Origin of the sequence: Microbispora corallina (assembly GCF_016863035.1) — a bacterium.
Classification (GTDB): domain Bacteria; phylum Actinomycetota; class Actinomycetes; order Streptosporangiales; family Streptosporangiaceae; genus Microbispora; species Microbispora corallina.
This window is the reverse complement of record NZ_BOOC01000003.1, coordinates 171,049-398,384: the sequence shown is the minus strand read 5'-3', so window position 1 is coordinate 398,384 and position 227,336 is coordinate 171,049. Positions and strand designations below refer to the sequence as shown.

Here is a 227,336-nt window from a genome sequence, read left to right as displayed (position 1 = left end):
TTCACCGCGCGCAGCATGTGCTCGCTGTGCCTGACCACGCACACCAACGGCGGCGTGGCGCTGATGACGGCACGCCGGACCGGCGACGCGGGCCGTCAGGGCAACTCGGTCGGGCAGTACCTGTGCACCGACTTCGCCTGCTCCCTCTACGCCCGCGGAAAGAAGGAGGCGGCGGGTGCCTCGCCGGTCGACGAGTCCCTCACCGTGGAGGAGAAGGTGGCCCGCACCCGGGCCCATCTGTTCTCCTTCGTCGACAAGGTCGTCGCCTGACGAACGGGGATTCGCCGACGAGCCCGAGCGTCACGCGTACGCGAGCCGGCGGCCTCGGCCCGATCGCGGGCCGGGGCGCTCGGCTCCGGCGCTCCCGTCGGTTGAGGATGTCCTCGTGGCGGACGGCGCGGTGGCGTTGGCGAGCGCGTGGTTGGCGTCGAGGCGACCGATGATCGTCAGAGCGGGTTGAGGCGGGCCTTGAGCAGGCAGAACTCATTGCCTTCCGGGTCGGCCAGGACATGCCACTGCTCGTCCCCCGTCTGGCCGATGTCGGCCGGGCGCGCACCGAGCTTCAGAAGGCGGTCGAGCTCGGCGTCCTGATCGCGATCGGTGGCGTTGACGTCGATGTGCAGCCGGGATTTCCCCTTCTCCGGCTCGTCCCTGCGACTGAGGATGATCGTCGGCTGCGGACCGCCGAACCCTTCGCGCGGCCCGATCTCCAGCGAGCCGTCGTCCTCGCGATCGAGCACGACGAAGTCCAGGACCTCGCACCAGAACCGCGCCAGCGCCTCAGGGTCGCGGCAACCGAGCACGAGCTCACTGATGCGACACGCCATGGACGAAACCCACTCTCAGTCTGGGAGCTGCCGGAGAGACCGAACGCCGGGCCCCGTCGGCCAGAACGATCCCGCGATCGTAGCGGGCGGGGCGAGCAGAGGGCGAGATGTTTACACCGGCGGCCCCAGCCGCTCAGAGCTGTGAGGGTCGCCCCGAAGACGATCGGACAGCGCGATGGACAACTGCTTTCCTCTGAGGAAAGTCCATGGTACTTTCCTCAGAGGAAAGCAGTCATATCGACCAGGGATGGCCCTCATGAACCCTCAGGACGCCCAGTCCTCGCTCGACGAGATCCGCCGCCTGGAGGGGAGGACCCGGCAGGAGATGGTCCGCCAGAAGTTCGCCCGTCCCTACGTCCTGCTCGCAGCTCTTGGGCTCTTCGTCGGCTTGGTCTCCCTGGACCTCGAGAACCCTTGGCGCTCCGCCGCCCTGCTGATCGGATTCGGCCTGTTTGCCGGAGTGGGAATCGTCCAGGAGCACCGCGCCCTCGTCCACAGGAAGCCCACCGGCCCCGAATGGCTGTTCTGGGCGGGGCTGTCGGCCGGGCTCATGCTGCTGTTCGGTGTCCTGCGGATCGCCGCCTGGGCGTGGTTCGCCCTCCCGGCACAGGGACTGCTGTCGCAGGGCACGGTCGCCGCCGCGGCGACGGCCGTGACGTATCTCGCGGTGACGCCCCTGGCTCGTCGGACCCTCATCACGGTCACGCGGCGCGAGGGCGGACGCGTCTGATGGATCCGCACTTCGACGAGTTCCTCCACGTCTCCGCACGGCTGTCGATCGTCGCCCTGCTGGCGCCGGCCGACTGGGTGGACTTCGGCTTCCTGAGGGACACGATCGGGACCAGCGATTCGGCGCTGTCCAAGCAACTGTCGGCACTGGCCGAGGCCGGGTACGTCACGGTCCGGAAGGATCAGCAAAGCCGGGCACGGCGTACCTACGTGCAGCTCACCCCGCAAGGACGGCACGCATTCCAGAGGCACGCGGCGGCGCTGGAAAGGATCGTCGCGGCCGCCGACGTCCCGGGCAGACCCGCGGCGCGCCAGGACGGCTAGCCCAGGTAGAAGTCCCTGCGCGCGGCCACGAACGACTCGATCGTCTGGGCGGGTACGCCTGTCACGCGTTCGACGTCGTCGGACGCGTCGTCGTAGCGGTTCTCCTCGTGCAGCCGGATCACGATGGTGGCGAGGTGCTGTTCGATGTGCGGCGGCAGGCCCGCCTTGGCGAGCACCTCGGCCCGCCACCGGTCCAGCGGCACATCCACATAGGACACCGGACGCTCCAACGCCCGTGAGAAGTCCTCTGCAATCTCGGTCATGTCGACCATGCGCGGCCCCGCAAGCTCGTACGCGTGCCCGACGTGCGGAGCCGGGTCGCGGAGCACGGCGGTGACCACCCGGGCGACGTCGTCAACGGCGATCGGCGCCGTGCGCCCGGTGCCGAACGGCAGCGTGATCGTGCCGTTCTCCTGGATCGACCGGGCCGCGAATGTGGTGAACAGCGGATTTTCCAGGAAAACCGTCGGGCGGATGTGCACCACTGGCAGGCCCGACCATTCGAATACCTGCTCCGCCAGCCAGTGCAGCCGGTGCTGGTGTGACTCCGCCCTGCCGGTGCCGGTGGCGCTCATCTCCGACACCGCCATCTGTGACATGCCCACCAGAGCGTCCAACTCCCCGCGTTCCCGCGCCACGGTGGCCACCACGGTCGCCGCCAGCAGATGGTCCGGCGACACGGGCATCGCGAAGTACATCCGCCCGACACCCTCCAGCGCGGCCGCGACGTTCTCGGGCCGGGTCAGGTCGCCGACGACGACGTCCGCCCCGAGGGCGCGCAACTCAGCCGCACGTTCGTCGTCGCGGCGGACCATCGCGCGCACCGGCACGTCCTGCGCCCGCAGGTGGTCGAGCACCGTACGGCCCGTGCCACCGGCGGCGGCGACGAGAACAAGGTCTCTGGCACCCATCGGTCGTTCTCCTTCCGAGCCGGCTTGGGCCCAGATAGCGCAACTGGTCGAACGCACCGTCGGCTCTATCCAGTGAACGACGCCCCGCTGCCTGTCCATCCCGTTGCCTGCCGGCGCACTACAGCCTGCCCGCCAGCCCCGTACGTGCCGGGCCGGCTGTGCCAGCGGCCGACGGGCGAAAGCGAGATCAATGGGCAGGTCCCCCATCGAAACAGCGCGTTGAAACACTTTCCCTGACACATCCGATGAAGCTAATGATCAGGGGGCCCGATGGTTCAAGACGGGAAAAGGTCCGCACTCCGGCGCCCCGCGGGTGGCGAACGTCGGAGATCGAATGAAGTCGGTGACGTGGATCCGTCGTGCAAGCGTGCTGCTGCTCTTGCCGCCCCTGGTCGGCATCTCCCACGCCGACGCTGCGGTCGTACAGACGGGCAAACCGGTGGTGATGACCTACGTGTCGTCGAAACACCAAAACCAGTCATACTGGCAGGAAAAGACAGCACCCGTCGGCTATAACGCGGGCACGCACACGGTCAACCGTTCGTTTTTCCAGTTCGACGTCTCTCAATACGCCGGCAAGCACATCGTGGGTGCAACCCTGCGGCTGATCCATACCAACATGGCTTGCAATCAGGGCATAGAGCTGTGGAAGACCACGCGGATCAGCCCGGAGACCACGTGGAAGGAACAGCCTCGCTGGCTCAAGAAGCTCGACCTCGCCATCCCGGCGGTCGGCGGAGCGGGCGTGTGCGACGGCGGCTCGGTGGAATGGGACGCCACGGCTGCCGTAGCGGATGCGGCGGCCACCGGCAGGAAGTACGTCACTCTCGGGCTTCGAGCCGAGGACGAGACGAACTCCGCAGCGTGGTACCTGTTCACGAACGACTCCACCTGGGACAGCTCCGGCCTGCAAGTCACCTACAACACACCCCCTGACGTACCATCCGCCCTCACCGTCGGGCAGTCCGCTATCCCTTGCTCGTCAGCCTCGCGGCCCTATCTCCCTACGTCGACGCCGGAACTGCACGCGAGGCTGACCGATCCCGACTCCGATGCGACGGCGGAGCAGGTTACCGCGCAATTCGAATGGGGGACGCTGGACGGCGCGACACTGGGCGAACAGGCCAGTCTCACGGCCCTGGCGCCGAACGACGCCTCGGTGCGAATCCTCAGCGGACAACTCGCCGACGGCACCACCTACCGATGGCGGGTGCGGACCCAGGACGCGACCGAGTCCGGCCCGTGGAGCCAATGGTGCGCGTTCACGGTTGACATGACAGCTCCAGACCGGCAACCCGACGTCACCTCCGTCGACTACCCCGAGAACGGTCTCGGTGGCCACGTCGGCCTCGCAGGCGAGTTCACCTTCACCCCTAACGGTGTGGACGATGTCGCAGGCTATCGCTACGGATTGTCGGGTGACATCTCCCACCAGGTGCCCGCCGGAGCGGACGGATCCGCGAAGGTACTGATCAAACCGCGCATGGACTGGGGAAACAGTCTGTCGGTGGCCAGTGTGGACCGGGCAGGGAACATTGGGCCCATCCACGTCTACGCGTTCTACGTGAACAGCGTCGAATCACCCACGATCGGATCGGCAGACTACCCGGAGTGGGAGTACGGCGGCGGAATCGGCGTGCCAGGCTCGTTCACGTTCAGCGCCAACGGATTCTCGGATGTGATCGCAGCCTACCGGTACACCTTCGACGGCGTGACGACCGAGGTGGCGGCCGGCGCCGACGGATCGGCCGCCGTGACCGTCACACCGATCTCGGCAGACCAGGACACGCTGTATGTGCAGGCTGTCGACCGTGACGGTGATTCACTCTGGGATGGACAGTACGAATTCTTCGTCAATCCCGCCTCATGAATTTCCGGGGCACCGACGGAACCCGCCAGTGACCAATCACGGCGCGACGCCGGATCCACACAGTACGAGTCTGATCATGTGCCGCATCGCCTCCGGCGGTCGGCGCCTCCCTTCACGTCAGGAGCACGCATGCAGGGCATCCCCCACGACCGACCGGAGCAGTTGCAGCAGGTTAAGAGCGGGCTGATGCAAGGTGAGCAGATCATCGCCGTCTACGATGCCATCGGCGTGGGCACGGGATTCCTGGGATTGACCGACCGGCGGGTCATCATTCAGGACAAGTCCTTTGTCGGAAAGAAGATCGCGATCACGAGCATCCCGTATGCAAAAATCACCAGCGTTAGTGCGATCAGCAACAAGTCGTTCGCCGGATCCTTCTTCTCCTCCGGATCGATTGCCATCAATGTCGGTACTCACGTGTACGAGATGGACTTCCGTGGTGAGCAGAAGGCTCATCACGTCCACAGTGTCATCCTGCACTTCATCACCCAGCAGTAGCGCAAGACCTGTTCCAACGGCGCCGCACTTGACCAGTGTCTGTTTCACTAGCACTTTCAGAGTCCGCCGGCCTTCCTCGCCTGCTGGTTGCGGCTGGGCTTGACCTGGAGGAACCGGACTGCTGGGGCTCGGCCTGGCCCGGTGACAGGCGAGCGATCAGGACGTCCAGCGCAGCCGGCCGCGGCGCGAGTTGCGTGCTCGATGTGCCCCCGATGTGCCCCCGAGCAGGAGTGATCCGGAAGTCGGCCCAGCTCAGAGGGGTGGTAGGAGGACGAGCCGGCCTGTAGGCCGGGTTCTGTGGCCGGCCGTGTGGCCGGCCGGCGGCCATCCATCTAGGACCGCCGTTGCCGGCGGCCTCAAGCGGTCTACCCGCGCGGCTCGGGCGGGCAGCCCTCGAACGTCGCGCGCGGGACGTTCCGGAGAACATCCCTTCTTGACCTTGCTCCGGGTGGGGTTTACCGAGCCGCCCACGTCACCGTGGGCGCTGGTGGTCTCTTACACCACCGTTTCACCCTTACCCCCGCGAAGGGGGCGGTCTGCTTTCTGTGGCACTGTCCCGCGGGTCACCCCGGGTCGGCGTTACCGACCACCCTGCCCTGTGGAGCCCGGACCTTCCTCGGCGGGGCCGCAAGGCCCCGACGCGGCCGCCCGGCCGGCTCGTCCACCGTAATACAAAGCGTAGCGGCTCCCCGATCCCTTCCCGACGATCAATCCTGGAGGTGCGCGGTGTCGTTCAGGAGCCGTACGACGGCCGGGCCGTCGGCGTAGTAGTCGACGGCCGACAGGCAGGCGAGGTCGAGGTGCATGCGGTAGAGGGAGTCCAGGGGCGCTCCGAGCGCCGACCGGACGAGCATCTTGATCGGCGTGACGTGGGACACCACCACGACGCTCCTGCCCTCGTGGGCCCGCACGATCCGGTCCCTGGCCCGGTCGACCCGCAGGGCGGTGGCGGTGAAGCTCTCCCCGCCGGGCGGTGCGGTGTCCGGGTCGGCGAGCCAGGCGGCCAGCTGGTCGGGCCACCGCTGCTGAATCTCGGCGAACGTGTGTCCCTCCCACGCGCCGAAGTCGATCTCGCGCAGGTCCTCCTCGACGAGGACGGTCAGGCCGGTCCGGGCCGCCACCGCCTCGGCCGTCTGCCGGGCGCGCGTCAGCGGCGAGCTCACGATCGCCTCGATGTCGTACGGCTTGCGCGACAGGCGGAGGGCGGCGGACTCGGCCTGCGACAGGCCGTTCGAGGTGAGGGCGGGGTCGCCGAGCCCGGAGAACCGCTTCTCGACCGACAGCGGGGTCTCGCCGTGCCGCAGGAGCAGCAGTGAGGTGGCAACCCGGGTGGCCCTGGGCATCCATCCGTGGCCGCGCCGGCCGCGGTCCGAGGTGTCCGCCGCGTCGGTGTTGGGCGGCTCCGCAGCCTCCGCGACCTCCGCAGCTCCGGTGATGCCCGCGGAACCCGCGACGCCCGCGGAACCCGCGACCCCCGCGGAACCCGTGACCCCCGCAGCTCCGGTGACGCCCGTGGCTCTCCAGGTCTCGCCCCGGGCGGCCGCGTCCATGGCCTCGTTGGCCAGGCGGTCGGCGTGCGTGTTGCGCTCGCGCGGGATCCACGTCCACGTCACGCGCAGGCGACGGGCCAGTGCCGCGGCCTCCAGCGCGAGCGGCCGCAGCCCCTCGTGCTTCACCTTCCAGCGGCCCGCCATCTGCTCGATGACGAGCTTGGAGTCCATCCTGACCTCGACCTGCCCGCCCTCGCCGCCGAGCGCGAGCAGGGACCGCAGCCCGGCGATCAGCCCGCGGTACTCGGCCACGTTGTTGGTCGCGGTGCCGATGGACTCGGCGGCCTCGGCGAGGACGGTCCCGTCGGCGTCCTTGACCACGGCGCCGTACCCGGCAGGGCCGGGGTTGCCCCGCGAACCCCCGTCGGCCTCGACGACGAACCGCGGCCCGGCCATCACAGCCCTGACTCGGGCGTACGGACGAGGATCCGGCGGCACTCCTCGCACCGGACCACCTCGTCCGGCGCGGCGGCCCTGATGCGGTTGAGGTCGGCGATCGACAGGCTCGTACGGCAGCCGAGGCAGCGGCCGCCGTGGAGCATGGCCGCGCCGACGCCCGACTGCTCACGCAGCTTCTCGTACAGGGCGAGCAGGTCGGCCGGGACATCGGCGACGAGGGTGGAGCGCCGGCCCTGGACCTCGGCGCCCTCCTTGTCGATCTCGGCGAACGAGGCGTCGCGGCGGTCCTCGGACTCGCGCAGGGCGGCGGTCACCGTGTCGCGGTCGGCCTTGAGGGTCGAGACGCGGGCGTCGGCGGCCTCCCGCCGTTCCATGATCTCGAGCACGACCTCCTCCAGGTCCGACTGCCGCCGGCGGAGGGAGACGATCTCGGACTGCAGGCTCGCCAGGTCCTTGGGCGAGGTGACCTGGCCGGAGTCGAGCCGCTTCTGGTCGCGGTCGACGCGGGTGCGGACGGCGTCGACGTCCGACTCGGCCTTGGCCTGGTCGCGGCCGAGGTCACCGGCCTCGGTCTCGGCGGCGATGATCTGGGTCGCCAGCTGCGCGAGCCGCTTCGACCGCTCCTCGACCTCGGCGAGCTCCGGCAGCGACCGGCGCCGGTGCCGGAGCCGGTCGGCAGCGGCGTCGAGCTCCGCCACATCGAGCAGGCGCTTCTGTGCTTCGGGTGCGGCCTTCATCCCAATCCCTCAAGATGCTCGGGGGTCAAGTCGGTGGTCGTCGCCGTCCAGGCGTCGGTGACGGCGTCCGAGACGCGCGCCTCAACAGTAATGCCACCGGCGGCCAAGGCTGACGTCAGACGCCCGGCGGCGTCCGCGAGCCAGGGCCACTCGGTGGCCCAGTGGGACGCGTCGACCAGGGCGGGGCCGCCCTCGGCCTCCATGTGCTCGCTGGCGGGGTGGTGCCGCAGGTCGGCCGTGAGATACACGTCCACGCCGGCGGCCCTGGCCGTGCCGAGGAGGGAGTCGCCCGCGCCCCCGCACACCGCGACGGAGCGGACCGGGCGTCCGGGGTCCCCGGCGACCCGCAGCGGCCCGGCCGTCCGGGGCAGCCCCGCCGCGGCCCGCGCGGCGAACTCGCCGAGCGTGACCGGAGCGGGCAGGTCCCCCACGCGGCCGAGCCCGCGGCGCGGGTCGGCGGCGGACGGCTGGAGGGGGCGGAGCGGGCCGGACAGGCCGACGGCCCGGGCCAGGGCGTCGGACACGCCGGGGTCGGCCACGTCGGCGTTCGTGTGGGCCGTGTAGAGGGCCACGTCGTTCCTGATCAGCCGGTGGACGACCCGGCCCTTGAACGTGGTCGCCGCGACGCTGGTGGTCCCCCGCAGGTAGAGCGGGTGGTGGGTGACGACCAGGTCGGCGCCCCAGGCGAGCGCCTCGTCCACCACGGCCGCGACCGGGTCGACCGCGAACAGCACCTTGCGCACGGGCTGCCCGGGCTCCCCGCAGACCAGGCCGACCGCGTCCCACGACTCGGCCCAGGAGGGGTCGTACAGCGCCTCCATGGAGGCGACGACCTCGGCGAGCGTGCTGGAGATCAATGCCACCCGCGCACCCTACAGCCTGGCGGCGGCACGTCCCGGGAAGGGTAACGTCCCCTTTGACGTCCCTCGGCAAGGAAGGACAGCCGACGTGCCCGTTGACCGGAGCCTGCACACCCACGCAGTCGTCGCCGACACCCACAACGACCTCCTCATGGCGGTATCCGCCCGGCCCCCGCACCTGTGGGCCTCGTTCTTCCGGGACCGGTGGCTCCCCCAGCTGTCCGAGGGCGGGGTGGACGTCCAGGTGCTGCCGGTGTTCGTGGAGAGCCAGTTCAGGCCGGAGGGCGCGCTGCGCCAGACGCTGCGCATGATCGAGTGCGCCCACGTGCTGGCCGAGGGCAACCCGGACGCCGTGGCCCTGTGCCGGGACGGCCAGGAGATCGACGAGGCCCTCGCGCTCGGCCGGATCGCGCTGGTCCTGGCGCTGGAGAGCATGCCGGGCATCGACGAGAGCGTGGAGCTGGTGCCGACCCTCCACCGGCTCGGCGTCCGCGTCGCGTCCATCGCCCACTGGGGCCGTACGGCTCTCGCGGACGGCAGCGGCCAGGACGGCACGGGTTCCCGGCTGACCAGCCACGGCGTGGAGGCGCTGCGGGAGATGGAGCGGCTCGGGATCGTGTTCGACGTGTCGCACCTGGGAGCCACCGGCGTGGCGCACGTGCTGGAGATCGCGACGCGGCCGGTCATCGCGACGCACTCGGCGGCCAGGGCGCTGCGCGACCACCACCGCAACCTCACCGACGAGCAGCTCCGGGGGGTGGCGGCGGGAGGCGGCGTGATCTGCGTGAACTTCCTCGCCGCGTTCCTGACCGAGGACGCCGGGGCCGCCACCCTCGACCACCTCGTGGACCACATCGAGCACGTCGCCGAGGTCGCGGGCGTCGACCACGTGGGTCTCGGGCCCGACTTCATGCGGGAGGTCAACGAGGACCTCACCCCGCCCTGCTGCGAGGGCTTCAGCTACTCCGGCATCGACGCGAACGCCGCCATCCCCGGGCTGGAGGGCCCGCGCGGCCTCCCCATGGTGACCGAGGCGCTGCTGAAGCGCGGGTTCTCCGAGGAGGAGACGGTCAAGGTGCTCGGCTCGAACGTCATGCGGCTGTTCCGCGCCGAGCTGGGACGGCCCGGGTCGTGAACCTCGACGCGATGCTGGACGACCTCGAGGAGCTCGTGCTCTGCGAGTCGTACTCCTCGGACCACGAGGCGGTCGCGCGCAGCGCCCAGGTGGTGGGCGACCAGGGTCGCCGGCTGCTCGGGGCACGGCCCGAGACGATCGTCCTCGGCGGCGTGACGCACCTGCGGTGGTCGTTCGGCGCGCCGCGGGTCCTGCTGCTCGGCCACCACGACACGGTGTGGCCGGTCGGGTCGCTGCGCGACCACCCCTGGTCGGTCGTGGACGGGGTGGCGCGGGGCCCGGGCGTGTTCGACATGAAGGCGGGCCTCGTCCAGCTCTTCCACGCCGTCGCCTCGCTGCCCGACCCTGACGGCCTGACCGTCCTGGTCGTGGGGGACGAGGAGCTCGGCTCGCCGACCTCCCGGCCGCTGATCGAGGGGAGCGCCTCCGGCTGCGCCGCCGCCTTCGTCCTGGAGGCCAGCGCGGACGGCGGGGCGCTCAAGACGGCCCGCAAGGGTGTGTCCCGGTACGAGCTCACGATCCACGGCCGGGCCGCCCACGCCGGCCTCGAACCCGAGCGCGGGGCCAACGCCGGGGTCGAGCTGGCCCACCAGGTGCTCGCGATCGCCGACATCGCCAACCGGATCGACTCGTCGTCGCGGGCCGGGCTCACCTCGGTCACGCCCACCATGCTGTCGGCGGGGACGAGCACCAACACCGTGCCCGCCGTGGGCCGGGTGGCCATCGACGTCCGGGTCCCCGACGCCGCCGCCCAGGCACGGGTGGACGAGCTCATGCACGCGCTCACCCCACGGACGCCCGGCACCCGGCTGGAGCTGAAGGGCGGCCCCAACCGGCCGCCGCTCGACCCCACGGCCTCGGCGGACCTGTTCGAGATCGCCGCCCGGATCGCGGACGACCTCGGCTTGGGACCGCTGCGCGGGGTCGCGGTCGGGGGCGGCTCGGACGGCAACTTCACCGCCGGGGTCGGCTGCCCAACCCTCGACGGCCTGGGCGCGGTCGGCGGCGGCGCCCACGCGTCCGGCGAGCACGTCGTGGTCGCGCAGATGCCCGTCCGGGCCCATCTGGTCGCCGCGCTCGCGTCCCACGTCCTGTCGGCCGGCGGCGGACGGCCATGACCCCCGGTGAGCAGGCCCGGGTGGCGGCGGAGCGGTGTGGGGTGACCGTCCGCGAGGTCGGCACGATCGCCGAGTTCCTCCTCGTGCACCGCCTTTTCACCGAGATCTGGCGCCCGGACCCGTCCAATCCGCCGGTGACCGTCGAGCTGATGCGGGCGCTCTCCCATGCCGGGAACTACGTCGCCGCGGCGTTCCAGGGCGACCGGGTCGTGGGCGCGTCCGCCGCCTTCCTCGCCGCCCCGGCGGGCGAGGTCCTCCACTCTCATGTGACCGGGGCCGTCAGACGCGGGGTCGGGTACGCGCTGAAGCTCCACCAGCGGGCCTGGGCCGTCGCCCGCGGCCTGACCCGGATCACCTGGACCTACGACCCCCTCGTGCGGCGCAACGCCTACTTCAACCTGGCCAAGCTGGGCGCCCTCCCCGAGGAGTACCTGCCCGAGTTCTACGGGCCGATGGCCGACGCGCTGAACGCGGGCGACGAGTCCGACCGGGTGCTCGCGGTGTGGCGGCTCGGCCTGCCGCACGTGGCCGAGGCCTGCTCGGGACGGCCGTACCGGCCGGAGGTCCCGGACGGCGCGGTCGCCGGGCTCGCCGCGCGGGACGGTCGCCCGGTGCGGGGCGGGACGGACGGGCCGGCGGTCCTCGTGGCCCTGCCCGAGGACGTCGAGGCCCTCCGCCGCGACGACCCGGGCACGGCCAAGGCCTGGCGGCACGCCGTACGGGACGTGCTGGGCGGCCTGATGGCGTCCGGGGCCCGGGTGACCGGCTACGAAGACGGCGGCTATGTGGTCGTGCCGGCACGGGACAGGTAGTCCTCCCTGACCGCCGAACGGGACAGCTTGCCGGTCGGGGTCCGGGGCAGCTCGTCCCGGAACTCGATCACCCGGGGGTGCTTGAACCGGGCCAGCCGGGGGCCGAGGTGCTCCAGCAGCTCCCCGGCCGTCACCGGCTCCCCCGGGCCGGCCTGCCGCTGGACGAGGGCCACCACGCGATGCCCCCACTCCTCGTCGGGCACGCCGATCACCGCCGCGTCCGCGACGCCCGGGTGGCCGAGGAGGGCGGCCTCGACCTCGGCCGGATAGACGTTCACCCCGCCCGAGACGATGAGGTCGGTGCGGCGGTCGCAGAGGAACAGGTAGCCGTCCTCGTCGAGATAGCCGACGTCGCCCGGGGCGTACCAGTCGCCCCGCATGCTGGCCGCGGTCTTGGCGGCGTCCTTGCGGTACTCGAAGCGGTTGGTGCCCGACCGGACGTACACCATGCCGGGCTCGCCCGGGGGGAGCTCCTCGCCGTCGTCGCCGAGGATCCGCGCCTCGAACGTGGGCACCGGCCTGCCCACGGTGCCGGGGCGGTCGAGCCACTCCCGCGGCTTCACGGCGAACGCGATGGCCGACTCGGTCGAGCCGTAGTACTCGTACAGCACCGGCCCCCACCACTCCATGAGCTCCCGCTTGACCGCGGGCGGGCAGGCGGCGCCGGTGTGCATGACCTGCTTCAGCGACGACACGTCGTACCGCTCGCGGACCTCCCGCGGGAGCCGCAGCATCCGGTGGAACATCGTCGGGACCATCATCGCGTTCGTGACCCGGTGGCGGTCGACGAGCTCAAGGATGCCCTCCGGCTCGAAGCGCGGGGCGATCACGAGCGTGTGCCCCAGGTTGAGGGCGAAGCTCACGTGGGCGCAGGGCGCGGAGTGGTAGATGGGCGAGGTGACCAGGTGGACCCCGTCGCCCGGCTCCAGGTCGCACACCTCGCGCAGGAACCAGGTGTACAGCGGCACGATCTCCTCCGGCGCACGGCCGGGGAGCGGTCGCTGGACGCCCTTGGGGAAGCCGGTGGTGCCGGAGGTGTACCACATGACCGAGCCTGCCGACCGGTCCGGCGGGTCGTCGACCGGCCTGTCCTGTGCCAGGGGTGAGGTACCCTCGACGACGACGTCCACCCCCGCGTCCGCGCAGGCCGCCCGCACGCCATCGGCGAAGGCAGGCCCGTGGACGACGAGCCGGGCGTCGCAGTCCTTCAAGATGTAGGCGATCTCCGGCGACGTCAGGTGCCAGTTGACGGGCACGTAGTAGAGCCCGATCTGCCCCGTGGCCAGCAGCATGACCACCGCGTCGAGGCCGTTGGGCAGCACCCCGGCGACAACGTGGCCCCTGCGCAGGCCGCGCGCCCGGAGACCGTGGGAGACCCGGTTCACGAGGGCGCCCAGCTCGCCGTACGACATCTGCGAGCCGTCGCCGTCGACCAGGGCCCTGCGGTCCGGGTGCCGGTGGGCGATCGCGTAGAAACCGGGCGGCATGCCGGTCACGGGCATGGCGTACCTCCCAGAGGCCGGAAGCGGCTGGCGACTCACTCTAACCAGCCTGCCACCCGCCGTACAGAGCATTGCTCTGGATGGGATTTGTCTAGGTTTAGTGGGGAATCTCCTGAAATTGGCTGCGGGTTGACCTAGTGTGATCGTCTGATTGCCGGGGGGAATCAGGTGAGCTTGTGGCACGGATGGTCCGTCAGGGTCCGCCTGACGGTCATCGCCAGTGCGGTGATGGCCGTGCTTTGCGTGGCCGCCTCTGTCTTCGTGCTGTCCGCCGTCCGGGGGACGGCCGAGAAGTACAAGACCGAGGAGACCATGGGCACCGCCATCCGGATCGCGTACCAGGCCGGGCGCGACCGGCTGGCGCCGATCATGCTGGACGAGCGGCTGCCCGGCGTCCAGGTCGTCGACGCCGACGGCCGGATCGTGTCGACCAACGCCGCCCTCGTCGGGCGGCCCCGGATGGCGGCCTTCCGGCCGAGCCCGGTGGCGCCGCAGGCCACCAGGATCCTGTGCCACTCCCCCGCGTTCCCCGACCGCTGCATGATCGTGGCGGCGTTCCGCTATCAGCGCGGCGACGAGATGTGGACGGTGTACGCCGCCGACGACGAGGTGCCGTGGCACGTCAGCACCCCGCTGGTCGCGGGTCTCCTGGCGGGGTCGCTACTCCTCGTGTTGCTGACGGCGTTCGGGACGTACCAGACCGTGCGCAAGGCCCTGGCCCCGGTGGACGCGATGACCGACACACTGGGGGTGATCACGGCGACGGACCTCAGCCAGCGGGTGCCCGTCCCGAAGTACCGCGACGAGATCCGGCGGCTGGCCGAGACGGCCAACCAGACCCTCAACCGGGCGGAGATGGCGGTCGAGCAGCAGCGCAGGTTCGCCTCCGATGCCTCCCACGACCTGCGCAGCCCGCTCACGGCCATGCGGACGGAGATCGAGGCGGCGCTGCTCGACCCCCACCAGACCGACTGGCCGCAGACCGCCGAGGCGCTCCTCGACAGCCTGGAACGGCTGCAGGCGCTCGTCACCGACCTGCTCCAGATCGCCCGGCTCGACGCGGGACAGCCGCCCCGGATGGAGCCGACGGACCTCGGCGAGCTGACCGCCCGCGAGCTCGACCGGCGGCAGCGCAAGGTGGAGGTGCTGCGCGATCTCAAGGGCGGGGTGGTCGTCGTCGGCGACCGGCTGAGCCTCGCCCGCCTGCTCAACAACCTCCTCGACAACGGCGAGCGGCACGCCGAGTCGACGCTCAAGGTCACCGTCTACCGCGAGAACGGCACGGGGATCGTGGAGGTTCTCGACGACGGCGCGGGCATCGCCCCGGAGAAGCGCGAGCTGGTGTTCCAGCGGTTCACCCGGCTGGACGCGGCGCGCAGCAGGGACGCCGGCGGGACCGGCCTCGGCCTGTCCATCGCCCGCCAGATCGCCGAGACCCACGGCGGCACGCTGGCCATCGAGGACAGCCCGCGCGGCGCCCGGTTCGTGCTCCGCCTCCCGGCCGTCGACGAGGACTGACCTCCACTGCGGCGGCTCGCGCCCCCCGCGCGGTCAGCCCTCCGGGACCACGATGACGGTCGGGACCGCGGCCTCCAGCGCCTCGGCGACCGCCTCCTCCAGCTCGGCCGGCGTCTTCACGGCCCGCCCCTTCGCGCCGTACGCGCGGGCGAGGGCGGCGAAGTCGGGGGCGTGGAGATCGACGGCGACCGGCCGCATGCCCCGCAGCCGCATCTCGTCGCGGATCTCCCCGAAGCCGCCGTTGTCGGAGATCACGATCGGCAGGGCCAGCCGAAGCTCGACGGCCGTGGCGAGCTCCTGGAGGCTGAACTGGAACGCCCCGTCGCCGGCCAGCGCGACCACCGGCCGGTCGGGCCTGCCCGTCTTGGCGCCGATGGCCGCCGGCAGGGCGAAGCCCAGCGTGCCGTACCCGGTGGGGAACAGGAACCGGCCCGGCGGGTCCATCGGCAGCGCGACCAGGGCGCCGTGGTAGACCATCATCGAGTTGTCGCCGACGATGATCGTCTCGTCGGGCAGCGCCCGGCGCAGCGCCGCGATCTGCCCCGCCCACCGCCGGGTGACGTCCGCCAGCTCGGCGCGGTGATCCGGTATCGGATGCCCGCGCGGCTCATTCGGCGAGGAGGACGGCGTCTCGTCCAGCCGCCGGGCGAGGCCGGCCAGCGCCAGCCGGGCGTCCGCGACGATCGGCACGTCGGCCACGTGGTCGCCGTACATCTGGGCGGGGTCCACGTCCACCCGGATGAGGCGTCCCCCGAGGGCGAACCCGTCCTCCCACAGGTCCGCGGGCCCCAGCTCCGTGCCGACGGCCAGGACGACGTCACACGTGGCCAGCCACCTGCGGACCACGTCGATCCGGAGCGTCGTCCCCAGGGCCAGCGGATGGCTCTCGGGCACCACGCCCTTGCCGTTGACCGTGGTGACGATCCGGGCGCCGAGCCGCTCGGCGACGCGCAGGGCGAGGAGGCCCACCGGCTGCCCGTCATCGCCCGGCGTCTGCGTCCCGCCGCCGAGCACCACCCCCGGCTGCCGCGCCCCGCCCAGCAGCCGCGCGGCCTCGTCCAGCGCGTCCGGGTCCGGGGTGCGCGGGGAGATCCGGTACGGCGGCGCCAGCGCGACCTCGGCCTCCGCGTCGAGCAGGTCGGCCGGGATCTCGATGTGCACGGGGCGGGGCCGCCCTTCGGCGAACGACGCGAACGCCCGCGCGACGGCGGCCGGGATCTCGCGCACCGAGGACACGCGGTGGCTCCAGGCGCACAGCGCCCCGACCGAGCCCGTCTGGTCCTTGCTCTCGTGGAGATAGCCCCGGCCGTGACGGGGGTGGTCGGTGGGCACCCCCGGGGACACGAGCAGGACCGGGGACGAGTCCGAGTACGCCTGCGCGAGGGCCGCCGCCGCGTTGACCACGCCCGGACCGGTCGTGGTGACCACGACTCCCGGCCTGCCCGTCACCCGGGCGTACCCGTCCGCCGCGTACCCCGCGCCCTGCTCGTGCCGCGGTGTGAGGCACCGGACGCCGGCGCGGTCGAGCTCCTGGTAGATCGCGAGGTTGTGCGCGCCGGGGATGCCGAAGGCCGTGTCCACGCCGTACCGCCGCAGAGCCGCCACCAGCGCGGCGGCCCCGGTCATCGACGCGGACGGCGCCGGGGCGGGAATCGATTCTCGACCGGCCACGCATCACTTCCCAGCAGGCAGGAGATCCGGGTGCCACGTCCCACGTGGAGGACAGTACCGCTTCTTCTCCTCTACCGCCGGGCTCTCCTGGTCAGGCCCACGGCGTGCTCGTCGCCGCCCGCGGTGAGGACGTTCGCGATCGAACGCACCGCCTGACGGACCATGCGCGCCGTCGCCTCCTGGGTGTGCGAGGCGACGTGCCCGGTGACGAGGAGGCGGTCGCCGAAGTCGTCCAGCAGCCGCCGGCCCATCTCGCAGTCGGGACCGTAGTAGCCGTCGAAGACGGCCAGATGGACCTCGCCCTTGCGCATGCTCGCGTGCAGGGCGGCCGGGTCGACGATGGCCGGGCGGGCGGTGTTCACCAGGACGGCGCCGGGACGCATCCGCGCGAGGACCCCGGCGTCGACCATGGCACGTGTCTTCTCGGTCTCCGGGACCATCACGACGAGAATGTCGCTGCGCTCGGCGAGCTCGTGCAGCGGGAGGAACCGCAGCCCCAGCGCCTCCTCGACGTCGTGCCTGCGCGTCCGGCTGAAATAGGCGACGTCCGCGCCGAACGATCGGGTGAGGATATCGGCGATTCTCGCGCCGATCGCGCCGAGCCCGATGATGCCGACTCTTCGGGCGCTCAATTCGTGCGGAAGGTCGTGCGGTCCGCGCCAGTCCGGTAAGCGATTGCCGAGACCCTGCGGAATACGCCAGTTGGCGTTGATGATCTGCCCGACCGTGAAGCTCGCCACCGAATCCGTCGCGGCGCCCGCCGTGTTGGTGACGACGATGCTCAGCTCGTCGGCGGCGGCCACGTCGACGAAGTTCTCGTACCCCACGCCGAGGAACGCGACGACCCTGAGCGTCTCGCGCACCGCCCTCAGCGCCCGCGGGGTCGCCCGCTCCTCGCCGCCGTGCAGGTAGGCGACGGCGCCCCTGAGCTCGGAGATCAGCGCGTCCTCGCTGAGGAACGGCGAGGACGGCCGGCGCGGGGCGTACCCGAGGTCGCGCAGCGGCGACAACAGGGACTCGTCGATCCACGCGCCGGTGACCAGGATCCGCGCGGCGGCTTCCGGAGGGAGGTTCACGCCGGGGTGGGCGTGATCGCCGTGCTCCTGCATCACGCGGTCGCCGCCGATCCCCCGTTCAGAGACCAGGGCCGCCTCCGCTCCTCAACGATGCAGCGCGGGCAACTTCCGTCTCAAGTGTAGGCATATCGCTCATTTTATGCGATACCCATCGTTGCGGCTAGACCGAAATACATCTTGGGGTCCACCCCTACAAGCGCAATGATTCGCCCTTCATGCCAATCGGCAGCCGATGTATGATCTTAAGCCAATAACTGATTTCGATATCCGAGAGCGCATATTGACAAATTCCGGTGCACTGAGCCGTACTCTGCTCGCGATAGCGAGCGCGGTCGCGGGAGCGGTCCTCGGCGCCGTGGTTCAGGGACTTCTGGACAGTCCCGTCCGCATCGCGCTGACCGCCCTGGGACTCCTCAGCCTCGTCACCCTCGCCGCGGTCGCCATGCTGGGCAGCCGCGAGCAGGCGTTGAAGGCCGTCGAACGCCAGATGTCGGACCTGATCCGCCAATCGGGGATGCGCGTCGAACTCCAGCACATCGACAAGATCAGGAAATTCACGAACCTCGAAGCCGACCCCCTGACACAGCTTTTGGTCGGGGCGCGGAAGAGCATCCACGTTCTCGACTTCATCTCCAGGGACGGGGAGTGGCCGGACAGCGGCGTCAACCGGGAGCACATGCGCAAGCATCACGAGGCGGTGCTCCGGCACGTCCGCCAGAGCATGCCGTCCATCGCCTACCGGCGGATCTGCCAGGTGGAGGTGAACGAGGCGGGCCGAGGCGACGGCCCCACCGTCAAGCCGTTCGCCTCCGCCGGGCGCACCGAGGCCCTGGACCACTATCTCGCCATGCTGCGGCTGCGGCAGGAGCTCGACGACCCGACCATGGTGTCCATCAGGGTCGCCGCGCAGCGGTACCCCTACAAGTTCATCATCGTCGACGGTCGGTCCCTGGTCCTCTCCCTGCAGCACTTCGACCGGCACCGGAACCTCCAGCTCCTGGGAGAGCTGATCGTCCTCGACGCGAAGGCCGACTTCCTCGAGGTGTTCATGCAGATGTGGCGCGACCTGGAGAACCGGTCGGTCCCCTTCGACGAGCCGGAGGAGCTGCTGGAGCTGACGGTGAACACCCATCCCGTGGGGAGGCAGGGAACGCCGTGAGGCTGCAGCCCCGCCAGCAGCTTCTCGAGCTCTGGGAGGCGGCCGCCCGCGTCTCCTGCCGCGACGGCTCGTGGAGCTGGGGAGGACGCGACGGGTCCAACTCCATCTCCGACGCCGAGCAGCTCCTGTGCTTCATGTATCCGGCCTCCGAGCTGTCGGGCTTCCGGCTGGACACGCCCGACGAGACGGCCGACGACGTGCTGGCCGCGCTGGCGCGCCTGGGCGACTCCGTGGAGATCCCCAAGCTGCTGCTGAAGGTCATCGGCGACTACCTGCGCACGTACACCGCCGAGGACGGGCGGCCCGTCTTCTCCGGTGGCGGCTACTTCCGCACGGCGGACGAGGACGTGACGCCCACCGCCGAGCAGCTCCGGCTCGACGTCGTGGACTCGTTCTCGATGTCGGTCACGCTCATGCTCGGCACGCTCGGCTTCCTCAAGGTGTTCCGGCAGAGCGTCAGGCGGGAGTCGATCCGCCGGGAGATCCGCGAGCTGGAGGACCTGGCGAGCCGCCGGCTGTCGGCGGCCATGGTCGGCCTGCTGCGCAGCTTCACGGTCAACGCGTTCGATCCCGGCTCCCCACAGGGCCTGACCCTCCTGCGCCAGGTCAACCAGACCGGCGCCCCGGACCGGCGGGTCCTCGACGAGCTGCGGAGGGCTCTGCGGCCGGTGCGTGCGAGGCTGCGCGACCTCACGATCGGCTCGGGCAGCCAGGTCGACCTCGACAACGACAATCTCCTGTTCGAGTGCGGATGGACGTGGGGCATCGTGAAGGACGCCCCCGACGTCGCGACGCCGCTCCCGATCGGCCCCCAGCCGAAGGGCGTGGCGGCCGACGTCCCGCTCCTTTACTTCACCGTGAACGCCCTCGTCGGCATCGCCGACCTGTTCTCCGAGCGCACCCGCGTCCTCGGCCTGCTGGACGACGAGCAGCTCACGCTCGCCCAGGCGATCCAGCGGCGCTGGGACCTCACCCAGCACTACTGGCGCACGGTCGCCATGTCCGGCCGGGGCGCCTGGCCCCTTGAGGACATCCCGTGGCAGACGACGGATGAGCGGGAATCGGACTACTTCAGCCTGGGTGTCAGCGCGATGGTGATCCAGAGCCTGGTGAGCAATCGCTCCTCGGACGTGGACCTCGACCGGGTGGCGGGCGTGCTGGAGGAGCTCGCCGTGCGGGCGCGCATCACCCGCAGGGCGATCCCCGGCGACCCGTCCGTCCTCCTGCACTCCCCCGGCCTCCCGGTGCGGCTGCTCGGCGGCGAGGAGCTGGGTCCCGATCTGGTGTGGATCGTCTCCGACTTCGCCGTCAAGCTCCTGAAACGCACGATCTGGGCCGCTTCGATCGCCCGGAACACCGGGACGCGGGAGCGGCTGCTCACCCTGGCCGACCACGTCTGGCGGCACATCTCGCGACGCCGCTTCATCGACGGTCCGAGCGCCGGCCTGTGGGACCAGCCCGGCAACGTGTTCCCCGACGTCGAGGCGCGCCACGAGGAGCCGTCCTGGTACATGACCGAGCGCGTCGTGGAGATCCTGGTCTCCGCGGCGTACGCCGGGGCGGAGACGCCGCTGAGCAGCCCGGAGCTCGTCGACCTGGCCATGCAGATGCTGGGCGAGGCCGAGCACCTGCTCGACCGGGAGCTCGTCACCCGGCCGCTGGTGGCCGGCCAGACGGTCCAGCCGAAGCTGCGCGGCGTCCAGGCCGCCCTGCAGCGGGCCCGGGCGATCCTCGGCGACCGCCCGGCGACCGCGCTGGCTCTGATCCAGGACGCCCTGCTCGACCTCGAACGCCTGGCCGCCGCACGCGACAGCGCCACGGAGGCGATGTAGGTGCTGGTCTTCGCGATCTCCGACAAGGGCGGGACCGGCCGGTCGGTCACCGCGATGAACGTCGTGTACCGCCACGCGCTGCAGGGTAACGACGCCTGCTATCTCGATTACGACCTCGGCTCCCCCACGGCGGGGGCCATCTTCGGCATCGGCGCCGCGGCCCGGGGGGCCAGGGAGGGCGGCCTGCACGAGTACCTGCGCGGCTACCGGGCGGAGCCGCTGCGGCTCGACGTGTGGGCCGAGTCCGACCGCGAGGCGCTGCGCGCCAGGCCGCCCGGCTCGGGCAGGCTCGTCCTGCTCCCCGGCAGCGAGGGCGGCGGCGAACTGTCCTCTGTGGACGAGGAGGTGGTCCGGCGCTGCGCGCAGCTGTTCGGGCGCCTCGACGAGGAGTTCGACCTGTGCGTGGTCGACCTCAGCGCCGGCCGGTCGTTCACCGCGGAGTTGGTCCTGCAGGCCACCGCGCGGCTGGCCCACGTCCCGTTCCGCTGGCTGGTGTTCCACCGCTGGACGCGCCAGCACATCATCGCCGCCGACGGCCTGGTGACCGGGGCCGACGGGCTGCTCGACGTGGCGGCGCGGTTCGGGCACGACCCGGACGAGCTGCGTGACCGCATCCGGTTCGTGCGGACCGCCGTCCTGGAGCCCGGCGCGGCGGAGCTGGCCGGCCTGCGCGACGAGCAGCGGGCCTGGCTGAGCACCTGCGACGACGAGCTGCGCGAGCTCGCCCGCCGCCACGGAGTCGGCCGTACGGCGATGCTCGGCAGGATCCCGCTCGACCCCGTCCTGCAGTGGCGCGAGCAGCTCATCTCCGACGAGGACGTGCTGGCCAGCAAGATCGCGAACGCGGAGACGGCGGCGGCGTTCGACGACCTGGCGAGGAAGATCGTGGACGACAGCGCGTGGGAGGGCCTGTGACGTCGGTGAACGCGGCCTTCGGGGAGGTGGCCGCGGAGCGCAGGATCGCCTCCGCCCCCCTCTCCCACGTGTCCGTCGAGCTCGGCCATCTCTACATGGAGGACGTCGAGGCCGGCCCGGAACGGCTGCGCGAGCAGTTCCGCCGCGTCGCCCCCTGGGCGCGGACCGTGCGGTCGATGTGGCAGGAGCGGGTGCCCGGGGGCCGGGCCAGGGTCAGCACGTGCTTCCTCGTGGACGACTACTTCAGCCGGTCCAGCAGCCCCGCCGAGCTGGTGCCGATGATCCTCGGCACGGCGGCCGAGGAGGGCCTGTCCGTCGACTACCTGGCCCGGGAGTCGGCCTGCGCGCAGGCCGACGACGTGGAGCCGGCCCGGCTGGTGGAGGACCGGCTCGTCGCCGATCCCCCGCCGGAGACCACCGGCTCGCGGCCGCCGGTGCAGGAGACGGGGTGGCTGTGCAACGGCGCCCGCTCCCCCGGCAACGGCACCGTGCAGGCGATGGGGAGGGCCCAGCGGTGGGCGCCGCCCAGCCAGAACGCCAAGCGCGGCCACTCGATCTTCGTCGACGTGGAGCTGTGGGACGAGGACGGTCCGGGGCGCACGTGGTCGTGCCCCTTCCTGGCCGCGGTCTGGCAGCTCCTGCGGCTCGGGATGCTGCGCAGCGACGGCCGCCTCCCCCTGCTGCCCGTGCCCGCCCCGGACACGTGGCCGAAGGGCTGGGACGCCCTGCCCGCCGTCGTCCAGGTGAACGCTCAAGCCCCTCCGTTCAGCGCGTACACGACGCTGTCGGTTCTCTCGCCCCGGTTCCTGCCCGTCGAGCTGGCCGTACGGACCATCCTCGGCCAGGTGGCGGTGGACGCCGAGGTCCTGCGGCAGGTCGCCGAGCGGAGCGAGAGCGAGGGCGTCCGGCTCGAGGACGAGCTCGTCGACCGCGTCTCGTACGTGTTCTGCTGATCAGACGGGGAGCCGCACCGCCGATGCCGGTCATGGGGGAAGTGCACACGGGGTTGCTGCAGAACTCGGGGGAGATCGAGGAGTCCGCCTGCCGGCAGGTGCTCGCGCTGACGGCGGGCGAGACCGTGCGGGTCTCCCGGCGGCCGATCGTGCACGCCGTCTCCCCGGACCGGCTGACCGGGGTGGACTGCCGGCTGCCGTCCGCCACGCAGTCCCGCGTCAGGGGCGTCGGCACGGTCCTGTCCCGGTGCGCGATCACGGGCGGACGGGTCGCCCAGGGCTCGTCGTACGTCCGGCTGACGCGCGCGGAGGCCGACCGGCGGCTGCCCTGGTCGCACTACCTGGCCCGGCCGGGGGTCGTGGAGGTGCTGGGCAAGGCGAAGGCGCGGGACCTGGCCGACGGGTTCGCCGACGACCCGCCGCCCGGCTGCCTCGACCTCGGCGCGATCAGCGGCCGCTTCCTCGACCTGGCCCAGTCGTCCCCGCTGCTGGACCGCCGGGCCCCCTTCAAGGTCCCCCGTACCCGCCTGCGCTGGGTGGCGGAGAGCGGCGAACCGGCCATCCGCTTCGTCCTGCGGAGCGACCGGACACGGTCGGTCCTGGTCGTGCACGACGGGGCGTTCACCCCGGCCGTGGCCGACCTCTGCGAGGACCTCGCGCTGCACGACTGGCTGCTCACCACGCTCCTGGTCCTGCTGGAACGGGCGCGGATCGGCGCCGTGCCGGGCCCGGAGGCGGCCGCAAGGCTGGCCCCCGCGGTCGACCACCTCCTGCACCTGTGGATGCCCGCGGCGCGGCTCGGCGACGCGATGGCGCCCTACTGGGAGAGCCTCGACCGGCGTCCCGGCTTCAGCCGCCAGTGGCAGTCTCTTGTGGACCGCGTGCGCGACCAGGTAACGGTCAACACCCTGGCCCTTCTCAGCGTCACGGCCGAAGCCGGACGGAGGCGGCGGTGACGCTCCCCGTACGCCCGTCCTCGCCGGCGACGGTGTCAGGAGGCCGCGGACCTCTCCCCGTCCACGGGCCCGCCTTCCGGCCCCCAGGGGGCGAGAGGCCGGTCGGGTCGGCAGATCCGCAGTAGCTCGCGCGCGCCGGCGTCGACGCCTCCGCGGACGAGTGCCGCGACCAGGTCGGCCGTGACGGGGGCGAGGGTGATGCCGAGCCCTCCGTGGCCGGTGGCGGCGAGCACGTACCCGTTGGCGTCCACCGGGCCGATGATCGGTATGCGGTCGGTCGTGGCGGGCCGCAGCCCCGCCCAGCGGCGTTCCACCGGCCAGGAGACGGCCGCCGGCATGAGGGCCTCGAGACCGCGCCTGATCTCCGCGAGCCCGGCGCCGGTCACCGTCAGGTCGTCCGCTCCGATCTCGTACGTGACGCCGATCGCGACCCGGCCGTCATGCCGGGGGACGAGGTAGGGACTGTGCTCGACCCCGTCCTCCGAGAACTCCGCGTACACGTGGTGGCGCAGCGGGTACGACCTCGCCTCCGGCACGCGGGCGTCGTAGGCCATGCCCTTGATGGGCAGCAGGTGGTCACGGAGGCCGGGGAGGAGCTCCCGGCTCAGCAGGCCCGCCGCGACGACGACGAACCCGGCCGACACGCGGTCGCCGCTGTCGAGGTAGGCGCGGGCGCCCCGGGGACCGGACGTCACGGCCGTGGCCCTGACGCCGGTCAGCACGCGGACGGCGGGGTTCGCCTCGAGTGTGGCGGCCAGCGCGGCCAGCAGATCGCGGGGGTCGAGGGCGAGCTCGTCGGGCAGCAGGAACCCGCCGGCGACCGACTCGCTCAGCAGCGGCTCCAGCCCGCGGGCGTCGGCGGCCGTGAGGCGCTCGACGGCGAACGGCGAGTTCATCCAGACAGGGAGGACCTCGGTCTCCAGGCGTTCCATCTCGGCCTCGTCGAGCGCCACCTGGATGTCACCGCCGTCGAGCAGGGGGACGACGACCCCGGACGCCGCGGCGAGCTCGTCCAGCCACGCCGGATAGAGCTCGCGGCTCCGCCCGGCCACCGCGCCGAGCGGGCCGAGGCAGGACGGCTCCGACTGCGGGGTGATGCCGCCCATCGCGGCGTCGGAGGCGCCGAGGCCGAGCCGCGGGCCGCCCTCGACGAGCACGACGCTGCGACCGTCCGCGGCGAGCCGATGCGCGACGGCGCATCCGACCACGCCCCCGCCGATGATCGCGACATCGCAGGTGTCAGGCACACGTGCTCCCGATGCGTCGGCGTCCCTGGGTTAGTCGGAAGGCTAGCGGCCGGAGGTGGACCGGTCTCCCATCTCGGCGGAAGTCATCCCTTCCCGGCCTATTGGATCGAAAGTACAATTACGGCGCCGGAAGGGAGTGCCGTCATGTCCGCTGCGCCCAGGACCACCGCGAGCAGGGAGAAGGACGAGAAGGTCGCCGACAGGAGCGCGTACGAGGCCGTCATCGAGCGCCTGTCGAAGGCCTCGGTCGACAAGCACTGGGAGCCCTACGCCGATATCCCCTGGGACGACCCCGAGTTCCTGGTCAGCCAGTCAGACCCGCGATGGGAGCTGCCGCCCGTCGACAAGCTGGGCGGGCATCCCTGGTACCGCGGCAGGCCGCCCGAGGTCCGTGCGCGGATCGGCCTGTGGCGGGTGGCCACGGCCATGAAGGTGGGCCTGCAGTTCGAGAACCTGCTCAAGCGCGGGCTGCTCAACTACGCCTACCGGCTGCCGAACGGCTCCCCCGAGTTCCGGTACGTCTACCACGAGATGATCGAAGAGGGGCATCACGGGATGATGTTCCAGGAGTTCGTCAACCGGACGAAGCTCCCGATCCGCGGGATGCCGCTGCCGCTGACCACGCTCGCGCAGGTGGTGCCGTGGATCCCGCTCATCTCGACCGAGCTGTTCTTCATCTTCGTCCTGGGCGGCGAGGACCCGATCGACCACGTGCAGCGCAAGACCCTGCGGGACGGCCGGGCCCGGCACCCGCTGGAGGAGACCATCATGCGCATCCACGTGGCGGAGGAGGCGCGGCACATCTCGTTCGCCCGGCACTACCTGCGGCGGCGGGTCCCCCGGATGCCCGGCTACCGGCGCCTCGCGCTGAGCCTGATCGCCCCGGTGATCATCGGCGTCATGGCCAGGATCATGCTGTCCCCGCCCGCCTCGCTCATCGCGGCGTTCCGGATCCCGGACGACGTGGTCCGCGAGGTCTACACGGACAACCCCGCGGCGGCGGCCGAGATCCGCGAATCCGTGGGCCGGACGCGGGAGCTGTGCGCGGAGCTGGGCATGGTGAACCCCGTCAGCCGCCGTCTGTGGCGGATCATGGGCATCTGGGACGACCAGCGGACCACCGGGAGAGCAGCGTGAGGAAGACCGCCATCGTCACGGGTGGGGCGTCGGGCATCGGGCGGGCCGTCGCGGCCGGGCTGGTCCGGCGCGGGGTCCACGTCGTGATCGCCGACGTCCGGGACGCCGACCGAGTCGCCAAGGAGCTCGACTGCGACGGCGCCGCCCTCGACGTGACCGACGCCGAGGCCGTGGCCGCCCTCGCCGGCAGGGTGCGGGCCGAGCACGGACGGCTCGACTTCCTGTTCAACAACGCCGGCATCGCGGTCGGGGGCAGCGCGGAGGAGCTCACGCTCGACCACTGGAACCGGACGATCGACGTCAACCTGCGCGGCGTGGTCCACGGCGTGCGGGCGGCGTACCCCCTCATGATCGAGCAGGGGTACGGGCACATCGTGAACACAGCGTCGCTGGCCGGGCTGACCCCGGCGCCGCTGATGATCCCGTACACCGCGACCAAGCACGCCGTGGTGGGGCTGTCGCTGGCGCTGCGGGCCGAGGCGGCGGCGCACGGCGTGCGGGTCAGCGTTGTCTGCCCCGGGTTCGTGGACACGCCGCTGCTCGACAACGCCAACCCCGGGCTGCCGCAGACCGAGGTGGGCCGGGAGGCCCGCGCCGCGGCGCTGCGCGCCCAGGGGCGGCTCTACCCGGCCGACGACCTGGCCCGCGACGTCTTGCGCGGCGTGGCCCTCAACCGGGCGCTCATCGTGGCGCCCGCCTCGGCGCGCGTGGCGTGGCGGCTCGTCCGGCTCTCGCCGGGCCTGGCCACCCGGGTCGCGGGCTCGGCCTTCCGCCGGTTCCTGGCCTGACCGGGCTCCTCGCCCAGGGGGCCGCGCGGGCGGCGCCGGCCCGGAGGCCGGCGCCGCGGGACCGGTCAGCAGAGCGGCTGGTACTCGAACCAGTCGAACTCGGCGACCGCCGTGCTCGGGTGGCCGTTGGAACTGGCGTACATGCCGACGTACGCGCCGGTGAAGCCGCTGGCGGGCGGCGGGCTCAGGAGGCGCCCGTCGACGGGGCCGCCGAGGTCGCGCCACTCGCCCGGCCGTACGGCGAAGCGGGCCTGGTAGGACTGCCCGCGCGCCTCGACGCCCAGGTGGAGCCGGCCCTCGGGGACGCGGACGGAGGCGAGCAACTCGTCCCTGCCCCCGGCCCGGCGGACGAGTTGCAGGCCCCGGGCGGTCCGGACGAGCAGGACGTGGTTGTCGTCGTCGCGCACCAGCACCAGCCCGGCGCACTCCCCCGCGGACGGGGAGAAGTCGAGCGCGGCGTGGACCGCGAAGTCCCGGTGCTGCTGCCGCCGCGCGACGAGGCTGGGGTTGGCCCGCTGGGCGAGCGTCTCCGGCCGCAGGCGCAGCCGCAGCCGGCCGCCCTCCAGGCTCCAGTACGGCTCCCTGGGCGTGCGGAGGAGGTTCCACACGGGCGACAGCCGTTCCGCGTCGAAGTGGTCGCACAGGGGCTCGGCGGGCCACCGGTGCTCCTGCTGCGACGGAGCCGGGGCCTCCGGCGCGACCAGGTCCGCGAGCGGCCACCCGTCCTCCCAGTGGACCCGGGTGAGGAAGGTCTCCCGGCCCAGGTTGCGCCCCCCGCCGTACGGGCGGACGGCGAGCAGGACGGCCCACCATTCGCCGTCGGGCGTCTCCACCAGGTCGGCGTGGCCGACGGAGGTGATCGCGTGCCGGCTCCCGAAGTGGCGGTGGGTGAGGACGGGGTTGCGCGGGTTCGACGCGTACGGCCCGGTCACCCGGTCGGCCCGGGCCACCATGACCGAGTGCTCGTCGGCCGTGCCGCCCTCGGCGGTCAGCAGGAAGTAGCGGCCGCCCACCTTGTACAGGTGCGGGCTCTCGCACCACACGGCGCCCCGCTGGACGGCCTCCCAGATGACGTGCTCCTCGCCGATCGGGGCGAGGGTGGTCCGGTCGAGCTCCTGGAGCCAGATCTCGGTCTCGCCCGAATAGGCGGCCTTCGCCTTCTCCCGGGTGCCGGTCACCCAGACCCGTCCGTCGTCGTCGAAGAACAGCGACGGGTCGATGCCCTGCAGGGCGGGCAGCCAGACGGGGTCGCTCCACGGCCCGGCCGGGTCGTCCGCGGTGACCAGGAAGGTGCCCGCCTCGTCCATGAGCGTGGTGATCATGTAGAACACGCCGTCGTGGTGCCGGATGGTCGGGGCGTAGATCCCGCCCGAGGGGCGCACGCCGTCGAGGTCGAGCTGGGACGGCCGGTCCAGGACGTGCCCGATCTGCCGCCAGTGGACGAGGTCCCTGCTGTGGAACATCGGCACGCCGGGGAACCACTCGAAGCTGGACGTGACGAGGTAGTAGTCCTCGCCCACCCGGCAGATCGACGGGTCGGGGTAGGACCCGGGGATCACCGGGTTCGTGTACGTCCGCATCGGCGCCTCCGCGCTCATCAGTGAGGGTTTGCTTGACGAGGGTCACTGGACGAGGCGGAGCACGCCCCAGTGGCTGGTGTCCAGGTAGCCGCGGCCGGTGGCGTCGTTCCAGGTCGCCGCCGCGGTGCGGGCGGCGCCGGTGGCGTCGTTCACCTGGACGTCGAACCCGAGCAGGGCGTCCGGTGCCAGGGTCACGGTGGGCAGCGCGATTGCCGCCTCGATCACGTACCCGCCGGGCACGGTCTTCACCGCGCTGGTCAGGTTGTCCTTGATCCCGGCCGCGTCGAAGGTGCCGCCGAACGACTGCGCACCGGTGAAGGCGATCCGGTACTGGCCGTCGTCGTCGCCGTACCCCTTGGTCTTGCCGTTCTCGGGGTCCACGAAGATCTCGACGGAGTCCTGCTGCCAGGGGTCGGGCGACTCGGCGCTCAGCGTGGGGTCGGTGACCCGGGCGAGGACGTAGAGCGTGCCGCCGTGCCACAGCGCCCGGACCCGCGCCGTGGCGCCGGAGGTGCCCTGGATCCAGGTGGCGGTGCGCACCTCGGGCGCGGCGGCCCAGACGGGGTCGGCCACGCCGTCCACGACGGGCCGCGCGTGGGCCGCCGTGGTGACCTTCACGGCGGGCGTGAACGTCAGCGCGCCCGCCCAGGTGACGTCGGTGCGGCCATGGGCGTCGTGGACGACGACGGTGGTCGCGGTGGCCGAGCCCGACGGGAGCCGCGCCTCGACCCGGTAGCCGCCGGGGGTCCGCCGCACGGCGGCGTCGACGCCACGGGGGTGCGCGCCGCCCCGTTTGACCTGATACGCCGTGCCGCCCACGGTGAAGGTGACCGCGTCGTCCCTGTCATCGGTCGGGTCGTTCACCTCGGCCAGGACGTACAGACCGGAGGGGGCGGAGCGGGCCTGGAAGCCGGCCGACACATCCCCCACGCGGGCGATCGGGGCGTCGGGCAGCAGGTCCCACTCGAGGTCGCGCGCGCCGTCCACCCGGACCGTGCCCGCGGGGGCCTCCAGCTTCCGTACCAGCGGCGGCAGCTTCGAGGGGTCCACGACGCCCCAGTACGCCGGCTTCGCCTGGAGGTCGTCGTCGAACGGCAGCGGCGCGTTGACCCGCGTGATCGGGAACGACCGCAGCCAGCTCACGTCGTCGGACACGCCCCACACGGTGACCGAGCTGATCTGGGACCGGTGCCGGCGGAAGACGTCGAACAGCTCCTTGTAGCGGTACCCCTGCAGCGCGAGGACCTCGGCCGGCACGGTGTCGTACGTCGAGACGAAGTCGGTGTAGACGCTCACGTCCAGCTCGGTGACCTGCTGGTCCACGCCGAGTTTGGCGAACTTCTCGATCGTGTCCTCGACGGAGGACGCGGGGGGCTGCTCGATGTTCAGGTGCAGCTGGTGGCCGACCCCGTCGATCGGGACGCCCTCGGCCTTCAGCTTCTTGACCAGGGCGAACAGCGCGTCCCGCTTGCGGGGGAACTCGGTGTTGTAGTCGTTGATGAACAGCTTGGCGGCGGGGTCGGCCTCGTGGGCGACCCGGAAGGCGGTCCGGATGAAGTCCAGCCCGGCGATCTGGTACCACTTCGAGCGGCGCAGGCCGTCCGGCTGGTTCTCGTCGACCGCCTCGTTGACGACGTCCCAGGTGGCGATCTTGCCCTTGTAGCGCGTCACGAGCGTGCGTACGTGGTTCTCCAGCCGCTTGAGCAACAGGGCCTTGTCGGCCGCCGACGCGGTGAGGTCGCGGTCGCCGTCCTTGAACACCCAGTCGGGGGTCTGGCTGTGCCAGGCGAGCGTGTGCCCGCGGACCTTCAGGCCGTGCTCGACGGCGTAGTCGACCAGGTAGTCGCCGTCGGCGAAGGTGAACTGCCCCTCGCTCGGCTCGGTGGCGTCCCACTTCAGCTCGTTGCCGGGCGTGATCTGGGCGAAGTGCTTGAGCAGCAGCCTGCCGTGCTCCCCGAGGGTGTCGGGCCGGGTGACGGCCGACCCCATGGTGAACGGCACCGCGTCCTTGAGCGAGGGGATGTCGGTCTGGATCGGCTTCGGGGCGACGTAGGCCAGCGTGAAGTCGTCCAGGTAGAAGGGGAACGTGCCGCTGTCGGACTCGACGTACACGCTGAGGAAGTCGACGTCGTAGGCCAATGTGTACGTGCCGGTGAGCCGCACCCACTCCCCGGCAGGGACGGCCGTGGGCGCGGCGACCCGCTCGTAGCTGGGGGTGCCGTTCGTGTGCCGCTCGATCGACAGGCCGAGGTTCCCCGACGGGGTGTCCGGGCCGAGCCGCACCCATGCCGACAGCGTGTACTTCTCGCCCTTCGCCATCTTGCCGAGCACGCTGATCGCCGGGCCGTCCCAGGAGGCCGACCTGCCGGTCACGGCGAGGCTGTGGCCGCCGCCGTGCGCCGCGTCGGCCGTGGGCGTGAGCGTCGCCGAGGCCCGCGGCGACCACCCCTGGGCCGTCCCGCTCTCGAAGTCGGTCGCCAGCCCCGAACGCGTGGGGTCGGTGTCGGAGGTGACGACGACGTCGTCGATGTAGTACTGCGACGTGGCGTCGGAGCTCTCGGCGTAGAGCTGCAGGCCCGTGGAGTCGGCGCCGAAGCTGTAGGTGCCCGACAGCTCCACCCAGCCGCCGTCGGTCACGGTCCCCGCCGCGACCCGCTCGTACGTCGTGTCGCCGCCGTCCGGGGTGCGCTGCACGGTCAGCGCGATCGTGCTCGACGGCTGCCCGCTCACGAGCCGGGCGTACGCGGTAACCGCGTACGTCACCCCCTTCTCGAACGGCGGGGTGATCGACGCCCCCTCCCAGGTCGCCGTACGCCCCGTGACGAGCAGTGAGGACGAGCCCGAGTGGGCGGCGTCCCGGGTGACCGTCACGGTCGCGCCGCCCCGGGGCCCCCACCCCTGGGCGGTGCCGTCCTCGAAGTCGTACGCGGCGACCTGGACGGCCGCGGCGCGGGCGGGGGCCTGCGCCCACGGGGCGGCCAGCAGCGCCGCGACGAGCGCGGCGAGGCACATCAGGGCGGACGCCGCCCGGGGACGTGCGGTGGACATGGGCTCTCCTCGGGCGGAGCGACGGGGCGCTGGTGGGGGGTTCTCGGAGGGGTGGGCCGGCCGGCGGCCGGGTGCGCGTGGGCGCCCGGCCGCCGGCCGGCGGGTGCGGGAAGGGGGTCAGCGGGTCTGGCCGGTCAGCGGGTGAGGTCGGCCGGCGGGTGAGGTCGTCAGCCGGTCAGGTTGTCGGTGAGCAGCCGGATCAGCGGCTCGCGCCGCGAGCAGCCCTCCAGGGCGAACGAGTCGGCCAGCGCGAGCAGTTCGCCGTCGTCGAGGCCGCGGAACAGCTCGGCGTACTCGGGGAGCAGTGCCTGGGCGACGAGGATGTGCCGGACCAGGTCGTCGGTCTGGTAGCGGGCGCCCCAGGGGTAGGGGTCCCACGTCGGGAACTCGGTCTCGACCAGCCGGTGCAGCGGGGCGAGGTCGTCGCCGGACTCCTCCATCGTGGAGCCCCACCGGTCGGCGCCGAGCCGCTTCTTCTTCGCGATGAACGAGCCGAACCGCCGCATGTACGGCCCGCCGGCGCAGACGAGGCCCTGCAGGCCGACGTCCTTGTAGGTCCACAGGGACCACCCGGCGCCGTGGGCGTCGTAGATCTCCAGCTGGTCGCGCAGGATCTGGTAGCGCTGCTCGTCGACCGAGGGGTCTCCGGTGTAGACCGGGCCGAACTCCCCCACCCAGATCGGCGTGCCGGTCTCCCGCTGGAAGCGCGTGCGCCGCTCGAAGGCCTGCTCCAGCTCGTCGCGGTCGCACCACTCGCCGCGCGTGTAGCCCGGGTACGGCCCGCCGTGGGCGAAGCCGGCCAGGGCGTAGTCGTGGCAGACGAAGACCGTGTTCTCGTAGACCTCACGGAAGATCGAGAAGTCGGTGGAGTAGGTGTTGCCGTCGAGGAACAGCACGTGCCCGGGGTCGACCGCGCGCAGCGCCTTGACCAGGCGGTCGTAGAAGGGGCCGATCACCCGTCCGCTGACGTCGCCGGGCTCGTTGACCGGGTTGTAGCCCGCGACCCAGGGGTCGTCCTTGTAGCGGTCGGCGATCGTCTCCCACAGGTTGACGACGCGGTCCTGGAAGTGGCGGTGCTGCCAGAACGACGCCACGTGGGTCGGGTTGTCGGAGTGCCAGTGCTGGTTCTGCGCGCCGGGGAGCGCGTGCAGGTCGATGACGCTGTAGATCCCCCGCTCGCCCAGCGCCCCGATGACCCGGTCGAGGTGGCGGAAGCCGTGCTCGACGACCTCCATCGGCCGGTCGTCGGACTCGAAGTGCCGGTAGTTCACCGGGATCCGGACGCAGTTGGCGCCCACCTCCCGCAGGAGGTCGGCGTCGGCCTCCGAGAAGAACGACTCCAGGAACCGTTCGAAGAACAGTTCGTAGCGCTCCTCGCCCAGCACCTCCCGCACGGCGGAGCGCATCCCCGCTTCGTTGGCCGGGTAGCCCGTGATGAAGTTCTCCATGTTGAGCCAGCCGCCGAGGCCGACTCCGCGCAGCCGTACGGGGCTGCCCGCGTCGTCGACCAGTCGTGTTCCGGAGACACGCAGCGCCATCAAATCTCCCTAAGACGAAACCGCCCGACCGGCCCGGGAGGCCGACGGGCACGACCTCCCCCATTTTGCCTGAAAGTTTCGGCATGTATCCGAATGTTTCGCGACCCGGAGAATAAGTAAACCGAACGTTAACCGTCAAGAGCGCCGTGGGAGCGATCCCAAGCGTCATGGCCCTCACCTGGGAACACCGATGCGGACGACTCCGAAACTTTCGGCTACGATCTGCTCCATGCCAGTGAAAAGGCGGGTGACCATCGCCCAGATCGCGGAGGAGGCCGGCGTCTCCGTCCCGACCGTGTCCAAGGTGATCAACGGGCGTCCGGAGGTGGCCCCCGAGACCCGGCAGCGGGTGGAACGCCTGCTGCACAAGCACGGATACCAGCGCAGGACCGGCCAGGGAGACGGCCCCGTCGGCCTGCTCGACCTGGTCTTCGCCGAGATCGAGAGTCCCTGGGCGATGGAGCTGGTGCGGGGGGCCGAGTCCGCCGCCCACGAGGCGGCGGCCAGCGTCGTGATCTCCGTGCTGCACACCCATGCCGGCCCGGGGCGCGACTGGCTGGAGCGGATAGCGGCCCGGCGCACCGACGGCGTGATCATCGTGGGTTCCCGGCTCTCGGTCCGGCAGCAGGGCCAGCTGAGCGCCCGGTCGATCCCGTTCGTCGTGGTGGACCCGGAGGGCGAGCCGGCGCCGGGAGTCGCCTCCGTCGGCGCGACCAACTGGCACGGCGGCCTGGCCGCCACCCGCCACCTGCTCGACCTCGGCCACACCCGGATCGGCATGATCGGCGGGCCCGCCGACATGCTGTGCAGCCGGGCCAGGATCGACGGCTACCGGGCGGCGCTGGAGACGGCGGGCGTGCCGATCGACCCGGAGCTGATCCGGTACGGCGACTTCCTCGTCAACTCCGGCCACGACCAAGGGCACGGGCTGCTATCGCTCGACCGCCCGCCCACTGCGATCTTCGCGGGCAGCGACATGCAGGCGTTCGGGGTCTTCGAGGCGGCGCGCCAGCGGGGGCTGCGGGTTCCGGAGGACCTGAGCGTCGTGGGGTTCGACGACCTGCCCCTGTCGCGCTCGGCGTGGCCGCCGCTGACCACGGTCCGCCAGCCGCTGCAGGAGATGGCCGCGCTCGCCGCGCGCATGGTGCTGGCCATCGGGCGGGGCGAGGGCACCGAGGCCCGGCGTGTGGAGCTCGCCACCGACCTCGTGATCCGCGACAGCACGGCCACCCCCCGCTGACGCGTCCGGCACGCTCGCCGCGGCCGCCGCGCTCGCCGGGGCCTCGTGGCGAGCCGCCGTGCGCACGGGTCGGGGACGTGGTCAGGGGCGGCGTCGCGCGCCTCCGTCCTCGCGGGGATGGGGATCGCGGGCACGACCGGAGGGGATCCGCGCTAAGGTTTCTGCGGATATCGCCGGGTTCGCGGGGACGGGGCTGACGGTTGCTGAGTGGGTGTGGAGCGGCCGTCAGGGCGTCGGCCGCGGCCGTGACTGCGGCTCTCCTCGTCGCCCTTCTGACGGTCCTGCTCGCGGCAGGCCCGGTCGCGTCGCCGGTCGCCGCGGACGCCGCCGTGAGCGCGGAAGCGCGGGCGACGGCGTTCACGCCGCTCGCCACCCCCACCGCCGCCGCGAGCACCGAAACGCGGGCGACCGCGCTCACGCCGCACGCCGCCTCAGCCGCCGTCTCGGCCGGACGAGGCACGAAACCGCCCGGCGTCGCCCACTCCCTGGCGGGCCCGCGCCGCACCGCGTCCGCGGACGAGCCGACCGTCGAGAACCGGCAGTGCCCGCTGGCCGTCCCCGCCGGCACGACGTGCGGCTTCCTCCTCGTCCCCGAACGTCGTGACGTGCCGAACAGCAGGACGATCAAGGTCGCCTTCGCCGTCCACAAGTCGTCCGCGCCCGGCCACAGGCCCGACCCCGTCGTGTACTCCAGCGGCGGCCCCGGCTCCGCCTCGCTCCAGCTCGTCGAGTTCCTGGCGCACATGCTGCCCGACCGGGACGTCGTCGTGGTCGACCAGCGCGGCGGCCGCCACTCGGAGCCCCGGCTGAGCTGCCCGGAGATCCTGCGCGGCGTGGTCGAGACGCTGAAGACCCCTGGTCCGACGGCGCAGGAGACCGGCCCGCTCGTCCGCGAGGCGCTGGCCTGCCAGTCGCGGCTGGAGGCCGAGCACGTGGACCTGCGCGGCTACCAGACCGCGGAGATCGCCGCCGACGTGGTGGACCTGCGCCGGGCTCTCGGCTATCGGCAGTGGAACCTGTTCGGCGTCAGCTACTCGACCCGCTCGATGCTGCTGGCCGCCTCGGAGGACCCCCAGGGCACGCGCAGCGTCGTGCTCGACTCCTTCCTGCCCGCCTCGGCCAAGTGGTACGACGAGGCCGGTCCGGCGCTCGCGTCCGCCATCGCCAAGCTCGGCCTGACCGCGCGCTTCAACTCGATGGTGGCCCGCTTCAACGCCCACCCCGAGACCTACGAGACCCAGGACCCGCTGACGCGCAAGAGGCTCGCCGTCCAGCTCAACGGCGACGACGTGGCGACGATCCTGGAGGAGGCGCTGCACGAGGCCGACGTCATCCCGGTCATGCCGGCGCTGGTGGACGGCCTGGCGGACGGACACGCCGACCTGCTGCAGCCGCTCGTGGACCAGGCCGGCGACGGGCTGACCTCACACGAATGGGGCCTGTACTACGCGGTCCAGTGCCAGGACGAGGTGCCGTTCAACCGGTTCCCCGACGGCGGGCACCCCCGGTTGTTCACCGCCGTCCTCGACGCGGCCGTCTGCGGCGCCTGGAAGCTGCCCGCGGCCCGGGACGAGAGCACCGTCCTGCCGGACGCCACGGCCCCCGTCGGCTCCGTGCCCGGCCCGGACGACACCACCGCCGCGAGCGACGCCGGCGCCGTGCGAGCCGTTGACGGCGCGACGCCGGCTACCGGCGCCACCCGGGCCGCGGGCCGCTCCGCGACCGCCGGGGACCGCACCCGCAGGGCGGCCGCCAACCCGCCGGTCCTCGTCGTGGGCGGCCGGTTCGACCCGACCACACCCCCGGAGAGCGCCCGCCAGGCGGCGTCGAGCGTGCCGGGCGCCCGCTTCACCGAGTTCGCCGGCGTCGGGCACGCGGTCTTCCTGTCCAGCGAGTGCGGCCGCAGGACCATCGCCGCGTTCCTCGACAACCCGGCGTCGCCGGCCGCGCCGTGCGACCCGGGCACGGCCCCGTACCCGATGGTCCGTCCCGGCGACCTGGTGCTCACGATCTCGGCGTACCGGGCGATGAACTCGCCGGCGCTGCTCGCGCCGCTCGGCGCGTACGGGCTCGTGTCGGCCGTTCAGCTGATCGCCGGGCTGTGGAGCCTCGTCCGCCGCCGTCCGGGGCGCGCGAACGCGGTGGCCGGCCTCGCCGGGCTCGCGCTGATCGGGCTGGGCGCCCTCAGCGTGTCCGGCGTGCCCGACCCGACCGCGCTCGCGATCGGCGTGCCGCACGCCGTGGCCTGGTGCGGGCTCCTCGCCCTCGTGTCGACCGTGCTGTCGGCCGTCGACGCGTTCCGGCTGCGATCTCGGGCCGTGCAGATCGTCCCCGTCCTGACCGGGCTCGCCCTGCTCGCCTGGCTGTACGGGTGGTTCCTGGCCTGAGCACCGGTCAGGTGACCGGCCCCATCCTCCACACGGACACGGCCCGGTCTACCGGGGTGTCCCGGCCGCGTCCGGCCGGCCGGTCCGATGCGGACGGCGGCGCCTCGGGTGCGATCAGCTGGGCTGGCCGGTCGGCATGATCGTGACCTGCTGGAGGTTGACGCGTGCCGGCTGGGAGGCGAGGAAGCCGACGGTGTGGGCGATGTCCTCCGATGTCAGCCACTCCATCGTCTCCTTGGAGCCCGCCAGCCACTCCCGCGCACCGGCGTCGGTGACATGGCTCTGCAGCTCCGTGCCGACGATGCCCGGCTCGATCGCGGAGACCCGTACCTTCTTCGGGCCCAGCTCCGTCCGCAGGTGCCGGGACAGGTGCGTGACGTAGGCCTTGGTCCCCGCGTACACGGCGAAGTTCGGGTAGATGTTCTGGGCGGCGATCGAGGAGTTGTTGATCAGGTCACCGACGCCGCGCTCGGCGGCCGCCTGGACCAGCTGCGGGACGAACGCGCCGATGACGTTCATCAGGCCGGTGACGTTCAGGTCGATCTGGCGCTGCCACTGGTCGGTGGCCAGCTCCTCAATCGGGGCCGGAAGCATCACACCCGCGTTGTTGAACACCAGGTCCGCGCCGCCCAGGTCGTTCTTCACCCGGTCAGCGGCCGCACGCACGGACTGCGCGTCGGTCACGTCCACGGCGATCGCCAGTGCGGTGCCGCCGTTCTTCTCGATACGCGAGACCAGATCAGCGAGCCGGTCCTCGCGCCGGGCCAGCACGGCGACCTTCGCTCCCAGCGATGCCAGGTGTTCGGCGGTCGCCTCGCCGATACCGCTGGAGGCGCCGGTGACGACGGCGACACGGCCGGCGAGTGGGGTGGCAGAGGTATGCGAGGTCATCTAAGTACCTTTCGTAGATTTTCTTGGGGGCGGTCCGCTCATCCGGGCCGCTCATCCAGCACACCATGGCCCGGCAGACCGCAAAGGACGCCCACCGCACCCTGTGGAAACAGGTACCGGCAGGGCCACTCAGACCGGAAACACCGCACACGCGAGACGCCACACTGGGTGTATGGACAGCCGAAGCGAGCTCGCCGACTTCCTGCGCACCCGGCGGAGCCGCCTGACCCCTGACCAGGCAGGCTTGCCCGAGGACGGCCGTACGCGCAGGGTGCCGGGACTGCGTCGCGACGAGGCCGCCCGGCTCGCCGGGGTGAGCACCGAGTACTACACACGGCTCGAACAGGGTCGAGCCGGCAACCCCTCACCGGAAGTGCTTGAGGCTTTGAGCCGGGCCCTGCGCCTGGACGCGTCCGAGAAGGAACACCTGCACAATCTGCTGGCCCGGCCGAAGGCCGCCGCTCGCCGCACCCCCACCGGACCGCAGCGAGTCCGTCCAGGCCTGCACCTGATGCTGCAGACACTGCAGCACGTGCCGGCGTACATCCTCGGCCGGCGGACCGACGTCCTGGCCTCCAACCGGCTGGCCCGGGCCGTCCTCACCGACTTCGACGCCCTGCCCGTGCCGGCCCGCAACCTGGCCCGCTACTACCTGCTGGACCCCACCGCACGGCAGACCGTCGGCGACTGGGAACGCGTGGCCGCCCAAACCGCGGCGATCCTCCGCCTGGAGGCCGGGCTCCGTCCCCACGACCGGCAACTCGCAGACCTGGTGGGCGAACTGATGCTGCGGTCACCGGAGTTCACGACCTGGTGGAACGACCACCGGGTGCTGCGGTGCACCCACGGCGCGAAGCTCTATCATCACCCCGTCGTCGGTGACCTGCACTTCGTCTTCGAGTCCTTCCAGGTTCCTGGAGACGCGGAGCAGACCCTGTACATCTACAACGTGGAACCGGGCTCACCGACCGAACAGTCGCTGCGCCTGCTCGAGTCCTGGAGCACACCCGCCCTGACCACAGATCGTCCCGCGACGGCCCGGTAGACGGTCTCCACTTCGAAGGGGTGTGCGCGGGCCTCTCGTGCCATGCCCGGCATTTCTCCGGCTCAAGACAGCATTAAGGCAGCATTATAAGGAAACTTTCTTAACAGAGGGCATTGACGGGCCCTGTGGGCGCGGCTTACTTTCCGATCAATCCCCCTGGGGGCGGGGCGGTCGACGACTGGCATTCGCCTATCGGAGGTGTAGCCGTGCGCGTGCGTACATCAGCGGGAGCGGTCCGCGCCGCTCCCCTCAGGAGGGCGGCGGTCGCCGGGCTCGTGCCGGCCCTGGGAGCCGGCGGCATGGCGTACGCAACCGGGGCGAAGGTGACGTACGGCGTCTCCGCCTACGAATGCCTCCAGGCGCACACGGCCAACGCCGGGTGGAAGCCGCCGACGTCGCGGCGCCCCCTGGATGAGGGTCTGACCCCGGCCCTTCCGGATCTCCGGGGCGGGTAGCAGGCGCCGCCCGCCGCGGACACGGCCTCCGGGTCGCGCGAGACCGGTGACACTCGCGCGGCCCGGGCACCACCCCGGGGCGGGCAGCCGGCGCCGCCCGCCCCGGGCACGGCCTCCGGGTCGCGCGAGACCGGTGACACTCGCGCGGCCCGGAGCCCCGCCGTCGCCCGGCGAAGCTCGGTTGTCCACAGGAGCCGCGGGCCGGGACCGGGCCGGGCGGGATCAATGGGACCATGGCTGGGTCGGTGCACGGCAAGGGGAAGGCAAGCCAGGTGTTCGAGGTCCCACGCGCCCATGGACGCGGGAGCACTGCGGGTGCGGGCGGTCGCGCGTCCGGTCCCCGGCCGGCGCCCCGACGCCTCGTCGGAGACGCCTCGCCGCGCCTGTGGGCCCGTCCGGCGGTCACGGTCGAGCGGCGGGCGTCCCGGGCGGCTCACGCCCTTCCGTCGGCGACGCGGGTGGCCGGGCGGGCGATCGCGGCGCTCGTCCTGGCGCTGCTCGCGACGGCGGCACCGCTGGCGTCCCCCGCATCGGCCCACAACGTCCTGATCGGCAGCGACCCGCAGCAGGGCGCGCGGCTCGCGGCTCTTCCCAACGTGGTCACATTGACGTTCGACCAGGCGGTCCGCCGCGACTTCGCGAGGATCGCGGTCACCGGTCCTGGCGGGGCCCACTACGAACAGGGCGAGGTGGGCACGAGCGGCGCCGGCGTCTTCATCTCAGTACGGCCTGCGGGTCCCGCCGGCGACTACTCCATCGGGTACCGGATCGTCTCCAACGACGGCCATCCCGTCACAGGCACAATCACCTTCACGGTCACCGGCGGCACCGGCGGCACCGGCGGCGTGGCGGGACCGGCCTCCGGTTCGAAGCCCGGCGGCACAGCGGCGACAGGCGCGGGGAGATCGCTGGAGGTGCCCGGATCGAGCGGAGGATGGGTCTGGGGGCTGCTGGTCGCGACCGCCGCGCTGCTCGCGCTGGCCATCCGCGTGCTCGTCCGCCATGACCGCCGCCTCGCCCTCGCGACCGGTGGCCCCCCGGGAGGCGGCCCCTCCGGACCTGTCCCGGACATCACGGGCTCAGGCGGAGACGATGCGGCCGCGCCGGCGGCCACCGCCACCCCGGCCGACCGCACCGCCGGGAGCGAGGCGGGAGCCACGAATGGGACCGCGCCCGCGAGTGCGGGGAACGGCGGCACCCGTCCAGCCTCTGACAGCGCTGACACCGGGGCCCCGGCGGGCGGCGGGGATGTGCCGAGCGCGGCGGGCGGGAACAAGACGGGCGGCGACACGGCCAGGGGTTCGGGGGGCGAGGCGTGACCGCGACCCTGGGTCGGGGAACCGCGAGGGGCTCAGCGGCCGAGCCATACCGGGGGCGGATCCCGGTCGCGGGACTCACCGCCGGAGGCGCGCTCGCCGTGGTGATCGCGACGTGGCTGACGCTGCCGGGCGCGGTTCCGGGCATCCCGATGCCGGGCAGGGTGGTCGAGTACGGCCTGCCGGTGACCCGGCTGGTCCTCGACCTGGCGGCCACGGCGACGGTCGGGCTGAGCCTGCTGCCGAAGCTGCTCGGCTTCGACGACCCGGTCCGTACGGAGCCCTTGGCGGCCCGCGCCCGCCACTGGGCGGTGCTCTGCGCGCTCATCTGGTGCGCCGCCGCCCTGACCTCCGTGGTGCTGAGCGCGGCGGAGCTGACCCCTGGGAAGATCCCCGACATCGCGGACTATGTGAACGGCATCGGCTCGGGGCAGGGGCTGGTGGTGAGCGCCTCCTGCGCCCTGGCCGCCGCCGCCGTGGGCATGTTCGCCGTGCGCTTCGGTGAGAAGGTGCCGGCCGAGCTGCGGGTCCTGGTGGCCGGGTTCGGGCTGCTGCCGCTCCCGGTGACCGGCCACGCCTCGAACTGGTACTGGCACGACCTCAGCATGGTCTCCATGGAGCTCCACGTCCTCGGAGCGGCGGCGTGGACGGGCGGCCTGATCGCCCTCGCCGTCCTGGTGCACCGCGACCGCGAGCTGCTGGCCAGGACGCTGCCGCGTTTCTCGCGGCTGGCCACCTACGCCCTGCTCGTCGTGGGCGCCTCCGGCATCTTCAACGGGGTGGTGGAGCTGGTCCTGTCCCCCGTCGAGCGGTTCCCCGAGTCGCTCGTCACGACCAGGTACGGCCAGCTCGTGCTCGCGAAGGCCGCGCTGATCGGGATCGTCGCCGTGCTGGGGGCCAACATCCGCTGGCGCCTCATGCCCGCCGTCGCACGGCGGGCGCCAACGGCGTTCGCCGCCTGGGCGGCGTTCGAGCTGACCGTCATGGGCCTCGCCTACGGCGTCGCCGTCGCCCTGACCCGAGCCCCCGTCGCCTGACCCCGAGCTCCCGCCGCCCGGCCGCGATTCCCGCCCCGCCGTCCCAGCCCCAGGGACGACCAGTCGTGCGGACCAGGCGGTGGGGCTGAGGCGACCAGGACTCGGCGGCCGGAACCAGGCGGACGGGACAGGATCCCAGACCCTCAAACGGCGGCACCCAGGTCCCAGCTACCAGACGACGGCACCCAGGTCCCGGCGGACAGACGGCGGGACCTGGGTCTCGGCTATCAGACAGGCACCCAAGGTGCCGTCGATCAGGCGGTGGGTTCGGGGGCCGCCACAGCGACGTCCACGGCGACGTCGACGGCGGCGGGCAGGTCGGCGGGGGCCGGCGGCTCGACGGCCTCGGACGCCTGCGCCGTACCGGGCAGGACGGCGAGCGGAGCCACGGACGCGGCCGGGGCGGTCGCCTGACCCGCGTCGGACGCCGCGAGGTTGTGCCGGCGGGCGAACCACTCCACGGCCAGCCAGGCGACCACGAGCCCGGCGGCGGCCACCGGCCAGGAGTCCCGCGCGTACGGCGGCGCCTCCAGCAGCCGGTCCTGCACGGCGAGCCCGCCGTACACCGCGGCCGTGACGAGCACCGCGCCCCCGACGGCCCGGACGTATGGCTGCCGCAGCAGGAACGCCGCGTCGACGCAGACCCCGGCGAGCAGGAAGAAGAACGGGACGGCGGAGGGCGGGAAGCCCGTCCCCACCAGGAGCGGCCACACCAGGCAGCGGTACCCCACGTACACGGCCGTGATCGTGGTGGCCGTGAGGCGCCGCCCCACCATGAGCCGGGCGAACACCAGGATCGCCATGCCGAGGATCCCGGCGTACACCGGGTAGACGTAGTCCGGGATCGGCAGCGAGAACTTGACGATCATCGCGCGGTCCACGGCCCGGCCCATCTGGTCGGCCGCGAAGTGCAGCAGGCTCGGCTCGGCGTACGGGTGGCCGCGGTCCCAGGAGGCCAGCTCCAGCACGCCGTACTCCTGGTGCTGCTCGGGGAAGTGGGCGTTCTCCAGGAAGAACGCGAACAGCCCGCCCAGCACGAGCGAGCGCCGCAGCGGCGAGATCTCCGGACGGCCGGCGGACCCGGTCCACCAGCCCCGGATCGCCCCGGCGATCATGAGCGCGGTGCCGATGAACAGCAGCGCGTGCGAGGGGCTCCAGGCGGTGATGTCGAGGCCGTTCACCCGGTGGTTGATCAAGTCGAGCGGGATCGCGACGAGGAAGACGCCGGTGCCCCACACGATCAGCCGGGAGGCCGTCCGGTCGACGCCGTACCCGGTGTACCAGTGCACGATGGCGAGGCCGACCGCGATGACCGTGCCGACCGTGTTGAGCAGGTGCGGCGGGGCGAGGTCGTCGCGCAGCCACCTGAAGTGCCACGACACGTCCCACGACGATCCGAGGACCTTCAGGACGAACGCCGCCAGCCAGCCGAGGTACAGCACCCGGAACAGGTCCGCCGGGGTCTGCCTGCCCGCCTCCCCCCGCGTCCAGTAGGGAAGGGCCCACCCGATGATGCGGGCGGGGACGTTGCTGAGCGTCGTTCCTTGGGTCACGCGCGAAATGATGCCGGTCCGTAAACCCGCCGCGCAATCGGGGTTTACCCCGATCCATCATCACGATTGCGCACATCGCGGCGGTGCGACCGGGTCTGGGGCCGGTCCTCAGTCGTCTCTCAGGAGGGGGTAAGTAGCATCGCGACATGACGTTTCCGGGTGGGCGGCGGGCCCTCGCGACGGTGGCCACGCTGCTCGTCCTGGTGGTGGGGGGTCTTATCTGGGCGTTGTGGCCCGGCGACGAGCCGGTCAGGGGGCGTGATCTGACGATCCCCGTGCTGGACGGCCCGGCGGACGACCAGCGGGTGACGCTCGACGCGACCTTCTTCCCCCCGGCGTCCGGAGGCAGGGCCCCGGCGGTGCTGCTCGCCCACGGGTTCGGCGGCAGCAAGGACAGCATGCGGGCGCAGGCGGCGCGGCTGGCCGCGCAGGGGTACGCCGTGCTGACCTGGTCGGCCCGCGGGTTCGGCCGGTCGACCGGCCAGATCGCCCTCAACTCCCCGGACTACGAGGTCAAGGACGTCCGCCGGCTCGTCGACTGGCTCGCCGCGCGGCCGGAGGTCCGGCTCGACGGCCCCGGCGACCCGCGCGTGGGCATCGCGGGCGGCTCGTACGGCGGCGCGATCGCGCTGATGGCCGCGGCGTACGACCGCAGGATCGACGCCATCGTCCCCCAGATCACCTGGTACGACCTGGCCGACGCGCTGTTCCCCGACGCGACGGGCAGGGGCCCGGCCGAGGGCGTTTTCAAGAAGATGTGGGCCGGCATCTTCTTCAGCGCCGGGGCCGACCGGCTCGCCCCGGACGGCGGCGCGGACGCGTCCGCCCTCGCCGCCCTGACCGGAGCCGGGCGGGCGGGAACGGCGGCCGTCCCCACGGCCGACCAGGTGCGGTGCGGGCGGTTCCTGCCGTCGATCTGCGACATGTACCAGACGGTGGCCGAGACGGGCCGGCCCACCCAGGCGGCCGTCGACATGCTGCGGCGGTCGAGCCCGGTGTCCGTCCCCGGCAGGATCAGGATCCCCACGCTGCTGATCCAGGGCCAGCACGACTCGCTGTTCCCGCTGTCGCAGGCCGACGCGAACGCCCGGGCGATCGCGGCCACCGGCGCCCCGGTCGAGGTGGCCTGGTACGACGGCGGCCACGACGGCGGCGACGCCGAGCCCGACTGGGCCGCCGACCGCACCACGGGCTGGTTCGACCACTGGCTCAAGGGGTCGGCCGCGGGCGGGGACGGCGCCCCCTTCACGGTGAGCCGGGACGGCGGGCGCGACCCGGGCACCCGGCGGACCGTCCTCGTGCACGCCACGTCGGCGGCGTACCCGGGGCTGGGCGGCGTCCGGCAGACCCGGGTCGAGCTGGCCGGTCCCGAGCAGCCGGTGGCGAACCCGCCGGGCGGCTCCCCCGCCTCCGTCTCCTCCGTGCCGGGGTTCGGCGGCCTGCTGGGCGGCGCCGGGGGCGGGTCTGTATCTGTGGCCCTCGACATGCCGGGGCAGTTCGCCGCCTTCGAGTCGGCGGCGCTGGCCGCGCCGGTCCAGGTGACCGGCAGCCCCACGGTCAGGATCCGCGTGTACGGCACGGGCGAGGCGACGCTGTTCGCCAAGCTCTACGACACGGGCGGAGCCCTTCCCGTGCTGCCGTCGAGCCTGGTCGCCCCGCTGCGCGTCACCGCGACCGAGTCGGGCACGCCGGTGACCGTGACGCTGCCGGCCGTCGACCGGCGGTTCGACGCGGGCCACCGGTTCCGGCTCGTGGTGTCGACCACCGACATGGGGTACGCCACACCCGCCGCCCCGGCCGTGTACCGGATCGGGCTCGACTCGCCTGAGCTGACGGTCCCGTCCGACCCGGCGCTGACCACCCCGGCCACCGGCCCGGCCTGGTGGACCTGGGTGCTCCCGCTGGTCGCCGTGGTCGTGGCCGCCGTGCTGCTGCTGACCGGCCGCGCCCCCCGCACGGCCGGCCGTACGGACGACGACCTGGCCGACGTGCCGCTGGTGATCCGCGACCTCGGCAAGCGCTACCGCAACGGCGAGAAGGCGGTCGACGGCCTGTCGTTCCGGGTCGAGCGGGGGCAGGTGCTCGGCCTGCTCGGCCCGAACGGCGCGGGCAAGACCACGACGATGCGGATGCTGATGGGCCTCATCCACCCCGACGAGGGTGAGATCCGCATCTTCGGGACGCGGGTCGTGCCCGGCGCCCCGGTGCTGTCGCGGCTGGGGTCGTTCGTCGAGGGTCCCGGTTTCCTCCCGCACCTCACCGGGCGGGCCAACCTGGATCTCTACTGGCGCGCCACGGGACGGCCAGCCGAGGACGCCCGCATGGAGGAGGCCCTGGAGATCGCGGGGCTGGGCGCGGCCCTCGACCGCGCCGTGCGGACCTACTCCCAGGGCATGCGACAGCGCCTGGCCATCGCCCAGGCCATGCTCGGCCTGCCGGACCTGCTCGTGCTCGACGAGCCGACGAACGGGCTCGACCCGCCGCAGATCGCCGAGATGCGCCGCGTGCTCAAGGCGTACGCCGAGCGCGGGCGCACCGTGATCGTCTCCAGCCACCTGCTCGGCGAGGTCGAGCAGACCTGCAGCCACGTGGTGGTCATGCACCGGGGACGGCTGGTGTCGGCCGGGCCCGTCGGCGACCTGCTGGGCGCCACGACCCATGTGAACGGCTCCGGCCCCCGGCTGGAGGACGTGTTCCTCGACCTGATCGGAGAGAGCCGATGAGCCCGGCCGACACGGTGACCGCCTCGGCCCCCGGCTACGCGCCCGGTCGGACCCTGCCGCTGCGGGTGGAGTTCGTCCGGCAGTTCCGCAGGCGCCGGACGATCGTGATGTTCGGCCTGCTGCTGGCGCTGCCGTGGGTCCTCGTGGTCGCGTTCCAGTTCGGGCCCGCCTCGAACGGCCCGGGCGGCGGGCTGCGGCTGTCGGACCTGGCGACCCAGGGCGGCCTCAACTTCGCGGCGTTCGCGCTGTCGGTGTCGGCGAGCTTCCTGCTCGTCGTCGCCGTCGCGCTGTTCTGCGGGGACACGGTCGCGAGCGAGGCGAGCTGGTCGTCGCTGCGCTACCTGCTGGCCGCGCCCGTGCCCAGGGACCGGCTGCTGCGCCAGAAGCTGGTCGTCGCCCTGGCCTACTCGGCCGCGGCGGTGACCGTGCTGCCGCTCATGGCGCTGCTCGCCGGCACGCTCGCGTTCGGCTGGCACGACATCCGCGTGCCGGGCACCGGCGAGGTCATCCCCGCCGCCGACGTGCTGCCCAAGTTCGCCGTGGTCATCGGGTACGCCCTGGTGAGCCAGCTGGTGGTCGCCGCGCTGGCCTTCCTGCTGTCGGTCGGCACCGACTCCCCGCTGGGCGCCGTCGGCGGCGCGGTGGGCCTGGTGATCGTGAGCAGCATCCTTCAGGCGGTGGAGGCGCTCGGCTCGCTGCGCGAGTTCCTCCCCACCTTCTGGAACACCGCCTGGCTGGACGCGCTCGCCCCGCGGCCCGACTACAGCGGGATGGTCAAGGGCGTGGCGATCTCCGTGACGTACTCGGCGATCCTCGTCGCCCTGGCGTTCCGCCGCTTCCGCCGCAAGGACGTGGTCTCCTGACCCGTCACCAGTGGGGCGGCCGCTCCTCCAGGTAGCGGTCGTCGGAGTCGGGGCGCCAGTCGCCCCACCCGAGGTCGGTGTCGTCGCTCGTCTGGTCGGGCAGCACCGGCGGCCCCTCGTCGAAGAGGTCCACCGGACGCATGTCATCCGGATGCTGAACGCTCACGCGCCCATGCTAACCGCAACCGGCGGCCCCGGCGGCCCCCGTCACCTCCCCGAGGGCGGGCGGCCACGTCCCCTTTCCTGCGGAGAAACGTCACGTACCCACCACCGGACAGCCATCGGTTCGCAAAGGTACGATGCGGGAGCAGACAGCACGCCGGACGAATCCCCCCGTGAGGCGGCATGGCTACGCCAGCAGGATGGCGGCAAGACGGGAACCTCCCCGTGGAGCTCACGAGCTTCGTGGGACGGACACGGCTCCTGGCCTCCCTGAGGCAGCGGCTGCAGGAGTCCCGGCTGGTCACGGTGACCGGCATCGGAGGAGTGGGCAAGTCCCGCACCGCGCTGCGCATCGCCCACCAGGTGCGCTCCCAGTTCCGGGACGGCGTCTGGTACGCCGACCTCGCCCGGCTCCAGGACCCCGGGATGGTCCACCACACGATCACCGCGGCGCTCGGCATCGCGGACCAGTCGCCCCGGCGCGGATCGGACACGCTCGCCGAGTGGCTGGCCGACCGGGAGATCCTGCTGCTCCTGGACACCTGCGAGCACCTCGTCGACGCCGTGGCCGAGCTCACGCAGGAGCTGCTCAGCGCCTCGCCCAAGCTGCGGATCATCGCCACGAGCCGGCGGTCCCTGAACGCGCAGGGCGAGTACACGGTCGCCGTGCCGCCGTTGACCGTCCCGGGCGACGACCCCATGGAGAGCCCGTACACCAACGAGGCCGTCGAGCTGTTCAGCGCCCGCGCCTCCGCCGTCGCGCCCGACTTCGCGGTCGACGAGGACACCATCACGGCCGTGGCCGAGCTGTGCCGTCGTCTCGACGGCATCCCGCTCGCGATCGAACTGGCGGCGGTGCGCCTGCGGACGCTGTCGGTGCAGCAGATCCTCGCGCTGCTGGCCGACCGGTTCAGCCTGCTGGCCGGGGCCAGCCGTACGGCTCTGCCGCGCCACCAGACGCTGCGCGCGGCCATCGGCTGGAGCCACGAGCTGTGCGAGCCGGCCGAGCGGCTGCTGTGGGCCCGCCTGTCGGTGTTCGCCGGCGACTTCGAGCTCGACGCCGCCCGCTACGTCTGCGCCGGCAACAGCCTGCCCTCCGAGCGGATCCTCGACGTCATCACGGGCCTGGTCGACAAGTCGGTGCTCTTCAGCTTCTCCACCCCGGCCGGTCAGCGGTACCGGCTGATCGACACCCTGGGGCAGTACGGCGGCGAGTGGCTCGACAAGCTCGGCGAGACCGAGGCCCTGCGCCGGCGGCACCGGGATTACTACCTCCAGCTCGCCCAGCGCGGCGAGCACGCGTGGTCGGGCCCTCGTCAGGTGCACTGGTACGTGCGCATGCGGCAGGAGCACGACAACATCCGTGTCGCCCTCGACTACTGCCTGTCGCAGCCCGGTGAGAGCCGCATCGGCCTCGATCTCCTGTCCTCGCTCTGGTACATGTGGATGGCCTGCGGGTTCGCCCGAGAGGGAAGGCTCTACCTGGAACGGGCGCTGCAGGTGTCGGTACAGGCGAGCAAAGAACGATGCAAAGCGCTGTGGGTGCTGTCCTACATTCGCAGCGCCCAGGGCGACATCACCGGCGCCATCTCGGCCGCGGAGCAGTGCAGCACCGATGCGATCCAGGTCGGGGACTCGGGGGCGGTCATCCTCGCCACCAAGATGCTCGGAACCGCCGCCTTCCTTCAGGGCGACCTGAAGAAGGCGATGGCCCTGCTCGGCGTGGCCATCGAGTTCCACAGGGGAGGCAGAGAGCTCAATCCTGGCCTTCTCCCGGCGATCGTCGAACTGTCGCTCGTGCTCACCGCCCAGGAGGAACACTTCGAGGCGGAGACGCTCCTCCAGGACTGCCTGAGGATATGCCAGGATCGAGGCGAGCTGTGGCTCCGCTCCTACGCCTCGTATGCCATGTCGCTGACGCACCGGGCGACCGGGCGCATCCCCGAGGCGGTGGACAGCGCCCGGCTGGCGCTTCGGCTCAAGCGCTCCTTCCACGATGTCCTGGGCACGGTCATGACGATGGAGACGCTGGCCAACCTCGCCGTGGACCAGGGCGATGCGGACCACGCGGCCCAGATCCTCGGCGCCGCCCAGGCCAACTGGGAGCTGTTCGGCCTTCCCCAGTTCGGCTCGCCCTTCTTCACCGCGGAACACGAGCAGGCCGTGAAGGAATGTCAGCGGATCCTCGGCGACGACCCCTATCAGACGGCTTTCGAGACGGGCGCGCGCAGGAACCTCGAGGACGCCATCAGCTACGCGTTGGGTGAGCAGGACTTCGACTAAGCCCGGTCGGCCTCGACCCGGCCCCTGTCGGCCATCGCCGGCCAGTACGTGTTCGAGGGCCAGGCGTGGATGTACCGGGCGCTGTTGAGGGAGTACTCGATGTGCCCGCGCACCCAGTGCTCAAGTCCGAGCGTGTAGTCCAGGACCCCCTGCGAACCCCACTTCTCGACCGAGGCTCGAAGCTCGACCATCCGCTCCACGGCCCGGTCGTGCATCCCCGCCACCTCGTCGAGCGCCTCCTGCAGGGCGTATCCGCGGTGCGTGATCAGAACGTTGACCAGGTTGTGCCGGGCTCTGTCGTGCTCCCGCTCCTTGGCGTAGGAGAAGAGATCGTTGTCCCAGACCACGAGATCGTTGGCGTGCTCTGTGAGCTCCCGGATGTCGGGGTGGTGCCACTCCTCGGGAGTCAGGCGGTAACCGCCCGCGATATCGATGAGGGCATAGACCGGATACATCGCCCCAGTTCGGCGGCGCATGAAAATGTAGTCCTCGGGAGTGGGCACCGCCTGGGTTTCCCGGTTCGCCGCCTCCCACACCTGGGCGAAGATGTACTCCTTGGTGGCGGTGGACCAACGGTCGAGCTGATCCGGTTCGGCGTGTACGGCGATTCGCTCCTTCAGCTCGCGAAGTGTGCGGGCGAAGACGTTGGTCAACTCACCGCCCGAGTCGAGATCGTGCAGGACCCGGAACATGTCGGGGAGCGCTTGGGCGATCAGAGCCGTCCGGCGGCTCAGCAGCTCGGATTCGCAGAAGCCGTCGTCGAACGCGAAGAGCCAGACGCACCAATCCATCAGGAGCCGGAGCATGTCCCTGTCGACACGCGGATACGCGCGGGCCGTCAGCCATCCGAACTTCGCCTGCCGGTACACGTCGAGTTGCCGCGCGTCCTCGATCATTCCGGTCCGGAGAAGCCAGGCGAAACTCTCCTGATTCGCCTCGTCAACATGGGGGTTGATCTCGCTGGGGAAGGGGCAGTCCAGCGGAGGAATACGAAGTGGGTGCCTACCGAGGGGATTGGTGAACGTAGTAACCACGCGTTACAGCATGACCAGAGGTAGGCCATACCGCCAGACCATGTGCCCAAGGTGACAAATTACGGACACCCGATTCAGATCTCCAGCAACGAGACGATCTGGGGATTCCCGAACATCCGGGCGGTTTCCAGGGCGGACGGGGTGCCGGCCTGGGGGTCGGCGCCCGCGTCCAGCAGGGCCCGCACCACCTCGACCTCCTGCTTGAACACGGCTCCCGCGAGCGGCGTCTGGCCGCGGTCGTTGGCCAGGTCCGGGTCGGCGCCGCGCTCGGCCAGAGCGCGGACCGTGCCCGCGTGGCCGTGGTAGGCCGCGAGCATCAGCAGCGTGTCGCCCTTCTGGTTGCGCAGGTTCGCCGGGACGCCCGCGTCCACGTACGCGCACAGCGCCTCCGTCTCCCCCGCCCGCGCGAGGTCGAAAAGGCGGGTGGCGAATCCCTCCAGCTCCGGGTCGGACTCCATGTGGCCATTGTCCACCGGTAAGGTCGCCGCAACCGCGCGGAATCCCTGGGGCACCCCGTAGGTTCTGTAGGTAAAGGCTCCTTGAGAAAGGCTGGGACACGTGTTCGACCCCACGGATCTCTTTCGGCTCGAAGGGGAGCTCCCCGAGCTGACCGATCCGGTGCTGCTCTACCACTTCGAGGGGTTCGTCGACGCAGGCGCGGCCGGGAGGCTGGCGCTCGGTCACCTCCTCGCCGAGCTGGAGCACCGGGTCGTCGCGACGTTCGACGTGGACCGGCTGCTCGACTACCGGTCCCGGCGGCCGGTGATGACCTTCGACAGCGACCACTGGACCGACTACGACACCCCCGAACTGGCCGTCCACCTCGCGTACGACCTCACCGGCACGCCGTTCCTCGTGATGACCGGCCCCGAGCCCGACCGGGAGTGGGAGCTGTTCACCGAGGCCGTCGAGGTGCTCGTCGCGAAGCTGGGCGTGAGCACGCTGGTGACCGTGCACGGCATCCCGATGGGCGTCCCGCACACGCGGCCGCTCGGCCACACGGCCCACGGCTCCAAGCCGGAGCTGGCGGGCGGCTCGCCGAGCCCGTTCGGCAAGGTGCGGGTGCCGGGGAGCGCGGCCGCCCTCATCGAGTACCGTCTCGGCGCCAAGGGCCACGACACGCTCGGCTTCGCCCTGCACGTGCCCCACTACCTGGCCCAGGCGGAGTACCCCCAGGCCGCCCTGGCCGCGCTGGAGGCCATCACCCGGGCGACCGGGCTGGTCTTCCCGCTGGACGCGCTGGGCGAGGCCGCCGAACGGACGACCGGCGAGATCGAGGAGCAGATCAGCGCCTCGGCGGAGCTGTCGGGGGCGATCCGCGGCCTGGAGCAGCAGTACGACGCGTTCCAGACGGGCGCGGAGCGGGAGAGCCTGCTCGCCGAGGACACCCCGATGCCGACCGGCGAGGAGCTGGCCGCGCAGTTCGAGGCGTTCCTCGCCGAGCGCGACGACCGGGACTCCTGACCGCCGATGAGCTTCCCCGACGTCGCCGAGTACCGCGTCGGCCTGGCCGGCTACGGCCCCGCGGGCTCCTTCTTCCACGCGCCGCTGATCGCGGCCACCCCGGGCCTGCGGCTGTCCGCCGTCGTCACCCGCGACCCGGCCAAGGCCGAGCGGGTACGGCGCGAGCACCCCGGCGCCGAGGTCGTCGCCGACGCGGCCGACCTGTGGGACCGGTCCGACCTGGTGGTCGTCGCCTCCCCCAACCGCACCCACGTGCCGCTCGCGACCGAGGCGCTCAAGGCGGGCCTGCCGGTCGTCGTCGACAAGCCGCTCGCCGGCACGGCCGCGGACGCGCGCGAGCTGGCGCGGCTGGCCCGCGAGCGCGACCTCATGCTCGCGGTCTTCCAGAACCGGCGCTGGGACGGCGACTTCCTGACGCTGCGCCGCCTGCTGCCCGAGCTGGGGAGGGTGCACCGCTTCGAGTCGCGGTTCGAGCGGTGGCGTCCGGTGCCGAAGGGCGGCTGGCGCGAGACGGGCGGCCCCGGCGAGGTCGGCGGCACGCTCTACGACCTCGGCAGCCACCTGGTCGACCAGGCGCTCCAGCTCTTCGGGCCGGTCTCCCACGTGTACGCCGAGGCCGACATCCGGCGTGCGGGCGTGAGCAACGACGACGACGCGTTCGTGGCGCTCACGCACGCGAGCGGCACGCGGTCGCATCTGTGGATGAGCGCGGTCGCCGCCCGCCTCGGGCCCCGGTTCCGGGTGCTCGGCTCGCAGGCGGCGTACGTCAAGTGGGGCCTGGACCCACAGGAGGACCGCCTGCGGGCGGGCGAGCGGCCCGGCGACCCGCACGCCTTCGGCGGCGCGGGCTGGGGCGCCGAGGCGCCCGAGCGGTGGGGCCGCCTCGGGACCGAGGGCGACGACCGCCCGGTCCCCACCGAGCACGGGGCCTACCAGCTCTTCTACGAGGGCGTGCTGGCCTCCCTGCGGGAGGGCGCTCCGCCGCCCGTGACGGCGGACAGCGCCGCCGCGACCGTCGCCGTCCTGGAGGCCGCGACGCTGTCGGCCGGCACGGGACAGGTCGTGCCCGTACCCGAGGGGTGACCGACGTCGCAGCCGGGTGAGCGGCACGGCCGCCTGAGCGGCGCGGCCGGGTGAGCGGCGCGCCCGGCGCCGGAGGGAGGTCGGCGCCGGACGCGTCCGCGGGCCCGTGAGGGGTGCTCAGGTGGCGCTGCCGAGGTCCTCGGCGAGCGCCTCCTCCTGCAGTTCCTCGCGCCGCGCGGCGGCCGGCGCGGCCGCGGCCAGCTCGGCCGCCTGGACGCGCTCGGCCTCGCCGAGCTGTCGGTGCGCCGTGGCCAGGACGACCACGCCGAGCAGCACCGAGGCCGCGCCCACGTAGAACGGCGCGTGGACGTTCACCCCCTCGGCGAGCTTGCCCGCGGCGAACGGGGCCAGGCCGCCCCCGATGAAGCGGATGAACCCGTACGCGGCGGAGGCCACCGGCCGCTCCACCGGCGCGATCGTCATGACCGCCTGTGTGGTGACCGTGTTGTTCACGCCGATGAAGACCCCGGCGACGATGACGCAGCAGACCAGGACGGTCGTGTTGTCCGTGAACAGCGCGATCACCAGGATGTCCGCGCTGAACAGCACGAGGTTGGCGTAGAGCGTCTTGGCGATGCCGAAGCGCGCCTGCAGCCGGGGGGCGCCGAAGACGGAGAACAGGGCGACCAGGAGCCCCCAGCCGGTGAAGACGTAGCCGAGCCGGTGGGCGTCGAGCCCCATGGGGAACGGCGCGAAGCCGAGGACGGTGAAGAAGCCCCAGTTGTAGCAGAGGGCGGTCAGGCCCATGGTGAGCAGGCCGCGGTGGCGCAGCGCCCTGATGGGGTCGAGGACGCCGGTCCTGCGGGCGGGCCGCGGCGTCGGGCGGACCAGCGTGACGGTGGCGGCGAGCGCGATCGCCATGAGGACGGCGACGCCGAAGAACGGGCCGCGCCAGCTGATGCCGCCCAGCTCGCCGCCGAGCAGCGGGCCGATGGCGATGCCGACGCCGAGCGCGGTCTCGTACAGGATGATGGCGCCGGCGAACCCGCCGCTGCTCGACGCGACGATGACCGCGAGCGAGGTGGCGATGAACAGGGCGTTCCCCAGTCCCCAGCCCGCGCGGAAGCCGACGATGCCGCCGATGCTGCCGGACAGCCCGGCGAGCGCGCTGAACACGACGATGAGGACCAGGCCCGCGATCAGCGTGCGCTTGGCGCCGATCCGGCTGGAGACCCAGCCGGTGACGAGCATGGCCACCGCGGTGACGACGAGGTAGCTGGTGAACAGCAGCGACACCTGACTCGGCGTCGCGTGCAGCTTGCTGCTGAGAGCCGGGAGGATCGGGTCCACCAGCCCGATCCCCATGAAGGAGATGACACAGGCGAAGGCGACGGCCCAGACCGCCTTCGGCTGCTTGAAGGGATTGGAAACGGGGGCATGAGCAGAGCTCACCGAACCTCCTGGAGGTAGCGAGGGGGTGGCCGTCGGGCGGCGGCCAGGGGCTACTCGGCCGCCGGGGTCTCCAGCAGGCGCAGCAGCAGCGGGAGGAACTCGCCGGCGAGCCGGTCGATCTCCCGCCGCTCTTCGGGGGACAGCCCGCCGAGCATGTCGGCGATGAGGTCCCTGCGCCGGCGCCGCCGTACGGCCAGCAGTTCCAGTCCGGCGTCGGTGACGGCGATCCGGGTGGCCCGTCCGTCCAGGCTGTCGGACCGCCGGCCCACGAGCCCCTCACGCTCCAGGCGCTGCACGAGCTGGGTCATCGACGGCTGGCTGACCCCCTGCTCGGCGGCGAGGGTGCTCAGCCGCGCGGGACCGTTCCGTTCGAGGGACGACAGCGTGGACGCGGCCGTGAGGCTGATGTCGCGAGGCGTCGTCAGCCGCCGTACGGCGAGCAGCGCGAGCTCTTCGAGCACGGCGGCGACCGGAGGAGTCTCCTCTCCGGGGACGGCGGCGTGGGTGTCGGCCACGGGCATGCTCCTGACGCGAACCGGAAATTACATAGGAAGCCTATACAACTTCCCGTGAGTCCGGTTCGCCGACCCCCCTCGCAGGGGTTCAGTCGCGCAGACGGGCGCGCAGCGCCTCGGTGTCCTCCTCGGTCCAGCCCTGGGTCTCCAGCCAGCCGAACGGGCCGCCGAACCTGTCCTCCAGCGTGGTCAGGAACTGGGCCATGTACTCCGCCCGCGGCAGGTGGCTGTCGGCGGGCTTGGAGTCGAGGTCGGTCCGGTACGTGTCGCTCGCCCGCAGCCGCGCGAGGATGCCCTCCAGCCGCTCGCCGGTCGCCACGTAGTCGTCGATAATCGCCTCGGGGGTGGCCCCGGCGACGGCCAGCGCGAGCGCGCTGACCACGCCGGTGCGGTCCTTGCCCGCGGCGCAGTGGACGACCGCCATGCCGTCGCCGTCGGCCAGCACGCGCAGCGCCGCCACCACGGAGTCGGGGCGGTCGCGCAGGTAGCCGTAGTAGTAGCCGGTGACCCGGAGTTCGGCGACCTCGTCCTCGGGGCGCTCGTCCTGCCACGGCAGCGCCCGGTCGTCGATCGTGTCGGCCTCGACGTCGGTGAACCGCCCGCCCTCGGCGAACAGGCTGAGATGGTGGATCTCGATCTCCGGCAGCCGGGTCAGCGGCCCGGGCCCCTCCAGCCGCACCTCGGTGTCGGAGCGGAGGTCGACGACGTTGCGCAGCTTGAGGTCCCCCACGAGCCGGCCGAGGTCGCCCTCGGTCAGACCCTGGAGGTTGTCCGCCCGCAGGATCCGCCCGTACCGGGTCGTCCCGCCGTCCGTCGTGGGCAGCCCGCCCAGGTCCCGTACGTTGACCGCACCTTCGAGATCAATCCAGCGCTCGTTCACCCCCAAGAGCCTATATGTCGCAAAATGGCGCGAACGTGAGGGCAGAGTGAATGTCTGTCCCACCGAACGTCATGCCAGGACATTCCACCCGCGCGTCACCCGCGGCTGGCCCGCTCCAGGACGTCCTGGGCGCGCGACATGCCGGCCTCGTTCCCGAGGCTGCGGTAGATGGCCAGCGCCTCGGCCGCCGGCTCCCGGGCCTCGGCCCGCCGCCCGGCCTCCAGGAGCACCTCGCTGAGCGTGCGCAGCCCGCGCGCCTGCCACCAGCGGTCGCCCAGCTCCGCGAAGTGCCGGGCGGCGCCCCGCAGTCCCTCGACCGCCTCGTCCTGGCGGCCCAGCCGCGCCAGGGCGCCGGCCTCGGACATCTCGGTACGGGCGACACCCCAGGAGTCGCCCAGCTTGGCCAGGGTCTCCTTGGCCTCGCGGACGCTCGCGTACTCCTGCAGGCCGTTCTGCGGGTCGCCGATCTCGCCGGCCGCGCGCAGGCAGCGGGCCTCCTCCCACTCCTCGTTGCGGTCGTGGAAGGCCCGGATGGCGAAGCGGAGGGCGTTGCCGGCGAGGACGAACCTGCGCTCGGCGTCCATCGCGTCGCCGGCCGCGAGCAGCCGCCGGGCCTCGGCGGCCAGCACCTCGCCCAGCACGCGCTGCGTCTGCGCCTCCGAGTAGCGGTTGCCCCCGGACTGGAAGGCGGTCAGGGAGTCCTCCAGGAGCTCCCGTGCCTCGGCGTACCGGCGCTGGGCCAGCCGCAGCTCGGCGAGGTTGCGCTGGGTCCGCGCCTGCCACCACCGGTCGTCCTCGGCCTTGAACGCGTCGACGGCGGCCAGCAGCAGGCCCTGGGCGCGGTCGAGGTTGCCCTCGCTGAACAGCGTCATGCCGACCGTGCGCATCGCCCGGGCGGCCCACCACGTCTCCCCCAGGCCGTCGAACAGCTCCCGCGCACGATCGGCGTCGGCGCGGGCCTCGGCGTACCTGCCGATCCCGCCGGCGACGGCGGCCCGCTCCAGCAGGGCGATGCCGAGGGCACGGGAGTCGCCGGTGCGCTCGGCCGCCTCACAGGCGATGTCGGCCACGGCCCGCCAGTCGGACCAGTACGCGCGCAGTGAGTGGCACAGCGAGCAGAACGCCCGGCCGGTGGCCCAGGCCAGGTCCCACAGCCCGGCGGCGCGCGCCTGGTGGACCGACGCGAGCAGGGCCAGCCGCTCCGCGGTGAACCAGCCGGCCGAGGAGATCTGCCGCTCGGCCGCCGCGCCCCCGTCGGACGGGCCGGGCCGCCGCCCGCGCCGCCGCCAGTCCTGCGGCCAGCGGTCGGTCGCGGCCGCCTCCGCGCGGCGGCGGTAGCCGTACAGCACGCGCTCGATCGCCGCGAGCCGCCTCGGCTCCGGCTCCTCCCGTACGGCCAGCTCGTACGCGAAGAGGCGGACCAGCTCGTGCAGCCGGTAGCGCATGTGGCCGGTGGCGTCGGTGCCCGAGCACTCGGCGAGCTGAGCGTCCACCAGCGCCTCCAGCTGGTCGGCGCCGTCCAGCTCCGAGGTGTCGAGCAGGTCTCCGGCCACCCACGCCTGCACGTCGGGCGCGGTGAGCAGGCCGAGCAGCCGCAGCAGCCGCCGCTGGATGTCGGTGCAGTCGTCGTAGCTCAGCTGGAGCGAGGCCCGCACGCTCTTGTCGATCTCCCGGCCGACCTGGAGCTGGTCGAGGCGGCGGCGCTCGTCCGCGAGCCGGCCGGCCAGCTCGGCCAGCGACCAGTTCTCCCTGGTCGCCAGGCGGCCGCCGCAGATGCTGATGGCGAGCGGCAGCCGGTCGCACAGCCGGACGATCTCCAGGGCCGCGTCGAGGTCGGCCGCGATGCGGTCGTCCCCGGCGAGGCGGGCCAGCAGCTCCACGCCCTGGGCCTCGGTGAAGGCGCCGAGCTGCCGGTCGTAGCGGTTGCGCAGGAACAGCGGCTGACGCGAGGTCACGATGACGGCGCAGCGCGGCTCGGGCGGCACCAGCACCTTGACCTGGTCGGCGTTCTGCGCGTTGTCGAGGAGGATCAGGATGCGGCGGTCCTTGGTCCAGGTCCACCAGAGCTTCTGCAGCTCCGTCAGGCCGCCCGGGTCGGTCGTGAGCCGGACGCCGAGGGCGCGCAGGAACCCGGCGAGCACCTCCTGCGGCCGGGCCTCGCCGTCGGCGCCGCGCAGGTCGAAGTAGAGCTGGCCGTCGCGGAAGTCGCCGATGACCTCATGGGCGAACCGCGCCGCGAGCGCCGATTTGCCGACCCCGCCCCGGCCGTACAACGACACCACGAGCGGGGCGTCCCCGTCGCGCTCGGCGAACCGGTGCCGCAGCTCGTCGAGGATCTCCCGGCGGCCGGTGAAGTGGGCGATGACCGGCGGCAGCTCGGCCGGAGGCGGCGCGCCCTCGGGCCCGCGCGGGCCCTCGCCGGACGCGTGGGGCGTCGCGGTCGCCCAGGTCAGCGTCCCGACGAGGGCGGCGGCCGCCACCGTGACGACGATCCGCGCGGTCAGGGGGAGCGTCCAGATGTCGAGCGAGGTGCCGAGGGCGCTCGCCACCGCCGCCGCCATGCCGGCGACCGCGGGCGCCGCCAGCGACATCCGCCGCCGTACGGGCGAGACGCCGCCCCGCGCCCGGGAACGGCTGAGGGACCCTCTCGGGGTGCGGCTCGGCGGACCGGCCTCGGGCCGGCCCGAGGGCCCCTCCGGGCGCCGGCCGGGAGACGCGTCGTCGTCATGCGGGGACGGGAGCATCCGTCATGTCCTCCGGGACGAGGGAGGGCGACGAGGGAGGGCTCGGCGCCGTCGTCCGACGGTAAAGATTCAACCAGACGCCGGTGACATTACGGCGGCGACCTTCACGATCAGGGCGGGTCGTGGTCAAGCGCGGCCCTCCGGGCCGTAATGTATGGCGTCACGGACGCTTCCCCCCGGGCGCACCCGCCCCTCCCGGCACATCCTTGGAGGATCTCGATGCCACGGCCGGCCCACCGGTTGACCCTGTTCGCCGCGATCGCCGTCTCCGCCACAGCGGCCCTCGCCGCGACGGCGACGGGCACCGGCACGGTGTCGACGGGCGCGCCGGCGACGGGCACGACGGGGGACGCGGCGCGCGGGCCCGGGGCGACCCTGCGGCACGACGCGGCACGCGACCCGGAGGCGGCTCCGCCTCCCGGCACGGCGGCGGACGCTCCGGGTGCGGCCTCGCGCCCGGACGCGACGACGGCCGCACTCCCGTCCGCCGCCGAGGCGACGGGGGCGGCCACGGACGGGCGGCGTCGCCTGTCGGCGGCCTCGTCGTCGGCGGTGCGCCGCGCCCCCGACGGGAAGGGCTCCTCCGGCCACCGGAGCGACGAGCCGGAGCGCTCGTCCCACCTCGTCGGCACGTGGTCGGCGCCGAGCGACCTCGTCGACGCGGCCCTCGGCGGGCAGACCGTCCGCATGGTGGTGCGCACCAGCATCGGCGGCGCGGGCGCCCGCATCCGCCTGTCGAACGTCTTCGGCGCCGCGGCCGTGACGTTCCGCGACGTGCACCTCGGCATCCAGGCGTACGGCGCGGAGATCCTGTCGGGGACCAACCGGCCCATCACCTTCGCCGGCAAGACGTCGATCACGGTGCGGCCGGGCCGGGCGGTCTGGAGCGACCCGATCCCGGGGAAGATCCCCGGCGGGGCCGACGTCGTGGTGAGCGTCTACCTCCCGGCCACCGTGCGGAACATCACCGGCCACGAGCGCGCGTACGCGACGACGTTCCTGTCGGGGCCGGGCGACCACGCGGCCGACGAGAAGGCCGACGGCTTCACCTACACGAGCAGCCAGTGGTACTTCCTCGACCGCATGGCGGTGGCCGCGCCGGCCGCCGTCCGGTCGGTCGTGGCGTTCGGCGACTCGCTCACCGACGGCGCCGGGCAGGACCTCGACGCCAACCGCCGGTGGACCGACTACCTGCGCCACCGCATCGCCGGCCTGGCCCCCTCCCGGAGGATGGGCGTCCTCAACTCCGGCATCGCCGGCAACCGCCTGCTCCACCCCGTCGAGGGGCCGAGCGGGCTGAGCCGGTTCTACCGCGACGCGGTGACCCAGCCCGGCGTCCGCACGATCGTCCTCTACGAGGGCATCAACGACATCTCCCGCGGCGAGTACACCTCGGCCAAGCCGATCATCTACGCGTACAAGCGGCTCATCCAGCAGGCCCATGCCCGCAAGCTGCGCATCGTCGGGGCGACCCTCACGCCGTTCTACGGCTTCGGCACCTGGACGCCGGAGCGCGAGGAGATCCGCCAGAAGATCAACGCCTGGATCCGGAGCAGCCGTGCGTTCGACGCGGTCGTGGACTTCGACAAGGCCGTGCGGGACCCGGAGTTCCCCCAGCAGCTCGCGCTCCCGTACGACCACGGCGACCACCTGCACATGAGCGACGCCGGCCGCCGCAGGCTCGCGTACACCGTCAACCTGGGCCTGCTGTGATCCCTGCGGCTCCAGGGGACCCGTATCGCTACGGTATGACCCATGGTCACCCCCTTGGAGCCCGATGACCCCCGCGCACTCGGGGAGTTCCGCCTGAGCGGACGCCTCGGCGAGGGCGGCCAGGGGATCGTCTACCTGGGATACGCGCCGAGCGGCGAGCCCGTCGCGGTGAAGGTCCTCAAGGCGGGGCTCGACCCCGGCGTCCGGCAGCGACTGGCCCGCGAGATCGACGCCATGCGCGGCGTCGCCCCCTTCTGCACGGCGCGCGTCCTCACCGCGGTCGCCGAGGGACCCCGGCCGTACGTCGTGAGCGAGTTCATCGACGGCCCGTCGCTGCAGCAGCGGGTGGCGGCGAACGGCCCGCTGCGGGGCGGCGAGCTGGAACGGCTCGCGGTCGGGACGGCGACGGCCCTCGCCGCCATCCACGCCGCCGGGATCGTGCACCGCGACTTCAAGCCCGGGAACGTCCTGCTCGGCCCGGACGGACCGCGGGTGGTGGACTTCGGCATCGCCCGGCAGGGCGAGAGCGAGACGATCACGGCCGGACCCATCGGGACGCCCGCCTACCTGGCCCCCGAGCAGATCGCCGGGCGGCCGGCCACCCCGGCCTCCGACGTGTTCGCCTGGGGCGCGACCATCGCGTACGCGGCCGGCGGAAGGGCCGCCTTCGGCGCCGACTCGGTCGCCGCCGTCATGCACCGCATCATGACCACCGACCCCGACCTGTCGGCGGTGCCCGAGCCCCTGCGGCACGTGGTCGGCCGCTGCCTGGCCAAGGACCCCTCGACGCGCCCGGCCGCCCGCGACCTGCTGCTGGAACTGGTCGGCTCGTCCCCCGACCCCCTCCGCGCCGGCGCCGCCGCCGCCTCCAGCGGCCCGCCGGGCGACCCGTACGGGGGACGGCGGAGCGGACAGCAGGGCGGGCCCCCGAACGGCCCGTACGGAGACCCTTACGGAGGGCCGCAGGGCGGCGCGCCCGGGAACGGCGGAGGCTTCGGGCAGGGGCAGCCGTATTTCGGGGCGCAGGGAAACAGCGGGCGGGCAGCGCAGCCGGCGTACTCCGGGGGGACCGGGCAGGCCACCGGGCCGGCGCACCCGGCCGAGGCGGACACGCGGCCCCCCGCGCCGCGTCGCTCCCGGGCGGGTCTCCTCGTCGGGATCGCCGCCGCGGTCGCGGCCCTCGCGGTCACGGCCGCACTCCTGGTCCCGCGGCTGATCCAGGACCCTTCAGGAGGCCACCCGTCCGCTCCTCCCTCCTCGGCCGCGTCCGGCGCGGCCACCGGGAGCCCGGCGGCCCCGAGCCCGTCGTACGGGACCACGCGGCCGGCGACCGGGGGTGGGACGTCGCAGCCGGCCACCACAGGCCGGGCGGGCACGATCCCGGCGGCGTTCGCCGGCACCTGGCGCGGGCACATCGTCCCCACCCCCGACCTGATCATGGGTGAGCACGACGTCGAGATCACCCTCCAGGCGGGCCGCATGGAGGCGCGGTGGGCCGAGCCGGACGACGGCTGCGTGGGCACGCTGGAGCTGAAGGCCGTCGTCGCGGACGACTCCGCGCTCGCCCTGCGACTGACCGCGCCCGGATGCGTCCCCGGTGACGTCACGCTGACCCGGAAGGGCGACAAGCTCGCGTACCGGTGGAAGGACGACGCCGGGCTGGTGACCTACAACGGCGACCTGTCCAAGGACGGATGACGGCGGGAGCTCCCGGTTCTTCCTCACTGCGCCGTACGGGCCGGTGTGATCGGGGCGGCGCCGGGTAGTGCGAGCGCGTCCACGCACAGGAGGAACCATGGCAACCGACGTCATCAGCCTGATCAAGGAAGATCACCGGGACGTGGAGTCGATCTTCGAACGGCTCCAGAAGGTGCCCGAGAACCGCCCGGCCCTCGTCGCGGAGCTCGCGGCGAAGTTCGTCGCGCACGCCCGCGCGGAGGAGAGCGAGGTCTACCCGCTGCTCGAGAAGCGCGACCCCGAGGAGGCGAGCGAGGTCCACCACGGCGCCGAGGAGCACCACGAGGCCGAGGAGACCCTGGCCCAGCTGATGGCGGCCGACCCCGACGGGCCGGAGTTCGACTCGATCCTCCAGGAGCTGGTGGCCGCCGTGTCGCACCACGTCCAGGAGGAGGAGACCGACATCCTCCCCGCTCTGGAGAAGGCCGTCCCGGCAGCCGAGCGCGTTCGCCTCGGCAAGGTCTTCAGCCAGGCCAAGGCCCAGGAGCTGCAGAGCCCGCCCAAGCCCCGGCAGCGCAGCAAGGACGAGCTGCTGCACCAGGCCGAGGAGCTCGGCATCCAGGGCCGGTCGGCCATGAGCAAGGAGGAGCTGCTCAAGGCCATCAAGAGCAAGCAGGGCTGACCCCGCACGGCCAGGCCGCGCCGAAACGGCCCGCCCCGCACGGCCCGCACGGTCCCCGCGAAGGCCCGGCGCCCGGAACCCGCCGGGCCTTCACGGACCCCCGCGGACCCGGGAACGCCGGCCGCGCACCGCCCTGCCGCGGGCCGCCGCATCGGCGTGCGTGACCGGCGGTCAGAGGAGGCCGTACAGCGCCTCGATCAGCGGCGTCCACCGGGGGTCGGGACCCGCCGGGGTGAGCAGCACTTCGTCGGGACCCTCGCTGCGCGGCTCGACGGCGCGCGCCAGCACCGGCGCGTCGAGGATCTCCCCCGTGAGCAGCCGCCCGTACGGCGTGGCGAGCGCTCGCGCCGGCGCGCTGCGCGACCTCCTGGCCCCGCCTCCGTGACCCGCCTTCACACCGCGCCCACACGTCGCGTCCGATCGCCACGCCCGGACCCCGCGTCCAACCGCAGCACCCGATCCTCCACTCTCGATCGCCCGCCGGGTCAGGGCAGGGCGGCGACGAGGGGGGCGAGGTCGGTGAGGCGGTCCACCACGAGGTCGGCGGCCGCGGCCTCGGGGCGCGCGGTGTGCAGATACCCCCAGGGGCCCCGGCGCAGCAGCGCCGTCCGCATCCCGGCCGCCCGGGCCGGGAGCACGTCGTTGTCGAGCCTGTCGCCGACGTAGAGGATCTCCTCCGCCGGGCGTCCGACCACGGCCGCCGCCTTGGCGAAGAAGCCGGGGTCGGGCTTTTCCACCTCCCAGGCGGCCGAGGTGTGCACGCCGTGCACGGGCAGGTCCATCGCGACGAGCGCGCCGTACGCCTGCGGCGGCTGGTTGCCCGCGATGACGAGGTGGTATCCCGCCTCGCGCAGGGTGCCGAGGGCCGGCCGCACGTCGGGGTAGAGGTCGTCGGCGTCGAAGTTCTCGCGGAGGCCGGCCGGATCCTCCAGCCGCCAGGCGTCGATCTCGGCCTCCAGGTCGAACCCGGGACGGACGAGTTCGAACGCCTCCCGGTGGGACCGGTCGAGGGCGGCCATGGCGCCGATGACGCCCATGAAGGTGAGACGGGGCACACCGATCCGGTCGGCCCACCGCGACCAGAGCCGCGTCTCGTCGATCAGCGTCTCCCCAACGTCGAACACGATCGCCCGGATCATGGACGCGGCCTCCCCTTCATCCCTGCTTGCGGCGGCAACCTTTGTTATCGCAACTTTAGGAGGCTCTCAGGAGCAGGACAGCCCGGCTGCCGTAGAGTCGCCGTTCGTGAGTGAGACCCGTTTCGCCCGTAACGGCATGGTGTGCACCGTCGACCATCTCGCCTCCGCCGCGGGGGTGGCCATGCTCGACCGGGGCGGGAACGCCGTCGACGCGGCCATCGCCGCGAACGCGGTGCTCGCCGTGACCGCGCCCCACATGTGCGGGCTCGGCGGGGACCTGTTCGCGATCGTGCACGACGGCTCGGTCGCGGCGCTCAACGCGTCGGGCAGGGCGGGCTCGGGCGCCGACCCCGGGCGGTTGCGGGCCGAGGGACGCGACCGGATGCCGCACCTGCAGGACATCAGGTCGGTCCCGGTGCCCGGATGCGTGGACGGGTGGCTCGCGCTGCACGAGCGGTACGGGCGGCTGCCCCTCGCCGACCTGCTGGCCCCCGCCGTCCGGCACGCGAAGGACGGCTTCCCGGCGTCGCCGCTCCTCGGGCCGGGCGACTTCATCGGCTCGCTGCAGGGGGCGGACGACTTCAGGGGGCTCAGGCGCGCGGGCGACCTCGTCCGGCGTCCCGGCGTGGCCCGCACGCTCGAGGCCGTCGCCGCGGGTGGTCGCGCCGCCTTCTACCAGGGCGAGTTCGGCGAGAGCCTGCTCGCGCTCGGCCAGGGGGAGTACGCCGAGGACGACCTGGCGCGTTCCAACGCCGACTGGGTGGAGCCGATCGAGGTCGAGGCGTTCGGCCACCGGGTGTGGACGATCCCGCCGAACTCGCAGGGCTACCTGCTCCTGCTCGCGCTGGAGATCCTGGCCAAGCTCGACCCGCCGGCCGATCCCGCCGATCCCCGATGGGCCCATCTGCTGGTCGAGGCGGCCCGGGCGGCCGGCCGCGACCGTCTCGACGTGCTCCACGAGTCGGCCGTACCGCCCCTGGACACGGCGGAGGCCCGGCGGGCGCTCATCGATCCGCAACGGCGCTCGCCCCTGCTCGACCCGCCCGCGGGCGCGGGCGACACGACGTACCTGTGCGCGGTCGACGCCGAGGGCATGGGGGTCTCGCTCATCCAGTCGAACGCGGCCGGGTTCGGCAGCCTCATCTTCGAGCCCCGCACCGGGATCAACCTGCACAACCGCGGCATCGGGTTCTCGCTCGTCCCCGGTCACCCCGCCGAGTACGGACCGGGCAGGCGGCCGCCGCACACTCTGTGCCCGGCGCTGGTCACGCACCCGGACGGCTCGCTGCGCACGGTCTTCGGCACGATGGGCGGGGACGCCCAGCCGCAGATCCTGCTGCAGGTCGTCACACGGCTGCTGGGGCACGGCGAGTCGCCGGGCCGGGCCGTGGGCGCTCCCCGGTGGGCGCTCGGCACCGGCGAGACGGGCTTCGACACCTGGCGGTCGGCGCCCGTCGTCGAGCTGGAGGAGGGCGCGCCGTGGGCCGAGGGCCTGCGCGAGCGCGGCCACACGGTGGCGTCCGTGCCCTACGGATCCGCGTTCGGCCACGCGCACCTCATCGACGTGCTGCCGTCGGGCGTGCTCGCCGGGGCGGCCGACCCGCGCGCCCTGATCGGCGCCGCGCTCGGCCGCTGACCGCATCCGCGCCCGCCGCTGAAACACGGGGGCCGCGCTCGGCCGCTGACCGCACCCGCCGCCGGCCCCTGAAGCACGGCGCCGCGCACGACCGTTGACCGCGCCCGCCGCCGGGCCGTTCAGGATTGGCGGGCGGCGGCCTCGGCCTGCTCGATCGCGCGGCGGATGCGCTTCTCGGACACCGGGGTGGGCGTGCCGATCTGCTGGGCGAAGAAGCTGACCCGCAGCTCCTCGATCATCCAGCGGATGTCCCGGACGGCCGTGGCGTCGCGCTCGGCGGGCTTGAGCCGGTCGAGCAGGTCGCGGTAGTCGTCCTCGACGTCGTGGACGCGGTCCATCCACTCGCGGTCGCGGCGCGGGTCCTCGGGCAGCTTCTCCAGGCGGCGCTCAACCGCCTTCAGGTAGCGCTGCAGGTCGGGCAGGCGGGCGTACCCGGTCTCGGTCACGAACCCCGCGTGGACCAGCCCGTCGAGCTGCCCGGCCACGTCGGCGGCCGCCTCCGCCGTCGCCGCGGCGCCGCCCAGGGCCTGGAGCCGGGTCTGCGCGGCGTGCCAGGCGGCCAGGATGCGCTCGACCCGGGAGACGACCTCCTCGGTGGTCTCGTACAGGGAGGCGCGGACGTGGTCGTACAGCCGCTGGAAGCCGGCCTGGTCCCAGGCGGGCCCACCGGCCTTCGCCATCAGCGTGTCCACGGCGCAGGCGGTGCAGTCGTCGAACAGCGCGGGGGCGCTCCCGTGCGGGCTGCGGCTGAGCGCGAGCTTCTGGGACGTGGTCAGCCCGCGCAGGATCGCCTTCGCCGGGTGCACCACGTTGAGCAGCAGCAGGCGGCGGGTGCCGGCCCACATGGCCTTGGCCTGCTCGGCCTCCGTTTCGAACATGCGGACCGCGACGGAGCCGGTCTCGTCCACCAGCGCCGGGTAGGCCCGCACGCGGCCCTGCTCGAACACGCGCGGGAGGGCGCCGATGGTCCAGGCGCGCAGTCCTTCGCGTTCCAAGTCGTCGGCGGCCCTCGACAGCGTCGCGCGGAGCTTGGGCGCGAGCCGCCGCTTCAGCGCCTCGAGGTCCTTGTCCTCGGCGACCGTGCGCTTCCTGTCGTCCACCACCCGGTAGGTGATGCGCAGGTGCTCGGGAAGCTGGTCGACGGCCCAGGCGTCACGGGGCACGCTCACCCCGGTCAGCCGGTGCAGCTCCCGTTCCAGGGCGTCGAGCAGCGGCTCGCTGCCCGGCCGGACCTGTTCCAGGACGGCCTTGGCGAAGTTGGGCGCGGGGACGAAGTTGCGCCGCAGGTTCTTCGGCAGCGACCGGATGAGGGCGGTGACCAGGTCCTCCCGCAGTCCCGGGATCTGCCAGTCGAAGCCGAGGGGGTCGACCTGGTTGAGCACGGCCAGCGGGATGTGCACGGTGACGCCGTCGGCGGCCGCGCCCTGGTCGGGGGAGCCGGGGTCGAACCGGTAGGTCAGCCGCATCCGCTGCCCGTTCTGCCGCCAGGCGTCCGGGTAGTCGCGGGCGCTCACCCCGGCGCTGTCGTTGACCAGCATGTCCTCGGAGAACGTGAGCAGGTCGGGGGTCTCCCGGGAGACCTTCTTCCACCAGCTGTCGAAGTGGCGGCCCGAGACCACGTCGGCCGGGACGCGCTCGTCGTAGAAGTCGAACAGCGTCTCGTCGTCCACGAGGATGTCGCGGCGGCGCGCCTTCTCCTCGAGCCGCTCGACCTCCTCGAGGAGCTTGCGGTTGTCGTGGAAGAACCGGTGGTGGGTGCGCCAGTCGCCCTCGACCAGGGCGTGCCGGATGAACAGCTCCCGGCTGAGCTCGGGGTCGATGCGGCCGTAGTTGACCTTGCGCTCGGTCACGATCGGCACGCCGTACAGCGTGACCTTCTCCAGCGCGATGACGGCGGCCTGGTCCTTCTCCCAGTGCGGCTCGCTGTAGGTGCGCTTCACCAGGTGCTGGGCGAGCGGCTCGACCCACTCGGGCTCGATCTTCGCGTTGACCCGGGCCCAGAGCCGGGACGTCTCGACCAGCTCGGCCGACATGAGCCACTGCGGCTGGGTCTTGGCGAGGGCGGAGCCGGGGAAGATCGCGAAGCGGGCGTTGCGCGCGCCGATGTACTCGGTCAGCGGGCGGCGCTGGCCGTCCTGCCGCCGCTTGGCCTCGACGTCCTTGACGCCGATGTGCGACAGCATGCCCGCGAGCAGGGACTGGTGGATCCGCTGGGGGTCGGCGTCCGCGCTGTTGGGGACGATGCCGAGCGAGCGGGCGACCTGCCGGAGCTGGCTGTCGATGTCCTGCCACTCGCGTACGCGCAGGTAGTTGAGGAACTCCGCCTTGCACAGCCGGCGGAACGCGCTGGACGACAGCTCCGCCTGCCGCTCCCGCAGGTACCTCCACAGATTGAGGTACGTCAGGAAGTCGGACTCCTTGTCGGCGAAGCGGCGGTGCTTCTCGTCGGCCGCCTGCTGCCGGTCGGCCGGCCGCTCGCGCGGGTCCTGGATCGACAGGGCGGCCGCGACGACCATGACCTCGCGGGCGCAGCCGTTCTTGTCGGCCTCCAGCACCATGCGGGCCAGCCGGGGGTCCACCGGGAGCTGGGCGAGCTTGCGCCCGAGCGGAGTGAGGCCGCCGCCGCGGTCGGCCAGCGCGCCCAGCTCGTGCAGCAGGTTGACGCCGTCCTTCACCTGCCGGCTGTCCGGCGGCTCGACGAACGGGAACGCGGCGATGTCCCCCAGGCCCAGCGAGGTCATCTGCAGGATGACGCTGGCCAGGTTTGTCCGGAGGATCTCCGGGTCGGTGAACTCCGGCCGCGAGACGAAGTCCTCCTCGGAGTAGAGCCGGATGCAGACGCCGTCCGAGGTGCGGCCGCACCGCCCGGCCCGCTGGTTGGCCGACGCCTGCGAGACCGGCTCGATCGGCAGCCGCTGCACCTTGAGGCGGTGGCTGTAGCGCGAGATCCGGGCCGTTCCCGGGTCGATGACGTACTTGATGCCGGGCACGGTCAGCGAGGTTTCGGCGACGTTGGTGGCCAGCACGATCCGGCGTCCGCGGTGGGACTGGAACACCCGGTGCTGCTCGGCCGCGGACAGCCGGGCGTACAGCGGGAGGACCTCCTCCTGGCGGCCCTTCAGCGCGTCGGCCGTGTCGCGGATCTCCCGCTCGCCGCTCAGGAACACCAGGATGTCGCCGGGCCCCTCGGCGCACAGCTCGTCGACGGCGTCGGCGATGGCCTGGGTCTGGTCGTCGTCCTCGCCGATCGGGCGGTAGCGCACCTCGACCGGGTACGTGCGTCCCGACACCTCGACGATGGGCGCGGCGTCCCTCCCCGGCGGGGCGAAGTGCCGGGCGAACCGCTCGGGGTCGATCGTGGCCGAGGTGATGACGACCTTGAGGTCCGGCCGCTTCGGCAGGAGCTGGTTGACGTACCCGAGGATGAAGTCGATGTTGAGGCTGCGCTCGTGGGCCTCGTCGATGATCAGCGTGTCGTACTGCAGCAGCAGCGGGTCGGTCTGCATCTCCGCGAGGAGGATGCCGTCGGTCATCAGCTTGACCAGCGTCCCGTCGCTGGAGTGGTCGGTGAAGCGGACCTTGTAGCCGACGGCCTCGCCGAGCGGGATCGACAGCTCCTCGGCGATGCGCTCGGCCACCGTGCGGGCGGCGATCCGGCGCGGCTGGGTGTGCCCGATCGTCCCGTGCACGCCGCGCCCGAGCTCCAGGCAGATCTTCGGCAGCTGGGTCGTCTTGCCCGAGCCGGTCTCCCCGGCGACGATCACGACCTGGTTGTCGCGGATGGCCTCAAGCAGGTCGTCCCTGCGTTGGCTGACCGGCAGCTCGGGCGGGTAGTGGATGACCGGGACGGCCGAGCGGCGCGCGGCGACGCGGCGCTCGGCGGCCTCGATGTCCCCCGCTATCTCCTGTGCGACGGCCTGACGGGAGGCTCCGCGCACCCGGCGCATGCCGTCGATGCGGCGGCGCAACCTGCGCTGGTCGCGCAGCATCAGGTCGGGCAGGCGGTCCTGGAGATCGGCGAGCATGTTCATTCCATGCTCAAGGATAGGCAACGCACCCCGTCGATCTGCCAGCCGTTTTTCGCCCGCCCCGATCAGGACTGGCGGGACGGCTGGTACTTGTAGCCGACGTTGCGCACGGTCACGATGCGCGCGGCGTGCCGTCCCAGCTTGCGCCGCAGCCGCAGGACGTGCACGTCCACGGTCCGGGCGCCCTCCTCGCCGTACCGGTCCCAGACGGCGGCGAGCAGCTGGCGGCGGTTGTAGACCCGGCCCGGCGCGGAGGACAGGTAGTCGAGCAGCTCGAACTCGCGGAAGGTGAGCTCGATCTCCTCGCCGTCCACCCGGACCACGCGGGCGGCGCGGTCGACGACCAGGTCCTCCTCGGGGTGGGCCCCGCGCCGGACGGCGCGGCCCTCCCCGGAGACGGGGGCGTGCCCGGCCGGGCGCTCCTCGTGGAGCGGGAGGTCCTGGAGCCGGTGGACGACCTCGGCCGCCACGGCGGGAAGCCCGGGCCGCTCCTCCTCGGCCCGTCCCGACGGGACCAGGTAGCCCACGATCACCAGGGTGTCGCCGGTCTCGGGGAGCGGCAGCACCCCGAGGACCGTCCCGTCGTCCTGCGGCTGCGGCTCATGGCCCTGCCCGCGCTGGCGTACGGCGAAGTCGATCACATTCTGCTGGGACATCGGCGGTCTTCTCTCCTTGTCGTTGTCGCGTGCCCGCCCGGCGGCGGCCGGATGCTCGTGGATCCGGTCGTCAACAGGCGGCGCCGCAGACGCGGAGCAGGTCGATGTGGCGACGTTGGGTGAACTCTCGCCAATGAGTCATGACCTCATCATGACAAGGAAATTCCCTGCTGTCCAGGTAGGAAAAAGGGGAAGATGTGGAACGGTCGAACGGACCTCAGACCGCCCGGCCCCGTACGGCGGCCATGGCGGCGCCCACGATCCCCGCCTGGTTGAGCAACTCGGCCGGGACGACCGGGGTGTCCCCGAGGTTGACGAGCGGGAGGAACCTGTCGGCCTTCTTGCTCACGCCGCCGCCCACGATGACGAGCGAGGGGGACAGCAGGTCGCGCATGTGCCGCAGGTACTCCTCGACGCGCTCGGCCCACTCCTCCCAGCTGAGGTCGTGGGCCTCCCTGGCATGGTCGGACGCCCGGTGCTCGGCCTCCTTGCCGCGGATCTCGATGTGGCCGAACTCGGTGTTCGGCACGAGCCTGCCGTCGAGGAACAGGGCGCTGCCGATGCCGGTCCCGAACGTGAGCATGAGCACGACCCCGGTCCGGCCCCGCCCGGCGCCGAAGGCGACCTCGGCGACCCCCGCGGCGTCGGCGTCGTTCAGGACCGCCACGCCCTCGCCGAACAGGTCGGCGCCCTTCACGCCGATCCACGAGCGGTCGACGTTGGCGGCCGTGCGGATGACGCCGTCGAGGACGACCCCGGGGAACGTGACGCCGATCGGACCGGTCCACGAGAAGTGCCGCACGATCTGCCGTACGGTGTCGGCCACCGCCGCGGGCGACGACGGCTGCGGCGTGGGGATGCGCAGCCGTTCCCGGGTGAGCTCGCCCGTCTCGGTGTTGACGGGGGCGCCCTTGACGCCCGAGCCGCCGATGTCGATGCCCAGCGCTTCCATTGCCCCTCCCGGTCCGACTACCACGGCTACCCCGCCGTCCCCGCGTTATGCGCCGAAAACGCGCGCGAGCAGCCACCCGGCCTCCCCCGTCCGTACGGCGAGGGGCGGCGCGGGCACCGCACAACCTACCGCCGATCACCGCCCCCCGGCGGCGGCTCATGCCCCCGGGTTACGGCAGGTCATGCCGGGTAGCGATAAATCGGGGGAAAACACCACAAGGGGGACAAAATGATCAAGACTCTCCACAAAATGGGGCTGCGCTCCAGCATGATGTACGGGGCGGGCGTCGTCTCGATCGGCGCGTCGATCGCCTCGTGGTTCATCTCCAAGGAGTTCGAGCCCGCGGGCATGGACCGCGCCGACCGCTGGGCCCTCTTCGTGGGTGAGTGGGCGCCCACCTTCTTCGCGATCGGCGTCGCCCTCCGCATGGAGGAGCTGGAAATGGAGAAGGGACGCGAGACCCCCGAGTGGCAGGAGCAGAGCAGCGACATCCGCCGTCCCACCCGAGCCGGGGTGTAGCGGCTTCGCGGGAGCGGCCCGGAGGGCCCGGGGAACCGGGCCGCTCCGGGCCGCCGTCCCTCTCCGCCCCGGTGCGGGCCCAGGCCGCGGGCGTCGCGGCCTGGCTGGCCACCCGGCCGCCGCGGGCCGGAGGCGTCCGCGTCGTGGCCGTCGAGGGACGGTCGGGGAGCGGGAAGACCACCCTCGCGGCCGCCCTGGCCGCCGAGATCCCGGCTCCCGTCGTCCGCATGGACGACCTGTACGAGGGCTGGGACGGCCTGCTCGCCGGCGTCCACCGCCTGGTGGAGTGGGTGCTGTCCCCGCTCGCCCGGGGCCGCCCCGCCCGGTGGCGGCGCTACGACTGGGAGCGGTTCCGGTACGCCGAATGGCACGAGGCCCGTGACCTGGACGCGCTCGTCGTCGAGGGGGTGGGGTCGGGCGCCCGCCAGGCGTGGCCGTACCTGAGCGGCCTGGTGTGGCTGGAGGCGGACGACGCGGTCCGCAGGGCCCGGGCCCTGGAACGCGACGGCGAGATGTACGCGCCGCACTGGGAGCGGTGGGCCGCGCAGGAGGAGCGCTACTACGCCGCCCACGACGTGCGCTCACGCGCCGGCATCAGGATCGTCACCGGCTGAGCGGGGTTCACGGGGCCGTGTGCCCGCCGGAGCCCTCGATCTCCTCGTCGTCCGTCACTCGCCGCTCCCGACCCGATCCACCGAGGGTTCGCGCGCATGCTCCTGGGAGGGGCCGACGGCCGGGGCGCCGTGGCCGCCGCGACCCCGCCACGGGAGGCGGCCGTCGGTGGACAGCCACGACCCGGCGAGGATGAGCACCAGCCCGATGATCGTCCCGGCCCCCGGGCGCTCCCCGAGGATCAGCACGCCGAGCGCGAGCGCGACGACCGGGTTGACGTATGTGATGACGAGCGCGCGGCCGGCGCCCACCTCCGCGACCAGCCGGCTGTAGACGACGAACGCCGCCGCCGTGCACAGCAGGCCCAGCGCGGCAAGCGAGGCGAGCGCCGGCCCCGAAGGCACGGCGGCCGGGGGATCGAACGCGGCGGCCGGGGCCAGGAACACCGCGGCCAGCGCCAGGCTGGTCCCCATGGACAGCCGCGCGTCCAGGCCGGACAGGTGGCGCTTGAGGATCATCGGGCCGACCGCGTACCCGAGGGCCGCGCCGAGAACGGCCAGCGCGCCCCACAGCTCGTCCGGGCGGCCGGCGACGTCGATGCCGACCAGCGCGACCACGCCCGCCAGGCCGATGAGGAGCCCGGCGAGCCTCCGCCCGCCGACCCGCTCGTCCGCGTCGAAACGCAGCGCGAGCAGCGCCACGAACAGCGGCGCCGACGCGATCAGGATCGCCGTGAGCGAGGACGACACGTGCTGCTCGCCGTACGCGATGAGCGGGAAGGGCACGACCACCTCGGCGACGGCGAACGCGGCCAGCCACCGGAGCCGGCCGCGCAGCGCGCGCACGGCGCCCCGCCGGGGAGCCAGTGCCAGCAGCACGACCGCCCCGAGCACCACCCGGATCCAGGCGACGAACCCCGGCGGCACGCCGTCGTCGACCGCCACCTTGATCAGCAGGTACGGGATGCCCCACAGGACGGACATCGACGCGAAGGCCACCCAGGCCCGTGTGCTCATACGGCCTCCCCTGCGCGGTCGCGCCGCCCCACCGTCCGGCGCCCGGCCCAGTGATCCTATTCGCCCCGTTCGCGCCCGGCACACCCCTTACGAGGGGGGGCGGCGGGGCCGGGCGGGGTACGCTCGCCCCGTGACCGACCTCGCTGACTTCGCCGCGCTCGTCTCCGGCGACCACGGCCTGTGCGTCGTCTCGACCCTGCGGCCCGACGGCACGATCCGGTCGTCCGTCGTCAACGCCGGCGTCCTCGACCATCCCACGACCGGCCGGCCGGTGGTCGGCTTCGTCGTCCGCGGCAGCACGCGGAAGCTGCGCGACCTGCGGGCCCGGCCGTACGCGACGGTCGTCGTGCGCAGCGGCTGGCAGTGGGCGGCCGCCGAGGGACGGGCCGACCTGGTGGGGCCGGAGGACCCGTTCACCGGCGTGGACGGCGAGGGCCTGCGCCTGCTCCTGCGCGAGGTGTTCGCCGCCGCGGGCGGGACGCACGACGACTGGGACACCTACGACCGGGTCATGGCGGAGGAGGGCCGCACCGCGGTGCTGCTGTCGCCGGACCGGGTCTACTCGAACCCCGCGGGGTGACCCCGCCCCCGCCACTCCCCGGGCACTCCCCCGGCACTCCCCCGGCGCTCCCCCTGCACGGCCGGTGACGCGCCGGACCGCGGCGGGAGCGGGCGTCGCGGCGGGGGCGGCGTGGCGTCAGCCGGTGGGGCGGGCGGCCTCGACGCCCGCCCGGTAGTCCTCCTCCGAGACCGGCTCGTGCCACAGGGTCCCGCCGCTCGCCGTGACGGCGAGGTGGACGAGCGTGCCGTCGGGGAGGGCGCCGTGCCAGTGCTTCTCCCCCGGCTGCACGTGCACCCAGTCGCCCGGCCCGATGACGGTGCCGGTGGCCTCGCCCCATCGGGCGACCACGCCCCGGCCGGAGAGCACGTACAGCGCCTGCTCGCCCTCATGGGTGTGCCAGCAGGAGCGGGCCTCGGGGGCGTAGGAGAAGCGCTGCGCCCGCAGGCCGTCCTCCTCGACGGGCTCCAGGGCGCGGGCCTCCCAGACGGCGCCGGTGAACCTGCTCGATTCCGGTGTGGTGGTCGTGATCTGGTCTTCTCGTACGAACTTCATCGTCGTCTCCGTTCCGGCCGTGCCGGGGGTCGTGCGGGTGCCCGTCAGATCGGCAGTGCCCTGATCCACTCGGGGTCGCCGCCGAGATGGCCGGCGGGCGCCAGGCCCGCCTCCGCGAGCAACCCGGCGAACACCTCGTCGTCCCGCCGCCTGCTGAGGAAGTAGTGGGTCCAGCGCCGGTCGCCCACGACGTACTCCATCGTGGCGGCCAGCAGGTCGGGCTCGGGGCGGCGGGCCTCAGTCATGCGGGTGATCCTCCCGTCGCCGTGGTCACGCTCGAACGGCCCGATCGCGTCGTGCCACTCGGCCGGCTTGTGCTGCAGGATCACGCAGCCGTCCGGGGAGACGTGCCGGCGGCAGGTCCGCAGGAAGGCGCGGCACAGCTCGTCGTCCGCCGTGTCGATCACGTACGACATGAGCAGGACGACGTCGAAGGTCCGGCCGAGGGCGAGGTCCTGGATGGGCGAGCGGACGGTCTCCGCTCCCCTGATGCGGGCGAGCATCTCGGGCGACTCGTCCACGGCGACCACCTCGTGCCCGAGAGCCAGGAGGCTGTGGGTGATCCGCCCCGCGCCCGCCCCGAGCTCCAGGATCGACGCGCCCTCCGGGACGGCGCCGTGGACGAGCTCCGGCTCCCCCATGGGGACGAGGGTCGCGTAGTAGTCGACCGCGCAGCCGTCCGGCGTGATCGGTCCGGGTCCCGTCCCGCCGTACAGGTCTCGTGTCATGATCCCCATCCTGCCTCAGGCGCCGCGGGACCCGACTGTCACCCCTAAACCGGCACGAACCTCCCATACAGTCACATATTCGCTCGGCGGGGCGGGTAGGTGCCTTGTCTGACGCCGTGACGCGAGGGGCGTCGCCACTCGATCTCCGCCGGATCCCCGCGGGTCTCCGCGTGTGCGTGACGGCGGAGCAGACGGAGGTGAGGCGCGTGAGCGCACCCATGATGCGACGAGAGCAGCGAAGCCTCGTACCCGACCTGTTCGACCTGCTGGAGGCCCCGCTGGCGGCGTTCCGGTCCACCACCGGGCAGCAGATGAGGTTCGAGGACTACGTGGAGGACGGGCGGTACGTGCTGCGCGCCGAGCTCCCGGGGATGGACCCGGAGCGCGACATCGAGATCACCGTGGCCAACGGCATCCTCACAATCCATGGGGAACGGCGCCAGGAGGAGCGGCGGGGACAGCGCACCGAGTTCCGGTACGGGTCGTTCACCCGGTCGGTCCCGCTGCCGCCCAACGCCGACGAGAACGACGTGAAGGCCACCTACGACCAGGGGATCCTCGAGATCAGCGTGCGGCTCGCCGAGGAGAGAGAAGAGAGCAAGCGCATTCCCGTCGAACGCGGCGGCCCGCAGACCTGACCGATCCCGCTCATCGTGGGCCCGTCTCCGCGAGGGCGGGCCCACCCCTGCTCGCTCCGCCCCGGCGCAGGCCCCCGCGCCCGGTCAGACGGCCCGCGGGCGGACGATGGCGACCGGGCAGGAGGCGTGGTGGAGGACGGCGCGGCCGACCGAGCCGAGGACCGCCGCCCCCAGGGCTCCCCGGCCGTGCGACCCCACCACCAGCAGGTCGGCGTCCCCGGACGCCTCGGTCAGCGCCTGGACGGGATGCCCGTACACGAGGTCCTCCTGGACGTCCACCTCGGGATGCAGGCGGCGCCACGTGTCGAGCTTCCGGGTCACGACCCGCTGCCGCGCCTCCCGCACCTCGCTTATGTCGTAGGCGATCTCCGGCGCGAGCGTGTGGACCGGCAGCTGCCAGGCGAAGACGGCGCGCAGGGTCGCGCGGCGCAGCCGGGCCTGCTCGAACGCGTATCCGAGGGCGGGGTCGCACTCCGCCGAGTCGTCGAGGCCGACCACCACCCGCGCGTGCGCGTCGCGCCAGCCGGGCCGGACCACGACGACGGGGCAGGGGGCGTGCCCGGCCACATGGGTGCTCACCGAGCCGATCACCAGGCCGGCGAAGCCGCCCAGCCCCCGGCTGCCGAGCACGATCTCCTCGGCCTCCCTGCCGCGGTCGCGCAGGATCCGCGCCGGGATGCCCTCGACGATCTCCTTGCTGATCTCGACTTCGGGCCGCCGCTCCCGGGCCGTCGCCTCGGCCGCCTCGAGGGCGCGCTCGGCGTGCACGGTCAGCGGGTCGGCCAGGGTCGCGGGGAACTTCGGGATGCCGTACGCCCAGTGGTCCACCACCGAGACGAACCGCAGGGGCAGCCCGCGGCGGGCGGCGTCGTCGGCGGCCCACTCGACGGCCGACGTCGCCTCGGGCGAGCCGTCGGTGCCGACGATGATCGGTAGGGGCATGACCGTCCTCCTGTCTCCATCCGGCCGCCCGGACGACCCCATGGGACCTCGCCGCCCGGCCCCGGCTCCAGGGCCGGAGGTCCCGTCCCCCAGGGCCGCACGTCCGCCCCCGGCACGGGCGGCCGTACTGGCCTTATGCCCCTTCCGGTGCGGCCCGAGGCGGAGAGATGCTGGTCAGGGAGGTGTTCGTCATGGAATCCAAGCGATGGACGGTGGAGGTCTTCCTCAACGAGGACGACAACGACGACGTCACCACGGCGACCGCCGTGCTGTACACGGGCGGGGGCATGCGGCACGAGAGCGTCGGCCGGGCCCGGCGCAACCCGGCCGACCGGCCGGTTCCGGAGATCGGCGACGAACTGGCGGCCGGGCGGGCGCTGGCCGACCTGGGGGCCAAACTCATCGGCGACGGCGCGGAGGACGTCGCCCAGCTCGCCGGCCCGGCGTACGAGACCTACTGAACACCGGGACCTGCCGAGCACCGCGGCCTACTGAGCACCGCTGCCTGCCGAGCACCGCTGCCTGCCGAGCACCGCTGCCTGCCGAGCGGCCGTCGCCGGGGCGCGCCGGGAGCCGTCACTGCTCACGCATCACGTCCTCGGGGTTCTTGTCCTCTCTGAAGCCCCGCCAGGAGGGGTGGCGGAGCCGGTGCTCGCCCGTCCACTCGGCGTACTGGACCTCGCCCACGAGCAGGGGCTCGACCCAGTGCGCGCCCCGCGCGTCCTCCCGGGACGGCTCCTCGTCGAAGGGCGGGGTCCGGCGCGCGAGAGGGGCCAGCCGTTCGGCGATCCGGCGCAGCGCGGCCTCGGTGAAGCCCGTGCCGACGCTACCGGCGTACCGGAGGCGGCCGCGCTCGTCGTGCACGCCGAGCAGCAGCGACCCGATCGTCCCGGTGCGCCGGCCCTCGCCCGCCTTCCAGCCGCACACGACCACCTCCTGGGTGCGGACGTTCTTCACCTTGACCCAGTCAGGTGACCGCCTCCCCGGCCGGTACGGCGAGGTCAGCCGCTTGGCGACCACGCCTTCGAGGCCGAGCCGCCGCGACTCGGCCAGCACATGGGCGCCACCGTTCCGGAAGTACGGCGGGATGTCCCAGTGGGCGCCCTTCCGCACGATCTCGTCGAGCAGCCCCCTGCGCGCCGAGTAGGGCATGGCGATCGCGGGGGCGGTGTTCACGTGGAGCACGTCGAACAGCAGGTACGTCACGGGCACGGCCGCCGCGAGCTGGGCGATCCGCGCCGGGTTGCGCTGGTGCATCCTCGGCTGGAGCGCCTCGAACGAGGGCCTCCCCTGCTCGTCGAACGCCACGATCTCCCCGTCGAGGACGGCGTCGTTGCCGCCGACGGCCCCGGCCAGGCCGGCGATCTCCGGGTACGCCTCGGTGATGTCCCTGGCGTTCCTGGAGATCAGCCGGAGCCGTCCCCCGTCCACGTAGGCCAGCGCCCGGACCCCGTCCCACTTCATCTCGTGGGCGTAGTCCCGGTCCGGCTCGGGCAGCGGCCCGAGCTGCGCCGTCATCGGCGAGTACGGCGGAAGTCCCCTCATGGGCCGGGGTCAGTCCAGCGTCTCGGACGTCCGCTCCGCGAGGAGGCCGGCGGCGCGCATCTCCTCGGCCAGCCACGACAGGGCGGTCAGGCCGTTCCCCGTCGGGTAGCCGGCCGCCGCGCCGGGTGTGCCGTTCGCGGCCCCGGCGCCGTTCGCGCCCATGTCGGCGGGCGTTCCTGCCGCGGGGCCCACCCCCGGCACGGCTCCTGCGGCGCCGTACGGCGGGATCCCCTGGGCCGGCGCGGCGGTGCCCTCCGCGGCGGACGCCGTGCCCGCGCCCCGGGAGACCCCGCGTCCCGCCTTCCCGGTGCCGGCCGGGTGGGACGCCCGCCCGGTCGCGGTCCGGCCGCGGCCCGTGCCCGTCCCGGCGTCCGGCCTCGCGACGCCGCCCCGCGTCCCGGCTCCCGCGGAGGCCGCCGTGTCCGGCGCCCATGAGCCGCCGTTGACGTGCGGGACCGGGCCGTTGGCGGTGGCCGGGCCGTTCAGGATCGGCCCGTTCAGACCCGGCCCGTTCAGATCCGGCCCGTTCAGATCCGGCCCGTTGGAGACCGGCCCGTTCAGACCGGGCCCGTGCAGACCCGGCCCGCTCGCGCCCGGAACGTCGAAAGCCGGCCCGTTGAGACCGGGCGTACCCAGGCCGGTGTGACCCGCTGCGGCCGTGCCCGGGTACGCCGGCCCGCCCATGCCCGGACCGTGGAGAGAACCGTGAGCCGGCCCCGGGGCACCCGGGTGACCGGGATCCTGGCCCGCGAGCTGTCCGCCGGTGAAGGAGTGGTGGCCGCCGACATCAGGCCCGCAGGCCGCCGGACCGTTCGGGACCGGGCCGTTCAGGACCGGGCCGTTGGCGAACGGGCCGTTCGGGACGGGGCCATTGGCGAACGGGTTCGGAACCGGACCGTTCGCGACCGGGCCGTTCGCGACCTGGACGGAGACCGGGCCGAGCCCGGCGCCCGGGACCATGCCGGCCAACGTGCCGGCCAACGTGCCGGCCAACGTGCCGGCCATCGCGGCCGGGCCCGTCCCGTTCACGGACGGAGCCGCCCCGGGCACGCCCCCGGCGACGCCGGAGAAGGGGACCGGCGGCACGAGCAGCCCGGCCGACATCATCTCCATCGTCAGCTGCTCCAGCGTCACCTGGACCTCCCCCATCTCCCGCGTGACGTGCGCGAGCGCCGGCCCGAGCGCGCGCAGGGCACTGGGCAGCCCCGCCCCCGTGCGCCTCGGGTCCCCCAGATCCAGCGGGACGCAGCTCGCCCTGATGATCTGGAACAGCCGGTCGACCCGGCGGGCGTCCCTGGCGGCGTACCCGTTACGGAAGTCCGGGTGGTGCGCCAGCACGAGCGCCGCCAGGCCCGCCACGTGCGGCGCGGCCATGGAGGTGCCGTCGCAGGCCGCGTACGCGTCGGGCGGCACGGACGACAGGACGGCCACGCCCGGCGCGCAGACGTCGACCTCCGGGCCGTGGCAGGTGAAGCGGGGCGAGAAGTACCCCTCGCCGGTGCGCGGCTCCAGGATCTCGGCGGCGTGGGAGGTCCCGGCCGGGAACGTGCCCGCCCTGCCGATCGCCGCCACCGTCAGCACGGTGGGCAGGGTGCCGGGGAAGCCGACGGGCCCGCCGTCGTTGCCGGCGGCCACGACGCACGCGACGCCCGCGTTCCGCGCCTGCTCGATCTTGGCGGCCACGAGCGGCGACGGATGCGGGCTGCCGAGGCTGAGGTTGACGACGTCGATCTGCTGCTCGATGCAGTAGTCGAGGGCCTCGACGAGGTCGCTGAAGCGGCCTCCGGGGAAGATCTTGCAGGCGTGCACCTCGGCCTCGACCGCGAAGCCCACGACGCCGCGGCCGTCGTCGGCCCCGGCGACGATCCCGGCGCAGTGGGAGCCGTGCTGGGCGGCGTCGAGCGCCCAGCCCTCGGCCTTGCCGCCGACGAGGTCGATCCCCGCGCTCACCCTGCCCGCGAGGTCGGGGTGCCGGACGGCCGCCCCCGAGTCGATCAGGGCGATCCGCGCCCCCGCGCCGCGGAGGGTGGGCGGCAGCCGGTCCAGGTGCATGGCCTGCTGGCCCCACCCGAACACCTGCCGTCCCGGGAAGCCCTCGAACGTCTCCGACAGCCTGACCAGCTCGATCAGGTTGTCCCGCCTGGTCGACAGGGCGGGCCGCTCGATGTGGCGGCTCCAGAATCCGGCGCGCGGCCGGACCATGACGCTCGCGACGGTCTCCGGGGTCTCCCCCGCCATGGTGACCGTCGCCCTGCCGTCCGTCCCGGTCACGGCCTGCGCGGGCCAGCCGTTCCCGGTCACGAAGACGGTCGCGTCCGGCACGGGGTCGCCGTCGGCGTCCCGCACCAGGAACGTGAACGTGCTCTCCACGCCGACCGGGAGCACCGCCGCGGCGGGCCGCCGCCGGCGGGGCGGCACGGGCACCTCGCTGTAGGTGAGCAGCCGGTCGCGCTCGATGTGCAGTTGCGGATGGCGTCTGCGCAGCGCCACGGCGTGCTCCGGCGTCATGTCCGCCACCACCACGGGTGGAAAGGGCATGGCGTCGGCCCCTTCGAGCCCTCCTCCGGCGGGCACGACCCGGCGGTGCACCCGCACCTCGGGGTCGTCCTCCAGCAGCCGGTGCAGGTCGTCCGCGTCGAGCGCCGGCGCGGCGACCCCGAGGGCCGTCAGGTACGGCTGGGGCAGCGCCGCCACCATGTGGCGCCGGGGCCGGGGCTCCACCGGCTGCGGCGCCTGCCGGGAGGTCTGCCGCGCCCGGCCCGAGGCCGTGCGGCGCGCCTCCCCGGTTCCGTCCTTTGGCTTGTCGTTACTCGTCACAACGTCTCGACTCTCCCCAGCTCGCGCTGGCGTCGCCGGCCGTGCCCGGTGGGCTCGACGGGGCAGGAACGGGCTCTGTCGTCACCCGCGGTGGCCGGGCCGGTCGCGGGGCTCCGCGGCCGGCTCCCCGCCCTCCGCACCCCGCCCGCCCCCGCCCGGCGTCAACCTCGTGAGGCCGTACGGCCCGGGCACGGGTGGCGGGGGGACGAACCTCCGCGGGATCGGTGCGGGAGGGGCCCGGACCGGCGACGGGCCGGTCCGGGCCACTCAGGTGATCTCGTCACAGCGGTGGAGCGATGGGCGGGCCGTACTGGACGGCGGTGAGCGTGTACTGGATCTGGCCCAGGCACGCCTCGTACTGACCCGCCCGGTACAGCCGCACCGCCTGGACCGCCAGTGGGACGATCCCGGCGAGCTGCGGCGCCTGCGGGAGGGATGCCTGCAGCCAGCCGAACATCCACTGGAGGGCGGCGGCGCACCGCGCCTGCGGCGGGTCGAACGGCCCCGGGACGCCCGGGACGGGCCCCGTCACCGGCCCCATCCCGGGGGCCGCCGGCGCACCGCCCATGAAAGCCGCGGCCGGCGGAGTCCCCAGGCCCATGGGAGCCATCGGTCCCATCGGGCCCATCGGACCCATCGGACCCATCGAGGCCGTCGCCATGTCCATCGATCCCATCGGGCCCATCGGGGTCGTCGCCATGCCGAGCGGACCCACCACCGGACCCATCGGACCCATCGGCGGCGTCATCGCGGGGCCCACACCCGGGTTCATCACCGGCCCTGTCGTCATCGCCATCGCCGGACCCGTCACCGGGTTCACGGAGTTCATGGCAGCGCCGGCTCCCCCCGCGACGGCTCCGGGCCACGACGGCCCTGCGCCCATCGAGTCCACCACGTGCCTCCGATCAGAATCCGGCACCGGCCGGCACCGGGGACTGCTGCTGGACCTGCTGGTGCATCTGGGCGGCGTGCGCCTGGGGCACCTGCTGGCCGTACTGGCCGTACTGGCCGTACTGCTGGGCCGCGAGCTGCTGGGCCAGCTGCATGCTCAGCGGGCTCTGGCCGGCCTGCTGCCCATACGGGGTGCCGTAGGCGGTCGCGTACGGGGTCGCGTAGTGACCCTGGCCGTACTGGGCCGCGTACGGCGTCGCGTACTGCGCCGCGTAGTGGGCCTGGGCGTACGGCTGCTGGGCGTACGGCGTCGCGTACTGAGCGGCGTACGGGGTCCCGTACTGGCCCGCGTACTGGGCGGCGTACGGCGTGCCGTACTGGAGGGCGGCGAGCTGCTGGGCCGCCGCCTGCTGGGCCTGCTGCAGGGCCACAAGCTGCTGGATCTGCTGGGCGGCCTGCAGCGGGTGCACGGCCGCGGCGCCCAGGAGGCCCTGAACGCCCTGAATGCCCGGGACACCCTGGGCGGCCTGCAGGCCCTGGACACCGGGCACGCCGAACGCGCCGGTCATCCCGTTCACCCCGGTCAGCCCGGCCGCGGCGGTCAATCCGGCGACGCCGTTCAGGCCGTTGAGGCCCGCCATGCCGTTGAGGCCCGTCAGCCCGTTCAGCGCGGCCACGCCGGGCATGCCCTGGACGGCCTGCGGAGCCTGGATCGGCATGCCCGCCTGGATCTGCTGCTGGATCTGCTGCTGGATCTGCTGGTGCAGCACGCTCTCCAGGATCTGCCGGACGGCGGGAACGCCGTACCGGGCGCTGAGGCGGTTCACCTTCATCCAGAAGGTCACCGGGCTCACGACGTGCTCCTGCGGGAGGACCTGCTCCTCCTGCCCGGTCATCGCGCCGAACGGCACGGGCTGGCCGTACTGGAGCGTGGCCTGCGGCGCGAGCTGGAGCAGCCCGGACTGGGCGAGCTGCTGGGCCATCAGCTGGGCCACCTGGGGCTGGATCTGCTGGTACTGGACGATCTCGAGGATCTGCCGGGCGGCCGGAGCGCCGTACCGGACGGCCTGCCGCGCGACCTTGTGCCAGAAGGCGGCCGGGTTCACCAGGTGCTCCTGCGGGAGGATCTGCTCCTCCTGCTGGACCATCCCGCCGAAGGGCGTTACCTGCTGCTGGCCGAGGGCCTGTGGGATCTGGGCGAACTGCAGGGCGGAGATCGGGTGCTGGGAGCCGTAACCCAGCGAGGTCGCCACGGACATGGGGTGCATCGCTGTGAACGTCATGGTCACTCCTTCGAGCCCGGATAGGGATGGCTCATCGCCGTTGTGATTACATAACGTGACAGATCGGACGCGCAATGTGATGCACGTAATGCCTCTACCAGGACGTCTTGGCACAGGACGCCCGAAGCCCGGCGGCGCGGAGGTGACTCAGGGTGATGGGATACGGGTACGCCGACCGGAGGGAGCCCGGTGAACGACCTGCCCATCTGCGTGACCTGCGGCGTCCAGTACGCCGCCCCCCGGGACGACTGCCCGATCTGCGAGGACGAGCGCCAGTACGTCGGATGGGACGGCCAGCGCTGGACCTCGCTCGCCGCGCTGCGGGCGGCCGGGCACCGGGGCCGGGTCGAGGAGGAGGGCCCCGGCGTGGTCGGGATCGGCGCCGAGCCGCCCACCGCCATCGGCCAGCGGGCGCTGCTCGTGCGCACGCCGTCCGGCAACGTCCTGTGGGACATGATCAGCTACCTGGACGACGACCTGGTGCGGCAGGTCAGGGGCCTCGGCGGGGTCGACGCCATCGCGGTCAGCCACCCCCACTTCTACGGGAGCATGGTCGAGTGGGCGCACGCGTTCGACGCCCCGGTGTACGTCCACGCCGCCGACCGGCGGTGGGTGGGCCGGCCCGACGACGCGGTCGTGTTCTGGGAGGGCGACACCCGGGAGATCGGCGAGGGCCTCACGCTGATCAACGCGGGGGTCCACTTCGCGGGCGGCCAGGTGCTGCACCGCCGGACGGCGGACGGCGGGGCGCTGTTCTCCGGCGACATCCTCCAGGTCGTCCGCGACCGGCGCTGGGTCAGCTTCATGTACAGCTACCCCAACTACATCCCCGAGCGGCCGCGAACCGTCCGCCGGGCGCTCGCGCTGCTCCAGCCGTACCCCTTCGACCGGGTGTACGGCGCCTGGTGGCGGCTGGTGGTCGACGCGGACGGGAGCGAGGCCGTCCGGCGCTCGGCCGAGCGCTACCTGTCCTTCGCCATCGACGACGCCCCGGAGGGCGACCGCTGACCATCGAGTCGCGCATCCGACAGCTTCGACCTTCTTGACAATTATTATTGTCGGTGCCATGGTTGAGACATGTTGGACGTGGCGGTGATCGAGGATCCGGCGGCGGCAGAGGTGTCGCTGGATCCGGTGCGCGCGCGGCTGCTCGCCGAGCTGGCCGAGCCGGGATCGGCGACGATGCTGGCGGCGAAGGTGGGCCTGCCCCGCCAGAAGGTGAACTACCACCTCAGGGCGCTAGAGCGGCACGGCCTGGTCGAGCTCGTGGAGGAGCGGCGCAAGGGCAACGTGACCGAGCGGGTGATGCGGGCGACGGCGGCGTCGTTCGTCATTTCGCCGGTGGCGCTGTCGGCGGTGGCCCCCGACCCGGCGCGCGCGCCGGACCGGCTGTCGGCCCGGTGGCTGCTCGCGGTGGCGGCCCAGCTCGTCCGCGACGTGGGGGCGCTCATCAGCGGGGCGGACAAGGCCCGCAGGAAGGTGGCGACGTTCACGATCGACGGCGAGGTGCGCTTCGCCTCGGCCGCCGACCGGGCCGCCTTCGCCGAGGAGCTGGCGGCCGCCGTCGCCGGGCTGGTGAGCCGCTACCACGACGAGAGCGCCGAGGGCGGCCGCGCTCATCGCCTCATCGTCGCCGTCCATCCGAGCGTCCCCCGCGACCAGGCCGCCGGCGTCGCGACGCCGGGGGCCGCCAGCGAGACCGACACCGAGACCGAGACCGAGACGGGCCCGGACGCCGAGCCCCCCGTCGACCGCGAGGAGTCCTGACCATGCCCCACCCGTTCGAGCTGCGCAAGGAGATCGAGCTGGAGGCGACGCCCGAGGAGGTCTGGGCGGCGATCGCCACCGGGCCCGGGATCGACTCCTGGTTCATGGGCAGCAACCAGGTCGAGCCGCGGGAGGGCGGCCGGGGCGCGCTCGACCTGCTCGGCCACGTCCAGGGCTCCACCGTCACGGGATGGGAGCCGGGCAGCCGGTTCGCGCTCCGCAGCGACGAGGGGCCCGACGGCGCGTTCCTCGCGTTCGAGTACCTCATCGAGGGGCGCGAGGGCGGTAGCACGGTGCTGCGCCTGGTGCAGAACGGCTTCCTCGGCGACGACTGGGAGACCGAGTACGAGGCCATGCGCGTGGGCTGGGACATGTACCTGCACAAGCTGGCGCAGTACCTCACCCACTTCCGCGGCCGCACCGGCACGCCCGTCGCCGCGGTACGGCCGAAGGCCGGCGACGGAGACGAGATCTGGACCCGGATCACGGCCGCGCTCGGCCTGCCCGGCACGCCCGCCGAAGGCGACCGGGCGCGCCTGGAGGTGGACGGCCTGCCGCCCATGCAGGGCGTGGTCGACTACGCCGGGTTCCCCACCTTCCTCGGGGTGCGCACGGAGGACGGGCTCTACCGGTTCATCCACTCCGGCCCGCTGAGGGGCGACACCGTCGTCCTCGGCCACCACGTCTTCGGCGACGCGGATCCGGAGGAGCTGCGCAAGGCCTGGGACTCCTGGCTCGACGACGTCCTCGCCTGACCGCTCCACTTCACTCTCTCTGGCGTGCGGCCGGGGCACCGCTCCTCGGCCCCGCACGCGTTCGAGGCATTCCCACCCTTCGCTTCATTCACGACGAAAGGACACGGCCATGGCCGCCCCCGACCGCGAGTACACGATCACTGTCGTCCTCGACGCCCCCCGCGAGACGGTGTTCCGCGCGTGGACCGACCCCGAGAGCTTCACGCAGTGGTTCGGCCCGCGCGGGTTCACCACCCCGCTGCCGACCACCTCCCTCGACGTACGGCCCGGCGGCGCGTGGAGCGCCGTCCTGGTCTCCCCCGACGGCGCGAAGGCGCCGCTGGGCGGGGTCTACCACGAGGTGGCCGCGCCGGAGCGGCTGGTCTTCACCACCGGCGACCCCGACAACACCGAGGGCGCGCCGGCGTCGGTCGCCGCCGTCACCCTTGACGACCTGGGCGACGGCAGGACCGAGATGCGGTTCCACCAGGCCGGGTACAACACCGACGAGGCGCACGCCGAGGCCGCCAAGGCCGGCTGGCTGCAGTTCTTCGACCGGCTCGCCGAGCACGTCGCCGCGTCCTGATCCGGGGGGCGTCCCGAGCGCCCCTCAGGCCCAGATCGCGCAGGGCCGGCCGTCTCCGAGGTCCTCCGGGGGATCCGGCAGCGGCCGGGCGGCTCCCCGCGCGACCCGGCGCGCCGTCCACGCCGCGGCCGCCGCGTCCAACACGTCGTCCACTCCGGCGAACGCCCCCGCGGGCCCGAGGTCCCCCGCGACCTCGACGCCCTCCGCCGCCAGCAACTCCCGGCGCCGCTCCGCCCCCGCCCATGTGGACTTCGGGTACGGGAGCGGGGCGCCGGCCATCCGGGTGAACGACAGCTCCGGGTGCACCTCGACGACCCTCCTCGACGGCCCCGGCCGCCAGCGGTCGACGTCGAAGAGCTTGTCCCGCAGGCCGTACGCCTGGCGGGAGACGCCCTCGCCCGCCAGCCGCCGGTTGATCTCGACGGCGGCGGCGTGCGTGCCGGCCTCCAGGGCCGGGCGGACCGGCGTCATGAACAGCGACCGGCGGCGCGGTCCGAGCTCCGCGCGGGTGAGCACGTCCGCCGCGCGCCGGCCGCGCTCCGGCAGCCCGATCGGGATGTCGATCGCGACGACCTCGACCGGTCCTCCGGCCTCGGCCAGGCGGACCAGCTCGGCGATCCCCGTGGCGAACAGGGCGGTCACCGGGCCGTCCGCCAGGACGATCCCGATCCACCCGGCCGTGCAGCCGTCGACCCCGAGCACGCGCATGCCCCCCATGGTCCACGTGTTCCGCCTGTCGTGCGGGATGTCGCGGTGCACACCTCCGCCCGGTCGCGGGAGCGGGGGCACCGCCGCCGTTGCGGGCGCTTCGCAACAGCGGCGGAGGCGCTGGTGTCGAGATGCCGCAACGCGATTTCCGAGGCATCGTGGTGCCATGAGCCGGCCGCACCCCGACCACCACGCCTCCGAGAGCGACCACGGGCACCCCCACGGCCCGCGGCCCGGCCACGCCCACGCGGACGGCCATGCCCACGACCCCTCGCACGCCCATGCGTACGCCGAGGGCCACGCGCACGGGCCTGACCACGGGCCCGACCACGGGCACGGACATGGCCACGGGCACGGTATTGGGCACGGTCATGGGCACGGATACGGGCGCCGGGGTGGGCCGTTCGGATGGATCCGGGAGATGGTCCGGCCGCACTCGCACGAGGCGGCCGACAAGGTGGACGCGGCCATGGAGACCTCCTCGCGCGGCATGCGTGCGCTGTGGGTCGGTCTCGCGGGCCTGGGGGCGACCGCGCTGGTCCAAGCGGTGGTGGTCGCGCTGTCGGGGTCGGTGGCGCTGCTCGGCGACACGCTGCACAACGCCGCCGACGCGCTGACGGCCGTCCCCCTCGGTGTCGCCTTTCTGCTCGCGCGCCGCCCGCCGAACCGCCGCTACACCTACGGGTACGGCAGGGCGGAGGACCTGGCCGGGATCGTCGTCGTGCTGACGATCCTCGCGTCCTGTGTCGCCGCCGCGTACACGGCCGTGGACCGGCTGCTGCACCCGCAGCCGGTGACCGGGCTGTGGGCGGTCGCGGCGGCCGCGCTGGTCGGCTTCGCCGGCAACGAGGCGGTGGCCCGCTACCGGATCAGGATCGGCCGCGAGATCGGCTCGGCGGCGCTGGTGGCCGACGGGCTCCACGCGCGCACCGACGGCTTCACCTCGCTCGCGGTCCTCGCGGGAGCGGCCGGGACGGCGGCGGGCTGGGACCGGGCGGACCCCGTCGTCGGCCTGCTGATCACGGTCCCGATCCTCGCCGTGCTGCGGCAGGCGGCCCGCGAGGTGTACCGACGGCTGATGGACGCGGTCGACCCCGGCCTGGTCGACGCGGCCGAGGCGACGCTCCGGGGCACGCCCGGCGTGCTCGGCGTCGGGCAGGTCCGGCTGCGCTGGATCGGCCACCGGCTCCGGGCCGAGTGCGACGTCGTCGTCGACCCCGGCACGACCGTGGTCGAGGCGCACGCCGTGGCGGTCGAGGCCGAGCACGCGCTGATCCACGCGATCCCCCGCCTGACGGCCGCCCTCGTGCACGCCGATCCGCTTCCCGGCGACGGCGTCGACCACCACGCCGTCCTGGCCGACCACAGAACCGACCACAGAACCGACCACAGAACCGACCACAGAGCGGATCACTGGGCCGACCACAGAGCGGATCACAGAGCGGATCACAGAACCGACGACACAACCGGTCATGGAGGCGATCGCGGGGCCCGCCATGGCGCCGACCAGGGGCTCCGCATCAGGACGCGCCTCGGAACGGGCCAGACATCCGACCTTCTCACCGCCTCCGCGACGTTTTCCCGGCGCCGCCGAACCTGAAGACGTCCCGAATGGGGCTAGATTCGCTACGTGCCGACCACGAGGAAAACCCGGCGGATCACGATCGACGATGTGGCGCGTGCCACGGGCGTCTCCCGCCAGACGGTGTCGAGGGCCATCAACAACAAGACCGAGATCGACCCCGAGACCCGGCAGCGCATCCTGGAGGCCGCGCGTCTCATGGGCTACCGGCCGAGCCGTTTCGCCCGCGGCCTGGTCCGCCAGGACGTGACCACGCTCGGCCTGGTCATCGCCGACGTGCTCAACCCGTTCTTCCCCGAGGTCACGGCCGGCGTGCTCAAGGCGGCCGAGCGCCGCGAGTGGCAGGTCGTGGTCTACAACACCGGCTCCCAGCGCCGCAAGGAGCTGGCCGTGGTCGACATGATCGCCGAGCAGGTGGACGTGTGCGTGGCGTTCCTCCTGCACGCCGAGGCGATCAACCGGGCCGTCGACATGAGCATGCCGATCGTGCTGCTCGACAAGGACGGCATGAACCCCTCGGTCCCGGGGGTGCGCATCGACTTCGACGCGGGCGTGCGGGAGGGCCTGGGCCACCTGATCGACCGGGGACATCGCCGGATCGCGATGCTGGACGACGAGGCCCGCATCTCCGCCGCCGCCCCCAACCCCAGGCGCGAGGTGTACCTGGAGTTGGCCTCCCGGCACGGCCTCCCGGTCGACGAGTCGTGGATCGAGCCCGCGGCGAACTCCGTGGCCGGCGGCGCCGCCGCCATGGAACGGCTGCTGGAGGTGCACCCGGACGTCACGGCCGTGTTCGCGTACAACGACCTGATCGCGATCGGCGCCCAGCGGACGGCCGTGCGGAGGGGTCTTCGGGTGCCGGACGACTGCGCGTTCCTCGGGTGCGACGGTCTCAGCCTGAGCGAGCTGGTCGAGCCGCCGCTCACGACGCTGCACATCGACAAGCCGCGCCTGGGCGAGCTCGCGGTGGAGCAGGCGGCGCAGCTGGTGGCCGGCGCGGAGCCCCACGAGGTGCCGGACTCCGTGGTCCGCCCCGAGCTGCTCCTGCGCGGCTCCACCTGACCGCCGAACACCTGACCCAGCACACCCGACCCCAGCACACCCCGTCACACCGAACCCCGGCCACTCCGAGCACTCCGCCACGCCGCGCACCCCGCCACGCCGAGCACCTGATCGCCCGGCCACCTGAAAGCCCGGCCGCCTGGTCCCGTCCGGCCGGGCGCCGACGGCGGGCCCGGCCGGACGGGGTCCGGGGATCGGACGGGGTCAGGACACGGTGATCCTGTCGAGGTCCGGTGCGTAGGCGGAGTCGTTGTAGATCTTCACGCTGTTCGCGCCGGCGTTGAGCGGGAGGCTCACGGTCGCGGTGACCGGCGTGTTCCAGTCGGTCCCGGTCAGCGAGGCCGTCACCGGGGCGCCGCCGTTCGCGCTGACCGAGAACGTGCGGGTGCCGTTCACGGTGCCCGCGATCGTGACCTGGCGTGACCCGGCCGCGGCCGCGCTCACGGTGAGCGTGACGTAGTTGGCCGTTCCGTTGCCGATGAAGCGGACCTTCTGCCCGCCCGAGCAGCCGGAGCACGAGGCGACCGCCGCCGCGCCGCTGAGCGCGCCGCCCTCCCCCTCGTACGACGAGGGGCCCGAGGTGGTGGGCCGGACGCGGATGAGCCGGGTCTCACCGGGGCGGAGGGTGGCGCTGTAGGAGCCGCTGACCGTGCCGCCGCTCGACCCCGACCACAGGTCGGTGACCTGGGCGCTGCCGGAGAAGCCGACCTGCGACCAGCTCACGCTCACGGTCGAGTTGCCGGAGGTGCCGGTGTTGAACAGCGCCACGATGTAGTCGCCGTTCGCCTCCCGCTTGCGCCAGACCTGGTTGACGCCGCTGCTGACGATCCGCTGGGCGGCCACGCCGTCCTGGTCGACCGCGATGAGCCGGGTGTTGGTCAGCATCGCGAGGTCGGTGGAGGTCAGGGCGGTCAGGTCGCTGCCGAGCAGGAGCGGCGAGGCCGCCATCGCCCACAGTGTCATCATCGAGCGGCGCTGGTCGGCGGTGAGGCCGATCTGGTCGCCGTTGCCGATCTCCAGGGAGTCGAGGTCGTTCCAGCCGCCCGGCCCGGCGTACTGCTGCCAGGACGCGGCCGAGCCGAAGCGGCTCGACACGTGCGACCAGTCGGTCAGCGGGAAGCCGCTGCCGTTGGCCCCCGGGCCGCAGTAGCACTCGACGTCCCCCTGCGTGCGCCAGCTGTTGGCCAGCCGCTGCCAGGTCGTGGCCTGCGCGATCGGCAGGTTGTTCGACAGCGCGAAGTTGATCGGCCGTCCGGTCTGGCGCAACGCCTTGTCCCAGGCCTCGACGTCGTCGACCGTCGAGGCGTCCACCCCGTCGATCTTGAGGTAGTCGACGCCCCAGGAGGCCATCTGGTCGGCCCACGAGTCGATGAACGCCTGCGCTCCCGGGTGGGAGTAGTTCAGGCGGTACATGTTCTTGCAGTTGTAGTTCTTCTCGGTGCGCGAGGTGTCGGCGATGTCCTGCGCGTGGTAGGAGGTGCCCTCGACGGGGGTGTTGCGGGTGACCGCGTTCTTCGCGATGCCGGGCGTGACGTAGAACCCGAACTTCAGGCCCTTGGAGTGCACGTAGTCGGCGAGTGCCTTGATCCCGCCGGGGAACTTCGCGGTGTCGACGGCCCAGCGGCCGTACGAGTCGACGACGAAGCCGTTGGAGTCGCACTTCTGGTAGAAGTCGTCGAGGTTGACGTACACGTACCCCAGGGCCGGCAGGCCGCTGCCGGCCAGGGCGTCGGCCTGGGCCTTGATCTTCGTCTCGTCCGGCCACCGGCGGACGAAGCTCCAGCTGCTCCACCCCATGGCGGGGCGGACGGACTGGCCGTTGTCGGAGGCCGAGGCGCTGGGGGCGGCGGCCACGGCGGCCACGGCGGCCGCGCCGGAGGCGGCGAGGGCGAGGGCCGCGAGGGCCGCGGCCGGCCACCGTCGTCGGACGTGTCTGGGCATGCGCTCTCCCGGAGCAGGGCGCGGCCGCCGCCTGGGTGCGCGGCCGCGCGGGGTGGGGGGAAGGTCGAGCATGACGCCGGGCCGTACGCGGCCGGGCGGAGGTTCCGGCCGCGCACGGCGGTCCCGGGCGTCAGGAAACGGTGATCTTGTCGAGGTCGGGCGCGTTCGCGGTGTCGTTGAAGAACCTCAGCGTGTTCGACCCCGCGTTGAGCGGCACGCCGACCGTCGCCGTCACGGGGGTGGCCCAGTCGGTGCCGGTGAGCGAGGCGGTGACCGCGGTCCCGCCGTTCGCGCTCACGGAGACCGTGCGGGTGCCGTCCACCGTGCCCGCGATCGTGATCTGCTTCGTCCCGGCCGTCGCGGCGTTCACCGTGAGCGTCAGGTAGTTGGCCGTGCCGTTGCCGATGTAGCGCACCTTCTGGCCGCCCGAGCAGCCCGTGCACGCGGCGACCGTGGCCTTGCCGCTGAGGGCCCCGGACTCGGCCTCGTACGACTGGGAGGACGAGCCGCCCGAGCCGGCGTACGAGCCGCCGATCCACGCCTCGTCGACGCGCCACCGCTCCGGGTTGCCGCTCGTCGCGTAGGTCGCGGTCACCTCGAGCCGTACGTGCCGCGTGGTGGTGGCGGGCAGGTCGACGAACTGGACGCCCCGGGCGTTCGGCAGCGTGCCGGTCTTGATCGGGCTGCCCCAGTTCGTCCCGTCGCTGCTGACGTACACGCGGTAGGTCGAGGCCCGCGCGGACGCGGACTCGGGGTAGACGGTCGAGTCCTCGCGCTGGTTGATCCCGATGTACTGCACGCGCTTGGCCGAGCCGAGGTCGAAGCGGAGCGACACGGGGGTGGTGTTGTTGCTGTCCCAGTAGGTCAGGTAGTCGCCGTCGCCGGCCGCGGACGCGGCGTGGCCGCTCGCCGAGGCGCTGGCGCTCATCGTGACGCCGGAGGTGTAGATCCCCTCACGCCCGCTGCTGGTCACCTTGAACACGGTGTCGTACTGGTCCCAGCTCGACACGCCGCTGATCGTCAGCGTGCCGTTCGCCTGGCTGAACGGCACGGCCGCGCCGGTGCGGAGGTTGGTCACGCCGGTGATGCGGTAGCCGTTGTCGCGGATCTGCAGCGTGCTGCCGGACGGCGGGGTGATCACGTGGATGTAGTGCAGGTTCGGGTTGGTCCTGCTGATCGTGGTGACCCCGTGGGCTCCGTTGTTCCAGAAGCCGGGCTTCAGGCCGCCGTACATGTAGCCGCCGCCCTCGGTGCCGTTCAGGGACTCCCAGATGGCGTTGAGATAGGTGTTGGCGAAGTTGTTGAAGTTGACCTGCTGGGTGGGGAACTTGCCGTTGACCATGGCGGTCTCGGCCATCAGCGCCTTCACCGACGACCCGGCGTTGGTGATGAGCCGGCCCAGCGTGAGCGCGTAGTCGACGGCCGAGTCCGACCCGCCGTACCACCACGGGCCGCTCGACGGCAGCTTGAAGTCGGCCTCGATCAGCCGGGGCGCCGCCGTGTAGACCGCCTGCGGGTAGTCGTACGCCGGGGTCATGCCGGTCTTCTGCTCGTTGCTGATCATGTCCATGATCGGCGTGTCCTCGTTGTTGTTCGACAGCGTCATGTCCGGCCGGTCCTGCCGGATGCGTTCGTAGAGCCCGTGGCTCTCCCAGTACGCGTTGTCGTTGTCGATCCAGAACCCGGCGAGCTTGGGGTAGCGCTGCATGACCTCGACGAAGTTGTCGTAGCTGAACTCGCCGAACCCGTCGCGGGTGGTGAGGTCCACGGTGTGGCCCTTGTAGCTGGAGTAGGCCGAGGAGTCGAGCCACTCGTGGCCGCCCTCGTCGTGCCACTGCGGGTCGTCGGTCATGTAGTTGATGACCTTGAGACCGGCGGCGTCGGCGGCGTCGATCAGCTCGCCGAGGAAGTCCCGCTTCGTGCTGCACGAGCCGGGGATGGCGGACGGCCAGGGCCGGGAGTAGCCGAGCCTGCTGTGGAATGCGGCGAGCACGATGTACTGCGCGTGCAGCTTCTTCGCCTCGTTGACCCAGTAGGTCGCGTTCCAGCCGCCGCTCGTCACCGCGTTCTCCCAGGCGCTGCAGCTCGTGTAGCCGGGCGAGGTGCGCATGCCCCAGTGCAGGAACAGGCCCGCGACCGAGTTGCGCAGGAACGCCTGGCGGGGGTGCTGCAGCTCGGCCCGCGCGGGGGACGCGAGCGTCATCGTCAGGAGGAGGGACGCGATCGCGGCGACGATCGTGCCCGCCCGCCTCCTCCGTGGTGCCGTCTTCGGCATGTCGGCTCCTTTGGCCGTCAAGGTCGTGCTGGTGGTGACCTGCGGAAGGGATACGGCCGCCGCGCCCGCACGCGGCCCGGTGAACGGCCGAGGTGTCCGCCTCGTCGGCGGTACGGGGGTGCCGGAGGGCCTCGGAGGGGGACGGCCCGGGGAACCGGCGCGGTCCCGTGAGCGCTCACGGACCGGTGGCCGCGCGGAGGTCCGCGCAGCGGGGCGTCACGTGGGTGCCCGCGCCCTGCCCGGTTCCATCGGTCTCCCTTCGGAGCCTTCGGCGTCGAGATCCTCTCGCAAAGATTGGATCTCTGGACTGTGATCCCACAAAAGGGAACACCTGTCAACGCCCTCAAGACGCTGGAACGATGGAACAGACGTAACAACCCGGAAACGCCGCAGCCCGGACGGGGCACCCTACAGGGCCGGAGTTGATGCGGAATCGCGGGAGAACGTGGGGTTTTGTGTCCAACTTTGATCGATCGCCACCCACCGCGCGGACCGGGGCGGGCGGGGAAGCCGGACGCGCCTAATCGTGTCGATACATCGGACGTCTGGTTCTTCGGATGGCCCGACCCCGAAGTGCGCCACCCTCGCCGCGCACGCCCTCGGTCAGGACGTGCCGGCGCCGGCGGCCACGCATGCCGCGGCGGCCCCGAAGCGCGCGCCGATCCGATTCTGACGAGCGCGGATCGGGCGCTGCCGTGCGCGCGGACGGGGTCAGGACCGGGGCACGGCGGCCAGACGCGTCACCGCGTCGCGGACGAGCGCGCGGACCTCGGCAGCGTCGTCGAGGTCGGCCCCCACCACGATGCCGTCCCGCAGCATGACGAGCATCCCCGCGGTGGGGTCGGGGTCGGGGTGGCCCGTCGCGGCGAGCAGGTCCCGCACCAGCCCCCTGAACCAGGCGCGGTGCGCGGCCACCACCTGCCGCACGGGATGGGCGGGGTCGGGGTACTCCACCGAGGCGTTGACGAACGCGCAGCCCCGGAAGCCCGGCCCGCAGCCGATCTCCCCCACCGCCTCGAACACCGCGACCAGCCTCTCCTCCGCGGGCCCCTCGGCCGAACGGAGCCCATCGGCCAGGCCGCGCTGGAGGTCGCTCTGCTCCTTCAAATAGGCGCAGACCAGGTCGTCCTTCGCCGGGAAGTGGTGATAGAAGGTCGCCTTGGCCACACCGGCCTCGGCGATGATCCGGTCGACGCCCACGGCGCGGATGCCCTCGCCGTAGAACAGGTTTCGCGCGGTGTCGAGGATGCGCCGCCGGGCGGGCGGGGCGGCCCGGCGCTCGGGCGCGGCGGTAGTGGTCATGAGTTGACTTTACCAGACAGGTCTGTCTAGGCTCGGGACCAACGGAGACAGACAGGTCTGTCCAGTAAGGAGCACCCCGATGAGCGCCATGTACACCGCGATCGCCACCGCCTCCGGCCGGGAGGGCCGGGCCGTCTCCTCCGACGGCAAGCTCGACCTGGTGCTGGACCGCCCCGTCGAGCTGGGCGGCAAGGGCGAGGGCACCAACCCCGAGCAGTTGTTCGCCGCTGGGTACTCCGCCTGCTTCGCGAGCGCGCTGGCCCTCGTGGCCTCGCGGGCCAAGCTCGACCTGTCGGACGCGTCCGTGACCGCCGAGGTCGGGCTCGGCCCCTCGGGCACGGGCGGCTTCGCCCTCTCGGTGACGCTCCGGGTGGAACTGCCCGACCACATCTCCCCCGAAGAGGGCCGCAAGGCGGTCGAGGAGGCCCACCAGGTCTGCCCGTACTCGAACGCCACCCGCGGCAACATCCCCGTCGAGCTGGTGATCGAGTAGCGACGGTTGCGGAGGCCGCCCCCGTTCGCCACAGTTGTGGTGCCGGCGGGCGGCCGCCGGCGGAGCCCGGCCGGGGCCCCACGACGGCGGGATCTCCGGCGCGACTGGAGGACGCCGATGACCGACCCGCTGATCAGGAGGCACCGGACCGCGGACGCCGCGGTCACGCTCACCCGCGGCGGCGTGCCACTGGCCGGGCGGGAGGTGGTCGTCGCGCAGCGCGACCACGCCTTCCTGTTCGGATGCACCGGTTTCGAGTTCATCCCGCTGGCGAACGGCGACGACCCGGAGCCGGAACGGGCCGAGCGCCTGGCCGACCTGTGGGCCGGCCTGTTCAACTTCGCCACGCTGCCCTTCTACTGGGCCGGCTTCGAGCCCGTCCGGGGCCGGCCGGACACGGCGCGGCTCAGCGCGGCGGCCCGGTGGTTCGCCGACCGGGGATGCCTGGTCAAGGGACACCCGCTGGCCTGGCACACCGAGACCGCCCCCTGGCTGCTGGACCTGCCGAACGCCGACATCGCCCGTGAGCAGGCGGCCCGGATCCGGCGCGAGGTGCGCGACTTCTCCGGGCTGATCGACATGTGGGACGTCGTCAACGAGGTCGTCATCATGCCGATCTTCGACAAGTACGACAACGGCCTCACCCGGATCTGCCGGGAGATGGGCCGGATCCCGATGGTCAGGATGGTCGTCGACGCCGCCCGCGAGACGGCCCCCGGCGCCACGCTGCTGCTCAACGACTTCGACATGTCCGCCGCGTACGAGTGCCTGATCGAGGGCGTCCTGGAGGCGGGCGTGAAGATCGACGCGCTCGGCCTGCAGAGCCACATGCACCAGGGCTACTGGGGCGAGGAGCGGACGCGTGACGTCCTCGACCGGTTCGCCCGGTACGGGCTGCCGATCCACTTCACCGAGACGACGATCCTGTCCGGCCACCTCATGCCCGCGGACATCGAGGACCTGAACGACTACCAGATCCCCGAGTGGCCCTCGACCCCCGAAGGCGAGGCCCGCCAGGCGGACGAGGTGGTCCGCCACTACACGACGCTGCTGTCGCATCCCTCGGTCGAGGCGGTGACGTACTGGGGCCTCCAGGACGGCGGCTGGCTCGGGGCGCCCGGCGGGTTCGTACGGGCCGACGGCACGCCCAAGCCGTCGTACGAGGCGCTGCACGGGCTGGTGAAGGGCGAGTGGTGGGTGCCGCCCACGACGACGGCGACCGACGCCGAGGGGCGCATCCGGTTCTCGGGCTTCCTCGGCGAGTACGAGGTGGCCGTCGAGGGCGAGACCGCGACGTTCCGGCTGGAGGAGCCCGGCGCGGCCGACGTCCACGTGGCCCTGTGAGCGGCCGTCGCCGCGGATCCTAGGGCGGCGGGTCGCCGGGCATGCCCAGGTGGCGGTGGATCATGAGGTGCATGTTGCGCCGGAACCGCCGCAGGCTCCGGGGGTCGGACGGCCCGTGGACCTCCCCGTCGGCCTCCAGGACGCCCGCCAGCACGTACCCGTGCACGCACCAGATAACGGTCCACAACGTGTACTCGATGTCGATGTCGACGTCCCCCAGCAGGCTGTGCACCGACTTGCCCATCATCGCGGTGAGCGGCTGGACGTACTCCGACTCGAGCTCCGCGACGTCGGCCGCGTCCATCAGCCAGCGGTGCATCCACAGGGCCACGATGTCGGGGTTGTGGACGTAGAAGTCCAGGTAGCGGTCGAGGAGCCGGTGGATGTCCCCCGTCTGCTCGAACTCCTGGGCCGCCGGTTCGAGCGCGGCTCGCTCGTTCTGGAACGCCCGGTCCATCACCGTGAGGTAGATCTCCCGCTTCGTGCCCACCCGCGCGGTCACCGTGGGGACGTCGAGACCGGCCGCCTCGGCGATCTGGCGGATGGACGTGCCGTCGTAGCCGAGAGCCGCGAAGAGCCGGCGGGCGACCCCCAGGATGACCTCGGACTGCTCGCCGTGGTCCTGTGGTGCCATGTGATGGCGCTACCCCCGGCCGTGGCCCCTCAATCTGTGACCCCACGCGCCGTGAGGGGTGCGGGCGGTGTGAGAGGCTCGGTCCCGTGGACGAGGTGACGGCCGCGACCCGGCGGGCCCTGCACGGCGTGGCGGAACTGCTCCTCGCCGGGCCGCAGTACCGGCGCAGCGGGACGATCCGGCTGCGTGTCGTGCCCGGCGGCTTCGGCACGGTCGCCGAGCCCGATCTGCGGGTGGAGGGCGCGGTCCTGGTCGCCGGCGATCGCCGCCTGCCCCTCGCGGGCACGTACGCCGAGCTGGGTGCGGCGGCCGGCGTGGACCCCGGCGCGCCCGAGGGCCTCTACCACGACGGCTCCGGCGCGGCTCCCGGCGACGAGATCACTGTGGACGCCGCCGCGGCCGCGCGGCTGGCCGAGAGCCTCGCGATCGGCGAGGAGGCGCTGCTCGCGTTCGCCCCCGGCCTCACACCGGTCCTGTGGCCGGAGCACTTCGACCTCGCCGTCACCCTCGACGAGGTCAACTACGGGATCTCGCCCGGCGACGGACACCTCCCCGAGCCGTACGCGTACGTCGGCCCCTGGACGCCCCGCACCGGGCCGTTCTGGAACGCGCCCTTCGGCGCCTCGCGCCCGCTCCGCGAGCTCGGCGGCGCGCAGGCCGTACGGGCCTTCTTCGAGCAGGGCCGCACGGCCTGACCCTCGCGCCTGGGAACGCCAGGTGACAGACATGTCGTACGAGGGTAACGATGCGATTTCGCCCCGTGTCGGGGTAACCCGGTGGAACGCACCAACCGTCCCACCAACGTACGGAGTGTCATTAGCCTCAGGAGTACCCATGGGCAGCATCCGTGTCATCCGATTAGCCGTCGTCCTGCTGGTCGCCGGCATCAGCTGGACCGTTCCAGACCTCGCGGACGCCTCCACCGCTCCCCCGCCGATCAAGGCGCGCACCTTCCACGGCGAGGGCGACGACGTCGTACGGGTGCCGTCGACCAAGCTCCGCGGCATCGCCGTCATCCGGCACAGCGGCGAGTCGAACTTCGCGGTCTGGAGCATCCAGCCCTCCGGCAAGGACAACGACCTCCTCGTCAACCGCATCGGCGACTACTCCGGGACCGTCGTCGTGAACACCTACACCGACCTGAAGACGGCCGGATTCACGATCGAGGCCGACGGGGCCTGGTCGCTCAGGTTCGCCCCCATCTCGTACGCCCCGCTCTGGAAGCACCTCACCGAGAAGGGCCTCGGCGACGCGGTCCTCAAGCTGGCCGCGCCCACCAAGGGTCTGCACACCCTGCGGTACGCCCATGGCGGGACGAGCACCTTCGTCGTCTACGCCCTGCCGCCGTCCGGGGCCCCCGGCCTCCTCGTCAACAAGATCGGGCACGTCTCCGGCAAGGTCGTCGTCCCGGCGGGCACCCGCTACGTCTCGGTCCTTGCCGACGGGAAGTGGACCCTGACCAGGAAGTGACGCACGGCGTCCGCGGGACCGCGCGGGAGCGGCGGCACAGGGGCCTGTCGTTCCCGCGCCCGGGACGCCCTCGCCCGTCACGGTTCTCCGCGCCGATCGCCGTCCACGCGCGACGTGCCGTGAAACGTTCACCGGGCCGGCTACGCGGCCGGTCCGCCACCGGACACGACGGCGGCCCGGTGGGAGCTCTTCTCCCAGGTGGCAGGCCGGCCGCGCGCTCGTACCGCATCGCGAGGGGGCGGGACGGGCACTGGCGCCCCGTCAGGGCCGGGGCGTACAGTCCGAGGCGCTCCACCGCATCCGGGCACGTCCGGACCGGCGTGACGAAGAACTGTGACGCCCGACGGCGACGACGCTCACAGGAGACGTGTGATGACGCCCGCTCGCCCGGCCGTTCGCCGCAGCCCCGGCAGTGCTCGCCGCAGCCCCGGTAGTGCTCGCCGCGACGCCGGCAGTGCTCGCGGCGCTCGCGGCGCCGCGGCCCGCAGGGCCGTGATCGAAGCGCGGGATCGTTCCCGGCAACGGTGGATTCTCCTCTGCATCGTCGCGGCGGCCTTCGCCGTGCACGCCAACGGCATCGGCAACGGTTTCATCTATTTCGACGATCCCGAGAGCGTGGTGGACAACGCGTCCATCCGGGAACTCAGCTGGGCCAATGTCGGCCACTGGTTCACCACGCCGCTGCAGTTCATGTACACGCCGCTGGTGAACCTGTCGTACGCCGTCGACCACCTGTTCGGTCAGGGTGCGATGGGCATGTACCACTTCACCAATCTGGTGCTGCACCTCGCCAACGTGGTGATGGCGTTCCTGCTGGTCCGCGGGCTGACCGGGCGTGCCTTCCCGGCCTGCTTCACGGCCGCCGCGTTCGCGATCCATCCCATGAACGTGGACACGGTCGCCTGGATCTCGGCCCGCAGCACCCTGCTGGCCACGCTCTTCTCGCTGGCCGCGCTCCTGGCCTACCTACGTCACCTGACGTCACGACGGTGGCAGCCGCTGGCCTGGTCCGTGGTCCTCTTCGCGCTGGCCACGCTGTCGAAGTCGACCGCGGTCGCGCTGCCCCTGGTGATGTTCCTCGTCGACTACCTCCAGGGCCGCGCCCCGAGCCGGAGACTGGTCCTGGAGAAGATCCCGTTCTTCGCCGTCGCCGCGGGCGCAGGGCTGGTCGCGCTGGCCATGCGACAGGACGTGGTCCCGCCACACGGCTACACCGTCCTCGACCGGGTCGTCGTGGCCAGCTCGGCGCTGGCCGACTATCTGGTGCAGCTGGTCTACCCGTTCCACCTGGCCCTCGCCTACGAGTACCCGGGCACGCCGCTCCCGTGGTACCTCTACCTGTCTCCGCTCCTGCTCGCGGCCGTGGCCGCCGCGCTGGTAGCGATCAGGTCGTCCCGCAAGGTCGTGGTGTTCGGACTGGGCTTCTTCGCGATCACTGTCGCGCCGACCCAGGCGGTCCTCCTCATCGACAACTACCACGCGAACAGGTACGTCTACCTGCCCTATCTCGGCCTGTTCCTCATCGCGGGCCACTTCGCGGACAGGGCGCTCAGCCAGTGGAACGGCATGCCCCGGATCGGGGTGATCGCGGCGATGGCGGTGTTCGCCGTGCTGTTCGCCACGCTGACGGTCGTCCGGAACACGGCCTGGCAGAACACCGAGACCATCATGAGCGACGCCATCGCCAAGGAACCCGGGGTGGCGTTCGTGCACAACAGCCGAGGTATCGCCAGGTTCCGCGACGGCGACTACGCGGGGGCCACGACGGATTTCCAGCGCACCATCGCGCTCGACCCGGACTTCGTGCTGGCCTACCACTACCTGGGCATGACCAAGTACAACAAGGGCGACTACGCGGGGGCGCTCGGCGACCTCGACTACGAGGTGTCGCGGCTTCCGACCTTCGGAGCAGGTTACAGCGAGCGCGGCAAGACGAAGATCGCCCTGAAGGACTACCGGGGCGCCTACACCGACCTCTCCACAGCCCTCACGTACGACCCGCAACTGGTCGAGGCGTACTACTTCCGGGGTGTCGCGGAGATCGAGCTGGGCAACCCGCAGGGGGCGCGATCCGACCTGGACACGGCGATCGGGCTGTTCCCGCAGTACGCCGACGCCTACTACCGGCGCGGCCTGGCGAAATCCCGGCTGGGTGACGCCGGCGGGGCCTGCGCCGACTGGAACACGGCGGTGTCCCTCGGCCAGTCCGACGCGGGCAGATCCATAGCCGACGCCCACTGCTCCGGCTGACTCGGCGCCGGGAGCCGCGAGGGTCCCCGCCGTTCCCGGGAGCGTCAGCGGCGGTGCAGGGTGAACCAGAACGTGGGCACGGAGTTGGTCCCGGGTGTGACGTCGGTGAGGTCCCAGCCGGAGAAGCGGGCGCGCAGTTCGTCCGCGGTGACCCCGCTGATGCCGTCGGCGAACGACTCCGGGCCGTACCCGAACATCAGCAGGCGCGCCCCCGGCGCGGCCCGCCGGGTGACCCCGTCGGCGTAGGCGTCCCGGCGGTGGCCGGGGATGCCGCAGTAGCAGCTCAGGTCGAAGAACAGACTGAACCGCCCGGTCACCGCGAGCTCGTCCAGCCGGGTGACGTCGCCGTGCAGCAACTGCGGCCGTACGCCCGCCGCCTCGGCCTTGTCCCGCGCCTGCCGGATCGCGCGGCCGATCAAATCGACGCCGACGACGTCCCAGCCGTTCCGGGCGAGGTAGACGGCGTTCGTTCCGGTGCCGCAGCCCAGTTCGAGCGCGCGTCCCGGCGGCAGCGCCTGCGCCCCCTCGACCGTCTCCACGAGTTCGGGAGCCGGGATGCCGCTGTCCCACGGCGGCCGGCCGGACAGGTAGTAGAGCTGAAGCATGCGTTTGACGGCCAGTTCGGCGCCACGCTCGGAACTCCTCCCCCTGCTGGTCAGCCGCCAGGCCATCTGTGCCAGGTTCATTCGCTTCCTCCGGTTCCGATCCGCGGATTCGACCCACCGGAGATGTTCCTGCGCCGCCGTCCCCCTGTCGTCGGCCGGCGGAATACGCTCCCGCCTAACGTCCGGGGCGCATCGGGCCCGCCGCCTACGACCGACGACGTATGCGGTGTCGGGCCTTACCTCAGCCACTCAAGGACGGAGCCTTCGGCTTCCTGATCAGCCCGGAGCCGGGGTTTCGAGCGGAGGCGGAGAAGACCACGGACGAGGTGGTACACAGCGGCGAGGACAACGGCCGCGATGAGACCGCAGACGAACAGTGCGCCGCCGAGAACGGCCAGCGAACGAAGCACTTCGTAAGCGAGCCCAAGGAATATGCCGAAGGAGGACACAACCACTCCCAGCTTTTCGCGGGACCGGCCTCCGAGCGTAACCACGTGATCATTTCCGGACAAGAACGGCCTAGGATCGTGGCATGGAGAGCCGGAGCAGCGATCGCGCCGGAGAGGTCCGGGACATCGTCGCCGCTCAGCTGCCCCGCTGTCGGATCGACTCAGTGGACCTGCTGGGGGCGGGTCAGGACAACACCGCCTACGAGGTCGACGGCGAGCTGATCGTCCGATTCAGCGACGAGCCCGATCCGCAGCGCCGGGCCGCGAAGGTGAACGACGAGGCCGAACTGCTCGCCGCCGTCGCGGCCATCTCGCCCCTGCCCGTCCCCGAGCCGGCCTTCACCGTCGCCGAGCGGGGCTGCCTGGCGTACGTCAAAATCCCCGGCGTGCCGCTGATCGACCTCCCGTTGCCGCAACGATCGGCGCACAGCATGTCGATAGCCGCCGCGCTCGGCGAGCTGCTCTCCGTACTCCACCGCGCTCCACTCGCCCGGATGGCCGAGCTGGTGGACGCGGACGACCAGCCGAACGCGGTGTGGCTGGCCGAAGCCGCGGAGATGTACGACACCCTCGCCTCGTGGGTGCCGGCAGCGCATCGCCCGGCCGTGGAGGCGTTCCTCGCCACGCCACCGCCGGCGGACGGACAGGAACTGGTGTTCTCCCACAACGACCTGGGCATCGAGCATGTCCTCGTCGACCCGGACACCGGGAAGGTGACCGGCATCATCGACTGGAGCGACGCCGCGATCGTCGATCCGGCCTACGACTTCGGCCTCATCTGCCGCGACCTCGGCCCCCAGGCCGTCCGCGTCGCCCTGCGCGACTACCACGCCGACCCGCACGAGATCGAGGCGATCAGCACCCGGGCCGTCTTCTACGCCCGGTGCAGCGTCCTGGAGGACCTGGCCTACGGAGTAGAAACAGGGCACCGCAAATACCTCGACAACGGCCTCGCCGCACTGCAGTGGCTGTATCCGGCCCAGCCGGACTGACGATCCCACGCCGGCGGCAAAGGCTGTCGCTCAGGTGGCCGACGAGGGCTGAGCGCGCGCCATCGGTAGGCGTGGAAAGCGGGCCGCCCGGCAACCGGGCGGCCCGCACGATCTCGGGGTAACGGGGTCAGAACTTGCCGGCTTCGACGTCGGCGAGCGTCACCCGGGAGTTGTGGTAGTAGTACGTGCTGGACGGCATGTCCGGCACGCTGCTGGTCAACGCGACAGGATGGCCGGTGCCGGCGTTGATGACCAGCTTCTCCTCGGTCTTCCCGCCGGTCGTGGGCCAGCTGTCCACCAGCGTGAGCGTGGGCTCTCCGGCGGTGGTGGTCTTCGTGACCTTGACCTTCGGCATCGTCGCCATGATGCGGAGTACGCCGGCCCGGACCTGGGGGTTCTCCGGCGCCGCGAGCAGGGCGTCGATCGCGTTCGTCCAGATGTGGTTGTCGGTGATGTCCTTCTGCTGCTGGGCCGTCAGTGGCTTCGGCGGCACGTACTTCTCGCCCCGCGCCTTGGCCAGGCCCTTGAGCTTCTCGATCTTGGTTCGTTCTCCCGACTTGGGATCCGTGCCCGGAGCGAGGTTGGAAACGGCCATCCGGGCGCGCGCGGTGTCGATGTCGCCCTTCACGGCGTAGAGCGCCGCCGCTATGTCGCGCTTGAACATGTCGTCACCGCCGTCCTTCCGGACGACGGCACGCCGCAGGGCTCTCTTGTCGTTCCCCCAGTAGTAGGTGCCGTCGTCGGTGAACAGCCCTATGCCGTGGTCGTTGCTCAGCTCGTCACTGGTCGGCGACTCGTTGCGGATCTCCAGCGTCGCGTCGCCCGGCACGTGGGCTTGCAGGGGCGTGATGGCCGCGGCCAGCTCGGCCAGGATGTGGTTCCCTGCTGCCGGCGCCGCTGTCGCGAGGGGCTGGGCGGGCGTCGACGCGGACGGGACGACCAGCGCCGCGGCCGCGGCCGCGGCGACAAGGCCGGCGGCGCTGAGGCCCATCGTCCGGCGCATGCCCCACCGGGCCCGCCGACGGGACGCGGTTCTCGTTTCCGGCGCCCCTTCCACGGCCAGCGCCGCCCGTAGAACGGCCCTGGCCTCCTCGAAGGCGTGCGGCCGCACCGGCTCGGTGTCCCTCAGGTCCCTCAACAGGTCCATCTCGTCGATCATCAGTTGGCCTCTTTTATCGTGTTGTGATCGGTCAGCAGCGCGGCCATCCCCGGCGCGTTCCGCAATGCCATGCGCGCCTCGTGCAGGTAACGGCGCGCGGTCCCCGGCGGTACGCCGATCGCCCGCCCCGCGTCGGCGACGGTCAGGTCCTCCCAGGCCACCAGGGTCAAGATCTCCCGCTGCTGCGGCCGGAGCAGCGCCAGGGCCTGCCGGAGCACCGACTCGACGTCGACGCGGCTGTCCACGGCGGCCCAGGGGTCCCAGCCGGACGCCCTGTCAGTGATGTCGGTGACGTCCGCCAGCGGCTCCTCGGTGTCCGGACGGGATCGCCAGTGCCGCCGGAGCGTGTTGTGTGCCACGCCGAACAGCCACGGGCGGGCGTCGGGAAAGGAGCGATCGTAGGCCGCCCGGGAGGTGAGCGCCGCCACCCACACCTCGCCGAGCAGGTCCTCGGCCAGATCGCGGCCGACCCGTCGCGCGAGGTAGGCCCCCACCGCTGCCTCGTGACGCCGGACCACCTCGACGAAGGCATCCTCATCGCCGTGGAGTGATCGGCCGATCAACTCCGCATCATCCGGATCCATGCCCCTCCTCGTTACTGGATCGCCTTACACCCAGCTATTGCCAACTGATGGGGCGAAGCGTTCAGCCTGGTCAGGGTCCTGTTGGCCGGGCCGGACGAGGGTGTCCTCCGAGTGAGCGGCCGGACCAGCCTCGCTGCCGAAGTTGCGACGGTATTCGTGAGCCACGAGAGGCCCGCTCACGACCCCACCGAACCTGGGGATATCGGCAGGTCAGCCTGGTTGAAGCAGTTTAAGGGCCCTCCACGGCGACGCCGCCGGCGCTCTGACCTCGGGGTCGTGCGCGGCCACGACGGACGTGCATGGGGGCCGGCCCCGCGTGCCGGAGCGGGCCGGTGCCGACGGGATCAGGCCGGTGTGGCGGAGAAGACGACCTGCTACTTCAACCTGCCGCCCGAGGTCGGCCGGACATGACATGCGGCACGTGGCGCCAGAACAGGCCGCTCGCCCCCCTGGTGAGGTAGCGGGAGGCGCCCTCGCGGGCGGCCGCGGCCGGCCAAGCGGCTACAGCTTCCTCATACTGCCGGTTTTCCGCTGCCATAGCTTTGGGTCTGGTGGTGTGTCTGAAGGACCGGGATTCGAAATGCATAACCAGCCAGCTGCGGGAGAGGTCGTCACCGAGACGTTCGATTACGACGGTGGTCGGCAGGTCACCGTGTACATCCCGCGAGATCCGCCCGAGGCAGTCGTGTTCGCCGGTGACGGTCAGTTGATCGCGCAATGGGGTGGAGTCCTTGAGGCAGCCGACGTACCGTCCACGATGATCGTCGGTGTACACCGCCTGGCCGATGAGACGCTGCGGCTCCATGAGTACTCACCGGGTTTTGACCAGGAACGGTTCGCGGCACACGAGCAGTTCTTCGTTGAGGACGTCCGCCGATGGGCGCGGTCGCAATTCGGAGTCGTGCTCCCCACCGAACGCAACGCGGTGTTCGGTGTCTCGGCGGGTGGAGAACTGGCGCTCGCGATGGGGCTTCGGCATCCGGACGTCTACGGTGCGGTTCTCTGCGCCTCGCCGGGCGCGGGTTTCCGGCCGCCTGGCGTGATGCCGAGTCCGATTCCGCGCGCGTACCTCGTTGCCGGCACACTGGAGCCTTTCTTCCTTGAGAACGCAACCCGGTGGGCGGTCGCGCTGCGCGATGCGGGTGCGGACGTTGTCATGACCGAGCGGGCCGGGTCGCACGGCGGTGCGTTCTGGCGTGACGAGTTCCCGCTGATGGTGGCATGGGCGTTTGGACCGTGAAGCCGACGAGCGGGACGCTAGATGGACTCGATCATGGCGAAGGTGACAGTCGGCTGATTGGTGGAAGGCCGCCAGTGCGGTGTGACGTCGCCGGGTGTTTTAGTAGTCCATCCCGGCCAGGGCGTTGTCGGTGATGACGCGCTCGATACGGGTGATGTGCCGGCGCTGCTATTCGGCGGGACGAGCCGACTCGACCTCCGGCGGGACGTCGGCAGCCTCACTCGCCTCTCCGGACTGTCCCACCTGGAGACGTCGTCCTTTGGCATCGCGGGGCACGCGCTGCGCCGACTCGAAGATCCCATAGGTGCAGGCAAGAGCGAGGAAGCCGGCGACCAGCGCTGCCGGCGGGCCCCACCATGGCCCCAGGCCGGCCAACCATAGTGCGAGATAACCAAGGGCCGGCGCGGCCACAAGCGCCATTCCGAGAGAAGTCAGGTCCCGCTTCGCGGAGTTGTACTGACGAAGAGCCCTGACTTCGTCCCCTATGAGTTCTAGCAGTTGGGTACGGGCATCGGAATCGGGCAGTTTCTCCAACACCTCAGCATCGTTCTTCAGCCGCTCCCGGATCACCCCCGGGCCTCGCGTCGCGGCGTACAGAGCCGTAAGCAGCGGAACGACGGCAGGGAGCGACTTCGCGACCAGATCGCCCCAATCCACGCTCATGATCGGTACTGTAATCGGCGCTGACGACCCAGATGCGCCAGTTCGACCAGGCCGAGTTCGTGCCATCGCGGGCCATGGACGCCACCCGGCATCCCAGGAAAGATCGCGTCATCGCCCGTCGCGGAGCGTGCGAATGTACCTCGCGGTGAGCGCGACGGCACGGTCTTCGTCGTGTGACAGATCCGCGAGGGCACGTGACGTCGTGGGGCCCGGGATGTCCGCGAGCGCCTGCGCCAGCCGCAGACGTACGGACGAGTCATCGGTGCCGTGGGCGAGGCGGCCGGCGAGCCCGGTGGCGATCTGGTCCGCCAGCGTGGGATCACTCGCCAGCGCGCTCAGCGCATCGGCCGCGTCGACGTCGTTCGTCCCCTCGACGATCATGTCGATGAGCGCCGGAACCGCGTCGGCCACTCCACGTGCCCCGAGCGCCAGAGCCGCGCACCGGCGGACCACGACGTCGGAGCTCGTGAGGGCCTCCCGCAGCACTGCGGTCGCCTCACCGTCCGGGATCTCGGCGATGGACTGGACGGCACGTCGCCGTACCTCGGCTGCCGGTGATCCGAGGCCCTCCGCCAGCAGCGCCACCGCGCCACCGCCCGATCGCGCCAGAGCCCATTGAAGGGCTCCGGCGACGTTCGGGTCCGCCTCGCTCAACGCGGCCTCGACCAGGGCTTCCACCGGAACCGGAGCCTCTTCGGCCGACGACAGGGCCGCGCGCTGGCGCTTTCCGGCACTGTCCGACCCCAGGGCCTGCAGGAGCGCCACGATCCGGAGGACGTCCTCCCAGTCGGCGGGTGCCGCGGCGCCGATCCGGCTCAGACGGGTGAGCAGTTCCGTCTCGGCCGCGATGCGTTCTCGGGTCTGGCGGATGAGGTCGCCGACGAGCTCCGAGGGCGTGAAGCCAGGATCGTCCAGGGCACGCCCGACTTCACGCAGCGACAGCCCCAATGACCGCAGGCTCTCGATATGGAAGATCCGCCGGATGTCCTCGCTGGAGTACTCCCGATAGCCGGCCTCGCTGCGACCCGTCGGCCGCACCAGGCCGAGCGATTCGTAATGCCGGAGCATCCGGGCGCTGACCCCGGACCGTCGTGCCACATCGCCGATCAACACCGCCTGTCACCCCTCCTGGCCGGCCGCGCCGAGGACTGAGACGCGCTTCGCCTCCTCGATCGCGAACTCGAATCCCGCATCGGGGTTGCGCAACAGCCGTTCCGTCGCGATCGCGTGCTGACGCACGCGAGGGTCGCGATTCGTCACCGCGGCGTGCAGGGTCGGCACGATCACCTCACCGAGCGCGACCAGCGCCCGGCTGAGGCTCAACTGCGTCTCACGCTCGCCGCGTCCGAGTTGTGTCGTCAACACCCCGGCCAATTCGGATTCTTCACCTTCGGGCACGAGTACGACCGCTGCCCGCCAGGCGCTGCGCGCCACCTCGTCGTCGCCGTCGGTCAGCAGCGCCCGCGTGATCGCGGACCACGCCTGCCGATCTCCGATCTTGGACAGCGTGTGCAACGCCTGGCTTCGCGCCTGCGCACGCTCCGAGCGAAGTTCGCCGACGAGCTTCGGAACCGTCATCGATGACGAATGGCGGGTGAGCGCCCACGTCAGCATGTCACGCACATAGAAATCGGGCTCGACCCCGCATCGTTCGATGAGCTTGTCGATGAACCGCGAATCCGGGGCCGTGCCGATCGCCAGCACCGCCTGTAGCCGCACCGACGAACTGGCGTCCTCCAGCCCTTGATGAACTCGCGACATGTTCGTGTCGTCTTCCGGCATGGTCATCGGAACCATCACCTCCTCGACCACAGTGAAGACCTTGTCACCGTGTCAAGGTCAAGCGAGGCTTTGCGATGGGATCACCAGGCAAGAACAGCGGGCGCGTCCCCGCCGCCAATTCTGCTGGACGACGACGAGTTCGCCTCTGGCGATCGGTCCGGCAGGTGGCTCCACGACCTCACGTCGCGGAGATCCCTCAGGTTCCACGCCTCTGCTCCGACGCACTTCACGCCCTGGCCGACGACCAGGCGTCCACCTCTCTCGGTAGTTCTCGCGGTATCGGCCGAGTCTGTACTGATCTTCAGTCGAGCGCTGCCACAAGCTCGGCGGTGGTGCAGACGGTAGCGATGCGCGGGAAGATGTAGTCGAAGGCGAACTCATGGGCGTGCGCGTCGAGTGCGGTGACCGCGTCCTCGGGCAAGATCACCTTGAAGCCGAACTCGTCGGCGAAACGCGCGGTCTGCTCGACGCCGAAGTTCGTGGCGATCCCGGTGATGATCAGAGTGTCGATGGCGTGCTCACGCAATGCCTCCTCCAGCCCCGTGTTGTGGAATGCGCCCCAGGTGCGCTTCACGATCTCCAGGTCGCCGAGCACCCCTTCCACCAGTTCGCTCCCAGGTGGCTGCTCCGCAACGCCTGGACGCTCGACCCGTACGGAGACGACGAGACCGCCTGCCTTTCGCACTGCGTCGGCCAGAGCGAGGGAGCGGGCGACCACGGCAGGTCCGGTATGGGGTGCCGTGGGCTGCTCGACGATGCGCGTCATCAGGTCGATAAGGATCAATGCAGTGCGACGGGGATCCAGTTTGTCCATGATCGGCATGGTAGCGATCCACATCGGCCATCGAGTCTGTGGACCCTGGACCGCGATCGCTGGGGGCCCGGCCGGGTGTCGTTAAGAACGGCATCACGGCGTGACTTTCGCAAGCTCCCGACAACGCGGATCTCAGCGCCAAGGACAGGTCGCCGCGCGAGATGGAGCACCACTTCGTCTCGCTGCTGTCGGACTCCGGCGTACCAGTGCTTGAGGGTATGTCCTTGCGCCGATCTTCTCCTTGCCGCAGACCATGCTGCACCAGGCCCTCATTGGTACAGCTGCATGGTGAATACCGATCGTGATATGTAGCCGAGATGATCAGAAGTGGGACAGCGTTGGGCGCCCTGGGCGCGTTGCTGGAGCGGTCGCTCGTACAGATCGCGGAGGCGTCAGCAGATGCACGCCTCTATGACCGGCGAACGATCCACACGGTCTCGGACGTGTGGGACAACAACACCTTCCCGTTGTTCCATGCCGCTACTGCCCTCACCTTTGTTGGGCGTGCGCGACGTGCCCGCGCTGCCCTCGCATGGATGGCCGATCTCGGATCGGAGCGGCGGAGTTGGATGGTCGAGCAGGCCACGGTGGCGGGGCACAAAATGCAACGCTTACTGCCGCCACCGCCGGCGGAGCCTCCTCACGTAAGGGACCATCGGGGACGGGTGAGGCCGTCGTCCACACCGCTGACGGCCGAGGCCGCACTCGCGCTCGGCACCGATTACGACCTGGGCGCCGCCGAGGTCCGTACCCTGCTGCTCGAACGTGTCGGCACCCGGCTGACCGGGTCTGTGGTCCTGGCCGCCCCGCGCCGCTACGACGCCGGCCTACCGGCGGGGGAACCGCCCGAGTTGTATCTGTGGTTGAAAGACGTCACTGACGCAGATTTCGACTCCGACGACCGGATGGGAGTCGCCATAGATTCCGGGACGGAGGGGATAACCATCAGTGTCGGCGCGAGCGGAAGACTGCGCGCCACCAGCGGGACCGCCTACCCCGATGACCGTGCCTGGCATCGTTCCACCGCCGGCCGGGCCGCCGACCAGCGGACTCCACCTCGCGAGGAGCACGCCAGCCGCGCACCTGAGCGACGGCGACCACAACCACAGGGTGCGGTCCTGGTCGCCGCCAGGATCTTGCACAGCGTCATGCTGGAGATCCGCATGGTCCGCTACGCCCACCTCGCCGATCGGATCCCTGTCCGGTTGCTCGCCAGCGCACTCGACGGCGCGGGTACGGACATCCTGGCCGCAGGCGCTCGCCGAGGCAGCCGCCGGGAGAAGGCATTCCGCAGCCTGGTCGAGAACTGGATCAAGAACGGCGACCCCGCGCTTACGCCCTGGTTCACAGATCAACTACGTCTCATCATGCGCGAGGAGCGACTTCCGGACACCACCAAAGCATGGATCGAAGGAATCATCGCACCAGGGGCGGCGCTCCCACACCTCGACGCGGCAGCGGCTCTCGACCTCGCCCTGGAGGGTGATCTCCGGTTTGCCAAGTACACGGCCGCACACAGCCGTTACGAGATACCGCGAGACTCCTCTGCCGTCGTAGTTCTAGCCCACCCGCCCACTGAGCAGGACTCACCGAATCAGCCATGGCGACTCCGCACTCTCAAGGTCGACGATGTAAGCCGGTTCCAGCTGCGGACCGATGCCTTCGACGGCCCACTCGGATTGCGAACAACCGGGGAGACATCGAGGGTGGAGTCCCTGGTCCTCGGCCGCGACGCCCTGGATGTTTGCGGGAGGAAAGCTCAGCCTTGATGCGTCAGGTCAAGCACGCTCCCACGCCAGCCCTGATTCGGCCGCGCCCGAGACGAGGCCCGTCCACATGAGGCCGTCAACGCGAAACAGTTGAATAGTGCCGGCTATGTCGAATCCGGCCGGGGGGCCATCAGCCTGGTAAGGCTTTCAGGATCACACGCTCTGGGCTGGGAAATGCTGACCTGGACGTATGGCGGTCGTACGACCGCGAGTCCCGGTGACGGCCCACGAGGATGCCGTACTGGCGTTGGTCTCTCGAGTGGTGCCCGGGGCCGCTCGTTCATTATCAGCTTACGTGTGTGGGCGAGCTGAGCTGGGTCCCACTCAGCACCGGCTGGCAGACAACCTGGTTAGGGCGTCGTCGGATGGGGTGCCGGGCTCGGCATGCGCGACAAAGAGTCGCTGGCCGGGAGCACCGTCGATGGAGAACGTCGCATGCCAGAGAGTCAGATCGCCGACGCGATCATGGTGGTAGCGCCCAATCTCATGCGGTCTGACTTGTATGTCATGGCTTTCCCATATTCGGCGAAAGTCCTCGCTTGCTAGCGATAGCTCCTCCACCAGGGCGAGAACCGATGGGTCGTCGAGGTCTGCACCGACCGCAGCGCGCATATGGGCGACCTTGAACCGTGCCTCCTGTTCCCAGTCGAGGAAGAATTCGCGTGACGCCGGGTTGAGGAAGGTCAGTCGAAGCAGGTTGTCACCATCGGAGAAACCCTCAAGAAAGGCCGCGGTCTCGGCGTTTTGCACGAGCACGTCTAACCGGCGGTTCACCACAAACGCCAGGGCATGCTCCCAGTTGTTCACGAGGCGGAGAACGGACGGGGAGACGCGGTCGGCCACATATGTGCGCCTGAAACTTCCTCGCGTGGAACGGGCAAGCTCGTGCAGGTGTCCTGTGGCCTCGTAGTCAAGGCCGAAGACCCTGGCCAGGGCGTTCAGCACAGCATCGGAGGGGTTGCGTTCCCTTCCCTGCTCCAGTCGTGTGTAGTAGTCGACGCTGACTCCTGCCAGTGTTGCGACCTCGCCGCGGCGCAACCCTGGTGTGCGGCGACTGCCCGCACCTCGCAGGACCCCCGCCCGTTCGACGGTTGTCGCCTGCCGTCGGGCACGCAGAAACTCGCCTAAGAGGTTTTCCACGCCAGACACTGTAAGAAGTTTCATGGCAAGGTATGGCAAAGCCGATATCTACTGTTTGGTAAGTGCGGGAATAAGCCCCCTTCGCGCGACGAACCGGTACCAGACCTTCACCCGGCCGTCGACATCGGCCGGATGATGCTCAGGCGGCGATGCACCCGTCATGGGAGACGTCCTCATCGGGCTTGACAACCTAGATGCCCATGCCCTGCACGGTCTCCACGAGTCCTTCATCCTTGAGGACCTGGACGGCCTGCCTGTACGGCGGAATCGGCGCGGAGAAGATGGACAGCCTCTTTGAGGCATAGTCATTCAGAGCCGAGAAGCAAGATCGGAAAGAGTGAGTTTCACCTGGTGGGCGGGTACTGGGTTCGAACCAGTGACCCCTCGCTTGTAATGAGCCATGATCGCCCCGGCGGTACGCCGACCTGCAGGCCGACCTGGGACGCCGCTCCCCCGCCGGCCGTCAGGGAGCTTAAGATCCAGGACAGGCCTTTGCCGTCTCGTGGGTTCCACTTCAAGGACCTCTCGCCGCCCTCGGGGCGAATCAGCGATCGCGCGGACGAACCGCCGGATTCGGGGAAATCGGAGTAACCCGGAGCGGACGCGGCGGTGAGCCCCGACACGGGAACCGGTCGCGGGGAGATGCCGAGGCCACCGGCGCGTGCGATGCGATGCTGAGGCTGCGATGCTCGCCGGCGCAGCCGTCCGGCCCGCGGGGGCGACGTTCCTGGCTAACCGCCCCCTTCGCCCGATCTCGCGTAACAAGACAAGGAGCGTCCTAGATGGCCGAGCGCATGCGACCGCCCGCCGTGGAACGGGCCGAGCTGAGGCGCCGCCTCGGCCGGACGGGGGCGTGGCTGTTCTCACTGTCGAGAACGGCGACCGCGGACGAGGCCAGAACGGCTGCGGCGGACATCGAGCAGCTTGGATACCCGGCGCTCTGGGTGGGCGAGTCCCCGGACGGGCGGGAGGCGTTCACGAACGCGGCGCTCCTGCTGTCGGCCACCGAGCGGCTGCACGTGGCGACGGGCATCGCGAACATCTACGGCCGGGACGCGGTGGCCGCGGCCAACGGCGCCGCGACCTTGGCGGAGGCGTGGGGGTACCGATTCGTGCTCGGCCTCGGTGTGAGCCACAAGCCGCTGGTCGCCCCTCGTGGCCACGAATACTCCGCGCCGCTGCCGTTCATGCGGGACTATCTCGACGGGATGGACCGGGCGTCGTTCGGCGTGCCGCTGGCGGAGAGGCCACCCCGGGTGTTGGCGGCGCTGCGCCGCCGGATGCTCGAACTGGCGGCGCAGCACGCCCAGGGGGCGCACACGTACTTCGTGCCGCCCGAGCACACTGCGAAGGCGCGCGAGATCCTCGGCCAGGACCCGGTTCTCGTCCCGGAGCAGGCCGTGGTGGTCGAGAGCGACGCCGGCCGCGCCCGGGAGATCGCCCGCGAGTACGCCGCCTTCTACCTCTCCCTGCCCAACTACGTGAACAACCTCCGCGAGCTGGGCTTCTCCGACACCGACGTCGACGGCGGGGGAAGCGACCGGCTCATCGACGCGATAGTGGCCCGGGGCGAGCCGGAGGCGATCGCCGAGCGGGTACGCGCCCACCACGACGCGGGGGCCGATCACGTGTGCGTCCAGCCACTGGCCGACTCGGTCGGCACGCAGATCGAGCACCTGCGGCTGATGGCCCCCGCCCTCCTGGGGTGACGGCGGACCGCGGCGACTCCCGGGCGGGAGCGCGGCAAGCAGAGCGGGCGGAACGGGCAGAATCCTCTGACCCCGCCGGACCCGACGGGCCTGGAGGCGTGGATACGCCAGGTTCTCGGCCTGGCCGGCGCCCGGCCTCCGCGTTCGCCCCGCCCCTGCCGCACACTCCGTCCGCCGGTCCGGTCCACCCGGGGGACACGGGCCACCCGGGGGACACGGGCCACCCGGGGGACACGGACGGCCGGCCAGGCGCGGCCTGGGACGCGCTGCCTTCTCCAGGCTCGTCAACCGTTTCGTGCAGAACCTTCGCCGGGTGGCGGGCTACGACGTGCAGTACTTCGCCACCGTCGAGCCACAGAAGCGGCTCGCCCCGCCCCTGCACATGGCGATCCGCGGCACGCTGCCCCGTGCGGAGCTGCGGCAGATCTCCGGCGCTGCGTCAGCACCTCGACCAGTTCACCAGCCAGAGCCGACCGCGCTCGTCTTCACCGGTGCGAACAGCGGGATTCTGCGGCGTAGCAACTTCCGTCGCGCGGTCAAGTGGAGCGAGACCACGCGGAAGCTCGGCGTCCCCGGGCTCCACTTCCACGATCTTCGCCACACCGGGAACTCGATCGCGGCCAGCGCCGGCGCATCGCTCCGGGACCTTACGGCGCGGATGGGAGATGACAGCGTGCACGCCGCGATGATCTACCAGCACCGCACGGTGGAGGCAGACCACAAGATCGCCGACGTCATGAACGGCAAGATCACACAAGTCCTGCCGACCGAGGCGAGTGGTCACTGAGCAAGATCGATTGCGTTCCCTAACGGCACGTTAATGGCACGAGCCCCGTTTCCCAAGTGGGAGGCGGGGCTCTTTTCGCTGGTGGGCGGTACTGGGTTCGAACCAGTGACCCCTCGCTTGTAAATCAACCCAGGAAGGGGCGGGACCAGCACCGACACCCGCCCTGACCTGGGTGTACGGTCCACCGTTGTCCAACGCTGTCCGGACTCGTCCGTGGTGATTGTCACTCGGATAGTCACTCAGTCGGCGCCTAGTGCGTTCGTAGGTCACTCCGGGGGTAGCTCCGCGTTAGCTGTGCTCCGACGCCTTGTTGACCCCTTCGGTGTGAAGCAACCGGAAGATGCATTTGCTCAGGGGACATAGCGCCGGTCACCTGCGCGAACATCCGTGACAGTCCGCCAACGTTCAGGGCCGTCCGCCGCGGCTGTCACCCACTTCGTCACTCAGCCTCTCGCGCTCGTCGATGGTGAAGGTTGCTGCCATGGTTCAACCTGCAGCCTGATGACCTGGCGTTGGTCATCTCGATGGCTCTCGGCGTTTCGACGTTGATCACGATGTCATGTGCCCTCGTTGTGCTCTTCAGTTACCGGCACGTGTCGGTGAACTCCGCTCGAGCAGAGTTCATCGTCACCACGGCCGCCCGGAACCTGGGAGAAGCGGTGCATGAGACGCCCACCGCACTTGCCCCTGTTTCCGCTGGTCGGTCCTGCTTGGCGGGTCGGCAGCAGCTGCGTCCTGGCCGTGGTGCGCTGAACGGCGCCGCGGGGTGCACCGGCAACCCGCGGCCCGCATATCCGGCGCGGAAGGGCCCGCGGTGTGATCGGTGGCTCAGGCGGAGAGCGCCTTGTGCAGCGTTTCGAGTCCGTCGCGGAAGGCCGCGGTGAACACTTCCACGAGTTCGGCCTCGGCCGCTTCACCGTCGGAGGCGAACCGGACGCTCCACACGACCTCCGTGGCGCCGTGGTCGCCGGGCACCTCGTACACCCGGACGTTCGAGAGGTAACCCTCTACCGGGAAGGGTGCCTCGACGATGGAGTAGGTGTAGTAGCGCGCCGCATGGTTGAACTCCTCCATGCGCTCGACGACCACCGCGCCGTCGGGGTTGACCAGCCGGCGGACCATGCCTCCTTGGAGGGGGGTGCTCTGGATGGAGGGCATCCAGTCGGGCAGGGCGTGAAACCCGCCGACGAGCTCCCAGGCGCGCTCGGGGTCGGCCGGGACGACCCGGCTGACGGATACCGTTGCCATGTGATTCTCCTGCTCTCGTGCTGACGTGCTGTGTGGTGGTCAGAAGACGAGGACGGGGCGTCCTCGTACTCCGCCGACTTCGATGAGTGCGTGGGCTTCCTTGGCTTGCTCAGCAGCGAAGGTGGCGGCGACGCGTAGCGTCAGGACACCCGACTCCGCCTGTTCGCACAGTTCGGTCAGCGCGCTGGTGTCGTCCATGTCCGTGGTGACGTTCACGATGCGCCAACGCACTCCGCGGTCGGTCGTGCTGTCGGCCCACGACGACGACCCCGCAAGCGGACGCAACCCGGCGGCCACACCCCCGTCGCGCACCACGGTGGCGGCAGCCCCGGTCAACTGCGCCGTGTCGATCAGACCGTCCACTCCGTCCGGCCGCAGCCGCCGGACGGCGTCTGCGAAGTCGTCCCCGCGCGGCACCACGTGGTCGGCGCCCAGAGCGATGACGAGGTCGCGGTCCCGTGCGGCCGCGTCGGCGATCACCGTCAGTCCCGCGGCCTTGGCCAGCTGCACCGCGTACCCGCCGACCGTTCCGGCCGCGCCGATCACCGCCACCGTCGCGCCCGGCGCGACCTCCAGCAGCTTCAGGGCCTGCCGCGCGGACAGTCCGCTCATCAGCAAGGTCGACGCCGCTGTCAGCTCGACACCCCGCGGTGCCCGCACCACCGACTCCGCCGGTGCCACCACGTACTCCGCCTGCGCCCCGAGCGTCAGGATCGGAACCACCAGTGCCAGGGCATCGGTCCCGACAGCCAGCTCCGCGCGCACACCATCGCCGACCTCGTCGATCACCCCCGCGGCATCCCACCCGATGACGTACGCATCTGACTGCGGGAACGAGCCGGGGCTGAGCTTGTTCACGTAGCCGGACCGGGAGACGACGTCCGCCGAGTTGACGTCCGCCGCGGCCACCTTGATCCGCACCTGTCCCGGGCCGGCGTGCGGCTCCGGCAGCTCCAGGACCCGCATCACCTCCGGGCCTCCGAACTCCGTGAACCCAACAGCTCGCACAGCGGTACCCCCAAATAGATTGATGCATCCTTCAACCCGAGACAAGACCGTTCCGGGTTTGGCTCGGCCACGCTAGCACTCGATTCAACCCGAGACAAGACCGTTCCGAGTGGGGTCGAACCTCCGCTAGACTCTCGAAGCACGGTCCGCGGAGCGGAAGAGGAGTTCTTGAGTGGACAAGGCCGACGCCACCTGGCGACGTCCGCCCGGCAGCTCGGGACCCGCGCAGGACCCGGAACGCGACGACCGGATCCTGCACGCCGCGATCGAGCTTCTGGGCGAAGGCGGATTCCCCGCTCTCACCATGGACAAGGCCGCAGCCCGGGCCGGGGTGGGCAAAGCAACCGTCTACCGTCGCTGGAAGTCCCGCCTGGAGCTCGCTGCGAACGCTCTGGAGCATGCCTCGCTGGCTGACACCCACCGGGCGATCACCATCGGCCCAGGCCGGCTCCGCCAAGAACTCGTCGAGACTTTGATGCAGGTCACGCAGTGCAGCAACAGGCAGCACAGCGAGCTCGTGACCACTCTGCTCGACATGGCCAGGCAGCATCCACGACTTTTCGCGCTCATGCGTGAGCGTTATGTCGACTCCATGCATCGGGAGGTGGTGAAAGTGCTCGCCCACGCGTTCGAGCGCGGCGACATCCCCCCTCTACCGCTCCTCGAGAAGCCGGACGGCAAACCCGCGGTCGAGATATCGGCCGCAGTCGCGTTGCTGATCCACTGGCAAACCGTCCGAGGAGATGAAGAAATCACCGAAGAACACGTTTGCTCGATCGTTGACGGGATCCTGCTGCCACTCGCTTCCAGGCCGGTCACGGCGACTTGCAACAGCGGTCAATGACCGGTTTCCAGGAACGCTGACGACCTCGAGGCGGCGGTCCTCGACCTTCGACATGCGAGGCACGGGGGCTCCCTCACGCTTCGTAGCACCTCGATAGTCGCACCGCAACCGGCTGGGCGCTGTCAAAACTCAGCAACACATCCCAGCGCTCTACGCGACGCTGTCACAGCTGACCTACAAACGCTGTCGCAACTCACGTACAGAGCCACCCGCCGAACCCACCCCCGCGATCACAGGAAAACGCACCTTTCCCAGCGCGTCCATCAATTCGCCACATCCCTGCCACCCGCTCCCGCCCGGCGACCGTCCGGGCACGAGCGGCATAGCGCGCCTGTCTGGGTGAACCGAGCTTGACCCCCAGGAAGTGGGGTAGGCGTTTTTGCAGCTCAAAGCCCTTCAGGTAGCCAGGCACGACGTTGGGTGACGTGCGGGATGTTGCGCTGCGTGCACAACGTGTGGTCCCCGGATGGTCCCCAGTCCCCCAATACGTCTTGGCCTGTAGGCCCGGGTTCTTCTCGTGGTGGTCCTCTGACCTGCGATGGATCTCCGAAACCTGGTTTGAGATGGGATTTTGTGTTCCAGCAGTTGCCAACGGTTTCGGAGATCTTTCGCGTTCCGGCGGAACAGAGACGGAACAGACTGTGTCTGTGTGGCCATACAAGATCACTGCACGCCGTCAGACGTTGTAGTAGAGCTCGAACTCTCTCCTGCCACTTCTCCACCTGGGCGTATGGCATGGAGTAGTGCTTTGACCTGGCAATACGGCTCTCAACGTCTCCTGGCTTCCGACGTTTTACGGCCTCGGGCGGAAGCAGAACGAAACTGAGGCACGCGGCGCCCAGAGGGGTTTTCTAGTCAGCTCTCCTGTTGATCAGCAACAGGTGGACTTGCTCGCGGTTACTGTCTCCTCCGCCGCGTCGTCGCTGGCGCAGCACGCGGAGTCGGTCTCCTTGGTGAGGACGTCGGCGTCGGCCTTGACCACGTACACCTCCCACGGCTCGCTGCCGGGGCCATGCACCCAGACCTTGTCCTGGAGGGCGTAGCAGCAGGTGGTGTCGTTCTCCTCGAAGGTCGCCAGGCCGGCGTGCTTCAGTCGCTCGGTGGCGGCGGTGACCTGGGCGGTCTCCTCGACCTCGACGCCGAGGTGGTCCATCCGGGTCTCCTCGCCCTCCTCACCCTCCAGGAGGACGAGCTTGAGCGGGGGCTCGGCGATCGCGAAGTTGGCGTAGCCGGGCCGCCGCTTGGCCGGCTCGACGCCGAACAGCTTGGAGTAGAACGCGACCGAGCCTTCCAGATCGGCGACGCGCAGGGCGAGCTGGACACGGGACATGGTTCCTCCTGGTGGTTGAGCGGGCTGATGGGTGGGCGAGGGTCAGATACGGCCGAGGCCGACCGCGAGGGCAGCGGTGCGGGCGCGGTCGAGGTGGGCGTCGCTGCGGCAGGTGGCGTCGCAGACTTCGCCGGTGGCCTCGTTGAAGGTCACCAGAGCACGCACCCGACGCGGACGACTGGTGCCGGTGCGGATCAGGGCCGAGAGCAGATGGGCCATCACAGCCTCCTGATTAGATGTTTGTCTAAGTAGCGCGCTGGGCTCAGCTTGCACCGCGACATAGATCTCTGTCAAATTAGAGGCATGTCGAAGCAAGAGCTGCCGATCATCGACGCGGGTGTGGACGTCTCCGGCCCGGCCTGCTGCGCGCCGCTGGTCTGCGAGCCGCTGTCCGACAGCGAGGCCGTCGAGCTGGCCCCGCTGTTCAAGGCGATCGCCGACCCCGTACGGCTGCGCCTGCTGTCCCTGATCGCCTGCCACGAGGGCGGCGAGGCGTGCGTGTGCGACCTGACCGGCGCCTTCGACCTGACCCCGCCGACCATCAGCCACCACCTCAAGGTGCTCAGGCAGGCCGGGCTCATCGACTCCGAACGCCGGGGCACCTGGGTCTACTACTGGATCAACCCGGGTGTGCTGGCCCGCATGTCCGCCCTGATCGGCCCGGCCTCCGCCGCCCTGGCCGGCACCGCATGACACCGGGCCCTGCCCGGCGGGCTTTCGCCGAGTTCCTCGGCACCGGCCTGCTGGTCGCCGTGGTGATCGGGTCGGGCGTCATGGCCGTGCGTCTATCGCCGGATGTCGGGGTGCAACTGCTCGCCAACAGCGCCGCCACCGCGGCCGCGTTGCCGGTCATCATCACCCTGGTCGGACCGGCGTCCGGGGCCCACCTCAACCCCGTCGTCTCCCTGGCCGACTGGCTGCTCGGCCGCCGCGACCGGACCGGGCTCACCGCCCGCGAGGTCGTCGCCTACCTGGCCGCCCAGGTCGCCGGAGGCATCGCCGGGGCGGTGTTGGCCAACCTCATGTTCGCCCTGCCCCCCGTGACCGCCTCCACTCACGACCGGTCCGGCCTGCCCTTGTGGCTGGGCGAGGTCGTCGCCACCGCCGGCCTCGTCGCCCTTATCATCGCCCTGGCCCGGCAAGGCCGCGCGCATCTGGCCCCGCCGCTCGTCGGTGCCTACATCGGCGCCGCGTACTGGTTCACCAGCTCCACCAGCTTCGCCAACCCCGCGGTGACCATCGCTCGCGGCTTCTCCGACACCTTCGCAGGGATCGCCCCCGACTCCGTCCCCGCCTTCGTCGCCGCGCAGCTGCTCGGCGCGCTCGTGGGCGTGGCCCTCGCCGTCACCCTGTACCCCACGTCGGGTCGCCCGGCTGCCGCCGATGCCCGTCAGGACGACCGTGACCATGACGTCGTCGTGCCGCATTCGCCCTGACCCCTACTGCTGAGCCTGTCAAGGAGCCCCTGTGTCCGACATCCCCGAGGTGCTGTTCGTCTGCGTGCACAACGCCGGACGCTCCCAGATGGCCGCCGCCCTGCTCGACCATCACGCCGCCGGCCGCGTCCGGGTCCGCTCGGCTGGATCAGCCCCCGCCGACACGATCAACCCCGCCGTCGTCGCCGTCATGGACGAGCTCGGCCTCGATCTGACCAAGGAGTTCCCCAAGCCGCTGACGACCGAGGCCGTCCAGGCCGCCGACGTCGTCATCACTATGGGATGCGGGGACGCCTGCCCCGTCTTCCCCGGCAAGCGCTACCTCGACTGGCAGCTCGACGACCCCGCCGGCAAGCCTGTCGACCAGGTCCGGCCCATCCGCGACGAGATCGACCGCCGCGTCCGCGACCTTCTCGCCGAACTCGTCCCCGCTCACTAGAACGACCCCATCTCAGACCGGCCCGGCGTCCGCTGGGCCGGTTTGTCGTTCTTCCACTACAGCTCTTCATCGTCTATCGTCGATTAACGATGAACATGGAATCGGGACCGCTCGACCGGGCCACCGCCGCCGAGTACGCCAGTTGGTTCAAGGCCCTGGCCGACGCCACGCGCATCCAGATCGTGACGCTGCTCGCCCGAGCCCGGACGCCGATGGCGGTCAAGGACATCGTGGACGCCGTCGAGGTCGGCCAGTCGACCGTCTCGGCTCACCTGAAGGTGCTGGCCGAGGTGAGGTTCGTCCTGGTCGAGCATCGCGGCACCACAAGTCTCTACCGGATCAACGACGCCTGCGTGGCGTGCTTTCCCACCGCCGCCGACGTCGTCATGGGGCGCCCCGTCCCTGACACACCGCCCCCGTCTTGCTGAACGGAGACGCCATGTCCGAGCACACCGAATCGAGCGTCGAGCAGATCAGAGCGGGCGTCGTCACCCGCTACGGCGAACTGGCCAAAGCAGCCCAGGCAGGCCAACAGGTCATCGACAGCGAGCCGCAGGAGTTCACCGACGGCTGCTTCGGCGCGGCCGGCTACGACGACACCACCGGCTTGCCCGAAGGAGCCCTCCGGGCAAGCCTGGGATGCGGAAACCCCGTCGCCGTCGCCGATCTCCAGCCCGGCGAGACCGTGCTCGACCTGGGATCGGGCGGAGGCATCGACGTCCTGCTCTCCGCCCGCAGAGTCGGCCCGGCCGGCAAGGCGTACGGCCTGGACGCCACACCCGAAATGATCGAACTGGCCAAGGCCAACGCCACCGAGGCCGGAGCGACCAACGTCGAGTTCCTCCACGGGCACATCGAGGACATCCCCCTCCCCGACGCCAGCGTGAACGTCGTCATCTCCAACTGCGTGATCAACCTGTCCGCCGACAAACCCCGCGTGCTCGCCGAGGCCTTCCGCGTCCTCAAGCCCGGTGGCAGGTTCGGCGTCTCCGACGTCATTGCCGACGACGGACTCGACCCCACGCGGCGAGCCGAGGCCGAGCGCCTCGTCGGCTGCTCCGTCGGCACCCTCACCGAAACCGAGTACCGCGCCCTGCTAGCAGGGGTCGGATTCACCACGTACACGATCACTCGCACCCATGCCGCGACTGGTGGCCTGCACTCCGCGATCGTTCAGGCGATGAAGCCGTAGTCCTCGCAATGCCTCGGCAGACCCCTCTCATCCCCTTTAGGGCCTTCTACTGCCCCGGTCAGCAGGAGGTGCAGCAGCTGCGACTCTTCCAATGCAGCCAGCTCATGCGCGAAGGGGCACGCTAGGCCGGCACTAACGACACGCCCGTCCATCCCGTGTGCCGTCGACCCCACCGCGGAGCGGCAGCGGGCCGGCGACGGAGGTGCAAGCCCGGCTTGACGTGTCCCTGAGCCTGGGCACCTTCCACGGTCATTGGATGCCAACGGTCACGGCCGGGCTTGCGGCGGAGGAGGCGGGCTGCTGGGCTTGCCTGGGGTCGATGGCGGGCGGGATGGCTCCCACACCAGCCACCCCGCCACCCGCACATGTGTTCGAGGCCATCCCGGAGCCGGAGCGCCCCCCGCCGGAGGCGCCACCCCGCGCCGAGCGGCAACTTCGAGGCATAGTCACTCAGATAGTCACTCAGGCCGTACAGACAACATCGCCTAGAGTGAGTTTTCGCAGGTGGGCGGTACTGGGTTCGAACCAGTGACCCCTCGCTTGTAAGGAGCCAAGATCGCTCTCGGCGGTACGCTGACCTGCGGGCCGACCTGGGACACCGCTCCCCCGCCGACCATCTTCGAGCTGCCCTAATGGCACGCTAATGGCACAGCGATCATGCCTCTTGTCGCAGCTCGCGACCTCTTCTGATCACGACTTGTCGGCCACCTCTCCACCGTCTAATGGCACGCTAATGGCACGACGATCAAGGGGTGTGCCGCGAGGTGCAGACCTGCACGCTTCTCCCCTGCCTGATCTTCCCGTCTGCCTCGACCCACCGCGAAGCGGCAGCGGGCCGGCGACGGAAGGTCAAGCCCGTCCTCGCGTGTACCTCAACCCGCCGCCGTTCCTCGATCACCAGATGTCAACGGTCACGGACGGGCTTGAGCTGGAGGAGTCGGGCTGCTGGGCTCTGCCTGGGTCGGGGCAGGCGGGACGATCAGGCCCACCTCAGCCACTACGGACCCGGCTCGTGACCGTCGCGATCACCCCGGAGCTGAGGCCCCCGCCGGAGGCGATTCTGTGCGAGTCGAAGCAGACGCCCACCACTGCTCGCGTGCTTATCCCTCGGATCCTTGTTCGTGTTCCTTCGAGGGTGCCTCGTTCTCGTCCTTTTCCTTCGGATGGGCGGCGTAGTAGGCGTCAAGGAGCGTAGAACTCACTCGGCCACGCGCGCTGATTAGGTGACCGTAGCCATTGGCCTCGGCCCATTCCCGTATAGACGGAGCGGGCACACGCCTAATGAGCCACGAAGCGGGAGACTCTGAATCCGACATGCACGCACCCTACTTCGGACCGTGAGTAACACCTAGCCGCTTGCGACGACGGAGTGGTGCGGCGCAGCGACACGGCGAGCGCGGCGCTCTGGTCGGCGAAGGCGTTACGTACGGCGTAGCGCGCGTTCGGCGGCGGCCCGAGTCGCTGCCGTCCGGGACCGGCCCCCAGGCCGCACGCCCGGACGGCGGGCGGGCGACGGGCCGCTATGCGGCGGCGCGGCGCGCCGCCGCCTTGACGGGCTGCGCTGCTCCTGCTGCGGCGTGCTCAACGTGCTCTGGCTCGACCCCGTGCGCGGCCTGGTCGAGTGCCACGAATGCGGCGCCAAGGCTCGCGTCCTTGGTGACGAGCCCGACCCCCTCGGGGGTGACTGGTGACCAACCCGCACGACCGCTCCACACCCCGCGCCGTGCGAATGGCGCAACCCCTCGCCCGCGAGGTCGTCGAAGAGATCGCCAAGCAGTACGGGGTGTGTATCCGGCCGGTGCCGCTCCGGCGGCAAGACATCCTCACCGGACAGGTTGAGGTCATCGACGTCCCCTGCGGGGCGACGCTGGACAGCAGGTGCCCGCCGTGCGCCAAGCGGAACCGGCAGTTGCGGCGGGCGCAGTGCCGGGAGGGCTGGCACCTCGAATCCGAGCCCGTGAACACCCCCGACGAGGCGGACGATTATCAGCGTCACCTCGTCGAGCTGCGTGCCGACGCCCAGGCGTGGCGGGATGAGGTGGAAAAGGCCGGCGGCGACACGACCGACCTGGACGCCGCGATCGAGGACCTGGACGAGGAGATCAACCGTGCGGGCATGCGTGGCAACGTCCTTGGCCGCACCTCCGGCAAGCGGTCCCGCTCGACGAAGCGGCGGCAAGATGCCCCGGATCTGCCCAAGCGGCAGATGACCAGGGCCACGCTCGGGCGGACCTTCACCGGGTTGGACGGCAAGGTCTACCGGCCGTCGATGTTCGTCACGCTGACCCTGCCGTCGTACGGGCGGGTGCTAGAGGGTGCGCCCCTGGACCCGGACCGGTACGACTACGCGCGGGCGGCCCGCGACGCCCTGCACTTCTCCAAGCTGGTCGATCGGTTCGTCCAGAACCTTCGCCCCTCGCCGGGACCCCGGACGCCGACCAACTGATTCAGTACCTCTCCAAGTACCTGACCAAGAGCCTTGGCGACGCCCTCGGCACCGACGACCCACGCCGCAAGGCACACGCCGAACGCCTGCTCAATGCTCTGCGCTTCGAGCCGTGCTCGCCGACCTGCCCGAACTGGCTGCGGTACGGCGTGCAGCCCAAGAACGCCCGCGCCGGTATGGTGCCGGGCCGGTGCAAGGGTAAGGCGCACAAGCCCGATCACCTCGGCTACGCGGGCCGACGCGTGCTCGTCTCGCGGAAGTGGTCGAACAAGACCCTGACCGAGCACAAGCAGGACCGGCGCACCTGGGTCCTGGAAGCCCTCGGCCTCCCGGACGAGCCGGTCGACCCCCACCGCTACATCTGGCGACCGGTCAAGCCCGGTGATCCCGAACTGGCCCCGATCGGCGTACGGCTGCTCCGTTCGGTCCACGAACGCCAGCGCTGGCGCAACCACATCAACCAACTCCAGGCGCTCGGGGACGGGCCGAATCTTTCGGCAACAGAAGCGAGGGCGGCCTGATGGCGAACAAGGCAGGTCACCGCCGCTTCGGGAGCATCCGCAAGCTGCCGTCCGGGCGTTTCCAGATTCGCTATCCGGGACCGGACGGCAAGCTGCGCAGCGGAGAGACGACGTACGCACGGGAACGCGATGCCGAGCGGGCGCTGTCGCTGCTCGAAGCGAAGATGGTCACCGGGGACTGGACGGACCCTCAACGGTCCAAGGTCAAGCTCGGCGACTACGCGGCCAAGTGGATCAGTGAGCGGACGGAGCTGCGGCCCCGGACGGTCGAGATCTACAGCGGGCTTCTCCGGCGGCACGTCGCCCCGTATTTCGGCAGTGTCCCCCTCGGGAAGATCAATACCGAGATGGTCCGCGAATGGCGGGCGAGTCTGGCGAGCAACGGCGTCGGGGCAACGGAGATCGCAAAGGCGTACCGGTTCCTGCGGGCCGTGCTCATGACCGCGACGGACGATCAGCTCATCCCGCGCAACCCCTGCCGCATTCGCGGTGCCGGGGAGGAGAAGTCGGAAGAGCGGCCGGTCCTCACGGTGGCCCAGGTCTTCCAGCTCGCCGACCTGGTGCCGATACGGCTGCGCTCGTTGATCCTGCTGGCGACCTTCGCGAGTCTGCGGTGGGGCGAGGTCGCGGCGCTGCGTCGGATGGACCTGGACCTGAACGCCGGGACCGTCAGCGTTCGGCAACAGCACGTCGAGCTGGACACGGGCGAACTCCTCGTCGGGCCGCCCAAATCCCGTGCCGGTCTGCGGACGGTGGCGATCCCAGAGGCGATCATTCCGGCGCTGCGTCAGCACCTCGACCAGTTCACCGAGTCCGAACCGACCGCGCTCGTCTTCACCGGGGCGAACGGCGGGATTCTGCGGCGTAGCAACTTCCGTCGCGCGGTCAAGTGGAGCGAGACCACGCGGAAGCTCGGCGTTCCCGGGCTCCACTTCCACGATCTTCGCCACACCGGGAACACGATCGCGGCGAGTGCCGGCGCTTCCCTCCGCGACCTGATGGCACGCATGGGCCATGACAGCGTACGCGCCGCGATGATCTATCAGCACCGCACAGCGGAAGCAGACCACAAGATCGCTGACGTCATGAACGGCAAGATCACACAGGTCCTACCGACCGAGGCGAGTGGTCACTGAACAAGATCGATTGCGGCCGCTAATGGCACGTTAATGGCACGAGCCCCGTTTTCCCTGATGGGAGACGGGGCTCTTTTCGCAGGTGGGCGGTACTGGGTTCGAACCAGTGACCCCTCGCTTGTAAGGCGAGTGCTCTACCGCTGAGCTAACCGCCCGGACGGGACTACACCTTACGGCACCTCGCCGCCTCTCAGCACATCGAGCGACCAGTCGCGGCCCACGTCGTGGGCGCCCACCGCCTGCCAGCCGAGCAGGGCCGCGCCGAGCATCCCGGCCTGGACGCCGAGGGCGGCCGGGCACAGCGGCGGGGGGTCGCGGAAGGTCAGCCGGGCGGCCAGGCGTTCGCGGAGGGGGTCGAACAGCGCCGGGCCGGCCTCCGACAGGCCGCCGCCGATGACGATCAGCGAGGGGTCCATGGTCAGGACGTACGACGCCAGGGAGATGGCGAGGGCCTCGACGGCCTCCCCGAACACCTCCTGGGCCGCCGGATCGCCGGAGGCGGCGAGGCCGACGACGTCCTTGGCGGTGGCCGCCCGGCCCGTACGGGTCTCGTAGCGGCGGCCGATCGCGGAGGCCGAGGCGTAGGTCTCCAGGCAGCCGATCTGCCCGCACGCGCACTTCTCCCCCGCCGGCCACACAGCCGCGTGGCCGATCTCGCCGCCCCAGCCGTTGGCCCCGCCGTACGGCTCGCCGCGCAGGACCACGGCGCCCGCGATGCCTGTGCCGATGGGCAGGAAGAGGAAGTCGTCCACGTCCTTGCCGGCCCCGAAAACGCTCTCCGCCAGCCCGCCGGTGCGGACGTCGTGGCCGAGGCGGGCGGGCAGGCCGGGGGGCACGAAGGCCGCGGCCGGGACCTGGCGCCAGCCGATGTTGGCCGAGTACATGGCGGTCGTCGAGGTCACGATGCCCGGGACGGCCAGGCCGACGGCGACGGGCGGGCCGCCGAACAGGGAGCTGCCCAGGTCGGCGAGCTCCCCGGCGTAGGCGCGGACGGCGTCGACGACGGCCTCCGGGCCGTTCTCGCGGCCGGTGGGGCGGCCGTCGAGGGCGGTGACCCGTCCCTCGCGGGTGACGAGCCCGCCCTTCATGGCGGTGCCGCCCACATCGAGGCCGACGACGTACTCCGGCACGGACGCCGTCACGAGCGGCCGAGCACGCGGTTGAGGGCGGCCTCGACCTCGGCGGCCAGGCCGGGCGGGCCGGCCGGGACGAGGGAGTCGGCCGAGATCAGCGAGTCGCGGGACCGGGCGAGCCGGACGGATCCGCAGGAACGGCACTCGACCTCGCCGAGACGGCAGATCAGCGCGATCGAGCCGCAGGTGGCGCACGTGTCGAGATCGAGGTCGTGCTCACGCTGGCAGTCCGGGCAGACCAGGACCTGCGCCTCGCGGCGCACCCCGCGCTTCCAGGGGCTCACGCCTCGTACGGGGTCGGTCTGCCGGGCCCCGCATCGGTAGCAGGGCATGGTGGGCCTCCAAGTGCGGTTCGGGAAAGGTGCAGACGGAGATATGTCAATGCCCACGTGGGGGCGGTCAAACGATCAGAGGTCGGCCAGCGCCTTCCGGTACTCGCCGACGTCCCGCGCGGACCCCGCGGGGTTGACGACCTTCCAGCGCACGACGCCCTCGCCGTCGAGGATGAAGGTGCCCCTACGGGCGAGGCCCCGCTCCTCGTCCAGGACACCGTACGCCCGGGCGACCTCGCCGTGGGGCCAGAAGTCGGACAGCAGTGGGAACGGGAACCCCTCCTGGTCGGCCCAGGCGCGCTGGCTGTACATCGAGTCGACGGACACGGCGAGCACCTCGACGTCCTCGGGCGCGGCCGGGACGAGCTCGTCGCGGAGGGCGGCCAGCTCCCCGTGGCAGACCGGGCTGAACGACAGCGGGTAGAAGACGAGCACGACCCTGCGGCCCCGGAGGTCGGCGAGCCTGACGGGAGCGCCGTGCTGGTCCTTCAGGGTGAAGTCCGGCGCGATCTGTCCGACCTCTACCGCCATGAGCAGTCCTTCCAGCTGATCCGCCCATCATCCTGCCGTACGGCACGGCGGGGCCGTACGGCAGGGCGGTACCTCAGCGGCGGGCCTTGGGGGCGACCAGGCGGGTGCCCGACCAGTCCCTGGCGGCGCTCACGCTGCTCGTCTGCGACAGCCCGGCGGTCGCCGCGTCCTCGCCGATGTCGCTGGGCTCGACGTGACCGTCACGCCCCGCCTTGGGCGTCAGCAGCCAGATCTGGCCGCCGTCGGCGAGAGCGGTCATCGCGTCGCTGAGAGCGTCGAAGAGGTCCCCGTCCCCGTCGCGCCACCACAGGAGCACCACGTCGACGACGTCGTCGTAGTCCTCGTCCACCAGCTCGTTGCCGGTCAGCTCCTCGATGGACTGGCGCAGCGCCTCGTCGCAGTCCTCGTCCCAGCCGACCTCCTGCACCACCTGACCGGCCTTGAGGCCGAGTCGTTCGGCCAGGCCGCGCTCGTCCTGCGCCTGACCCGCGGTCGCGCTCACGTTCATCCCTCCTGCTTGGGGTGACCCCGCCCATGTCTGCGGTTGTCCGGCTCATCGAGAGCCATGCTTCGGCACAGTCCACACGCTGTGACCCGCCGTCGTCAACGGTCGCCACGGGGCCTGACCCGCACCGTTATCTGCTAATCGGACAAAAAGGACAAACGAACCCGCCTGTCCGGGTTGTCGACGTTCACATCGATCACGGCGACCGACTGCCAGGTCCCGAGGGCGAGCCTGCCGCCCAGTACGGGAACCGTCGCGTACGGCGGAATGAACGCGGGCATGACATGCGACCTTCCGTGCCCCCGGGAGCCGTGCGCATGCCTCCACCTGTCGTCGGCCGGCAGGAGGTCGCCGAGAGCGGCCAGCAGATCCTCGTCGCTCCCGGAGCCCAGCTCCAGCAACGCCACCCCCGCCGTCGCGTGCGGCACGAACACGTGCAGCAGGCCGTCTCCCCCGCATTCGCGGGCGAACTCCGCGCACTCGCGCGTGATGTCGTGCACTCGCTCCGCGGAACCGGTGTGCACCCTGATCTCCGTCGACTTCACCCCGTGATATTACGATCCGGCCCGGGCCGCGCCACTGTGAGCTGGGACGACGACCGCATCCGGCCCCGGGAAGACCAGAGCCTCGTGCCCGTCGTCGAAGCGGACCATGAACGGCGGACCGCCGCCGGGGCCGCGCACCTCGATGATCTCGCCCTGCCGCTCGTGTTCGCCCACCACGGCGCCGTGCACCACGAGCCGGTCGCCAACCGCTGCCTGCATCTCGGTCCCTCCTCTCTCTCCAGAGCCTGGTACGGCTATCGCCACCTGGAAAGAGGAGAAACCTCTCCCTCCACAGAGGGAGGGACAACCCATACCAAAACGTTACGCTGCGCGAATGGGGCTCAGAGGGCGGATGGCGGCCTCCTACGTCATGGTCACCGCGGCCGCCGTCCTGGCCGTCGAGGCCGTGCTCCTCGGCGTGTACGTGCCGTCGCTGGTGAGCGGCACCGACCTCCAGGCGCGGCTGCAGGACCAGGCGAACCGGGACGCCAAGGTGCTCAGCCTGACGATCACCAAGCTGAGGGTCGACTATCCGGAGGTTCCCGCCGCCAGGCTGCTCTTCATGGCGATGAAGGCGTCGAACGAGGACACCTCCCTCGGCGGAACGCCCCGGGACTACAAGAAGGGCGTCGAGATCGTCCCCACGGACGGAATGGTCGCCGACCGGCCGGTGGAGGTGCTCGTCGACGGCGCCGGCCAGGTGCTCGGCAGCTCCGCGCAGGGCACCTACTCACCCGGCTCGGCGGTCCGCGTGCCCCCCGGAGGCGGCGGGGGCAAAGGCCTCACGCCGGCGGGCGAGGCCGTGTGGTGGGCCAGCCCCGTCCTCATCCCGGCGAGCATCCCTCCGAGCCCGCCGTCCGTCGAAACGAACGGGAGTATTAAGGGCACCTCGCTCGTCACCGCGGGATACGTGTACGTGCAGGCGCCGCCGGGGTACGGCGGCGACTTCTCCTTCTCGTCCGTCTATCCCATGGTCCTTCCGGGGGCTCTCGCCCTCAGCCTGGTGCTGCCGGTCGGGCTGCTGTTCGGCCTGCTGAGCACGCGGCGGCTGATCGGCCGGGTGCGGCGGCTGGCCGCGGTGACCGGCGCGGTCTCCCGGGGTGACTTCCGGCCGCGGGTGCCGGTCACGCCGGGGGACGAGGTGGGCCTTCTGGAGGAGGCGTTCAACCTGATGACCGAGCGGCTGCGCGGCGCGGTGGCCGCCGAGCGGCTGGCGGCCGAGGCGGACGCCCGGCACGCGGAGCGGGCGAGGATCGCCGGGGAGCTGCACGACTCCATCTCCCAGGACCTGTTCTCGCTCAGCCTGCTGGCCGCCGGGATGCGACGGGCCGCCCCGGAGGCCCTGCGCCCGCAGGCCGAGGCGATGGAGCGCACGGCCGCCCGGGCGATGCGGGAGATGCAGGCCCTGCTGCTGGAGCTGCGTCCGGTGGCTCTGGAGGACGCCGGGCTCGTGCCCGCCCTCGACGAGCTGTGCCGCGCGTACGAGGCCCGCCTCGGGATCCGGGTGACGTCCTCACTGGAGGAGGTGAGCCTCCCGCCGGCCGCCGAGCACGCCGTGCTCCGGCTCGTGCAGGAGTCGCTCGGCAACGCGATCAAGCACGCCGAGCCGGAGTCGGTGGACGTGCGGCTGCGGGTGCGCGACGGCGGTGTCCTGGTGGAGGTCGGCGACGACGGCGCCGGCTTCGACCCGGCGTCGGCCGCCTCCCGCCACGGGATGGGCCTGCGCCTCATGAGCGAGCGGGTCCGCCAGCTGGGCGGCGTCCTGGAGCTGACGAGCGAGCCGGGACGCGGCACGACCGTGTCCGCGCGGCTGCCGCTCCCCGCCTCCGGGAGGCCGCCCGCCGCGACCGCGCCGCCACCGGTCGCCGCCCTGCCGGAACGGCTCTCGGACGACGGACGGGAGATGCCATGATCCGGGTGCTGATCGTGGACGATCACGAGGTCGTCCGGCACGGCCTGCGGTTCGTGCTCGACCAGGAGGACGGGATCGAGGTCGTGGGCGAGTGCGCCGCGGGCGAGCGGGCGCTGGCCGTGATCCCGGCCCTGCGGCCCGACGTGGTGCTGCTCGACATGGTGATGCCCGGCCTGGACGGCCTGGGTGTGCTGCGCAGGCTCGCCGGGACGCCGGAGGCGGACCGCCCGGCGGTGATCGTGCTGACCTCGTTCCTGGAGGACGAGCGGGTGGTGGAGGCGGTGCGCCTGGGGGCGCTGTCGTACCTGCCCAAGACGACCGCCGTCGACCGCGTGGTGGACGCCGTCCGGGCCGCCGCCGAAGGCGGCAGCGTGCTGGAGCCCGGCGTCGCCGCCCTGCTGGTCGAACGCGTACGGCGGGGCGGAGCCCGGCGGCCCCTCGACCTGCTCACCCCGCGCGAGCGGGACGTGCTGGCCCAGCTCGCTCGGGGCCGGTCGAACTCGGAGATCGGCCGTTCGCTCGGCATGGGCAGGGAGACGGTGAAGACCCACGTGTCGAGCATCCTGGCGAAGCTCGGCCTGGCCGACCGCACGCAGGCCGCGATCTTCGGCCTCCAGCAGGGCCTCGTCCCGCTCGACGAGGCCCTGGACGGCTGAGACGCCCCTGGCAGGCTTCGGCCGTAGTGACTCTGCCGACCGGTCAGGGACCCTGGGAATCACGGGCCGTCAGACGGTGCGCAGGGCGTCCGTCGGGGCGAGGGCGGCGGCGCGGAGGGCCGGGTAGAGGCCCGCGAGCGCGCCGACCGCGAGGGCCACGGCCGGGCCGCCCCACAGTGCCTCCGGCGGGATCAGCAGGTCCCAGCCCCGAGAGGCGGACAGGCCGGCCGTGACGAGGCACCCGATGGCCACCCCGCCTGCGCCTCCGATCGCGGCCAGCACGAGCGACTCGGTCAGAAACTGGCCGGCCACGTGCCGCCGGGTGGCGCCCAGCGACCGGCGCAGGCCGATCTCCCCCCGGCGTTCGAGCACCGAGATGACCATGATGTTGCCGATGCCGATCCCGCCCACGAGCAGGGCGATGGCCCCCAGGCCGAGGAACAGCGCGGCCCCCGACTGGGCGACGGCGAGCCGGGCCGTCAGCGCGTCCGAGGGCCGGTTCACCTCGGCCTGCTCCGGGTTGGCCGGGTCGGTCGTCAGCGCGAGCAGGCCCGCCACCTGCTCGACCCGGTCCTGGGCCACCCGGACGTACAGGCGGCTCGGATGCCCGTCGTACCCGAGCAGCCGGGCGGCGACGGGGAACCCCACCAGCGCCGACCGGTCGATCTCCGGGGCCAGGGGCAGCGGGTCGAGGATCCCGGCAACGGAGAACCAGTGGCCGCCGAGCCAGACGCGGACGTCCGGGCCGGTCCCGGTGATCCCGAGCGTCCGGGCGGCCTCGTAGCCGAGCACGGTGACCGGGTAGCCGGCGGTGGCCGCGTCGAGGAACCTGCCCCGCCGCACCCGTCCGTCCAGCGCCGCCGGCAGGGACGGGTCGCAGGCGCGGACGGCCAGGCCGCCCGTCTGGCCGGAGGGCACCCGCGCGTTGCGGTAGACGTTGCGCGCGGCGAGCTGGGTGGTCGGGGCGACGTGCAGCACGCCCGTCATCCGGCGGATCATCCGCGCCGCGTCCACCGGAAGGGTCGCCTCCGCGCCCCCCAGGTCCCTGCCGTTCACGACGGTGAGCAGGTTGGTGCCGAGCCGGTCGATCTGCGCGAGCAGCGCCGACTGGCTCGACCTCGTCACGCCGAGCACGGCCACGATCGCCGCGATGCCGATCGCGATGCCGAGAGCCGACAGGACGGCCCGGGTCCGCCGGGTGCGCACCCCGAGCGTGCCGGTCGCCAGCAGATCGGCCGCCCGCAGCCGCGGCAGCGGCGCCTTGCGGCCGTCCGGCTGCTCATGCGACTCGCCCGGCCCCGCGCCCCCACCAATCGGCATCCGGGGCCCGCCCGGCTGCGCACGCGGCCCGCCCGGCCCCGCGTCCCGCCCGCCCGGCAGCGGATCGCGTCCGCGCGGCCCGGCTCCCGGGTCCTGTTCGTCCCGGCCGCCCTGATGCTCGTCCATGTCGTCACTCCCGCCCGTCGTTGCGGTCACCGTTGTGCTCCCGGGCCACCACGCGGCCGTCGCGCAGGACGATCCGGCGGCGGCACGCGGCGGCCACGCCGGCGTCGTGGGTGACGATCACGAGGGTCGCCCCCTGGTCGTTCAGCTCGCGCAGCAGCGCGACGATCTCGGCGCCGGTGGCCGAGTCGAGGTTGCCGGTGGGCTCGTCGGCGAAGAGGATCGACGGCCGTCCCACCAGCGCCCGCGCGATCGCCACCCGCTGGCGCTCTCCACCGGACAGCCGGGCGGCCCGATGTCCCCCGCGGTGGCCGAGCCCGACCCGGTCGAGCGCCTCGACGGCGAGCCGGCGCCGCCGCCGGGCCGGCTCGCCCCGGTAGAGCAGCCCGGTGGCGACGTTCTCCAGCGCGGTGAGGGCGTCCAGCAGGAAGAACTGCTGGAACACCACGCCGACGTGATGGGCCCGCAGCCCGGCCAGCCTCCGGTCCGGCAGCCCCTCCACCGCGTGCCCGGCCAGCCGTACGGACCCGGACGTGGGCCGGTCGAGCGCGGCCATCAGGTGGAGCAGGGTGGACTTGCCCGACCCGGACGGCCCGAGAACGGCCACCATGTCGCCCTCCGCGACCGACAGCGAGATGCCCCGCACCGGCTCGACGGGCGGCTCGCCGGGGTAGACCTTGCGGACCTCGTCGAGCACGAGGACCCCCGACGGGACGCTCATCCCTCGGGCACCTCCACCCGGGCTCCCTCGGCGACGCCGGTCACCTCGACGACCCCCGAGACCTCGTCGAACAGGCCCGTCTCCACCGGAACCTCCGTGCGGTGGCCGCCCGCGCCGACGGTGACGACGGAGAAGGCGCCGCCGGGCCGGGCGAGGAGCGCCACGATCGGCACCGCGAGCACGTCGCGGTGGCGTTCCGTGGTGATCGCCACCTGGACCATGGCCTGGTCGAGCACCCGGGGCTGCTTTCCGGTGAGGTGGACGGTGATCGGGACGTACGACTGCTGCTGTTGCTCGTCCGGCCCCTGGCTCGCCTGGGCGACGTCGCTGACCTCGGACACCCGGCCCCGCCGCTCGCGCCCGTCCGGGAGCGTGACCGTGACGCGGTCGCCCTTCCGTATGCCGGGGGCCATGCTGGGGTCGAGCCGGACCGACACGACCGGCGTCTCACCCGTCCCGTGGAGGACCGGGCCGCCGATCGCCGCGCCCAGCGCGGCGTCGTACGCGGTCACGCGCAGCGGCCCGGGCAGGAAGACGACCTGCCCGAGGGACAGCGAGCCGGTGACCGGCAGCCTCAGGTGGTGCTGCCACCGGCGGACCGCGTAGTACGTCCCCAGGTCGTAGTGGGAGTCGACGGTGAAGCCGGTGTAGCCGAGGGCCCTCAGGTTGCGTTCGAGCTGGCGGACGTCCGGGCCGTCGGTCATGCCGAGCGCGAACGGCCGCCACGCGGGGCGGGGACCGTACAGGAGGGGGACCTTCCTGCCGTCGGCCTCGTAGACCGCCCGGCCCCGGCGGACCACCGACCCGGGCGCGGGCAGCCGGGTCAGCCGGCCGCCCGTCCCCTGGACGGTGAACGCGCCGTCGTACGTCAGGGTGCCGTTGATCTGGACGCTCTGGGTGACGTCGGTCCGCTCGACGGCGGCCGTTCCCGTCGGGACGGCGGGCACGGCGGCGCCCTGCGCGTCCCCGGACGACGAGGCGGAGGCCGGGGTCCGCCCGGCCCGCCTGATCCCGTCGGCCACGGCCAGGCCGCCGCCCGCCAGCGCGAGCACGGCGGCGCCCGCGAGCACCGCCCGGCCGGGCCGCCCCCCGCGCCGCTCGGCGCGCTCAGCCATGGTTCCCCCCAGGCGGAACGATCTGGATGCGACCCTTGGGCATGGACTGCCGGCAGGCCTGCAACTGGGTCAGGATCGCCCTCTTGTCGGTCAGCCGCTGCGGCAGCAGGAACCTGCCGTCGGCCGAGGGGTCGGGCCAGTCGGCCAGGCCGTGTCCGCGCATGCACCGGGCGAACTGCCGGAGCTCGGCCATGTCGGCCGCCGTGAGGGCGGGGGTCTTCCCGGCGTCCTGCGGCAGGCGGTCGATGATCGTCTTGCACCCCCTTATGGCGCTCTGCGGCGGCTTGTCGGCGCCGGGGAAGTCGACCCGGCCGGTGGCCGAGTCGACGACCGGATCGGGGAAGCCGGGGACGCCGTGCGCGCGGATGCAGCGGGCCAGCTCCCGGTAGACGCCGAACGACGGGGAGGCGGACGGGCTCGCCGAGGCCGCGGGCGGGCCGGCGCCCGCGCCCTGGCACCCCGCGACCAGCGCCGCCGCCAGGGCGAACGCGGACGCCCGGGCCAGCGCCCCCGGCCGAGCGAACGCCGTCAGATGCCGGAATCGCCTACTCATGACCATCCTTTCCGAGGGACGAGAGCCACGGGTCTGCCGGACAGGCGACCGGGGGGCGTCCCCGCCGGGCTCGGGCTTCACGACGCCGCCCCTCTGATGGAGACGCGCTTCGAGGGGTCGGGATTGACGGCCGCGCAGCTGCGCATCTGGGCGACGAAGCCGCGCTTGCCGGCGGCCAGCAGCCGGGGCGGCAGCGGGAACTCGCCGTCCGGGTCGGGATCGGGCCAGTCAGGCAGGCCGTGGGCCCGCATGCAGCCGGCGTACGCGATCAGCCCGCGCATGTACTCGGGAGTAGGTGGGTGCGTCGCCATCGCGCCCGGCGGAAGGCGCCGGGCGATGGGCTCGCAGGCGGCCCGGGCGGCCTGCGGGACGCGCGGCGCGTTCGGCGGGAAGATCGGGTAGCCGCTGCGGTTGTCCACGATCGGATCGGGGAATCCGGGGACGCCGTGCGACCGGAAGCACCGGGAGATCTCCCGCATGACAGGCATCACCTGAACCGTCCCCGTTGCCGAGGTCCCGGCGCCCGGCGAGACCCCGCCCGCCCCGGACGCTCCCGAGCCCGGCGACTCCCCGCCTGAGTTCCCGGCGGCTCCCGCGCCCGGGGGCGCGTGCGGCGGGTCGCCGGTGCCGCAGGCCGCGACCGGGACGAACAGGGAGGCGACGGCCAGGATCATCGCGCGTCTCATCGGCGGCCCTCCGTGACGGTGCCGCTCCCCGCTCCCCGCTGACGCGACACGCGGAAGGACGGCGTGACGGTCGGAGGAGACGGCTGCAGCGGCGAGGGGTGGACGGCCCCGCACCCCGCGGGGCCGTACGATCAGGCTGGCGGCGCGGACGGCGCCCGGCATCGCGCCGCGGCGGGGCCGCTTGTCCCTCTTTCGGGGGATATCGCGAACCGGTCCGGGTACGCGGCGGGGGAGGCGGGTACGGAGGTTCCCGACCAGGAACAACCTGCTGTCCGGCAGGTAATGGAACCCCCGGTCGTGACCGGGAATGGGCGGTCGGGGAAAATCGTCCTACCATCGGTGGTCTAGGCCATGCGTACCCCGCTGCCAGCAGGGACGCTTCGGTTACCGGAGAGTAGAGATGCGCTTTGCGGTGAACCGAGCCAGGATGGAGAGCGACCACGAGCCGCGATCCCCGCGGGAACACAGCAGGCAAGACGTACCAGACCAGACGTGACCACAGTCCATTCTCGGAAGGCGAGACCCAGTGGCTTCCGGACGCCAGCGTTTCTCGATCATCAGCGACGGCCTACCCAGCCAGTTGCCTGATGTCGACCCGAGCGAGACCCATGAGTGGCTCGAATCGCTCGACAACGTCATCAAGACCGAGGGCCGCACCCGTGCCCGATATCTGATGCTTCGGCTGCTCGAGCGGGCCCGCGAGCACCAGGTGGGCGTGCCCGGGCTGCGCAGCACGGACTACATCAACACGATTCCGCCGGAGCGCGAGCCGTGGTTCCCCGGCGACGAGTACGTCGAGCGCCGCATCCGGGCCTACATCCGGTGGAACGCGGCCGTCATGGTGACCCGCGCGAACGCCCGGACCAACGTGGGCGGTCACATCGCCACCTACGCCTCCGCCGCGTCCCTGTACGAGGTGGGCTTCAACCACTTCTTCCGCGGCAAGGACCACGGCGAGTCGGGCGACCAGGTGTTCATCCAGGGGCACGCCGCCCCCGGCATCTACGCCCGCGCCTTCCTCGAGGGCCGCCTGTCGGCCGCCGAGCTCGACGCGTTCCGCCAGGAGCTGTCCCACGGCTTCCGCGGCCTGCCGTCGTACCCGCACCCCCGGCTCATGCCGGACTTCTGGGAGTTCCCCACGGTGTCGATGGGCCTCGGCCCGATCGGCGCGATCTACCAGGCGCGGTTCAACCGCTACCTGCTGAGCCGCCAGATCAAGGACACCAGCCGCAGCCACGTCTGGTGCTTCCTCGGCGACGGCGAGATGGACGAGCCCGAGTCGCTCGGCGCGATCGGCGTTGCGGCCCGCGAGGAGCTCGACAACCTCACGTTCGTCATCAACTGCAACCTGCAGCGGCTCGACGGCCCGGTGCGCGGCAACGGCAAGATCATCCAGGAGCTGGAGTCCTACTTCCGCGGCGCCGGCTGGAACGTCATCAAGGTCGTCTGGGGTCGTGACTGGGACCCGCTGCTCGCGGCCGACGTCGACAGCGTGCTGGTCAACCAGATGAACACCACGCCCGACGGCCAGTTCCAGACCTACTCCGTCGAGTCGGGCGCGTACATCCGGGAGAACTTCTTCGGCGGCGACCCGCGCCTGCGCAAGATGGTCGAGCACATGTCGGACGACGACATCCGCAAGCTGTCGCGCGGCGGTCACGACTACCGCAAGGTGTACGCGGCGTTCAAGGCGGCCCGCGAGCACGTCGGCCAGCCGACGGTGATCCTGGCGCAGACGATCAAGGGCTGGACGCTGGGCAAGGACTTCGAGGCCCGCAACGCCACCCACCAGATGAAGAAGATGAGCAAGGCCGAGCTCAAGGACTTCCGCGACCGGCTCTACCTGCCCATCCCCGACAAGGACCTCGAGGCCGACCTCCCGCCGTACTTCCACCCGGGAGAGGACAACGAGGAGATCGCGTACATGAAGGAGCGCCGGGCGGCGCTCGGCGGCTACCTGCCCAAGCGGGTCGTGCGCGCCAAGCCGCTCAAGCTCCCCGGCGACGCGGTCTACGCCGGCCTGCGCAAGGGCTCGGGCAAGCAGAACGTCGCGACGACCATGGCGTTCGTCCGCCTGCTCAAGGACCTCGTCCGCGACAAGGAGATCGGCGCCCGGTTCGTGCCGATCATCCCGGACGAGGCCCGCACGTTCGGCGTGGACGCGATGTTCCCGACCGCCAAGATCTACTCGCCCCACGGGCAGACGTACGAGGCGGTCGACCGCGAGCTGCTGCTGTCGTACAAGGAGTCGACCGAGGGCCAGATCCTCCACGAGGGCATCAGCGAGTCCGGCTCGATGGGCTCGGTCATCGCGGCGGGCAGCTCGTACGCCACGCACGGCGAGCACATGATCCCGGTGTACATCTTCTACTCGATGTTCGGGTTCCAGCGGACCGCCGACCAGATGTGGCAGCTGGGCGACCAGATGGGCCGCGGCTTCCTGCTCGGCGCGACGGCCGGCCGCACCACGCTGAACGGCGAGGGCCTGCAGCACGAGGACGGCCACACGCCGCTGATCGCCTCGACGAACCCGGCCGCCGTGTCGTACGACCCGGCGTGGGCGTTCGAGATCGCGCACATCGTCAAGGACGGCCTGCGGAGGATGTACGGGGAGAACCCGGAGAACGTCTTCTACTACCTGACCGTCTACAACGAGCCCTACCCGCAGCCCGCGGAGCCGGAGGGCGTCGACGTCGAGGGCATCCTCAAGGGCCTCTACCTCTACTCCCCCGCCGGCGGCGACGGGCCGAAGGCCAACATCCTGGTCTCCGGCGTCGCGGCGCCGTGGGCGCTGGAGGCGCAGCGGATGCTCGCCGAGGACTGGGGCGTCTCGGCCTCCGTCTGGTCGGCCACCTCCTGGTCGGAGCTGCGCAGGGACGCCCTCGCCGTCGAGGAGCACAACCTGCTCAACCCCGACGCCGAGCAGCGCACGCCGTACGTGACGAACCTGCTGTCCGGCGTGCCCGGGCCGTTCGTGGGCGTGAGCGACTACATGCGGGCCGTGCCGGACCAGATCGCGCAGTGGGTGCCCGGTGACTGGGCCTCGCTCGGCACCGACGGGTTCGGCCTGTCCGACACCCGCTCGGCGCTGCGCCGCCACTTCCACGTGGACGCGGCGTCGATCGTGCTGGCCGTGCTCACCCAGCTGGTACGCCGGGGCGAGGCCAAGCAGGAGGTCCTGCAGGAGGCCATCGCCCGTTACCACCTGAAGAACGGCGTGACCCAGGTCGTGGGCCAGCCCACGCCGGAGACCAACGACACCCAGTCCATGGGCGTCTGAGGCTGCCGACCGCGTACGGCCCCCGTCCTCACCGGGCGGGGGCCGTCGGCGTTCCCGGGGTTCGGGCGGCTGCCGGCGCGCTCAGGACGCGGCTCGCTCGTGCCCCAAGCCACCTCCAAGCAGGGGACAAGACGGCCCGTTCACGATTGCCTGCGTGAATGGAAATATCAGGAAATTCGCCGGCAGGCTGGTCGGGGCGGCGGCCGCGCTCGCCACCGTCGCGGCCCTCGGCGTCGCGGCTCCCGCCGCGGCGGACGCGGGGGACGCCGGGGACGCGGTCCCGGCCGGCACCCGGCTGGCCGCCCGCACCCAGCCCGCCGTGCAGCTCACCGCGTACACCTACTCGGGCGAGGTCGTCGTCCCGACCGGCACGATCAAGCAGGGGCCGTTCGACCAGCTCGTCAATCAGGCGACGGCGGCGGTCCTCGACGGCAAGATCTCCTCCGACGAGCGGAGCATCGCCAAGTACCTGTTCCAGCAGATGGCCGCCGACGTGGACCGTTACATCGCCCCCACCACGCCCGAGCGGACCGTCAAGGCGCAGGTCGGCGGGCTGTGCACGGGCTGGTGGGTGACCCCGGACGGGTACATGGTCACCGGCGCCCACTGCGTGCAGATGAGCGACCAGGAGCTGTCGGACGTCTTCGCCCAGCAGGCGTTGGAGAAGTTCAACAAGCAGGACGCCAAGCAGATCCTCAAGGACCTGCGGGGGATCTCGGCCGACGCGGAGATGGTCCAGCTGGCCCAGCAGATCTACGTGACCTTCAACAGCAGCCACCTGGAGATCCGCGGCCTGCGCAAGAGTCTGTCGGTGCTGCAGAGCCTGCCCGGGGGCGGCGTGGACAAGACGGCCAAGGAGGTCCCGGCCGAGCTGGTGTCGGTCGGCGAGAGCTACCCCGGCAAGGACTTCGCGCTGCTCAAGGTCAACGGCCAGCAGAACCTGCCGACCGTGCCGCTCGGCGACGACGCCGACGTGCGGACCGGCGACACGCTCTACATCAGCGGCTTCCCCGGCCTCGTCACGAACACCCCGTGGTTCAGCCTGGAGTCCAAGCTGGAGCCGGCGCTGACCGAGGGCCCGTACAACGCCCGGCGGACCACCAAGGAGGGCGTGCCGTACATCCAGACCCAGGCGCCGTCCTACCACGGCAACTCGGGCGGACCGGTGTTCGGCCGCGACGGCAGGGTGATCGGCATGCTGATCGCCGGGACGGTCAGCGAGAACGGCGAGGCGTCGGAGAACGAGAGCTTCGTGCTGCCGGTCTCGATCATCAAGGAGAAGCTGAACGAGAAGAACGTCCACCCGGCCGAGTCGCTGACGACCCGCAAGTACGACGACGCGCTGAACGACTTCTTCCAGCGGCACTACAAGGACGCGCTGCCCAAGTTCCGCGAGGTGCAGGCGCTGCTGCCGAGCCACCCGTACGTCGCCAAGTACATCACCGACTCCCAGGAGGCCATCTCCTCGGGCAGGGACGAGACCCCGTTGCCGATGTGGGTGTGGGTCGCGGCCGGCGCCGCCGTCGTGGTCGCCGTCGCGGGCGGCCTGGTGCTGCTGATGGTCGTCCTCCGGCGGCGCAGGCGGACGTCCGGGCCGGCGCAGGCCCCGGCGTACGGCGGCTCCTATCCCGCGGGCCCCTATCCGGGCGGGCCGTACCAGGGCTACCCGGACGGCCGTGGCGTGCCGGGCGAGCCGGAGCCCGTGCTGCAGGTCGGCGGCGGGGCGTATCCGGTCCAGGCCGAGATCGGTCCCGGCCCGCGGCCGCAGATTCCGCCCGGCCGGTACGAGGGACGGCAGGAGGCCTCGCTTGCCGGACAGGAGGCCCCGCGCCGGTACGACGCCCGGCAGGAGGCGCCGGCAGGGCCGCACGGCTCGCCGTGGGCCGGGCAGCGGCCGGAGGACGGCCACGAGGTTCAGCGGCCCGACGGCCCGACCCGGTACGTGCGGCCCGCGCCCTCGCCGTACGAGGGACCGGGGGCGGCCGCGGTCGCGCCGGGCTTCCAGCCTCCCACCCGGGACGCGTCGGCGCAGGTGGCAGACCTGGAGCGCGAGATCGCGGAGCTGCGCCGCCGGCTGGAGCAGCGCCCGCACGATGCCTGACCGCAGAATGCATGACCCGCGCGAGGGCCCGCCGAATTCCCGGCGGGCCCCGGCCTTTTCCGCCATCTTTCCGCCGGGGAGATAAACAACGGTTAAGCGAATTCGCTTAAGGAGTGTTTATCGGGGTTTTCGCTATACCTTTCCCATGACAGACAGACGAATACTGCTGGCGGCCGCCTCAGCCGTTCCGCTGCTGTTCCTGGCGGCCTGCGGCGGACCGGCGGACGGCGCAGGCGTCGCCTCCGCGGGCGGCGGCGGCTCCTCCCCCGCGCCGTCGCGCAGCGCGGGCGCCGATCCGGAGGCGGACGCCCTGAAGTACGCCCAGTGCATGCGTGACCAGGGCATCGACATGCCCGACCCCGAGCCGGGGAGCGGCATGATCCGCCTGCGGGTGAAGGGCGGGCAGGTCGACGAGGCGAAGCTGAGGAAGGCCGAGGAGGCCTGCCGGCAGTACAGCCCGATCGGCCACGGAGCCAAGCCGAACGATTCCCAGCTTCAGGACGCCGTGCTGAAATACGCCGCCTGCATGCGGCAGCACGGGGTGAACATGCCCGACCCGAAGGTCGAGGACGGGAAGGTGATGATCGGCGGCCCGGGAATGAAACCGGATTCGCCGACGACGAAAGCCGCGATGGCCGCATGCGAGAAACTCCTCCCCGGCGGCGGACCGGGAGGCGGACCCGGCGGAGGACCGGGCGGCTCCCAGGACGGTTCTCAGGGCGGCGCGTCATGACCTCGGCAGAGGGAGGCCGGGCGTGAGGCGGGCGGTGGTGGCCGCGGGGGCGGCGGTGGCGGTCGCCGCGGGCGGCGCGACCGCGGCGGCGGCACTCCACGGCGATGACGCGCCCGCTCCGGCCGCCACGCCGAGCGGGCCGACGGCCGAGATCACCCGCTCCGACCTCGTGGACACCAAGACCGTCGACGGCACGCTCGGCTACTCCGGGCGCCGGGCCGTCCCCAACGCCGCCACCGGCACCGTGACCCGGACGCGGTCCGAGGGCGCGGTCGTGCGCCGGGGCGGCTGGCTCTACCAGGTCGACGGGAGGCCGGTCGTGCTGATGTACGGCTCGATCCCCGTCTACCGCACCCTCTCGCAGGGCGTCGAGGGCGCCGACGTGCGCCAGCTCGAACGCAACCTGAAGGCCCTCGGCCACGACCCGGGCACGGTCGACGACGAGTTCTCCTGGCGCACCGCCCAGGCCGTACGAGAATGGCAGGACGACCAGGGACTCCAGGTCACCGGAGCCGTGGACGCCCGCCAGGTCGTGGTCGCCTCCGGGCCGGTGCGGATCGCCGACGTGACCGCGGAGAAGGGCGACCGCGCCGGCATGTCGGTCGTCACCACGACGTCGACCCGGCGGATCGTGCACGTCGACCTCGCCGCCTCCGACCAGAGCCTCGCCCGGCTGGGCGCCAAGGCGACGGTCGAGACGCCGACCGGCAGGCGGGTCCGCGGCCGCATCACCTCGGTGGGGACCGCGGCCAGACCCGCGAGCACCGACGGCGGCGAGGCGACGATCGACCTTGAGATCACGGTCAGCGGCGGGACCGGCCGGCTCGACCAGGCGCCGGTCTGGGTCGAGCTGGCCAGCGAGCGCCGCGCGCACGTGCTGTCCGTCCCCGTCGAGGCGCTGCTGGCGCTGCGCGAGGGCGGGTACGGCCTGCGGGTCGTGGACGGCGCCCGGTCGAGGGTCGTGGCCGTGGAGACCGGGCTGTTCGCGTCCGGCCGCGTCGAGGTGAGCGGATCCGGCCTGGCCGAGGGCATGAAGGTCGAGGTGCCCACGTCATGAGCGCCGTCATCGAGCTGACGGGGGCCGAGAAGGTCTATCCGGGCGGCGTCCGGGCGCTGCACGGGGTCGACCTGCGCGTGGACGCCGGGGAACTGCTCGCGATCGTCGGCCCGTCCGGGTCGGGTAAGTCGACGATGCTGCACCTGATCGGCACGCTTGACCGGCCCTCGGCGGGCACGGTCCGCATCGCCGGATACGACGTGGCGGAGCTGGACGACCGCGAGCTGTCGGCCCTGCGGGCCCGGCACATCGGCTTCGTGTTCCAGCGCTTCCACCTGGCCGAGGGCGTGCCGGCGGTGGACAACGTGGCGGACGGCGTCCTGTACGCCGGAGCCGGCCGCCGCGAACGCCGCGGCCTGGCTGTGGAGGCGCTGGAGCGGGTGGGTCTCGGGCACCGGCTCGGCCACCGCCCGCACGAGCTGTCCGGCGGGGAGCGGCAGCGCGTCGCGGTGGCCCGGGCCGTCGTGGGCCGGCCCTCGCTCCTGCTCGCCGACGAGCCCACCGGCAACCTCGACTCGGCGTCGGGGGCGGGCGTGCTGGCCCTGCTCCGGGAGCTGAACGCCGCAGGCACCACGGTCGCGATCATCACCCACGATCCCGACGTGGCCACCGCGGCCCCTCGCCGCGTACGCCTGCGGGACGGCGCGATCGTGGCCGACGAGCGGGCCGGCGCGGCGCCCGCCCACGAGCCGGCGGTGACCCCATGACCCGCGCACGAGCCGGCACCGACCCCGTGACGCCACGAGCCGGCGCCGACCCCGCGAGCCGCCCGCGGCTCCGGCCGGCACGGCTGGGCGTCTCGGACCTGCTCCGGGTGGGCGCGTCGGGCCTTCGAGTACGGCCGGCCCGGGCGATCCTGTCGGCGCTCGGCATCGCGATCGGCATCGCCACCATGGTCGCCGTGGTCGGGATCTCGGCCTCCAGCCGGGCCCGGCTCCTGAACGAGCTGGACAGCCTGGGCACCAACCTGCTGACCGTCACGCCCGGCCAGACGCTGTTCGGGAAGGAGGCCACGCTGCCGCCCGAGTCGCTCGGCATGGTCCGCAGGATCGGCCCGGTGCGCGCGGCCGCGATGACGGGGAACACCTCGGCCTCCGTCTTCCGCAGCGACCGGATCCCCACCACCCACACGGGCGGGCTGAGCGTACGGGCCGCCTCGCTCGACCTGCTGAGCACGCTCGGCACCGCCGTACGCCGGGGCGCATGGCTCAACGCGGCGACGGCCCGGCAGCGCGCGGTGGTGCTGGGGGCGGTCGCGGCCGGCAGGCTCGGCGCCGACGCCCCCGGCGACCAGGTGTGGATCGGCGGCCGCTGGTGGACGGTCGTGGGCCTGCTGGACGCCTCCCCACTGGCGCCCGAGGTCGACCGGGCCGCGCTGGTCGGGTTCGACGCCGCGGCGGCGTACCTCGGCTTCGACGGCAACCCCACGACCGTCTACACCCGGTCGGCGGACGACTTCGTCACCGACGTGCGGGAGGTGCTGCCCCGGACGGTCAACCCGGAGCATCCGGAGGAGGTGCAGGTGAGCAGGCCGTCCGACGCCCTGGCCGCGCGGGCCGCGGCGACCGGCGCGTTCACGAACGTGCTGCTCGGCGTGGGCGCGGTGGCGCTGCTCGTCGGCGGCGTGGGCGTGGCGAACACGATGGTGATCTCCGTGCTCGAACGGCGCAGGGAGATCGGGCTGCGTCGTTCGCTGGGCGCGACCCGCGGCAACGTGCGGTCGCAGTTCCTGACCGAGTCGCTGCTGCTGTCGGGCCTCGGCGGGCTCTGCGGCTGCCTGCTGGGGACGGGCGTCACAGCGGCGTACGCGGCCTGGCGAGACCTGCCCTCGGTCATCCCGGTGTGGGCGGTGGCCGGGGGCCTGGGGGCGACCCTCCTCGTGGGCACGGCGGCCGGGATCTACCCCGCCATGCGGGCGGCGCGCATGTCACCCACGCTGGCGCTGTCCACCTGACCGCCGCCGCCCGGAGATCGCGGGCCGGGGCGTCCTTAAGCGGCGTTTAGCCCCGGCTCGCCATCCTGGGCGGCATGCGGGTGCTCATCGCGGAGGACGAACGGGTCCTGGCCGACATCGTGGCGACCGGGCTGCGCCGGGAGGCGATGGCCGTCGACGTCGTGTACGACGGGGACGCCGCCCTCGAACGGGCGACGGTCAACGACTACGACGTCATCGTCCTCGACCGGGACCTGCCGGAGGTGCACGGCGACGAGGTGTGCCGCCGCCTCGTCGCCGAGCGGATCCCGGCGCGCATCATCATGCTGACCGCGGCCGGCGACCTCCGGTCGAAGGTCGAGGGCCTGTCGATCGGCGCGGACGACTACCTGCCCAAACCGTTCGACTTCCCCGAGCTCGTGGCCCGGCTTCGCGCGCTGGCCCGGCGCGCGCCGCAGGCGGTCCCGCCCGTGCTGCGGCGGGCGGGCATCACGCTCGACCCGGGGAGGCGGGAGGTCTTCCGGGACGGCCGGTACGTCGCGCTCAGCCCCAAGGAGTTCGCCGTGCTGGACGTCCTCATGCGGGCCGGCGGCACCGTGGTCAGCGCCGAGGAACTGCTGGAGAAGGCGTGGGACGAGAACATCAGCTACTTCACCAACTCGGTGCGGGTGACGGTCATGACGCTCCGCAAGAAACTCGGCGGGCCGCCGGTCATCGAGACCGTCACCGGCGCCGGGTACCGGCTCTGACGACGCTCACGGCCCTCGCGGGGAGGGCCCTGCGGCGCCCGGCCGCCCTGCGCATGCCGGTGCGGGCGCGGCTCACGGCGGTGTACGGAAGCCTGTTCTTCCTGACCGCGGGCGCCCTCGTCGTCATCAACTACTTCGCGGTCAACAAGATCCTCTACCGGCGGTTCACGGTGAGGCTGCCCGGCGCGCCCCTCCCCGACCTGCCCGCGGGCGTCCCCACGGGCAAGGCCGTGCTGATCCAGCAGTTCAGCAAGTCGGAGCTGTCCAGCGGCGATCCCGGCGACACCGTCTTCATCCGGTCGGTCAGCGACGAGGTCGAACGCTTCCGCCAGCTCGTCATGGACTCCATGCTGCAGTGGTCGCTGCTGAGCACGCTGCTCATCGGCCTGTTCGGACTGGCCGTGGGCTGGCTCGTCGCCAAGCGGGCGCTGGCGCCCCTCCACACCGTCACCGAGACGGCCCGCACGCTGTCGGGCAGCACGCTGCACGAGCGCATCGCCCTCGACGGGCCACGTGACGAGATCCGCGACCTCGCCGACACCTTCGACTCGATGCTCGAACGGCTCGACTCCGCCTTCGACAGCCAGCGGCGGTTCGTCGCCAACGCCTCACACGAACTGCGCACGCCGCTGGCCATCAACCGCGCCCTGCTGCAGGTGTCGTTCGCCGACCCGGACCTGCCCGAACAGCTTCGGTCCGTCGGCGCGGAACTGCTGGCCGCCAACGCCCGCCAGGAGCGGCTCATCGACGGTTTGCTGCTGCTCGCGCAGACCGAGCGCGAGCTCACCACGCGCGAGTCCGCCGACCTGGAGGACCTGGCCGGCGCCGTCGTCGCGGCCGCGCCCGGCCGTCCGCCGGTGCGGGCGCACCTGGCCGCCGCCCCCGTGACGGGCGACCCGGTGCTGCTGGAACGCATGATCGGCAACCTTGTCGACAATGCCGCCAAGTACAACGACGAGCGCGGCGAGGTGCACATCCGCAGCGGCGGCGACGGCGCCACGTCGTTCGTGACGGTCGAGAACACCGGGCCCGTCGTCGCGCCCGACCAGGTCGCCGTCCTCTTCGAGCCGTTCCGCCGCCTCGGCGGCGACCGGACCGGCTCGGCCAGGGGCGCCGGACTAGGCCTGTCCATCGTGCGGGCCGTCGCCACCGCCCACGGCGGCACCGCCGAGGCCCGTCCCCGCCCCGGCGGCGGCCTCGTCGTCACCGTACGGCTCCCGCGCGCCCCCGCCGGCTCCCCCGCGCTCGCCACCCCGCACGGAAGAGCCCTCGACCCGGGACCGAGGTTGCCGTAACAGGGCCAGGGCCGAGGCCCGGCGGCCCCGGTCAGGCCCGGCCTGGTGGCACCGCCGCGCCTGACCGCTGCGGGGACGCTTGCCCTGGAGCCGGGTGAGAGGGCCATCCGGGCCCAGGTGGGCCACGCTCAGGCCTGGCCAGGGGGCACTGGGCCCCCTGAGCACGGCGGGCATGCTCGCGCCGAGGCCGGGCGGGCGGGGGAAGGGGCCGTCGCACGTCCCGGGCGCGATGGGAAGGCTCTCGCGGATGCGCGCCTGCGGAAGGGACGAGCCGGCGGCCGCCGCCGCGGCCCGGCCTCGGTGAGGGCCGTCCGAACGCCCTCTCGGCCCGGAGGGGAAGTGCCCGGAGGGAAGACGCCCGGAGGGGAAGCGCGGGAGGTCAGGTCCCGCGGGCGTCGGACGGCCTCGAACGCTCCGGCGGGTCAGACGCCCGCCATCGCGAAGACTCCGAAGAGGTTGCCCGAGGTGTCGTGCAGGTAGGCGAAGTCGGGCCCGCCCGGGTTGCCGACCGCCTTGAAGACCACCTTCCCGCCGAGGCCCTCGACCCTGTCGCAGGTCTCGGCGACGTCCGCGACGTGCACGCAGAAGACGGCGTGGTTCGGGCGCTCGCCGCCGGTGCCGAAGACGCCGCCCTGCGGCCGCTCATCGGTGGGATAGCTGACGATGCGGTAGTCCATGCCGCCGGCCGCGGCCTGCTCGTCGGCCTGGTAGCGCCAGCCGAACAGGTCGCCGTAGAACCGCTGGACGCCGTCCGGGTCGTCCGTGGCGATCTCGAACCAGGCGACGGTGCCGAAGGCGGGGGTCTCGGCGGCGGGCGTGGTCATGTCCTTCTCCCTGCTGCGTGTGCTCGTGACAAGTGGTGCGCGAGCCGGATGCCCGAAGGCGCCCGTCGCCCGCGTGGTTCCAGCGTCTCCTCCTGTGGCGACAACCCCCTGTCGGTGTTTATGGGGAACATGTTTTCGAATGTCGTGCTAGTCGAGCACCGGATAACGGGCGATCATGTGAGGGACCTCGGCGCCGAACGCCTCGATGGGCCGCTTCGGCACGCGTTCCTCGGTGAGGGCGGCCTCGGCGATCCGGTCGAACCGGAAGACGCGGACGGCGTCGCGCAGGCGGCACCAGGCCACCAGGTACCACGAGCCGGTCCGCCCGCCCACGAAAGCGCCCGGCTCGACCTCCCGTCTGGTGAGCGACCCGTGGACGTCGGCGTACTGCATGCGCAGGACGACGCCCTTGACCAGGGCCTCCTCGATGACGCGCCCGATGGATCCGGTGTAGCCCTCGTCGGGCTTGTCCTCCGCCAGGATCTGCACCCGGGTGGCGAGCTGCCGCGCCCGCTCCCCCTCCGGCCCCGGCATGGCGGCGACGAGCTTGCGCAGCGCGCTGCGCGCGTCCGCCGCGAACGGCTGCTGGTCGGTGCGGCTGAGCGCGATCGCCACGGCCACGGCCTCGGCCGGGGTGAAGTTGAGCGGGGGCAGGGACATACTCTTCTCGAGGGCGTAGCCTCCCCTGCGGCCGATCTCGGCGTAGATGGGCACGCCCGCCTGTTGCAGGGCGGCGATGTCCCTCTCGATGGTCCGCGGGCTCACCTCGAAGCGCAGGGCGAGCTCACGCGCGGACCGGCAGCGGGGGGAGATCGCCCGCAGGTCCTCGACGATCGCATAGAGCCGGTCGGTACGGTTCACAGGCCAGACGCTAGGACACCCCACCGACATTTCCGCTGACGCGTTCGAATCTCCAGCCTGTCGTGGCGACGTCCCGTGCGCCCCGGGGAAGACGGCCGAGGACGGACCGGGGAAGAGGGCCGAGGACGAAGCCGCACGAGGGGGTCAGCCGCCGACGGCTTCGGCGATCCGGCCGAGGCGCTCGCGGCCGGGCTCGGGGAACCGCTCGTCGGTGACGTCGGCCGAGGTGATGCGGTCGAGGCGGAAGACCCGGACGTCCTCCCGCAGCCTGCACCAGGCCACGAGGTACCAGTGCCCGCCGCGGCCGCCCAGGCAGATGCTCGGCTCGACGTCGCGGGTCGTGGAGACGCCCTTGCTGTTGACGTAGTCGACGCGCAGCACCCGGCGGCGCAGCAGCGCCTCGTCGATGGCGCGTTTGACTGCCTGCGGCCCGGCGATCGAGTACCCGCCCTGCTCGATCCGGATGGGGACTCCGGCCTCCCGTAACTTCGCCACGTCCCGGACGACGGTGCTCTTGCTGACGCCGAGGCGCGACGCGAGCTCGCGCGCGGACAGGCATCCGCCGGACCTGAGCTCCTCGACGAGCGCGTCCCGGCGTTTCATGACCATGACGCTACGCCGACGAGACGGGCGATTCCGGGACGACACACCTCACTCGGGCGTTACAGCACCATCACCCCACGTGCCCCACGGCCGCGTGTTGACGATCCGGTCCGGCCCTATCCCGCACAGCGCGGCGCGCTCGCAGCCGAAACGCTGCCAGTCGAGCTGTCCCGGCGCGTGGGCGTCGGAGTCGACGGAGAAGTCGCACCCCATCTCGTACGCCAGGCGCAGCAGGCGTTTGGGCGGGTCGAGCCGGTCGGGCCGTGAGTTGATCTCGACGGCCACGCCGAACCGCCGGCACGCCTCGAACACGATCTCCGCGTCGAAGCGCGACTCCGGCCGGAGCCCGCCGCGCCGGCCGCCCGCCCGCACGACGCGGCCGGTGCAGTGGCCGAGGACGTCGACGTGCGGGTTGGCCACGGCCGTCACCATGCGCCGCGTCATGTCCTCCGCGTCCATCCGCAGCAGCGAGTGGACGCTGGCGACGACGACGTCGAGCCGTTCGAGCAGCTCGGGCTCCTGGTCGAGCGAGCCGTCGGCGTTGATGTCGACCTCGATGCCCGTCAGGACGCGGAACGGCGGACCTGAGCCGGCCGCGAACGACGCGTTGAGCTCCTCCACCACGTCGAGCTGCCGGCGCAGCCGGTCGGGCGACAGGCCGTTGGCCACGGTCAGCCGCGGCGAGTGGTCGGTGAGCGCGAGGTACTCGTGGCCGAGCGACCGCGCCGCCGCGGCCATCTCCTCGATGGACGAGCCGCCGTCGGACCAGTCGGAGTGGCTGTGCAGATCGCCGCGCAGCGCCTCGCGCAGCTCCCGCGCCGCGTCGTCGAGGTCGACGTCCTTGGTGTCCTCCAGCCGGCGCAGATAGGTCGGGACGTCGCCGTTCAGCGCCTCGGTGACGGCGAGGGCGGTGACCTTGCCGACGCCCTTGAGGTCGCTCAGACGGCCCTCGCGGGCGAGCCGTTCGAGCTCGCCGGGCGGCAGGGCCTCGACGGTCGCGGCGGCGCCCCGGAACGCCCGCACGCGGTAGGTGGGCTCGCCCGCCCGTTCCAGCAGGAAGGCGATCCTCTTCAGGGCCTCGACCGGATCCACATCCGCACCGTACTCCGCGCTCCTGACAGAACCGCGAACGCCGCCGAAGGTTGGCCCGTTATGTCCTAGCGACGCTATTGTGTGCCGATCTCGACAGCAGGAGCCCGATGGCCGGATCCGGGGAGCGCCCCACGCCTCCGCACGACCCCTCGCACGACAGGCCGACACCGGACGGCGAGACACGTGACACGCCGACGCCCGACGGCGGCGCTACACACGACACGCCGGCACCGGACCGCGAGCCGCTCGACGTACCGGCACCGGACGGCGTGACGCAGGACGCGCCGCCGGGCGCGGAGCCGGAGCCCGGCGCCGAGGACACCGACAAGACCCGGCCGCTGCGCCGGAAGCCGGCTCGGCCCGCGCCGCCCCAGCCCGTGGTCTCCACGCAGCCGGATCGGCCTGCGCCGCCTCCGCCCGTGGTTCCCCCGCCGCGGCACCCGGTGGCGCGGCCGGCCGGTCCTCCACCGCCGCATCCGCTCGCGATGGGCCGGCCCGGGCAGTTCTCCACGCCGAAGCCGTCCGGGGGCTCCAAGTCGTCCACCGCCATCAAGCTCGGCACGCTGGGCGTCCTGTCCACGCTGGTCGTGGGCTTCTGCGCGGCCCAGAACCGGTACGACGAGGTGGGCGCCGACTGCGTCGACCTGTCGAACCGGCAGCCCGACGGCTCCTACCCCGTCGTGCCCGACGACTACTGCGACGACGACCACCACTACCACGGCTCGCACGGCGCGTACGGCTGGTACTACGGCGGCACCCGGACGGGGGGCCGGGTGTGGCGCGGGACCACGGTGAAGCCCGCGGACGCGCACATCACCAGCAGGACGGGACGCGTCATCCAGCGCGGCGGGTTCGGCTTCCACTCGGGCGGGGGCGGCTGACGCCGTGCGCCGGGAGAGCTCGCGGCCCCGCGACGACTGGGCCGCCGTCATCGAGTCGCAGGGACTGGCCTTCCACCGGTCCGCCCACCCCGAGGGCCTGACCCGCCCGTACTGGGACGAGAGCGTCCACTACGTCTTCACGATGGACGAGGTCCTGGCGCTGGAGAGCCAGGTCGAGGAGCTGCACGGGATGTGCCTGGACGCGGCCGAGTACGTCGTGGCGCACGACCGGCTGGCCGACCTGGGCATCCCGCCGGAGTGCCGGGCCGCCGTCGCGCAGTCGTGGCGGCGGCGCGACCCGCACCTGTTCGGCCGGTTCGACCTGCGCTACGACGGCACGGGCCCGGCCAAACTGCTGGAGTACAACGCCGACACGCCCACGAGCCTGGTCGAGAGCTCGGTGGTGCAGTGGTTCTGGCTGCGCGACGTCTTCCCCGCCGACGACCAGTGGAACTCGGTGCACGAGCGGCTGATCGACCGGTGGAGATCGCTGACGCTGCCGACCGGGCCCGTCCACTTCGCCTGGACGAACGCCGACGAAACCGGCGAGGAGGCCATGACGACCGGCTACCTCCAGGAGACCGCCGAGCAGGCCGGCCTGACCACGGTCGCGGTCGCCATGGAGGACATCGGCTGGGACGCGCTCAACCGCCGCTTCGTCGACATGGAGCACCGCGTCATGCGGACCGTGTGCAAGCTCTACCCCTGGGAGTGGATCGTCGCCGAGCCGTTCGCGCCGCACGCCCTGGCCCAGCAGGTCTCCATGACCTGGATCGAGCCGCTGTGGAAGATGCTGCTGTCGAACAAGGCACTGCTGGCCGTCCTGTGGGAGATGTTCCCCGGCCACCCGAACCTCCTGCCCGCCTACTTCGACGGCCCGCGGGAGCTGGCCGGGACCTCGGGGTACGTGCGCAAACCGCTCCTCGGCCGTGAGGGGGCGTCCATGCGCATCGCCGCCCCCGGCGTCGAGGTGGAGACGGAGGGCGGGTACGGCGCCGAGGGCTTCGTGTACCAGGAGTTCGCGCCGCTGCCGGACTTCGACGGCTGGCGTCCCGTGCTCGGGGCGTGGGTGGTCGAGGACGAGGCGGCCGGGCTCGGCATCCGCGAGACCTCCGGCCTGATCACCGACGACACGTCCTCCTTCGTCCCCCACCGCATCCACGGCTGAAAGCGAACACGCCCATGAACACCGCACCCTCCACCTCGCTCGCCGGCGTGCTCGGGCACGGCGCGCTGGCCATCCTGGCGTACGCCGTCCTGGGCGTGCTGCTGCTCGTCGCCGGGTTCTACGTCGTCGACCTCGCCACCCCCGGCCGGCTCAGCAAGGTCATCCGCGCCGACCGCAACCCGAACGCCACCCTGCTGGCCGCCGCGAGTCTGGCCGGCGTCGGCCTCGTCGTGGCGGCGAGCATCTGGTCGTCCGGCGGCGAGCTGCGCGAGGGGCTGCTCGCGACGCTCGTCTTCGGCCTCGTGGGCATCGCCGTGCAGACGCTCGGCATGGTGGCCTTCGACAAGGTCGCCGGGATCCCGGTGCGCGAGCTGGTCGAGGAGCCGGCGCTGCACCCGGCCGCCGTGCTGCTCGCGGTGACCCACTTCGTCATCGGCCTCATCACCGCTGTCGCCGTGCTCTAGCCCTCCATCGGGGCCGCTCATGGCCCCCCGCAACCCCTCCGTACGGCGACGCCGGCATGCCGGGGGGCGCGCCCGGCCCGATGACCTGGCACGCTAGAGGCGTGAGCGAGCGGGGCGGGCGGGCCGGGACGAACCGGCACGGCGACGGAGACGTGCGGGACGCCGGTGAGGGAGGGCCGATGAGCGACAGGATCCGGGAGGACACGGCGCGGCGGCTGGACCGCGCGATGGGCAGCCTGGGCACGGCCGCGATGGCCCGGATGGAGGAGCAGCTCGCCTGGTACCGCGCGCTGTCGGCCGAGGACAGGTCCTGGGTCGGCCTCGTCGCCCAGGCGGGCATCGCGGCGTTCGTCGAGTGGTTCGGCCACGCGGGCGAGGGCCGCCCGACGCCGAGCATCGAGTTCTTCGGCACGGCCCCCCGGGAGCTGAAGCGCAGCGTCTCGCTCCAGCAGACCGTCGACCTGGTCCGCATCGTCGTCGAGGTGGTGGAGGCGCAGGTCGACGAGCTGGCCGCCCCCGGCGGCGCGGAGCTGCTGCGCCACGCCATGCTCCGCTACACCCGCGACGTCGCCTTCGCCGCCGCCCAGGTGTACGCCAGGGAGGCCGAGGCCCGCGGTTCGTGGGACGCCCGGCTGGAGGCGCTGATCGTCGACGCGCTGGTACGCGGCCAGGTCGACGACGGCCTGCACTCCTGGGCCGCCGCCCTCGGCTGGACCTCCGCGCCCGTCGTGGTGTTCGCGGGGTACGCCCCCGACGAGGACCCGCAGACCATCATCGACGGGCTGCGCGACAAGGGACGGCGCATCGGGCACGAGCTGCTCGCGGGCGTCCAGGGCGACCGGCTGATCGTGATCGTCGGCGGAGCCGGCGGCGTGAAGGACGCGGCCCGCGGCGTCGTGTCGCGCTTCGGGCCGGGGCCGATCGTCATCGGTCCCGAGGTGCCCGACCTGCACGCGGCCGCCAGCTCGGCGCGGGCGGCGATCGCGGGGCTGCGCGCGGCGGCCGGCTGGCCGGACGCGCCGCGTCCCGTGCTCGCCGAGGACCTGCTGGCCGAGCGCGCCCTGGACGGCGACGAGGACGCCCGCCAGCAACTGGTGGAGAACGTCTACAAACCGCTGGCCGGGACCCCGCTGCTCGACACGCTGGCGACGTACCTGGAGCAGGGCACCTCTCTGGAGGCGACGGCCCGCCTGCTGTTCGTGCATCCGAACACCGTGCGGTACCGTCTTCGGAAGATCACTGAGCTGACCGGGTACCAGCCCACCGAGGGACGGTCCGCATTCACCCTTCAGGTGGGGCTCATACTCGGACGGCTGTCCGTTACGTGAGCGGGGGCGCGTTAACCCTGCGGACACCGAAACTGTAGGGCCCCCACAAAGGAGGGGCCGTAAAGTTCGTTCGGATCTCCATCAGTGTGGCGAACCTCTACAGGGCAGGGTTGATAGCGTGCTCGTCATCGTCGCTCCGGGCCAAGGCGCCCAGACCCCAGGCTTCCTCAGTCCATGGCTCGAGATCCCCGAGTTCCGCGACCGCATGGCCGCCTGGTCGGAGATCGTCGAGCTGGACCTCGTCGCGTACGGGACGACCGCCGGCGCCGAGGAGATCCGCGACACCGCGGTCGCCCAGCCGCTGCTGGTGGCGGCCGCCCTCGCGTCGTACGACGTGCTGGGCGTGCGGCCGGACCTGGTGGCCGGGCACAGCGTCGGCGAGCTCGCGGCGGCGGCGATCGCCGGGGTGCTGACCCCGGAGGAGGCCCTCACGCTGGTGCGCGAGCGCGGCCGCGCGATGGCCGAGGCCGCCGCGATCACCGAGACGGGAATGGTCGCGGTGCTCGGCGGCGTCGAGGACGACGTGCTGGCGAGCATCGAGAAGCACGGCCTGACGCCGGCGAACATCAACGGCGCGGGGCAGATCGTGGCGGGCGGCACGATGGAGCGCCTGGAGGCGTTCCGCGCCGAGCCGCCGGACAAGGCCCGCCTCATCCCGCTGTCGGTCGCGGGCGCCTTCCACACCGTGCACATGGCGCCCGCCGTGGACCGGCTCCGCGAGGAGGCCGCCTCCCTGATGCCGCGCGACCCGAAGATCCCGCTGCTGTCCAACGCCGACGGCGCCGTCGTGGCGGGCGGCGGGGAGTTCGTGGCGCGCCTGGTCGACCAGGTGGCCAACCCCGTCCGCTGGGACTCCTGCATGGCCACGATGGCCGAGCACGGCGTCACCGCGATGATCGAGCTGCTGCCGGGCGGCACGCTGACCGGACTGGCCAAGCGCGGCCTGACCGGTGTGAAGACCGTCGCACTCAAGACCCCCGACCACCTGGACAACGCCCGAGAGGTGCTCAAGTGAGGCTCAGCCACGGCGCCCCGGGCGCGAAGGTTCTCGCGTTCGGCGGCTACCAGCCGGCCGAGGTCGTGACCAACGACGACCTCGCCGCCCGGCTCGACACCAACGACGAATGGATCCAGAGCCGCGTCGGCATCAAGGAGCGCCGCATCGCCGGCCCGCAGGAGTCGGAGATCGACCTCGCCGTCCAGGCGGGCGGCAAGGCCCTCGCCGCGAGCGGCCTGTCGGCCGAGGACATCGACCTGGTCATCGTGGCGACCTGCACGCTGGAGGCGCAGATCCCCAACGCGGCCGCCCGGGTGGCCCACCGGCTGGGCATCGACGCGCCCGGCGCCTTCGACGTCAACGCCGCCTGCGCCGGCTTCTGCTACGGCCTGGCCGCGGCGAGCGACGCCGTACGGGCCGGGTCGGCGACCAACGTGCTGGTCGTGGGCAGCGAGAAGCTCAGCCAGTGGGTCGACTGGAACGACCGGACGACCGCGGTGATCTTCGCGGACGGCGCGGGCGCGGCCGTCGTCGGCCCGTCCGACACTCCGGGCATCGGACCCGTGGCCTGGGGCAGCGCCGGGGACAAGGCCGAGGCCATCACCGTGCGCGGCCGCGCGTCCTTCCTGGAGCAGGAGGGCCAGACCGTCTTCCGCTGGGCCACCACCGCGCTCCACCCGGTGGCCCTGCTCGCCTGCGAGCGCGCCGGGGTCGACCCGGCCGACCTCGCGGCCTTCGTCCCCCACCAGGCGAACCTGCGGATCGTCGAGGCGATCGCCCGCAAGATCGGCGCCGACAAGGCCGTCGTCGCGCGGGACATCACGCTCGCGGGCAACACCTCGGCCGCGTCGATCCCGCTCGCGCTGTCCCGGATGATCGAGCGCGGCGAGGTCCCCTCGGGCGGCCTCGCGCTGCTGCTCGGCTTCGGCGCCGGCCTCACCTACGCCTCCCAGGTGATCGAGATCCCCTAAGGCTTGTACGGACCTCCGTGCAAAACCGTAAGACCGACACACGAACTCAAGGAGTAGTCGCGACATGGCACTGACCGAGCAGGAGATCCTCGCCGGCCTTGGCAAGATCGTCAACGAGATCACCGGCATCCCGGCGGCGGAGGTCACCCCGGAGAAGAGCTTCGTCGACGACCTCGACATCGACTCCCTCTCCATGGTGGAGATCGCCGTCGCGGCCCAGGACGAGTTCGGCGTCGAGATCCCCGACGACCAGCTCAAGCACCTGAAGACCGTCAAGGACGTCATCAACTTCATCCAGGCCTAGGACCCCGTCCCAGGCCCGTCCCCGGATCTCCCGTCCGCCGCGTACGCGCGGGCGGACGGCGCGGTCCGCGGGACGACCCCGCGCCGCGGGCCCCGGGCCCCGGCGGATCACGAGCAGGGGCGGGGGCAGGGCCGTGCCCGCCCCGCCGGGGGCGTCCTGGCCCCCACCGATCAAGAGGAGTGCAGACAAGTGAGCAAGGACCGGGTACGTGTCGTCGTCACCGGGCTCGGCGCGACGACGCCCCTCGGTGGAGACGTCGCCTCGACCTGGTCGGCGCTCCTCGACGGGCGGTCGGGCATCCGCACGCTCACCGAGGACTGGGTCGACTCGGTGCCGGTGAAGTTCGCCGGCGTGGCCGCGGTCGACCCCGGCGAGGTTCTTCCGAGGCCTGAGGCGAGGCGGCTCGACCGCGCCGAGCAGTTCGCGCTGATCGCCGCCCGCGAGGCGTGGCGGGACGCGGGCACCCCCGAGGTCGAGCCGACGCGGCTGGGCGTCGTCGTCGGCAGCGGCATCGGCGGCATCACGACGATCCTGGCGGCGTACGACACGTTCAAGGAGAAGGGCTGGCAGCGGCTGTCGCCGTTCACGGTCCCGATGCTGATGCCGAACGGCGCCGCCGGCTGGATCGGCATCGAGATCGGCGCGAAGGCCGGCGTCCACGCGACCGTCAGCGCCTGCGCGACCGGCGCCGAGTCCATCGGCTACGGCATCGAGATGATCAGGGACGGCCGCGCCGACGTGGTCGTCGCCGGCGGCACCGAGGCGGCCATCCACCCGCTGAACGTGGCCTCCTTCGCCGCGATGCGCGCCATGTCCACCCGCAACGACGAGCCGCTGCGCGCGTCCCGGCCGTTCGACAAGGGCCGCGACGGGTTCGTGCTCGGCGAGGGCTCGGGCATCGTCGTGCTGGAGTCGGAGGAGCACGCGCGGGCGCGCGGGGCGAAGATCTACGCCGTCGCCGCCGGCGCGGGGTACTCCTCGGACGCCCACCACATCGCCCAGCCGGAGCCCACCGGCGCCGGCATCCGGCTCGCCGTGCAGCGCGCCCTGGAGGACTCCGGGCTGACCGGGGCCGACGTGAAGCACATCAACGCCCACGCCACCTCCACCCCCGCCGGGGACGTCGTCGAGACGATCGCCATCAAGGAGACCATCGGCTCCCACCCGCTGGTCACGGCGACCAAGTCGATGACCGGCCATCTCCTCGGCGGCGCGGGCGGCATCGAGTCGATCTTCACGATCCTGGCGCTGACCGACCGCGTCGTGCCCGCCACGGTGAACGTGGACGACCTCGACGACGGCATCGAGGTTCCCATCGTCCGCGACGAGCCCCACAAGCTTCCCGACGGCCAGATCGCCGCCATCAACAACTCGTTCGGGTTCGGCGGTCACAACGTGGCCGTGGCCTTCACCACTGTTTGACAAGGGAGTCTCCGATGACTGTGCTGGACAACAGGTTGGTGGCCGCGGCTTCCGAGGGAGAGGCCGCCGATCCCCGCGCCCCGTTGGCGCGCCTCGGCCACCTGCTGGACGAGGGCTCGATCCGGCTGATCACTCCCGAGGACAAGAGCGGCGTGCTGGCCGTGACCGGCCGCATCGAGGGCGTCCCCGTGGTGGCCTTCTGCAGCGACGCCCGCGTGCAGGGCGGCGCGATGGGCTCCGAGGGCTGCGAGCACATCGTCCACGCGTACGACGTGGCCGTGCGGGAGCGGGTGCCGGTCATCGGCGTCTGGCACTCCGGCGGGGCGCGCATCCCCGAGGGCGTGGAGTCGCTGCACGCGGTGGGCCGGGTGTTCGCCGCGATGACCAAGGCGTCCGGGCTCGTCCCGCAGATCTCCGTCGTGGTCGGCCCGGCCGCCGGCGGGGCCGCCTACGGCCCGGCCCTCACCGACCTGGTGATCCTGGCCGACCAGGGCCGCATCTTCGTCACCGGTCCCGACGTGGTCCGCAGCGTCACCGGCGAGGACATCGACATGGCCTCGCTGGGCGGTCCCGAACCGCACAGCAAGCGCAGCGGCGTCGCCCACATCGTCACCAAGGACGAGCCGGAGGCCCTGCTCAGGGCCCGCCAGCTCGCCGTGCTGCTCGGCCACCAGGGCCGGGTGCGCGAGGTGGACGAGGTCGACTTCAGCGCCCTGCTCCCCGACAACCCCCGCCGCGCCTACGACGTCCACCCCCTGGTCAACGGGCTGCTCGACGAGCCCGGCGTGGAGCTCCACCCCAAGTGGGCGCCGAACGTCGTCACCACCCTGGGCCGCCTCGGCGGCCGCACGGTCGGCGTCATCGCCAACAACCCGATGCGGCTCGGCGGGTGCCTCGACTCGGCGTCGGCGGAGAAGGCCGCCCGGTTCGTCCGGATGTGCGATGCCTTCGGCGTGCCGCTGGTCGTGCTGGTCGACGTCCCCGGCTACCTGCCGGGCGTGGGCCAGGAGCACGACGGCGTCGTCCGGCGCGGGGCCAAGCTCCTGCACGCGTTCGCCGAGGCGTCGGTGCCGCGGGTCACGCTCTACACCCGCAAGGCGTACGGCGGCGCCTACATCGCGATGAACTCCCGCGCGCTGGGCGCGACCCGCGTGTTCGGCTGGCCGACGACGGAGATCGCCGTGATGGGCGCCGTCGCCGCGGTGCGCGTCCTCAAGCGCCGCGAGCTCGCCGCCGCCTCCGAGGAGGAGCGGCCGGCGCTGGAGGCCCGGCTGGCCGAGGAGCACCAGAAGGTGGCCGGGGGCCTCGCCCGGGCCATCGACCTCGGCGTGGTGGACGAGCTCGTCGAGCCCGCCAAGACGCGCGGCGCCATCGCCCGCGTCCTCGCCACGGCCACCCCGGCCCGCGGCGCCCACGGCAACATCCCCCTGTAGTCCCCGTCCTGTACGGCGAAGCGCCGGTCCCCTGAGGGGGCCGGCGCTTCGGCGTTGGAAGGAGCGGGCGGGTCAGGACGCCAGCCCGGGAAGCTCGGTGTACGACTTGCCGCGGACGAACCACTGGAAGTCGGCCGAGTTCTTCCCGCTCGGCGACGGCAGGCCGGCCCGCAGGTTCACGGCCGTGTTGACCAGGCCCCAGTTGAGGCCGCAGCCACTCGCCTTCGGCACGGCGAACGTCGTGTCCCTGGCCGTCGCCTTGAAGACCGGCACACCGTCGATCGAGGTGAGGTCGAGCGAGGTCACCTCGGGGTTGAGGACGATGGGATCGGCGTCGCCGCCGATGTAGCACTTCTTGCCGAGCAGCGGGTGGATCATCCGGATCTTGATGCCGACGTTGGTCGGGAAGACGGGCCCGGCGTCGACGCGGCCGGTGCCCTGGGTCTCGACGTACACGTCGGTCAGCTTCGGCACCTCGAGCGGCTTGCCGAGCAGGCCGCCGGGGACCTTCATGCGGCCGCCCACCACGCTGCCGAACGCCGCGGCCGTGCCGCCGCCGGCCAGTTTGCCCTGCGCGACGGTGATCCGCAGGGGCTGGCTGATGTCCTGCTGGATCTTGCCGAGGGAGATCGTCCCGCCGACCGTGACGATGAAGATGCAGCTCCAGGTGTCGGCCGTGGCGCCCGCCGGGAGCCTGGGGCAGTCGGACCAGTCGGCGTCGCTCGGGTGGTAGTCGTAGGCGGCTGCCTGGGCGGGAGCCGACAGCCCGCCCAGCAGCAGCACCGCCGCGACGCCGGTCGCGAGGCGCCGGGCACGAACGCTCATGGACTCCTCCTCCGGTCCGCCCGAAGGCGTGACGTGGGAAATGGTGAGTCCCGGTTATATCTGTGGAAAACACCGCTTTCTATGGCCTTTTCCCAAGGCGCGCGACGCGGGAGTTGTCACGCGCGCGCAATACGGCGGCCGCGGGGCGCACCCTCCAGGAGAGGCCCCGCGCCGTCGGCGGGAGCGGTCAGACGGCGGCGTGCAGCCAGCGGACGGGGGCGCCCTCCCCGGCGTACCGGAAGGACTCCAGCTCCTCGTCCCACTGCTTGCCGAGCAGCCGGTCGAGCTCGTCCTCCAGCACGACGCGGCCCTGGGCGGCCATCAGCATCACGTTGCGTAGCCGGTCCTCGGGCACGAGGATGTCGCCGTTCGCGCCGACCACGGCCGTGAAGGCGCCGAGCGACGGGGTGTAGGCGTGCCGGGAGCCGTCGACGCCGGGTGAGGCGTCCTCGGTGATCTCGAAGCGGATGCGCTGCCAGCCCATGAGAGACGACGTGATCGCCGCGGCCGTGCCGGGGCGGCCCTCCCACTCCGCCTGGGCCCGGAGCGTTCCGGGCGCGGCGGGCTGGGCCGTCCACGTCAGATCGACGGGTACGCCAATAACGCCTGCGACGGCCCACTCGATGTGCGGGCACAGCGCAGGCTGAGCCGAGTGGACGTACAGGACGCCACGAGCAGCAGCCACCGGACCTCCCAAATCGCATGAGGTGCGCCTTCCCCAACGGCCTCATACTTGGGATGATCACGGTTGGATGACTGTAGGAGAGACTACCGTCCGTCGTGGCCCGGCACCAGAGGGGGGTCATACCGATTAGGGCGTGGTAACCCTCGGAATCGGGAAAGACTCCCTCCGTGATCGCCCTAGGAAGGCGGCGGGATGCGCGGTCGGCTCGTCGAACCCCTCCCCGGCCGGCCCGCGCTCATCCGGCCGGACGAGTTGCTCACCTCCTCCCCCGAGGCCGTCGGCCGCTGGGCCCGCGAGACGGCCGCCGCCGGGGGCGTCCACCACGTCCGGCTGTCGCCCGGCGTGGACGTCGTCGACCTCACCGCGGCCCTCCGCGACCGCGGGCACGTCGCGTCGCCCAACCACGTCCTCCTCGGGCAGCCGCTGCTGTTCGGCGGCCCCGGCGGCATGCCGGTGCCCGCGCGGGCCGTGCCGTACGAACCGGGTGAGCCGTGGGACGTCACGGTCGCCGTGCTCGACACGGGCCTCGCGCCGCACCCCTGGATGGCGCGCTGGTACCGCGACGAGGTGGCCGACACCCCGGACGCCGACGGCGACGGCGTGCTGGACGAGCAGGCGGGCCACGGCACGTTCGTCGCCGGGCTGATCCTGCGCCGGGCCCCCGGCGTGGCGCTGCGCGCCGTGCGGCTCCTCGACAGCCACGGGGTGAGCGACGAGGCCGCGCTGCTGCGGGCGCTCGCCCGGCTGCGCCGCGAGCGGGTCCACGTGGTGAACCTGTCGCTCGGCGGCCACACCTTCGACGACCGGCCGCCGGTGGGGCTGGCGGAGACGCTGGCGGCCTTTCCCGCCGTCGTCGCCTGCGCGGGCAACACCGCCTCGTCGCGTCCCTTCTGGCCGGCCGCGCTCCCGCGGGTCGTCGCCGTGGCGGCGCTCGACGGGGACGGCAGGGCCTCCTTCTCGGCGTACGGCCCCTGGGTCGACGCCTGCGCCCCCGGCGTCGGCCTGACGAGCAGCTTCCTCGATCACGCCGAGTTCCACGGCTACGCGCGGTGGAGCGGCACGTCGTTCGCGGCGGCGGGCGTCACGGGGGCCCTCGCGCGGCTGTGCCGCGACGTCCCGCCCGCCGAGGCCGTACGACGCCTGCTGCGGGAGGGCCGGCAAATTCCCGATCTCGGCGTCGCGGTCGCCGTCGATCGATAGGGTGCGTGTCACCCGTTGTCCCCCTCCGAACGCGCAGAGTCACATGCCAGAACGCAACTCTCTCGCCGACCTCGACCAGGCCGCCTGGGAGGACCTCGTCGCACGGTTCGACGGCAGGATGTGGGCGGTCGCCCGCGCCTTCGGGCTGAGCGCCGCCGACGCGGCCGACGCCGTCCAGGGCGCGTGGCTGAAGATGGTCGAGCGCGCCGACACCATCCGCGACCCCGGCGCCGTCGGCGCCTGGCTCGTCACCACCACCCGCCACGAGGCCGCCCGGCTCAGCCGCAGGGCCCGCGGCGAGACCCCGGCGGACGCGGACGTGCCGGAGGCCGCCGCCCCCGACCCCGCCGCGGCCGTCGTGGACGCCGACTTCGGCCGGCAGGTCTGGGCGCGGCTCGACCTGCTCGGCGAGCCCTGCCGGTCGCTGATCCGCCTGTGGGTGCTCCATCCCGAGGCCCGGTATGCCCAGATCGCCGTACGGCTGGATGTGCCGGTGGGCAGCATCGGCCCCACCCGCGCCCGGTGCATGGCGCGGCTGCGGGCGCTGGTGGAAGAGGAGGCCGGCTCGTGAGGGACGAGTACCTGCTCGCCGCGCTGCGGATGGGGGCCGGAGCCGATCCGGTGCCGGGACGGGTCTCCGCCGCCGCCCGGGCCGCCTTCGCGCTGCGGCTGCCCGGGGGTGTCGCGGCCGACGAGGTCGCCGTCGCCGTCCCGCCCGGCGCCCGGTCCGCCGATCTTCCGCGGCAGGGCGCGGACGGCTCCGCGGGACCACGGCTCGGCGCCGCCGAGGCCGCACCGGACGCGCCGGGCTTCCACCGGTTCACGGCGGCCGGTCTCACGATCGACGTCGAGGCGTCCGTCGTCGAGGGCCGCCTGGAGGTGGCGGGGCAGATCTCGCCCTGGCCTGGGCCGGACGCCCGGGTGGAGGTGCGCACCCCGCACGTCGGCAAGGTCCGCTCGCCCTCGGGCAGCGGGCACTTCGCCGTCTCGGGCCTGCCGCCGGGATGGGTCAGCGTCGTGTGCCACCGCCCGGGGCTGCCGCCCGTGTTCACGCGCTGGGTGCATGTCCGCCCCTGACCCGCCCCCGGCCGCCGTCCTCGTCGCGCGGGCCGAGTCCGCCGTACGGCTGTCGGGGTCGGATCCCCGGCTGGCGCTGTCGGAGGCGCGGGACGTCCTCGCCGAGGCCGCGGCCGTACGGGACGGGCAGGAGGCGGTCTCCGTCGCGTTGCGGGCCTCGGCCCTCGCGGCGCGCGAACTGGGCGACCTCGAACTGGCCGCGGAGCGGCTCGAGGAGGCCGTCGCGGCCGGCGCGGCCTTCCCGCCGCGGGTCGCGCAGGCGCGGATGTCCCTGGTCACGGTGCGGGCGCAGCTGGGCGACCCGGAGGGCGGGCTCGCGCTCGCCGACCTGGCGGAGCGGGATCTGTCCGGGACCGACCTCGCCCGCCTCGACGTCCAGCGGTCGGCCGCCCTGATCCTGCTGGGCCGGCACCGCGATGCGGTGCGGCACTGCGACCGGGCGGTGGGCCTCCTGGAGGAGGACCCGCGGTTCCTGGCGGGCGGGCTGCTCAACCGCGGCGTCGCCCGCACCTACCTGCAGGAGTACGGCACGGCGGAGGAGGACCTGTCCCGCTGCGCCGCCACGGCCCGGGCCGCCGGGCTCGACCACGTCGCCATGCTGGCCGAGGGCAACCTGCCGTTCGTCGCGGCCAGGCGGGGCGACATCGCGGCCGCGTTCGAGAGGTACCAGGCGGCGGAGTCGGCGCTGTTCGGCTACCCGGAACGGCTGGCCGCGATGCGGACGGACTTCGCCGAGGCCCTCGTGGCCGCCCGGCTGCCGGTCGAGGCGCGGACGCTGCTCGAACAGGCCGTACCCGATCTGGTCGCCGGAGGCGCGCACGCCGCCGTCCCCGGCGCCCGGCTGCTGCTCGCGCAGGCCGGGCTCCTCGCGGGGGACGCCCGCCTCGCCCGGTCGTCCGCGGAGACGGCGCTCGACGAGCTGGCGGAACAGGGCAGGCACGCGTGGATCCCGCTGGCGGCCGAGGTGATCCTGCGGGCCCGCCTGCAGCAGGAGCCCCCGGATGACGGGACGCTCCACGAGCTTCTGGCGTGCGCCGACGACCTGGCCGCCCACGGCTGGCCCGCCGAGTCGGCGGCGCTCCGGCTCACCGCCGCCGCCGCGGCCGTGCGCCTCGGCCGTCCCGGCCTCGCGCGTGCCCACCTTCTCCGGCTCGCGTCGTCCTCCGGGCTCTCCCCCGGATCCGGACCGGACGCCGGGGACGTGCCGTTCGGTTCATCCGCGGAGGTGACGCCGGCCGGGCCGGCCGCGGCCATCGCCGGTGACGTCGCGCAGGCGTCCGGGGCCGGCGCTCCGACTCCGGGTGTACGGCCCGTCGTGCGGCAGCACGCCCGTGCCCTGCTCCACCGGCTCGACGGAGACCGGGAGGCGGCCCTCGCCGCCGCGGGCGCGGGCATCCGCGCGGCCGCCGCCGGCCTGGACGCGGAGAGCCCCGACGTACGGGCGCACGCGGCGCGACCGGCGGAGGACCTGGCGGCCTTCGGGCTCGACCTGGCCCTGGAGAGCGGGGACCCCTGGACGGTGCTCACGTGGGCGGAGCGATGGCGGTCGGTCGTGCGCGGCACTCCCCCGCCGCCCCTCGCCGGCCCGGCCGCGCTCGGCGGCACATTCGGCACGCTGGTCGAACTGGTCCGCCGAGGCGACGACCTGTGGGCGGTCACGGCCGGCCGACGGGAGTGCGCGCTGCGGTCGCTCGGGTCGTACGCGGCGGCCGTGGAGGCGACGGTCCGGGTCCGGTACGGGCTGCGCCGCCGCTGTCTGCGGGACGCCGGGGACGAGGACGGCCTGGCGCGGGAGCTTCCGGCGCTGGACCTGATGCTGCTGGAGCCCCTCGACCTGGACGACGGGCCGGTGACGATCGTGCCGACCGGCGCCCTGTGCACGCTGCCCTGGCCTCTGCTGCCCTCCTTGGCCGGCCGGCCCGTGTCGGTGGCGGCGGACGCCGTCCCCTGGCTCAGGCCGGGGGCCGGACCGGGCACCGGGAGCCGTCCGACCTCCTGGGGCTCCGCGGCGAACGAATCGCCCCCTTGGCCCGCGACGGAGACGAGCGGGCCCCAGGTCGGTCCGGCGCGCTCACCGGCCGCGGTCGTCGCCCTCGCGGGGCCGGGGCTGCGGCACGCCGCCGCCGAGGCCGACGCGGTGGCCGCCGCCCATCCCGGGGGACGGCGCGTCGGGGCGACGCGGCAGGAGGTGATGGCCGCGCTGGAGCACGCGGACGCGCTGCACGTCGCCGCGCACGGCATGTTCTCGCCGCGCAGCCCGATGCTGTCGCGGATCACGCTGGACGACGGCCCGCTCATGGGCTACGACCTGCTCCGGGCGGAGGCGGTCCCGCGGCTGGTCGTGCTGTCGGCGTGCGACGCCGGGATGGCCCACGCGCCCGTGGACGGCGCGGCCCTCGGCCTGGCGGGGGCCTTCCTCGACCGGGGGTCGTCGTGCGTGGTCGCCGGTGTGGTCCCGGTGCGCGACGACGAGGCGTTCGCGCTCATGACGCTGTTCCACGGCCTGCTCGCGGACGGGCGCGCCGCCGCGGAGGCCCTGGGCGTCGCGGCCGGCAAGACCGGGGCGGCCGGCTTCGTCTGCTTCGGCGACGGCGCCCTGCGCCTGCGGCCCGCCGCCCGGTGACCCCGATCCCGTCAGCCGGTGGCGACGGGACGGGAGGGGTCGGCGACCCAGTTGGACCAGGAGCCGACGTACAGCGCGGCGGGCAGGCCCGCGACCTCCAGGGCCAGCACCTCGTGGGCGGCGGTCACGCCCGAGCCGCAGTAGGCCCCGACCGGGACGCCCTCGACCACGCCCAGCGTGTTGAACCGCTCGCGCAGGAACTCTCGCTTGTGGAAGCGGCCGCCGGGCTCGACGTTCTGCCCGGTGGGGGCGCTGACGGCGCCGGGGATGTGCCCGGCCACGGGGTCGATCGGCTCGACCTCGCCGCGGTAGCGCTCCGCGGCCCGGGCGTCGAGCAGCACCCCGCCGGAGGCGATCTCGGCCGCCCGGCCGGCGTCGAGCACCGGCATCCCCCCGGCGACGGCGGTGAAGTCGCCCGGGGCGGCCGGCGGCGTCTCCTTGGTCACCGGCATGCCGGCCTGGGTCCAGGCGCGCAGGCCCCCGTCGAGGACCCGGACGCCGGGGTGGCCGTAGTAGCGCAGGGTCCACCAGGCGCGGGCGGCCGCGGTCGAGTCGGCGTCGTCGTACACGACGACGGGGCGACCGGCGGACACGCCCAGGCGGCGCATGGCCGCCTGGAAGTCGCCGGGGGCGGGCAGCGGGTGGCGCCCCTCGGGCCCCGGCTCCGCGGCCAGGTCGGCGGCGAGGTCGCAGAAGACCGCGCCGGGGATGTGCGCCTCCCGGTACGACTCGATCCCGGGAGGGCCGCCCAGCCTCCACCGGACGTCGAGGATCGTGACGTCTCCGAGCGCGGCCAGCTCCTCGGGCGTGATCAGCGGGCTCATCGCACCTACCTCCAGGACGGGACACCGGCGACAGCCATTCTGCCCCCACTCCCGCCACGCCCCCGCACCGCCGCCCACCCGTCTGTGGACGGACCCGCTAGGCGCGGATTTCCAGGAGCGGGACGTTCTGCTCGGCGGGCGTGAGCGACCCGTGGTAGCCGACCAGCGACGACTCGACCGGCTCGCTGACGGAGGCGACGATCACGCAGTCGCCGTACGGCACGGCCATGACGTCGCCGATCCGGTCGAGCCACTCCCGCCGGACCGCGCGGCCGAACCATCCGGCGTCGGCGGCCTCCTCCCTGGTGACCACCCAGGCGTGCCCGTCGAGGGCCGCACGCCAGGTCTGCCGGACGTCCTCGGCGGCTCCGGGGGTCGTGTACAGATGCCGGGCGCGGGCGTCGCCCCCGATCATGAGCACGCCCTCCCGCAGGTCGGGCCGCGTGTCGACGTCCACCTTGTGATCGGAGTTGATCATCCCGTGGTCGGCCGTGACGTACAGGGCCGAGCCCGGGGGCAGCGCCGCCGCGATCCGCTCGGCCATCCGGTCGGCGATCGCCACCTGCTCCAGCCACTCCGGGCTGCCCCAGCCCTTCTCGTGGCCCATCCGGTCGACCTCGCCGTAGTAGACGGTCACGAACCCGCTGTCGCGCAGCGCGTGCCGCACCGCGGCGACCCGCTCCTCCGCGGTCTCGGCCGCCCAGTAGCGCATTCCCCGGTAGACGGCCCGGGTGAGGCCGGTGCCGTCGAACGACGCCGGGGCGACGTAGACGGGGTCGACGCCGAGGGCGGACATCCGCTCGTAGACCGTCTGTCTGGGCTGCCACACCTCGGGGTCGATGGACAGCCCCGGAGCGGTCCACCGCAGGCAGTTGAACAGCCGCCCCTCGCCGGGGACGGCCATCTGGATGCCCACCATCCCGTGGTCGCCCGGCGGCGCCCCGGTGCCCAGCGTGGCCAGGCTCGTCGGTGTGGACGACGGGAAGCCGGCCGTGAGCGTGCGGCGCAGCCGGGACGACAGGAACGGGGCCGCGTCAGGGCGCGCCGCGAGAAGGTCGGCCCCGAGACCGTCGACGAGGAACAGGCACACCTTCACCGCCGGGTCCAGCCCGAGCGTGTTGGCGCCGGGGACGCCCAGGCTCGCCAGCAGGGACCCCGGCAGGTCCGCCAGCGACGCCGTTCCGTACGCGGGGACGTAGGGCGCGGGCGGCGTACCGGGAGCGGGTCCGCCGGGGCGGACGGGCCCCGGCCCGTGCGAGGGCCCGGCGGAGGGCCCGGCCGCCGGCTCCGCCGGGGCCACGGACCGCGTCGCGGACGGTTCGGGGTCGATCACGTCGCCTCCCTGGGTGGCCGGGGCGCACCGCCCGGCGGTCGGTCTGGTCGGACGTCCGCCTGCCCCCGTACGGCGGTCTCAGCGGGCGGCGCGGGCGGTGGCCTCCGACAGCGCCTTCGCGAACGCCAGCACGTGGGTCACGGCCTCGGGCCCGTCGGCGGCCTCGCTCACCCGCAGGGACAGGTCGTCGGCCGTGATCGCTCCGGTGTAGCCGTGGTCGGCCTCGCAGTTCTCGTCGCCGCAGGTGGCCGGTTCGAGATCGACGTGGGAGATCGCGCCCCAGCCGATCGTGAGCGTGACCTCGGTGGGGGGAACGCCCGGGGCGTACGACGCGGGGTCGGGGACCACCCTCGTGACCGCCACCGACTGGATGCGGCTGAGCCGGACGGCCTCCGTCGTCGTGGAGGCGTGGGAGGCGGGCATCCCCTCGGCGGGCGGGTGCTCGTCGGTGTGGCACACCAGCAGCCGGGTGGGCGACAGCACGAGGACCGTGACGTGCCTGCGCACCTCCATCGCCGGGTCGAACGTGGCCTCGTGATGCACGACGTACGCCGTGACCTGCTCGCTCCCGAGCGCTGACTCGACGGCGTCGGAGACCAGGTCGGGGTAGTAGCCGCTTCGGTCGATGGCCTCGCGCAAGCCCGCTGCGGAGACTCGGGTTTCCCTCATGGGTCCATCCTGCCCTGTAAGGGACACCTGTTTCACACCCGAGCGTGACGGGTTTTCCGCCCGGGTCTCAGCCCAGCCGGCGCGGGCCGACGTCGGGGCGGAGGGTCTCGGCGGCCCGCAGGACGGCCCGGGCGCCCAGCACGGCCACGCCGTTCTCACCGGCGAGCACCGGGTCGAGATCCAGCCGGGCGACCTCGGGGAACGCGTCGGCCAGCAGCCCCACGCGGACGAGCAGATCCTCCAGTGCCGCCACGTCGGCCCGGGGGTAGCCGTACTCCCCGAACAGCAGCGGCGCGGCGCGGACCGACCGGACGAGCCCGGCGGCGTCCTCGTCGGAGAGCGGCGCGAGGCGGTGGGCCCGGTCGCCGAGCAGCCGCGCGGTGACCTCCCCCAGCCCGAACGACACGACCCCGCCGACGTGCCGGTCCTGCACCACGCCCACGACCGTCGGGACCGACGGCTGCGGAGCCATCCGCTGCACGGCGAGCGTCGTGCCGGGGCCGAGCAGGGCGGCCAGGTCCGCGTACGCCTGCCGGAGCCCGGCCGGCTCGGTGAGGCCGAGGCGGACGGTCCCGGCCCGGCGGGTGTCCTCGGGGTCGGCGGACCTGATCACGACGGGCCAGCCGAGCCGTACGGCCGCCTCGACGGCCTCCTCCGGCGACCGCACGACCTCCGCGGGCCACACCTCAACGCCGTAGCAGGCGAGCAGCGGCCCGGCGTCGATCTCCCGCTCGCCCTCGCCCCCGGCCAGCGCGCCGGTCACGATCCGGCGGGCGGAGGCGGCGTCGACGCCCTCGACCCGGGGGACGGAGCCCGGGGGCTCGCCGCGCCACCGGGCGTACCGGACCGCGTGGGCCAGCGCCCGCACGGCCTCCTCCGGAGCCGGGTACGACGGGATCGAGCCGCGGCCGGGGGACCCCTCGCCGGAGTCCACTCGGAGGGCGTCCGGCATGCCCAGCTCGCCCTGGAAGGTCGCCAGCACCGGCTTGCCCGACTCCCGGGCCACCCGGAGCAGCTCCGCCGCCACCTCGTCCGGCCGCCCAGGAACAGGCGGCATGTAGACGACGACGGCGGCGTCCACGTCCGGCAGGACGCCCGCGAGCGCCGTGCCGAACTCGGCCGCGCCGGCCCGGGCGCCGAGGTTCACCGGCGGCACCGGCTCCAGCCCGGCGCCCACGCAGGCCTCGGCCGCGAGCAGCGCGAGGGCGTCGGAGTTGCTGACCAGGCCGACCCTGGGCCCCTCCGGCAGCGGCTGGTGGGCCAGAAGCTGGGCCACGTCGAACATCTGGGTGAGGTCGTCCACCCTGATCACCCCGGCCTGGGCGAACAGGGACCCGAGCGCGGTGTCGGGCAGGCCGAGCACGGGCGCGGCGTGCCCGCCGGGCACCCCCCGGCTCTTCACGACGACGACCGGCTTCTTGCGGGAGATCCGGCGGGCCAGCCGGGTGAACTTGCGCGGGTTGCCGAGGGACTCCAGATAGAGCAGGACGACGTCGGTCGCCGCGTCCTCCTCCCAGTACTGGAGGAGGTCGTTGCCCGACACGTCGGCCCGGTTCCCCGCGGAGACGAACGTCGAGATGCCCATCCCCCGCTGCGCCACCCGCTGGAGCAGCGCGGTGCCGAGCGCGCCCGACTGGCTGAAGAAGCCGACCCTGCCCCGGCCCGGCAGCGTGGCCGCCAGCGTGGCGTTCAGCCGTACGGCGGGGTCGGTGTTGGCGATCCCGAGACAGTTGGGGCCGACGACGCGCATGCCGTACGCGCGGGCGATGCGGACCAGCTCGTCCTGGCGGGCGCGCCCCTCCGGGCCGGTCTCCCCGAACCCCGACGAGACCACGATCAGGCCCTTCACGCCCTTCTCCGCGCACTCCTCGACGAGTTCGAGCACGCCCTCGGCCGGGACGGCGAGCACCGCGAGGTCCACGTGGCCGTCGATGGCCGACACGCTCCGGTACGCCCGGACCCCGGCCACGGCCCGTACGTGCCGGTGGACGGGGTAGACCGGGCCGGTGAAGTCGGCCCCCAGGAGGTTGCGCAGCACGGTCTGCCCGATCCCGCCCGGCTCGCGGCTCGCGCCGATCACCGCGACCGACTCGGGCGTGAGCAGGCGGGCGATCGAGCGCGCCTCCGCGCGGTGCTCCCTGGCCAGCCTGACCTCCTGCGCGGTCGGCGTGCTGGCCAGGTCGAGCGTCATGCGGACGACGCCGTCCTCGAACTGGCTCTGCGCCGTGTAGCCCGCCTGGCGGAACAGCGCGGTCATCCGGTGGTTGCCGGGGAGGACGTCGGCGATGAACGTCCTGATCCCCCGCTCGCGGGCGGCCGCCCGCAGGTGCTCCATCAGCACCGAGGCCATGCCCCTGCCCTGGTGCGCGTCCTCCACGAGAAAGGCGACCTCGGCGTGGTCCTTCGGCTCCACCCGGTCGTACCGGACCACCGCCACCATCTCGGCGCCGATCGTGGCGATCAGGGCCACCCGGTCGTTGTAGTCGACGTTGGTGAACCAGGCGACGTCCCGGTCGGTCAGCCGGGGGCGCGGCCCGAAGAACCGGAAGTAGATCGACTGCTCGGACAGGCGGGAGTAGAAGGACCGCAACAGGCCGGCGTCCTCCGGCCTGATCGGGCGCAGGTGTGCCGTGCCGCCGTCGGACAGCACGACGTCCGCCTCCCAGTGAGCGGGGTACTGAGGGTGCACCCTCCCGAGGCTAGCGCCGCCCGGCTTGCACTGCATTGACCGATTTTTGGCGCGGCATCGACATCGATCTCGTCCGCCCTTGACTCCTGGCGGTCGGACCGTCTTGGGCGGGATTGGGCAGCTCGGACAGGGTGAGTTGGGCAACGCTTGTGCATCGACATGCCCCGGTGTCTGCTCCCCGCCCCACGACATGCCCGGAAACTGTTAGGTTTCTGGACGTCAGCCTCGGAGCACGGAGAGGACCCGGCCCCTCCATGGGCGTGGCTCGCCTCCACAAGCAGTTGGCAAGGTGGTGACATCATGACGCGGGTCGTCGTGGTGGGCGATCTCATGACAGACGCGGTCGCCCGCGCCCGGTTCCCTCTGGCGAGGGCGAGCGACACGCCGGCCGTCGTGACCATGCACGGTGGCGGGTCCGGCGCCAACATCGCCAGCTGGCTGGCGGTGGAGGGCTCGGAGGTGGCGTTCATCGGCCGCCGCGGCGCCGACATCACCGGCCGCAACCGCGACATGGAGCTCATGGGCTACGGCGTCGACGCCCGGCTCGTGATGGACCCCGAGCGGCCCACCGGCACCTGCGTGGTGCTCGTCACGCACAAGGGCGAGCGGACCATGCTGTCCGACCCCGGCGCCAACGCCGCGCTCTCCCCCGAGGACCTGCCGCGCGACCTGTTCAGCGCCGGCGGCCACCTGCACATGTCCGGGTACACGCTGATCAACGAGGGGTCGCGCGACGCGGGGCTGGCCGCGCTCGACCTCGCCCGCCGCGCCGGGATGTCGATCTCGATCGACTGCGCCTCCTCCGCGCCGCTGGAGCGCACCGGCGCCGAGCCGTTCCTCGAGTGGACCCACGCCGCCAAGCTGCTGTTCGCCAACGCCGACCAGGCCAAGGTGCTGACCGGGCGCGAGGAGCCCGCGGCCGCCGCGAAGGTGCTCACCGCCTGGTTCCCCCAGGTCGTGATCAAGCTCAACAAAGAGGGCGCGCTCTGGTACACCAACAACCGCGCCGAGCCCGTCCGCGCCCCCGCCGAGATCGTCGACCGCGTGGTCGACGGCACGGGCGCCGGCGACGCGTTCACGGCCGGGTTCCTCCCCTCGTGGCTGGAGGGCAAGCCCCCGTCCGAGTCGCTGGCCGCGGGCAACGCCCTCGCCGCCAAGTGCATCTCCAACCTGGGCGCCCGTCCCCGCCTGTAGATCCCGTACGGCAGGCCCCCTGAGGGCCTCCCGCCGTCCCGCGTCCATGTCTCGCGAGGGCGCCCGCCACCGGCGTCCCTTCCCGCCGTCACGCCCCGCCAGAAGCCCCGCGCCGCCAGGGGCCGGCGGTCGTTCCGCGCCCACGCCTGCGAGGACCGCGCCCGGCGTGACCCCGGTGCCGGCGAGGACCGCGCGGGGGCCCGGGTCAGGTGGCGGCGGCCAGGGGCCGGATCAGGTGGTGGTGGCGAGGGTCAGCGGGAGGACGGCGGGGGCGCCGGCGTGGCGGATCTGGGCGGCGGCGAGGGCCAGGGTCCAGCCGGTCTCCACGCGGTCGTCGACCAGGAGCACCGGCCCGCCGGCCGCGGCGATCCGGGCGGCCACCTCCCGCGGCATGGCCAGTGTGGCCCGCACCGCGGCCACCCGCTGGGCGCTGTTGTGCCGCCGCGCGGGCGCTCCGGCCCGGTAGCCCAGCTCGCCCAGCCGCTCCAGCCTGCCCACCTGGGCCAGCCGTTCGGTCAGTGAGCCGATCAGCAGGGGATGGGTGGCCGACGGCACGGTCACCACGCCGACCGGGCGCCGCTCCCAGTCCCACGACTTCAGCACGTCGACCACCGCCGCGAACACGTCGTCGGGCACCGGCGCGTCGGGCGCGGCCAGCAGGTCGCGCAGGCGCGTTCCCCAGCCGATGTCGGTGAGCCGGCCGAGCGCCCGGCCCGTCTCCGCGCACAGCTCCGGCTTGATCCGGCCCTTCAGGTCGGGCAGGCCGGTCGGCCACTGGCGGCGGGGCTCGATGTCCACGCCGGGCCGGGCCAGCCGGTCGTGCGCGGCCCGTACAGCCTCCTCGGGCACCTGCGGGGAGCGGTGCACGCCGGTGCAGTTGTCACACCGGCCGCAGGGGGCCGCCGCGTCGTCGTCCAGGTGGCGGCGCAGGAACTCCTCGCGGCAGCCGGTCGTGGCGATGTACCCGAGCATGGCCTCCTGCTCGGCGCGCCGTTCGGCGGCCACCCGGGCGTACCGCTCGGCGTCGTACGCCCACGGCTCGCCGGTCGCCTCCCAGCCGCCCTTCACGCGGCGGACCGCGCCGTCCACGTCGAGGACCTTGAGCATCATCTCCAGCCGTCCGCGGCTGAGGTCCACCCGCGTCTCCAGGGCGGCGGTGGACAGCAGGCCCTCCTGTCCGAGGGCCTCCAGGGTCGCCCGTACGACGGGCTCGGGCGGAAACGCGAGGGAGGCGAAGTAGGCCCAGATCTCCCGGTCCTCGGGGCCGGGAAGCAGGATCACCTCGGCCCGCTCGACGCCGCGCCCGGCCCGGCCGACCTGCTGGTAGTACGCGACGGGCGAGGCGGGGGCGCCCACGTGCACGACGAACCCGAGATCCGGCTTGTCGAACCCCATGCCGAGGGCCGACGTGGCCACCAGGGCCTTGATCCGGTTGTTCAGCAGGTCGTCCTCCGCCGCGAGCCGCTCGGCCGGCTCGGTCTGCCCGGTGTAGGCGGCCACGGGGTGGCCCTGCTCCCGCAGGTAGGCGGCGATCTCCTGGGCTCCCGCCACGGTCAGCGTGTAGACGATGCCCGAGCCCGGCAGCTCGCGCAGCGCCGCGGCCAGCCAGCCGAGCCGCTGCTCGGCGGAGGCGTGCCGGACGACCGACAGGTGGAGGCTGTCGCGCTCCAGCGGCCCGCGCAGGACGAGGACCTCACCGCCCGCGAGCTCGTCCCACTCCTGGACGGTGGCCAGCTGCTCGGCCACGTCGCGGGTCACCCGGGCGTTGGCGGTCGCCGTCGTCGCGAGCACCGGGATGCCGGGCGGCAGCTCGGCCAGCAGCGTGCGCAGCCGGCGGTAGTCGGGCCGGAAGTCGTGTCCCCAGTCGGAGATGCAGTGGGCCTCGTCGATCACCAGGAGGCCGGCGCTCTCGGCCAGCTCGGGCAGCACCTGGTCGCGGAAGTCGGGGTTGTTCAGCCGCTCCGGGCTCACCAGCAGCACGTCGACCGTGCCCTCGGCGACCTGGCCGTAGATCTTCTCCCACTCCTCGGGGTTGGCCGAGTTGATCGTCTGGGCGTGGATCCCGGCCCGCTCGGCGGCGGCGATCTGGTTGCGCATGAGCGCGAGCAGCGGCGAGACGATGACGGTCGGGCCCTCGCCCAGCTCCCGCAGCAGCGCCGTCGCGATGAAGTAGACGGCCGACTTGCCCCAGCCGGTGCGCTGCACCACCAGCGCGCGGCGGCGGTCCATCACGAGGGCCCTGATCGCCGCCCACTGGTCGTCGCGCAGCCGCGCGCCCTCGCCCGCGAGCGCCCGCAGCCGCGCCTCGGCCTCGTCCCGCAGCGTCTGTTCTTCGCTCACCCGCCCATTGGTACCAGGTCCCGCCGACCGTTCACGCCCCCTGCCGGGACGAGTGGTTGGATATGTCCGTTATGGACGTGACCACGTGGTATCTCGAACAGACGAGCCCCGACGACCTGCGGCCCGGCCGCCCCCCGGCCGAGCCTTCCGAGGTCGTCCGCGCCGGCGTGCCCAGCCCCGAGTTCAGCCGGTTCCTCTACACGGCCGTCGGCGGCGACTGGCAGTGGACGACCCGCCTCCCCTGGACCTGGCGGGAGTGGATGGACTGGCTCGGCCGCGCCGGCACGGAGACCTGGGTGGCCTGGGTCCGCGGCACGCCCGCCGGGTTCGTCGAACTGGGCGCGACCGGGCCGGGCGAGGTCGAGATCACCTGCTTCGGGCTGCTGCCGTACGCCATCGGGCGGGGGCTGGGCGGACACCTGCTTCATATGGGGGCCTCCCGCGCCTGGGACCTGGCCGAGCGCTGGTCCTCGCTGGAGCCCACCCGCCGAGTGCACGTCCACACCTGTTCGCTCGACGGCCCCGCCGCCCTCGCCAACTACAAGGCCAGGGGCTTCCGGGTGTACGACGAGAGGCTCAACGTCCCCGGCGACGAGGACGAGGGGGCGACCCCCGGCCCCTGGCCCGGCGCCGGGCCGCGCGCCTGACCTTCCGTGGAACGGCGAGGAGCCGCCCCCGGGTGTCCGGGGGCGGCTCCCGCTGCGGGCGCCCGGTCAGGGAGGCGTCCGCGAAGTGAGCGCCCGGTCAGGTGGCGCTCACGCCTGGGCGGTGTTAGCGCTAACAACCCACGGGCCGGCCAGGAGATGCGGATGCGGCCCCCGTGGATGACGAGGCGCCGCGACGGCCCTCACTATGCGTGCGTGCGCGGAGTGCGTCAAGATTTCCCGCCGGTTCACCGGACCGGGCCGCCGACCCGGACGCGGCCGTGCCCCTCACGCTGGGACGACGGCCGGCGCCGGCGTGCGCGGCGATGAAAGATTCACGCCGGCCCGGCGCGTCGCGAGACGTCGGCGCGGAGCGGGAGGCCATACGACAAGGGCGGTGAAACCGGGCGGTAATGACGGGCGAGTCGCGACCACGCCCACTCATCGGCACAATGTTCGATATGGCCCGACGCACGACGACACCCCCGCCGGACGAGGACTTCGAGGAGCGGATCGTCGACATCGACGTCTCCGCGGAGATGCGCGCCAGCTACCTCGAGTACGCGTATTCGGTGATCTACCAGCGGGCGCTCCCCGACGCCCGCGACGGGCTCAAGCCCGTCCAGCGACGCATCCTCTACTCGATGAGCGAGATGGGCCTGCGTCCCGACAGGGGGCACGTCAAGTCCTCCCGCGTCGTCGGCGACGTCATGGGCAAGCTGCACCCGCACGGCGACACCGCGATCTACGACGCGCTCGTGCGGCTGGCCCAGCCGTTCTCCATGCGGCTGCCGCTGGTCGACGGGCACGGCAACTTCGGCTCGCCGGACGACTCCCCCGCGGCCATGCGGTACACCGAGGCCCGCCTGGGCCCGGCCGCGATGCTCATGGTGCAGTCGATCGACGAGGAGACGGTCGACTTCAAGCCCAACTACGACGGCCAGGAGACCGAGCCGTCGGTCATGCCGTCGGCGTTCCCCAACCTGCTGGTCAACGGCGCCTCCGGGATCGCGGTCGGCATGGCCACCAACATGGCCCCCCACAACCTCGCGGAGGTCGTCGCCGCGGCCCGCCACCTCATCAAGCGGCCCGACGCGACGCTCGATGAGCTGATGCGCTTCGTCCCCGGACCCGACCTGCCGACCGGCGGCTCGATCATCGGCCTGGGCGGCGTCCGCGACGCGTACGAGACCGGCCGCGGCACCTTCCGCATGCGGGCCAAGGCCACCATCGAGCACGTGACGCCGCGCCGCAAGGGCATCGTGGTCACCGAGCTTCCCTTCAACGTCGGCCCCGAGCGCGTGGTCACCAAGATCAAGGAGCTGGTGAACGCCAAGAAGCTGACCGGCATCTCCGACCTCAAGGACCTGACCGACCGCCACAAGGGCCTGCGGCTGGTCATCGAGATCAAGAACGGCTTCAACCCGGAGGCCGTGCTGGAGGAGCTCTACCGGCTCACCCCGATGGAGGAGACCTTCGGCATCAACAACGTGGCGCTGGTCGACGGCCAGCCGCGCACACTGGGCCTGCGCGACCTGCTGACGGTCTACGTCGACCACCGGATCGACGTCGTCCGCAGGCGCTCGGCCTACCGGCTGCGCAAGCGCGAGGAGCGGCTCCACCTCGTCGACGGCCTCATCGTCGCGCTGCTCAACATCGACCAGGTCATCCAGGTGATCCGTTCCTCGGACGACTCGGGCCAGGCGCGGACCCGCCTGATGGAGACCTTCGAGCTGAGCGAGATCCAGGCCGGCTACATCCTCGACACCCCGCTGCGCCGCCTCACCCGGTACGACAAGCTCGAGCTCGACCGCGAGAAGGAGTCGCTGCAGGCCGACATCGCCGAGCTGACCGGGATCCTCTCCTCGGAGGAGCGGCTCCGCGGCGTGGTGTCGGCGGAGCTGGCCGACGTCGCCAAGACCTACGGCACGCCCCGGCGCACCGTGCTGCTGGAGTCGTCCGACGCGGCCCGGACGGCCGTGGTGCCGCTGGAGGTGGCCGACGACCCCTGCCTGGTCCTGCTGTCGTCGACCGGCCTGCTGGCCCGGACGACCGACGCCTCGCCGATCTCGGGCGAGGGCGAGCGGGCCGCCCACGACGTGCTGGTGTCGGTGGTGCGCTCGACCGTCCGCGGCGAGGTCGGCGTGGTCACGTCCAAGGGCCGGATGATCCGCGTCTCGGTGCTCGACCTGCCTGCGCTGCCGCCCTCGGCCAACCCGCCGTCCCTTGCGGGCGGCCACCCCGTCTCGGAGTACGTGGCGATCGAGCCGGACGAGAAGGTCGTCGGGCTCGGCTCGCTCGACCCCGACGGACCGGGCATCGCCCTCGGGACGGCGCAGGGCGTGGTCAAGCGCGTCGTCCCCGAATACCCCGTGAACCGCGACGAGTTCGAGGTCGTCGGCCTGCGCGACGGCGACACGGTGGTCGGGGCGGTGGAGCTGACCTCCGTCGACCACGACCTGGTCTTCATCACCTCCGACGCACAGCTCCTGCGCTTCCCCGCCTCGTCCGTACGGCCGCAGGGGCGGCCCGCGGGCGGCATGGCGGGCGTGCGGCTCGACGGCGCGGCGCGGGTCGTCTGGTTCGGCGTGGTGGATCCCTCGCGGGAGGCCCGGGTGGTGACGATCGCGGGCTCCTCGACGGCCCTGCCGGGCACGCAGATGGGCGCCGGCAAGGTCTCCGACTACGCGGACTTCCCGGCCAAGGGCCGGGCGACGGGCGGCGTGCGCGCCCAGCGCTTCCTCAAGGGCGAGGACGTGCTGCTGCTCGCCTGGGCGGGCCCGGCCCCCGAGAAGGCCGTCACGTCCACGGGCAAGCCGGTGCCGCTGCCGGAGGAGCTGGGGCGGCGCGACGGCTCGGGCGTCCGCCTCGTCCACACGGTCGCCGCGATCGGCGGCGCCCTCGGCGCCGGCCCGGCCGAGCCGGACGACGACGCCATGGCGGCGGGGATGGCCACGGCCGGGGACACCGGCGGCGAGGAGCCGGCGTTCTGACCGGCGGTCAGGCGAACAGCGCCGGGTTGACCTCCGGTCAGGCGAACAGCACCGGGTTGGCGGCGACGAAGTCCCTGATGGTCGACGGCGGCCGTCCGAGGATGTCCTCCACCTCGTGCGTCACGCGGTCGTACCGGTCGAGCCGGTGGAGGCGCGCCATCGTGGCCAGGTGGCCGGTCAGGTGCTCCGGAAGGCCGAGCGGGCGGAGGTCGCGCTCCACCCACTCGTCGAACGGGACGTCCACGTAGGCGACCGGCCGTCCGAGCGCCGCGCCGAACTCGGCGGCGACGGCGGCGAGGTCCCGTGAGGCGCCGCCGGTGAGCTCGTGGACGGACCCCACGTGGGCGGCCGGGTCCAGCAGGACGGCCGTCACCACGTCGGCGACGTCCCGCGCCGCGATCGGCGAGGTGCGGCCCGCCCCGAACGGCAGCCGGATCTCGCCGCGCTCGCGGATGGACGCCGCGGCCAGGAGGGCGAACAGCGGGTTCTCCATGAACACGGTGGGCCTGAGGTGCGCCACCGGCAGCCCCGACCAGTTCAGCACCTGCTCCCCCAGCCAGTGCAGCCGCTGCTGGCCGGACTCGGCGGTGCTGCGCAGGTCCATCTGCGAGACGGTCATCTGAGACATGTTCACGAAGATCTCGAGCCGGCCGTGCTCCCGGGCGGCGGCCGCGGCGACGGCCGTGGCCTCCAGGTAGCGCGACGACACGCTCATCGCGAAGTACACCCGGCGGCATCCGTCGAGCGCGTCCGCGACGTCCGCAGCCCGCGTCAGGTCCCCGACGACCACCTCGGCTCCCGCGTCCCCGAGGGACCGGGCCCGCTCGTCGTCCCGGTGGACGAGGGCGCGCACCGGCAGCCCCAGGGCCAGCAGGTTCCCGGCGACCGCGCGGCCGACGCCGCCGGTCCCCCCGGCGGCGCCGGTGACCAGCGTCGGGCGCGGGTCGGGCGATTCCTCCGGCATCGCTGCCCCCGTGATCAGCCGAAGCGGACGTCGGCCACGCCGGCCGGCACCCTCGCCCGCTCCGGCACGGGTGCGACCGCCCGCACCCCTGGTCGTACCCGCGCGCCGGCCGTCAGTCCTCGCCGTCCGCCGCGCAGAGGCAGAACGGGTGCCCGGCGGGGTCGAGGTAGACGCGGAAGCCGCCCTCGGTGCTGGGCTGGTGGTCGTGCTTGACCGCCCCGAGCTCCAGCACGGCGGCCTCCGCCTTGTCCAGGTCGTCCACCAGGAGGTCGAGGTGGAACTGCTGAGGGCGCTCGGAGCCGGGCCAGATGGGCGGCCGGTGGTCGGGGGCGAGCTGGAAGCACAGGCGCACCTCGCCGCCGTCGGACAGCGTTACCCACTCGTCGTCCGCGTACGCGATCTCCCAGCCGACCACGGCCGAGTAGAAGTCCGCCAGCGCGCGGGGGTCCGGACAGTCCAGCACCACCGATCGCATCCGCGCGATCCCGCTCATGCGACACCTCCTCGTCGAGACACCAGTGAAAACCATATACCGGTGTTACCGCTCAGTGCGGCGCTCTCCCCCGTGCCCAGAACCCTGGCGTTGTCACACCTCACGAGAAGAAGGCACCCCGCTCCTGGGCGGGGAAACCGGCATCGGGCAGCATCTATGACATGTCCGGTGCTTTCGATGACCTGTTGGCCGCGAACGAGAAGTACGCGAGCGACTTCTCCCACTCCGACCTCACCGGGCGGGCCCTCAAGGGGCTCGCCGTGGTGACCTGCATGGACTCCCGCATCGATCCGCTGGGGCTGCTGGGACTGCAGGCCGGCGACGCCAAGATCCTGCGCAACGCGGGAGCGCGGGTGACCGACGACGTGCTGCGCACGCTCGTCCTGGCCGTCTACCTGCTCGGCGTGAACCGGGTCCTGGTGATGCCGCACACCGACTGCCGCATGGCCAAGTCGACCGACGAGCAGGTCCACGACCTGATCTCGTCCGAGTACGGCGTGGACACGCGCAGCCTGGAGTTCAAGACCGTCCCCGACCAGCACGAGGCGCTCAGGCACGACCTGACCCGCATCAAGGCGAGCCCCTACCTGCCCGACGACCTCGTGGTGGGCGGGGCCCTCTACGACGTCCACACGGGACGGCTCCAGCCGCCCGTCGAGCTCTGAGTCCGCCTGCCGGCGACGCCGCGGTCCGGCCATTCCCCGGCCGGCCAGCGGCCCGTCGGTGGCCCGGCCCGTCCTCCTGTCCGGTGACCGCGAGGTGACCTCGCGTCACCTTACCCATTGACTTGGTAGGGATAAGGGGTGAAGGTGGGCGGGAACCGTCCCGGACCCAGGAGGGCACGCATGAGCGTCACCGATCGGCTCATCGCCGCAGCGGAGCAGTACGCCGCCGGCTTCGACAAGGGCCACCTGCCGCTGCCGCCGGCCGCGGGCGTGGCGATCCTCGCCTGCATGGACGCCCGCCTGAACCCGTACGGGCTGCTGGGCCTGTCTGAGGGCGACGCGCACATCATCCGCAACGCGGGCGGGGTGGTGACGGCCGACGCCCGGCGCAGCCTCGCGATCAGCCAGCGGCTGCTGGGCACCCGCGAGATCGTCCTGATCCACCACACCGACTGCGGGATGCTCACCTTCACCGACGACGGGTTCAAGCGGGACATCGAGGCCGAGGTGGGAATCCGGCCCGACTGGGCGGCCGAGGCGTTCCCCGACCTCGACGAGGACGTCGTCCAGTCGCTCAACCGGATCAAGGCCGACCCGTTCATCCCGCACAAGGACGCGGTGCGCGGATTCGTGTACGAGGTCGAGACCGGCCGCCTCCGGGAGGTCAAGGCCTGACCGGGTCGCCCGGGGCGCCGTGACGGCCGAGGACGGCGACGCCCGGAGGCGCTTCCTGCGCGAGGCCGACATCGCCCGTAGTGTCGCGCCGTTCTGCACCGCTCACGTACTCGACTCCGGGCTCCACGGCGACCGGCCGTACATCGTGAGCGAGTACGTCCCCGGGCCGTCCCTGGAGCAGGTGGTCAGGGAGTCGGGCCCGCGGACGGGAAGCGGCCTGGAGCGGATCGCCGTGACCACCGCGAGCGCGCTCGCCGCGATCCACCGGGCCGGCATCGTGCACCGCGACCTCAAGCCCGGCAACGTGATCCTCGGCCCCGAGGGGCCGGTCGTCATCGACTTCGGCATCTCCCGGGCGGGCGACCACACGGTCACCCGGCCCGGCTCCATCGGGACTCCCGGCTACCTGGCGCCGAGCAGATCGCCGGGGCCGCGACCGGGCCGCCCGCGGACGTCTTCGGCTGGGCCGCCACGATCGTCTACGCCGCCACCGGCAGGCGGGCCTTCCCCGGCGACACCGTCCCGGCCGTGCTCCACGCCATCCTGCACCGCGAGCCCGACCTCACGGCCGTCCCGGCCGCGCTCGCGCCCCTGCTGGCGCGCTGCCTGGACAAGGACCCGGGCCTGCGCCCCTCCGCCGCCGAGCTGTACCGGTCGCTCACGGGCGAGCGCGAGCCCCGTCCCGAGCCCTCGCCCGGGCCGTCCGGGACGCCGGTGGCGCCGCGGACCCCGCCCCTGCCGGGGTCGCCCGCATCCCCGCCCACCGCTCCCGGCGGGGCCTCGGGCAGCCCCGCCTCGCCGGGACAGGCGGGTGCCCCGGCCACCGCCCCCTCACCGGGTGCGGACGCGCCTGCCATGTCCGGCGCCCGCGGGCGGCGCGTCGCGCTCGCGGCGGGGCTGGCCGTCCTCGCGTCGGCGGCGGCCGCCTTCGTGCTCGTGCCCTCCTTCTTGGGCGGTCCCGGCGAGCGGGGCTCCGGCGACCGCGGCGGCGCGAGCGCGAGCAGCACGGCCTCGGCCCCCACTCATACCGGGAGGACCGCCGACGCCACGGCCACCACCGCCCCCCTGCCGCCGTTCGGGACGGCCGTCCACCCGCAGCTCACCGGGCACGGCAACGACGTCCGGTCGGTCGCCGTCGGCGCCCTGAACGGGACGCCCATCGCCCTCACGGGCAGCGACGACACCACACCGCCCGCGTGTGGGACCTCGCCGGGCACCGGCGGGCGGGCGAGCCGCTCACCGGGCATACCGCGCCCGTCTGGTCGGTCTCGCTCGGGAGCCTGGGCGGCGACCCGGTCGCCGTGACCGGCGGCGAGGACAGGACCGTGCGCGTGTGGGACCTGCGCGCCCGCCGGCCCTTGGGCGCGCCGTTCCTGGGCCACACCGACATCGTCTGGTCGGTGGCGTTCGGGCTGCTGCCCGGCGGACCGGTGGCCGTCAGCGGCGGCAGGGACGAGTCCGTGCGCGTCTGGAGCCTCGCCTCACGGTGACCCGGGCCCGAACTTCAACCAAGGGTGAAGTCGGTTAGCCTGGGGCCGTGGATCGGACGCCGGGCAGGGGGCGCGAGCTCACGGTCGGGGAGCTGGCGGAGCGGAGCGGGGTGCCGACCTCGACCCTGCGGTTCTACGAGCGGCAGGGGCTCATCCAGAGCCGCAGGACGGCGGGCAACCAGCGCCGCTACACCCGCGACACGCTCCGCCGCGTCGCCTTCGTCCGGGTCTCGCAGCGGGTCGGCATCCCGCTCGCGCGGATCCGCGAGGCCCTCGCCCTCCTCCCCGAGGAGCGCACCCCGACGCGGGAGGACTGGGCGCGGGTGTCGCTGTCGTGGCGGGAGGACCTGAACAGCCGGATCCGGCAGCTCGAACGGCTCCGGGACGACCTGACCGACTGCATCGGCTGCGGCTGCCTGTCCCTGCAGCGCTGCGCCCTGGCGAACCCGTACGACCGGCTGGGCCAGGAGGGCCCCGGCCCGCGCCGGCTGCTCACCCCTTGACGGCCGCCCGACGAGTATCCGGGACGCCTCGGCGGCGCGCCGGTCTCGGGGACGGCCTGCGCGGCCGCCTGCCGGGAGGACTCAGGCGTCGATGTGGTCGCGGTCGACCTCGGCGGCGCTGCCGACGATGAACTCGCGCCGGGGGGCGACGTCGCTGCCCATCAGCAGGTCGAAGATGCGCTCGGCCGACTCGACGTCCTCGATCCGCACCCGCCGCAGCACGCGGTGGCGGGGGTCCATGGTCGTCTCGGCCAGCTGGTCGGCGTCCATCTCGCCGAGGCCCTTGTAGCGCTGGACGGGGTCCTTCCAGCGCTTGCCGCGCCGCTCCAGGTCGCGCAGGACCTTGTGCAGCTCGGCGTCGGAGTAGGTGTAGACGTACTTGTCCTGGCCCCGCCCGGGGTTGGTGATCTCGATGCGGTGCAGCGGGGGGACCGCCGCGAACACCCGTCCGGCCTCGACCATCGGCTTCATGTACCGGTGGAAGAGCGTCAGCAGCAGGCAGCGGATGTGCGCCCCGTCGACGTCGGCGTCGGCCATTAAGATGATCTTGCCGTACCGGGCCGCCTCGAGGTCGAACGACCGGCCCGAGCCCGCGCCCACGACCTGGATGATCGCGGCGCACTCGGCGTTCTTCAGCATGTCGGCGACGGACGCCTTCTGCACGTTGAGGATCTTGCCCCGGATCGGCAGGAGGGCCTGGAACTCCGAGTCGCGGGCCAGCTTGGCCGTGCCGAGGGCCGAGTCGCCCTCCACGATGAACAGCTCGCTGCGGTCGACGTCGTCGCTGCGGCAGTCGACGAGCTTGGCCGGGAGCGCCGAGTTCTCCAGCGCCGACTTGCGCCGCTGGTTGTCGCGGTGCTCACGGGCGGCGATGCGCGCCTTGGCCGCCGCGACGACCTTCTCCAGGACGGCCCGCAGCTGCTGCTTCTGGCCGCGCTTCGGGTTGGCGAACAGGCCCTTGAGCTCCCGCCCGACCACGTGGGCGACGATGCGGCTGGCCGCGGCGGTGCCGAGGACCTCCTTGGTCTGGCCCTCGAACTGCGGCTCGGGCACCCGCACGGTCACGACGGCCGTGAGGCCTTCGAGGATGTCCTCCTTGGTGACCGGCTCGTCGCCGTTCTTGAGCAGGCGGGTCTCCCTGAGCTGCTCGTTGACCGTGCGGACCAGCGCTCGCTCGAAGCCCGCCACGTGGGTGCCGCCCTTGGGCGTGGCGATCACGTTGACGAACGAGCGGACGGTCGTCTCGTAGCCCTTGCCCCAGCGGATGGCGACGTCGACCGTGAGCTCCCGCTCGATCTCGGTGGGCGTCATGTGGCCCTGCTCGTCGAGCACCGGGACGGTCTCGTGGAAGTGACCCTCGCCCTGGAGCCTCAGCACGTCGCAGACGGCCTCGTCGCGGGCGAGGAACTCGGTGAACTCGCTGATGCCGCCGTCGAAGCGGAAGGTCTCCTCGGACGTCTCCTCGCCCCGGCTGTCGCGGACGAGCAGGGTCAGCCCGGGGACCAGGAAGGCCGTCTGCCGCAGCCGGACGTGGATCTCGTCGAGCGAGACCTCGGCCTCCGGGAGGAAGATCTGCCGGTCGGCCCAGAAGCGGACCCGGGTGCCGGTGACGTGGCGCCCGGCCCTGCCGCCGTCGCGCAGGCCCGACTTCTTGCGGAACCTGGCCGTGGGGCCGTCGCCCTCGAACACGCCGGGCACGCCCCGGCGGAAGCTGATCTGGTGGACCTGGCCGTCGCGGTCGACCTCCACGTCGAGCCGGGACGACAGCGCGTTCACGACCGAGGCGCCGACGCCGTGGAGGCCGCCGGAGGCGCCGTACGAGCCGCCGCCGAACTTCCCGCCCGCGTGGAGCTTGGTGTACACGAGCTCGACGCCGGGGAGGCCGGTCTTGGGCTCGACGTCCACGGGGATGCCGCGCCCGTCGTCGCGGACCTCGATGGACCCGTCGGCGTGCAGCTCCACCTCGATGCGGGTGCAGTAGCCCGCCAGGGCCTCGTCGACCGAGTTGTCCACGATCTCCCAGAGGCAGTGCATGAGGCCACGGGTGTCGGTGGAGCCGATGTACATCCCCGGACGCTTGCGGACGGCCTCGAGGCCCTCCAGCACCGAAAGATGCCGGGCCGTGTACCCCGTCTCCGCGCGAACCGCCGTCACTCCGAGCTCCCACTTGTCAATCGAACACGCGTACGCAGCCTATCGCCACTCCCACGTTTGTACGCGTACAAGCTTGCCAGGCACAGCTCTCCACGCGCCCAAACCGCTGTGATCCGCGTCACTTTCCGGATCATTCTGCTCTCGGCGTAGTCGCAGCATGATTGGGAAGCCCCCCATCCGGTTAGATGTTGTCCCAAGTGACTGACGCCAACGTCCCCACGTCGTGGGGCGACCCGAAAGGCGATACGTGACTGGAGCTCTCGCCCCCATCAAGCCGCTGACGGCCCTGGACCGGTGTGACCGGTGCGGTGCTCAGGCCTACATCCGCGCGACCCTGCCCGTGGGTGGGGAGTTGCTGTTCTGCGCCCACCACGGGCGTCAGCACGTGGCTGTGCTGCGCGACAAAGGTGCTGAGATCCAGGACGAGTCGGCCCGACTCAGTGAATCCCCCGCGTCCGCCCCAGAAGACGAACGCTGACCATAGACGGCGTGCCCGGGTGAGCTGATCACCCGGCGCGCCGTCGCCGTACCCGGGCCACCCTGTAGTGGTAGCGGCCGGCGACGGCGAACCCCGCCCGCTCGTAGAGCGCGCGGGCCGCCGCGTTGGCCTCCGTCACCAGCAGGTACGCCCGGGCGGCACCCCGCTCGCGCCCCCAGTCCAGGAGGGCGCGCAGCACGGCCGCGCCCAGGCCCGCGCGCCTGGCGGGCGGCTCCACCGCCATGCAGTACACGCCGAGCCACTCCCCCTGCGGGACGGCCCGGCCCACCGCGTCGCCCCGGTCTCCCGGCAGGAGGGCGTAGCCGGCGGGCACCCCGGTGAGGATGCGCGCGGCCCATTCCCGCGCCGGGACTCCGTCCGTCTCCGGGTGCCGGCCCCCGTCCACCGACCACCACACGCGCAGCCACCGCTCGTCGGGGGCGTCTCCTACCCGCGTGCCCGCCCCGCCGCGCGTGCTCTCCGGTATCGGGGCCGTCATGACGAGCGTGGGGTCCACCAGGCCGTACCCCCGCCGTTCCAGCTCGCCGTCCAGGCCCTCGGGGGCCCGCGGGCCGATCGAGAACACGCACGGCAGCCCCAGTGAGGCGTAGAACTCCTCGGCCTCGTCGACGGCCCGGCCCAGGTCGCCGGGCGTCCCCAGCGGCAACACCGAGTTGGCCCGCTTGGTCACCCCGCCCGCGTGCCGGTAGACCCAGCCGCCCGCCTCCACCCGGCCCGGGGCCGGCCACGCCTCACCGACAAGCCGGTCGAACGGTGATGTTTCAGGACGCACCCCGGCAGCGTAGCTGACCTGCACTGCTGGGTTTAGGACTCGTTACAGGGGCAGTTGGCCGCCGTCCCACTCTCCTGACCCCTAAGGAGCGGCGGTGTCCTTGTCACCCAGGAGCCGTACCGGCATCGTCGTCCTGGCAGGCGGCCTCGCCCTCGCGGCGTGCGGCGGCGTGGGCTCCAAGAACGCCACGTCCCAGGGCGGCGGCTCCGCCGCCCTGACCACCATGGGCTTCGGACTACCCGACGAGATCGCCACGACCCGTGTGGACGCCTTCAAGAAGGCCCACCCGGAGGTGAAGCTCACGATCAACCAGGGCCAGTTCGACGAGCAGGCGTTCCTGTCGTCGGTGGCCAGCGGCAACCCGCCGGACGTGGTGTACCTGGGCCGCGACATCATCGGCACCTACGCCGCCCGGGGGGCCATCCAGTCGTTGGACGACTGCGTCGCCCGGCAGAACATCCCCATGTCCGACTTCTATCCCGCGGCCCAGCAGCAGGTGAAGTTCGGCCGCAAATGGTACGGCGTGCCGGAGTTCTACACCTCGATCATCCTGCTGGTGAACGACAAGGCCGCCAAGGAGGCCGGCGTCGACCCCGCGAGCATCGACACCTCCGACTGGGACGGCCTGGCCGCCCTGGCCAAGAAGATGAACAAGGTCTCCGGCGGCAAGATCCAGCGCTTCGGCTTCTACCCCAAGCTGCCCGAGTTCCTCCCCCTGTGGGCCAAGGCCAACGGCGCCGACCTGCTGTCGCCCGACGGGAAGACGGCCCATCTCGACGACCCCAAGGTGGTGGAGGCGCTCGACTACGCCAACCGCCTGCTCAAGGACCAGGGCGGCTGGACGAGGCTCAAGGCGTTCACCGACACCTTCGACTACTTCGGCGACAAGAACCCGATCACCGAGGACCAGATCGGCATGATGCTGACCGAGCAGTTCCTGGTCACCTCGATGGCGGGCACCTCGCCGGACGCCGAGATCACCGTGCTGCCGTTCAAGGACCGGCAGGGCCGGCCCGTCAACTACGCCGGCGGCAACGCCTGGGTCATCCCCAAGGGCGCCAAGCACCCCGACGTCGCCTGCCAGTGGATCAAGACGATGACGTCGGCCGACACGTGGACCGCCGCGGCCAGGGCCAGGGCCGCCAAGCGGGCCCAGGAGGGCAAGGCGTACCCGGGCACGTTCACCGCGAACGCCAAGGCCGACCAGGCGATCTTCTCCCAGGTCGTGAAGCCGAGCGGCCACAGGCCGTACGACGAGGCCACCAAGACCATCCTGGCCGTCCAGGACAAGGGCTTCGTCGTCCCCCAGTCGGGCGCGGCGTCGGAGTTCCGGACGGCGTGGCTGGACGCGGCGACGCGGGTCATGCAGGGCCGCCAGGACGCGCGGGCGGCGCTCGCCCAGGCGCAGCAGGAGGCCACCAGAGCCATCCAGGCGGCGGGCTGAGCCATGGCACGCCGCCTGTCCGGCCGCCCGGAGACCCGCTGGGCGTACGTCTTCCTGCTCCCGTGGCTGATCGGCCTGGTCCTCTTCCAGGCCGGTCCCATGGTCGCCAGCCTCGTGCTGTCGCTCACCGACTACGACCTGATCTCGCCGCCGAAGTTCGTGGGCCTCGGCAACTACGCACAGATGGCGCAGGACCCCAAGGTCGCCAGGGCCATCGCCAACACGGCGTTCTACACGGTCCTGCACGTGCCGCTGGCCGCGGTGATCGCGCTGGCGCTCGCGCTCATGCTCAACCGCGTCACCGGCCGGGCGGCGGGCGTCTTCCGCACGGTCTTCTACCTGCCGTCGATGACGCCGTACGTCGCGGTGGGCGTGCTGTTCCTGTTCCTGCTGAACGGCCAGGCGGGGCTGGTCAACCAGTTCCTCGGCCTGTTCGGGATCGACGGGCCGCAGTGGACGACCGACCCGGCCTGGGTCAAGCCCGGCATCGTGCTCATGTCGCTGTGGAACCTGGGCTCCACCACGATCATCCTGTTCGCCGCCCTGCGGAACGTGCCGCGCGAACTCCACGAGGCCGCCATGATCGACGGCGCCGGGGCGTGGCAGCGGTTCCGCTCGGTGACCGTGCCCATGATCAGTTCAGCCCTGTTCTTCGTGGTGATCATCAACACGATCTCGTCGGTGCAGATGTTCGACCAGGTCTACACCATGTTCTTCGGCAACCAGTCGGCCCAGCACTCCTACGGCGACGCGGCCCTGTTCTACGTCGTGTACCTGTTCCAGCAGGGCTTCCAGTTCCTGCACATGGGGTACGCCTCGGCCCTCGCCTGGGTGCTGTTCCTGATCATCCTGGTGATCACCGTCATCCAGGTGAAGGTGGGCAACCGCTTCGTCTACTACGAGGCCGAGCCGCAGGGCTCGACGGAACTGGAGTCCCGATGACCGGCACCACGGCGGGGACCTCCGCCCCGGCGGGGCCGCTCGCCCGCCCGGCCTCCCCGGCCGCGGTGGCGCGTGACGACCGCCCCGGCGGCGCCGGCACCCGCAGGGCGTTCTTCCTCGTCATGCTGGCCGCCGCGTCGGCCGTGTTCCTCTACCCGTTCGTCTGGCTGGTCGTGGCCTCGCTGAAGCCGCGGGACCGGACGTTCGCCGACCCGTTCCTCCCCTGGCCCCGGCCGTTCGCGCCGCAGAGCTACGTGGACGTGTGGCACGCCGCCCCGATGACGGCCTGGCTGGTCAACACGGTCGTCGTCGGTTTCATGGCGGCCCTGACCGTGACCGTGTCGAGCGCGTTCGTGGCGTTCGGCTTCGCGTACTTCCGCTTCCCGGGCCGGGGCGTGCTGTTCGGCAGCGTGCTCGCCACGATGATGCTCCCGGCCGCCGTCACGCTCGTGCCGACGTACCTGATCTGGAACGCGGTCGGGCTGACCGGCACCCAGGTGCCGCTGTGGGCGGGCAACGTGTTCGGCTCGGCGTTCTACATCTTCCTGCTGCGCCAGTTCTTCCTGGGCATCCCGCGGTACGTCTTCGAGGCGGCCCGGGTGGACGGGGCCTCCTACCTCGACCTGTTCTGGCGGATCGCGCTGCCGCTCGCGCGGCCCGCGCTGATCATCGCCTTCGTCTTCGAGCTCAAGGCGAGCTGGTTCGACCTGATGAAGCCGCTGATCTACCTGCAGGATCCGCAGCTGTTCACGCTCCCCCGGGGCCTCAAGGCGATCGTCGACCAGTTCTACCAGGGCGGGGATCCCAAGTGGGAGATCGTGCTGGCCGCCGGCGTGATCACCACGCTCCCACTGATCGCGATCTTCTTCGTCGGGCAGCGCTACTTCGTCCAGGGCATCGCGACCACGGGGCAGCGGGGCTGACCGGGCGGACGGCCTCGATAGGCTCTGTGGTCGTGCTCATCCTGCTGCCGCCGTCCGAGGGGAAGGCCGCCCGGGGGACCTCGTCGGTCCGGCGGCTCGGGTTCCCCGAGCTCGACTCCCCGCGCGAGAAGGTCCTGGACGCGCTCGTCGCGCTCTGCCACACCCCGCAGGCGCCCGGCGTGCTCGGCCTGACGGAGGGGCAGGCCGGCGAGGTCGAGCGCAACCGCGCCCTGCCCGCGGCCCGGACCCTCCGCGTGGCCGACCTGTACACCGGCGTCCTCTACGACAACCTCGGGTTGCGGACGCTGTCCCCCGAGGCCCGCCGCCGCGCCGACCGGCGGATCGTGATCTTCTCCGGCCTGTGGGGGCTGCTGCGGCCCGCCGACCGCGTCCCGCCGTACCGGCTGTCCATGGGCGTACGGCTGCCGCCCATGGGCGGCCTGGCCGCGTTCTGGCGGCCCGCGATCACCGCCGCGCTCGCGCCCGTGAAGGGCCTCGTCGTCGACATGCGCTCGGCGACCTACGCCGCCGCCTGGCAGCCGGGCGAGCGTTCCGTGGCGGTACGGGTGCTCCGGGAGGCCGGCGGGACCCGGACCGTCGTCAGCCACATGGCCAAGGCGACCCGGGGCGCGGTGGCCCGTTCGCTGGTCGAGAGCCCGGACCGGCCGGAGACGCCCGAGGACCTGGCCGCGATGCTGGCGGACCTGGGTCACCGGGTGGAGCTGGGCGGCCGCCGGACCCGCGGCGGCCCCCGGACGCTCGACGTGATCGTGACGGAGTGAGCGCCGCGGGGGCGGGTCAGCCGGAGGCGAGGTTCAGGCGGGCGCACGCCCGGCGGTAGTGCTGGCCGGGATCGCCGAGGTGCGACCAGGGCAGGCGGCTGAAGCGGCCCGCCGTCCTGGCGAGGTGGCCCCGGGCCGGCCGGCGCAGGTCGGCGAGGTAGAAGGCGGCGCCGAACGCGTTGTGCGCCTCGATCGACCGGGGATGGGGGCCGCCCAGACGGCGCTCGGACCACTGCCCGGCGGCGGCGACGATCTCCCGCTGCACGTCGAAGGCGAACCAGCCGCCCCGCGACATCGGGGTGCGATCGGAGGCGACGTTCTCGAAGTGGGCCAGCGGCACCAGGGCCGGCAGGGGGCTCCCCTCCGGCGCCCGGGACGCGGCCGCCCGGGCGAAGTCGAGCATCTCCTGCCCGGTGCCGCCCCAGCCGGGCGACAGTGTGATCATCCGGGCCACGGCCGCCGGGTAGAGCGTGGACCAGCGGCGGGTGCACTCGTACCAGACGGAGTCCTTGTCGGCGCGCGGCCGGTCCAGGCCCAGCGCCAGCCACATCAGGCCCTCCCACGGCACCGGGTCTCCGGGGGCCAGCGCGGCCGCCGTGAGCAGCGGCTGGCGGGCGCGCTCCATCGCGCCGTGGAAGATCCGCAGCCGGTCGGCCTGAACGGCCCGGGCCCGCACGTCCGGCTTGAGCTCCCAGGCCTCCTCCAGGCGTGCCCGGCCCAGCCAGAGCCACAGGTCGGGGTTGCCCTGGTCGTAGGCCACGAGCGCCTCGACGGCCCGGCTCGACCCCATCAGGGCGCGCGACAGCGCCTCCACCCTGAGCGATCGGACCTCCGGGTCACCCCGGCTCGCCACGAGCGCCGACGCCCCTGCCGCCAGATCACCCCGATGGGCGGCCTCGACCGCCGCATCGAGGATGGTGTCCGCCCACGGGCGGTCCGGGATCACTCGTGGCCCCCGAGCACGCGCCCGATCCACTTCGATCACTCCCATGAGGCGCGAGCCTAGGAGTGTCACCGTGCCTACGGCGCTACCGGGATGTTACGTGAACGTTAACCGCGTTTCCGGCGAGGACGGCTCCGTCGCCGCCCGGCCGAGCCCGGGGGTGTCCCGCGGATCACGCCGGCCGGGGCCGGGACGATCCAGGGGACACGCGCCCGGGTCCGTCAGTCGAGGTAGTCGCGCAGGACCTGCGAGCGCGACGGGTGGCGCAGCTTGGACATGGTCTTCGACTCGATCTGGCGGATCCGCTCACGCGTGACGCCGTAGACCTTGCCGATCTCGTCGAGCGTCTTCGGCTGGCCGTCGGTCAGGCCGAACCGCATCGACACCACGCCCGCCTCCCGCTCCGACAGCGTGTCGAGAACGGAGTGGAGCTGCTCCTGCAGGAGCGTGAAGCTGACCGCGTCGGCCGGGACGATGGCCTCGGAGTCCTCGATGAGGTCGCCGAACTCGCTGTCGCCCTCCTCGCCCAGCGGCGTGTGGAGGGAGATCGGCTCGCGGCCGTACTTCTGGACCTCGATGACCTTCTCCGGGGTCATGTCCAGCTCGCGGGCCAGCTCCTCCGGCGTGGGCTCGCGGCCGAGGTCCTGCAGCATCTGCCGCTGGACGCGGGCCAGCTTGTTGATCACCTCGACCATGTGGACCGGGATGCGGATGGTCCGCGCCTGGTCGGCCATGGCCCGGGTGATCGCCTGCCGGATCCACCAGGTGGCGTACGTCGAGAACTTGTAGCCCTTGGTGTAGTCGAACTTCTCGACCGCCCGGATCAGGCCCAGGTTGCCCTCCTGGATCAGGTCCAGGAAGAGCATCCCGCGGCCGGTGTACCGCTTGGCCAGCGAGACGACCAGACGGAGGTTGGCCTCGAGCAGGTGGTTCTTGGCGCGGCGGCCGTCCTCGGCGATCCACTCCAGCTCGGCGCGGACGTCGACGGGGAGGCTCTCGCCGTCGGTGGCGAGCTGCTCCTCGGCGAACAGGCCGGCCTCGATCCGCTTGGCGAGCTCGACCTCCTGCTCGGCGTTGAGGAGGGGCACCTTGCCGATCTGCTTGAGGTAGTCCTTCACCGGGTCGGCGGTGGCGCCGGCCGCGGCCACCTGGGCCACGGGAGCGTCGTCGTCGTCGTCGGTGAGGATCAGCACCTCGTCCTCGGACTGGGCGATGGCCTCGGGCTTGGGCTCGTCGGCGTCGGTCTCCGCGTCGGTCTCGGTCTCCGCGTCGGCCTCGGTCTCGACCTCCGCCTCGATCTCGACGTCCTCGACCTCGAGGTCGAAGTCCTCGATGTCGACCTCGCCGTCGAGGTCGATGTCCTCGTCGTCCTCACCGACGACGGCGGACTTGGGCTGGGGCTCGGCCTTCGGGGCCTTGAGCTCGGGACCCGTGGCGGGAGCCTGCGGGGCCTCCTTGTCGGGCGCGGCCTTCTTCGCGGGCGGCGCGGGCTTGGCGGGCGCCTTGGCGGCGGGAGCCGGCTTCGCGGGCGCCGGCTTGGCCGGGGCCTTCTTCACGGCGGGCTTGGCGGCCGGCGCGGAGTCGGTCACCACGGCGGTGACGGTCTCCGGCTGGGACTCCTTCGCCGCGGCCGATTTCGTGGACTTCTTGACGGGCGCGGGGGTGCGGCGCTTGGCTTGACCTCGAGACCGCTTGGGCGCCGCCGCGGAGTCCGCCGCGGTCACCACGACGGTCACACCCTCCTTGCTGAGGCTGCGCAGGAATCCAGCGGCTTGCGACAACGGGATGTCCGCTTCCTCGAAGGCCTTGCGGACGTCCTCAGACTCGAGGAAGCCCTGCGAGCGGCCGCGCTCGAGGAGCTGCTGGATCACTGGCTCGTTCAGCTCCGACGGCTTCGAGCGAGTCGAACTTGCAGGCGACACGAACACCTCTCGAACGAACGCATGGCGAGAATGGACCCAGGTGCTTCTTCTTTTCCGGTGGTGTGGTCGCGCGGACCGCGACATGCCATTGTGGCACGCCACGGCACCTGATACGGCCGCGTCCCGCCGGTTGCTCCTCCACCCTAGGCCGACCGAGACACTAGTGCGTACGGAAGGAGGTCACCGATACCCGAAAGCAACCGTTATGACTGTTTCATTCAGTCACTCTTCGTGGTGGGCGGCACGTGAACCGCCAGGACCGTTACGTCGTCATCCTGTTCATACCCGGACAACATGCGGTCCACCAGGAAATCGAGCAGCATATGCGGGCTGCTCACGACTTCCGGGGGCGCCTCGGCCACCGAGGACGAAAGCTCCCTGAGTCCGGCGTCCAGCCCCCTCTTGCGGTTCTCGACGAGGCCGTCCGAGTACAGGACGGCCGTGTGGCCCGGCGGCACGCAGAAGCGGAACTGCTTGCGGCTGGTGGCCCAGCCGAGCGGCGTGCCGGGCTCGGTCTCGTGCAGCAGCCCGACACCCTGCGGGGAGACCAGCAGCGGCGGCGGGTGGCCGGCCAGGGCCAGCGTCCCCTCCCCCGTCGAGGGCTCCACGACCATGTACGCCAGGGTCGTGACCTGCTCCTCCTCCTCGGTCGCCTCGAAGACCCGGTCGAGGCCCGTGAGGACCGCCGCCGGGGGCGGGTTGGTCAGCGCGAGCGCCCGCATGGCGTTGCGGATCCGGCCCATGCCCGCGGCCGCCTTGACGCCCTTGCCCATGACGTCCCCGACGACCGCCGCGACCCGGCCGTCCTGCAGGACGAACGCGTCGTACCAGTCGCCGCCGACCTGGACGTGCCGCGAGCCCGAGCGGAACCGCTGGGACAGCACCAGGCCACGCACGACCGGCAGCCGATCGGGCAGCAGGCTGCGCTGCAGCGTCTCGGCGGTGCGGTGCTCGCGCTCGAACAGCGTCGCCCGCTCCACGGCGAGCGCGCACTGGCCGGCCAGGGCCTCCAGGAAGACGCCGTCCTCCTGGGAGATCTTCTGGGTGCGGGTGAAGGAGAACCGCAGGGCACCCAGGGCCCGCCCGGCCGCGAGCAGCGGCAGCCCGACCCAGGCCCGCTCGTCGGTGTGCGAGAGGAAGGCGCCGATGTGATCCTCCTCGGCGCCGGCGTCCACCAGCAGCGTCCGCAGGCTGGCCGGGGCCTCCGCGAAGACCGGCCGCCGGCTGTTGACGGCCATGGTCATCACGTTGGCGTGCGACAGCTCGATCTCCTCGCCCGGCGCGTCCGGGATGCCGCCGCTGTTGATGACCTTCAGCGTCGCCCGGTCGGGGTCGAGCAGGGCCACCGCGGAGTGGTCGGCGGCCAGGGCCGTGCGGCCGACGTCGATGATCACCTGGACGACCTGCTCGACCGTGAGCGCCTCGGCGAGCTGGGCCGTCGCGCCCTGGAGCCGGGCGGTGCGCAGCGCGGCCGCGCCGAGCTGGTCGGTCAGGCGGCCCCGCATCTCCTCGGCCTCGCGCTGCGGCGTGACGTCGGTGTTGGCGCCGACCCACTCCACGACGCGGCCGTTCCTGATGATCGGGACGGCCCGCACCTCGAAGTGCCGGTAGCCGCTGGCCCGGGTGCGCACCCGGTAGCTCCACTCGAACATGGTGCGGCCGCGCAGGGCCTCCCGCCACGCCTCCTCGGCGCCGGGCCGGTCGTCGGGGTGGACGGCGTCCAGCCAGCCGTGGGCGAGGTACTCCTCCAGGCCCTGACCGGTGATGGCCCGCCACTGCGGGGCGTCCTCGACCACCGTGCCGTTGGGCTGGGTGATCCACACGAGCTGCTGCTGCGACTCCACCAGCGAGCGGTAGCGCTCCTCGCTGCGCCGCAGCTCCTCCTCGTTCGTCTGGCGCTCGGTCAGGTCGACGCCGAACAGGGCCGTGCCCAGCATGGCGCCGTCGCCGTGCATGGGGAAGAACGAGACGGTCCAGTGGCGGGTGTCCCCGTTCTCGGCGCGCGTGAGGAGACGCTGGTCGGTGACGGGAAGGCCCTCCTCGGCGATGCGGCGGAGGGCGGCGTCGATGATCGCGGTCAGGTCGACGGACAGCAGCTCAGCGGGAAGCCGGTCGAGATGCTGCTCGACAGGGTGGCCCGTCAACTCGGTAAAGGTCGTGTTGACCCGGACGAACCTGCCCGTCGGGTCGAAGAAGGCGAAGGCGAAAGGAGCCTCCGACATCAGGCCTCTGAAGAGGTCGGAGTCTGAGATGTCCAAACCGGACTCCCGGGGACGGGGCACGGAGGTTTCGGCGCTCATGGTCGGCACCTCCGTCGCGTGCCAGGGTCTCCCACGAGGCACATCTCCATAACTGTGATTGGTAGTGCAGATCTGCCCTACATCATCGGCGATCGGCATGCGCGGACGGAAGCCCCGCCCGCCATGCGGTCAACGCATCCTGTCAAAAGACCGGCACCTCGCGCAGGAAGATCCGGCCTACTTCTTGGCCGCCCGCTTCGCTTCCTGCTTGGTCGCGCGGACCAGCTCGAGGCTCGCGGCGTCCACGACGTCGGCCACCGACCGGTGCACCCCCTCCTCGCCGTACGGCCCGGCCGCCTCGCGCCACCCCGCCGGCCGCACACCGCGTTGCTTGCCGAGCAGGGCCAGGAAGATCTGGGCCTTCTGCTTGCCGAAGCCCGGCAGGGCCATCAGCCGGCGCAGCAGCTCGGCACCGTCGCCGACATCTTCCCACACCTTCTCTGCGGCGCCATCGTAATGCTCGACGAGATAGGCCGCGAGGGTCTGGACGCGGGCGGCCATGGACCCCGGGTACCGGTGGACGGCGGGTTTGGCCGACAGCAGCGCCGCGAACTCCGCGGGATCGAAGGAGGCGATCTCATGGGCGTCCGGGTCGTGCCCCAGCCGGTCGGCGATCGTCCGGGGGCCGGCGAAGGCGCGCTCGAGGGGGATCTGCTGGTCGAGCAGCATGCCGATCAGCAGCGCGAGCGGGCTGCGGTCGAGCAGCTCGTCGGCCTGGGGGTCCTGGGCGAGCCGGGTGCGCATGCGACCAGCTTGGCACGCCGGTACGGCGGACACGCCCGGAAGGCTTGACAGTACGGCGGAAAGTTGTGGAATAAGGGGCGGCAGGTCCCCATTCAGCGAGGAATGCAGTCCATGCCCGTACTCGCAGCACGAATCAGTGGCGGCCCATCATCGGAGCCGGGGCTCCGCCCCCTCCTCGAAGGCGTCATCGCCCGCCTGGCCGCGGAATTCCTGACCGTCCCCCTCACCACCGTCGACCGCTGCGTCGTGGACGCGTGGGCGTGCGCCGAGCACCTCGGGCTCGACGTCACGCCCGAGATCGCCGAACGCGTGGCCCGTGAGCACCTCCTGGGGCTGGTGAACTCCGCCCCGCCGTCCCGCGTGTGAGGCGCGCGTCCGAGGGCCGCGCGCACGGCCCGCACGGCAGGGCGTCCGCGGCCGGACGCCCGCCGGCGGCCGCGCGGCGCCCCGCGCCCGTCCGCCGGTCTCCCCCGGGGGGAGGCCGCGGACGGCTCCCGCACGTGAGCGCGGTGATCGCCGTGGGCGCCCACATAACGGGGAAGTCACCGGCCCGCGTTCCTGATGTAGTTTCCCGCGGGAATGCGAGAGGGTGGAGTCCGTGAACGACCGGAGCGAGATCGAGTGAGCCGTCGGCACCGACGAGACCCCAGGGAGACCAGGCCGCCGGACGACGTGTTCGCGGAGATGCTGCTGGCGGCCCGGGAACTGCTCGCCGTCCGCACTCCCCTCGACGCCGAGCTCATGGTGTCCGACATGCTGGGCGCCTGGTGGGGGCGGCGGCTGCGCGGCGGCGACGTCGAGCAGATCCTCGGCGAGGGGCTGGTGGACTACGCCGCCAAGGCGGGCACCCCGGCCGCGCTCACCCTGCTGATCTCGGTCGCCTACCTCGGCACGGCCCGGCAGGCCGCCAAGGCGGAGGGCGCGGCGCTGGCGCTCATGGAGTCCGACGTGGCCCGGCCCCGCTGGGCCGACCGGGTCGGCGCGGTCAAGCCCGCCGGCTGCTACGTCTCCAGGGACGTGTACGGCGACCAGGACACCGTGTTGTGCACGTTCGCCTACAACGGGGAGGACACCCACGCCCTGGTCGTGGTCGTCGACTACAACATGGGCGGGATGGCCCGCGACGCCTGGGTGTCGTCCCAGGTCGACAAGCTGCTGGAGCAGGCCAGGCTGGAGGCGGCGGCCAACGCGCTGCTGCGGTTCGAGGACATCGAGCCCCAGCAGGCCCGGGCGCTGCTGGAGTTCGCGATGAAGGCGACGGGGGCGGCCGCCACGGTGCGCAAGGGCCCGAGGCTCGTGAGCGACAGCTACAGCGCCTACCACGCGTTCGCCCGGGCCAGGATCAAGGCGCTGCCCCCGGGGCGCATGCGGCCGGCCCCCGCCCACACGGAGGCGCCGTACAGCCGGGACCGGAGAGCGATGTTGGCCGCCGAGTTCCTCGCCTCGGACGCGGCGGAGAACCTGTCCGACCCGTCGGCCGCCTCCCGGTGCACCGACCACATCATCGACTACGGCTGCGACCAGGACTTCAACCGCCCGATGCGGGTCAGCCCCACGAAGTGCGAGACGTTCCTGCTCGACTGGCTGCCGCGCAAGGTACTGCTGTCGCCGGGCGAGCAGGACGCGATGCCGCACGTGCTCTCGGCATGGGTGCGCTTCGCCGGGCCCCGCATCGGGCTGCCGGAGCAGGGCGTGCGGGCGACGCTCGACGCGGTCTGGGAGGCGACGGCCCGGTTCACCGAGGCGTACCGGGACCCGACGACCTTCGGCCTGGACCGCTCCCTGGTGCACCGGCTCCTGCCCGACGGCGACCTGTCGGCGCTCGCGCGGCGGGCGTTCGCGTTCCCGCTGCTCCAGGGCATGCGCGGCTCGACCAACCTCGACCTGCTGAACCCGGCCGACGAGGCCGACCGGCGGATCCTGCTGGAGATCGACCACGCCGGCGAGCTGGGCCGGGCCGACCTGGAGGAGCACCTGGCCTGGCACGAGGAGATCGCCTCCCGGCTGTGGGTGGGCGACCCGCCGCAGCTGTGGGAGGCCGCCCAGCGGCTCGCCGATCTCGGCCACGACCGGCACGACGTGCTGCACGTGCTCATCGAGATCGCCGAGCGGATCGGCGACCACCCGGACGAGCTGGCGGCCGCCCTCGACGACATCGCCGACATCCCGGACGAACCTCCCATTTGACCGCCCACCTGCGGCAACGGCGTGATCGTCCCCTCTCCCTGAGGCAGGATGTAATCGAGGGGCGTGGCGCAGGAGGCACGGAGGTGACCGTGGTCATCGATCTGAACGCGGATCTCGGTGAGGGCTTCGGGATCTGGCGGCTCGGCGACGACGAGGCCCTGCTGGACCTGGTGACCAGCGCCAACGTGGCCTGCGGCTTCCACGCGGGCGATCCGTTGATCATCCGGCGGACGTGCGCCGCGGCCGTGGACCGGGGCGTGGCGGTGGGGGCGCAGGTCTCCTACCGCGACCTCGCGGGGTTCGGCCGCCGCGAGATGGAGGTGGACCCGGAGGAGCTGTGCTCCGACGTGCTCTACCAGATCGCCGCGGTGGACGGCGTCGCCCGGTCGATGGGGGGCCGGGTGGCGTACGTGAAGCCGCACGGCGCGCTCTACAACCGGATCTGCCGCGACCCGGCGCAGGCCGAGGCGGTGGTGGCGGCGGTCGCCGACTACCGGGTGCCCGAGGGCGGCGGGCCGCTGCCGGTGCTGACGCTGCCGGTGTCGGCGGTGCGCGAGGTGGCCGCCCAGTACGGCGTACCCGTCGTGGGCGAGTGCTTCGCCGACCGCGCCTACACGCCGTCCGGCGGCCTGGTGCCGCGGCGGGAGCCGGGAGCGGTCCTGCACGACCCGGAGACGGTGGCGGCCCGGGCCGTCCTGATGGCGCGGGAGGGCGTGGTGACGGCGGCCGACGGCTCCCGGGTGCGGGTCGACGCCCGGTCGGTCTGCGTCCACGGGGACACCCCCGGCGCGGTGCGGATCGCGGCGGCGGTGCGCAAGGCGCTGATCGACGCGGGCGTCTCGGTGGAGCCGTTCGCGTGACGATCCGGGCGGCGGGCGAACACGGGCTGCTGGTGGAGACCGGCTCGCTGGAGGCGGCGCACCGGCTGGACGCGCTGCTGCGGGCCGCCCCGCCGGCGGGGGTGGAGGAGATCGTCCCCGGCCCGGAAACCGTGCTGGTGGTGGCCCCCGGCGCCGACCGGCCGCGGCTGGCGGCGCTGCTCGCCGGCCTCCTCCGTACGGCCGGGGAGCCGGCCGTACCGGCCGCAGGAGAGGGCGGGACCGTGGAGATCCCGGTCGTGTACGACGGGGAGGACCTGGAGGCCGTCGCGGAGCTGAGCGGGATGACGGCGGGCGAGGTGGCCGCCCGGCACGCGGCGTCCCCGTTCGTGGTGGGCTGGCTGGGCTTCGCCCCCGGGTTCGCCTACCTGGTGGGGCTCGACCCGGCGCTGCACGTGCCCCGGCTGGAGGTGCCGCGCACCGCGGTGCCGCCGGGCTCGGTGGCGATCGCGGGGCCCTACTCGGCCGTGTACCCCTCGGCGTCGCCCGGCGGCTGGCGGCTGCTGGGCCGCACGGACGCGCGGGTCTGGGACGTGACCGCCGATCCCCCGGCGACGCTGGCGCCGGGCACGCGGGTGCGGTTCCGCGCGTGACGGGACGGCGGGAGCCCCCGGACGAGACGGCTGCCCGGCGGTGGGCCGAGGTGGTGAGCCCGGGGCCGTACGCGACCGTGCAGGACCTCGGCAGACCGGGATACGCCCATCTCGGCGTGCCCCGCTCCGGGGCGGCGGACGCCCCGAGCCTGCGCCTGGCGAACCGGCTGGTCGGCAACCCCGAGGGCGCGGCGGGCATCGAGGCGACGTTCGGGGGGACGGCGCTGGCGTTCCCTGAAGGCGCGTGGGTCGCCGTCACCGGCGCGGCCTGCCCGGTCACTGCGGCGGGGCGGCCGGCGGCCATGGACTGCCCGGTCTGGGTCTCCCCGGGCGGGGAGCTTCGCCTGGGGACGCCGCGGGAGGGCCTGCGGACGTACGTCGCGGTGCGCGGGGGCGTGGCCGTCCCGGCCGTGCTGGGCAGCCGGTCCACCGACTCCCTGTCGGGCCTCGGGCCGCCGCCGCTGCGGACGGGCGCCGTGCTGCCGCTGGGCCGCGCCGGCGCGTCCGCTCCGATCGTGGACCAGGCGGCGCGGCCGCCGGTCCCCCGGCCGCCCGTCGTGCGCGTCCTGCCGGGCCCGCGCGACGACTGGTTCGAGCCGGGCGCGCTGCGGGCCCTGTGCGCCGGGCCGTACGAGGTCACGCCGGAGAGCAACCGGGTCGGGGTGCGGCTGAGCGGGGCGCCGCTGAGGCGGGCCAGGCCCGGCGAGCTGCCCAGCGAGGGCATGCCGCTGGGCGCGGTCCAGGTGCCCCCGGGGGGCCGGCCGATCGTGTTCCTGGCCGACCACCCGCCCACCGGCGGCTATCCCGTGATCGCCGTCGTGGCGTCCGCGGACGTGGCCCTGGTGGCCCAGCTCCGGCCGGGCGACCGGCTCCGGTTCCGGCTGCCGGGCACGCCGGCGCGCCTGTGAGACCTGTGAGGTCTCACGAGGCGTAGCCGATGTCCTCGTACCGCATCGTGTAGAAGCCGTTGGCGCCGACGTTGGCGAGCGCGGAGCGGACGGCCACGGTCTGCGGGCACTGGTACAGCGGCAGGACGTTGAGCTTCTTCCAGATCAGCGCGTCGGCCTGGTTGACCAGGCCGAGGATCTTGGAGGTGTCGAGCGCGCTGCCCGCCCGGTACATGGCCTGGTCGATCTGCTTGCTGCCGCTCCGCCCCAGGTTGGAGTACCACCGGACGTCGTCACCCTTCACGCTCTCGCCGTTGACGTAGATGTCGAACGCGCTGGAGATCGGGTACGGCGTGCTCGGGTAGGCGAACGCGGCGATGTCGAAGTCGCCGGGGATGAGGTGCTTGCTGAAGAAGTCGTCGAACGGCACGGTCTGCACGGTGACGCGGACGCCGACCCGCTGGAGCATGAGCCGGGCGACCTGCGCCTCGTTGTCGCTGATCGCGACCCCCGCCGGCACGACGAACCGCAGCGCGAGGGGCTTGCCGTTCTTCGTGCGCTCCTTGCCGTTCGTCTTCCACCCGGCCTGGTCGAGCAGCCGCCCCGCCCGCTTGGGGTCGTACCCGCCGAGGGGGCCCGCGTTGGCCCGGTAGCCGTTCTGGTCGTTCATCAGGAAGTGGTTGTCCAGCGTGACGACCGGCCAGCCGAGGCCCTTCAGGTCGAGCTGCGTGAGGGCCCTCCGGTCGAGGGCCGCGGCGACGGCCTCGCGGACGCGCACGTCGGACAGGGCCTCGCTCTCGCCGTTCAGCGTGAACTGGCGGTACTCGGTGCCCGCGGCCTGCCGGATCACCGCGTCCCAGGCGTCCCGGACGCGCGAGTAGTCGTCGGCCGAGGGCGCCACCTCGAAGACGTCCACCTCGCCCTTCGTGAACGCCCGGACCATGCCGTCGGGCCGCATGGCCTGGAACACGATGCGGTCGAGCTTCGACCGGTTGCCCCACCAGCCGGGGTCGCGGGCGAGCGTGACCGTCCTCCCCTTGGAGTCGAGCCGCTCCAGCTTGAACGGGCCCGCGGTCACCGGGATCCGGTTCACCCAGTCGGCGTTGAACGCGTCGGGCGAGCCGTTGGTCGCGGCCGGGTACAGCGGCGTGAACAGCGACTGCCACTCGTTGAACGGCTGGCTGAGCGTGACCACCACCTCGTGGTCGCTCGACCCCCTGCCCACGCTCAGGATGTTCTCGTACGCGATGGCCGCGTCGACCCGGTAGGCCTTGTCCCTGCCGCTCAGCGCCTTCCACTGGGCGGCGAAGTCCAGCCAGGTGATGGGCTTGCCGTCCGACCACCGGGCCTTCGGGTTCAGCGTGTAGGTGACGACCTGGTGGGGCGCGGTCGCGGTGACCCGGGCGTTGGTGACGTAGTCGGTGTCGATCGACACGCGCCCCCGCTCGTCGGAGCGGAACGTCCGCGGCATCAGCCCGTCCATGACGGTCTGCACGGTGGTGGTGTCGCCGTCGATGTGGTTCTGGTTCCACTGGCTCGGGAAGTCGCCGAGCCCCCAGCGCAGGGTCCCGCCGTCCCGCACCCGCTCGCGCGGCAGCGGGTTGATGTCGTACGCCTTGACGGGGGAGGCGGCCGACCCGCCGTCCCGGTCGCCGGGCGGGGACACGGCGCCGCAGCCGCCGGCGGCCCAGAGCGCGAACATGGCGGCCAGAACGACGGGCCATCGAGCTCTCACGTGCTTCTCCGATCCCTCCGGCTACTTACCGCGCTAGATTAGTAGCAGAATGTAATCGGCACCGGCATCGGGACACGCACCAGAAGAGGGGTGTTTCCGGTCAAGGTCAGGACAATTCGTCCACGGCGCTCCGCACGTCATCGCTCGTGATCGTGGTGAGCTCGGCGGCGTTCGCCGAGCCCTGGGCCGCCAGCCGCACGTCGCGGCGCAGGGCCGCCCTCTCGTACAGCGACCGGGCGAAGCGGCCGTTGCCGAGCCCGTCGATGAGGCCCTCCCGGCACACCCAGTCGAACACGTCGGCGAGGTCCCGGGCGGCGGAGGCGTCGAACCGGTCCCCGGCCGCCGCCGCGAGCATGCGGGCGATGTCGGCCAGTTCGACCGGCGAGTACGACGGGAACGACACCCGCTGGTTGAACCGGGAGGCCAGCCCGGGGTTGGTCGCGAGGAAGGCGTCCATCTCCCGCTCGTACCCGGCCAGGATGATCACGAGCCGGTCGCGGTCGTCCTCGGCCCGCTTCAGCAGCGTCTGCACGGCCTCGGCCCCGAACGCGTCGCCCCCCGAGTAGCCCGCGTTGACCAGGCCGTAGGCCTCGTCGATGAACAGCACGCCGCCGAGCGCCCGGTCGACGAGCTCGTTCGTCTTGATCGCGGTGGCGCCGAGGTGCTGGCCCACGAGGTCGGCGCGGGAGGCCTCGACCACGTCGGGGCGCGCCAGCAGCCCGAGCGCCGAGAAGATCCGGCCCAGGATGCGGGCGACCGTCGTCTTGCCCGTCCCCGGCGGGCCCACGAAGACGAAGTGCCGCATCTGCGACTGCACGGGCAGGCCCTGCTCCTGGCGCATCCGCGCCACCTTGAGCTGGGCCGTGATGGCGTGGACCTGCCGTTTGACCGGCTCCAGGCCGGCCATCCTGTCGAGGTCGGCGAGCGCCTCGTCGAGGGTCGGCGTCGCCTGGTAGCCGCGGTAGCGCGCGGTGATCTCGTTGAACGCCTTGAGGACGTCGCCGGCGGTCACCGTGAGCAGGTCCTCGCTCCGCGGCGCCCCGCCGGCGCTGACCACCCGGACGTCCCGCGCCTGGGCCGCGGCCTCGGCGAGGCTGCGGGCGAACCGGGCGTTGCCCAGCTCGTCGACGAGCCCCCTGCGGTTGACGTCCTCGTACAGGCCGCGCAGCACGGGACGGGCGTCCGGGGCGAGCAGGTCGCCTCGCCTCGCCTGCAGCGCCTCGGTGATCTCCAGCAGCTCTCCCGGGCTGTAGCTCGGGAAGCGCACCCGGCTCGCGAACCGGCTGGACAGACCGGGGTTGGACGACAGGAAGGCGTTCATCTCCCGCTCGTATCCGGCCAGGATGACGATCAGCCGGTCGCGGTCGTCCTCGGCCCGCTTGAGCAGGGTCTGCACGGCCTCCGCCCCGAACCGGTCCGGCTGGCCGTCCCCGGAGTTGACCAGCCCGTACGCCTCGTCGACGAACAGCACGCCGCCGAGGGCCCGCTCGATCAGCTCGTTGGTCTTGATGGCGGTCGCGCCGAGGTACTCCCCCACGAGGTCGGCCCGCTGGGCCTCGACCACGAACGGGGTGTCGAGCAGGCCGAAGGCATAGAAGATCTTGGCCAGGGTCCGGGCCACGCTGGTCTTGCCGGTGCCGGGCGGCCCGACGAAGACGAAGTGCCGCATCGGCGGCTCGTTGGCGAACCCGGCCTCCTTGCGGAGCCGGGCCGCCTCGATGGATGCGGCGATGGCCCGCACCTGCTCCTTGACCGGCTCCAGCCCGATCATCGCCTCCAGCTCGCCGAGCGCCTGCTCGACCGTTATCGGAGGAGGGGAGGTGCGGTCGCCCGCGGCCTGGTGGTGCCCGCCGGCCCTGGCCCGCTGCTGGATCTGCGTCTCGCCTCCGGCCGGCTCCCGTTCGATCTCGGCCCTGACCTTGCGGGCCAGCACGAGCCGGTAGACGAGCACGGCGGCCGCGGCGGCCGCGGCCCCCCACAGCGCGACGGGAGTGGACACCGGCGACAGCGCCACCGCGAGCGCGGCCGCGGGCACGAGCGCCATCAGCGTGGTGAGCCACGGCGGGACCCAGCGGATCAGGTGGGCGGCCCCCGCGACCAGGACGCCGAGGGCCATCAGCAGGCTGGGCGCGGGAGACTCGCCGCCGAACGCCATCCGGAACAGCGGCAGCAGCAGCCCCCAACCCGCGAGGACGAGCGCGGTGGCCGCGGCGCGCGGGTAGCTCAGCGCGAGCGCGACGAACGCGAGCACCACGACCGCGTAGACGAATGTGGCCGCCAGCGGCCAGTTGAGCGCGGCGGCCATTCCCATCGTGGCGACGAGCAACACAACGAATAGTGCACGTCGTGCGAATGGCGGAAGGCGGAAATACCGGAAACGAACCTGTTCGAACAGATCCCGTGCCGCAGTCCGACTTAACAGGCCCGCGGCCCGTGCCCTGTCGGAGTCCCGCATCGACGCCTCCCCGCTTCGCCCCCGGTTATACCGCACGGAAAGGCGGAATGGGTGGACCTACCTCGTGCGGGCCTGGTGGCGGCCGGGATACTCACGCATGAGAACTTGCCGGGGAGTAACACGCAAAACATCGTTGTCCGGAACGGCGACGCCCCGGACCTCGGCCCAGAAACGCGGGTCGCCGACGAAAAGGACCACCCGGGGATCGCGCTCGACGGCGTCCCACGCCTCGTCGCCCGCGATCAGCCGGAACTCCCCGGACGCGCTGACCGACGTCACCGCGCTGACGGCCAGCGCCCGCGGCCCCTCGGGCTCGTTGTAGGCGAGCACCACGCTGCGCGAGTACGTGGCGGCGTGCCTGACCTCGTCGCTCAGGCCGGTCGAGGGGGTGGCGTCGCCGGGGATCCGGGTCCCCCGCGACTCCGAGGGCACGAGGGAGCCGCGCCACGGGCCCGGCCCGCCTCTCCACCACGCGCGGCCGGCCCGGGCCGCGAACGCCACCGCCACGACTCCCAGCGCCGCCCACGCGGCGCCGAGCCCCGCCTCCACGGCGTCCGCCTGCGGACCGGCTCCCCACCCGCCCCCGGAGGCCTCGGCGACCACCCCCGCGGCCGCGAGGCAGGCGAGGGCGGCGGCGAGCGCGGCCGCCGCGACCGTCAGCCACCGGTCGGCGCGCAGGACGGGCCGCAGCGGGAGCGCCGCCCGCCGCACCACCCCCGCCCTGGCCCGGAGGACCGCCGCCACGACCGCGAGCGCGGCCAGGGCCGTTCCGGCCCGGCCGGTGAGCACGGGGAGGGCGGCGGCCGCCGCGGCCGCCCACCAGGCGCGGCCCGCGACCACCCACAGGCCCACGTTGACGTCGCGCCGGGCGGCCCGGTCCGGCAGCGCCGCGGCGAACAGCGCGAGCGCGAGGACCGGCCGGCCCCGCCACGCCTCCCCCAGCAGCCTGACGGGGGCGGCGACGGCGGCGTTGAGCAGCACGAGGCCCGCGGCGCCGGCCCAGGCGCCCTCGGCCGCGACCGCGAACGAGGCGGGCCTCGCGGCCGGCAGTGTGGCGATCCCCACGACGTACGCGGCGGCGGCGACGAACCCGAGCGCGACCGACATGCTGAGCCACAGGTCCCGCCCGAGCATGGCCGGCACGTACGACCAGCTCGCGACGCGGCCGGCCTGCCGGACCGTGATCGCCACGACGCCGGCGAGCACGAGCGCCCCGCCGATCTGCGCCTCCCGCTGGAGGCCGGCGCCGAGCGCCGCGACCGAGGCCGCCGCCAGCGCCGCCGCGAGCAGCAGGCGCACCTGCCGCGACCAGACCCGGAGGGCGTGCCGGGTGCGGCCGGTCTCCCGCGGGTCGGCCTCCCATGCCGGGTCGTGATAGGCCCGCGCCCTCTCCCAGCGCAGCAGGGCGAGGCCGAGGCCGACCTGCGCGGCCGGGTGGTCGGGCCGCCGCCGCAGGGCCGTCCGGTACGCGGCGGCCGCCCGCTCGTGGTCCGCCCTGAGCAGGGCGAGGTCGCCGACGAGAACGTGGGGATCGGGCTCATCGGGGGCGAACCGCACGGCCCGGTGGGCCTCCGCCCACGCCTCGCGCCATCCGCCGGGCGCCCGCCGCAGCGCGGCGCCCAGCCGCAGCCGGGCCGCCCACGAGCCGGGGGCGAGCCGCACGGCCTCGCGTGCGGACGCCACGGCCTCGGCGTCCCGCCCGAGCCGCTCGAGGGCGAGGCTCGCCAGGCGATGCCCCCATTCGCCCTGCGGATCGCGGCCGACCGCCTGGCGGGCGGCGTCGAGCGCCGCCTCCTGCTGGCCCCGGGACAGCCTCGCCACGGCGACCGCGCACCAGGCCCGGGGATCGGCGCGGTCGAGCGGGGGCGGCACCGGGGACGCATCCCATCCCTCGATGTCGCTCCCCACCCCCGCATGATCCGCTGCGGGTCCCGGATTGCCTAGCCGCGGGATATATACCTATAGCTCTCTAGAGAGGCGGGCTCGTAGGCATTGATCCTGCCTTGCTCCGCCGTTCTGGCGATATGTGCCGGACCTCACCCGAAGGGCTGAGAGATCCGCTTCCGATGGCCTAAGCTGCCACGCATGTTCCAGCCGCCCCGGAGGCCCTGAGGGGCCTATGATCACCGTTGGGGTCGAGGCCGAGTCCGGCGCCGTCCGTGTTGGAGGCGTCGTGCGCGAACACCGGGCGAGCCGGTGGTCGGTCCTCGCGCTGCTCTGCTTCAGCCTGCTCCTGATCGCCGTCGACGCCACCGTCCTGCACATCGCGGTGCCCGCGCTGACGGCCGCGCTGGAGCCGTCGGCCGTCCAGCTGTTGTGGATCATCGATGTCTACTCGCTGGTCGTCGCGCCGCTGCTGGTCACGTTCGGGACGCTCGGCGACCGGTTCGGCAGGCGGCCGTTCGTGCTCGCGGGGTACGTCGTGTTCGGGGTCGCCTCGCTGTCGGCCGCGTTCGCCGGGTCGGCCGGGGCGCTCATCGTCTCGCGGGCCGTGCTCGGCGTCGGCGGAGCGATGATCATGCCGGCCACCCTGTCGATCATCCGGCAGGTCTTCACCGACCGGCGCGAACGGGCGATCGCCCTCGGCGTGTGGAGCGCCGTGGCCGCCGCCGGGGCGGCCGTGGGGCCCCTAATAGGCGGCGTCCTGGTGGAGCATCTGTGGTGGGGGGCAGTCTTCCTCATCAACGTGCCCGTGCTGGCCGTCGTCCTGCCCGTCGCCGTACGGATCCTGCCGGCGTCGCCGCGCCGGACCGGGCAGCGCTGGGACGCGCTCAGCGCCGCGCTGTCGACCCTCGGCATCCTGGCCGTGGCGTTCGGGCTCAAGGAGGCGGGCTACGGCCACGCGATGGGCCGCGGCGTCTCCGGGGTCGTGTTCCTGGCGGGCGCCGGGCTGCTCGTCTGGTTCGTCCGCCGCCAGCGCCGGCTGGCCTTCCCGCTGCTCGACCTCGGGCTGTTCCGGCAGCGGGGGTTCGCCACCGGCGTCGGCTGCGTGCTGCTGTCGATCTTCGCGCTGGTCGGGCTGGAGCTGATGCTGGCGCAGTATCTCCAGCTCGTGCTCGGCCTGTCGCCGCTGGAGGCCGCCGTCCGGATGCTGCCGCTCATGCTCGCCGCGATCGCGGGCGGCCTGGCCGCCGCCCACGTGCTGCAGCGGGCCGGGCTGCGGGCGACCGTCAGCGGCGGGCTCGCGCTCACCGCGCTGTCCCTCGCCCCCGTGCTGACCTGGGGTGCCGAGCCCCACGAGACGATGCTGACCGTGTGCTTCGCCGGCATCGGCTTCGGGGTCGAGGTCGCCCTGCTGGCGGCGTCCGACACGATCATGGCCTCGGTGTCCGAGTCGCGGGCCGGAGGCGCCGCCGCGATCGAGGAGACGGCCTACGAGCTCGGCGCCGGGCTCGGCATCGCCGTCCTCGGGACGATCACCACGATGGTGTACGCGCCGGCGCTGGGCACGGTCCCCGGCGTCCCCGGCCCGCTCATGGGCGAGGCCAGGGAGTCGCTCGCGGCGGCGGCGCACGCCGCGCGGCGCACCGGCGGCGCCCCGGGCGCGGAGCTCATGGACGCCGCCCGCGCCGCGTTCGTCACCGCGCTGCACTCCACCGTCCTCGTCAGCCTGGCCCTGCTCGCCGTGACGGCGGTCGCGGTGGCCGTGCTGATCCCCCGTCCCGCACCGCCCCCGGCCGCCGAGGAGCCCGAGCGCGTCCCGGTCTGACCGGACGTGCATGAGGGCGGCGGTTATGGGGAGATTGTCTGGGCAAGCCACCCCCCGTTCCCCAGAATGAGTAGCCGTGAAGAAAACCTTCCACGACCTCGCCTCGCTGGCCGCCCGCATGGGCGTCGGCGGGATCTTCTTCGCCAACGGCTGGCACAAGCTCGAGGCCGGCCTGACCGCGACCGCCGCCCAGTTCACGGAGCTGCACGCCCCAGTGCCCGGGTTCTGGGCCGCCGCCACCATGCTGGTCGAGCTGGTCGGCGGCACCCTGCTGATCGCGGGCCTCGCCGTCCCCGCGGTCGGGCTGCTGCTGTTCGCCGAGGCCGTCGCCGTGTTCGTGCTCACAGCCGGCGACACCGGCCTGCCGCTCACCGGCGGGGACATCGAGCTGATCGTGGCGCTCGGGGCGGCGTCGGTCCTGCTGGCCGTCGGCGGGGGCGGCCGGATCTCCGTCGACCACATGGTCGTCATCAAGCGGCGCGAGGCCGAGGCGGCCGACGACTTCGCGGCCGAGGCCGAGGCCGACGCGGTGATCGCCGCCCTGCGGGAGCCGGACGAGACGCGGCCCGCCGCCTCCGCCTCCCCCGCGCCCCCCGCTGCCGGCCCGCCCTCTCCCGCGCCCGCCGCCGCTCCCCGGAAGGAGTCCCCCTCGGGACCGGTGACGTTCCCGGCGGCGACGCCCCCCGCCGCGGGCAGGAAGCCCGCCGAGACCGAGGCGGCCGCCGCGAAGAGCGCCCCCCGCCCCCGCCGTACGAAGAGGGGGGACGGCGAGACGACCGAGAGCCGCAGTGAGGCGCCTCCCGGCACCGGACAGCCGGGTGACACGCTGGTCGCCGGCCGCCGGCCCGGCGCGAAGACCGACTGACCGTTCGGGGGCCGTATTCCCCTGCCCGCGCGGCGCTTCGCGGGCTCCGGCCACCCCTGGCAGGAGCCACACCACGAGGGCCGGTCCCGGCGAGGCGCAGGGTGCGTTTCGCGGCCGGTCATGCGCAAGTGCGCACCGGCAAAATCACACGGCACAACGGGCAAAAAGGCCATCACCGGCCTCATCGGCATCGTGCTTGGCATCGGGCGGCAAAGGGGATCTCGTCCGGCCCTGCCCCGGGCATGCCGAGGCCCATCCGATGACACGGACTCACGCCGGGACCGCCCCACAAGGGGTCAATTTGCCTGGACGGGCTCCGGAGCGGCTGCCAACGATTGAGGTACGACCCGATCGCCCGATGCGGTCTGATCGGAGAGGAGTATCTCTATGCACGGCAATCGATTCTCATTACTGCTGGGTCCGGCAGTCCTCGGCGCCGTCCTCTGGCCGGCCGTGGCCTCGGCCACGACCGTTCACCCGACCGGCCTGGCGGCGGCGGTCCAGTCGCCACGCGCCATGGTCCCCGCCGCCTACGGCGACGAATCGGAGGAGAGCGGCGACACCGGTTACTCCAGCCACCTCGGAGAGAGTCGGTACGGGCGAGAGAGCATCAACGCCCAGGAGAGCGCGTCCATCGGCGAGTCGTCTCTCGGCGAATCGTCCCTCGGCGAGTCCGGCCTCCGGCACGAGTCGTACCAGCCCGAGTCGTTCAGCGGCTCGTCATACGGCCGGTCCGAGTCGTACCAGCCCGAGTCGTTCAGCGGCTCGTCGTACGGCCGGTCCGGGTGGAGCGGCTCGGAGGAGTACGGCCGGCCCGCCTCGCTGAGCTCCGAGGAGTACAGCCGGCCGATCACCTACACGCGCACGATCAACTACCAGCGCCCGGTGACGTACACGCGCATGGTCAACTACGAGCGCCCGATCACCTACACGCGCACGATCAACTACGAGCGCCCGGTCACGTCCACGCGGATGATCACCGAGACGCGTCCGGTGACCGAGCAGGTCAGCTACACCCGTCCGATCTCCTACACCCGGATGGTCCAGGAGAGCCGGCCGGTGACCGAGCAGGTCACCTTCAGCCGTCCCGTGACGTCCACGCGCATGGTGACGGAGATGCGTCCCGTCACGCGCATGGAGCCGTTCACCCGTCCGGTCACGGAGACCCGGCTGGTCACCGAGACCCGCCCGGTCACCCGGCAGGTCAACTACATGCGGCCCGTCACGGAGACCCGGCTGGTCACGGAGACCCGTCCGGTCACCCGGCAGGTCAGCTTCAGCCGTCCGGTCACGGAGACCCACATGGTCACCGAGAGCCGTCCGGTGACGGAGACCCGCTTCGTGACGGAGAGCCGTCCGGTCAGCTACACGCGGCTGGTCAACGAGTCGCGCACGGTCAGCTTCACCCGGCCCGCCCTGCTGGGCGAGAGCCAGTCCAGCGGCCTGAGCGAGCAGTCGAACTGCGACTGACGAGCACGGGCTGATCGGCAGATCAGGAGGGCACGGGCGGTCCCGCCCGTGCCCTTCCCCGTGTAGCGGCTCAGGCGGAGGCCTCGGCCTCCCCCGCCGCGGGCGAGGCGACGGAGGACGGGGCCACAGGATGCTGGGCCACAGGATGCTGGGCCGGTCTCGGGGCGCGGCGCAGGGGCACGAGTCCCTGGATCACGGCGATGCCCGCGAGCACGACGAGCGCGCCGACGGGCTGGTTCCAGGTGAGCCCCTCGTGCAGGACGACCACCCCGGACGCCGCGGCGAACACCGGGATCAGATAGGTCACGGTCGAGGTGGTCGTGACGCCCGCCATCCGCTGCACCCGGTACAGGAGCAGGTAGGCGATGCCGGTGCCGAACGCGCCGAGCGCCACCAGGCTCCCCCACACGCCCGCCGGCACGTGCGGATCGACCAGGGCCACGCCCGCCAGCGGCGTCAGCACGGCGAGCTCGGCGGTGCCGGCCAGCAACTGGGCCGTCGCCAGCACGATCGGCTCCTCCCCCCTCGGGGTGATGAACCGCCCCATGTACGCCCCGCCGATGCCGTAGCAGGCGGCGGCGCAGAAGCAGGCCAGGCTGCCGATCATGGCGCCGCCCGAGATCGGCTCCCACACGCCGAGGACCACCATCACCCCGGCGAAGCCCAGCCCGAGCCCGGTCACCCGCCCCGCCGTCGCCCGTTCGCTGCGCAGCAGCAGCGCGAACAGCAGTGTGCACAGCGGCGTCGTGGCGTTCCAGATGGCGGCCAGCACCGAGGAGACGTGCTGCTCGCCGTACCCGAAGAGCGTGAACGGGACGGTGGTCAGCACGATCGACGCGACGGCGAAGTGCCCCCACAGGCGCGGATCGCGCGGCAGCCTCCGCCCGGTGGCGAGGAGCGCGACCAGCAGGGTCAACGCGCCGATCGCCATCCGCCCGAACGAGATCTGGAGCGGATGGAGGCTCCCGAGCGCCACCTTGATGAAGAAGAAGCTGTTGCCCCAGATCAGCGCCAACAGGATGAAGGACGGGACCCACCGCCGCATCTGCGCCACTCCCTCGCTCGCGTGCCGGTAAGGAGCGTAATGCTGGATGGCACCTTAATGGGAGCGGTTTTCGGCCCTTGTGCCCGCCTTGCGATGGTGTGCGAGGCACAACTCGTGCCCGACGACCCCGTCGCCTGTGTTCAGCACGCAGAAGGGGTCCACGCGCCTGCGCGCTCCTTGATGGCAGACCGGCCCGCGGACCGGTCGAGGCCGTCGTGCATCCACCGCTTGCGCCGGTAGATCGACGAGCGGCCGCCGTCGATGGCGTGAGTCAGGGCGTGAGGGGCAGGCAGAGCACGAAGCGGGCACCCTCGGGGCTGTCGCGGATGTCGAGCGCGCCGCCGTGGCTCTCGGCGATCTGCCGGGCGATCGGCAGGCCGAGGCCGGCTCCGCCCGCGTCTCTGCTGCGGGCCGAGTCGAGGCGGGTGAAGCGCTGGAAGACCACCTCGCGCTGGTCGTGCGCGATCCCCGAGCCATCGTCGAGCACCTCGACCACGGCCACCCCGCCGCGGAAGCGGGGGTCGTCGTCACCGGCCGGGTTGCCGTCCTCGCCCCTGCGTACGATGACGGTGACCGTGGACGACGCGTGCCGCTCGGCGTTGTCCAGCAGGCTGGTGACCAGGCGGCCCAGGCGGATGCGGTCTCCCCGGACCGTCACGCCGGGCCGCAGGTCGCGCACGATCCTCCGGGAGTGCCGCCGGTTCGCCAGCTCCGCACCGACGAGGGCGCCCAGGTCGACCGGCTCCCGCTCGCAGGGCGCGCCCGCGTCGAGACGTGCCAGCGTCTGCAGGTCGGCGGCGATCGACTGGAGCCGGTCCAGGCTCCGCAGCACGGCGGCGCCCAGCGCGTCCATGTCGACCTCGTCGGGCGCGAGCAGGGCGTCCTCGATCTGGGCGCGGATCGCGGTGATCGGGCTGCGCAGCTCGTGGGAGGCGTCGGAGGTGAACCTGCGCTGCTGCTCCAGCGTCTCCTCCAGCCGGTCGAGGGTGTAGTTGACGCTCCTGGCGAGATGGTGGATCTCGTCCCGGGCCGGGGGCACGGGGACTCGCCGCCCGAGGTCGGTGCTGTGGATCTCGTCGAGCTCGGACCTGATCGCGTCCACCGGCCGCAGCGACCGCCTGACGCTGCGCTGCGTCCCCTTGGCGACGGCCGCCACGGCGAGGACCGTGCCCCCGCCGAGCAGGATCAGCACGGGCGGGTAGACGTAGAAGGGGAGCGTCGGCGCCGCGCTGTAGATGGTCCAGTCGCCACCGTCGCGGTAGACCTGCTGCGCCACGACGATGTCGCACCGGTGGTCGCTGAACACGTGGTCGCAGACCTCGCTGTCGGCGTTGCGCCGCGGCGCCTTCGGCAGGAAGTTCGCCATCGGCGGCTTGCCCTGCAGGTCCCTGGTGGCGGCCACCACCCTGCCGTTCGGGTCGACCACCTGGATGGGGCGGATCAGGTTGGGCGACACGGGCGGCAGGGGGTTCACGAGCTCCCCCCGGTCGACGGAGTACGCGATGAGCTCCCCCGCCACGGTCGTCTCCCGGATGAGGTTCTGCGTGGCCAGGCGGTGGAGGGCCATCATCAGCCCGGCGGAGAAGAGGATGCAGAGCACGGCGACCGTCACGCCCGTGAGAAACGCCAGGCGCGTCCGGACCGGCCATCGATCGGCAAGGGTCACTTCGGTGCCACATCGCATTCGGCTGCGCTTCGCCACAAAACTACTCCCCGGCACGTCAACGGCCGGTAATGCCGGGACGTGGCGAAAGGGACCGTTTGCGCCACGCCTTCGCTCCCGGCGGGGAGGGCACGCGCGTAAAGGCGGTTCCGGATGGAGAAAAGGGGGCCCATGTGCTGTCATATGGAGGTATGTCGAGCACCTCGGGACCGCTGCCCGTGATCGATGTGAGCGCTCTCGTCGGCCCCGGCACGCCCGGGGAGCGCGCGGCCGCCGCGCGCCGGATCGAGGCCGCCTGCCTGGACAGCGGGTTCTTCTACATAAGCGGCCACGGCGTGCCGCCCGAGCTCACCACCCGGCTGGAGGACGCCGCACGGCGGTTCTTCCGGCTGCCGGCCGAGCACAAGATGCGGATCTCCATGGAGCGCGGCGGGAAGGCCTGGCGGGGCTACTTCCCGGTCGGCGCCGAGCTCACCTCCGGCCGTCCCGACCTCAAGGAGGGCGTCTACTTCGGCGCCGAGAACGACCCGGACGACCCCCGGCCGCTCCACGGGCCCAACCTCTTCCCCGGCGAGGTGCCCGACCTGCGGGCGACCGTCCTCGCCTACCTGGACGCGATGAGCGGCGTGGCGCAGGGGGTGCTGCGCGGGGTGGCGCTGGCCCTCGGCCTGGAGGACGACTACTTCTCCTCCGGCTACACCGCGAGCCCCACCATGCTGTTCCGGATCTTCCACTATCCGCCCGCGTCCCCCTCCGGCGACGAGTGGGGGGTGGGAGAGCACACCGACTACGGCCTGCTGACGCTGCTCCTGCAGGACGACAACGCCGGCCTGCAGGTGCACACCTCGCGCGGCTGGATCGAGGCGCCGCCCATCTCCGGGACGCTCGTGTGCAACATCGGGGACATGCTCGACCGCCTCACCGGCGGCCACTACCGCTCGACGCCCCACCGGGTGCGCAACCTGACCGGCCGCAGCCGCCTGTCGTTCCCCTTCTTCTTCGACCCGGGCTGGGACTGCGAGGTGCCCCCGCTGCCGTCCCGTCCGCTGCGCGACGGCGGCCGTCCACGCTGGGACGGGCAGGACCTGCGGGCCTTCACCGGCACGTACGGCGACTACCTGATGGGCAAGGTGGGGAAGGTGTTCCCGCGGCTGCGGGCCGACGTGCTGGACTAGTCGTCATCTGCCAGGTGCAATCTTGTAATCAAGAAAGCGCCACAATGGCGGCATGCGCCTCCCCACCTGGTTCGCCGAGCGGCACGACCCGGTCGCGGCCGACTCCGAGCTCCGCGTGTCCTCGGTCGAGCTCTTCTTCGACCTGGTCTTCGTCTTCACGGTCACCCAGCTCACGTCGCTGCTGGTGGGCGACTTCGGCGCGGAGGCGGGGCACCTCCCCGGCCTGGGGACCCTGCAGGCCGTCCTGGTCTTCGGCGTCCTGTGGTGGATGTACAGCGGCTACGCCTGGCTGACCAACACGATCCCGCCGTCCCGGCCGGCCCGGCGGGTGCTGATCCTCACCGGCATGGCGGGCTTCCTCGTCATGGCGCTGGCGATCCCGCACGCCTTCACTGGGGGCGGCGCGGCGTTCGCCCTCGGGTACCTGATCATCGTGCTGGTCCACGGCGGCCTCTACCTCCAGGCGTCGGCCGCCATCGCCCGGGTGCTGCCGTTCAACCTGGCGGCGACCGCGCTGATCTTCGGCGCCGCGTTCGCGCCCACGCCCTGGAACTACGCGCTCTGGGGGGCGGCGCTGGTGCTGCTGTGGACCAGCCCGTACTTCATCGGGCAGAGGGGGTTCCCGCTCCACCCGTCGCACATCGTCGAGCGGCACGGCCTGCTCGTGATCATCGTGCTGGGCGAGTCGATCGTCGCCATCGGCATCGGCGCCGCCGGGAGCCGGCCGACCGCGAACCTGATCGTCGCCGCGCTGCTGGGCCTGGCGCTGACGGCGGCCCTGTGGTGGGTGTACTTCGGCGGCGACGAGGAGGCCCCCGAGCGCGCGCTGCTCCGCGTGGACGTGGTCCGGCGCACCCGCCTCATCCTCGGCGCGTACTTCTACGCCCACATCCCGGTGCTGCTCGGGATCGTGGCCACGGCGGCCGGCGTCAAGAAGGCGATCGGCCATGACCACGTCAGCCTCGGACCGGCGTTCGCTCTGGCGGGCGGGGTGGCGCTGTTCCTGCTGGGCGACCTGTGGTTCCGCCGGGTGCTCGGGCTCGGGCGGGGCACGGTCCGGGTGACGGCCGCCGCGCTGGCCGCGGCGACCACGCCCATCGGGCTATGGTCCCCGGCGGTCCACCTTGGCGCGCTCGTCGCGCTGCTGGTCGCCATGATCTGCGCCGAGCGCGTCCTTTAGGCTCTCGGCCACCACGGAGCACGTCGAGGGCGCCCCCTCGTGGGCCAGGTGGCCCGCGACCACCCGGCGCAGCAACTGCCGGAACGTCTCGCGCTCGGGCTCGTCCAGGGGCTCCAGCAGCTGCGCCTCGGCGCAGTCCATCGCACAGGACACCTCGTCGAGCCGCTTGCGGCCGAGATCGGTCGCCACGACCAGGCGGTTGCGCCGGTCGGCCGGGTCGGGCCGCCGCTCGACCAGCCCCGCCTTCACCAGGTCGTCGACGAGGTAGACCATCACGGTCCGGTCGAGCCCGAGCTGGCGGGCCATCTCGATCTGGTTGCGCGCGCTCTCGTGCACCGCGGCCGACAGCACCTGGTATCCCCGGTGACCCGACGGCAGGTCCTCCGCCGCGCGTCTCGTCGCCGTCAGGTAGGCGTGCAGCGCCTGCCCCAGCAGCCATCCGAAGTCGACCTCGAGGCCCGGGGGGAGATCACACGCCAGCTCTTTCACATCCCCATGATAACTCTCGGCTTGACAGACGAGCTAAGTTCAAGACAGTCTGAATCACAGACAATCTGAACGAAAGGCGATCTGCCATGCCTCACTTGCTGCACATCGACGCGTCCGCCCGCGCCGAGGGGTCGGTCTCCCGCGACGTGGCCACGACCTTCCGGCAGGGTTGGACGGGCACGGTGACCTACCGCGACCTGGGCGCCGCTCCTGTCCCTCACTTGGGGATCGACGCGATCCTGTCCCGGTCGCTGCCGGCCGCGGGGTTCACGCCGGAGCAGCGCGCGGCCGCGGCGCTGCAGGACACGCTGCTGGACGAGCTGATCGCGGCGGACGCCTACCTCTTCGCCGTCCCGATGTACAACTACGGCGTGCCGTCCACGTTCAAGTCGTGGATCGACCACATCCTCATCGTCGGCCGCACGATCGGGGCGTCCGGTGAGAGCCCGGTGGCGGGCCGCCCGGCGACGCTGGTGCTCAGCAAGGGCGGCGCGTACGGCCCTGGCACGCCGAAGGAGGGCTGGGACTTCGTCGAGCCGTACCTGGTCAAGGTGTTCGCCGAGATACTCGGGCTCGACCTGCACGTGATCGCGGCCGAGCTCACCCTGGCCGACACCACGCCGGCCATGCACGACCTGCGCGGGCTGGCGGCCGACTCGCTCACCGCGGCGCACGAGTCGGCCCGGGCGCGGGCCCGGACCCTCGCGCTGGTCTGAGCGTCAGTCCGGCAGGCCGTTGCGGGCGATGACGTTCCGGTACCAGCGGGCGCTGTCGCGCGGGGTCCGCTCCAGGGTGTCGTAGTCGACCCGCACCAGGCCGAACCGCATGTGGTAGCCGCGGGCCCACTCGAAGTTGTCCAGCAGCGACCACACGAAGTAGCCGCGCAGGTCGGCGCCCTTCTCCAGGGCGGCGTGGGCGGCCCGGAAATGGGACTCGAGGTAGGAGATCCGGTCCGGGTCGGCCACGCCGTCGGGCACGGCCGCACCGTTCTCCGTGACCATGAGCGGAACGCCTGGATACTCCTCGGCGAGGCGCACCAGCAGGTCCTCCAGCCCGGACGGCGCGACCTCCCAGCCCATTTCCGTGGGCCGGCCGCGCGGGGGCTCCCAGGCGATCCCCCGGCTGCCCGGGTACTCCGGGGTCCCCTCGGCCGCCGGGTCGGCGACCACGCGGTTGACCGTGTAGTAGTTGACGCCGAGCACGTCGACCGGCTGGGCGATCACCGGCAGGTCGTCCAGGTTCACCTCGGTGAAGCGCGACAGGTGGTCGAGGACGTCCGGGGGGTACTGCCCGCGCAGGATCGGGTCGAGGAACAGCCGGTTGGCCAGGCCGTCGACGAGCCGGGCCGGCCCGGGGTCGCCGAGGACCGGCGTGAGGTTGAGCGTGATCGACACCGAGGAGGCGCCGGCGGCGCGCAGGGCCTGGACGCCGAGACCGTGGGCCAGCATGAGGTTGTGGGCGGCCGTGAAGGCCGCGGCCGGGTCGCTGACGCCGGGGGCGTGCCGGCCGGAGCCGTACCCGACGAAGGCGGACACCCACGGCTCGTTGAGCGTGGTCCAGGTGGCCACCCGGTCGCCGAGCCGGTCGTACACCCGCCCGGCGTAGTCGGCGAAGCGGTACGCCGTGTCGCGGTTGGTCCAGCCGCCCTCGTCCTGCAGGTCCTGGGGCAGGTCCCAGTGGTAGAGGGTGGCGACCGGCGCGATGCCCCGGGCGAGCAGCGCGTCCACGAGCCGGTCGTAGAAGCCGAGGTCCGCCAGGCGCGGCCAGGCCACCGAGAAGCGGTAGGCCCGCAGGCCCAGCCAGGCCATGATCTCGACGTCCTCGGCGTACCGGTGGTAGTGGTCGCAGGCCACGTCGCCGGTGTGCCCGTCGTCCGTCGCTCCCGGGGTGTGGGAGAAGACGTCCCAGATCGAGGGCACCCGGCCGTCCTCGCGGACGGCTCCCTCGATCTGGTAGGAGGCGGTGGCCGCGCCCCAGAGGAACCCGTCGGGGAAGGTGGTCATCGCGTGCTCCCGCGTGTCGTCAGCCGTGGTTCGAGGAGGGTCGACTGGGGGACGGCGTGCCCGTCCAGCTTGGCCATGAGCAGCCGCACGGCCTGGTGGCCGACGTCCTCGGCCGGGATGAGGACCGAGGTGAGCGCCGGGCTGGCCCGCTCGGCCACGTCGTCGGGGCAGATCGCCACCACCGAGACGTCCTCCGGCACCCGGCGGCCGAGCATGCGCAGCGCCCCGAGCACGTGGCCGGCCGCGGCCTCGTTGTGCACGACCAGCCCGGACAGCCCCGGACGCTCGTCGAGCAGGAGCTTCACGGCGCCGTGGACCTCGTCGAACGACTCCTCGCAGGGCCGGGCGTCCGCGTCGAGTCCGTGGCGCACGGCCGCCTCGGTGAAGCCGGCCATCGTCCGCTCGGCGAAGCCGGTGCCACGCTCGTAGACCACGCGCGGGGCGCCGAGCAGCGCGATCTGCCGGTGGCCGAGCTCGGCGAGGTGGTCGGCGCACAGCGCACCGGCCTTCGCGAAGTCGAGGTCGACACAGGTCAGCCCCTCCGGGTCGGCGGGGAAACCGATGAGCACGCTCGGCTCGGCCAGCTCCCGCAGCAGCGGCACCCGGGGGTCGTGGATCTCCACGTCCATCAGCAGCAGCCCGTCGACGAGCGCGCTCGCCGCCACCCGGCGCAGCCCGTCGGGTCCCTCGTCGGCGGTCATGAGCAGCACGTCGTGGTCGTACTGCCGGGCGGTGGTCACCACGGAGGTCGCGAACTGCATGAGGACCGGCAGGTTCATTCCGGCCCGCAGCGGGAGCACCAGGGCGATGACCTTGGCGCGCTTGCTCGCGAGGGCCCGGGCGCCCGCGTTCGGGTGGTAGCCGAGGGTCCGGACGCTGTCGAGGACGCGCTGCCGGGTCGTGGCCGAGATGGCCCGCTTGCCGCTCAGGACGTACGAGACGGTGCTGACGGCGACGCCGGCGTGCCTGGCGACGTCGGCGATCGTCACCGTCCTCACGGGCGGAACCCCAGCGTGCTCACCGTGACTCCCTCGCTCTCGAACACCACATAAAGGTCGCGCACTCCCGGCGATCCCGCCAGGGGCGTGACGACCTCGACGAGGTCGTGCCGCGCGGCCGTCGGCGGCACGGTCACCGCGCCGATCACGTCCCCGCACAGGGGGTCGTCGACCCGCAACGTCACCACCCCGCCCTCCGTGCTCGACACGGCCAGCGCGCACGCGGACGGCCCGGCCCCCGGGCGGCCGAAATCGGCGTCCCGGAAGGAGACCCACGCCCCCGCCCCGGCGGCGCGGACCGCGTCGCCCGCCTCCGGCGCCGCGTCGCACAGCACCACTCCGTCGTACTCGTCGTGATCGGCCGCGTCCAGAGGCCGGGCCGACAGGTCCCGGGGCGGGATCCGCTCGCCCGCGACCGTGAAGCGCGCCGCCAGGGCGATGTCCCGCGACGACCGGCCCACCATCAGCTTGTGCGCGGCCTCCTCCACGACGAAACGGCCCCGGGTCACGTCCCAGAAGGCCAGGTCGGCCGCGGGGACCTGCACCGACACCGTACGGCTCTCGCCCGGCGCGAGGCGCACCTTGCGGAAGCCGCGGAGCTGGCGGACGGGCTGCTTGACCCGGGAGCGCTGCTGGTGCGTGTAGAACTGGACGACCTCATCCCCCTCCCGGTCGCCGGTGTTGGTCACCGTCACCCGCGCGGTCAGCGTCCCGCCGGGGGCGAGGACATCGGCGGACAGCTCCAGGTCCGCGTACGCGAAGCGCGTGTAGCTCAGGCCGTGGCCGAACGGGTAGAGCGGCCGGCCGCGGTAGTAGAGGTAGGTCGCGTCCGAGGCGATCACGTCGTAGTCGAACAGGTCGGGCAGCTCCGCCGCCGAGCGGTACCAGGTCTGGGTGAGCCTGCCGCCGGGGTCCTCGTCCCCGAACAGCACGGCGGCCAGCGCCCGGCCGTACTCCTGGCCGCCGTGCGCCGACCACAGCACCGCCGGCAGGTGCTCGTCGGCCCAGGTCACCGCGAACGGGTAGCCGCTGGACACCACGAGCACGGTGGCCGGGTTGGCCGCGTGGACGGCCCGCACCAGCGCCTCCTGCCGGGCCGGCAGCGCGAGGTCGGACCTGTCCTCGGTCTCCCGGCCGTTCACGAGCGGGTGGTCCCCGGCGACCACGACGGCGACGTCGGCCTGGGCCGCCGCGCGCGCCGCCCGCTCCGCGCCGCTCTCCATGAGCTCGACGACGAGGACGGCGGCCGCCTCCGGGTCCTCGACGGTCCCGACGACACCGCCCTCCACCGCGACGTAGTGGCCGGTCGAGATGTTGCGCAGCACCACTCCCCGCGGCCGCTCCTCCATGCGGAACGTCTGGCGCACCTCCCAGCCGCTCGGGCCCGGCTGGTCGTTGACGAGCACGCCGTCCGCGGCGACGGACACGTGCCGCCCGTTGGCCGCGGCGCGGAACGCGAACGCGCCCCCGCCCCAGTCGAACACGTCGAAGCCCGAGCGCTCGGGCCCCACCCACAGCGGGCCGCCCTGCGGGTCGGAGCCGGCCGCCAGGTAGCCGCCCTCCACCCGCAGGGCCACCCTGTCCACACCCTCGCAGTAGACGGTCGCGCACCGCTCGGACAGCCCGGCGAGGGCCGTCACCTGGTACGGCAGCGTGCCGCTGTACCAGTCCTCGAACAGCGCGTCGGCCAGCGGGCCGACGACCGCGACCGTCTTCGGGGCACGCAGCGGCAGGATGCCGTCGTTCTTCAGCAGCGTGATCGACTGGCGGGCGGCCTCCCGCGCGAGCGCCTGGTGCTCGGGGCTGTTGACCACCTCCTGCGTCACGTCGTCGTACGGCGTCGCCGGGTCGAGGTCGCCCAGCCGGATCCGGATCGAGAGCACGTGCCGCGCGGCCGCCTCGACGTCGGCCTCGTCGAGCAGACCCCGGCGCAGGGCCTCCCGGATGTGGCCAAGCGTGGCGGACGGGTCGTCGTCGTCCTGCGTGAAGCTGTCCAGCCCCGCCCGGATCGCGTGCGCGTACGCCTCGGGCAGGTCCCTGTGGTAGCCCTGCAGGCGGGTGAGGTTGCCCGGGGCGTAGGCGTCGCTCACCACGAGCAGGTCGCCGTCGGCCCACGTCCGCAGCAGCCCGCCGATCAGCGGGGACAGGTGCGCCGGCCGGCCGTTGACCAGGTTGTACGACGGCATCACGGCCACCGCCGCCCCCGACTCCAGGGGCCGGCGGAACGCCCTCAGCTCGTACTCGTGCAGCACCCGGGGCGGCACGCTGCTGCTGCTGACGCACCGGTCGGTCTCGTTGTTGTACGCGAGGAAGTGCTTGAGCGTGGGGGCCGTCTTCAGCACGTCGTGGTCGCCGCGCAGGCCACGGGCGTAGGCCGTGCCCATCACGCCGGTGAGCCAGGGGTCCTCGGAGTAGCCCTCCTCGTTGCGGCCCCACCGGGGGTCGCGGAGCGGGTTCACCACGGGCGCCCAGACGTTGCGCCCCACGCCGGCCGGGTCCTTGTGGTGGAAGGCCAGCACCTCGTCGGCGGTCGCCTCCCCCACCTCGCGGACCAGGTCCGGGTTCCACGTGCTGGCCAGCCCCACGGCCTGGGGGAACACGGTGGCCGGGCCGTGCCAGGCCAGGCCGTGCAGCGCCTCGGTGCCCGTGCGGAAGGCCCGCAGCCCGAGCCGTTCGACCGGCGCCTGGTACTGGTGCAGCAGGCCGATCCGCTCCTCGAGCGTGAGCCGGGCGAGCAGGTCGGCGACCCGCTCCGCGACGGGCAGCGCGGGGTTCCGGAATGCCGGGCCGGGAGCGGGATCGTTCATCGGGAGACCCACCCTTCGTGTCGAAGCGCTTCGATGACCTGCCGAGAAACGCGCCGGAAGGCGCTTGGAGAGGATCGGTGTGCGGTTCGGGGGAAGCGCTCCCGAGGGGGTGTCGAAGCGCTTCGAAAACGATGCCGAGACGTTTCTGCTGTGTTAATCCGGACTTATCCGGAAGACTGCCGTCTCTTCCGGCTCAGGTCAAGACCCTTACCGGCGGCCCCCCGGAAACGGCTCAGCGCTGGGCCGGCAGGCGGCCGGAGTCGACCGAGTCGAGCACGCGTGCGGCGGCGCCCAGGGCGGCCGCGCCGTACCCGAGGGTGGAGACCTCCAGGCGGCAGCCGCCCCCGCCGGGCGCGAGGACCCGGGCGTACATCTCCTCCTCCGCGCACCGCACCAGCCACGGCGCGAGCGGGACGTAGTAGCCGCCGAGGATGACGACCTCAGGGTTGAGCAGGTTGGCCACGACGGCCATCCCCGCGCCGAGGTCGCGGCCCACCCGCTCCAGCAGCGCCAGGACCTCGGGCTCGCCCGCCCTGGCCCGCCGTACGACCTCGTCGATCTCCAGCTCCAGCTCGGAGGGCGACGCGTCGGGCGCGGTGCGCGACAGGATCGCGCCCACGCCGGCCACGGCCTCCAGGCATCCCCGGCGGCCGCAGCGGCACGGCGGGCCCGCCGGGTCGATCTCGATGTGCCCGATCTCCCCGCTGTAGCCCTGGCCGCCGCGCCTCAGCCGGCCGTCCAGGACCACGCCGGCCCCCACGCCGACCTCCCCCGTGACGTACACGAGGTCGGCGGCGTTGCGGTGCGGCCCGAACCGGTGCTCCGCGAGGGCGGCCAGGTTGGCGTCGTTGTCCACGAACACCGGGAATCCGGGGTCTCGCAGCGCCTTGGTGAGGTCGCCGCACAGGTCGGCGTCGCGCCAGCCCAGGTTGGGCGCGACGCGGACCGACCCGTTGACGTCGACCAGGCCGGGGACGGCGACGGTGAGGCCGAGCACCTGCCGGGCCTCCTTGGTCATGCGGCTGACCACCCGGCGGGCGATGGCCGCCAGCGCGACCACGGCCTGCCCGGCGGTGGAGGCGCCCCCGGGGAAGGAGCGCCGCCAGTTCAGCAGCTCCTCCCCCTTCAGGTCGACCGCCACCGCCGTGATGTAGTCGACGTTGACCTCGATCCCGATGGCCGCGTACGGCGAGCCGTCGAGCACCAGCATGGTCGCCGGGCGGCCGACGCGGTGCTCGGTGAGGCCGGTCTCGCGCAGCAGCCGCCGGTCGATCAGGTCGGCCACCAGGCTCGACACGGTGGCCTTGTTCAGGCCGGTCGAGGCCGCGATGTCCGCCCGGGAGCACGGGGCGTTCTCCCGGACGAACCGCAGCACCACGGCCAGGTTGGTCGCCCGGACGTCGGTGAAGTCGGCCGGCTGAGGCCCGTTGTGCGATGTGATCAATGTCAGCCCCGTTCCCGCTCCGGCCCATCATGCCGCATGCCGCGACCTCCCGGCGTGCGCCTTCGCCTTTGTTTGTCCACAAGACTAACTAAAGGAGTAGCCCGTTCAAAGCGGATCGGCGGGGCGCGGGGCGTCGTCTCAGTCGCTGAAACGCGCCACCCTCCGCAGCTTGTTGACCGCGTCGAGCGCGGCCACCTTGTACGACTCGGCCAGCGTCGGGTAGTTGAAGACGGCGTCGACCAGGTAGTCGACCGTCCCCCCGCAGCCCATCACGGCCTGGCCGATGTGGATGAGCTCGGTCGCCCCCGTCCCGAAGACGTGCACGCCGAGCAGCGACCGGTCCTCCGGCGAGACGAGCAGCTTCAGCATGCCGTAGGTGTCGCCGATGATCTGCCCCCGGGCCAGCTCCCGGTAGCGCGAGACCCCCACCTCGAACGGGATAAGCGCGTCGGTGAGCTGGTCCTCGGTCCTGCCGATGAAGCTGATCTCCGGGATCGTGTAGATCCCGATGGGCTGCAGGTCGTGGATGCCGCTGACCGGCTCGTCGCAGGCGTGGTAGGCCGCGAGCCTGCCCTGCTCCATCGAGGTGGCGGCGAGCGAGGGGAACCCGATGACGTCGCCGACCGCGTAGATGTGCGGAACGGCGGTCCGGAAGTACTCGTCGACGGCGATCCGGCCGCGGTCGTCCGCGGCGAGCCCGGCCGCGCCGAGCGCGAGGTTCTCGGTCATCCCCTGCCGGCCGGCCGAGTACATCACCGTGGCGGCCGGGATCTTCTTGCCGCTCTCCAGGATGGTCAGCGCGCCGCGCGGATGCCGTTCCACGGCGGCGACGGTCTCGCCGAACCGGAACGTCACGGCCAGGTCGCGCAGCTGGTACTTGAGCGCCTCGACCACCTCGAGGTCGCAGAACTCCAGCATCCGGTCGCGCCGTTCGACCACCGTGACCTTGGTGCCGAGCGCGGCGAACATGGACGCGTACTCGATGCCGATGACCCCTGCGCCCACCACGACCATCGAGTCGGGCACCCGCTCCATCTGGAGGATGCCGTCGGAGTCGATGATCGTCTGCTCGTCGAACTCCACGCTGGCCGGCCGCGCGGGGCGGGTGCCGGTGGCGACGATGATCTTGTCTGCCGTGACCTTGACCTCGTGGCCCCGCTCGTCGACCACGGCCACGGTGTGCGGGTCCACGAAGTGGCCGATGCCCGTCAGGACGGTCACCCTGTTGCGGGACAGCTGGCTGCGGATCACGTCGATCTCGCGGCCCACCACGTGCCGCGTGCGCACGGTCAGGTCGGCGACCGTGATGTCGTCCTTCACCCGGTAGCTCTGGCCGTACATGTCGCGCTGCGTGAGACCCGTCAGGTACAGGACCGCCTCGCGCAGCGTCTTCGAGGGGATGGTCCCGGTGTTGATGCACACACCGCCGATCATGTCGCGGCGTTCGACGATCGCGACCCGCCGCTCCAGCTTGGCCGCAGCGATGGCGGCCTTCTGCCCACCAGGCCCGGAGCCCAGGACAAGTACCTCAAAATCGGTCACACGGTCAGTGTGGAGGCCATGCCGTGCGGCGGAAAGAGATTGCCCGCTTCACATCTCCTTGTGGACGACTCGTGAAGGAGCGGGTGAGCGCGACAATTCGACTGCAAGAGATGGACAAGCGGGGCAGGGGATTCTGGGCACATGTGGAACGACACCTCGCGTTACCTCGGCGAGTTGCTCATATGGGAGATCGAGGACTACCTGTCCGCCCAGGCCTCCCGCCCGGACCGCGCGCGGGTGGCGTTCATCCGGCTGGCCGGCCGGGGAGAGGCGGAGGCGGTCGCCGCCGACCTGGAGGCCGGCGGCAGCTTCTACGCCGCCGCCAAGCGCGCCCAGTCGCTCGGCATGACGCTGCCCGGGGAGATGTTCGGCGTGGTGACCCGGGAGGAGTGCCCCGAGGTCTTCGAGGCGGTGCCGGGCACCACGTTCCCGCCCGTGCCGGAGGGCGACGGCTTCCTCATCCTCCGCCTGGTCGCCTTCGAATCCTGAGCACCTCGTCCGGACGGCCCGGGTACGGGAGCCCCGGGCCGTCCGGACGAGGGATCGACGGCGTGGGTCAGCGCGGCAGGGCCGCGAAGACCAGGCGGCGGATCGCGGCCAGGTCGACGTCCTCGGCCAGCGTCGCGTCCTCGGGCGTGTCCTTGATCGCTTCCTCGACGTTGAGCAACGTGCGCAGCAGCCGCGGCAGCACCGTCCGGTCGAGCAGTTCCTCCGCGAGCGCGGCGCCGTCCTCGCGGCCCATCGCGTACCGCTCGGTGAGGTAGGCGCTCAGCCGTTCGTAGGTGGCGGCGAATATGGCGCCGAAGTACGCGTTGGAGCTGCCGGGCAGCCTCTCGGCCTCGGCGATGCTCAGCCGGCAGGTCCGCACCTGGGGCTCCCACGTCATCAGCTGCAGGAAGCGCCCGCAGAACAGCGCCACCGCCTCCGCCGGGTCCTCGGCGTACGCGCCGGGAGTCCTCAACCGGCCCAGGTACAGCTCGCGGACGAGGTCCAGCACCGCGAGGAACAGCTTGTCCTTGCTCTCGAAATGCGCGTACAGAGACCGCTTGGACGTCCCGGCGCGCACCGCGACCGTGTCCATCGACGCCCGCTCGAACCCGGTCTCGAGGAACACGTCCTTGGCCACGAACAGGATGTGGCGCCGCAGTTCCTCACCGCGCCGCTGCTCCCCCCGCCGCCGCTGTTCGCCCTCTCCGGTCATCGGAGCGTCTCTCCAAAAGTAAACGGTACGGTAGAGTTTACTTGTTCGGGCATTCCATCCCCTGCCATTGGAGAGACCGCATGATCGTCATCACCGCTCCTACCGGGAACATCGGCCACCGGGTCCTCGACCACGTCCTCGCCGCCGGCCGGCCGGTGCGCGTGGTCGTGCGCGACCCGGCCAGGCTGTCCGCCGGAGTCCGGGACCGGGTCGAGGTCGTCCAGGGCTCGCACGGCGATCCGCGGGTCGTCGCCCGCGCTTTCGACGGCGCCGAAACCCTGTTCT

Annotated in this window: 204 protein-coding genes, 1 tRNA gene, 1 other RNA gene and 2 pseudogenes (2 of these 208 only partly in view); 111 read left to right on the top strand and 97 right to left on the bottom strand. The window is 72.5% G+C overall.

The genetic code is table 11. The annotated features are described in order from the left end of the window. Positions 1-270: the 3' portion of an FBP domain-containing protein gene (locus Mco01_RS05905; protein WP_036330325.1), read on the top strand. Its footprint begins 228 nt before the window's first position; 270 of the gene's 498 nt are visible here — the last part of the coding sequence; the start codon falls outside the window, past its left edge; the stop codon is at positions 268-270. A 176-nt stretch (positions 271-446) separates the two neighbouring features. Here the strand turns inward: Mco01_RS05905 and Mco01_RS05900 are convergent, their stop codons facing one another. After that, complete coding sequence (locus Mco01_RS05900; RefSeq protein ID WP_204055848.1) at positions 447-827, bottom strand: VOC family protein; 381 nt, start codon at positions 825-827, stop codon at positions 447-449. Positions 828-1,083: 256 nt separating this feature from the next. On the opposite strand from Mco01_RS05900, the gene Mco01_RS05895 reads away from it, so the two are divergent. Then, complete coding sequence (locus Mco01_RS05895; protein ID WP_204055847.1) at positions 1,084-1,557, top strand: hypothetical protein; 474 nt, start codon at positions 1,084-1,086, stop codon at positions 1,555-1,557. Further along, on the top strand, positions 1,557-1,880 hold the full coding sequence (locus Mco01_RS05890; RefSeq protein ID WP_204055846.1) for a winged helix-turn-helix domain-containing protein: 324 nt from the start codon (positions 1,557-1,559) through the stop codon (positions 1,878-1,880). Before Mco01_RS05895 ends, Mco01_RS05890 begins: the two co-directional genes overlap by 1 nt. Here Mco01_RS05890 and Mco01_RS05885 read toward each other — a convergent pair. Then, entirely contained in the window at positions 1,877-2,791 is a 915-nt protein-coding gene (locus Mco01_RS05885; RefSeq protein WP_204055845.1) for an NmrA family NAD(P)-binding protein, read from the bottom strand. The genes Mco01_RS05890 and Mco01_RS05885 overlap by 4 nt on opposite strands. A gap of 334 nt (positions 2,792-3,125) precedes the next feature. Here Mco01_RS05885 and Mco01_RS05880 point away from each other — a divergent pair, with 334 nt between their 5' ends. Beyond that, positions 3,126-4,661, top strand: coding sequence for a DNRLRE domain-containing protein (locus Mco01_RS05880; RefSeq protein WP_204055844.1), 1,536 nt, complete (start codon positions 3,126-3,128; stop codon positions 4,659-4,661). Between the two features lie 129 nt (positions 4,662-4,790). Beyond that, a complete protein-coding gene (locus Mco01_RS05875) occupies positions 4,791-5,159 on the top strand; it encodes a PH domain-containing protein (protein ID WP_204055843.1) in 369 nt (122 codons plus the stop codon). Positions 5,160-5,427: 268 nt separating this feature from the next. Here the strand turns inward: Mco01_RS05875 and rnpB are convergent. The 4 genes from rnpB to Mco01_RS05855 all read right to left on the bottom strand — a co-directional run bounded on the left by rnpB (position 5,428) and on the right by Mco01_RS05855 (position 8,708). Further along, positions 5,428-5,819, bottom strand: an RNA gene (gene rnpB / locus Mco01_RS05870) — RNase P RNA component class A. 47 nt (positions 5,820-5,866) lie between these two features. Further along, positions 5,867-7,105, bottom strand: coding sequence for a bifunctional RNase H/acid phosphatase (locus Mco01_RS05865; protein WP_204056117.1), 1,239 nt, complete (start codon positions 7,103-7,105; stop codon positions 5,867-5,869). Further along, on the bottom strand, positions 7,105-7,845 hold the full coding sequence (locus Mco01_RS05860; RefSeq protein WP_204055842.1) for a zinc ribbon domain-containing protein: 741 nt from the start codon (positions 7,843-7,845) through the stop codon (positions 7,105-7,107). The genes Mco01_RS05865 and Mco01_RS05860 overlap by 1 nt, the downstream gene beginning before the upstream one ends. Further along, complete coding sequence (locus Mco01_RS05855; RefSeq protein WP_275410466.1) at positions 7,842-8,708, bottom strand: Nif3-like dinuclear metal center hexameric protein; 867 nt, start codon at positions 8,706-8,708, stop codon at positions 7,842-7,844. The genes Mco01_RS05860 and Mco01_RS05855 overlap by 4 nt, the downstream gene beginning before the upstream one ends. Positions 8,709-8,793: 85 nt before the next feature. On the opposite strand from Mco01_RS05855, the gene Mco01_RS05850 reads away from it, so the two are divergent. Genes Mco01_RS05850 through Mco01_RS05840 form a run of 3 tightly spaced genes read left to right on the top strand, consistent with a single transcriptional unit; the run spans position 8,794 to position 11,770 of the window. Next, positions 8,794-9,840: a dipeptidase gene (locus Mco01_RS05850; protein WP_239103367.1), complete on the top strand. Its 1,047-nt coding sequence runs from the start codon at positions 8,794-8,796 to the stop codon at positions 9,838-9,840. Continuing rightward, complete coding sequence (locus tag Mco01_RS05845) at positions 9,837-10,958, top strand: M20 family metallopeptidase (RefSeq protein WP_204055840.1); 1,122 nt, start codon at positions 9,837-9,839, stop codon at positions 10,956-10,958. The genes Mco01_RS05850 and Mco01_RS05845 overlap by 4 nt, the downstream gene beginning before the upstream one ends. Next, positions 10,955-11,770: a GNAT family N-acetyltransferase gene (locus Mco01_RS05840; protein ID WP_204055839.1), complete on the top strand. Its 816-nt coding sequence runs from the start codon at positions 10,955-10,957 to the stop codon at positions 11,768-11,770. The genes Mco01_RS05845 and Mco01_RS05840 overlap by 4 nt, the downstream gene beginning before the upstream one ends. Here the strand turns inward: Mco01_RS05840 and Mco01_RS05835 are convergent. Beyond that, on the bottom strand, positions 11,740-13,272 hold the full coding sequence (locus tag Mco01_RS05835) for an AMP-binding protein (protein WP_204055838.1): 1,533 nt from the start codon (positions 13,270-13,272) through the stop codon (positions 11,740-11,742). The two genes, Mco01_RS05840 and Mco01_RS05835, sit on opposite strands and share 31 nt — an antisense overlap. 243 nt (positions 13,273-13,515) lie before the next feature. Between Mco01_RS05835 and Mco01_RS05830 the strand changes: the two genes are divergently transcribed. Beyond that, a complete protein-coding gene (locus Mco01_RS05830; RefSeq protein WP_239103366.1) occupies positions 13,516-14,790 on the top strand; it encodes a HAMP domain-containing sensor histidine kinase in 1,275 nt (424 codons plus the stop codon). A 33-nt stretch (positions 14,791-14,823) separates the two neighbouring features. Here Mco01_RS05830 and Mco01_RS05825 read toward each other — a convergent pair whose 3' ends face one another. Together Mco01_RS05825 and Mco01_RS05820 are read right to left on the bottom strand one after the other, a co-directional pair. Further along, the gene (locus Mco01_RS05825; RefSeq protein WP_239103365.1) at positions 14,824-16,461 is read right to left on the bottom strand and encodes a 5-guanidino-2-oxopentanoate decarboxylase; all 1,638 of its coding nucleotides are present in this window, start codon (positions 16,459-16,461) and stop codon (positions 14,824-14,826) included. 71 nt (positions 16,462-16,532) lie between these two features. Beyond that, positions 16,533-17,570 carry a 2-hydroxyacid dehydrogenase gene (locus tag Mco01_RS05820; protein ID WP_239103409.1) on the bottom strand — a complete coding sequence of 346 codons (1,038 nt, stop codon included), beginning with the start codon at positions 17,568-17,570 and terminating at the stop codon, positions 16,533-16,535. Between the two features lie 322 nt (positions 17,571-17,892). On the opposite strand from Mco01_RS05820, the gene Mco01_RS05815 reads away from it, so the two are divergent. From Mco01_RS05815 to Mco01_RS05795, 5 genes are read left to right on the top strand one after another with little or no spacing between them, the layout of a single operon-like run. Continuing rightward, on the top strand, positions 17,893-18,696 hold the full coding sequence (locus tag Mco01_RS05815; protein WP_204055836.1) for a hypothetical protein: 804 nt from the start codon (positions 17,893-17,895) through the stop codon (positions 18,694-18,696). Beyond that, a complete protein-coding gene (locus Mco01_RS05810; protein ID WP_204055835.1) occupies positions 18,693-20,528 on the top strand; it encodes an SCO2524 family protein in 1,836 nt (611 codons plus the stop codon). Before Mco01_RS05815 ends, Mco01_RS05810 begins: the two co-directional genes overlap by 4 nt. Then, complete coding sequence (locus Mco01_RS05805; protein ID WP_204055834.1) at positions 20,529-21,443, top strand: SCO2523 family variant P-loop protein; 915 nt, start codon at positions 20,529-20,531, stop codon at positions 21,441-21,443. Beyond that, the gene (locus tag Mco01_RS05800; protein ID WP_204055833.1) at positions 21,440-22,396 is read left to right on the top strand and encodes an SCO2522 family protein; all 957 of its coding nucleotides are present in this window, start codon (positions 21,440-21,442) and stop codon (positions 22,394-22,396) included. Before Mco01_RS05805 ends, Mco01_RS05800 begins: the two co-directional genes overlap by 4 nt. Before the next feature lie 32 nt (positions 22,397-22,428). Next, entirely contained in the window at positions 22,429-23,352 is a 924-nt protein-coding gene (locus tag Mco01_RS05795; RefSeq protein WP_204055832.1) for an SCO2521 family protein, read from the top strand. Positions 23,353-23,387: 35 nt separating this feature from the next. Here Mco01_RS05795 and Mco01_RS05790 read toward each other — a convergent pair whose 3' ends face one another. Continuing rightward, positions 23,388-24,599 (bottom strand): NAD(P)/FAD-dependent oxidoreductase, encoded by a 1,212-nt coding sequence (locus Mco01_RS05790; RefSeq protein WP_204055831.1) that lies wholly within the window; start codon positions 24,597-24,599, stop codon positions 23,388-23,390. A 144-nt stretch (positions 24,600-24,743) separates the two neighbouring features. Here Mco01_RS05790 and Mco01_RS05785 point away from each other — a divergent pair, with 144 nt between their 5' ends. Further along, positions 24,744-25,736: an AurF N-oxygenase family protein gene (locus tag Mco01_RS05785; protein ID WP_204055830.1), complete on the top strand. Its 993-nt coding sequence runs from the start codon at positions 24,744-24,746 to the stop codon at positions 25,734-25,736. Further along, the gene (locus tag Mco01_RS05780; protein WP_204055829.1) at positions 25,733-26,524 is read left to right on the top strand and encodes an SDR family NAD(P)-dependent oxidoreductase; all 792 of its coding nucleotides are present in this window, start codon (positions 25,733-25,735) and stop codon (positions 26,522-26,524) included. Before Mco01_RS05785 ends, Mco01_RS05780 begins: the two co-directional genes overlap by 4 nt. Positions 26,525-26,589: 65 nt before the next feature. Here Mco01_RS05780 and Mco01_RS05775 read toward each other — a convergent pair whose 3' ends face one another. The 3 genes from Mco01_RS05775 to Mco01_RS05765 form a co-directional block, all read right to left on the bottom strand. Further along, positions 26,590-28,104 (bottom strand): glycoside hydrolase family 43 protein, encoded by a 1,515-nt coding sequence (locus Mco01_RS05775; protein WP_204055828.1) that lies wholly within the window; start codon positions 28,102-28,104, stop codon positions 26,590-26,592. 42 nt (positions 28,105-28,146) lie between these two features. Then, positions 28,147-31,152, bottom strand: coding sequence for an endo-1,4-beta-xylanase (locus Mco01_RS05770; protein WP_204055827.1), 3,006 nt, complete (start codon positions 31,150-31,152; stop codon positions 28,147-28,149). A 167-nt stretch (positions 31,153-31,319) separates the two neighbouring features. Further along, positions 31,320-32,690 carry a glycoside hydrolase family 5 protein gene (locus Mco01_RS05765; RefSeq protein WP_204055826.1) on the bottom strand — a complete coding sequence of 457 codons (1,371 nt, stop codon included), beginning with the start codon at positions 32,688-32,690 and terminating at the stop codon, positions 31,320-31,322. A gap of 229 nt (positions 32,691-32,919) precedes the next feature. Between Mco01_RS05765 and Mco01_RS05760 the strand changes: the two genes are divergently transcribed. Both Mco01_RS05760 and Mco01_RS05755 read left to right on the top strand, forming a co-directional pair. Then, positions 32,920-33,930, top strand: a complete 1,011-nt coding sequence (locus Mco01_RS05760; RefSeq protein ID WP_036330373.1) for a LacI family DNA-binding transcriptional regulator — start codon at positions 32,920-32,922, stop codon at positions 33,928-33,930. A 245-nt stretch (positions 33,931-34,175) separates the two neighbouring features. Further along, a complete protein-coding gene (locus Mco01_RS05755; protein WP_204055825.1) occupies positions 34,176-36,317 on the top strand; it encodes an alpha/beta hydrolase in 2,142 nt (713 codons plus the stop codon). 114 nt (positions 36,318-36,431) lie between these two features. Here Mco01_RS05755 and Mco01_RS05750 read toward each other — a convergent pair whose 3' ends face one another. After that, the gene (locus Mco01_RS05750) at positions 36,432-37,208 is read right to left on the bottom strand and encodes an SDR family oxidoreductase (RefSeq protein WP_204055824.1); all 777 of its coding nucleotides are present in this window, start codon (positions 37,206-37,208) and stop codon (positions 36,432-36,434) included. A gap of 172 nt (positions 37,209-37,380) precedes the next feature. On the opposite strand from Mco01_RS05750, the gene Mco01_RS05745 reads away from it, so the two are divergent. The 4 genes from Mco01_RS05745 to Mco01_RS05730 all read left to right on the top strand — a co-directional run bounded on the left by Mco01_RS05745 (position 37,381) and on the right by Mco01_RS05730 (position 41,061). Next, the gene (locus Mco01_RS05745) at positions 37,381-38,253 is read left to right on the top strand and encodes a helix-turn-helix transcriptional regulator (protein WP_204055823.1); all 873 of its coding nucleotides are present in this window, start codon (positions 37,381-37,383) and stop codon (positions 38,251-38,253) included. 212 nt (positions 38,254-38,465) lie between these two features. Then, a complete protein-coding gene (locus Mco01_RS05740; protein WP_204055822.1) occupies positions 38,466-38,708 on the top strand; it encodes a carbohydrate-binding protein in 243 nt (80 codons plus the stop codon). Between the two features lie 458 nt (positions 38,709-39,166). After that, positions 39,167-40,027, top strand: coding sequence for a copper resistance CopC family protein (locus Mco01_RS05735; protein WP_204055821.1), 861 nt, complete (start codon positions 39,167-39,169; stop codon positions 40,025-40,027). Next, the gene (locus Mco01_RS05730) at positions 40,024-41,061 is read left to right on the top strand and encodes a CopD family protein (protein ID WP_239103364.1); all 1,038 of its coding nucleotides are present in this window, start codon (positions 40,024-40,026) and stop codon (positions 41,059-41,061) included. Before Mco01_RS05735 ends, Mco01_RS05730 begins: the two co-directional genes overlap by 4 nt. Before the next feature lie 254 nt (positions 41,062-41,315). Here the strand turns inward: Mco01_RS05730 and Mco01_RS05725 are convergent, their stop codons facing one another. After that, on the bottom strand, positions 41,316-42,614 hold the full coding sequence (locus tag Mco01_RS05725; RefSeq protein WP_204055820.1) for a hypothetical protein: 1,299 nt from the start codon (positions 42,612-42,614) through the stop codon (positions 41,316-41,318). A gap of 146 nt (positions 42,615-42,760) precedes the next feature. Here Mco01_RS05725 and Mco01_RS05720 point away from each other — a divergent pair, with 146 nt between their 5' ends. After that, positions 42,761-45,337 carry an alpha/beta fold hydrolase gene (locus Mco01_RS05720; protein ID WP_204055819.1) on the top strand — a complete coding sequence of 859 codons (2,577 nt, stop codon included), beginning with the start codon at positions 42,761-42,763 and terminating at the stop codon, positions 45,335-45,337. Then, positions 45,334-46,200, top strand: coding sequence for an ABC transporter permease (locus Mco01_RS05715; RefSeq protein WP_204055818.1), 867 nt, complete (start codon positions 45,334-45,336; stop codon positions 46,198-46,200). Before Mco01_RS05720 ends, Mco01_RS05715 begins: the two co-directional genes overlap by 4 nt. Positions 46,201-46,204: 4 nt before the next feature. On the opposite strand, the gene Mco01_RS05710 is transcribed toward Mco01_RS05715, so the two are convergent. Continuing rightward, a complete protein-coding gene (locus tag Mco01_RS05710) occupies positions 46,205-46,366 on the bottom strand; it encodes a hypothetical protein (RefSeq protein WP_157099787.1) in 162 nt (53 codons plus the stop codon). Between the two features lie 221 nt (positions 46,367-46,587). On the opposite strand from Mco01_RS05710, the gene Mco01_RS05705 reads away from it, so the two are divergent. Next, a complete protein-coding gene (locus Mco01_RS05705; RefSeq protein WP_239103363.1) occupies positions 46,588-48,645 on the top strand; it encodes an ATP-binding protein in 2,058 nt (685 codons plus the stop codon). Here the strand turns inward: Mco01_RS05705 and Mco01_RS05700 are convergent. Further along, complete coding sequence (locus tag Mco01_RS05700; protein WP_204055816.1) at positions 48,642-49,679, bottom strand: terpene synthase family protein; 1,038 nt, start codon at positions 49,677-49,679, stop codon at positions 48,642-48,644. The genes Mco01_RS05705 and Mco01_RS05700 overlap by 4 nt on opposite strands. Before the next feature lie 74 nt (positions 49,680-49,753). Further along, the gene (locus tag Mco01_RS05695; protein ID WP_204055815.1) at positions 49,754-50,137 is read right to left on the bottom strand and encodes an ankyrin repeat domain-containing protein; all 384 of its coding nucleotides are present in this window, start codon (positions 50,135-50,137) and stop codon (positions 49,754-49,756) included. 100 nt (positions 50,138-50,237) lie between these two features. Between Mco01_RS05695 and Mco01_RS05690 the strand changes: the two genes are divergently transcribed. Together Mco01_RS05690 and Mco01_RS05685 are read left to right on the top strand one after the other, a co-directional pair. Continuing rightward, complete coding sequence (locus tag Mco01_RS05690; protein WP_204055814.1) at positions 50,238-51,143, top strand: proteasome assembly chaperone family protein; 906 nt, start codon at positions 50,238-50,240, stop codon at positions 51,141-51,143. A 6-nt stretch (positions 51,144-51,149) separates the two neighbouring features. Continuing rightward, the gene (locus Mco01_RS05685) at positions 51,150-52,226 is read left to right on the top strand and encodes a Gfo/Idh/MocA family oxidoreductase (RefSeq protein WP_204055813.1); all 1,077 of its coding nucleotides are present in this window, start codon (positions 51,150-51,152) and stop codon (positions 52,224-52,226) included. A gap of 117 nt (positions 52,227-52,343) precedes the next feature. Here Mco01_RS05685 and Mco01_RS05680 read toward each other — a convergent pair whose 3' ends face one another. From Mco01_RS05680 to Mco01_RS05665, 4 genes are all read right to left on the bottom strand, one after another. After that, complete coding sequence (locus Mco01_RS05680; RefSeq protein WP_239103362.1) at positions 52,344-53,618, bottom strand: MFS transporter; 1,275 nt, start codon at positions 53,616-53,618, stop codon at positions 52,344-52,346. Between the two features lie 50 nt (positions 53,619-53,668). Next, positions 53,669-54,133: a MarR family winged helix-turn-helix transcriptional regulator gene (locus Mco01_RS05675; protein WP_204055812.1), complete on the bottom strand. Its 465-nt coding sequence runs from the start codon at positions 54,131-54,133 to the stop codon at positions 53,669-53,671. An 88-nt stretch (positions 54,134-54,221) separates the two neighbouring features. Further along, positions 54,222-55,013, bottom strand: a complete 792-nt coding sequence (locus Mco01_RS05670) for a tyrosine-protein phosphatase (RefSeq protein ID WP_204055811.1) — start codon at positions 55,011-55,013, stop codon at positions 54,222-54,224. 95 nt (positions 55,014-55,108) lie between these two features. Then, positions 55,109-57,757, bottom strand: coding sequence for an ATP-binding protein (locus Mco01_RS05665; RefSeq protein ID WP_204055810.1), 2,649 nt, complete (start codon positions 57,755-57,757; stop codon positions 55,109-55,111). Positions 57,758-57,976: 219 nt separating this feature from the next. On the opposite strand from Mco01_RS05665, the gene Mco01_RS05660 reads away from it, so the two are divergent. The 3 genes from Mco01_RS05660 (at position 57,977) to Mco01_RS05650 (ending at position 61,829) form a co-directional block, all read left to right on the top strand. After that, positions 57,977-59,470, top strand: a complete 1,494-nt coding sequence (locus Mco01_RS05660) for an SGNH/GDSL hydrolase family protein (RefSeq protein ID WP_204055809.1) — start codon at positions 57,977-57,979, stop codon at positions 59,468-59,470. A 42-nt stretch (positions 59,471-59,512) separates the two neighbouring features. After that, positions 59,513-61,168, top strand: a complete 1,656-nt coding sequence (locus Mco01_RS05655; protein ID WP_204055808.1) for a serine/threonine-protein kinase — start codon at positions 59,513-59,515, stop codon at positions 61,166-61,168. A 97-nt stretch (positions 61,169-61,265) separates the two neighbouring features. After that, positions 61,266-61,829, top strand: coding sequence for a hemerythrin domain-containing protein (locus tag Mco01_RS05650; RefSeq protein ID WP_204055807.1), 564 nt, complete (start codon positions 61,266-61,268; stop codon positions 61,827-61,829). A 171-nt stretch (positions 61,830-62,000) separates the two neighbouring features. Here the strand turns inward: Mco01_RS05650 and Mco01_RS05645 are convergent, their stop codons facing one another. Then, positions 62,001-62,225: a hypothetical protein gene (locus Mco01_RS05645; RefSeq protein WP_204055806.1), complete on the bottom strand. Its 225-nt coding sequence runs from the start codon at positions 62,223-62,225 to the stop codon at positions 62,001-62,003. Between the two features lie 89 nt (positions 62,226-62,314). Further along, positions 62,315-62,968, bottom strand: a complete 654-nt coding sequence (locus Mco01_RS05640; protein ID WP_204055805.1) for an HAD family hydrolase — start codon at positions 62,966-62,968, stop codon at positions 62,315-62,317. Positions 62,969-63,074: 106 nt separating this feature from the next. Between Mco01_RS05640 and Mco01_RS05635 the strand changes: the two genes are divergently transcribed. Continuing rightward, entirely contained in the window at positions 63,075-64,604 is a 1,530-nt protein-coding gene (locus tag Mco01_RS05635) for a gamma-glutamyltransferase family protein (protein ID WP_204055804.1), read from the top strand. 119 nt (positions 64,605-64,723) lie between these two features. Here Mco01_RS05635 and hrpA read toward each other — a convergent pair whose 3' ends face one another. The 3 genes from hrpA to ppgK form a co-directional block, all read right to left on the bottom strand. After that, entirely contained in the window at positions 64,724-68,635 is a 3,912-nt protein-coding gene (gene hrpA / locus Mco01_RS05630) for an ATP-dependent RNA helicase HrpA (protein ID WP_204055803.1), read from the bottom strand. A 62-nt stretch (positions 68,636-68,697) separates the two neighbouring features. Further along, positions 68,698-69,288, bottom strand: a complete 591-nt coding sequence (locus Mco01_RS39725) for a winged helix-turn-helix domain-containing protein (RefSeq protein WP_275410465.1) — start codon at positions 69,286-69,288, stop codon at positions 68,698-68,700. 217 nt (positions 69,289-69,505) lie between these two features. Continuing rightward, positions 69,506-70,240, bottom strand: a complete 735-nt coding sequence (gene ppgK / locus Mco01_RS05620; protein ID WP_204055802.1) for a polyphosphate--glucose phosphotransferase — start codon at positions 70,238-70,240, stop codon at positions 69,506-69,508. Between the two features lie 228 nt (positions 70,241-70,468). Here ppgK and Mco01_RS05615 point away from each other — a divergent pair, with 228 nt between their 5' ends. Beyond that, a complete protein-coding gene (locus tag Mco01_RS05615; protein WP_204055801.1) occupies positions 70,469-70,759 on the top strand; it encodes a hypothetical protein in 291 nt (96 codons plus the stop codon). Between the two features lie 71 nt (positions 70,760-70,830). Next, positions 70,831-71,373 carry a nucleoside/nucleotide kinase family protein gene (locus Mco01_RS05610; RefSeq protein WP_239103361.1) on the top strand — a complete coding sequence of 181 codons (543 nt, stop codon included), beginning with the start codon at positions 70,831-70,833 and terminating at the stop codon, positions 71,371-71,373. Between the two features lie 54 nt (positions 71,374-71,427). Here the strand turns inward: Mco01_RS05610 and Mco01_RS05605 are convergent, their stop codons facing one another. Continuing rightward, a complete protein-coding gene (locus Mco01_RS05605; protein WP_204055800.1) occupies positions 71,428-72,387 on the bottom strand; it encodes a DMT family transporter in 960 nt (319 codons plus the stop codon). Between the two features lie 130 nt (positions 72,388-72,517). Between Mco01_RS05605 and Mco01_RS05600 the strand changes: the two genes are divergently transcribed. Beyond that, positions 72,518-72,967, top strand: coding sequence for a TIGR03618 family F420-dependent PPOX class oxidoreductase (locus Mco01_RS05600; protein ID WP_239103360.1), 450 nt, complete (start codon positions 72,518-72,520; stop codon positions 72,965-72,967). 117 nt (positions 72,968-73,084) lie between these two features. Here the strand turns inward: Mco01_RS05600 and Mco01_RS05595 are convergent, their stop codons facing one another. Both Mco01_RS05595 and Mco01_RS05590 read right to left on the bottom strand, forming a co-directional pair. Further along, a complete protein-coding gene (locus tag Mco01_RS05595; protein WP_204055798.1) occupies positions 73,085-73,501 on the bottom strand; it encodes a cupin domain-containing protein in 417 nt (138 codons plus the stop codon). A gap of 44 nt (positions 73,502-73,545) precedes the next feature. Continuing rightward, positions 73,546-74,229 carry a class I SAM-dependent methyltransferase gene (locus Mco01_RS05590; RefSeq protein ID WP_204055797.1) on the bottom strand — a complete coding sequence of 228 codons (684 nt, stop codon included), beginning with the start codon at positions 74,227-74,229 and terminating at the stop codon, positions 73,546-73,548. Between the two features lie 206 nt (positions 74,230-74,435). On the opposite strand from Mco01_RS05590, the gene Mco01_RS05585 reads away from it, so the two are divergent. Next, the gene (locus tag Mco01_RS05585) at positions 74,436-74,867 is read left to right on the top strand and encodes an Hsp20/alpha crystallin family protein (protein WP_204055796.1); all 432 of its coding nucleotides are present in this window, start codon (positions 74,436-74,438) and stop codon (positions 74,865-74,867) included. A gap of 84 nt (positions 74,868-74,951) precedes the next feature. Here the strand turns inward: Mco01_RS05585 and Mco01_RS05580 are convergent, their stop codons facing one another. Continuing rightward, the gene (locus tag Mco01_RS05580; RefSeq protein WP_204055795.1) at positions 74,952-75,809 is read right to left on the bottom strand and encodes a universal stress protein; all 858 of its coding nucleotides are present in this window, start codon (positions 75,807-75,809) and stop codon (positions 74,952-74,954) included. A gap of 191 nt (positions 75,810-76,000) precedes the next feature. Between Mco01_RS05580 and Mco01_RS05575 the strand changes: the two genes are divergently transcribed. Next, positions 76,001-76,270 (top strand): DUF1876 domain-containing protein, encoded by a 270-nt coding sequence (locus Mco01_RS05575; RefSeq protein WP_036330941.1) that lies wholly within the window; start codon positions 76,001-76,003, stop codon positions 76,268-76,270. Between the two features lie 115 nt (positions 76,271-76,385). On the opposite strand, the gene ligD is transcribed toward Mco01_RS05575, so the two are convergent. From ligD to Mco01_RS05555, 4 genes are all read right to left on the bottom strand, one after another. Next, on the bottom strand, positions 76,386-77,354 hold the full coding sequence (ligD, locus tag Mco01_RS05570) for a non-homologous end-joining DNA ligase (RefSeq protein ID WP_204055794.1): 969 nt from the start codon (positions 77,352-77,354) through the stop codon (positions 76,386-76,388). Positions 77,355-77,363: 9 nt separating this feature from the next. Next, positions 77,364-80,171 (bottom strand): S8 family serine peptidase, encoded by a 2,808-nt coding sequence (locus Mco01_RS05565; protein WP_204055793.1) that lies wholly within the window; start codon positions 80,169-80,171, stop codon positions 77,364-77,366. Between the two features lie 280 nt (positions 80,172-80,451). Beyond that, positions 80,452-81,000: a hypothetical protein gene (locus tag Mco01_RS05560; protein WP_204055792.1), complete on the bottom strand. Its 549-nt coding sequence runs from the start codon at positions 80,998-81,000 to the stop codon at positions 80,452-80,454. Positions 81,001-81,076: 76 nt separating this feature from the next. After that, positions 81,077-82,345: a hypothetical protein gene (locus Mco01_RS05555; RefSeq protein WP_204055791.1), complete on the bottom strand. Its 1,269-nt coding sequence runs from the start codon at positions 82,343-82,345 to the stop codon at positions 81,077-81,079. 189 nt (positions 82,346-82,534) lie between these two features. Here Mco01_RS05555 and Mco01_RS05550 point away from each other — a divergent pair, with 189 nt between their 5' ends. The 4 genes from Mco01_RS05550 to Mco01_RS05535 all read left to right on the top strand — a co-directional run bounded on the left by Mco01_RS05550 (position 82,535) and on the right by Mco01_RS05535 (position 85,432). Next, positions 82,535-83,353 carry an MBL fold metallo-hydrolase gene (locus Mco01_RS05550; RefSeq protein ID WP_204055790.1) on the top strand — a complete coding sequence of 273 codons (819 nt, stop codon included), beginning with the start codon at positions 82,535-82,537 and terminating at the stop codon, positions 83,351-83,353. 69 nt (positions 83,354-83,422) lie between these two features. Beyond that, on the top strand, positions 83,423-84,112 hold the full coding sequence (locus Mco01_RS05545; RefSeq protein ID WP_204055789.1) for an ArsR/SmtB family transcription factor: 690 nt from the start codon (positions 83,423-83,425) through the stop codon (positions 84,110-84,112). Between the two features lie 2 nt (positions 84,113-84,114). Further along, entirely contained in the window at positions 84,115-84,867 is a 753-nt protein-coding gene (locus Mco01_RS05540; RefSeq protein ID WP_204055788.1) for an SRPBCC family protein, read from the top strand. 109 nt (positions 84,868-84,976) lie between these two features. Further along, positions 84,977-85,432 carry an SRPBCC family protein gene (locus Mco01_RS05535; RefSeq protein WP_204055787.1) on the top strand — a complete coding sequence of 152 codons (456 nt, stop codon included), beginning with the start codon at positions 84,977-84,979 and terminating at the stop codon, positions 85,430-85,432. Between the two features lie 24 nt (positions 85,433-85,456). On the opposite strand, the gene Mco01_RS05530 is transcribed toward Mco01_RS05535, so the two are convergent. Beyond that, the gene (locus Mco01_RS05530) at positions 85,457-86,140 is read right to left on the bottom strand and encodes a DUF429 domain-containing protein (protein WP_239103359.1); all 684 of its coding nucleotides are present in this window, start codon (positions 86,138-86,140) and stop codon (positions 85,457-85,459) included. 166 nt (positions 86,141-86,306) lie between these two features. Here Mco01_RS05530 and Mco01_RS05525 point away from each other — a divergent pair, with 166 nt between their 5' ends. Continuing rightward, positions 86,307-87,740 carry a cation diffusion facilitator family transporter gene (locus Mco01_RS05525; protein WP_239103358.1) on the top strand — a complete coding sequence of 478 codons (1,434 nt, stop codon included), beginning with the start codon at positions 86,307-86,309 and terminating at the stop codon, positions 87,738-87,740. A gap of 30 nt (positions 87,741-87,770) precedes the next feature. After that, on the top strand, positions 87,771-88,784 hold the full coding sequence (locus tag Mco01_RS05520; RefSeq protein ID WP_204055786.1) for a LacI family DNA-binding transcriptional regulator: 1,014 nt from the start codon (positions 87,771-87,773) through the stop codon (positions 88,782-88,784). A gap of 204 nt (positions 88,785-88,988) precedes the next feature. On the opposite strand, the gene Mco01_RS05515 is transcribed toward Mco01_RS05520, so the two are convergent. The 3 genes from Mco01_RS05515 to Mco01_RS05505 form a co-directional block, all read right to left on the bottom strand. Further along, positions 88,989-90,725: an alpha-galactosidase D gene (locus Mco01_RS05515; protein WP_204055785.1), complete on the bottom strand. Its 1,737-nt coding sequence runs from the start codon at positions 90,723-90,725 to the stop codon at positions 88,989-88,991. A 130-nt stretch (positions 90,726-90,855) separates the two neighbouring features. Then, a complete protein-coding gene (locus tag Mco01_RS05510; RefSeq protein WP_204055784.1) occupies positions 90,856-93,000 on the bottom strand; it encodes a discoidin domain-containing protein in 2,145 nt (714 codons plus the stop codon). A gap of 711 nt (positions 93,001-93,711) precedes the next feature. Next, positions 93,712-94,302, bottom strand: a complete 591-nt coding sequence (locus Mco01_RS05505) for a TetR/AcrR family transcriptional regulator (protein ID WP_204055783.1) — start codon at positions 94,300-94,302, stop codon at positions 93,712-93,714. Positions 94,303-94,381: 79 nt separating this feature from the next. Here Mco01_RS05505 and Mco01_RS05500 point away from each other — a divergent pair, with 79 nt between their 5' ends. Both Mco01_RS05500 and Mco01_RS05495 read left to right on the top strand, forming a co-directional pair. Further along, positions 94,382-94,795, top strand: coding sequence for an organic hydroperoxide resistance protein (locus tag Mco01_RS05500; RefSeq protein WP_204055782.1), 414 nt, complete (start codon positions 94,382-94,384; stop codon positions 94,793-94,795). Positions 94,796-94,912: 117 nt separating this feature from the next. After that, positions 94,913-96,139, top strand: a complete 1,227-nt coding sequence (locus tag Mco01_RS05495) for an endo-1,4-beta-xylanase (protein WP_204055781.1) — start codon at positions 94,913-94,915, stop codon at positions 96,137-96,139. Between the two features lie 19 nt (positions 96,140-96,158). Here Mco01_RS05495 and Mco01_RS05490 read toward each other — a convergent pair whose 3' ends face one another. Further along, a complete protein-coding gene (locus Mco01_RS05490; RefSeq protein ID WP_204055780.1) occupies positions 96,159-96,773 on the bottom strand; it encodes a TetR/AcrR family transcriptional regulator in 615 nt (204 codons plus the stop codon). An 86-nt stretch (positions 96,774-96,859) separates the two neighbouring features. Here Mco01_RS05490 and Mco01_RS05485 point away from each other — a divergent pair, with 86 nt between their 5' ends. The 3 genes from Mco01_RS05485 to Mco01_RS05475 all read left to right on the top strand — a co-directional run bounded on the left by Mco01_RS05485 (position 96,860) and on the right by Mco01_RS05475 (position 100,493). After that, entirely contained in the window at positions 96,860-97,468 is a 609-nt protein-coding gene (locus Mco01_RS05485) for a hypothetical protein (protein ID WP_204055779.1), read from the top strand. A gap of 139 nt (positions 97,469-97,607) precedes the next feature. Beyond that, on the top strand, positions 97,608-98,243 hold the full coding sequence (locus tag Mco01_RS05480) for a hypothetical protein (RefSeq protein ID WP_204055778.1): 636 nt from the start codon (positions 97,608-97,610) through the stop codon (positions 98,241-98,243). Positions 98,244-98,735: 492 nt separating this feature from the next. Beyond that, positions 98,736-100,493 carry a tetratricopeptide repeat protein gene (locus tag Mco01_RS05475; protein WP_204055777.1) on the top strand — a complete coding sequence of 586 codons (1,758 nt, stop codon included), beginning with the start codon at positions 98,736-98,738 and terminating at the stop codon, positions 100,491-100,493. 44 nt (positions 100,494-100,537) lie between these two features. Here the strand turns inward: Mco01_RS05475 and Mco01_RS05470 are convergent, their stop codons facing one another. Together Mco01_RS05470 and Mco01_RS05465 are read right to left on the bottom strand one after the other, a co-directional pair. Then, positions 100,538-101,179, bottom strand: a complete 642-nt coding sequence (locus Mco01_RS05470; protein WP_204055776.1) for a class I SAM-dependent methyltransferase — start codon at positions 101,177-101,179, stop codon at positions 100,538-100,540. A 155-nt stretch (positions 101,180-101,334) separates the two neighbouring features. Continuing rightward, positions 101,335-101,592: a hypothetical protein gene (locus Mco01_RS05465; RefSeq protein WP_204055775.1), complete on the bottom strand. Its 258-nt coding sequence runs from the start codon at positions 101,590-101,592 to the stop codon at positions 101,335-101,337. A 38-nt stretch (positions 101,593-101,630) separates the two neighbouring features. Here Mco01_RS05465 and Mco01_RS05460 point away from each other — a divergent pair, with 38 nt between their 5' ends. After that, entirely contained in the window at positions 101,631-102,539 is a 909-nt protein-coding gene (locus Mco01_RS05460) for a phosphotransferase family protein (RefSeq protein WP_204055774.1), read from the top strand. A gap of 127 nt (positions 102,540-102,666) precedes the next feature. Here Mco01_RS05460 and Mco01_RS05455 read toward each other — a convergent pair whose 3' ends face one another. Together Mco01_RS05455 and Mco01_RS05450 are read right to left on the bottom strand one after the other, a co-directional pair. Continuing rightward, entirely contained in the window at positions 102,667-103,698 is a 1,032-nt protein-coding gene (locus Mco01_RS05455) for a hypothetical protein (protein WP_204055773.1), read from the bottom strand. Beyond that, positions 103,698-104,282 carry an RNA polymerase sigma factor gene (locus tag Mco01_RS05450; RefSeq protein WP_204055772.1) on the bottom strand — a complete coding sequence of 195 codons (585 nt, stop codon included), beginning with the start codon at positions 104,280-104,282 and terminating at the stop codon, positions 103,698-103,700. Before Mco01_RS05450 ends, Mco01_RS05455 begins: the two co-directional genes overlap by 1 nt. Positions 104,283-104,862: 580 nt before the next feature. Between Mco01_RS05450 and Mco01_RS05445 the strand changes: the two genes are divergently transcribed. Next, positions 104,863-105,522: an alpha/beta hydrolase gene (locus tag Mco01_RS05445; RefSeq protein WP_204055771.1), complete on the top strand. Its 660-nt coding sequence runs from the start codon at positions 104,863-104,865 to the stop codon at positions 105,520-105,522. A gap of 168 nt (positions 105,523-105,690) precedes the next feature. Here the strand turns inward: Mco01_RS05445 and Mco01_RS05440 are convergent, their stop codons facing one another. From Mco01_RS05440 to Mco01_RS05425, 4 genes are all read right to left on the bottom strand, one after another. Next, on the bottom strand, positions 105,691-106,185 hold the full coding sequence (locus tag Mco01_RS05440) for a hypothetical protein (RefSeq protein WP_204055770.1): 495 nt from the start codon (positions 106,183-106,185) through the stop codon (positions 105,691-105,693). A 108-nt stretch (positions 106,186-106,293) separates the two neighbouring features. Further along, on the bottom strand, positions 106,294-107,298 hold the full coding sequence (locus Mco01_RS05435; protein WP_204055769.1) for a HEAT repeat domain-containing protein: 1,005 nt from the start codon (positions 107,296-107,298) through the stop codon (positions 106,294-106,296). 6 nt (positions 107,299-107,304) lie between these two features. Further along, entirely contained in the window at positions 107,305-107,997 is a 693-nt protein-coding gene (locus Mco01_RS05430; protein WP_307825558.1) for a HEAT repeat domain-containing protein, read from the bottom strand. A gap of 271 nt (positions 107,998-108,268) precedes the next feature. Next, positions 108,269-108,781: an isochorismatase family protein gene (locus Mco01_RS05425; protein WP_204055768.1), complete on the bottom strand. Its 513-nt coding sequence runs from the start codon at positions 108,779-108,781 to the stop codon at positions 108,269-108,271. Between the two features lie 338 nt (positions 108,782-109,119). Between Mco01_RS05425 and Mco01_RS05420 the strand changes: the two genes are divergently transcribed. Further along, on the top strand, positions 109,120-110,550 hold the full coding sequence (locus tag Mco01_RS05420; RefSeq protein WP_204055767.1) for a hypothetical protein: 1,431 nt from the start codon (positions 109,120-109,122) through the stop codon (positions 110,548-110,550). Positions 110,551-110,874: 324 nt separating this feature from the next. Here Mco01_RS05420 and Mco01_RS05415 read toward each other — a convergent pair whose 3' ends face one another. Further along, complete coding sequence (locus tag Mco01_RS05415; protein WP_204055766.1) at positions 110,875-111,690, bottom strand: helix-turn-helix domain-containing protein; 816 nt, start codon at positions 111,688-111,690, stop codon at positions 110,875-110,877. Positions 111,691-112,472: 782 nt separating this feature from the next. On the opposite strand from Mco01_RS05415, the gene Mco01_RS05410 reads away from it, so the two are divergent. Next, a complete protein-coding gene (locus tag Mco01_RS05410; protein ID WP_239103357.1) occupies positions 112,473-113,399 on the top strand; it encodes a TIGR03620 family F420-dependent LLM class oxidoreductase in 927 nt (308 codons plus the stop codon). Positions 113,400-113,667: 268 nt separating this feature from the next. Then, positions 113,668-113,892 (top strand): annotated as a pseudogene (locus Mco01_RS40140) (replication initiator); the annotation flags it as partial. Positions 113,893-115,014: 1,122 nt separating this feature from the next. Here Mco01_RS40140 and Mco01_RS05400 read toward each other — a convergent pair. Together Mco01_RS05400 and Mco01_RS05395 are read right to left on the bottom strand one after the other, a co-directional pair. Next, a complete protein-coding gene (locus Mco01_RS05400; RefSeq protein ID WP_204055765.1) occupies positions 115,015-115,434 on the bottom strand; it encodes an SRPBCC family protein in 420 nt (139 codons plus the stop codon). 39 nt (positions 115,435-115,473) lie between these two features. Continuing rightward, positions 115,474-116,400, bottom strand: a complete 927-nt coding sequence (locus Mco01_RS05395) for an NADP-dependent oxidoreductase (protein ID WP_239103356.1) — start codon at positions 116,398-116,400, stop codon at positions 115,474-115,476. Between the two features lie 214 nt (positions 116,401-116,614). On the opposite strand from Mco01_RS05395, the gene Mco01_RS05390 reads away from it, so the two are divergent. Then, positions 116,615-117,286 (top strand): TetR/AcrR family transcriptional regulator, encoded by a 672-nt coding sequence (locus Mco01_RS05390; RefSeq protein WP_161484324.1) that lies wholly within the window; start codon positions 116,615-116,617, stop codon positions 117,284-117,286. Positions 117,287-118,157: 871 nt separating this feature from the next. On the opposite strand, the gene Mco01_RS05385 is transcribed toward Mco01_RS05390, so the two are convergent. Both Mco01_RS05385 and Mco01_RS05380 read right to left on the bottom strand, forming a co-directional pair. Next, positions 118,158-118,616, bottom strand: a complete 459-nt coding sequence (locus tag Mco01_RS05385) for an ArsI/CadI family heavy metal resistance metalloenzyme (RefSeq protein ID WP_204055764.1) — start codon at positions 118,614-118,616, stop codon at positions 118,158-118,160. 42 nt (positions 118,617-118,658) lie between these two features. Beyond that, complete coding sequence (locus Mco01_RS05380; protein ID WP_204056154.1) at positions 118,659-118,835, bottom strand: hypothetical protein; 177 nt, start codon at positions 118,833-118,835, stop codon at positions 118,659-118,661. Positions 118,836-118,919: 84 nt separating this feature from the next. On the opposite strand from Mco01_RS05380, the gene Mco01_RS05375 reads away from it, so the two are divergent. From Mco01_RS05375 to arsM, 5 genes are all read left to right on the top strand, one after another. After that, a complete protein-coding gene (locus Mco01_RS05375; protein ID WP_204055763.1) occupies positions 118,920-119,309 on the top strand; it encodes an ArsR/SmtB family transcription factor in 390 nt (129 codons plus the stop codon). Beyond that, complete coding sequence (locus Mco01_RS05370) at positions 119,306-120,052, top strand: aquaporin (protein WP_204055762.1); 747 nt, start codon at positions 119,306-119,308, stop codon at positions 120,050-120,052. Before Mco01_RS05375 ends, Mco01_RS05370 begins: the two co-directional genes overlap by 4 nt. Before the next feature lie 31 nt (positions 120,053-120,083). Next, positions 120,084-120,491, top strand: a complete 408-nt coding sequence (locus Mco01_RS05365; protein WP_204055761.1) for an arsenate reductase ArsC — start codon at positions 120,084-120,086, stop codon at positions 120,489-120,491. A gap of 89 nt (positions 120,492-120,580) precedes the next feature. Continuing rightward, positions 120,581-120,919: an ArsR/SmtB family transcription factor gene (locus Mco01_RS05360; RefSeq protein WP_204055760.1), complete on the top strand. Its 339-nt coding sequence runs from the start codon at positions 120,581-120,583 to the stop codon at positions 120,917-120,919. An 11-nt stretch (positions 120,920-120,930) separates the two neighbouring features. Continuing rightward, positions 120,931-121,683 carry an arsenite methyltransferase gene (gene arsM / locus Mco01_RS05355; RefSeq protein WP_204055759.1) on the top strand — a complete coding sequence of 251 codons (753 nt, stop codon included), beginning with the start codon at positions 120,931-120,933 and terminating at the stop codon, positions 121,681-121,683. Positions 121,684-122,783: 1,100 nt separating this feature from the next. Here arsM and Mco01_RS40460 read toward each other — a convergent pair. Continuing rightward, on the bottom strand, positions 122,784-122,999 hold the full coding sequence (locus Mco01_RS40460) for an Lsr2 family DNA-binding protein (protein WP_204055758.1): 216 nt from the start codon (positions 122,997-122,999) through the stop codon (positions 122,784-122,786). A gap of 413 nt (positions 123,000-123,412) precedes the next feature. Here Mco01_RS40460 and Mco01_RS40135 point away from each other — a divergent pair, with 413 nt between their 5' ends. Genes Mco01_RS40135 through Mco01_RS05340 form a run of 3 tightly spaced genes read left to right on the top strand, consistent with a single transcriptional unit; the run spans position 123,413 to position 125,786 of the window. Next, a complete protein-coding gene (locus tag Mco01_RS40135) occupies positions 123,413-124,129 on the top strand; it encodes a replication initiator (RefSeq protein ID WP_344056326.1) in 717 nt (238 codons plus the stop codon). Then, a complete protein-coding gene (locus Mco01_RS40130) occupies positions 124,126-124,650 on the top strand; it encodes a replication initiator (RefSeq protein ID WP_372444795.1) in 525 nt (174 codons plus the stop codon). The genes Mco01_RS40135 and Mco01_RS40130 overlap by 4 nt, the downstream gene beginning before the upstream one ends. Then, on the top strand, positions 124,650-125,786 hold the full coding sequence (locus Mco01_RS05340; RefSeq protein ID WP_204055757.1) for a tyrosine-type recombinase/integrase: 1,137 nt from the start codon (positions 124,650-124,652) through the stop codon (positions 125,784-125,786). The genes Mco01_RS40130 and Mco01_RS05340 overlap by 1 nt, the downstream gene beginning before the upstream one ends. Positions 125,787-125,869: 83 nt before the next feature. On the opposite strand, the gene Mco01_RS05335 is transcribed toward Mco01_RS05340, so the two are convergent. The 7 genes from Mco01_RS05335 to Mco01_RS05305 all read right to left on the bottom strand — a co-directional run bounded on the left by Mco01_RS05335 (position 125,870) and on the right by Mco01_RS05305 (position 129,051). After that, positions 125,870-125,941, bottom strand: a tRNA-Val gene (locus Mco01_RS05335). 15 nt (positions 125,942-125,956) lie between these two features. Further along, positions 125,957-126,928 (bottom strand): ROK family protein, encoded by a 972-nt coding sequence (locus tag Mco01_RS05330; RefSeq protein ID WP_239103355.1) that lies wholly within the window; start codon positions 126,926-126,928, stop codon positions 125,957-125,959. Beyond that, on the bottom strand, positions 126,925-127,251 hold the full coding sequence (locus tag Mco01_RS05325; protein ID WP_204055756.1) for a hypothetical protein: 327 nt from the start codon (positions 127,249-127,251) through the stop codon (positions 126,925-126,927). Before Mco01_RS05325 ends, Mco01_RS05330 begins: the two co-directional genes overlap by 4 nt. A gap of 75 nt (positions 127,252-127,326) precedes the next feature. Next, positions 127,327-127,782 carry a peroxiredoxin gene (locus tag Mco01_RS05320; RefSeq protein WP_204055755.1) on the bottom strand — a complete coding sequence of 152 codons (456 nt, stop codon included), beginning with the start codon at positions 127,780-127,782 and terminating at the stop codon, positions 127,327-127,329. A gap of 73 nt (positions 127,783-127,855) precedes the next feature. After that, the gene (locus Mco01_RS05315; RefSeq protein WP_084370137.1) at positions 127,856-128,284 is read right to left on the bottom strand and encodes a DUF3052 domain-containing protein; all 429 of its coding nucleotides are present in this window, start codon (positions 128,282-128,284) and stop codon (positions 127,856-127,858) included. 140 nt (positions 128,285-128,424) lie between these two features. Continuing rightward, the gene (locus tag Mco01_RS05310; protein ID WP_204055754.1) at positions 128,425-128,832 is read right to left on the bottom strand and encodes a YjbQ family protein; all 408 of its coding nucleotides are present in this window, start codon (positions 128,830-128,832) and stop codon (positions 128,425-128,427) included. A 9-nt stretch (positions 128,833-128,841) separates the two neighbouring features. Continuing rightward, entirely contained in the window at positions 128,842-129,051 is a 210-nt protein-coding gene (locus tag Mco01_RS05305; RefSeq protein ID WP_036330472.1) for a DUF1918 domain-containing protein, read from the bottom strand. Positions 129,052-129,166: 115 nt separating this feature from the next. Here Mco01_RS05305 and Mco01_RS05300 point away from each other — a divergent pair, with 115 nt between their 5' ends. Both Mco01_RS05300 and Mco01_RS05295 read left to right on the top strand, forming a co-directional pair. Then, a complete protein-coding gene (locus tag Mco01_RS05300; protein WP_204055753.1) occupies positions 129,167-130,744 on the top strand; it encodes a HAMP domain-containing sensor histidine kinase in 1,578 nt (525 codons plus the stop codon). Next, a complete protein-coding gene (locus Mco01_RS05295; RefSeq protein WP_204055752.1) occupies positions 130,741-131,400 on the top strand; it encodes a response regulator in 660 nt (219 codons plus the stop codon). Before Mco01_RS05300 ends, Mco01_RS05295 begins: the two co-directional genes overlap by 4 nt. A gap of 69 nt (positions 131,401-131,469) precedes the next feature. Here the strand turns inward: Mco01_RS05295 and Mco01_RS05290 are convergent, their stop codons facing one another. From Mco01_RS05290 to Mco01_RS05270, 5 genes are all read right to left on the bottom strand, one after another. Continuing rightward, positions 131,470-132,846 (bottom strand): ABC transporter permease, encoded by a 1,377-nt coding sequence (locus Mco01_RS05290; RefSeq protein ID WP_239103354.1) that lies wholly within the window; start codon positions 132,844-132,846, stop codon positions 131,470-131,472. Positions 132,847-132,850: 4 nt separating this feature from the next. Next, positions 132,851-133,564, bottom strand: a complete 714-nt coding sequence (locus tag Mco01_RS05285; RefSeq protein WP_204055751.1) for an ABC transporter ATP-binding protein — start codon at positions 133,562-133,564, stop codon at positions 132,851-132,853. Beyond that, a complete protein-coding gene (locus tag Mco01_RS05280) occupies positions 133,561-134,679 on the bottom strand; it encodes a peptidoglycan-binding protein (protein WP_204055750.1) in 1,119 nt (372 codons plus the stop codon). Before Mco01_RS05280 ends, Mco01_RS05285 begins: the two co-directional genes overlap by 4 nt. Then, a complete protein-coding gene (locus Mco01_RS05275; protein ID WP_204055749.1) occupies positions 134,672-135,232 on the bottom strand; it encodes a hypothetical protein in 561 nt (186 codons plus the stop codon). Before Mco01_RS05275 ends, Mco01_RS05280 begins: the two co-directional genes overlap by 8 nt. A 77-nt stretch (positions 135,233-135,309) precedes the next feature. Further along, on the bottom strand, positions 135,310-135,918 hold the full coding sequence (locus Mco01_RS05270; protein WP_204055748.1) for a hypothetical protein: 609 nt from the start codon (positions 135,916-135,918) through the stop codon (positions 135,310-135,312). Positions 135,919-136,444: 526 nt separating this feature from the next. Here Mco01_RS05270 and aceE point away from each other — a divergent pair. The 8 genes from aceE to Mco01_RS05230 all read left to right on the top strand — a co-directional run bounded on the left by aceE (position 136,445) and on the right by Mco01_RS05230 (position 147,066). Further along, positions 136,445-139,198: a pyruvate dehydrogenase (acetyl-transferring), homodimeric type gene (gene aceE / locus Mco01_RS05265; protein ID WP_204055747.1), complete on the top strand. Its 2,754-nt coding sequence runs from the start codon at positions 136,445-136,447 to the stop codon at positions 139,196-139,198. A gap of 154 nt (positions 139,199-139,352) precedes the next feature. Beyond that, positions 139,353-141,299 carry a serine protease gene (locus Mco01_RS05260; RefSeq protein ID WP_239103353.1) on the top strand — a complete coding sequence of 649 codons (1,947 nt, stop codon included), beginning with the start codon at positions 139,353-139,355 and terminating at the stop codon, positions 141,297-141,299. A 145-nt stretch (positions 141,300-141,444) separates the two neighbouring features. Further along, positions 141,445-142,032, top strand: coding sequence for a hypothetical protein (locus tag Mco01_RS05255; RefSeq protein WP_204055746.1), 588 nt, complete (start codon positions 141,445-141,447; stop codon positions 142,030-142,032). 22 nt (positions 142,033-142,054) lie between these two features. Beyond that, positions 142,055-143,089, top strand: a complete 1,035-nt coding sequence (locus Mco01_RS05250; RefSeq protein ID WP_204055745.1) for a peptidoglycan-binding protein — start codon at positions 142,055-142,057, stop codon at positions 143,087-143,089. Then, complete coding sequence (locus Mco01_RS05245; RefSeq protein ID WP_204055744.1) at positions 143,086-143,796, top strand: ABC transporter ATP-binding protein; 711 nt, start codon at positions 143,086-143,088, stop codon at positions 143,794-143,796. The genes Mco01_RS05250 and Mco01_RS05245 overlap by 4 nt, the downstream gene beginning before the upstream one ends. Beyond that, a complete protein-coding gene (locus tag Mco01_RS05240) occupies positions 143,793-145,043 on the top strand; it encodes an ABC transporter permease (protein WP_204055743.1) in 1,251 nt (416 codons plus the stop codon). The genes Mco01_RS05245 and Mco01_RS05240 overlap by 4 nt, the downstream gene beginning before the upstream one ends. A 74-nt stretch (positions 145,044-145,117) precedes the next feature. Then, complete coding sequence (locus tag Mco01_RS05235; protein ID WP_204055742.1) at positions 145,118-145,771, top strand: response regulator transcription factor; 654 nt, start codon at positions 145,118-145,120, stop codon at positions 145,769-145,771. A 53-nt stretch (positions 145,772-145,824) separates the two neighbouring features. Next, positions 145,825-147,066: a sensor histidine kinase gene (locus Mco01_RS05230; RefSeq protein WP_204055741.1), complete on the top strand. Its 1,242-nt coding sequence runs from the start codon at positions 145,825-145,827 to the stop codon at positions 147,064-147,066. Between the two features lie 422 nt (positions 147,067-147,488). On the opposite strand, the gene Mco01_RS05225 is transcribed toward Mco01_RS05230, so the two are convergent. From Mco01_RS05225 to Mco01_RS05210, 4 genes are all read right to left on the bottom strand, one after another. Further along, positions 147,489-147,890, bottom strand: a complete 402-nt coding sequence (locus tag Mco01_RS05225; RefSeq protein WP_204055740.1) for a VOC family protein — start codon at positions 147,888-147,890, stop codon at positions 147,489-147,491. Between the two features lie 147 nt (positions 147,891-148,037). Next, positions 148,038-148,751 (bottom strand): helix-turn-helix transcriptional regulator, encoded by a 714-nt coding sequence (locus Mco01_RS05220; protein WP_204055739.1) that lies wholly within the window; start codon positions 148,749-148,751, stop codon positions 148,038-148,040. A 144-nt stretch (positions 148,752-148,895) separates the two neighbouring features. Next, on the bottom strand, positions 148,896-149,354 hold the full coding sequence (locus Mco01_RS05215; RefSeq protein ID WP_204055738.1) for a helix-turn-helix transcriptional regulator: 459 nt from the start codon (positions 149,352-149,354) through the stop codon (positions 148,896-148,898). A gap of 48 nt (positions 149,355-149,402) precedes the next feature. Beyond that, positions 149,403-150,446, bottom strand: coding sequence for a PHP domain-containing protein (locus tag Mco01_RS05210; RefSeq protein ID WP_204055737.1), 1,044 nt, complete (start codon positions 150,444-150,446; stop codon positions 149,403-149,405). A 107-nt stretch (positions 150,447-150,553) separates the two neighbouring features. On the opposite strand from Mco01_RS05210, the gene Mco01_RS05205 reads away from it, so the two are divergent. The 9 genes from Mco01_RS05205 to Mco01_RS05165 all read left to right on the top strand — a co-directional run bounded on the left by Mco01_RS05205 (position 150,554) and on the right by Mco01_RS05165 (position 159,414). Beyond that, complete coding sequence (locus Mco01_RS05205; RefSeq protein ID WP_204055736.1) at positions 150,554-151,327, top strand: hypothetical protein; 774 nt, start codon at positions 150,554-150,556, stop codon at positions 151,325-151,327. Between the two features lie 4 nt (positions 151,328-151,331). After that, the gene (locus Mco01_RS05200) at positions 151,332-152,495 is read left to right on the top strand and encodes a glutathionylspermidine synthase family protein (protein ID WP_204055735.1); all 1,164 of its coding nucleotides are present in this window, start codon (positions 151,332-151,334) and stop codon (positions 152,493-152,495) included. Positions 152,496-152,509: 14 nt separating this feature from the next. Then, positions 152,510-152,959 carry a DUF350 domain-containing protein gene (locus Mco01_RS05195; protein ID WP_204055734.1) on the top strand — a complete coding sequence of 150 codons (450 nt, stop codon included), beginning with the start codon at positions 152,510-152,512 and terminating at the stop codon, positions 152,957-152,959. Positions 152,960-153,138: 179 nt separating this feature from the next. Beyond that, positions 153,139-154,287, top strand: a complete 1,149-nt coding sequence (locus Mco01_RS05190; RefSeq protein ID WP_051458882.1) for a PucR family transcriptional regulator — start codon at positions 153,139-153,141, stop codon at positions 154,285-154,287. A 118-nt stretch (positions 154,288-154,405) separates the two neighbouring features. After that, the gene (locus Mco01_RS05185; RefSeq protein ID WP_036330497.1) at positions 154,406-155,302 is read left to right on the top strand and encodes an ACP S-malonyltransferase; all 897 of its coding nucleotides are present in this window, start codon (positions 154,406-154,408) and stop codon (positions 155,300-155,302) included. After that, entirely contained in the window at positions 155,299-156,255 is a 957-nt protein-coding gene (locus Mco01_RS05180) for a beta-ketoacyl-ACP synthase III (RefSeq protein WP_036330499.1), read from the top strand. The genes Mco01_RS05185 and Mco01_RS05180 overlap by 4 nt, the downstream gene beginning before the upstream one ends. 64 nt (positions 156,256-156,319) lie before the next feature. Then, positions 156,320-156,559, top strand: a complete 240-nt coding sequence (locus tag Mco01_RS05175) for an acyl carrier protein (RefSeq protein ID WP_036330501.1) — start codon at positions 156,320-156,322, stop codon at positions 156,557-156,559. A 189-nt stretch (positions 156,560-156,748) separates the two neighbouring features. Beyond that, positions 156,749-157,981 carry a beta-ketoacyl-ACP synthase II gene (gene fabF, locus Mco01_RS05170; RefSeq protein WP_204055733.1) on the top strand — a complete coding sequence of 411 codons (1,233 nt, stop codon included), beginning with the start codon at positions 156,749-156,751 and terminating at the stop codon, positions 157,979-157,981. A 14-nt stretch (positions 157,982-157,995) separates the two neighbouring features. After that, on the top strand, positions 157,996-159,414 hold the full coding sequence (locus tag Mco01_RS05165; RefSeq protein ID WP_204055732.1) for an acyl-CoA carboxylase subunit beta: 1,419 nt from the start codon (positions 157,996-157,998) through the stop codon (positions 159,412-159,414). Positions 159,415-159,486: 72 nt separating this feature from the next. Here Mco01_RS05165 and Mco01_RS05160 read toward each other — a convergent pair whose 3' ends face one another. Both Mco01_RS05160 and Mco01_RS05155 read right to left on the bottom strand, forming a co-directional pair. Continuing rightward, entirely contained in the window at positions 159,487-160,239 is a 753-nt protein-coding gene (locus tag Mco01_RS05160; protein ID WP_204055731.1) for a hypothetical protein, read from the bottom strand. Positions 160,240-160,426: 187 nt separating this feature from the next. Then, positions 160,427-160,924: a DUF3145 domain-containing protein gene (locus Mco01_RS05155; RefSeq protein ID WP_204055730.1), complete on the bottom strand. Its 498-nt coding sequence runs from the start codon at positions 160,922-160,924 to the stop codon at positions 160,427-160,429. A 192-nt stretch (positions 160,925-161,116) separates the two neighbouring features. On the opposite strand from Mco01_RS05155, the gene Mco01_RS05150 reads away from it, so the two are divergent. The 4 genes from Mco01_RS05150 to Mco01_RS05135 are packed head-to-tail and all read left to right on the top strand — an operon-like array spanning position 161,117 to position 165,824. After that, positions 161,117-162,124, top strand: a complete 1,008-nt coding sequence (locus Mco01_RS05150) for a S8 family peptidase (RefSeq protein WP_204055729.1) — start codon at positions 161,117-161,119, stop codon at positions 162,122-162,124. Between the two features lie 43 nt (positions 162,125-162,167). Continuing rightward, positions 162,168-162,695, top strand: a complete 528-nt coding sequence (locus Mco01_RS05145) for an RNA polymerase sigma factor (protein WP_204055728.1) — start codon at positions 162,168-162,170, stop codon at positions 162,693-162,695. Next, positions 162,692-163,201 carry a hypothetical protein gene (locus Mco01_RS05140; protein ID WP_239103352.1) on the top strand — a complete coding sequence of 170 codons (510 nt, stop codon included), beginning with the start codon at positions 162,692-162,694 and terminating at the stop codon, positions 163,199-163,201. Before Mco01_RS05145 ends, Mco01_RS05140 begins: the two co-directional genes overlap by 4 nt. Beyond that, a complete protein-coding gene (locus tag Mco01_RS05135; RefSeq protein ID WP_204055727.1) occupies positions 163,188-165,824 on the top strand; it encodes a CHAT domain-containing protein in 2,637 nt (878 codons plus the stop codon). The genes Mco01_RS05140 and Mco01_RS05135 overlap by 14 nt, the downstream gene beginning before the upstream one ends. An 11-nt stretch (positions 165,825-165,835) precedes the next feature. Here the strand turns inward: Mco01_RS05135 and Mco01_RS05130 are convergent, their stop codons facing one another. The 4 genes from Mco01_RS05130 to Mco01_RS05115 all read right to left on the bottom strand — a co-directional run bounded on the left by Mco01_RS05130 (position 165,836) and on the right by Mco01_RS05115 (position 171,339). Then, positions 165,836-166,648 carry a sulfurtransferase gene (locus Mco01_RS05130; RefSeq protein ID WP_204055726.1) on the bottom strand — a complete coding sequence of 271 codons (813 nt, stop codon included), beginning with the start codon at positions 166,646-166,648 and terminating at the stop codon, positions 165,836-165,838. Between the two features lie 97 nt (positions 166,649-166,745). Continuing rightward, positions 166,746-167,981, bottom strand: a complete 1,236-nt coding sequence (locus Mco01_RS05125) for an alkaline phosphatase family protein (RefSeq protein ID WP_307825557.1) — start codon at positions 167,979-167,981, stop codon at positions 166,746-166,748. A 78-nt stretch (positions 167,982-168,059) separates the two neighbouring features. Next, a complete protein-coding gene (locus tag Mco01_RS05120) occupies positions 168,060-168,650 on the bottom strand; it encodes a DUF5998 family protein (protein WP_051458831.1) in 591 nt (196 codons plus the stop codon). A 67-nt stretch (positions 168,651-168,717) separates the two neighbouring features. Then, the gene (locus tag Mco01_RS05115) at positions 168,718-171,339 is read right to left on the bottom strand and encodes a bifunctional acetate--CoA ligase family protein/GNAT family N-acetyltransferase (protein WP_239103351.1); all 2,622 of its coding nucleotides are present in this window, start codon (positions 171,337-171,339) and stop codon (positions 168,718-168,720) included. Between the two features lie 300 nt (positions 171,340-171,639). Between Mco01_RS05115 and Mco01_RS05110 the strand changes: the two genes are divergently transcribed. Then, entirely contained in the window at positions 171,640-172,533 is an 894-nt protein-coding gene (locus tag Mco01_RS05110; RefSeq protein ID WP_204055724.1) for a carbohydrate kinase family protein, read from the top strand. Positions 172,534-172,764: 231 nt separating this feature from the next. Here the strand turns inward: Mco01_RS05110 and Mco01_RS05105 are convergent, their stop codons facing one another. Continuing rightward, positions 172,765-174,873 carry a RecQ family ATP-dependent DNA helicase gene (locus tag Mco01_RS05105; protein ID WP_204055723.1) on the bottom strand — a complete coding sequence of 703 codons (2,109 nt, stop codon included), beginning with the start codon at positions 174,871-174,873 and terminating at the stop codon, positions 172,765-172,767. Positions 174,874-174,944: 71 nt separating this feature from the next. Between Mco01_RS05105 and Mco01_RS05100 the strand changes: the two genes are divergently transcribed. Then, positions 174,945-175,520, top strand: coding sequence for a GNAT family N-acetyltransferase (locus tag Mco01_RS05100; protein WP_204055722.1), 576 nt, complete (start codon positions 174,945-174,947; stop codon positions 175,518-175,520). Positions 175,521-175,978: 458 nt separating this feature from the next. Then, positions 175,979-178,510 (top strand): DNA gyrase/topoisomerase IV subunit A, encoded by a 2,532-nt coding sequence (locus Mco01_RS05095; protein ID WP_204055721.1) that lies wholly within the window; start codon positions 175,979-175,981, stop codon positions 178,508-178,510. A 37-nt stretch (positions 178,511-178,547) separates the two neighbouring features. Here the strand turns inward: Mco01_RS05095 and Mco01_RS05090 are convergent, their stop codons facing one another. Beyond that, entirely contained in the window at positions 178,548-179,474 is a 927-nt protein-coding gene (locus tag Mco01_RS05090) for an NAD(P)H-binding protein (RefSeq protein WP_204055720.1), read from the bottom strand. A 112-nt stretch (positions 179,475-179,586) separates the two neighbouring features. Further along, positions 179,587-179,967: a VOC family protein gene (locus Mco01_RS05085; RefSeq protein ID WP_204055719.1), complete on the bottom strand. Its 381-nt coding sequence runs from the start codon at positions 179,965-179,967 to the stop codon at positions 179,587-179,589. A 161-nt stretch (positions 179,968-180,128) separates the two neighbouring features. Here Mco01_RS05085 and Mco01_RS05080 point away from each other — a divergent pair, with 161 nt between their 5' ends. The 6 genes and pseudogenes from Mco01_RS05080 to soxR all read left to right on the top strand — a co-directional run bounded on the left by Mco01_RS05080 (position 180,129) and on the right by soxR (position 183,300). Then, a complete protein-coding gene (locus tag Mco01_RS05080) occupies positions 180,129-180,632 on the top strand; it encodes a beta-class carbonic anhydrase (protein ID WP_204055718.1) in 504 nt (167 codons plus the stop codon). 180 nt (positions 180,633-180,812) lie between these two features. Next, the gene (locus Mco01_RS05075) at positions 180,813-181,307 is read left to right on the top strand and encodes a beta-class carbonic anhydrase (protein WP_036330531.1); all 495 of its coding nucleotides are present in this window, start codon (positions 180,813-180,815) and stop codon (positions 181,305-181,307) included. 19 nt (positions 181,308-181,326) lie between these two features. Beyond that, positions 181,327-181,662: pseudogene (locus Mco01_RS40125) on the top strand (protein kinase domain-containing protein); the annotation flags it as partial. Between the two features lie 173 nt (positions 181,663-181,835). Continuing rightward, positions 181,836-182,612: a serine/threonine-protein kinase gene (locus Mco01_RS38945; RefSeq protein ID WP_239103349.1), complete on the top strand. Its 777-nt coding sequence runs from the start codon at positions 181,836-181,838 to the stop codon at positions 182,610-182,612. Next, a complete protein-coding gene (locus Mco01_RS40120; protein ID WP_204055717.1) occupies positions 182,504-182,797 on the top strand; it encodes a WD40 repeat domain-containing protein in 294 nt (97 codons plus the stop codon). The genes Mco01_RS38945 and Mco01_RS40120 overlap by 109 nt, the downstream gene beginning before the upstream one ends. A 47-nt stretch (positions 182,798-182,844) precedes the next feature. Beyond that, positions 182,845-183,300 (top strand): redox-sensitive transcriptional activator SoxR, encoded by a 456-nt coding sequence (gene soxR / locus Mco01_RS05060; protein WP_204055716.1) that lies wholly within the window; start codon positions 182,845-182,847, stop codon positions 183,298-183,300. An 81-nt stretch (positions 183,301-183,381) separates the two neighbouring features. Here soxR and Mco01_RS05055 read toward each other — a convergent pair whose 3' ends face one another. After that, the gene (locus tag Mco01_RS05055) at positions 183,382-185,454 is read right to left on the bottom strand and encodes a DNA gyrase/topoisomerase IV subunit B (protein WP_204055715.1); all 2,073 of its coding nucleotides are present in this window, start codon (positions 185,452-185,454) and stop codon (positions 183,382-183,384) included. A gap of 247 nt (positions 185,455-185,701) precedes the next feature. Here Mco01_RS05055 and Mco01_RS38935 point away from each other — a divergent pair, with 247 nt between their 5' ends. Beyond that, positions 185,702-185,932, top strand: coding sequence for a DUF7455 domain-containing protein (locus Mco01_RS38935; protein WP_036330539.1), 231 nt, complete (start codon positions 185,702-185,704; stop codon positions 185,930-185,932). A gap of 28 nt (positions 185,933-185,960) precedes the next feature. Here the strand turns inward: Mco01_RS38935 and Mco01_RS05050 are convergent, their stop codons facing one another. Further along, positions 185,961-186,725: a GNAT family N-acetyltransferase gene (locus Mco01_RS05050; RefSeq protein ID WP_204055714.1), complete on the bottom strand. Its 765-nt coding sequence runs from the start codon at positions 186,723-186,725 to the stop codon at positions 185,961-185,963. Between the two features lie 94 nt (positions 186,726-186,819). Here Mco01_RS05050 and Mco01_RS05045 point away from each other — a divergent pair, with 94 nt between their 5' ends. The 4 genes from Mco01_RS05045 to Mco01_RS05030 are packed head-to-tail and all read left to right on the top strand — an operon-like array spanning position 186,820 to position 190,816. Further along, a complete protein-coding gene (locus tag Mco01_RS05045) occupies positions 186,820-188,169 on the top strand; it encodes an ABC transporter substrate-binding protein (RefSeq protein WP_204055713.1) in 1,350 nt (449 codons plus the stop codon). A gap of 3 nt (positions 188,170-188,172) precedes the next feature. Further along, a complete protein-coding gene (locus tag Mco01_RS05040) occupies positions 188,173-189,111 on the top strand; it encodes a carbohydrate ABC transporter permease (protein WP_204055712.1) in 939 nt (312 codons plus the stop codon). Then, positions 189,108-190,034: a carbohydrate ABC transporter permease gene (locus Mco01_RS05035; RefSeq protein WP_204055711.1), complete on the top strand. Its 927-nt coding sequence runs from the start codon at positions 189,108-189,110 to the stop codon at positions 190,032-190,034. The genes Mco01_RS05040 and Mco01_RS05035 overlap by 4 nt, the downstream gene beginning before the upstream one ends. A gap of 32 nt (positions 190,035-190,066) precedes the next feature. Beyond that, the gene (locus Mco01_RS05030) at positions 190,067-190,816 is read left to right on the top strand and encodes a YaaA family protein (RefSeq protein WP_204055710.1); all 750 of its coding nucleotides are present in this window, start codon (positions 190,067-190,069) and stop codon (positions 190,814-190,816) included. A 16-nt stretch (positions 190,817-190,832) separates the two neighbouring features. Here Mco01_RS05030 and Mco01_RS05025 read toward each other — a convergent pair whose 3' ends face one another. The 4 genes from Mco01_RS05025 to Mco01_RS05010 all read right to left on the bottom strand — a co-directional run bounded on the left by Mco01_RS05025 (position 190,833) and on the right by Mco01_RS05010 (position 196,725). Continuing rightward, the gene (locus Mco01_RS05025; RefSeq protein WP_239103347.1) at positions 190,833-191,762 is read right to left on the bottom strand and encodes a hypothetical protein; all 930 of its coding nucleotides are present in this window, start codon (positions 191,760-191,762) and stop codon (positions 190,833-190,835) included. Between the two features lie 218 nt (positions 191,763-191,980). Beyond that, on the bottom strand, positions 191,981-193,681 hold the full coding sequence (locus Mco01_RS05020) for an RNA polymerase sigma factor (RefSeq protein WP_239103346.1): 1,701 nt from the start codon (positions 193,679-193,681) through the stop codon (positions 191,981-191,983). A 218-nt stretch (positions 193,682-193,899) separates the two neighbouring features. Then, the gene (locus Mco01_RS05015) at positions 193,900-195,981 is read right to left on the bottom strand and encodes a SpoIIE family protein phosphatase (protein ID WP_204055707.1); all 2,082 of its coding nucleotides are present in this window, start codon (positions 195,979-195,981) and stop codon (positions 193,900-193,902) included. A gap of 177 nt (positions 195,982-196,158) precedes the next feature. Continuing rightward, positions 196,159-196,725 (bottom strand): HhH-GPD-type base excision DNA repair protein, encoded by a 567-nt coding sequence (locus Mco01_RS05010; protein WP_036330549.1) that lies wholly within the window; start codon positions 196,723-196,725, stop codon positions 196,159-196,161. 111 nt (positions 196,726-196,836) lie between these two features. On the opposite strand from Mco01_RS05010, the gene Mco01_RS05005 reads away from it, so the two are divergent. The 5 genes from Mco01_RS05005 to Mco01_RS04985 all read left to right on the top strand — a co-directional run bounded on the left by Mco01_RS05005 (position 196,837) and on the right by Mco01_RS04985 (position 201,291). Then, positions 196,837-197,091 carry a hypothetical protein gene (locus tag Mco01_RS05005; RefSeq protein WP_204055706.1) on the top strand — a complete coding sequence of 85 codons (255 nt, stop codon included), beginning with the start codon at positions 196,837-196,839 and terminating at the stop codon, positions 197,089-197,091. A gap of 318 nt (positions 197,092-197,409) precedes the next feature. Then, positions 197,410-198,912: a hypothetical protein gene (locus Mco01_RS05000; RefSeq protein WP_036331006.1), complete on the top strand. Its 1,503-nt coding sequence runs from the start codon at positions 197,410-197,412 to the stop codon at positions 198,910-198,912. Between the two features lie 89 nt (positions 198,913-199,001). Then, positions 199,002-199,772: a LamB/YcsF family protein gene (locus tag Mco01_RS04995; protein WP_204056098.1), complete on the top strand. Its 771-nt coding sequence runs from the start codon at positions 199,002-199,004 to the stop codon at positions 199,770-199,772. Next, positions 199,769-200,383: a 5-oxoprolinase subunit B family protein gene (locus Mco01_RS04990; RefSeq protein WP_204055705.1), complete on the top strand. Its 615-nt coding sequence runs from the start codon at positions 199,769-199,771 to the stop codon at positions 200,381-200,383. The genes Mco01_RS04995 and Mco01_RS04990 overlap by 4 nt, the downstream gene beginning before the upstream one ends. Next, positions 200,380-201,291, top strand: a complete 912-nt coding sequence (locus tag Mco01_RS04985) for a 5-oxoprolinase subunit C family protein (RefSeq protein WP_204055704.1) — start codon at positions 200,380-200,382, stop codon at positions 201,289-201,291. The genes Mco01_RS04990 and Mco01_RS04985 overlap by 4 nt, the downstream gene beginning before the upstream one ends. A gap of 13 nt (positions 201,292-201,304) precedes the next feature. On the opposite strand, the gene Mco01_RS04980 is transcribed toward Mco01_RS04985, so the two are convergent. The 3 genes from Mco01_RS04980 to Mco01_RS04970 all read right to left on the bottom strand — a co-directional run bounded on the left by Mco01_RS04980 (position 201,305) and on the right by Mco01_RS04970 (position 207,368). Then, positions 201,305-203,005: an ABC transporter family substrate-binding protein gene (locus Mco01_RS04980; protein ID WP_204055703.1), complete on the bottom strand. Its 1,701-nt coding sequence runs from the start codon at positions 203,003-203,005 to the stop codon at positions 201,305-201,307. A 106-nt stretch (positions 203,006-203,111) separates the two neighbouring features. Continuing rightward, complete coding sequence (locus Mco01_RS04975; RefSeq protein WP_204055702.1) at positions 203,112-205,460, bottom strand: AAA family ATPase; 2,349 nt, start codon at positions 205,458-205,460, stop codon at positions 203,112-203,114. A gap of 57 nt (positions 205,461-205,517) precedes the next feature. Beyond that, entirely contained in the window at positions 205,518-207,368 is a 1,851-nt protein-coding gene (locus tag Mco01_RS04970; RefSeq protein WP_239103345.1) for a tetratricopeptide repeat protein, read from the bottom strand. A gap of 265 nt (positions 207,369-207,633) precedes the next feature. Between Mco01_RS04970 and Mco01_RS04965 the strand changes: the two genes are divergently transcribed. From Mco01_RS04965 to Mco01_RS04955, 3 genes are all read left to right on the top strand, one after another. After that, a complete protein-coding gene (locus Mco01_RS04965; RefSeq protein WP_239103344.1) occupies positions 207,634-209,169 on the top strand; it encodes an MFS transporter in 1,536 nt (511 codons plus the stop codon). A 76-nt stretch (positions 209,170-209,245) separates the two neighbouring features. After that, positions 209,246-210,034: a DoxX family protein gene (locus Mco01_RS04960; RefSeq protein ID WP_204055700.1), complete on the top strand. Its 789-nt coding sequence runs from the start codon at positions 209,246-209,248 to the stop codon at positions 210,032-210,034. A 387-nt stretch (positions 210,035-210,421) separates the two neighbouring features. Beyond that, a complete protein-coding gene (locus Mco01_RS04955) occupies positions 210,422-211,504 on the top strand; it encodes a hypothetical protein (RefSeq protein WP_204055699.1) in 1,083 nt (360 codons plus the stop codon). A gap of 70 nt (positions 211,505-211,574) precedes the next feature. Here Mco01_RS04955 and Mco01_RS04950 read toward each other — a convergent pair whose 3' ends face one another. Both Mco01_RS04950 and Mco01_RS04945 read right to left on the bottom strand, forming a co-directional pair. Then, entirely contained in the window at positions 211,575-212,549 is a 975-nt protein-coding gene (locus tag Mco01_RS04950) for a DMT family transporter (protein ID WP_204055698.1), read from the bottom strand. A gap of 271 nt (positions 212,550-212,820) precedes the next feature. Next, positions 212,821-214,161 (bottom strand): sensor histidine kinase, encoded by a 1,341-nt coding sequence (locus tag Mco01_RS04945; RefSeq protein WP_204055697.1) that lies wholly within the window; start codon positions 214,159-214,161, stop codon positions 212,821-212,823. 242 nt (positions 214,162-214,403) lie between these two features. On the opposite strand from Mco01_RS04945, the gene Mco01_RS04940 reads away from it, so the two are divergent. Both Mco01_RS04940 and Mco01_RS04935 read left to right on the top strand, forming a co-directional pair. Continuing rightward, positions 214,404-215,387 carry an isopenicillin N synthase family dioxygenase gene (locus tag Mco01_RS04940; protein ID WP_204055696.1) on the top strand — a complete coding sequence of 328 codons (984 nt, stop codon included), beginning with the start codon at positions 214,404-214,406 and terminating at the stop codon, positions 215,385-215,387. Between the two features lie 52 nt (positions 215,388-215,439). After that, on the top strand, positions 215,440-216,567 hold the full coding sequence (locus tag Mco01_RS04935; RefSeq protein WP_204055695.1) for a low temperature requirement protein A: 1,128 nt from the start codon (positions 215,440-215,442) through the stop codon (positions 216,565-216,567). Here Mco01_RS04935 and Mco01_RS39720 read toward each other — a convergent pair. After that, positions 216,490-217,056: a MarR family winged helix-turn-helix transcriptional regulator gene (locus Mco01_RS39720; RefSeq protein ID WP_275410464.1), complete on the bottom strand. Its 567-nt coding sequence runs from the start codon at positions 217,054-217,056 to the stop codon at positions 216,490-216,492. The genes Mco01_RS04935 and Mco01_RS39720 overlap by 78 nt on opposite strands. A gap of 86 nt (positions 217,057-217,142) precedes the next feature. Here Mco01_RS39720 and Mco01_RS04925 point away from each other — a divergent pair, with 86 nt between their 5' ends. Then, positions 217,143-217,772 (top strand): FMN-dependent NADH-azoreductase, encoded by a 630-nt coding sequence (locus tag Mco01_RS04925; protein ID WP_204055694.1) that lies wholly within the window; start codon positions 217,143-217,145, stop codon positions 217,770-217,772. Between the two features lie 3 nt (positions 217,773-217,775). Here Mco01_RS04925 and Mco01_RS04920 read toward each other — a convergent pair whose 3' ends face one another. From Mco01_RS04920 to sthA, 5 genes are all read right to left on the bottom strand, one after another. Next, positions 217,776-219,059: a GH1 family beta-glucosidase gene (locus tag Mco01_RS04920; RefSeq protein WP_204055693.1), complete on the bottom strand. Its 1,284-nt coding sequence runs from the start codon at positions 219,057-219,059 to the stop codon at positions 217,776-217,778. After that, entirely contained in the window at positions 219,056-220,048 is a 993-nt protein-coding gene (locus Mco01_RS04915; RefSeq protein WP_198167506.1) for a LacI family DNA-binding transcriptional regulator, read from the bottom strand. Before Mco01_RS04915 ends, Mco01_RS04920 begins: the two co-directional genes overlap by 4 nt. Positions 220,049-220,053: 5 nt before the next feature. Continuing rightward, positions 220,054-222,864 (bottom strand): glycoside hydrolase family 3 protein, encoded by a 2,811-nt coding sequence (locus Mco01_RS04910; protein ID WP_204055692.1) that lies wholly within the window; start codon positions 222,862-222,864, stop codon positions 220,054-220,056. A 232-nt stretch (positions 222,865-223,096) separates the two neighbouring features. Further along, a complete protein-coding gene (locus Mco01_RS04905; RefSeq protein ID WP_204055691.1) occupies positions 223,097-224,308 on the bottom strand; it encodes an ROK family transcriptional regulator in 1,212 nt (403 codons plus the stop codon). Positions 224,309-224,446: 138 nt separating this feature from the next. Beyond that, positions 224,447-225,850, bottom strand: a complete 1,404-nt coding sequence (gene sthA / locus Mco01_RS04900; protein WP_204055690.1) for a Si-specific NAD(P)(+) transhydrogenase — start codon at positions 225,848-225,850, stop codon at positions 224,447-224,449. Positions 225,851-225,991: 141 nt separating this feature from the next. Between sthA and Mco01_RS04895 the strand changes: the two genes are divergently transcribed. Continuing rightward, positions 225,992-226,339: a peptidylprolyl isomerase gene (locus Mco01_RS04895; protein WP_204055689.1), complete on the top strand. Its 348-nt coding sequence runs from the start codon at positions 225,992-225,994 to the stop codon at positions 226,337-226,339. 67 nt (positions 226,340-226,406) lie between these two features. On the opposite strand, the gene Mco01_RS04890 is transcribed toward Mco01_RS04895, so the two are convergent. Continuing rightward, the gene (locus Mco01_RS04890; protein ID WP_204055688.1) at positions 226,407-227,051 is read right to left on the bottom strand and encodes a TetR/AcrR family transcriptional regulator; all 645 of its coding nucleotides are present in this window, start codon (positions 227,049-227,051) and stop codon (positions 226,407-226,409) included. 80 nt (positions 227,052-227,131) lie between these two features. Between Mco01_RS04890 and Mco01_RS04885 the strand changes: the two genes are divergently transcribed. Then, on the top strand, positions 227,132-227,336 hold the beginning of the coding sequence (locus Mco01_RS04885; protein ID WP_204055687.1) for an NmrA family NAD(P)-binding protein. It continues 689 nt past the right edge of the window; only the first 205 of its 894 coding nucleotides appear in the window; it begins with the start codon at positions 227,132-227,134; its stop codon lies off the right edge, out of view.

What these genes read in the sequence shown, in the direction of transcription:
- Mco01_RS05900 (WP_204055848.1), bottom strand. Translation starts at nt 827, where the DNA reads ATGGCGTGTCGCATCAGTGAGCTCGTGCTCGGTTGCCGCGACCCTGAG.
- Mco01_RS05895 (WP_204055847.1), top strand. Translation starts at nt 1,084, where the DNA reads ATGAACCCTCAGGACGCCCAGTCCTCGCTCGACGAGATCCGCCGCCTG.
- Mco01_RS05890 (WP_204055846.1), top strand. Translation starts at nt 1,557, where the DNA reads ATGGATCCGCACTTCGACGAGTTCCTCCACGTCTCCGCACGGCTGTCG.
- Mco01_RS05885 (WP_204055845.1), bottom strand. Translation starts at nt 2,791, where the DNA reads ATGGGTGCCAGAGACCTTGTTCTCGTCGCCGCCGCCGGTGGCACGGGC.
- Mco01_RS05880 (WP_204055844.1), top strand. Translation starts at nt 3,126, where the DNA reads ATGAAGTCGGTGACGTGGATCCGTCGTGCAAGCGTGCTGCTGCTCTTG.
- Mco01_RS05875 (WP_204055843.1), top strand. Translation starts at nt 4,791, where the DNA reads ATGCAGGGCATCCCCCACGACCGACCGGAGCAGTTGCAGCAGGTTAAG.
- Mco01_RS05865 (WP_204056117.1), bottom strand. Translation starts at nt 7,105, where the DNA reads ATGGCCGGGCCGCGGTTCGTCGTCGAGGCCGACGGGGGTTCGCGGGGC.
- Mco01_RS05860 (WP_204055842.1), bottom strand. Translation starts at nt 7,845, where the DNA reads ATGAAGGCCGCACCCGAAGCACAGAAGCGCCTGCTCGATGTGGCGGAG.
- Mco01_RS05840 (WP_204055839.1), top strand. Translation starts at nt 10,955, where the DNA reads ATGACCCCCGGTGAGCAGGCCCGGGTGGCGGCGGAGCGGTGTGGGGTG.
- Mco01_RS05835 (WP_204055838.1), bottom strand. Translation starts at nt 13,272, where the DNA reads ATGCCCGTGACCGGCATGCCGCCCGGTTTCTACGCGATCGCCCACCGG.
- Mco01_RS05820 (WP_239103409.1), bottom strand. Translation starts at nt 17,570, where the DNA reads ATGCAGGAGCACGGCGATCACGCCCACCCCGGCGTGAACCTCCCTCCG.
- Mco01_RS05795 (WP_204055832.1), top strand. Translation starts at nt 22,429, where the DNA reads ATGGGGGAAGTGCACACGGGGTTGCTGCAGAACTCGGGGGAGATCGAG.
- Mco01_RS05785 (WP_204055830.1), top strand. Translation starts at nt 24,744, where the DNA reads ATGTCCGCTGCGCCCAGGACCACCGCGAGCAGGGAGAAGGACGAGAAG.
- Mco01_RS05775 (WP_204055828.1), bottom strand. Translation starts at nt 28,104, where the DNA reads ATGCGGACGTACACGAACCCGGTGATCCCCGGGTCCTACCCCGACCCG.
- Mco01_RS05770 (WP_204055827.1), bottom strand. Translation starts at nt 31,152, where the DNA reads ATGTCCACCGCACGTCCCCGGGCGGCGTCCGCCCTGATGTGCCTCGCC.
- Mco01_RS05765 (WP_204055826.1), bottom strand. Translation starts at nt 32,690, where the DNA reads ATGGCGCTGCGTGTCTCCGGAACACGACTGGTCGACGACGCGGGCAGC.
- Mco01_RS05760 (WP_036330373.1), top strand. Translation starts at nt 32,920, where the DNA reads ATGCCAGTGAAAAGGCGGGTGACCATCGCCCAGATCGCGGAGGAGGCC.
- Mco01_RS05750 (WP_204055824.1), bottom strand. Translation starts at nt 37,208, where the DNA reads ATGACCTCGCATACCTCTGCCACCCCACTCGCCGGCCGTGTCGCCGTC.
- Mco01_RS05745 (WP_204055823.1), top strand. Translation starts at nt 37,381, where the DNA reads ATGGACAGCCGAAGCGAGCTCGCCGACTTCCTGCGCACCCGGCGGAGC.
- Mco01_RS05720 (WP_204055819.1), top strand. Translation starts at nt 42,761, where the DNA reads ATGACGTTTCCGGGTGGGCGGCGGGCCCTCGCGACGGTGGCCACGCTG.
- Mco01_RS05715 (WP_204055818.1), top strand. Translation starts at nt 45,334, where the DNA reads ATGAGCCCGGCCGACACGGTGACCGCCTCGGCCCCCGGCTACGCGCCC.
- Mco01_RS05695 (WP_204055815.1), bottom strand. Translation starts at nt 50,137, where the DNA reads ATGGAGTCCGACCCGGAGCTGGAGGGATTCGCCACCCGCCTTTTCGAC.
- Mco01_RS05685 (WP_204055813.1), top strand. Translation starts at nt 51,150, where the DNA reads ATGAGCTTCCCCGACGTCGCCGAGTACCGCGTCGGCCTGGCCGGCTAC.
- Mco01_RS05665 (WP_204055810.1), bottom strand. Translation starts at nt 57,757, where the DNA reads ATGCTCCCGTCCCCGCATGACGACGACGCGTCTCCCGGCCGGCGCCCG.
- Mco01_RS05660 (WP_204055809.1), top strand. Translation starts at nt 57,977, where the DNA reads ATGCCACGGCCGGCCCACCGGTTGACCCTGTTCGCCGCGATCGCCGTC.
- Mco01_RS05655 (WP_204055808.1), top strand. Translation starts at nt 59,513, where the DNA reads ATGGTCACCCCCTTGGAGCCCGATGACCCCCGCGCACTCGGGGAGTTC.
- Mco01_RS05650 (WP_204055807.1), top strand. Translation starts at nt 61,266, where the DNA reads ATGGCAACCGACGTCATCAGCCTGATCAAGGAAGATCACCGGGACGTG.
- Mco01_RS05640 (WP_204055805.1), bottom strand. Translation starts at nt 62,968, where the DNA reads ATGATCCGGGCGATCGTGTTCGACGTTGGGGAGACGCTGATCGACGAG.
- hrpA (WP_204055803.1), bottom strand. Translation starts at nt 68,635, where the DNA reads ATGAACATGCTCGCCGATCTCCAGGACCGCCTGCCCGACCTGATGCTG.
- Mco01_RS39725 (WP_275410465.1), bottom strand. Translation starts at nt 69,288, where the DNA reads ATGTCCCAGCAGAATGTGATCGACTTCGCCGTACGCCAGCGCGGGCAG.
- ppgK (WP_204055802.1), bottom strand. Translation starts at nt 70,240, where the DNA reads ATGGAAGCGCTGGGCATCGACATCGGCGGCTCGGGCGTCAAGGGCGCC.
- Mco01_RS05615 (WP_204055801.1), top strand. Translation starts at nt 70,469, where the DNA reads ATGATCAAGACTCTCCACAAAATGGGGCTGCGCTCCAGCATGATGTAC.
- Mco01_RS05605 (WP_204055800.1), bottom strand. Translation starts at nt 72,387, where the DNA reads ATGAGCACACGGGCCTGGGTGGCCTTCGCGTCGATGTCCGTCCTGTGG.
- Mco01_RS05595 (WP_204055798.1), bottom strand. Translation starts at nt 73,501, where the DNA reads ATGAAGTTCGTACGAGAAGACCAGATCACGACCACCACACCGGAATCG.
- Mco01_RS05590 (WP_204055797.1), bottom strand. Translation starts at nt 74,229, where the DNA reads ATGACACGAGACCTGTACGGCGGGACGGGACCCGGACCGATCACGCCG.
- Mco01_RS05580 (WP_204055795.1), bottom strand. Translation starts at nt 75,809, where the DNA reads ATGCCCCTACCGATCATCGTCGGCACCGACGGCTCGCCCGAGGCGACG.
- Mco01_RS05575 (WP_036330941.1), top strand. Translation starts at nt 76,001, where the DNA reads ATGGAATCCAAGCGATGGACGGTGGAGGTCTTCCTCAACGAGGACGAC.
- ligD (WP_204055794.1), bottom strand. Translation starts at nt 77,354, where the DNA reads ATGAGGGGACTTCCGCCGTACTCGCCGATGACGGCGCAGCTCGGGCCG.
- Mco01_RS05560 (WP_204055792.1), bottom strand. Translation starts at nt 81,000, where the DNA reads ATGAACTCCGTGAACCCGGTGACGGGTCCGGCGATGGCGATGACGACA.
- Mco01_RS05555 (WP_204055791.1), bottom strand. Translation starts at nt 82,345, where the DNA reads ATGACGTTCACAGCGATGCACCCCATGTCCGTGGCGACCTCGCTGGGT.
- Mco01_RS05545 (WP_204055789.1), top strand. Translation starts at nt 83,423, where the DNA reads ATGTTGGACGTGGCGGTGATCGAGGATCCGGCGGCGGCAGAGGTGTCG.
- Mco01_RS05540 (WP_204055788.1), top strand. Translation starts at nt 84,115, where the DNA reads ATGCCCCACCCGTTCGAGCTGCGCAAGGAGATCGAGCTGGAGGCGACG.
- Mco01_RS05535 (WP_204055787.1), top strand. Translation starts at nt 84,977, where the DNA reads ATGGCCGCCCCCGACCGCGAGTACACGATCACTGTCGTCCTCGACGCC.
- Mco01_RS05530 (WP_239103359.1), bottom strand. Translation starts at nt 86,140, where the DNA reads ATGCGCGTGCTCGGGGTCGACGGCTGCACGGCCGGGTGGATCGGGATC.
- Mco01_RS05525 (WP_239103358.1), top strand. Translation starts at nt 86,307, where the DNA reads ATGAGCCGGCCGCACCCCGACCACCACGCCTCCGAGAGCGACCACGGG.
- Mco01_RS05515 (WP_204055785.1), bottom strand. Translation starts at nt 90,725, where the DNA reads ATGCCCAGACACGTCCGACGACGGTGGCCGGCCGCGGCCCTCGCGGCC.
- Mco01_RS05510 (WP_204055784.1), bottom strand. Translation starts at nt 93,000, where the DNA reads ATGCCGAAGACGGCACCACGGAGGAGGCGGGCGGGCACGATCGTCGCC.
- Mco01_RS05505 (WP_204055783.1), bottom strand. Translation starts at nt 94,302, where the DNA reads ATGACCACTACCGCCGCGCCCGAGCGCCGGGCCGCCCCGCCCGCCCGG.
- Mco01_RS05500 (WP_204055782.1), top strand. Translation starts at nt 94,382, where the DNA reads ATGAGCGCCATGTACACCGCGATCGCCACCGCCTCCGGCCGGGAGGGC.
- Mco01_RS05495 (WP_204055781.1), top strand. Translation starts at nt 94,913, where the DNA reads ATGACCGACCCGCTGATCAGGAGGCACCGGACCGCGGACGCCGCGGTC.
- Mco01_RS05490 (WP_204055780.1), bottom strand. Translation starts at nt 96,773, where the DNA reads ATGGCACCACAGGACCACGGCGAGCAGTCCGAGGTCATCCTGGGGGTC.
- Mco01_RS05480 (WP_204055778.1), top strand. Translation starts at nt 97,608, where the DNA reads ATGGGCAGCATCCGTGTCATCCGATTAGCCGTCGTCCTGCTGGTCGCC.
- Mco01_RS05470 (WP_204055776.1), bottom strand. Translation starts at nt 101,179, where the DNA reads ATGAACCTGGCACAGATGGCCTGGCGGCTGACCAGCAGGGGGAGGAGT.
- Mco01_RS05460 (WP_204055774.1), top strand. Translation starts at nt 101,631, where the DNA reads ATGGAGAGCCGGAGCAGCGATCGCGCCGGAGAGGTCCGGGACATCGTC.
- Mco01_RS05455 (WP_204055773.1), bottom strand. Translation starts at nt 103,698, where the DNA reads ATGATCGACGAGATGGACCTGTTGAGGGACCTGAGGGACACCGAGCCG.
- Mco01_RS05450 (WP_204055772.1), bottom strand. Translation starts at nt 104,282, where the DNA reads ATGGATCCGGATGATGCGGAGTTGATCGGCCGATCACTCCACGGCGAT.
- Mco01_RS05445 (WP_204055771.1), top strand. Translation starts at nt 104,863, where the DNA reads ATGCATAACCAGCCAGCTGCGGGAGAGGTCGTCACCGAGACGTTCGAT.
- Mco01_RS05440 (WP_204055770.1), bottom strand. Translation starts at nt 106,185, where the DNA reads ATGAGCGTGGATTGGGGCGATCTGGTCGCGAAGTCGCTCCCTGCCGTC.
- Mco01_RS05425 (WP_204055768.1), bottom strand. Translation starts at nt 108,781, where the DNA reads ATGGACAAACTGGATCCCCGTCGCACTGCATTGATCCTTATCGACCTG.
- Mco01_RS05410 (WP_239103357.1), top strand. Translation starts at nt 112,473, where the DNA reads ATGGCCGAGCGCATGCGACCGCCCGCCGTGGAACGGGCCGAGCTGAGG.
- Mco01_RS05400 (WP_204055765.1), bottom strand. Translation starts at nt 115,434, where the DNA reads ATGGCAACGGTATCCGTCAGCCGGGTCGTCCCGGCCGACCCCGAGCGC.
- Mco01_RS05395 (WP_239103356.1), bottom strand. Translation starts at nt 116,400, where the DNA reads ATGCGGGTCCTGGAGCTGCCGGAGCCGCACGCCGGCCCGGGACAGGTG.
- Mco01_RS05385 (WP_204055764.1), bottom strand. Translation starts at nt 118,616, where the DNA reads ATGTCCCGTGTCCAGCTCGCCCTGCGCGTCGCCGATCTGGAAGGCTCG.
- Mco01_RS05380 (WP_204056154.1), bottom strand. Translation starts at nt 118,835, where the DNA reads ATGGCCCATCTGCTCTCGGCCCTGATCCGCACCGGCACCAGTCGTCCG.
- Mco01_RS05375 (WP_204055763.1), top strand. Translation starts at nt 118,920, where the DNA reads ATGTCGAAGCAAGAGCTGCCGATCATCGACGCGGGTGTGGACGTCTCC.
- Mco01_RS05370 (WP_204055762.1), top strand. Translation starts at nt 119,306, where the DNA reads ATGACACCGGGCCCTGCCCGGCGGGCTTTCGCCGAGTTCCTCGGCACC.
- Mco01_RS05360 (WP_204055760.1), top strand. Translation starts at nt 120,581, where the DNA reads ATGAACATGGAATCGGGACCGCTCGACCGGGCCACCGCCGCCGAGTAC.
- arsM (WP_204055759.1), top strand. Translation starts at nt 120,931, where the DNA reads ATGTCCGAGCACACCGAATCGAGCGTCGAGCAGATCAGAGCGGGCGTC.
- Mco01_RS40460 (WP_204055758.1), bottom strand. Translation starts at nt 122,999, where the DNA reads ATGTCGGATTCAGAGTCTCCCGCTTCGTGGCTCATTAGGCGTGTGCCC.
- Mco01_RS40135 (WP_344056326.1), top strand. Translation starts at nt 123,413, where the DNA reads ATGGCGCAACCCCTCGCCCGCGAGGTCGTCGAAGAGATCGCCAAGCAG.
- Mco01_RS05340 (WP_204055757.1), top strand. Translation starts at nt 124,650, where the DNA reads ATGGCGAACAAGGCAGGTCACCGCCGCTTCGGGAGCATCCGCAAGCTG.
- Mco01_RS05325 (WP_204055756.1), bottom strand. Translation starts at nt 127,251, where the DNA reads ATGCCCTGCTACCGATGCGGGGCCCGGCAGACCGACCCCGTACGAGGC.
- Mco01_RS05320 (WP_204055755.1), bottom strand. Translation starts at nt 127,782, where the DNA reads ATGGCGGTAGAGGTCGGACAGATCGCGCCGGACTTCACCCTGAAGGAC.
- Mco01_RS05305 (WP_036330472.1), bottom strand. Translation starts at nt 129,051, where the DNA reads ATGCAGGCAGCGGTTGGCGACCGGCTCGTGGTGCACGGCGCCGTGGTG.
- Mco01_RS05300 (WP_204055753.1), top strand. Translation starts at nt 129,167, where the DNA reads ATGGGGCTCAGAGGGCGGATGGCGGCCTCCTACGTCATGGTCACCGCG.
- Mco01_RS05295 (WP_204055752.1), top strand. Translation starts at nt 130,741, where the DNA reads ATGATCCGGGTGCTGATCGTGGACGATCACGAGGTCGTCCGGCACGGC.
- Mco01_RS05290 (WP_239103354.1), bottom strand. Translation starts at nt 132,846, where the DNA reads ATGGACGAGCATCAGGGCGGCCGGGACGAACAGGACCCGGGAGCCGGG.
- Mco01_RS05285 (WP_204055751.1), bottom strand. Translation starts at nt 133,564, where the DNA reads ATGAGCGTCCCGTCGGGGGTCCTCGTGCTCGACGAGGTCCGCAAGGTC.
- Mco01_RS05280 (WP_204055750.1), bottom strand. Translation starts at nt 134,679, where the DNA reads ATGGCTGAGCGCGCCGAGCGGCGCGGGGGGCGGCCCGGCCGGGCGGTG.
- Mco01_RS05275 (WP_204055749.1), bottom strand. Translation starts at nt 135,232, where the DNA reads ATGAGTAGGCGATTCCGGCATCTGACGGCGTTCGCTCGGCCGGGGGCG.
- Mco01_RS05270 (WP_204055748.1), bottom strand. Translation starts at nt 135,918, where the DNA reads ATGAGACGCGCGATGATCCTGGCCGTCGCCTCCCTGTTCGTCCCGGTC.
- Mco01_RS05255 (WP_204055746.1), top strand. Translation starts at nt 141,445, where the DNA reads ATGACAGACAGACGAATACTGCTGGCGGCCGCCTCAGCCGTTCCGCTG.
- Mco01_RS05245 (WP_204055744.1), top strand. Translation starts at nt 143,086, where the DNA reads ATGAGCGCCGTCATCGAGCTGACGGGGGCCGAGAAGGTCTATCCGGGC.
- Mco01_RS05240 (WP_204055743.1), top strand. Translation starts at nt 143,793, where the DNA reads ATGACCCGCGCACGAGCCGGCACCGACCCCGTGACGCCACGAGCCGGC.
- Mco01_RS05235 (WP_204055742.1), top strand. Translation starts at nt 145,118, where the DNA reads ATGCGGGTGCTCATCGCGGAGGACGAACGGGTCCTGGCCGACATCGTG.
- Mco01_RS05230 (WP_204055741.1), top strand. Translation starts at nt 145,825, where the DNA reads ATGCCGGTGCGGGCGCGGCTCACGGCGGTGTACGGAAGCCTGTTCTTC.
- Mco01_RS05225 (WP_204055740.1), bottom strand. Translation starts at nt 147,890, where the DNA reads ATGACCACGCCCGCCGCCGAGACCCCCGCCTTCGGCACCGTCGCCTGG.
- Mco01_RS05215 (WP_204055738.1), bottom strand. Translation starts at nt 149,354, where the DNA reads ATGAAACGCCGGGACGCGCTCGTCGAGGAGCTCAGGTCCGGCGGATGC.
- Mco01_RS05205 (WP_204055736.1), top strand. Translation starts at nt 150,554, where the DNA reads ATGGCCGGATCCGGGGAGCGCCCCACGCCTCCGCACGACCCCTCGCAC.
- Mco01_RS05195 (WP_204055734.1), top strand. Translation starts at nt 152,510, where the DNA reads ATGAACACCGCACCCTCCACCTCGCTCGCCGGCGTGCTCGGGCACGGC.
- Mco01_RS05190 (WP_051458882.1), top strand. Translation starts at nt 153,139, where the DNA reads ATGAGCGACAGGATCCGGGAGGACACGGCGCGGCGGCTGGACCGCGCG.
- Mco01_RS05175 (WP_036330501.1), top strand. Translation starts at nt 156,320, where the DNA reads ATGGCACTGACCGAGCAGGAGATCCTCGCCGGCCTTGGCAAGATCGTC.
- Mco01_RS05165 (WP_204055732.1), top strand. Translation starts at nt 157,996, where the DNA reads ATGACTGTGCTGGACAACAGGTTGGTGGCCGCGGCTTCCGAGGGAGAG.
- Mco01_RS05160 (WP_204055731.1), bottom strand. Translation starts at nt 160,239, where the DNA reads ATGAGCGTTCGTGCCCGGCGCCTCGCGACCGGCGTCGCGGCGGTGCTG.
- Mco01_RS05150 (WP_204055729.1), top strand. Translation starts at nt 161,117, where the DNA reads ATGCGCGGTCGGCTCGTCGAACCCCTCCCCGGCCGGCCCGCGCTCATC.
- Mco01_RS05145 (WP_204055728.1), top strand. Translation starts at nt 162,168, where the DNA reads ATGCCAGAACGCAACTCTCTCGCCGACCTCGACCAGGCCGCCTGGGAG.
- Mco01_RS05135 (WP_204055727.1), top strand. Translation starts at nt 163,188, where the DNA reads ATGTCCGCCCCTGACCCGCCCCCGGCCGCCGTCCTCGTCGCGCGGGCC.
- Mco01_RS05130 (WP_204055726.1), bottom strand. Translation starts at nt 166,648, where the DNA reads ATGAGCCCGCTGATCACGCCCGAGGAGCTGGCCGCGCTCGGAGACGTC.
- Mco01_RS05120 (WP_051458831.1), bottom strand. Translation starts at nt 168,650, where the DNA reads ATGAGGGAAACCCGAGTCTCCGCAGCGGGCTTGCGCGAGGCCATCGAC.
- Mco01_RS05110 (WP_204055724.1), top strand. Translation starts at nt 171,640, where the DNA reads ATGACGCGGGTCGTCGTGGTGGGCGATCTCATGACAGACGCGGTCGCC.
- Mco01_RS05100 (WP_204055722.1), top strand. Translation starts at nt 174,945, where the DNA reads ATGGACGTGACCACGTGGTATCTCGAACAGACGAGCCCCGACGACCTG.
- Mco01_RS05095 (WP_204055721.1), top strand. Translation starts at nt 175,979, where the DNA reads ATGGCCCGACGCACGACGACACCCCCGCCGGACGAGGACTTCGAGGAG.
- Mco01_RS05090 (WP_204055720.1), bottom strand. Translation starts at nt 179,474, where the DNA reads ATGCCGGAGGAATCGCCCGACCCGCGCCCGACGCTGGTCACCGGCGCC.
- Mco01_RS05085 (WP_204055719.1), bottom strand. Translation starts at nt 179,967, where the DNA reads ATGAGCGGGATCGCGCGGATGCGATCGGTGGTGCTGGACTGTCCGGAC.
- Mco01_RS05080 (WP_204055718.1), top strand. Translation starts at nt 180,129, where the DNA reads ATGTCCGGTGCTTTCGATGACCTGTTGGCCGCGAACGAGAAGTACGCG.
- Mco01_RS05075 (WP_036330531.1), top strand. Translation starts at nt 180,813, where the DNA reads ATGAGCGTCACCGATCGGCTCATCGCCGCAGCGGAGCAGTACGCCGCC.
- Mco01_RS05040 (WP_204055712.1), top strand. Translation starts at nt 188,173, where the DNA reads ATGGCACGCCGCCTGTCCGGCCGCCCGGAGACCCGCTGGGCGTACGTC.
- Mco01_RS05035 (WP_204055711.1), top strand. Translation starts at nt 189,108, where the DNA reads ATGACCGGCACCACGGCGGGGACCTCCGCCCCGGCGGGGCCGCTCGCC.
- Mco01_RS05015 (WP_204055707.1), bottom strand. Translation starts at nt 195,981, where the DNA reads ATGAGCGCCGAAACCTCCGTGCCCCGTCCCCGGGAGTCCGGTTTGGAC.
- Mco01_RS05010 (WP_036330549.1), bottom strand. Translation starts at nt 196,725, where the DNA reads ATGCGCACCCGGCTCGCCCAGGACCCCCAGGCCGACGAGCTGCTCGAC.
- Mco01_RS05005 (WP_204055706.1), top strand. Translation starts at nt 196,837, where the DNA reads ATGCCCGTACTCGCAGCACGAATCAGTGGCGGCCCATCATCGGAGCCG.
- Mco01_RS05000 (WP_036331006.1), top strand. Translation starts at nt 197,410, where the DNA reads ATGCTGCTGGCGGCCCGGGAACTGCTCGCCGTCCGCACTCCCCTCGAC.
- Mco01_RS04975 (WP_204055702.1), bottom strand. Translation starts at nt 205,460, where the DNA reads ATGCGGGACTCCGACAGGGCACGGGCCGCGGGCCTGTTAAGTCGGACT.
- Mco01_RS04955 (WP_204055699.1), top strand. Translation starts at nt 210,422, where the DNA reads ATGCACGGCAATCGATTCTCATTACTGCTGGGTCCGGCAGTCCTCGGC.
- Mco01_RS04950 (WP_204055698.1), bottom strand. Translation starts at nt 212,549, where the DNA reads ATGCGGCGGTGGGTCCCGTCCTTCATCCTGTTGGCGCTGATCTGGGGC.
- Mco01_RS04940 (WP_204055696.1), top strand. Translation starts at nt 214,404, where the DNA reads ATGTCGAGCACCTCGGGACCGCTGCCCGTGATCGATGTGAGCGCTCTC.
- Mco01_RS04935 (WP_204055695.1), top strand. Translation starts at nt 215,440, where the DNA reads ATGCGCCTCCCCACCTGGTTCGCCGAGCGGCACGACCCGGTCGCGGCC.
- Mco01_RS04925 (WP_204055694.1), top strand. Translation starts at nt 217,143, where the DNA reads ATGCCTCACTTGCTGCACATCGACGCGTCCGCCCGCGCCGAGGGGTCG.
- Mco01_RS04920 (WP_204055693.1), bottom strand. Translation starts at nt 219,059, where the DNA reads ATGACCACCTTCCCCGACGGGTTCCTCTGGGGCGCGGCCACCGCCTCC.
- Mco01_RS04910 (WP_204055692.1), bottom strand. Translation starts at nt 222,864, where the DNA reads ATGAACGATCCCGCTCCCGGCCCGGCATTCCGGAACCCCGCGCTGCCC.
- Mco01_RS04895 (WP_204055689.1), top strand. Translation starts at nt 225,992, where the DNA reads ATGTGGAACGACACCTCGCGTTACCTCGGCGAGTTGCTCATATGGGAG.
- Mco01_RS04890 (WP_204055688.1), bottom strand. Translation starts at nt 227,051, where the DNA reads ATGACCGGAGAGGGCGAACAGCGGCGGCGGGGGGAGCAGCGGCGCGGT.